Consider the following 225,316-nt stretch of genomic DNA (forward strand, 5'->3'; position numbering starts at 1 on the left):
ACATCCAGCACCTTGCGCGGCCCGGTCGGCGTGCCGACCTCCCGTTCGGCCTGCACGCGGGTGAAACCGCTGGCCGACAGCCACTGCTCGATCTGCTCGGCCGTGGTGTTTCCGGGCAACTCGACCGGGAAGGTCAGTATCAGTCTGGGATCAGTTGCCGAGGTCCGCGCCAGCAGTTCGGCGTAAATCGTCTGCGCCGTGTCGTGCCGCACGCCCTGCGCGGTCTGCTTATCGAACAATTCTGCGGCACGGGCATAGAGCAGCTTCAGATGGTCGTTCAGCTCGGTCATCGTGCCGACCGTCGAGCGCGAGGTGCGCACCGGGTTGGTCTGGTCGATCGCGATGGCCGGCGGCACGCCGTCGACCTTGTCCACCGCCGGCCGGTCCATGCGGTCCAGGAACTGGCGGGCATAGGCGCTGAAGGTCTCGACATAGCGGCGCTGGCCCTCGGCATAGAGGGTGTCGAACACCAGGCTGGACTTGCCCGAGCCGCTGGGGCCGGTGACCACCGTCAGCTCCGCCGTGCGAATGTCCAGATCCAGATTCTTCAGATTGTGTTGACGCGCGCCGCGTATGCGGATCAGACCTTCGGACATTGCTTGGCAGCCTTGGCAGGGAGGAGACCGGACATTCTAGGGAGCGAGCGGCACAATCCTGTCAGCAGGGCCGATGTCAAGGCCCGCAGTGCAGGGCCCCTGGGCGTTGCGCTGGGGCGCTTCACAGGCAACAATTGACCCCACGCCCGGCCCTCCACCCAAAAACAAGGGAAAACCCTTGAATTGAACGAGACGCCGGGAGCCTGGTGGCGATAGGCTTGGGAGCCGCATTGCCAGCGGGATGCACCGCAGGTGCCGGGAGTTCAGCGACGGGATGGATGGGAAGCTTCGAGGCTTATCAATCAATGCAAACAACAACCCTCATCAATATCCACAGGCCGGGTCTGATGGCGCCGCTGCTGGCGCAGTCGGGCCATGAGTCGGGACCGCTGAGCCCGGACGAGCAGAGCGACGCCTCACAGCCGCAGCCGGCCACCGCGCTGCCCACCGTGCTGCTGGTCGAGGACAACCACATCAACCAGGTCGTCGCGCTCGAGTTCCTGGCCTTGATGGGGGTGCAGAGCCGGCTCGCGAAGAACGGCCTGGAAGCCGTGTCGCTATGCCTGGAGTCGCCGCCCGATCTGGTGCTGATGGACATCCAGATGCCCGGCATGGACGGCCTCGAATGCGCCCGCCGCCTGCGCGAGCTGCAGCGCGAAGGCCAGCTGCCCGCCTTCCCCATCCTGGCCCTGACCGCCCACGCGCTGGAAGCCGATGTGCTGGCCAGCATGGACGCCGGCATGGACGAGCACCTGACGAAGCCGCTGGACTTCGTCGCGCTGCGCACCAGGCTGCATCGGTGGTTGAAGTTGCCGGGCTTGAATTGAGCGCGTGACGGGGCCGCGAGGCCGAGGGCGGGCCGGGCGGCTTCAGGCTGGTTGTTGCCGCCGTTCGCGGAGCGCCCTGCAGCCGGCAGCTATCACGTGAAGCGGACGTCGACCGGCGCAGCGACTGGTCGGGCTACATACTAGGTAGCCATCTAATCCCCCCAGAAATCGAATGTGCCCGTTCTACATGTCCTGCCGTGAGCCCACCCGCGAGAAGCACGCGGGCGACTGCGCGACCCGGCTGTGGCAGTCCGCGCTCACGGGGCCAGATAATCGATGCAGCTACGCCGTGGGCGTCCTGCACCTCAAAGCGGGCGAACTGGCGATGAGTCCCTGACCCTGCTGGCGCGCGCCAACGTAGCTTTTCTTGAGGTCTTCACCATGTCGGACGAAGTTCGCCGCTTGCTGGAAGCGCAGGCACGTCAGAAAGCGCTTTTGGATCCGTACGTCGGCTTGACGAAGTACGTTGAGCCCAGCTCTGCGCTGCAACACGCCATGCGCGCAGACAGGGCCGCGATGGAGATCCTTCAGGCCCCAACCCTCCGCAGCCGGATGCTCGCGGATCTCATTCCGCACAGCCTGCGCGACGTGTCTGCCGAGGACCTAGTTGCCAAGACGTACGGTGGCACGAGCAGTGCCCAGGACGCGATGTTGGCGCTCTCGAGTCATCAGGCCGTGTCCCCGCTGGCGGAGGCTAGGCAGCTCGGGCTGCTGGACCCCGCGCACGACCTTCATAAGTCGGTGAGCAGCGCGCTGGCAGCCAGCCGCGCTTTTGAAGAGCAGTTCCGCCTGCCCAGTGAGTCTGAGATTGAGAGGATGGCGAGGGAGGCGCTGGAGCAAACCGACCTCAGGCGCATGTTCGTCACCGGGAGCGACACCCTTCAACAGGCGATGGCACGAATGCATTCGCCCTGGGTTCAGATCGACCATGCCGCGAGCTCGGCAAAAGCCTTCGCAGATCTCGTGGGCATCGGACGGGGCTTGGCGCAGACCGCGCCCTACGACGCTCCGTTTGTCGCTTCGCTGCGGGCATCTCTCGGCGATTGGCGCGATACGCGGGTCCCGCAGCACGACCTGGTCGACCCCATCGTGCGGTTGGGCTTGTACCGCGAGCGCGGACTTGACCCCGAACTGACGGACTTCACATCTGCGGCATTCCGAGAAAGCCTGGGCATTGCCGGGCTCTCGTTCGATTCGCCGTCTGCTGCACCCGTGGACCCAACTGCACCAACTAGCGGGGAAGTCACGCCAGGCGACGAGCACGATGCCGCATTGACGGCTTTCGGGGCGCTACGGTCCTTCGAGGTCATCGTGAGGCAGTTCATAACTCAACGGCTACAAGCTGCCTACGGGTCGAAGTGGCCGAAGCGGGGCCTGCCTGCGGACGTCCTCACCAACTGCAAGGACAAGAAGGAACGAGGTGAGGCTGCGGGTGACGGTGATTTGCCATTGCTGGATTACGCCGACTTTACCGATTACATCAAGATCATCGACCGCGGTGACAACTGGAAGTCGATCTTCGAATCGGTCTTCCCACGCCGTGAAGACGTCAAAGAGTCCTTCCAACGGCTGGGGCCTGTGCGCATCGCCACCATGCACTCTCGCATGGTGCTGAGAGAGGACCAGCTGATGCTGGCTGTGGAAACACAGCGTGTGCTGAAGGCTATCAATGCGGCGCCGGCCCAGACGCCTATTGGCGTATCAAGCTGACGCATGTCGAAGCACGGCAGGATCAAGCACCACGCGAAACAGCACTTCGTCGCCCAGTGCTACACCAGGCCGTGGTGCGATCCAGAATCGGTCGGACCCAAGTCGACCCCGTACGTCTGGCTGTTCGATCTGGAAGGTCACAACGCCCGTCGCAAGGCACCGGTGAACCTCTTCACCGAGAACGACATCTACACGATCGTCGGCGCCGACGGAGAGCGCGACCTCCGCCTTGAGCATGGGCTTTGCGCGCTAGAAGACCAGTTCACGCGCATCCGCAACAAAACCTTCTTCAAGGGCCTCTGGCCCGATGAAGAACAGTTCGCCAGTGTGCTCGCCTTCGTGTGCACTGCTCACTCGCGCACCCGGGCCTTCCGAGACTTCCACAAGAACCAGTGGTCGAGCATACGGGAGCGCATGGAAGACATGCAGAGGGCGCTGAAAACGGCATCGCCGGTCCAGCGAGAAGCTATGGTGGCGATGAGTCGTAGTAGCCTCAGCGACAAGCGCGGCTCCATGGGCATAGAAGACGTGCGAAACATAGAACGCGACGTCATGCAGGTGATGCTCAGCGCAACCATGCAGATCGAGTTGCCGATGATGGCCCGCATGTCCCTGGCCGTACTGCGAACAGACGACTCCGTCGGTTTCGTGACCTCTGACGTGCCCGTGATGTACATGGACCCGACCGCGTACCGCCGCCAGCCAATGTTCCGCTCGCCAACTCTCGGGACGCGAGAAATCGAAGTTTCGATGCCGCTGTCTCCGTCGCTATGCCTGCTCCTGACCCACAGGCATGACTTAACGGGCTTCATCGACGTCAGCGCAAAGGTCGTGAACGAGATGAATCGGCAGCGCATCCTCCGTGCCGACGAGAGCTTTATCGCGAATCGCAACGACGTCTGTCCCCAGTGGTTTGAGCACCCGCCGATGCCGGACGACGCTTGGGAGAAGGTGCGCGAGCGCAAGATTGCCTGCGGCGAGTGGCCAGCCCCTCGCGCGCCACAATCTGCATCCGCTGCGACGCCGACGGAGGAACCCGTTGCGATGAAGTTCGCGGAGCCGCTGGACGGCGACAAGGATCCTACCGCCTGAGCTGCGGTAGGAGCTCACTTGATGTTGACCTTCGGGAGCCTGCCGTATCGGGCGGCATACATCGCGAGAAGAGCGCGCTCGTAGAAGGCGACTTGGGTAGCAGCGATGATTCCACTACGCTGACTACTGTGCCAGTTGCTAGTGCCCTGATGCCAAGTCGTGTGCCACAGGCGCTTGCACTGGGGGTCGTTGCAGGCAGTCCGATAACGCTTCACGGCGGAATGGAACCTCTCAAGCCGCCGGCCAACGTGAGACGACATCCCGATGTAGACGACTTCCTCTGGCAGCGCTGCGATGTCCAGCGCCTGACTTGGAGCTACGTCGGCGGCGGCAAGTACGTACAAGCCAAAGAGTCCGAAGTCCACAGGCACGTCAAGCTCTTGTGACGGTCGATCACGAGCGGTCCAATGCTGCCAAGGGCTGAACAGCAAATGCGGAACTTGGATCAATTCGGACATAGCGAGCCTTCACGCTGGTTCGGGCCGTGTCGTACGCGGCCGCGACCTGCGGCTTGCCGTCATAGATCTCGGCCAAGGGTCGCATCATCCTTGTTGCCCACCAACCTCCGCGGACGGCTGCGAGCGCCTACGAGATCGATTTTCGACTGTTATTGACAGGTTCGACTTAACGAACAGTTTTTCGACTAAGTTTGCTCTAGTAACTGCTAGGGCATGCCGACGTAGCCACCACCTTGATCTGCACGCACGTGCTGCGCTTGGGGCGGCGGGGCCGTGCGAAGCCCACTCGACGCGCTCCCGGTTAACGAGGTTCCCTGAAACGGGCACTCGGGTCGACCGCATGTGACTAGAGCAGACCGCCGTGCCCGTCACGTCGACCGACGGCAATCGCTGAAAAACCGTCCTCACACCCCACCCAAAAACCGCTCCACCAGCGCAAACTGCTCCGGCACATTGAGCGCCGGCGCATGGCCGCAGCCGGCGATCGTCGCGACCACGGCGCGCGGGCCGCGGCTGCGCATCGCTTCGGCGGTCTCGGCCAGCAGCAGGTCGGAGTCTTCGCCGCGCAGGCACAGCACCGGCAGGTCCAGGCTGTCCCAGGCGTCCCAGAGCTGGTAGTCCTGCGGGTGGTGAATGAACTGCTGGACCATGGCCGGGTCGTAGTGCGGGGTGACGCGGCCGTCGGGCAGGCGCCGTACCGAGGTCTCGGTCAGATGGCGCCACTGCGCGTCGCTCAAGGCACCGTAGGGCTTGTAGACCTGGCGGAAATACTGCTCCAGCTCGCTCACCGTGTCGAAGGCCGCCGGGTTGCCGGCATAGCTGCGGATGCGTGCGATCGCCGCCTCGGCCAGCTGCGGGCCGTTGTCGTTGAGTACCAGGCGGCGGATGCGGCCGCGCAAGGGGCCGGCCGCGGCCAGGGTGCCGATCGCACCGCCCATCGACGTGCCGACCCAGTGGAAAGCGCCCAGGCCCAGCTGGTCGACCAGGTCCACGGCCAGCTTCACATAGAAGTCCAGGCAGTACTCGCTGGCCGGGGCCGGGCTCCATTGCGACAGGCCGCGGCCCAGCGTGTCGGGACAGATCACGCGGTAGCGGCCGCTCAGATGGCGGGCCAGCTCGTCCATATCGCGGCCGGTGCGTGCCAGCCCATGCCAGGCGATCACGACCTCGGCGTTGCCGGCGCCCCATTCGGTGTAATGGATCTCGCGGCCGGCGCAGCGCAGGTAGTGGGAGCTGAAGGATGCACTCATGGCGAGTTCTCCTGGGCCCGGGCGCGCAGCCGCCCGACGATGCCGCTGGGGAAGTGATAGACCGCCAGCACGAACAGCAGGCCCAGCCACAGCAGCCAGCGATCCGGTGCGATCAGCTGCGACAGCAGCGGCACGCCCTCGACCGCGCCGGCGCCCAGCTTCATCAGGTCCTGCAGATAGTTCTGCGCCAGCACGAAGAGCACGCTGCCTATCACCGCACCGTAGATCGTGCCCATGCCGCCGATCACGACGATCAGGAGGATGTCCAGCATGATCTCGAAGGACAGCGAGGTGTCGGGCCCGTTGTAGCGCAGCCAGAGCGCCAGCAGCGCGCCGGCCAGGGTCGCGAACAGCGCGGCCAGCACGTTGGACCAGGTGCGATAGACCACGGTACGGTAGCCGATGGCCTCGGCGCGGAAGTCGTTCTCGCGGATCGCCTGCAGCACGCGGCCGAACGGCGAGTTGACGATGCGCAGCATCAGCAGCACCAGAGCCACGGTGGCGAGGAACAGCAGGTAGTAGGAGGCGAAGCGGCCGTCGATGGCCGCGCCGAGAAACGGCTGCTCCAGATACTCGGTGCCGGGCTGCAGGGCCTCGGGCACCTTGAAGCTCAGCCCGTCCTCGCCGCCGGTGAAGTCCGACAGCTGCGAGGCCAGGGTCAGAAAGGCCGAGGCAACGGCCAAGGTGATCATCGCGAAGAAGATCGCCTTGACCCGCAGGCTGAACAGGCCGATCAGCAGGGACAGCAGGAGCGAGACCGCCAGCGCACCGACAAGACCTGCCCCCACCGCGGCCCAGCCGGGGCCCATCCGCGAACTGGCGATCGCGATACCATAGGCGCCGATGCCGAAAAACATCGTGTGGGCGAAGCTGACGATGCCTGTATAGCCCAGCAGCAGGTCGTAGCTGGCCACCAGCACGATGAAGATCAGGATCTTGGCAGCGACGTTCAGCGCCCGGGTCGACGGGAAGATGAAGGGCGTCAGCGCCAGGCCCAGCACCGTGACGATCAGCAGCAGCGACAGCAGCCTGCTGCGCGGCAGGTCGTGGGAAAGAAGGGCTTTGAGCATCATCGATTCGTGACCGGATAAAGGCCCTGGGGCCGCCAAAGCAGGATGGCCACCATCAGCCCGATATTCGAGAACAGCGCCACCTTGGGCGCCAGAAAGCCGGTGTAGTTGGCCATCAACCCCACCAGCAGCGCGCCGACGAAGCAGCCCAGGGTCGAGCCCAGGCCGCCGATGATGATGACGATGAAGATCAGGGTGTTGACCTGGGCGCCGATCTGCGGCGTCACGCTCTGCTGGTACAGGCCCCACATCACGCCGCCCAGGCCGGCCAGCGCCGAGCCGCCGACGAAGACGCCGACGAACAGCCGGCGGATCCGGTAGCCCAGGCTCTCGACCATCTCGCGGTCCTGCACGCCCGCGCGTATCAGCAGGCCGAGCTTGGTGCGGTTCAGCAGCCACAACAGGCCGGCGAACACGGCCAGCCCCAGCAGCACGGCCAGCACGCGGAACTTCTCGACCGCCACATCGCCGAACAGCAGCGCGCCGCGCAGGCCTTCGGGCAGCGGCAGCGCGATCATCTGCGCGCCCCAGATCATCTTGATCAGCTCCTCGCCGATGATCATGCCACCCATCGTGATCAGGATCTGCTTCAGATGCATGCCGTAGACCGGCCGCACCAGCACCCGCTCGAAGGCCAGGCCGACCGCCGCGGCCACCGCCATGCCGACCGCGCAAGCCGCAGCCACCGCGATCAGATTGCTCAGCAGCGAGGGGCTGGCGGTGAATCCACTCATGGCTCCCAGCACCGTGGTCGCCATGAAGGCGCCCAGGGCGATGAAGACGCCATGGCCGAAGTTCAAGACGTCCATCAGCCCGAACACCAGGGTCAGGCCCGAGGCGATGATGAAGATGATCAAGCCCATCGCCAGGCCGGCCAGGGTCAGCGTGGCCCAGGTGCTGGGGCTGCCGATCAGCGGCAGCGCGACCAGGGCCAGGCCCAGCAGCAACAGCAGCGGCATGAGGTTCTTGCGTTCGGCGCTGATGATCATTGGTGCGCTCCCAGCGACAGACCCAGGAGACGCTGCTGCAGTGCCTCGTCGCCGGCCAGCTCGGCCATCGCGCCGCTGTGCACGACACGGCCGTCGTCCATCACCGCGACCCGGTCGCCCAAGGCCTTGGCCACCATGAAGTTCTGCTCGACCAGCAGCACCGTGCTGCTGCCACTGCGTTTCAACTCGCGCAAGGCTTCGATCATGTTCAGGATGATGGCGGGCGCCAGGCCCTTGGAGGGTTCGTCGATCAGCAGCAGGCGGCGCGGTTCTATCATCGCGCGGGCGATGGCCAGCATCTGCTTCTGGCCGCCGCTGAGCTTGCCGGCGGGATGCAGCCAGAAGGTCTTCAGCGCCGGAAAGAGGCCGAACAGCCAGTCCAGGCGCTGCGTGTCCAGCTCGTCGATGGAGCGGGCCCGGCGCGCGGCCAGCAGCAGGTTCTCGCGCACCGTCAGGTCGCCGAAGATGCCCATGTTCTCGGGCACATAGGCGATGTCGCGCTGCGCGATCTCGGGTGTGGTCGCGGCGGTGATGGGCCGGCCGTCGAACAAGACCTGACCCTGGCTGGCCTTCCACAGGCCCATGATGGTTCGCAGCGTCGTGGTCTTGCCGGCGCCGTTGCGACCCAGGAGCATCGTGACCTGGCCCTCGGGCACGGCCAGGTCGACGCCGTGCAGGATGTGATAGGCGCCGATATGGGTATGCACCCCCTCGAGGCTCAGCAAGGGCTTGCTCATGCCGCCACCCCGAGATAGGCGTTCTGCACCACGGGCGAGGCGATCACGGCGGCCGGCTCGCCATCGGCCACCAGCTGGCCGTTGTGCAAGACGATGATGCGGTCGGCCAGCTCGCGCACCACGTCCATCTTGTGCTCGACCAGCAGGATGGTATGGCGCCCTTCCGCCTTCAACGCGCGTATCAGGTCCAGGATCACCGGCACCTCGTCGACGCTCATGCCGGCGGTCGGCTCGTCGAACATATAGACCTTGGGCTGCAGCGCGATCAGCAGCGCCACCTCCAGCTTGCGCTGGTCGCCATGCGGCAGGCTGGCCGCCGGTGCGTCGGCCCGGGCGCCCAGGCGCACCCGCTCGACGATGGCCTGCGCCTCGTCCAGCAGCTCGCGGTGGCTCAGCCAGACGCTCAGAAAGTTCAGCCCCATGCCGCGCCGCGCCTGCACCGCCAGCCGCACGTTCTCCAGCACCGACAGATTCGGAAACAGCTGGGTCAGCTGAAAAGCCCGCCCGAGGCCACGGCGCGTGCGCTGCGGCGCCGACAGCGGGGTCAGGTCATGCCCGTCGAGCGACACCGAGCCTTCGCTGGCCCGCAGCTGGCCCGAGATCAGATTGAAATAGGTGGTCTTGCCGGCCCCGTTGGGCCCGACGATGGCCGTCAGCGTACCCGGCGCGAAGGCGCAGGACACGCGGTCGACGGCCACATGGCCGCCAAACCTTATTGTGAGATCGCGGGTTTCAAGCATGGTATTTCACAACGAAGTGGCACAGCCCGAGGCGTAGCGAGCGGACGCAGGACTAGGCGCGGGGGGACCCGTGGACCGGAACGTACTTCCTGTACGTGAGGATCCACGGGAGGACCCGCAACGACGGCCTGCGTTCGCGCAGTAGCCGGCGCCCTCAACGCTTGTTGCGAACGGGCACCTGCATTTCCTCAGGCTTGATCTCGCGGATCAGCTCCGGCACGCCCCAGGGGAAGGCCGGATCCACCTTGATCTTGAAGTGATACATGGATTGCATCGCCTGATGATCCTCGGCACGGAAGCTCATCTTGCCCTTGGGCGTCTCGAAGCTCATGCCCTCCATGGTCTTGATCAGCTTGTTGGTGCTGGTGTCGCCGGCGGTCTTCTTCAGCGCCTCGACCACCGCGATCGCCGCGCTCATGCCGCCGGCGGTGAAGAAGTCCGGCGGGCTCTTGAACTGCTTGTAGTGGTTGGCGACCAGCCACTCATTGGCCGGGTTCTTGGGGATGCCGAAGTAGTAGTAGGTCGCGCCCTCCATGCCGGGGAAGGCCTTGTAATTGACCATCGCCGGCATGATGTTGCCGCCGGTGGCGATCTCGATGCCATGGCGCTTCAGGTCCAGATCGGCGATCTTGAAGGGGTTGCCGGCGCCAGCCCAGATGATGAAGATCACCTTGCGGCCCGGCTGGTCCTTCAGCTTGTCGATCAGGCGCTGGGCACCGGCGGTGAAGTCGGTGGTCGTCGTTGGCAGGTACTCTTCGTGAACGATCTTGGCCTTCTTGACCGCGTCCTTGAAGGCCTTCACGCCGTCACGGCCAAAGGCATAGTCCTGGGCCAGGGTCGCGATCGTCACGCCCGGCTTGTCCAGCGCGACGGCATTCGAGATCGCGTCCTGGCTGGAGTTGCGGCCGGTGCGGAAGATGTATTTGTTCCACTTGTCGCCGGTGATCGAGTCGGCCACGGCCGGCTCCACCAGCAGGATCTTCTTGTACTCCTCGGCCACCGGCAGCAGGGCCAGGGCCACGCCGGACGAGGTCGGGCCCACGGCCAGATCGGCCTTGTCGTCGCCATAGGCCGCGGCCAGCAGGTTCTTGCCCACATCGGGCTTGCCCTGGTCGTCCTTCTCGATCACCACCAGCTTGCGCCCCGCCACCATCATCGAGCCGCCGGTCGCATAGTCCAGGCCCATCATGAAGCCGGTCTGGGTCTGCTTGCCATAGGCTTCCAGCGGCCCGGTCTTGCTGTAGATATGGGCGATGCGGATGTCCTTGCCCGCCTGGGCCAGCGCGGGCGCCGGCGCATACCAGAGGGAGGCCGCCAGGGCTGCGATCAGGGCGGTGAGGACAAGGCGCTTGCTGGGAAGGGATGGGGTGGTCATCGGGTCGTCTCCTTGTTGTGGCTCGCTGAGCTTGCCCCATCAAGATGCACATCCCATGCCCGAACGCACCAAACTGGTGTAAACCCCGAGAAGCCACCGGCCAAGCGCCCCGATGGGCGGCGCTCGGCCGGGCAGCCGCATCGAACGCGCGTCCGGAAAGCAGACGCTGCCTGAAATTCAGACAGTCAATCGGCGGCCTGTGTCTAGATCTTGAACACCGCCACCGTCGCGCTCAGCTGCTGGGCCTGCTGCTTCAGCGACTCGGCCGCCGCCGCGGTCTGCTCGACCAGGGCGGCATTCTGCTGTGTCATGTCGTCGAGCTGGGCCACCGCCTGGTTGATCTGCGCAATGCCCTCGGACTGGCCGCTGCTGGCCTGGCTGATCTCGCTGACCGTGGTCGTGACGCGCTGCACCGCGCCGAGGATGTCGCCCATGGTGTCGCCGGCGCGGCTGACCTGCTGGCTGCCGGCCGAGACCCGCTCGGTCGAATCGGTGATCAAGGCCTTGATCTCCTTGGCCGCCTGGGCCGAGCGCTGCGCCAGGCTGCGCACCTCGGCCGCAACCACCGCGAAGCCCCGCCCCTGCTCGCCGGCCCGGGCCGCCTCGACGGCGGCGTTCAGCGCCAGGATATTGGTCTGGAAGGCCACGCCGTCGATCACGCTGATGATGTCGGTGATCTTGCGGCTGGCGTCCGAGATGCCGTCCATCGTGCGCACCACCTCCTGCATCGCCGCCGCGCCGGCGCGGGCCTGGCCGGCGGCCGTGTCGGCCAGCGCATTGGTCTGGTCGGCCGCCTGGGCCGAGTGGCGCACCTGCTGGGTCAGCTCCTGCATCGAGGCCGCCGTCTGCTGCAGATTCGAGGCGGCCTGCTCGGTGCGCGAGGACAGATCCTGGCTGCCCAGCGCCACCTCGCTGGAGGCATGGCCAATCGACTCGGTGGCCTCGCGGATGGCCCGCACCAGCTCGGTCAGGCGCGTTTGCATCGCCACCACCTCGCGCAGCACCAGGCCCAGCTCATCGGGCCGGCCGGGCTGGATGTCGGCGCGCAGATCGCCACCGGCCACCGCATGCATCAAGGCCTGCATGCTGGCCAGGCGCTTGCGCAGGCCGCGCACGAACAGCTCCACCCCGCCCAGCGCCAGGCCGCCGGCCAGCAGCACCAGCACCAGCGTGAACACCGCGTCCTGGCGCGCCACCGCCTTGACATCGTCGACATAGACGCCCGAGCCGATCACCCAGCCCCAGGGCGCGAAACCCAGCACATAGCTGCGCTTGGGCTCGGGGTCCTTGGCGCCGGGCTTGGGCCACAGATAGTCGACATAGCCGGCGCCGCTGGCCTTGACCACCTCGACAAACTCGATGAACAGGCGCTTGCCGTTCGGGTCCTTGTTCTGGCTCAGGTCCTGGCCATCGAGCTTGGTGTTGATCGGGTGCATCACCATGCGCGGGCTCATATCGTTGATCCACAGGTACTCGTTGCCCGAGTAGCGGATCTTGCCGATGGCCGCCGCTGCGGCGGCTTTGGCCTCGGCCTCGGGCATCGCGCCGGACCTGGCCTTCTCATAGTGCTCGCGGGCGATCTTCTCGCCCAGCTTGACCTGATCCACCGTGGTCAGCATCTTCACGCCCAGCAGGCTGCTGGAGGCCCGGTAGGTCAGCAGCAGCACCAGGGCCACAAAGCCCAGCACCACCACCAGCACCGCCAGGCGCAAACGGGTGGCCAACATCAGATTGCCCATGACTGTCTCCTTCTTATCGTCGCGATCACCGCGCGGCCACTATGCGGGCAAGCGTCGGCGCAGCGCAAGGGCGAGAAGCGCACAAACAACTGATCTCAGGTCAAGCCGCCCCGGGCTGGCGGCTTTTTGTCACGCCGCGCCGAGATCGGGCCAGCGCGTCAGGCGCTCGTAAAGAGAGGCCCGCGAGATCTGCAGCAGCCGGGCGGCCGCCATGCGATTGCCCTCGGTCAGCGCCAGGGCCTCGGCAATGGCCTCGCGCTCCAGCGCCTCGATGCGCTCGGGCAGCGGTCGGATGTGGTGCGGTGCCTGCGCAGCGGCCGGCGGCGCCTCGGCCGGCGCGGGCAGGCAGGCCAGCGCGGCCGGATCGAAGCTGTGCACGCCCAGCTGGATCTCGTCGCTCATCAGGCTGGCCTGCTCCAGCACATTGCGCAGCTGGCGGATATTGCCGGGCCAGGGCTGCCGGGCCAGCCAGTCCAGCGCCTCGGGGCTGAGCTGGCGCTGCGGCATGCCGCTGCGCCGTGCGATGTCCTCGCCCAGCGTCTCGGCCAGGGCCTCGATGTCCTCCAGGCGCTCGCGCAGCGGCGGCAGCTTCAGCGGCAGCACATTGAGCCGGTAGAAGAGGTCGGCGCGGAACTCGCCGGCCGCCACCATCGCGGCCAGGTCGCGGCTGGTGGCGGCGATCACCCGCACATCGACCCGCCGCACCGTGTTGCTGCCCAGCGGCTCGAACTCCTGCTCCTGCAGCACCCGCAAGAGCTTGCTCTGCAGCGCCAGCGGCATGTCACCGATCTCGTCGAGAAAGAGCGTGCCGCCATCGGCCAGCGCGAACTTGCCGTCACGGCCCTTGCGGTCGGCGCCGGTATAGGCGCCCGGCGCGACACCGAAGAACTCGGCCTCCAGCAAGGTGTCCGGCACGGCCGCGATATTGATGCTGACCAGCGGCCCGCCGGCACGCCGCGAGGCCGCATGGATGCCGTGCGCCAGCAGCTCCTTGCCGGTGCCGGTCTCGCCCAGCAGCAGCACCGGCGCATCGGTCTGCGCTACACGGCGGGCCTGGCGCTTGAGCTCCAGCGCGGCCGGGCCGGCGCCGATGAAGCTGGCGATGGTGTGCTTGGGGCGGCGATTCCTGACCTGCTCGGCCGCCAGCCGGCGGTGCGCCTCGTCGAGCTCCTGCTGCAGCCGTCCGAACTTGGCGATCAGCGGCTGCATCGTGGTCTCCGGGTGATCGAGCAGCACCACGCCCAGCGCACCGATCACCTCGCCAGCGTCACTGCGCAGCGGCAGGCGGCTGACCAGAAAGGTGCCGGCCTTGTTGCTCAGCAGGTCCACCAGAATGGGCTGGCCGCTGTCGATCACCTGGGCCATCAAGGTGTTGGGCACCACCTCCTCGACGCGGCGGCCGACGAAGTCGGACTCGTGCTCGAAACCCAGGCCGGGCAGAAAGCGCTTGTAGCCCTCGCTGATCCAGACGATGCGGTGCTCGCGGTCCAGCACCATCATGCCCTGGGCGCTGGACTCGAGCAGCTCGAACATCGTGCGCGCCGCCAGGCGCAGCACGCCGGGCGCATCGAGCGGGAGTTGGGAGCTGTTGATCACGAATGTCTGCGCAGCGGGAAACGGCGGCCGGCCGGCCACAGCCTGCGCAATGTAGCAGCGCGCCAAGGCCATCGGCGCGGCTGCGGGTCTACCCCGATGCGGGCTCCGCACAGGGCTGTAATTATGTAATCACCAATTCGCCACAGCCCATGAACAGCCCCGACCTCCCCCTGCGCGGCAGCTCGATGCACGATGCGGTGGCGGCGCGCCTGCGGGCGATGATCTTCGAGCGCGAGCTGGCACCCGGCGCGCTGGTCGACGAGAAGGCGCTGGCCGAGCAATGGGCGATCAGCCGCACGCCGCTGCGCGAGGCGCTGAAGGTGCTGGTGGCCGAAGGTCTGCTGGAGCTACTGCCGCGCCAGGGCTGCCGCGTCATCGAGATGCACGACGCCGACGCCAACGATCTGTTCCCGGTGATGGCGATGCTGGAGGGGCGCTGCGCCTTCGAAGCCGCGCGCAAGGCCACGCCGGCCCAGCTGCTGCAGCTGCAGCAGCTGCATGAGCAGCTGGAGCTGGCCGCCGCAGCCGGCGACATCGACAGCTATTACCGCGTCAACCATGTCTTCCACAGCCTGCTGCAGACCTTGGCGGCGAACCGCTGGCTGGAGCGCGCCACCGGCGATCTGCGCAAGTTCCTGCGCCTGCTGCGCGGCCGCCAGCTGAAGTCGCCGGGTCGGCTGCAGGCCTCGCTGGACGAGCACCGCCGCCTGCTGGCCGCGCTGCTGGCCGGCGACGCGGCCGGCGCCGAGGCCGAGATGCAAGCGCATCTGCTGGCCCAGCTGGGCGCCCTGCAAGCGATGAACCACAGTGCCGAGGTGAACCATGCTGGATGAGCTCAGACAAGCATCGGCGCTGCGGGGGCTGCGACGCCAGCAGCGCCAGGTGCTGATCGATGCGCGCCGCCTGCTGTCCGAGCGCGGCGAAGCCAACAGCCTGGGCCAGGCGCGTGAGCTGCTCGACAAGATCGCCAAGCTGCCTCCCGAGGGGCTGGACGAGCTGTTCGAGCGCCTGAGCCTGGACTTCAACCCCGATCCGCAGGCCGTGCTGCTGGCCGCCCAGGCCTATGCCGCCGAACCCAATGCCGCCCATCTGCTGGCGCTGAGCCGGGTCAGCGAGCCGCCGCGCCAGGAGCTGTTCCGCCGCCTGAACCGCGCGCCCGGCGCCACCGGCGTGCTGGTGCGGCTGCGCCGCAATCTGCTCGGCGGCCTGGCCAGGCATCCGGAATGGCGCAGTGTCGAGTCCGATCTGCTGCATCTGTTCGGCTCCTGGTTCAACCCGGGCTTTCTGCAGATGCGCCAGGTCGACTGGAACTCGCCGGCCCAGCTGCTGGAGCAGATCATCCGACACGAGGCGGTGCATGAGATCGACGGCTGGGACGATCTGCGCCGCCGCCTGCAGCCGGACCGCCGCCTGTTCGCCTTCTTCCATCCGCAGCTGCCGGACGAGCCGCTGATCTTTGTCGAGGTGGCGCTGCTGCCGGAGATGCCGGCCGCGATCGCGCCGCTGATCGACAAGAAGGCCGAAACCATGGCGCCGGACAAGTTCAAGGTCGCGGTGTTCTATTCGATCAGCAATTGCGAGCCCGGGCTCAAGGGCGTGTCGCTGGGTAATTTCCTGATCAAGCGGGTGGCCGAGCATCTGCAGCGCGAGCACCCGAAGCTCAAGACCTTCTGCACGCTGTCGCCGATTCCCGGCTTTACCGCCTGGCTGCAGCGCAGCAGCGATTTCAGCGCGCTGAAGCAGCTGAAGAAGCCGCAGCTCGAGCGTGCCCGCGAGGCCCGCGAACTGCTGCTGCAGGCCAGCGGCGGCGAACTCGCCAAGCTAAGCCAGGCCGAGACGCTGGCCAAGCTGGACAGCGCCGCCCAGCAGGCGCTGCAGCGTCTGGCTGCGGTCTATCTGGTCGGCCAGACCACCGGCGCGCAGGGCGATCCGGTGGCACGCTTCCATCTGGACAACGGCGCCCGCCTGGAGCGGCTCAACCCGATGGGCAATCGCGCCGCCAAGGGGCTGAAGCAAAGCTGCGGCATGATGGTCAACTATCTGTACGACCTCGGCAAGATCGAGGGCTATCACGAGGCCTTCACCCAGGGCGAGATCGCCTACTCGCGCGGCGTCGCCGCGCTGCTTTGATCCCTATCCACAAGCCGCCCCACGCGGCAATCACAGGAGACAGACCGATGAAGCCCACCATGACACGCCGCTGCTTGCTGGCCGCCGCCACACTGCTGGCCGCCACCGGCGCCCAGGCCCAGAGCTGGCCCAGCAAGCCCGTCACCTGGGTCGTGCCCTTCCCGGCCGGCGGCGGCACCGATGCCTTCGCGCGGCCGCTGACCGCCGTGCTCAGCAAGCAGACCGGCAAGCAGTTCATCATCGACAACAAGGGCGGCGCCGGCGGCACCGTCGGCGCCGGCATCGCCTCCAAGGCCGCGCCCGATGGCTACACCTTCTTCATGGGTGCGGTGCATCATGCGATCGCGCCGGCCATGTATCCCAAGCTCGAATACAAGTTGGAGGAGGACTTCGTGCCGGTGGCCCTGATCTCCAGCGTGCCCCAGGTCATCGTCGTCAACCCGGCCAAGGTGCCGGCCACCGATCTGAAGGGCCTGCTGGAATTCATCCGCAAGAATCCGGGCAAGCTGAACTACGGCTCGGCCGGCAACGGCACCTCCCACCATCTGGCCGGCGAGCTGTTCAAGCTGCAGACCAAGACCTTCATCACCCACATCCCCTACCGCGGCGCCGGCCCGGCGCTGCAGGACCTGATCGCCGGCCAGGTCGACATGATGTTCGACGGCCTCGGCTCCTCCGCCACCCATATCAAGAGCGGCCGCATCAAGGCCCTGGCCGTCGCGGCCAACAAGCGTGCGCCCGGCTTCCCCGATGTGCCGACCAGTGTCGAGGGCGGCGTGCCGACCTACCAGGTCGCGACCTGGTATGGTCTGTGGGCGCCCAAGGGCACGCCCAAGGACGTGATCAGCGCGATGCAGGGCGAGCTGCGCAAGGCCTTTGCCGACGAGGCCATCAAGTCGGCCTGGAATGGGCTCGGTACCGAGGTGCCCAGCATGTACGGCGATGCCTTCGGCAACTTCGTCAGCAGCGAGGTCAAGCGCTGGGCCGAGGTCGTGAAAAGCTCTGGAGCAAAACTGGATTGACTTGCGGGACAGACCGCCCGAGCGGAGCGAGTAGCTCTGTCCCCAACTGACTAGATTCGATTTCTGATGAATGCCAATGTCTTCGCCGCGCTGCGCGCGGCCTTCCCGGCCGATCTGGACGCCGTGGCGATCGAATGCGCCGACGGCCACGGCCTGAGCTACAGCTGGCGCGATATCGAGCGCGCCAGCGCGATGATGGCCAATCTGCTGGCCTCGCTGGACCTGCCGCCGGGCAGCCGGGTCGCGGTGCAGACGGAGAAGAGCGTCGAAGCGCTGATGCTGTATCTGGCGGTCTTGCGCGCCGGCTATGTCTTCCTGCCGCTCAACACCGCCTACCAGGCCGCCGAGATCGAGTATTTCATCGCCAATGCCGAGCCGGCGGTGGTGGTTTGTGCCGGCAAGAACTTCGGCTGGGTGTCCAAGATCGCCTTCCAGGCCGGCACCCAGAACGTCTTCACGCTCAATGAGGACCGCACGGGCACCCTCTTGGACCGCGCCGCCGCGATGAGCGATCAGCACCAGCCGGCCATCAAACGCGCCGACGAGCTGGCCGCCATCCTCTACACCAGCGGCACGACCGGCCGCTCCAAGGGGGCGATGCTGAGCCACGGCAATCTGCTCAGCAATGCGCAGACGCTGAAGGACTACTGGGGCTGGCGTACTCGGGAAGAAGGGGGCGATGTGCTGATCCACGCGCTGCCGATCTTCCATGTGCACGGCCTCTTCGTCGCCTCGCATGGCGCGCTGCTCAATGGCAGCAAGATGATCTGGTTCAGCAAGTTCGAGCCCAGGGCGGTGATCGCGCGCTTTGCCGAGGCCACGGTCTTCATGGGCGTGCCGACGCTGTATGTGCGCATGCTGGGCGAGGCCGCGTTGACCAAGGCGGCCTGCAAGACCATGCGGCTCTTCATCGCCGGCTCGGCGCCGCTGCTGCTGGAGACCTTCAAGGACTGGCAGAGCCGCACGGGCCACACCATCCTGGAGCGCTACGGCATGAGCGAGACGGTGATGCTGACGTCCAACCCCTACCGCGCCGAGGATGGGGATCGCCTGGGCGGCACGGTCGGCTTCTCGCTGCCCGGCGTCGGCGTGCGCGTGCGTGACGATCAGGGCCGCGACTGCGGGCCCGAGGAGATCGGCAATATCGAGGTCAGCGGCCCCAATGTCTTCTCGGGCTACTGGCGCATGCCCGAAAAAACCAAGGAAGAGTTCACGGCCGATGGCTGGTTCAAGACCGGCGATGTCGGCAAGCGCGACGCACGCGGCTATTTCACCATCGTCGGCCGCAGCAAGGACCTGATCATCTCGGGCGGCTACAACGTCTACCCGGCCGAGATCGAGGGCTATATCAACGAGATGGCCGGCGTCGCCGAATCGGCGGTGATCGGCCTGCCCCACCCGGACTTCGGCGAGGGCGCGGTGGCCGTGGTCGTGGCCAAGCCCGGGGCGGCGCTGGACGGCGAGGCCATCATCGCGGCGCTGAAAGGCAAGATCGCCAACTTCAAGATCCCGAAAAAGGTCTTCGTCGTGGCCGAGTTACCGCGCAACACCATGGGCAAGGTGCTGAAGAACCAGCTGCGCGAGCAGCACAAGACGCTGTTCGCCTGATGGATGCGACGCCATCACCCGCGGCCGCCCTCAACGAGACCTGCCCACGCTGCGGCGGGCCCTTCCACTGCGGCGCCGGCGAGGCGGTGTGCGAGTGCTTCGACCTGCGCCTCTCGCCGGAACTGATGAGCGAGCTGCGCGAGAACTACCAGCGCTGCCTGTGCATTGCCTGCCTGAAGGCCTTGCAGGGCGGCGCGCCGGTGCTGCATCCCTCCTGAGGGTGTGGCGCCAAAGCGCCAGACCGTCTTGCCGGAATTCCTAGGGTTTACGAGAATGCCGCACGCCTCCCGCACGGGGGGCGTTTTTTTGCACAAGCAGTCCAAAACAATCCCTCGGAGGAACCCTCTCATGAAGAACATCATCGCCCTGGCCCTGGCGGCCACCCTGGCAGCCCCGGCATTTGCCGCTTCGGATTTCTACATCGGTACCGATGTCGGCCAGACCCGTGTCGATGAAGGCGGCGTCAAGTTCAGAAGCACCGGCGTCAGTGTCTACGGCGGTTACCAAGTGGCTCCCAACATTGCCATCGAAGCCGGCTACCGCAATCTGGGCAGCGACACCGTCTTCGGCGTCAAGACCAAGGGCTCGGCCTGGCAGGCCTCGGCCCTGTTCCTGGCGCCGCTGAGCACCGACTTCAGCCTGTTCGGTCGCCTGGGAGTCAACCGCGTTGAAGGCAAGGGCTCGGCTACAGGCTTCAACATCAAGACCTCCGACACCAGGGCATTCTTCGGCATCGGTGGTCGTTACGCACTGAGCCAGCAGGTCGGCCTGCGCGCCGAGTTCCAGAAGCCCGATAGCGATACCAAGGTCTTCTCGGCCGGTATCGACTTCCGCTTCTGATTGTTGGCTTCCTGCCCGGCGCTGTCCGGGCAAGACCTGACACCAGGCCCGCAGCTGTAACAGGCTGCGGGCCTTTTGCCATGCTTGGCACAATGGACGCACGATGAGTCCACCTCAGAACACCGCAGCGCAAGACGGTGCAGCGCTCCGGCCAGCGCCGGGCCGCTGGCTCGATTCGCGGGCCGGCCAGCGTCTGCTGGCGGCCGGGCCTTTTGTGGCGCTGGGCCTGGTGCTGCTGATGCTGTGGGGCGTGGTGGCCTGGTTCTCCATCGTCTACCCGCAGCGGCTGATGGACGAGTACAAGCGCGAGCTGGCCAGCCAGACCGCCGCCGCGTCCGCCCAGACCGAGGCGGTGTTGCGCGATGCCGAGGGCAATCTGCGCACCCTCGATCTGTGGCTGCTGACCCGCAGCCGCGGCGACCCGCTCAACGATGCCTCGCTGATCCAGCTGGCCGAGACCCTGCGCGGCACCTCGCGCGAGCTGGTCGATGTGATGCTGGCCAGCGCCGACGGCCGCCTCTTCCGCCTGCCGGCCCAGCCCGGCCAGCCCTTCGCGACCCTGCCCGAGGCCGACTTCATCACTTTGCTGGCCTCGCCCGAGGCCGAGGGCAGCCTGCTCGGCGCACCGCTGCAACTGCGCGCCGGCGGCCCGATCTATCTGCCGCTGGCGATGCGCATGAGCGCGCCGGTCGGCGAGCTGCAAAGCCTGGTGGCCATGATAGACACCCGGCGCCTGGCCGAGCTGCTGCGTCCCTACTCGCGTGGTGACGAGAGCGCCGTGGCCCTGCTGCGCAGCGACGGCCTGGGCCTGCTGCGCGTGCCCGAGCTGGCCGGCTTTGTCGGGCGCGATCTGTTTGCCGAAGAGCCCAGGCGCCGCCAGGCGCTGGCGGGTGCCAGCGGCAGCTTCGTCAGCAGCGGCGCCGCCACCGACGGCCTGGCCCGGTTGGTCAGCTTCGAGACCCTGGACGACTTCGGTGTCAAGGTGCTGCTGGCCCAGGGCCTCAGCGCGACCCTGGGCAACCATGCCGAGCAGCGCAATCTGCTGCTGACGCTGAGTGCGGTCATCTCGGTCGCGGCCCTGCTGATCACGCTGATGCTGGCCCGCATGCAGCGCGCCGCACGCGAGCGCGATGCCGCGCTGCTGGCCACCAGCAATGCCTCGCCGCTGGGCCTGTTCCGCTGCGACGCCCAGGGCCGCATCGTCTACGCCAACGAGACCTATCTGCGCCTGCATGGCTTCGGCGCCGAACGGCAGGAATGGGGCTGGCTGGCGATGGTGCCCGAGGCCGAGCGGGCCCAGGTGCGTGAGCTCTGGCGCGAGCGTATCGGCCAGGGCGAGGCCATCAATGCAATGCGCTCGCTGCTGCGGCCCGACGGCCAGCAGCGCCTGTTCTCGGTGCGCACCGCGCCGCTGCGTGTCAACGGCCGGGTGGTCGGCGCGGCCGGCACGGTCGACGATGTCACCGAGCGGGTCGCGCAGCGCCAGGCCGAGCTGACCCTGGGCGCGATCTTCGACCGCACGCCCGACTATGTCTGCCAGTTCGACACCGAAGGCCGGCTGCTGTATCTGAACCCGGCCGGCCGGCAGCGCCTGGGCCTGGCACCGGATGCCGCGCTGGACCGGCTGGACTATCGGCGCTTCATGCGCAGCAGCGAGCCGCGCGGCTTTCTCGACACGGTGCCGGCCGAGGCCTTGCAGCAAGGCCATTGGCAGGGCCGCAGCGCGGTGCTGGACCTGCAGGGCCGGGAAGTGCCGGTGGCCAGCACGGTGCTGGTGCATCGCAACGAGCGCCAGCAGATAGCGACCGTCTCGCTGCTGCTGCGCGACATCTCGAACCAGGTGCAGGCCCAGCACGAGCGCGAGCGCAGCGAGGCCATGCTGAAGGCGGTGGCCGAGGCAGCGACGACGATGATTGCCGTGCTGGACTGCGATCAGTGCCTGCTGTTCTTCAACCGCGCCTTCGCCCAGCGTTTCCGGATCGAGCGCGAGCACTGGCTGGGCCGGCCGCTGCGCGAGCTGCTGGGCGAGGCCGACTATGCGCTGAGCCGGCCGCTGATCGAGACCGCGCTGGCCGGCCGCGTCGCCTCTGTGGAGAAGCGCTATACCGACCCGCCGCTGGTCATCGAGCTGCACTATGCGCCGCTGCAGCTGGAGAGCGGCGAGATCGAGGGCGTGATCAGCATTGCCCGCGACATCACCGAGGTCCGCACCGAGGAGGCGCGGCTGCGCGACGCCTCGCAGACCGACCCGCTGACCCAGTTGCTCAACCGCAGCGGCTTCGCGCTGCGCGCCGATGAGCAGCTGGCCCACGCGCGCCAGCACAACAGCCTGCTGACCCTGCTCTATCTGGACCTGGACCGTTTCAAGCCGGTCAATGACCAGCATGGCCATCCGGTCGGCGATGCCTTGCTGAAGGCGGTGGCCGGCCGGCTGCGCCATGCGCTGCGACCGCAGGATCTGGTGGCGCGGCTGGGCGGCGACGAGTTCGCGGTGCTGCTGCCGGCCCTGCCCTCGGCGGCGGATGCCGAAGCGGTGGCGGCCAAGCTGCTGCGAGCGATTGCCCAGCCCTTCAGCATCGAGGCGCTGGAGCTCAGCATCGGCGTCAGCATCGGCTACTGTGTGGCCGCCGGCGGTTCGGCCGATCTGGACAGCATGGTGGCCGAGGCCGACGCCCGGCTCTACGAGGCCAAGCGGGCCGGCCGCGGCTGCTATCGCGGCGGCCCCGCTACAGCAGCGCCGCCACCCGCTTGACTCTTTGCAGCGCCAGCTGCAGCACCCGCGCATCGCTGCTGGCGCGATGGCGGCGCAGGTTCTGCTCGGCGCGCACCTGCAGCATGGTCTCGTGCCAGCGCGCCGCCTCGGCCTCGCTGAGCAGCATGCGCAGGTCCTGCAGCTTGAAGCCCGGCACCTGGCCGGTGCTCTCGAACAGCCGCGCCAGCCAGGGATAGTCATGGCCCCAGCCGTCGCAGTAGACGGTCTGGCCGTGCAGGCGCAGATTGATCTGATGCGCCACCCAGTCGGCCGGCTTGCCGCGGCTGTGCAGCAGATCGCGGCTGATGCCGTGCAAGGCCTCGGCCTGCTCGTCCCAGTGCTGCCAGTCGGGCAGGGGCTGGATCAGGCTGCAGAACAGGCCGCCCTCGGGCTCGACGAAACCGACCTCGATCGGATAGCTGCCGCGGCCGAATCCGGAGGCTTCAACATCAAGAACGGTGGGCGGCAGCATGGTGGGGGTGGAGGACCTCGGCCCGAGCATGCTATGCCCGGCCGCAAGAATCAAGCCTTGTTTCCCGGGGGGGCTGGCCTCGGCCTCAAGAGGCCAGCAGCTGGCCCATGCGCAGGCGCTGGCCGCTGGCCACCCGCAGCGCCAGGCCCGGCGGCAGGAAGACGATGATGGTCGAACCATGCTGGAACCAGCCCATCTCCTGGCCCTTGGCATAGCTCGCATCGCAGGGCAGCTCATGCGGGCCGGCATAGCCGGTGTGCAGCAGCAGGTCCAGCGCATGCAGACGCAGGCTGGACACCAGGATGGCCGCCACCGGCACCAGCGCGATCGGCCGGCCATCGGCCAGGCGGGCATGCAGCGCGGCGCGCTCGTTGCGACAGAACAGGCGCTCGATGCGCTTGAGCGCAATCGGATTGACGTTCCAGGTGTCGCCGGCGATATGGGTCACATGCTCGATGCGCAGATCGGCCGGCGCATGGAAGCGGTGGTACATCGCCGATGTCAGCCGCAAGGTGACGAAGCTGCCATCGCGATAGGGCGCGGCACGCGCGGCATCGCCGAACAGATCCTCGATGCGGTACGGAAAGCCTTTGGCCTGGTAGAGCCGGCCGGCCTCGACCCGGCCGCAGGCGCCGACGATGGCGTCACAGGGGCTCACCAGCGCGCCGGGCTCGGGAGCTAGCGGCCGTGCACCGGGCTTGAGCTCGCGGATGAAGCAGTCGTGCAGGCTGCGAAAGCGGCTGTGCTTGGCGTCGCTGAGGTCCAGCTCAGTGAACAGCCGCCAGACGGCAATAGCCAGCCGCGCCAGCAGCGGGCTCTCAATGCGGCTGAAGCGGCCCATCCAGCGGCTCACCGCGATGCGGGGGATCCGGTTGGTCAGCAGGAAGTTCAGGTCCTCCTGCAGCAGCAGGCGGTCGCGCCAGCGGGTGGCGGCGGCTTGGATGGCTTTCATCAAGGAGTCAAGAGCCTGGGTTACAGATGCAGTCTGCCCGTCCTCTGTGACATCTCGATGGTGAGCCGCGATGATTGAAACCCTGCCCGTTTTTCAGCTGACCCTGGTGGCCGCCGCCGCGCTGGCCTTGGTGGCGGCGCTGCCGCGTGCGCGCCAGCGCCTGCAGCTCTCGCGTGCCAAGCACCGCTCGCTGGCCGGCCATTCGCGCATGGCCAAGCGGGTCGCCGCCCTGCTGCCCGGCTATGCCTATGACGAGGCACGCTTCTTCGGCGCCGACGCGGCCCCTGCCGAGGTGCAGGCGAAGCGCCGCGCCGGCTTCGCCGCGCTGGCCGCCGAGCTGAATGCTCGACATGCCAAGAGCATCGCGCTGACGGCCCAGGCCCGCGAGGCGATCTCCGATCTGCAGTTCACCGGCGCTTATCGCGTGCCCTTCCAGTTCAGTCCTTATCTGCGCGAGCACCTGAAGCTGGGCAGCTTCATGCAGGCCAGCGCGGGCAACCGCCTCATTGATCTGGACGGCCAGCGCTATTGGGACCTGAGCGGCAGCTACGGCGTCAATCTGTTCGGCCACGAGTTCTACAAGCGCAGCATCGCCGAGGGCAGCGCGCGGGTGGCCGAGCTCGGGCCGCTGCTGGGCGCCTACCACCCGGTGGTGGCGGAAAACGTCGCACGGCTGCGCGCGATCTCGGGCCTGGACGAGGTGAGCTTTCATATGTCGGGCACCGAGGCGGTGATGCAGGCGGTGCGCCTGGCCCGCTATCACACGCGGCGCAGCCATCTGGTGCGCTTTTGCGGCGCCTATCACGGCTGGTGGGAGGACGTGCAGCCTGGCCCCGGCAACCCGCAGCCGCCGCGCGACACCTACACGCTGAAGGACATGGACGAGAAAAGCCTGCAGGTGCTGCGCACACGGCGCGACATTGCCTGCGTGCTGGTCAACCCGCTGCAGGCCCTGCATCCGAATCGCGGCGCGCCGGGCGACTCGACCCTGGTCGACAGCTCGCGCAGTGCCGGTTTCGACCGCGCCGCCTACACCGCCTGGCTGCAGCAACTGCGCCAGGTCTGCAGCGAGCGCGGCATCGTGCTGATCTTCGACGAGGTCTTCGTCGGCTTCCGGCTCGCACGCGGCGGCGCGCAGGAGTACTTCGGCGTCAAGGCCGATATGGTCACCTATGGCAAGAGTCTGGGTGGCGGCCTGCCGGTGGGCGTGGTCTGCGGCAAGGCCGCGCTGATGAAGCGCTGGCGCGAGGAGCGGCCGGCCGACATCTGCTTCGCGCGAGGCACCTTCAACGCCCATCCCTATGTGATGGGGGCGATGTCAGTCTTTCTCGAGCATCTGCAGCGGCCCGAGGTGCAGGCCCTCTACCGCGATCTGGAGGCGCAGCAGGACGCGCGCGCCGCGCGCTTCAACCGCCTGATGCGCGAGGCCGGACTGCCGCTGCGCGCCGCCCATCTGTCCTCGATCTGGACGCTGACTTTCGAGCTGCCCTCGCGCTACAACTGGATGCTGCAGTTCTATCTGCGCGAGCAGGGGCTGTGGCTGTCCTGGGTCGGCAGCGGCCGGCTGATCTTCAGCCTGGACTACAGCGAGGCCGATTTCGACGAGGTCTGCCGCCGCTGCCTGGCCGCCGCCCGCCGCATGCAGCAGGACGGCTGGTGGTGGCAGGGCGAAGGACTCAGCAACAAAACCATCAAGCGGCAGATCCTGAGGGAGATGCTGGCCGAGCGGTTTTGACGGCAGCTCACGCGGGGATGCCGGGCGCATCGGGTGAGGGACTCCGCTCCTGTCCCCCGGACCGGGCTGCGCCCGGCCCTCCTCCTTGACCTCGCTTCGCCCCTCACCCGATACGCCCGGCAAGCGGCGGTGTGCGTTGTGGCGAGAAGATTCAGCCGCGCTCGGCAGCATGCCCCATCGGATCGATCAGCTCGCCGCGCAGCAGGTGCAGCGGCGCCTTGCGGTACAGCATGATGTCGTGGAAGGGGTCGGTCAGGATCTTGCTCATCCACACCAGGCCGGTCTGCACATCCTTGATGATGAACAGATGCACAGTGCGGAACAGCAGGCCGGCCACACCCAGCCACAACCACATCATCCCGACCTGGCGCACAAACTCCAGCGGCGCCTCGGCCGGCTCGAAGGCCCCCAGCAGCGTCGGGTCGATATAGAGCAGCAGCGGCGAGGCGGCCCACAGCGCCATCAGCACCACCTTGCGCTGCAGGTTGTAGCCGACCTTGATCTCTTCCTTGTGTTCGTGGGTGGCCTGATTCACATGGTCATAGCCCTTGGGCTCGAAGAAGAAGTGACCGGCCTGGCGACTGGTCATCGAGACCAGCCAGCCGATCAGCGCGGCCACGGCCGGGTCCTTGAACAGCATCAGATAGGCCAGCACAAAGCTCAGCGCGCTGAGCAGGTGCAGCGACTGGTTGATGCGGCTGTGGTGGTAGTAGCGGTGGTCATCCCAGCGCTGGATCTCGAGTGCCTTCAGAAAGTCTTTCACCGTCGCTCCTGTTGAACCCGCGCGCCAAGCGCGGGCGTGGCGGGATGGTGACGGTGGTTTGTGAAATGTGGGTGACGGTTGAGGCGGCGCGCAGCGCGCCGGCGGCACTTTCCCAGGCCTGCAGTTCAAGGCATCATCCGGCCAGCATTCACAAGCACCCACCATGCCCCTGCTCTTCTCCTACGGCACGCTGCAGCAAGAGAACGTCCAGCTGTCCACCTTCGGTCGGCGGCTGGGTGGGCGGCCGGATGATCTGGTCGAGTTCGAGATGGCGATGCTGCGCATCGAGGATCCGGAGGTCATCGCGACCAGCGGCAAGACCCACCACCCCATCGTCAAGTTCAACGGCGATGCGGCCAGCCGCGTGCCGGGCACGGTGTTCGAGATCAGCGAGGCCGAGCTGGCCAGCGCCGACCGCTACGAGGTTGCGGCCTACAAGCGAGTGCTGGCCAAGCTCTCCTCGGGCCGGCAGGCCTGGGTCTATGTCGATGCACGCTTCGCGCCGCCGGACTGAATGAACGGCCACATCGCCCTGCGCCCCGCCACGCCGGCCGACGCCGCCGAGATCGCTCGGCTCTATCTGTGCTCGCGCCGGCACTTCTTGCCCTATGCGCCGCTGGCGCACAGCGACGCGGAGGTGCACACCTGGATCCACGAGCATTTGCTGCCCTCGGCCCAGGTCACGGTGGCGCAGGAGGGTGGCGAACTCCTTGGCTTTATCGCAAGCACCGAGGGCGATGCCTGCCGGTGGGTCGACCACCTCTATCTGCGCCCCGCCTCGGTCGGCCTGGGCATAGGCTCCGCCCTGCTGCGGCCACTGATCGCCGGCCAGACCCGGGATCTGCGGCTCTACACCTTCCAGCAAAACCTCGGCGCGCGGCGCTTCTACGAGCGCTTCGGCTTCGTGGCCATCGCATTCACGGATGGCAGCGGCAACGAGGAGCACTGCCCGGATGTGCTGTACGAACGGCCGGCGGCAGCCATGCCGCGCTGAACCGTCATCGCGCCGTCATCGAAGCGCCGCAATCGCAGCCGATGATCCGCAGCATGAGGCTGCCCGCGCACACCGATATCGAGGTCGACGAGGCCCCGCCGCTGCAGCGTTTTCTGCGCGTGGCCATCGTCACCGAAACCTACCCGCCCGAGGTCAACGGCGTCGCGCGCACCATCGCCTGCCTGGTCGAAGGCCTGCGGGCGCGCAACCATGCGGTGCAGCTGGTGCGGCCGCGTCAGTTGAAGGGCGAGCAGTCGGATGGCGACGATGAGCGCTTCCACGAGGTGCTGATGCGCGGCCTGCCGATCCCGCGCTACCCGCATCTGCGCATGGGCGTGGCCTCGAAGAAAAGCCTAGTCAATCTGTGGACGCTGCGCCGCCCCGACATCGTCCACATCGCCACCGAAGGCCCGATGGGCTGGTCGGCGCTGCAGGCCGCCAGCTATCTGAAGCTGCCGATCTGCTCGGACTTCCGCACCAATTTCCACGCCTACAGCAAGCACTACGGCGTCGGCTGGCTGCACAAGCCCATCATGGTCTATCTGCGCAAATTCCATAACAAGACGCAGTGCACCATGGTGCCCGATGCCGGCCTGCGCCAGCAGCTCGACGAGCTGGGCTTCAAGGGCGTCAGCGTGGTGGCGCGCGGCGTCGACACCGCGCTGTTCAACCCGCTGCGGCGCAGCGCGGCGCTGCGCGAGCGCTGGGGCGCGGGCACCGACGATCCGGTGGTCCTCCATGTGGGCCGGCTCGCGGCCGAGAAGAACCTGGCCACGCTGGCCGAGGCCTTCGAGGCCTTCCGCCAGGTGCAGCCGCGCGCGCGCCTGGTGCTGGTCGGCGACGGGCCGGCGCGCAAGCAGCTGCAGGAGCGCCTACCCGAGGCCATCTTCGCCGGCATGCGCCACGGCGAGGACCTGGCCGCCCACTACGCCAGCGCCGACGCCTTCATCTTCCCCAGCATCACCGAGACCTTCGGCAATGTCACGCCCGAGGCCATGGCCAGCGGCCTGGCGGTGCTGGCCTATGACTACGCGGCCGCCTCCCAGCTGATCAAGCCCGGTCACAACGGCCTGCTGGCACCCTTCGGCAACGGCCCCGAATTCCTGAACCAGGCCGCCGAGCTGGCACGCGAGCCCGCAGCCCTGCGGGCGATGGGCCAGGCCGCCCGGCTGACCGCCGAGGCGCAGAGCTGGGCCGGCATCGTCGCCAATGTCGAGAACATCTACGCGGCGGTGATCGACGGCCGGGCCCTGCCCGCCGCTCCGGCGCGCGCCGACATCGCGGCCGCTCAACCCGGTTGCTGAAGCCCGATTGAGGCCCGGCGCCAGCGCATCAGCGCCAGCATCACCAGCGCGATCAGGCTGCCGAACACCGTCATCAGCGGCAGCAGTGGCGCGTCCAGCGCCAGCGCGCCGGCATAGAGGGCCAGCATGCCGAGGATGCTCAGGTTCTCATTGAAACCCTGCACGGCGATCGAGCGCCCGGCCGTCAGCAGCTGGTAGCCGCGATGCTGCAGCAGCGCATTCATCGGCACCACCAGCAGGCCGCCCACCGCGCCGACCAGGGCCAGCAGCGGCAGGGCCAGCGCAAAGGCATCGACCCAGGCCAGCCCCGCCATCAGCAGGCCCAGCAGCACGCCCAGCGGCAGCACCCGCAGCGCCCGCGTCAGCGGCACCCAGCGCCCGGCAGCAGCAGCGCCGATCACCACGCCGACCGCGACCACCGCCTGCAGATAGGCGCTGCGGTCCAGCCCCAGCTGCAAGACCTGCTGGGCCCAGCGCAGCACCGCGAACTGCAGCGTCGCGCCGACACCCCAGAACAGGGTCGTCACCGCCAGCGAAACGCCGCCCTCGGCATCGCGCCAAAGCGCCCGGTTGGCGCGCGCGAAATCGCGCAGCAGCGCGCCGGGCCGCAGGCTGGCGCTGCGGGCATAGCGGGCGCCGCTGTCGGGCACACCCAGCTGCGCCACGGCGGCCAGGCCGTAGAGCAGCAGCAGCAAGGCCAGCGAGGCGCTCAGCGAAGACGCAAGCCCCGGCAGCGACACCAGCGAGGCCAGCAGCGCGCGCAGCCCCTCGCTGACCAGCGCCCCGCCCAGCACCGTGCCCAGCAGCGCCGCGCCGACGATGGACACCTCCAGCCAGCTGTTGGCCGCCACCAGCTGGCGCGGTGCCACCAGCTCGGTCACCAGCCCGTACTTGGCCGGCGCATAGCAGGCCGCGCCCAGGCCTACCACCGCATAGGCCGCCACCGGATGCAGTCCGGCCAGCAGCGCCACCAGCCCCAGCATCTTGACCCCGTTCATCCAGGCCATCAGCCGCGCCTTCGGCAGCGCATCGGCCAGCGGCCCGACCCAGGGCGCCAGCAGCACATAGGAAATCGTGAACGAGAACTTCAGCAGCGGCGCCCACCAGGCGGGCAGGCCCTGCTCGTGCAGCAGCGCGATCGTGACGATCAGCAGCGCGTTGTCGGCCAGCGCCGAGGCGAACTGCGCGGCGATCAGCAGATGAAAACCCGGCGGCATGCGCATGGCCGCCATTGGCGCCGACGCAGATGCCAGGGCGATGACGCCGGCGTGACGCTTTGACGACGGCCGCAGCACCGGGCCTGTCACTATGATGCGCCGACCATTCAGCCCCGCGACTGACGATGAACACGCCCACCGCAAGCTTCGCCACCCCGGCCGACGACCACGGCCTGATCTGCGGCTATCTGTTCCAGGCCGGCCAGCCGGCCCGTCCCGTGGACACGCAGGCGGCCCAGCAATGGCTGCATCGCGGCGCGAGTGCCAGCGACGCCGACTTCATCTGGCTGCATTTCAACCTGACCCATACCAGCGCCCATGGCTGGCTGCGCGCCCACACCAGCCTGCCGCACGATTTCCACCAGTCGCTGCGCGAGGGCTCACGCTCGACCCGCATCACGCGGCTGGGCGAGCGGCTGATGGCGGTGATCAACGATGTGACCTTCGACTTCTCCTTCGACCCCGAGAACGTCGCGACCCTGTGGCTGAGTCTGGAGCCGGGCCTGGTGGTCAGCGCCCGGGTGCAGCCGCTGCGCTCGGTGGACCGGCTGCGCCGCGCGGTCGGCGCCGGCGACGCGATCGTCAGCCCGGTGGCCCTGCTGGAGCATCTGCTCAGCGACCAGGCCGACGAGCTGCAGCACATCGTGCGCAGCGCCAGCGACAAGGTCGACGATATCGAGGACGCGATGCTGGCACGGCGCAACAAGCTGCAGGGCGGCGACGAGCTGGCGCGGCTGCGCCGCCTCTCGGTGCGGCTGCAGCGCCTGCTGGCGCCCGAGCCGGGCGCGCTGCTGCGCCTGCTGGCCAACCCGCCGGCCTGGCTCAATGCCGAGGAGCGCGACCGGCTGCGCCGCGTCAACGACGAGTTCGCGGTGGCGCTGCGCGACATCGTCTCGCTGCACGAGCGGGTCAAGCTGCTGCAGGACGAGTCGGCCTCGCAGGTGGCCGAGCAGAACAACCGCAGCCTGTTCACGCTGACCATGGTCACCGTGCTGGCCCTGCCCATCAATCTGTTCGCCGGCCTGATGGGCATGAATGTCGGCGGCATCCCGCTGGCCGATCATGCGCACGGCTTCTGGCTGATGCTGCTGCTGATCGCCTCCTTCACCGCGCTGGCGGCCTGGCTGGCGCTGCGTCGGCTGACGAATCGCCAGCGCTGATTCACCCATGGACCCAACCCGCGAGATCTTTGAGCTCGGCGACTGGCGTGTCGATGCCGCCGGCAACCGCCTGCAGCGCGGCGCCGAAGTCCGGCCGCTGCGCCACAAGGCCATGGCCCTGCTGGTGCTGCTGGCCAGCCGGCCCGGCGAGACCGTGGGCCGCGAGGAGATCATCGACACGATCTGGCAGGGCAACCGTTTTGTCGCCCCCAAGGCCATCAACACCGCCGTCTGGACCATACGCCAGGCCCTGGGCGACGACCCCGAAGCGCCGCGCTATCTGGAGACCATCGCGAAGAAGGGCTACCGGCTGATCGCGCCGGTACGTGCGCTGGCGCCGCCGCCGCAGGTCATGGCGCCGCCGATCCCAGCGCCCGCGCCGACGACAGCACTGCCCGCGCCGCGCTGGCCGTTGCTGGCCGGCCTGCTGGTGCTGGCCGGCCTCCTCGCCGTCTGGTGGCTGCGGCCGGGCGACATGGCGCCCGCAGCCCTGCCCGAGGCCAGGCCGCTGACGCACCAGCCCGGCTATGAATACCTGGGCCAGCTCTCGCCCGACGGCCGGCTGCTGGCCTTCGCCTGGTGGCAGGGCCAGGGCGGGGGCCGGCTGTATCTGCGCCCGGCCGCCGAGTTGGACGTCGCGCCGCAGGCACTCAGCCCCGAGGGCCTTGATGTGCAAGGCCTGAGTTGGTCACCGGACAGCAGCGCGATCGCCTATATCGCCGCGAGCGCCGACGGGCAGTGCCAGCTCCGGGTCTACCGCCTGAGCACGCGGACGCAGGCGCTGGCGCGCTGCAGCGCGCTGTTCACGCCCAGCGTCGCCTGGTCGCCCGACGGCCGCAGCATCGCCTTCAGCGCCGAGGCCGAGGGGGTCGGCGGCCTGTTCCTGGTGGCCCCCGATGGCAGCGGCCTGCGGCGCCTGAGCAGCGCCCCGCCGGCCGCGATGCCGGACCACCAGCCGAGCTGGTCACCCGATGGCCGGCGTCTGGTGTTTGCCCGCCAGGACCCGGCCGACGGCAGCCGTGACTTCTACGAGGCCGGCCTGGACGGTCAGGTGCAGCGCCTGAGCCAGCTGCGCCTGTACCCGCTGCACGGCCTGACCCATGCCGAGAACGGCCGCGACCTGATCTTCTCGACCACCCGGCAGGACAGCCGGGTGCTGATGCGCTGGCAGCGCGAGACCGGCCAGGCCTTGCCGCTGGGCCTGGAGGGCAGCGCGCCGCTGCGCAGCGCCGGCGGCCTGCTGGTCTATGCGCTGATGCGCTCGCACATCGGCATCGCACGGCTGGACTGGGGCGCCGGCGCGCAGCCGCAGCGCTTGCCCGGCGCGGTGGTCAACGACCGCGCCCCGACCGCCGATCCGGCAGGCGGCGGCCTGTTCTTTGTCTCGGCACGCTCCGGCCTGCCCGAGCTGTGGCGCTCCGAGCCCCGAGGCGATCAGGCCCGGGCGCTGACCCAGCTGGACCTTCAGCCTGCCGCGCCAGCCGCCTCGCCCGATGGCCGGCAGCTGGCCTTTCTCGGCAATTGCGGGCCTGGCAAGCGATATGGCCTGTGCCTGCTCGATCTGGCCAGCGGGCAGCTTAGGCCGCTGGCGGCCGATGCGGCCCAGTATGGCCGGCCCAGCTGGCACCCGAGCGGCCGCGAGGTCTGGGTGGCCAGCGACCGCGGCGGGCGCTGGCAGCTCTGGCGCTTCGGTCTCGACGGCGGCCAGGCCGCCACGCCGCTGGACACCGAGCGGCCGCCCGGCCCGGCGCTGCAGTGGACGGCCGACGGCAGTGCCCTGCTCTACCAGGCCCGCGACAGCCAGGAGCTGCGCCGGCGCCCGCTGGCGGGTGGGCCCGAGCAACTGATGGCTTCGGCGGTGCCGGAGGGCGAAACCCTGCTGGACTGGCGGCTGGGGCCGCAGGGGCTGGTGCTGCTGACCCGCGGCAGCCAGGCCGAGTATTTCCGCCGCCTCGATCTGGCCGGCGAGCGCCCGGCCCAGCTGCTCAGCAGCCATGCGCTGGGCAGCTTTCCGGAGCGGGCCAGCTTCGCGCTGGGCGCCGATGGCAGCGCCTGGGTGGAGCTGGCCCACACCGCCGTGGCCGATCTGATGCAGGCGCGCTGAACCCGGCGACGCACGCAAGTGCTTGTCGGGCCACAAGAAATATTTTTTGGACAGGGTTTGGAGCGGGCCGGGCTTGTGGCTCCGGCCCGGCTCGCGGCCTACTGAAGGTTGGCTGCCGGGACGGGCTCGGCGGCCGCTGGCAGGAGGCCTGGGTGCTGGACGATCACGATGGCGGTTCACGCAGCTGGTGCCTGCGGCTGAGCCTGATGGCCGCGACGCTGGGCGCGCTGGCCTGCGGTGGCGGCGGCGGCCCGGCGCCGGTCGACCCGGAGCAGCAGCCGACGGCACCGGCACCCGCCGATGCCGACATCACGCTGCTGATGATGGGCAACAGCCACACCTCGCTGAACGCCCTGCCCCGGCAGTTGGAGGCCTTGCTGCGCGCCAGCCTGCCCGGCAAAAGCGTGGCCGCCACCGAGGCGCCGGGCTGGATGTTCCTCGACCAGCGGCTGGCCGATGCCGCTTCGATGGCCTTGCTGCGCGGCCGGCGCTGGACGGTGCTGGTGCTGCAGGCGCAGAAATACAGCACCACCGGCCAGAACAGCTACTCGATCAGCGAGGCCCAGAGCCTGATCCGGGTGGCGCGCGAACTCGGCGCGACGCCGGTGATGTTCCCAGAATGGCCGCGCCTGGGTGTGGCCGAGACCGAGCGCATCTACGACTTGCACGCCAGCATCGCGCGCCAGCAGCCGGCCTGCGTGGCCCCGATCGGCCAGGCCTGGGAGCTGGCCCTGCAACGCCACCCAGCCCTGGTTCTGCATGCCGGCGACGGCAACCACTCCGCCCCGGCCGGCGCCTATCTGACCGCGCTGATGCTCTACACCACCCTCACCGGCGCCTCGCCACTGGCCCTGCCCACGCTGGCCAACAACGGCGTGCCCGCCGAGCAGCAGGCCCTGCTGCGCCAGGTGGCGGCCGACGCGGCGGCGGCCACCGCGCCGCGCCAGCACTGCCCGGGCGACGCGCCGCTGGGGCAGCGACCATGAGTCGGCGGCTGCGCGCCCTGGCGCTGCTGGCGGCCGCCCTGCTGCTGGCGCCGCTGCCGGGCCTTGCCGAGGTGCAGGTGATGGTGCTGGGCAGCTACCACTTCGCCAACCCGGGGCTGGACCTGCACAACGCCGAGGTCGACGATGTGCTGTCAGCCCGGCGCCAGGCCGAGCTCGTGGAGCTGATCGAGCGCCTGGCTTCGTTCCGACCCAGCATGGTGGCGGTCGAAGCCCGCGCCGATGCCTTACCGGGCCGGGCCCTGCCGGGCTATCGGCGCTATCTGAGCGGCGAGGGTCCACCCGATCGCAACGAGATCGAGCAGATCGGCTACCGGTTGGCGCGCCGCATGGGCCTGGACCAGGTGCTGGGCGTGGACGCGCCGGGCGAGTTCCCCTTCGCGGCGCTGCAGGCTTTTGCCGCCAGGACCGGCCGCGCCGCCGAGTTGCAGCGCTCGGTGGACGAGATCGGCGCGCGCACCCGGGCCTTCGAGCAGCGCGCGCGCAGCGCCAGCGTGGCCACGCTGCTGCGCGAGATCAACCGCCCCGAGGCGATCCGGGCCGACCATGCCTGGTATGTCGGCGCGCTCGGCTATGGCGCCGGGTCCGAACAGCCCGGCGCCGAGCTGCTCGGCCGCTGGCAGGCCCGCAACACCGCGATCTGCGCGCGCCTGCGCCAGTCGGTGCGACCCGGCGACCGGGTGCTGCTGCTGTTCGGCGCCGGCCACAGCCATCTGCTGCGCCAATGCGTGCTGGAGCAGTCGGGCTGGACCCTGATCGAGGCCGAGCCTTATCTGCGTTGATGGAGGAAACCGCGATGAGCAAGAAGAAAGCCCTGATGCTGGCCCTGAGCCTGTCCAGCCTGCTGGCGGCCGCGCAAGCCCCGGCGGGCGGCGCCAAGCCGGCGCAATGCCGCCAGGCCGTGGACATGGGCCTGGAGATGGCACGGCAGCTGCCGGCACCGAATCCGCGCGAGCTGGAGCGTAAAAACGCGCTGCTCGGCCGGCTGCAGACCCTGGTCAGCGAGAACCGCAAGAAGCAGGTCGATGAGTGTCAGACCTGGGCCGAGTTCAACCGCATCGCGGCTCACCAGTAGGAGCCGCTACCCCAACCCTTCTGGCGTCGTTGGCCCCGGCTTGCCGTACTGCGCGTACTGTCTGCGCCGGGTCCGCCTAGCCAGAACCGCTGCGCTGGCTTTTGCTAGCGGCTCTATCAGGCCGGGTTCTCGATCACCGATTCGCTCTCGAACAGCTCCTGCGCCGCCTGCGCCACTTTCAGCGTGTCGTAGTAGGCATAGGCGCTGACGCCGGCCGCGCCCAGCAGCGGCACCCAGCGCCCGACCGATTTGGCCACCGCGCGCTGGCTCAGCTGCAGGCCCAGTGCCGCTGCGACCCGGCCCAGGCTGGCGGCGGCCAGCGGCCGCACCAGCAGGCGCTCACCGACCCGCACCGCCAGATCGCGCAGCGCCTGCGCCGCCGTGTGGCGGAACAGGCAGTACAGCATCTGCGCCTGCCCCAGCTCGGCGCTGCGCCCGTACAGCGCGGCCACATCGGCCACCAGCTGGGCCTGGATGCGCCACACCGTCATCATCTCCGGCAGCACCGTCAGCCAGCCCAGCGGCCCCGGCGGCAGCGCCAGCGCACCGGCCGCCAGCGCCGCCTTTGACGCCGCCTGCCGCGCCAGACCCCGCGCCGCCTCGGCCGGCCGCGCGCTCAGGCGCTGGGTCGAGCCGGGCGTCTGCGCCACCAGGGCCAGCACAGCGCCGGCCATGCGGTCGGCGGGGGTGGCGAGTGTGCTGTTTTCGCTGTTACTGCTCATGGCGGGCGTCCTTGCTGGAGAGGCTGAGGGCGATTGTCCATGCAGCAGGGCAAAGGCTGCTGCTTCGGCTGTGTCATGCCGGCCGAAACCTAGACCCACTACAGTCGATGAGTTGCCGCTCAGGCCGATGAGCCTGAACGAAAGCCGGGATGATTCAGTGCTATACGGCTTGTTGTTCGGCGAGAATCCCCATTACCAGAAAGTATGCAATTGAAAATTAGCAACGAATTATTCGCCGGCGGAATTGGTGCAGCCATCGCATTACTTCTTCATATTTTGCTTCGAAAAGAAATATTGCCAAGCTGGTTCTATTACATAGACTTTATCCCGCTAGCGATTGGATTAACAATGGGCATCCCTCTGGGGATGGCAAAATTCAAGAACCTGCCACTACCAAGTCCTTATTTTGAAATCTTCTCATTTTGCGTAGGGTGGGGTTTCGTTATGGGAATATTTATTCGCTGAACAATTATCCAAGAAGGACCCATACAAAGCACAGACATCCGCGTTGAGCCCGATTTGAATTGAAATGTGGCTAGAAACCTAGCCCGGCAATCTCCTGACAATGACGAGGAGCCGTGAGGCCCAAGCACCTTCCGCCCGGTGCAATCCCGATTGAGCCGCTTGCAAACTGAAATGGATGAGCTTTGATGAAGTACGCCAATGGTCAGGACATCAAGTTGGGTGACAGAGTCAAACTGGGGCCAGACAGTGGGGGCGTGGTTGTGTGCTCGCTCGACACGAATGAATTCAGTTCAGCGTATTCGCAGGCCGATTGGGGGTATCTACAGCGCGGAGTATTGATCAACTTCCCTCAGCATGGGCTGATCCACTACGAAGAACCCGAGAAAGCGCTGGAGTTGATTGAGCGATCCGCCAGCTGAATCGGACGTGGAGTTCCCTATCGTGGCTATGCGACGGGCAACAGGGAGTATTTTCGCCCGGAGAACTGCACATGCGAGCCCTAAATGCACTTACTGGCCTAATGGCCACCTTCGCACTGAAGCATGCACTGGTATCAGTGGCGGCGCCCACGACGGACTTGAAGTTGATGACGAAGCAGTTCTTCGAAGCCCACGAACTGTTCTGGAACGAATCGCCGCCGCCTTCAATCTACAGCCCCGAACTCAAACGTTTACTGAGCCTGAACAGCAAATGCATCACTGAATCGCCCCGCTTTCGCGGAGGCCTGCTCGTTTAAGCGCCCCTACTTCACCCGCTGCTTCTCCAGCTTCCTCGCCAGCGTCCGCCGGTGCATGCCCAGCCTCCGCGCGGTCTCGGAAATGTGAAGCCGGTGGCGGCCAGGTTTTCGTGGATTTATCCCCGCTCCAGGGTCTTGATCGAAGAATGCGTTCGGCCCCCTTTGACTCGCCCTCGCCTTAAATCGAGAACCCCTGAATGATCAGGCCCTCGATGGCCGCGAAATGCTTGACGTTGCCGGTCAGTAGCGGCAGTCGATGCTCCAGGGCTGTGGCGGCGATCAGCGCATCGCCCATCTGCAGGCCGTGGCTCAAGGTGAGTGTTTCCATCAAGCCGGTGGCCTGGCTTGTGATGGATTCGGTCAGCGGCAGGACGGTAGCGCCGCGCCGCTCCAGCATCTTTTTCAGCGCGGCGAGCTCGGCCTTGTTGCGCATGCCCTGCAGCAGCTCAAGATAGCTGACCGCCGACAGTGTGAGCGCGTCCAATGCATCTAGCTGGCGCGTGGCCTGTGGGTAGCCGCGCAAATGCCAGATCAGCACATCGGTATCGACCAGCATGGTTGCGCGTCAGGTCGAGTCCTTGCGCGCGCCGTCGCGGCCATAGCGCGGGGCACGCAGCTGACGCACATAGCCCTGAACATCGGCGAGGTCCTCGCGGTCGCGCCAGATGCCGAAGGCGGGATCGTCGCTCACGAACTCTGCAGCTGGCGCTGCGGCTTTGGCCTGCTCTTCCTTTTCGATGCGCACAGTGACCAGGGTGTCCGCTGCCTGGGACAGTTGGGCGCGCCAAGCCGGGGGCAAGTCAGCCACGGGCACATGCTCGATCACGATGGCAGTCATGGGGCGTCCTCCTTCACAGCAGCTTGGGTGGGCCGGCATTGCCAGGCCCGCGCCCAGTGTACGCGCCGACGCATCCTGCACAGCATGAGCCGGACCAGCCGCACGCTCGCAGCCTCGCTACGCCATGGTGCCTCGCGCCAGCAAATAGCCCTGCAAATGTCTGAGCACATGGGCCGCGTCGGGGCCGACGCCGCGCAGCGTCGCCGAGGCGAAATTGCGCTGCCGGGGAAAGCCGATGAAATACAGGCCCGGCTCCGCCGTGCCAATGCCCTGCTGCTGCCGCAGGCGGCCCTGCCCATCCGTCGCCTGGAGGGAAGACAGGTAGGGCAGGCGCGGCCGGAAGCCGGTGGCAAAAAGCAACACGTCGACCGCTTCGGGGCTGCCATCCGACCACCGCACGCCGTCCGGCGTGATCTGCTCGAACATCGGCCGGCGCTGCAGCAGGCCGCTTGTCAGCGCGCGCCGGTAGCGGCCATCGTCCAGCACCGGTGTGCTCTGGTCGCTGAGCCAGCGCGTGCGGTCCAGCCCGCTCAGGCGCAGCCAGAAATGGAAGTCGCGGCCCAGCACGCGCTGCGGCAGGAAGCGGATCTTGCGACGGCTGGCCAGGGTGACGTGGCTTGAGGCCGCGAGCTCGAAGGCGATCTGCACGGCCGAGTTGGCGCCGCCGACCACCAGCACGCGCTGGCCCGTGAATGGGGCGGGCGAGCGGTAGTCGCGGCTGTGCAAGACCTGACCCTTGAAGGCCGACAGTCCCGGCAGCTCGGGCATGTAGGGCTCGGCGAACGCACCGCTGGCCACCACCAGCGTGCGCGCCTGCAGGCGCTCGCCACCGGCGGTGTCGACCTGGAACAGTGCAGCTTCCTGCCGCGTCACCCGCAGCACGCGCTGGCCGGTCAGCACCTGCAGGCCGAAATGCTCGGCGTAGTCGTGCAGATAGCGCACGACCTGATCGCGGCTCGGATAGGCGTCCGGATCGCCGGGGAAGTCCAGGCCAGGCAGGGCGCTGTAGCGGGCCGGGGAGAACAGGCTCAGGCTGTCGTAATAGGCCGCCCAGGAGCCGCCCGACTGGGCCTGCGCTTCCAGCAGCCGGTAGCTGAGGCCGGCCTGTTGCAGACCCTGGGCCATGGCCAGGCCCGCCTGGCCCGCGCCGACGATCACGCAATCAACGACCACGGCCGGCCCCCGGGCCGAGTGGGGCGGCGGCCGCAGCAGCCGCCGCAGCATGGCCCTGGCGCAGGGCCACGATGCCGTCCTTGAAGTCCTCCGCCGCCAACCACAGCCGCAGCAGATGCCTCTTGCGCCCGGGCTCCGGCCAGTCTTCGTAGGCGCTGCGCTTGTGCAGGATCACCGAGTTCTTCAACCACTGCACATCGCCGGGCTCGAACTGCATGGCCATGCCCAGCGCGGGCCGGTTGGCGACCTGCTCGTACAGGTCCAGCAGCTCCCGCTGCGCCGGGCTCAGCGGCGGCACGCCGGGCAGCTGCTCCGCATCGCGCAGATACCAGCCTATGAAGAAGGTGGAGAGTTGCGCCTCGATGTCGCGCACGATGGGCAGCTTGAAATAAGGCAGGGCCCCGGGCGCCTGTTCGCCCTTCATATGGAAGTACCAGGTCTGGAACAGAAGCGGGGCCAGATCGGGCCGGGCGGCCAGCACCTCCTGATACACCGAGACCGAGCTGACGATGCGGCTGATGCCGCCCAAGCGCGCCTTCTGCAGGCATAGCAGGCCGATGATGTCGGCCGCGTCGGTATGGAAGTCCTGCTCGGCATTGGTCCGCGACAGCCGCACATTCGGGTCGCGCCGGTCGGCGCCGGTATCGCGCACATCGTGCAGCAACTCGCCCTCCCGGTTCTGCGGCATGGCCTGGCCCAGCAGCGACCCCAGGGCCAGATAGGCCAGGCGCGTGGCTGCGGGCGACATCGCGTCGACAGGGAAGCCGCGCATCAGCACAAAGCCGAGACCGCTTTGCAGCGCCGCGCGCACCCCGTTCAGCAAGGGACGCAACTCGCGCAGGGCCCCGGGATTGCGTCGGGGCAGCGCGGCCACATCGGTTGCCGTGGCGCCCAGCGCCTCCAGCCATTGGCCCAGCTCGATGATGCCGGCCCGCTCCTCGGCCCCGAGCTGGCGTATCCACTGCTGCGAATGGGCTATATCGGCGGCGCGCCAGGCAGCCGGGCCGGCATAGGGGGCGAGCCGGGTAGCGGGGTAGATGTCGAGGGTGTCGTTCATTGGGTTAGGCTGCTGTAGTGCCGCGTTGATGCACAGCACTTTAGAAAATGCCCGCCCCCGCGTCCTTAACATTTGTTGCTGCAGGCCTGACCCGTCCACGCTCGTCATGACGACCCTTTCCCCCGCTGCCCTGCAGACCCTGCGCCAGCTTGTCGGACGCCATATCGAGATGCGCGACCCGGACCTGGCCCTGCTGGCCGAGGCCAGCCACGAAAGGCCGTTCCGCAAGGGCGAGACCTTTCTGGCGGCGGGCGAGCCGGCGCGCTTGTGCGGGCTGGTCATCGAGGGTGTGCAGGGCGAGTTCTATGTGCTGCCCAACGGCAGCCGCAAGGCCAAATGGCTGGCCCGGCCGGGCGATGTGTTCGGTTCACTCGAGGACCTGGTGCGCGAGGGCCCGGCCCGCAGCACCATCGAGGCGCTCAGCGATGGCCGGGTGCTGTGCGTCCCCTATCGCCGACTGCGCGAACTGGCCCTGCAGCAGCCGCTGTGGGCGGCGTTCTTCGTGTCCCTGCTCGAGTCGCTGTACCGCCAGAAGTCCGAGCGTGAATACAGCCTGCTGATGCTCAATGCCGACGACCGCTACCAGTGGTTCCTCGATCACTACGGTGGCCTCGAAGGCCGCGTGTCGCTGGAGATCGTGGCCTCCTACCTGGGCATCAGCACGGTGCATCTGAGCCGGGTGCGCGCGGCCCGCAGCCGGCCGGCGGACTGAAGAACGCGCCTGCCCTGCTTCCTGCCCCTACTTCACCCGCTGCTTCTCCAGCTTCCTCGCCAGCGTGCGCCGGTGCATGCCCAGGCGCCGCGCGGTCTCGGAGATGTTGAAGCCGGTGGCGGCCAGGGTTTCGTGGATGTGTTCCCACTCCAGGGTCTTGATCGAGGTGGTGCGCTCGGTCAGCTCGACCTCGGCGTCGCCCTGGGCGCGGGCGAAGGCGGCTTCGATGTCGTCGGTGTTGGCGGGTTTGGCCAGGTAGTGACGGGCGCCGAGCTTGATGGCTTCGACGGCGGTGGCGATGCTGGCATAGCCGGTCAGCACGACGATCAGCATCTGCTCGTCGTGGGCATGCAGGGTCTGCACACAGGCCAGGCCCGAGTCGCCGCCGGCGAGCTTCAGGTCGACCACCGCATAGCCGGGGTTGTGCGTGCCCAGCAAGGCCTGGACCTCGCCGAGCTGGGTGGCGCGCAGCACGCGGTAGCCGCGCCGCTCAAAGGAGCGCAGCAGGGTGCGGGCGAAGGCGTCGTCGTCCTCGACGATCAGCAGCAGGCGTTCGTCGTCGTGACTCATTCGTCATGCTCTTTCTGATGCGGACTCAGCGCGGCCAGCGGCAGCCGCATGCTGACCTCGGCGCCGCCGTCGGGGCGGTTGCGCGCCTCGATGCGCCCGCCCAGCGTGCGGGCCACGTTGACCGACAGGAACAGCCCCAGCCCGCCACCGGGCTTGCCCTTGCTGGACTGGTAGGGCTTGCCGAAACGCTCCAGCATCGCCGGGGCAAAACCTGGCCCCCGGTCCAGCACGCGCAGCACCAGGGTCTCGTCCTCGCAGAAGGCCAGCAGGCGCAGCGGCGCCTGCGGCGCGGCCTCCAGCGCGTTGTCCAGCACATTGCCGACCATCTGCTTGAGCGCGAAGTCGGAGATGATGGGCAGATCGGGCAGGCCCTCGCGCTCGTAGTGCAGCTGCTGGCCCGGTCGGGTGCTGCGCCACTCGGCCACCAGCTCGTCGAGGAAGTCGTGCAGGCCGCGCTCGATCGGCGCCTCGCCGCGCGCCTCGCCGGCCGACAGCAGGATGCCGCTGACAATGGTCTTGCAGCGCTTGAGCTGCACCTGCATCTCCTCGATCTCCTCGCGCAGCTCGGGGTCGCCGGCAAACGGCGCCATGCGCGACCAGTCGCCCAGGATCACCGACAAGGTGGCCAGCGGCGTGCCCAGCTCATGGGCCGCGCCCGAGGCCAGCAGGCCCATGCGCACGATGTGCTCCTCCTCGGCCGCGCGCTGGCGCAGATCGGCCAGCCGGGCATCGCGCTGGCGCAGATTGCGGCCGATGCGGGTGATGAAGATCACCAGCAGGGCCGCGTTCAGCGCGAAGCACAGCAAGAGGCCACCGACATAGTGCGTCGACAGCGCCGGAATGCTCAGATCGGGCAGGCGCAGCGGCCGGTGCCACTGGGTCAGCGCGATGAAGCACAGGCTGGTCAGCGCCACCATGGCCCAGATATAGCGGGGCCGCAGCAGCACCGCGCCGACCGCCACCTGCAGCAGGAACAGGAAGATGAAGGGATTGGTGATGCCGCCACTGTAGAACAGCTGGCCGCTGAGCACGCCCACGTCGACCAGCAGGCCGGCGAACAGCTCGCCGTTCAGCACCCGGCTGCCGACGCCGGTCGCGACCCGGCTGCGCAGCCAGCTCGCGACATTGAACAGCGCCAGCGCCGCCAGCAGGGTCAGCATCTCCAGCAGCGGCAGCTGCACATCCAGCGCGAAGTGCACGCACAAGATCGTGGCCAGCTGGCCGGCCACGGCCAGCCAGCGCAGCTGCACCAGCTGCAGCAGATTGTTGCGGCCGGCCTGGTGCTCGGGGGCCTGGCCAACCTCTGCGGGGGGTGCGGGCCTGGCTTCAGTCTCGGTGGGGGACAAGCGTCGGTTCTCCAGCGGCATGGTGGCGCCACAGCAAGACGGCCGCGCCGGCCACCATGGCCGCCAGCGCAAACCAGGTCAGCGCGTAGACGAAGTGATTGTTGCTGAACTGCAGCACGGTCAGGCCGGGCCGGGGCCAGGCCATGGTGGCGGCGGGGTCGTCGGCACCGGCGTCGATGAAATAGGGCGCGACCGGGCCGGACAGGCCCTGGGCGGCGGCAATGGCCGCGACATCGCGCGAGTACCAGCGGCCCGCGGCCGCGTCGTTGCGGCGCAGCAGGCTGCCGCCTGGTTCGCTCAGGCGCAGCAGGCCGGTGATCTGCTGCGGGCCGGGCGGCTGCTCGCGGCCGGCCGGATCGCGCTGCTCGGGCGGCACAAAGCCGCGGTTGACCAGCAGCCAGAAGCCCGCTCCGGCGGCCTGCTCTGCATCGACCCACAGCGGCGTCAGCACCCAGTAGCCGCTGCCCAGCGCGGTGCTGGCCCAGACCTGGACCTCGCGGCCATGGTCGAAGCGGCCCTGCACGCGCAGGCGGCGGTATTCATGCTCGGCGCGGTTCAGCGAGGGCCAGGCCTTGCCGTCAGGCGAGGGCGCGGCCACCGGCGCGGCGCTCAGGCGCTGCTCGACGCGCGCGATCAGGTCCTGCTTCCAGGCCAGGCGCTGCAGCTGCCAGACGCCCAGGGCCAGCAGGCCTGCAAACAACAAAGCCGCGAGCAGCAACAGCGCCACGAGGGCGCCGCGCCGGCGCGGCCGAGGAGCGGATGCCGTCACGGATCAGGGCATGTTGCGCATATCGTGCACGGGCATCATGTTCTCGTTCAGGTGGAACATCACCCAGATCGAACCGGCCAGCATGATGACGACCAGCACGATGGTGAAGATCAGCGCCAGCATCGACCAGCCGCCCTCGATCTTGGCATTCATGTGCAGGAAGTAGATCATGTGGACAACGATCTGCACGGCCGCGAAGCCGAGGATCACGAAGGCCGTCAGGCTCGACGAGGGCAGCACCTTGCCCATCACCAGCCAGAAGGGGATGGCCGTCAGCACCACCGACAGCAGGAAGCCGATCACATAGCCTTTGACGGTGGCGTGATAGGCGGCGCCGTCATCGTGATGGTCGCCGTGGTGATCGTCGTGGTGGTGGTCGCCGTGTTGCTGACTCATGGCAGCACTCCCATCAGATAGACAAAGGTGAAGACGCCGATCCAGACCACGTCCAGGAAGTGCCAGAACATCGACAGGCACATCAGGCGACGCTTGTTCTCGACCGTCAGGCCCAGCTTGTTGACCTGCACCATCAGCACGATCAGCCAGATGATGCCGAAGGTGACGTGCAGGCCGTGGGTGCCGACCAGCGTGAAGAAGGCCGACAGGAAGGCGCTGCGCTGCGGCGTCGCACCCTGGGCGATCAGGTGGTGGAACTCATAGAGTTCCAGGCCCAGAAAGGCCAGGCCGAACAGGCCGGTGATCGCCAGCCAGGCCAGCACGCCCTGCTTGCGGCCGTGCTGCATCGCGATCATCGCCAGGCCGTAGGTGATGGACGAGAACAGCAGCATCGCGGTATTGACCGCGACCAGTTGCAGGTCGAACAGATCGGCGCCCGAGGGGCCGGCCGCATAGCTGCGGCCCAGCACCGCATAAACCGCGAACAGCACCGCGAAGATCAGGCAGTCGCTCATCAGATAGAGCCAGAAGCCCAGCAGCGTGCCTTGCTGCGGATGGTGATCGCCGTTGTCGTAGAACACCGGCGCGCCGCCGGCGGTGAGCGTGGGAGAGGTTTGCATGGTCAGGGTCGCTCTCAGGCCAGGGCCGCCAGGGCCTTTGTGCGGGCGTCTTCGCTGCGCGTCACCGCATCGGCGGGGATGTAGAAGTCGCGCTTGTAGTTGAAGGTGTGGACGATGGAGGCGATCACGGTCAGCGCGAAGCTGAGACCGGCCACCAGCCACATATGCCAGACCATCGCGAAGCCGAACACCGTGCACAGCGCCGCGATCACGAAGCCGGCGGCCGTGTTCTTGGGCATGTGGATGGCCTTGAAGCCGGCGGTCGGGCGCTGCGCGCCGCGCTGCTTCATATCGTGCCAGGCGTCGAGCTCATGCACGACCGGCGTGAAGGCGAAGTTGTAGTCCGGCGGCGGCGACGAGGTCGACCACTCCAGCGTGCGGCCACCCCAGGGATCGCCCGTGTGGTCGCGCAGCTGCTCGCGGCGCATATAGCTGACCACCAGCTGGATCAGGAAGGCCGCGATGCCCAGCGCGATCAGCACCGCACCGAAGGCGGCGATCTGGAACCAGATCTGCAGCGAGGTGTCTTCGAAGTGGCTCATGCGGCGGGTCACGCCCATCAGGCCCAGCACATACAGCGGCATGAAGGCCATCCAGAAGCCGACCAGCCAGAGCCAGAACGAGGTCTTGCCCCAGAACGGGTCGAGCTTGTAGCCGAAGGCCTTGGGGAACCAGAAGCTGATGCCGGCGAACAGGCCGAACAGCACGCCGCCGATGATGACGTTGTGGAAGTGGGCGATCAGGAACAAGCTGTTGTGCAGCACGAAGTCGGCCGGCGGCACGGCCAGCAGCACACCCGTCATGCCACCGATCACAAAGGTCACCATAAAGCCTATGGTCCACAGCATAGGCACCTCGAACTCGATGCGGCCGCGGTACATCGTGAACAGCCAGTTGAAGATCTTGGCCCCGGTCGGGATCGAGATGATCATCGTCGTGATGCCGAAGAAGCTGTTGACGCTGGCCCCCGAGCCCATCGTGAAGAAGTGGTGCAGCCACACGAGGTAGGACAGGATGGTGATCACCACCGTCGCGTAGACCATCGAGGCGTAGCCGAACAGCTTCTTGCGGCTGAAGGTGGAGACCACCTCCGAGAAGATGCCGAACACCGGCAGTATCAGGATGTAGACCTCGGGGTGGCCCCAGATCCAGATCAGGTTCACATACATCATGGCGTTGCCGCCAAGATCGTTGGTGAAGAAGTTGGTGCCGACGTAGCGGTCCAGGCTCAAGAGCACCAGCACGGCCGTCAGCACCGGGAAGGCGGCGACGATCAGCACATTGGTGCACAGCGAGGTCCAGGTGAACACCGGCATCTTCATCATCGTCATGCCAGGCGCCCGCATCTTGATGATGGTGGCGATCAGGTTGATGCCCGATAGCGAGGTGCCGACGCCAGCGATCTGCAGGGACCAGATGTAGTAGTCCACCCCGACGCCGGGGCTTTGCAGAATGCCCGACAGCGGCGGATAAGCCAGCCAGCCGGTGCGCGCGAACTCGCCGACGAACAGCGAGATCATCATCAGCACCGCGCCGCTGGTGGTCATCCAGAAGCTGAAGTTGTTCAGGAAGGGGAAGGCCACGTCGCGCGCACCGATCTGCAGCGGGATGAGGTAGTTCATGAAGCCGGTCACCAGCGGCATCGCGACGAAAAAGATCATGATCACGCCGTGCGCCGTGAAGATCTGGTCGTAGTGGTGCGGCGGCAGGAAGCCGGCGTTGTCGCCAAAGGCCATGGCCTGGTGGGCGCGCATCATCAGCGCATCGGCAAAGCCGCGCAGCAGCATCACGATGCCCAGCACCATATACATGATGCCGATCTTCTTGTGGTCGATGCTGGTGATCCAGTCGCGCCACAGCGGGCCCCAGACCCGGTACTTGGTCATCACGGCCAGCAGCGCCGTGCCGCCCAGCAACACCATCGCGAAAGTGGCCCAGATGATGGGGTCATGGGGAATCGCATCCGGGCCGAGGCGGCCGAACAGGAGCGTGTTGAAATCTTGCATGGAGAGGGTCTCGCTCTGTATCCGGTTCGCGTCAGGGCTGGCTGCGCGCGAGGCTGAAGTCGCCGGCGTTCTCGGGTGTGCACAGCGCGGCCACATAGCTGCGCTCGGCAATCCCGTCGCCAGTGCGCCAGGTCTTGCTCGACAGGCCGTCAATGCTGCCCTTGCCCAGGCCGCCGGCGGCGTCGATCGCCATCATCTGGGCCATGCACATCTTGCTGCCGTCGACGCAGCGGTTCAGGATCGCGTCGTACAGGCCCGGGGCCACCGTCGCATAGCGGCGCACCGGCTCGCGCGCGCTGGGCTGCTCCAGCTGCAGATAGTCGGCGCGGGTCAAGGCCTGACCCTCGGCCTTGTTCTTCTGCACCCACTGCTCGAAGCCCGCCTCGGACAGGCCGTGGAACTTGAAGCGCATGTGCGAGAAGCCATCGCCGCTGAAATTGGCCGAGAAGCCCTCGAACGCACCGGGCTTGTTGATCACCGCATGCAGCATGGTCTGCATGCCGGGCATCGCATAGATCTGGCCGGCCAGCGCCGGGATGTAGAAGGAGTTCATCACCGTGGACGCGGTGATCTTGAACTGGATCGGCCGGTCCACCGGCGCGGCCAGCTCATTGACCGTCGCGATGCCCTGCTCGGGGTAGAGGAACAGCCACTTCCAGTCCAGCGCCACGACCTCGACCACCAGCGGCGCCTGGCCCTGCGGCACCGGCCGGCCTTCGGCGATGCGGTCCAGCGGGCGGTAGGGGTCGAGCTTGTGGGTGCTGATCCAGGTGATCGCGCCCAGCGCGATGATGATCAAGAGCGGCGCGCCCCAGATCACCAGCTCCAGCCGGGTCGAGTGGTCCCAGTCGGGGCTGTAGGTGGCGGACTTGTTGTTCTGGCGATAGCGCCAGGCGAACAGCAGGGTCAGCGCGATCACCGGCACGATGATGATCAGCATCAATATCGTCGAGGTGACGATCAGCTGCGCCTGCTGCTGGGCGATATCGCCCGAGGGTTTCATCACCACCATATTGCAGGCGCCCAGCGGCAGGGCCAGGGCCAGCAGGCCCAGTCGTGCTAAGGTGGTGTCGACTAAAGGTTTTGGGGACATCGGGAATACCAGACCGGCGGGAAAACGCTAGTTGCGCATCGGTCGGAAATGTATCTTGATTGACCCAAATCAACGATAGGACATTTTGTCCAAGGCAAGCGAGACATGGCCAGCAGTAACACCCTCACCCATCCCGGCATCCAGGGCACCGAGCCCGAGCACAGCCTGGCGCCCGGCGATATCGCGGTCGGCGTCGTGATCGGCCGGGCCTCCGAGTATTTCGACTTCTTTGTCTACGGCATCGCCTCGGTGCTGGTCTTCCCGGCGGTGTTCTTCCCCTTCGCCGACCGGCTGGAGGGCACGCTGTACGCCTTCGCGCTGTTCGCCTTTGCCTTTGTGGTGCGGCCGATAGGCACGGTGGCCGGCATGGCCATCCAGCGCCGCTGGGGCCGCAGCGCCAAGCTGGCCTCGGCGCTGTTCCTGCTGGGCTGCTCGACCGCCGGCATGGCCCTGCTGCCCGGCTATCACAGCCTGGGCCTGGGCGCGATCGCGCTGCTGGCGCTGTTCCGCATCGGCCAGGGCCTGGCCCTGGGCGGATCCTGGGACGGCCTGCCCTCGCTGCTGGCGCTGAACGCGCCGGAAAACCGCCGCGGCTGGTATGCGATGCTGGGCCAGCTCGGCGCGCCGCTGGGCTTTCTGATCGCCTGCGGACTGTTTGCCTACCTCTGGGGCAGCATGTCCGAGCACGACTTCCTGGACTGGGGTTGGCGCTTCCCCTTCTTCGCCGCCTTCGCGATCAATGTGGTGGCGCTGTTCGCGCGGCTGCGCCTGGTGGTCACCCATGAGTACGAGCGCGAGCTCGATGCCAAGGAGCTGGAGCCCTGCGATGTCGGCGAGTTGCTGCGCAGCCAGGGCAGCAATGTGCTGATCGGCGCCTTTGCCGCGCTGGCCAGCTATGCGCTGTTCCACATTGTCACGGTGTTCCCGCTGTCCTGGATCATGCTGTTCTCGGAACGTCCGGTCGGCGAGGTGCTGGTCGTGCAGGTGATCGGTGCGCTGCTGGCGGCTGGCGCGATGCCGCTGTCGGGCCTGCTGGCCGACCGCATCGGCCGGCGCCGCACCCTGGGCATGCTGGCAACGGCCATCGGCGTGTTCAGCCTGTTCGCGCCGCTGCTGCTGGATGGCGGCCGGGCGGGCCAGGATGCCTTCATCCTGCTCGGCTTCGTGCTGCTGGGGCTGAGCTATGGCCAGGCGGCCGGCGCGGTGACGGCCAACTTCCTGCCGCGCATGCGCTACACCGGCGCCGCGCTGACGGCCGATCTGGCCTGGCTGATCGGCGCCGCCTTCGCGCCGCTGGTGGCGCTGGGCCTGTCGGCCCGCTTCGGCCTTGCTGCCGTCACGCTCTATCTGCTGTCGGGCGTGGCCTGCACGCTGCTGGCGCTGCGCGCCAACCGGTTGCGCAACGCCCGCGACTGACTCATCAGCCCGCTGCCTGGCGCGCCCGGCGCCAGCCCAGCAGGGTGAGGCCCAGGGCCAGCAGGGCCCAGCTCTGCGGCTCGGGCACCGGCGCCGTGTTGCCGAAGCCCTCGCCATAGTCAAAGCCGCTGCCCGAGCGCAGGTAGTAGCTGGCCGGGTCGAGCAGCGCACCGCTGACACCGTCGTAGAGGCTCAGGCCCATGAAGCTGGCGGTATTGCCGTAGTCGGCGCTATAGCTGCAGCCCCCCGACGGCGCCGGCAGATTCGGGGGCAGCGCCGACAGCGTGAACAGGCACTGCGACCGCAGCGCCAGACGCCATTCCACATCGAACTGATAGTTCCCGAACTGCGGCTTCGGGCCCAGCCTCATGCTGAAACCGGTGGCGCTGACATCGAAGATGCCGCTGCTGGCCAGCGTGCTGCGCGTCTGGCCGCCGGCCAGCACATCCTGGGTGGCCCAGGTACGCTCGGTGACCAGCAGGCCGTGAGGGCCGACGACCATCGCCAGCTCGGCCAGGATGTCCAGCCGGTTGCCATACTCTGTATTGGTCTCGATGCGCCCGCCGGCCCGGCCCCCGAAGTGATAGTCGATGCGCATCACCGTGTTCGCATTGAGCCCCGCGCCCTCCAGGCTCAGCGTGTCCTCGAAGGAGGCCTGGCGCAGATTGCCGCCGATGCCGAACAGGCTGCCATCCGTCGCATAGGCCCGGCCCGAGCCAAACTCGGCCACGCGCAAGCGGCCCAGCTCGGCCGAGACCAGACCGGTGGTGTTGGTCGCGTCCTTGGTCCAGCTCATCTGCAGCACCTTGCCGGGCTGAGGGTTGTAGCGGGTGCTGCTGCTGTAGGGCAGCCCCCCGTAGGTATAGGTATAGCCCGGCGTTCCCGGTGCCTGGCCGACCGACAGCACTTGCTGCTGCGCGGCGGCCTGGCCGGCCAGGACGACGAGCCCCAGCGACAGCAGCGGCTTTGACAGTGATGGTTTCATGAATGGCTCCCATGGGTGAAGACAAGCAAGAAGGCTTGTCACGGGGCATACGCAAATCGCGGCCCGAGCCGGACGGACCGCTCACCCACAAGCTAGGGGGTCGGGCGGGTCAGGCTGTGCGCCGGACCCAGCTGGGCCAGCAGGCCGGCCCGGCCCTCGCTCAGCAGTGCGGCGGCCTCCCCGACGCCGGGGCCGCCGCTGCGCTGCAGCGCCTGGCCCAGGCGCAGACGGGCCAGGGCCAGCTCCCAGGACTGCGCCCACAGCAGTTGCTCGCGCAGCGCCAGCGCGGCGCGCAGCGGCGCCACCGCCTCCGGCGCCCGGTCCTGGGCCAGCAAGGCTTCGCCCAGGCCCAGCCGGGCCTCGGCCAGCGCGGTCAGCGCCGGCGCGCCCAGCGCCTCCAGCGGCGCCAGCAAGGCCTCGTACTGCCGCTGGGCGCCGGCGGGGTCGCCGCGCTGCGCCGCCAGCCGGGCGCGCAGCAGGCCCAGGCGCCGGGCCAGCAGATGACCTGCCCCCAGACGCTCGGCCAGCCGAGCCTGGGCCGCGTCAAGGCTGGCGGTGGCCCCGGCGAGATCGCCCGAGCCCAGCTGGGCCTCGGCCAGGAACAGCCGGCCGCGCAGCGCCAGCGGGCTGGCCGGGCCGGCAAAGCGCTCGGCCAGGGCCAGGGCCTCGCGCAGCACCGGCAAGGCCTCGCCCCAGCGCTCGCGCTGGCTCAGCGCCGCGCCATACATGCCCATCGCGGCCGCCACCGCCGCCGAATCGCCGCCGCGCCGGCGCTGAGCCTCGAAGGCGCTCTTCAGCACCGGCTCGGCCTCGGCCAGCCGCCCCAGGCGCAGCGCCAAGGTGCCGGTATTGCCGCGTATCACCAGCGCGTCCAGGTCCTCGGCGCGGCCCAGCTGCTCGAAGATGGCCAGCGTGCGGCGGTAGGCGGCCAGCGCCTCGTCGAGCCGGTTGGCCGCCGTCAGCGTGATGGCCATCGAGTTGTAAAGCAGGGCCGTCTCGCGGTGCCGCTCGCCCGAGAGCGCCTGGCGCTGGGCGATGGCGCTGCGAAAGGTCGCCAGCGAGCCCGCCAGGTCGCCCTGGGCCCGCTGCAGGCTGCCGCGTATCAGCAGGCCCTCCAGCAGCGGCTCGCGATGGGCGGCCGGCGCGGTCGCCCAGAAGGCTTCGGCCTGGGCCAGCAGCGCCGCAGCCGCCGCCACGCGGCCGCGCAGCAGCTCGATATTGGCCAGCTTCTGCCGTACCAGGGCCAGGTCTTGCGCATCGGCCTGCGGCCCGGCCGCCGCCAGAAAGCCTTCGAGCAACGGCAGCTGGCCCTCGACATCGCCCAGCGCGCCGTACAGATCTGCCAGCGTGATGGTCAGCTTGCCGGCGCGTTGCGGGTCGTCGCGATACTCGGCAATCACCCGGGCGGCGCTGCGGTCCAGCATGGCCTTGGCGGTCAGCGGGCCGGCCGCCGACGCCGCAGCGGGATCGGCAATCGCGCTGCGGAACAGGCCGATCAGCTGGTAGCGCAACGCCTCCTCGCGCGCCGCCGCCCGCTCGGCCACCGTGCGCTGCAGCTCGGCCCGCTGCATCTGCCACAGGCTCAGCCCCAAGCCGCCGGCCAGCGAGGCGAACACCAGGCCGCCGCCGGCCACCCACCAGCGGTAGCGGCTCAGAAAGCGCCCCAGCAGATAGGCCGCCGAGCGGCCGCGCACCGCCAGCGGCTCGCGGGCCAGGTGACGCTCGATGTCCTTGGCCAGGGCCTCGACGCTGGCATAGCGAGCGGCCGGATCCTGGCTCAGGCAGCACGTCACCAGCGCGTCCAGATCACCGGCCAGCGCGCGGCGCCAGCTGCTCGGCGGCCTGATGCTCAAGCCCGCCAGCGCCGCCGCCATCGCCTCGGCCGAGCCGGCCGGCAGCCGGTAGGGCCGCCGGCCGCTCAGCAGCTCGTAGAGCACGACGCCCAGCGAGTAGATATCCGAGGCGGTGCCCAGGCTGCGCCCGGCCAGTTGCTCGGGCGCGGCCGCATCGGGCGTGAACGAGTGCCCGTCCAGCGGCAGGGCCGCGCCCAGCAGATGGGCGATGCCGAAGTCCAGCAGCTTGACCTGGCCATCGGGCGTCACCAGGATGTTGGACGGCTTCAGGTCGCGGTGGATGACCAGGGCCGCATGCGCATGGCCGACCGCGCCGAGCACCTGCAGAAACAGCCGCAGCCGCGCCGCCAGATCCAGGCGCTGCTGATCGGCATAGCGCGTGATCGTCTGCCCCGGCACCCACTCCATCGCCAGATAGGGCTGGCCGTCGGCGGCGAAGCCGGCGTCATACAGGCGCGCGATATGCGGGTGCTCCAGCCCCGCCAGCAGATCGCGCTCCTGGATGAAGCGTCGGGCCGCCGTCTCGTCGGTCTCCAGACCCAGGCCGCGATGCGGCAGCTTCAGCGCGACACGGCGCAGCACATGCTCGGTCTGCTCGGCCAGCCAGACGCTGGCCATGCCGCCCTGGCCCAGCGGCTCGATCAGCCGGTAGCAGCCGACCATCGCGCCCGGCAGCAGCGCCGCCCCGGCCCGCTGAACCAGGGCCTGGGCCACCAGGCCCGGGGGCGCGGCCGCCAGCCGGCCGTCATCGGCCTGCTCGTGGGCGGCGAGCAGGCGGCGCAGCGCGGCGCCGATCTCGGGCTCGCTGGCCTCCAGCGCCGCCAGCCAGGCCGCGCGCTGCGCCGGTGCCAGGTCCAGCGCCTCGTCGAAGCCTTGCGAGATCCGGGCCCAGGCGGCGGCGTCGACCGGCGCGCGCATCAGGCATCGCCCTGCAGCCGCAGCCGCATGAAGGCGCGCGCCTTGTCCCAGTAGCGGCGCACACTGCGGTCGCTGATGTCCATGGCCAGCGCGATCTCGGCATCGGTGCAGCCGCCGAAATAACGCATCTCGACCACCTGGGCCAGCTTGGCATCGAGCAGCTCCAGCTCGTTCAGCGCGCGCTCGACATCGAGCACGGCGGCGGCATCGGCACCCTGCCCCGCGCCCAGATCGGCCGCGCGCTGGGTATCGAGGGTCAGGTCTTGCCCACCACCGCCGCGCCGGGCCGCGTTGCGGTGGCGGGCGAAGTCGATGACGATGTGGCGCATGGTCTTGGCGGCGTAGGCGAAGAAATGCTTGCGGTCCGCTATCGCCAGACGGGCGCCCTGGACGAAGTGCAAAAAGCTCTCGTGCACCAGGGCCTGGGTGTCGAGCAGGGTGTCGGGCCGGTGGCTGCTGCGCAGACGCGCGCGGGCGATGCGCAGCAGGTCCGGATAGAGCTCGGCAAAAGCCCGGTCGGCGGCGACCCGGTCGCCGCCATGGGCGGCGCGCAGGAGGGCGGTCAGCGACTCGGGGGGCGGCGGGCGGTCCATGCTGGGCTCAGTATCACATCAAGCCCGGGCCGGACCCTGCGGGCCCAAGCGCCTAACTTGGGGATCGACAGGCGCGCAGAAAACCGTGCGGCCCGGCCGCGAGCCCCTCAGGCTCTGGTCGTCATGCGCTCGACCGCCTTCCTCGCCAGCGGCGCGACCAGCAGCACGGCGGGAAAGGCCACCAGCCAGGCGGTCAGCCAGGCGGCGATCCACAGGCTGGCGAAGTCGGGCGACAGGCCGAGGGAGCGCCAAGTCGCGATGCCCGAGACCAGCAGCGACATCAGGCCGGACAGGATCAGACCGAACAGCAGGGGGGCGTACTTCTTGGGAATCATGGAAATCTCCGGTTTCAGTTGGAAGACGGACCCGCCAGGGGCCCGGAAGGGATGTGGTGAATGCATCTCAGCGTCGGCCGGCAGGATCAGAGGCGGCTCAGCACGGCGGCCGACAGATAAAGCCCCAGGCCGAAGACCAGATGATTGGCCAGGCTGCGCAGGCAATTTTTCAACGGTGTCGGCGTCTTCGACGATGCAATGCCCGCGCCCATGGCCGGCTGCATCACGAACAGCGGTGCAAGCACGGTCGCCGCCCCCCAGGCCAGCGCCGGCGCGAGCGTGGGCTGCCGGGCCCAGCCCAGGCCCTGCAGGCTCACCAGCAGGGCCGCAAACACGATGCCGGTCCCGTAGTGCAGCAGCCAGCCCAGCGCCAGCTCCCCGGGCACAGCCGCGGCGGCGCCGATCGGCGCATGGCGGAGGCGGCCGCGCGGCAGATGCCCGACCCAGCGCCCGATCAGCGCGAAGTTCAGCGTCGGCACACCCAGGCGGCGCAGCAGCCAAAGCCAACCGTCCATCACAAGGGTGGCGCCAACGCCGATGAGGGCGACGCGAGAAATGTCCTGGAGCGATGTCATGCGAGGGATGCCTTTGCGGTTGACTTGATGGCGACTTGTGCTCAGGATAGAAGTTGAAGTCAACTTCAAGTCAAGCGGCGATTGCCTGGACTCAAAACGCATGGACATCTCTGAAGTCGCCAAACGCTCGGGCCTGGCCGCCTCCACGCTGCGCTACTACGAGAAGCGCGGGCTGATCGCTTCGCTGGGGCCGGAAGGCGCGCGGCGGCGCTTCGCGCCCGCGGTGCTGGACCAGCTGGCGCTGATCGCGCTGGGGCAGGCGGGCGGGCTGTCGCTGGACGAGATCGGCGCCATGCTGTCCCCGAGCGGCCAGCCCCGCATCGATCGCGAGCTGCTCGCGGCCAAGGCGGACGATATCGACCAGACCATCCGGCAGCTGCGGGCCATCAGCCGCGGCCTGAGGCACGCCGCCGCCTGCAGCGCGCCCAGCCACGCGCAATGCCCGACCTTCCAGGGCCTGCTGAAAGCGGCCGCATCCGGCGCGCTGGAGCGCCAGCGCCAGGGGCTGCGCGCCGCCGCGCGAAAAGAGACCGGCGCCGTGCCGGGCGCCGGGTCTAGCGCCGCTGCACCAGCGCGCCGTGCCCGTCCGCGAAACTGACGCTCGCCAGCGCGCCATTGATCAGCGTGAACTGCGGCATCTTGTGGCCGATGTCCAGGTCGATCAACACCGGGCAGGCCAGCTCGCCCAGCACCGAGTCCAGCGCATCCCGGTATGAGAGGGCGTCGGCCTGGGCGGCTTCGGGTCCGCTGTTGCGACCGATCAGCAGACCGGCCAGGCCGTCGAACCAGCCGTGGCGGCGCAGGCTCCACAGCGCGCGAGCCAGCGTCGGCGGGTTCAGCTCGCAGTTCTCCAGATACAGCAGCGTGCCCGCTGTGCCGCACGCGCGGATGAAGTCCGGCACCGCGCCATAACGCGTGCCGGCCAGCCAGGCGATGGTGTCGATGCAGCCGCCGATCAGATGGCCCTGCAGGCTCAGCGGCGCCGTACCGCCGTCCAGCCGCTGCCAGGCCACAGGCTCGCTGAGCAGCAGCGGCACATCGGGCCGGGTCGCGAAATCGCCCCAGCTGCCCTGGTAGGTCGGGCCCGGCCGCTGCAGCACCGGCTCGCGCCAGTCGGCCGCCAGCACCGCCATCACCTGGGTGGTCAGCGGGTCGGTCTGGCTGGGCACCAGGTCCATCAGATTGGCGCCATGGGCCGAGGCCCAGCCGCTGCACAGGGCCAGCGGCAGCTGCAGCGTGCTCAGGTCCGAGAAGCCCAGCAGCCACTTCGGCGGCAGCCCGCGCAGCGCCTCGAAGTCCAGCCGGTCCAGCAGCTCGGTGGCCAGCTCGCCGCCCCAGGGCGGCAGCACCGCCGCGACGGTGGGGTCGGTCAGAAAGCGCATCAGCTCGGCCGCACGCTCGGCCGCTGGCGCGCTGGCGTCCTTGTGCTCGGCGCGCAGACACGCCCCCTCGACCACCCGATAGCCCTGCGCCCGCAGATGCTCGATCACCAGATCCAGCCGCGCATGCAGCGGCGCGGGCACGCCCGACGAAGGCGCGGTAACGGCGATCAGGTCACCGGGGCGAAGCGGGGCGGGGAAGTTCAGCATCGTGGCAGGATAGCAAGAGCGGGGTCAGGTTTTGCCATGCACAGTGTGGCATGTAGGCCGCCAGGACCGAGCCCCCCACAGGGATGATTGACGGAAGGCCCATGCTTGCATCCAATCGGCGGCACGCACGCGTCCACCGGGCTCGCGGCCCGCGACGCGGCCCCTCTCAAACCCCAGGCACCACCACCATGCGCCCCAGCCTCCTTGGCATCGTGAACACCGACTGGCCGGCACTCTTTGCCGCGATCGGCCTGCCGATGATTCTTGTGATTGCGGCGCTGTACCCGCATGTCTTTCCGGTCGCCGGCTCCCAATGGACGCTGCTGATGGAGGTCGGCTTGCCTCTTGCCTTGGTGTGTGCCGGCCTCCTCATGTGGCGCTGTCTGCGTGTGCTGGCACTGTTTCGCAGCGGTGTTCCGTCCACCGGGCGCATCACGCAGATCCAGCTCGCGAAAGACCGGGGGCGCATTGACTTCTCGTATGAACTCAACGGCAGCAGCCATCGCTCCTGGCAGCCGGTTCATCAAACCCGGCAGGTGCTCGCGCTTGAAATCGGGCAAGCCGTGCAAGTCCTGGCGCACCCGCGCAAAGCGGGCGTGGCCATCATCAAGGACCTCTTTCACAAGAGCGGGGAGGCTTAACCGCGGCGGGATAGCAAGAGGCATGGTCTGACCCGCAAAGACTTCTCGCTGTTTCGAGCGCCGAGCAGCAAGACCTGACCCTGGAACGTCTTCGCTTTGATGACTTGTGTAACGTACTGTAGGGCCCTGCCACAAGCGCTACACAGGCACACGAGAACGGCGCAAAAGGGCGGCCGCGCCCAAACAATGCAGGCTCCACCTCAGTTCAGGAGCATTCTCATGTCCAAGATCGATCAAGTCATCTACACCGGCCGCACCCACACCACCGGCGGCCGCGAGGGCGCGGCGCGCAGTGCCGACGGCCGCCTGGATGTCCGGCTGTCCCGCCCCGGCAGCAGCGGCCCCGGCACGAATCCCGAGCAATTGCTCGGTGCCGGCTGGTCGGCCTGCTTTATCGGCGCCATGGGCCACGCGGCACGGCAGCTCAACGTGAACCTGCCCGGCGATGTGGCGGTGACGGCCGAGATTGATCTCGGCACCGGTGAGGGCGGCTTCTTCCTGCAGGCGCGCCTGCAGGTCAGCCTGCCCGGCCTGCCGCGCGACGCGGCCCAGGCCTTGATCGATGCCGCCCACCAGACCTGCCCGTACTCCAAGGCCTTGCGTGGCAATATCGACGTCGCGACCGAACTGGTGTGAGCTCGTACCCGGTGGCGCGGCCGCAAAGGACCTGGCATGCAGACCCGCACTGACCCACCCGGCATCCCGAGCGCCAGCGGCTGGCGCCGCTGGGTGCCGGGCACGCTGTTCGCGCGCGTCGCGCTGATCATCGTCATCGGGCTGGCGATCACGCAGCTGCTGGCCTTCGCGTCGATCCGCTACGAGCGCGACCTGGCGATGCGCGCGCTGATGATGACCGGCATCGAACTGGACATCGCCAGTTCGGTGGCGGTCTTGAACCGGCTGCCGGCCGCCGAGCGCGCCGACTGGCTGGACCGGCTCGAACGCCCCAACTACCGCTTTGCTCTCACCGGCACAGTGCAGGGTGCCGCGCCTGCCTCGGCATCGATGCGCAGTTTTGCCACAGCGATCACCGAGGCGGTGCAGCCGTTCCCGGTGATCGAGGTCGTGCAAGCGCCCGAGCTGCATCAGAGCCTGCAGTTGCAAGTCCGGCTGAGCGACGGCAGCGATCTGATCGTGCATGCCCGGCGCGTCGAGCGGCCCATCTCTGCCTGGGTGCTGTGGGCGCTGGCCTTGCAGCTGGTGGTGCTGGCCGGCTGCGCCTGGCTCGCCGTGCGGCTGATCACGCGCCCGCTGCAGCAGCTGGCGGCGGCGGCCGATGCGCTGGGCCCGGACCTCAAAGGCCTGACGCTGGACGAGGCCGGGCCCAGCGAGGTGGCTCGGGCCGCACGCGCATTCAACGCGATGCAGCGCCGCATCACTCTCTACACGAACGAGCGGGTCGAGATCCTCGCGGCCATCTCGCATGATCTGCAGACGCCCATCACGCGGATGCGCTTGCGCGCCGACATGCTGGGCGACGAGACCGACCGGGAGAAGTTCCGCCAGGACCTGGAGTCGATGGACGCGCTCGTCAGGGAGGGCGTCAGCTATGCACGCACCCTGCATGGCGACACCGAGACACCACGGCGCCTGGACATCGACGCGCTGCTGGCCAGCATGAGCGCCGACTACGAGGACAGCGGCCAGGCGGTGCAGCTGGAAGGGCGGGTCGGCGAGCCTGTGCTGACACGGCCGCACGCGCTTCGCCGCATCCTGATGAATCTGATCGACAACGCGCTGAAGTTCGGCCGCGAGGTCCGGGTGCAGGTGCGCACGGAACCGCAGGGCCTGGTCATCGCGGTGCTGGACGATGGCCCGGGGATACCGGCCGAGCAGCTCGACGCGGTGCTGCAGCCCTTCTACCGGCTGGAGGGTTCGCGCAACCGCAGCACCGGCGGTACCGGCCTGGGCCTGGCGATCGCGAATCAGCTGGCCATGGCGATGGGGGCGCGGCTGGCGCTGATCAATCGCCCCGGTGGCGGCCTCGAAGCACGCCTCACGCTGAGCCTCTAGCAAGCGCCCCACGACACCGCAACGCAAGCGCGCGCGCGCCCCCACCCCAAAGAACCGAGAACCTCTGATGCTGATCCTGCTGGCCGCCTATCTGGGCGGCGTCTTCACCCTCCTCAGCCCCTGCATCCTGCCGGTGCTGCCCTTTGTCCTCAGTCGGGCGGACCGCCCCTTCGGCTCGCACGGCCTGCCGCTGCTGACCGGCATGGCGCTGGCTTTCGCTGCGGTCGCGTCGCTGGCTGCCGTGGGCGGCGGCTGGGTCGTGGCGACCCACGAGACCATGCGCTGGCTGGCGCTCGCGGCCTTCGCGCTGTTTGGGATGAGCCTGTTGTGGCCCTCGCTGGCCGCCTGGCTGAGCCGGCCATGGGTAGCGCTGGGCGGCCGCCTCGTCGCCGCCAGCCCCGCCGGCAACGGCAGCCACTCGCGATGGGCCGCGCTGGTGCAAGGCGTCGGTACCGGGCTGCTGTGGACACCCTGCGCCGGTCCGATCCTGGGCCTGATACTGACAGGCGCCGCCTTGCACGGCGCCAGCGTCGGCAGTGCGCTGCTGCTGCTGGCCTATGCGGCCGGCGCCTGCAGCGCCTTGGCCGTCGTGCTGCTGCTGGGCCGCCGCATCGGCGTGGCGGCGCCGCTGTCCTTGCGTGGCGGCGCGCTGCTGCGACGCATCGCTGGCGTTGCGGTGCTGGCCTCCGTCAGCGGCATCGCGCTGGGTGCCGACACCGGGCTGCTCGCACGCTTGTCCGCCGGACCGACGGCGGCGCTGGAGAACCTGCTGCTGCAGCGGCTGGGTGGCGCCACGGAGTCGGGTTCGGCGAGCCCGCCGGCCGACACGCCGCGCACGCGGTCTCCCGCCTTGCCGGTCGAAGGCCTGATGCCGGCGCTGGACGGCGCCGTCGGCTGGATCAACTCGCCGGCGCTGACCACGGCCTCGCTGCGCGGCAAGGTGGTACTGGTCGACTTCTGGACCTACTCCTGCATCAACTGCCTGCGCACCCTGCCCTATGTGCGCGCCTGGGCCGACAAGTACCGCGACGCCGGGCTGGTGGTGCTGGGCGTGCACACGCCCGAGTTCGCCTTCGAGCGCAAGCTCAGCAATGTGCAGCGTGCCAGCCAGGACCTGGGCGTGAGCTTCCCCGTCGCCGTCGACAGCGACTACAAGATCTGGCGGGCCTTCCGCAACCAGTACTGGCCGGCCCTGTATTTCGTCGACGCGCAGGGGCGCATCCGCCATCACCAGTTCGGCGAGGGCGGCTATGCACAGTCGGAGCGCGTGATCCAGCAACTGCTGCGCGAGGCGGGCCAGACCCCGCTCTCCGAGGAACTGGCCGCGCCCCAGGGCAGCGGCACCCAGGCCGCGCCCCCGGACACACGCGCCGCCTCGCACGAGACCTATCTCGGCTTCGCCCAGGCGCAGGGCTTCGCGCCGGCCGGGGGTCTGGTTCGCGGGCGAGCCCATGACTATCGCGGGGCATCGCCGCTGCGCGGGCAGCAATGGGCGCTGGACGGCCGCTGGCAGGTGGAGGATGAGAGCGCGCTGGGGCTTGCCGGCGGCGGCCGGGTCATGCTGCGCTTTCGGGCCCGCGATCTGCATATGGTGCTGGGATCAGCCGACGACGGCCAGTCGGTACGATTTCGCGTCCGCATCGACGGCAAGCCGCCGCTGGACGACCACGGCACCGACATCGACCGCGAAGGCCGGGGCACCATCACCGGGCACCGGCTCTACCAGTTGCTGCGACAGCAGCAGTCCGGCGAGCGATTGTTCGAGATCGAGTTCCTCGATCCCGGCGCACGCGCCTACGCCTTCACATTTGGTTGAGAGAATCGCTCAGCGGGAGAACGTCTGATGCAAGCGAAGCCGAGCGATCATGTGCTGCTGGTCGATGACGACCGGGAGATCCGCAGCCTGCTGACCGAGTACCTGAGCCGCAACGGTCTGCGCGTGGTGGCGGTGCCGACCGGGCGGCATATGCGTGCCGCGTTGGAAGAGTCGGGGCCGTTCGATCTGATCATCCTCGACCTGATGCTGCCCGGCGAAGACGGCCTGACGCTCTGTCGGGATCTGCGCAGCGGCAAGCACAAGGCCATCCCCATCCTGATGCTGACCGCCCGAGGGGAGGAGGCGGACCGCATCCTCGGCCTGGAAATGGGCGCCGACGACTATCTGGTCAAGCCCTTCGCACCCCGCGAGCTGCTCGCCCGGCTGCGTTCGGTGCTGCGGCGCACACGCATGCTGCCACCCAATATGCGGGAGACCGAGAACACCTCGGTGCTGGCCTTCGGCGAATGGCAGCTGGACACCATCGCGCGTCAGCTCGTCGACGCCCAGGATGTGGTGGTGCCGCTCAGCGGCGCAGAGTACCGGCTCTTGCGCGTCTTCCTGGATCACCCGCAAAAGGTGCTCAGCCGCGATCAGCTGCTGGGCCTGACCCAGGGCCGCGAGGCCGAGTTATTCGAGCGCTCGATCGACCTGCTGATCAGTCGCCTCAGGCAGCGCCTGCGCGACGACGCGCGCGAGCCACGCTACATCAAGACGGTACGCAGCGAGGGCTATGTCTTCGCTGCGCTGGTCGAGCCGGGCCGGGCCTGAAGCGCTGTTTTGTAGCGTTTTGTATCAGGCCGACGGCATCGCGACAGCTCGATTCAAAACCACCTTGCGCTGACACACCACGGATACCTCGCTCGCGTCCACTGATGGACATCGAAGGCCGCATCTCGCAGCCCTTCTTGTTCCATCCTTCCACGACGACGAGGCATGACCATGACAGATCCCACCCCAAGCGGCCGCCGCCACTTTGTTGCGCTGGCGGCAGCGCTCGCCGCCACACGCTTTGCCGCGCCGGTCACGGCGCAGCCCTCGCGAACCGGCAGCGCTTCCTTTGAACGCCTCAAGCAGATCGATGCCGGTCTGCTTCAGGTCGGCTATGCCGAGGTCGGCCCCAGTGACGGCCCGCCGGTGCTTCTGCTGCACGGCTGGCCCTACGACATCCACACCTATGTCGACGTCGCGCCGATTCTGGCCGGAGCCGGCCATCGTGTCATCGTTCCCTATCTGCGCGGCTACGGCAGCACCCGCTTCCGTTCGGACCAGACCCTGCGCAATGGCCAGCAAGCAGCCTTCGCCGCCGACGTCATCGCCTTGATGGACGCGCTGGGCATCCAGCAGGCCACCGTCGCCGGCTGCGACTGGGGCGCGCGGACGGCCTGCATTCTTGCGGCGCTGTGGCCGGAGCGCTGCAAGGCGCTGGTCTCCGTCAGCGGCTACCTGCTCGTGAATCGAGAAGCCAATCGGCAGCCCTTGCCGCCAAAGGGCGAGCTATCGTGGTGGTATCAGTTCTATCTCGCCACCGAACGTGGTCAAGCCGGGTACGAGAAATACCGCAGCGACTTCGCCCGGCTGATCTGGCAGCAGGCCTCGCCGCAATGGCGCTTCGACGAGGCGACATTCCAGCGTTCGGCCGCCGCGCTGGACAACCCGGACCATGTGGCGATCGCGGTCCACAACTACCGCTGGCGCATCGGCGCGGCCGAGGGCGAAGCGCGCTACGACGCGATCGAGTCGAGGATTGCCGCAGCGCCGAACATCGCCGTCCCGACCATCACGATGGAAGGCGACGCCAACGGTGCCCCGCACCCGGCACCCGCCAGCTATGCGCGCAAATTCGTGGGGCGCTACGAGCATCGGCAGCTGGGCAGCGTCATCGGCCACAACTTGCCACAGGAAGCGCCCGAGGCCTTCGCCAAGGCGGTCATCGATGTGAGCCGGATCTGATCCATGGGTCGGCCACAGCCCCCCTCCGGCGCCGCCACTGCGCCAGGACTCCCGGCAGCCGGTCCTGGACCGCTGTCATTCGCCCGGCTGTTGATCAAGGCGCAGCGCCGCTTCGCGGCGCTGCAGCCGCAGCCGACCCGTGTCGAACAGCGGCGGCCATCTCCGGAAAGCTGATCTCGCTGGTTCAGTCGATCAGGGGCGCCCGGCCCCCGATCTCCTGCGCCTATGCAGGCAGAGGTGCAGATGCTTACAGTCCCCGACATGGCAGCCCTCAGGCTGCCTGCGGATTCAGCGGTGGGTCGGGTGCGGGCCGGCTTGGGTGTCCGGCACCGTGATGCGCGCCGTTTGGGCAGCCACGATGCCATGGCTGGGATCGGCCAGCTCGACCAGTATTTCATGCAGGCCGGGCTTCAGCCCGACCACGATGATCGGCTCGCTGCTGGTGTGAGCCCAGGTCGGCGGCATGCCGTCTACCGTCACATGCAGATGCCCGATTCGCGGCGAGACGCCGAGCGCGCCCGTGCCGAAGACGGGGAATACGCGAAAGTTCTCCGTCCTGAACTGCAAGATAACAACCCCACGTGCGAGAGCCTCGGCAACGGGCGGATAGAGGTGCAGCTCCGCGGGGGCCTGCGAGTTCAACGGGATCACAGCCGGCGGCGTGCCGAGACCCGGCGCCGCCTGGGCGGTCGCGTGAAAGGCAGCGAATGCCACCGCGCAGGCACCCGCCCAGCGAGTGAAACTGGCACGGTGGCGAGGGAGGGCATTGGCCGTTGACAGGAGGGAGCAGGGTCGGGTCGTGGTCATGGGACATTCCGGTTGATGGGGCAACGCAATGCTAGGCAACAAGGCAAATGTCTCAAATGACGTTTTTGGTTATGATTCGAGCCATACCTCGAATCTCCTCAGCAAGGAATCCCGATATGCATAAAGTGGGCTATGTGTTGAGCGACGGCTTTCAGGTGATGAGCCTGGCGACTCAGGCTGTCTTCGAGTACGCGAACCTCGTGGCGGGCGAACCGCTCTACGAGATCCGAGTCTTCTCAGCCACCGGTGGCGAGGTGCGATCGTCGCTGGGCATGAGGGTCTCGACGCGAGCATTGGGCCGCGCCGACGCGGCCGATACCTGGATTGTTGCCGGCGTGAACGACCCCTTGGCCGTGCCTGCCGCGCCGCCGGTGCTGAAGTTCCTGCGCCGGGCAGCTCGCGTTGCACGCCGCACCGCGGCGATCTGTACCGGCGGCTTCGTGCTGGCGGAGGCAGGGCTGCTCGACGGACGGCAGGCGACCACCCACTGGGCCTTTGCCCGCGCGCTGCGCGAGCGCCATCCCGGTATCCGGGTCGAGGACGACCGCATCTTCATCGTCGACGGACCGGTCTGGACCTCCGCAGGCATGAGCGCAGGCTTGGACCTGGCACTGGCCATGGTGGAGCAGGACCTCGGCGCTCATGTGGCCCGCTCGGTGGCCCGCAAGCTGGTGATGCCTCAGCGCAGGTCAGGCGGCCAGTCACAGCACTCCGAGATGCTGGAGTTGGCGCCGAAGTCGGACCGCATCCAGGCCGCGCTCGACTACGCGCGCAAGCACCTCGGGCAGCCGCTCAGCGTCGAGGACCTGGCCGAGGCAGTACACCTGAGCCCGCGCCAGTTCAGCCGCGTGTTCACGGCCGAGACGGGCCGCTCGCCAGCCAGGGCGGTCGAGGCGCTGCGGCTCGAGGCTGCACGGCTGATGATCGAGCAGAGCCGACACCCGCTGGAGACGATCGCTCGCGAGACCGGTTTCCGCGACCGGCGCCATATGCGCGAGGTCTTCATGCGCGGCTACGGCGCGCCGCCGCTAGCGCTGCGACGCGCAGCGCGGCAGTAAGGGTTGACCGACAAAGGCTGGTGTTCTGGCCAAACAGAGGCGGTGAGCGAATCCCGCCTTGATGCCGCCCAACTGTGCCCGTCGTGCCCGCCAAATGGGAGGTCATAGCCAAGCCCTGCGGCTCATCCCGCCAGGGGAGTGTCTCCTGGCGGTGATAGATCGGACGCGGGGACAGGCTCAGTCAACGGTGACATAGCGTTGCGCCGGCACATTGCTCGAGAGCTGGGATGACAGGGTTTGGCGAGCGGCCTCATATGCTTGCCAGGCTTCGAGCACATGCAGCGAAGGGATGGTGATCAGTTCGTTGCGATCAAAGCCGACCAGTGCGGCATCGACCATCTTGTCGGCGGACATTACGATGGCCGCCGGCAGGTGTTCCAGCGGGAGTCCGCCGTTGGCCCAGAAATCGGTAGCGGTTGCGCCTGGCAGGACGGCCTGAACCTGGATACCCTTGGCAGCCAGTTCGTGGTGCAGCGACTGGCTGAAGGCCTGCACAAAGGCCTTGCTGCCGCCGTAGACACCGTTGAGGATCTCCGGTGCGATGCTGACGATGGATGAGATGTTGATCAATGCGCCTTTGCCGCGGGCGACGAAGCCGGGTACGGCGGCATAGCTCAGGCGGGTCAGCGCCGTCACGTTGAGCTCGATCAGGTCGGTCATCTTGTCGATGTCGCTCTCGAGCAGCGGGGTATGGGTGCCTACACCGGCGTTGTTCACTAGCAGCGTGATGCCGGCATCCTGCTTGAGCTTGGCCTCTACCGTGGCCAGCGAGGCGCGGTCGTTGAGATCGGCGACCAGCACCTCTACCTCCCGACCTGTCTGGCTGGCAATTTGATCGGCCAGCGCGTTGAGCCGCTCGCGATTGCGTGCGACAAGGATCAGGTTATAGCCACGGTGCGCAAGGCGGTCCGCATAGATGGCGCCGATGCCCGAGGAGGCGCCGGTGATGAGGGCAGTGCCCCGATGTGTTTGGTTCATGGCATTGGTCCGGTAGGTGTTTGGCGGGGAATCCGTCGAACCAATGGTAGGGTTGGGTGATCATGTCTTAAATGACGTTTATGGTCATAATTTGAGACATTGAATATTCACGACCAATGAAACCATAAATATGGGCAAAGCATGGAGGCGAGCCGCCATAGAGCCCCTCGGTCATCCTTCAACGTGAAGTCGCAAGCAGCTCCCGATGAGGGAGCACGGCGGCTCATTCAGCGATGCATCTTTCATCGCTGAGATCGATGTGGAAACACTTGCCCTCGTACAGACGGAACTCGTAGAAGGGGCAACCGACAAGAGTCTCGCTTGCAAGCAATCAGAACTCCGGCTCGCTCACCCGCACTGCCCCACATACCCACAAGCCGTGCAGAAATCGCAGCCGTCCTTGTGGATCATGGTCGCGTTGCCGCATTCCGGGCAGGGCTTGCCGGCCTGGGGCTGGACGCTCAGCCCGACCGCCGTCTTGGCGACCGGCGCCTGCAGCAGGCCCATCTCGACCAGGGGCTGGCCCTGCTCGTCGAGCACGCCCAGCATCGCGTAGCGGTGGATGATCAGCCGGGCCACATAGGCCACCGTCGAGGGCCAGATCTGCTGGCGGCGCTCGCCTGACAGCGTGGGCACCGGCGCCATGAAATGGCCCAGCGGCTCGCCGACATTCAGCAGCTTGCGCAGCTTCATGCCTATCCAGGCCGGGTCCATCACCCGCATGTCCAGCGACAGCAGCCGCGCCATGCCGTCCAGCGCCTTCGGGTAGTTGCCCGAGAAGCCCATCGCGCAGGGCCGGGTGATGTGGCCGCCCTCGGGGGTCGGCAGGCTGACCTCCTTGAGCGTCAGCGTGAACTGCTCGCCGGTGGCGGGGTTGTCGACGTCAACCGCCCAGGCCAGGGTGCCCATGGTGCTGGTGCGCGGCTCCTCGCGGCTGAACATCGCGTCGATGACGGGGGTCGGCCCGCCCTCCTGCAGCGCGCCGAGCTGCTCGCAGCGCCAGCGGATCACGGCCGCCGTCGCGGCCACGACGCCGGGGAACAGGCGCTTGTCGCCGCCCGGCGGCATCGGCATCTCGAAGGCGCGCTCCTCGGCCACTGTCGCCAGCGCGTCGAGCTTCAGACGCAGCCAGGCGGCGTCATTGGTGCGCAGGTCCATCGACAGGGTCTTGGCCAGCGCGGCCAGGCCGCGCGGCTGCTCGGCGCCGTTGATCCAGACCTCGAAGGGCAGGGTCTTGCCGAACAGGCCGGCATCCGGCCCCTCGGCCGGCAATTCGCCGACGAAGAGCGCAAAGTCGCCATGCGGGTGGCGGATCATATAGCTCCAGGCCGGGTTGCCACCGGGCAGCTCGGGCCGGCTGGGCCAGCGCAGCGAGGCCAGCACCTGCTTGGGCAGGCGTTCGACGCGCAGGCGCTGGTTGCTGCCGTCCTCGGCCACCACCGGCTTCAGCGGCTCGGGTGCGGTCACCGTCGGCTCGACGCTCAGCACCGAGCCCAGGATGCTGTTGGGCCGGTAAGTCGCCAGGCCCTTGAGCCCGCTCTTCCAGGCCTGGGTGTAGAGGTCCTGGAAGTCGATATAGGGGTAGTCGGCCGGCACATTGACCGTCTTCGAGATCGAGGTGTCGATATAGGGCGCGACCGCCGCCACCATCGCCGCATGGTCGGCCGCGCTGAGCTCCAGCGCGGTGACAAAGGCCGGCGACAGCGCCGCCTCGGTGCCGAACAGATGGCGGTACAGCCGCCAGGCATGGTCCTCGACCTGGTATTCCTTGAAGCCGCCACCCTCGGCCTGGCCCAGACGCTTCTTGCGCGTGTAGGCCCAGCTGAAGGCCGGCTCGATGCCGTTGCTGGCATTGTCGGCAAAAGCCAGGCTGATCGTGCCGGTCGGCGCGATCGACAGCAGGTGCGAGTTGCGCAGGCCCTGGGCGCGGATCTTGTCCTTCAGCGCCTGCGGCAGGCGTGTCGCGAAGCTGCCGCCGGACAGATAGAGATCGGCATTGAAGAGCTTGAACGGGCCCTTCTCGGCCGCCAGATCGGCCGACGCGCCATAGGCCGCGTCACGCATCAGCTCGCTGATGCGACGGGCCTGCTCGCGCGCGGCCTCGCTGTCGTAACGCAGGTTCAGCATCACCAGCGCATCGCCGAGGCCGGTAAAGCCCAGGCCGATGCGGCGCTTGTTGGCGGCCTCCTGGGCCTGCGCGGGCAGCGGCCAGGGCGTCACGTCCAGCACGTTGTCCAGCATCCGGGTCGCCAGCGCGCAGACCTCGGCAAAACCGGCCTCGTCGAAGGCCGCCTTGGCACCGAAGGGCTCGCGCACGAAGCGGGTCAGGTCAATCGAGCCCAGGCAGCAGCAGCCGTAGGGCGGCAGCGGCTGTTCGGCGCAGGGATTGGTCGCCGCGATCGACTCGCAGTAGTGCAGATTGTTGTCGGCATTGATGCGGTCCAGGAACAGCACGCCGGGTTCGGCATGGTCATAGGTCGAGCGCATCACCTGGTCCCACAGCTCGGCGGCGGCCAGCTTGCGATAGACCCACAGGCCGTCGTCGCGCTGGTAGGCGCCCTCCTCCTTTTGCGCCGGGCCGGGCTCGGCCCTGTGCACCAGCTCCACCAGGCCGCGCGCCAGCACCGCCTCCATGAAGGCATCGGTGACGCCGATCGAGATATTGAAGTTCTTCAGGTCGCCCTGGTCCTTGGCGCGGATGAAGTCGACGATGTCCGGATGGTCGCAGCGCAGCACGCCCATCTGCGCGCCGCGCCGGCTGCCGGCGCTCTCGACCGTCTCGCAGCTGCGGTCGAACACCCGCATATAGCTGACCGGGCCGGAGGCGTGGCTTTGCGTCGAGCCGACCCAGGCGCCCTTGGGGCGGATGCGCGAGAAGTCATAGCCGACCCCGCCGCCACGGCGCATGGTCTCGGCGGCCTCGGTCAGCGCGGTGTAGATGCCGGGATGGCCGTCCTCCACCGAGGCGATCGAGTCGCCGACCGGCTGCACAAAACAGTTGATCAGCGTGGCCGAGAGCTCGGTGCCGGCGGCCGACAGGATGCGGCCGGCCGGAATGAAACCGCGCTTCTGGGCCTCGAAAAAGCGCGCCGTCCAGGCCCCCCGCTGGGCCGGCTCCTCGGCCTCGGCCAGCGCACGGGCGACCCGCCGGCGCAGCTCGTCCAGCGTGCGCTCCTCGCCCTTGGCATATTTCTCCTGCAGCACCTCGGCGCTGATGTCCTGGGCCGGCAGCGAGGCCACCGGCGCCAGCGGCGTCGGGGCGAGAAAGATGTCGGACTGGGTGGGACTGTGCTGGGCCATGCTGATCTCCGGAACCTCGGGCCATCTTAGCGAAGTGAGATGGCGATCCTCTTGATCCGGACGAAGCCGAGGCCGGGGACAGGAAACATTTGAAACAAAGCCCCTGGTGCTGGAAATCCGGCTGATACCGGCCCCGCCGACAGTGCAGCCATCCACTCCCGGGAGCACCGCCATGCCGCAAGCCCTCAGCAACCCCATCTGGCCCGCCTGCGAGCGCCTGCTGGCCGGCCAGATCACCGCCCGCATCGAAAAGCATGCCGCGCTGCAGCGCGCCGAGGAGCGCACCCGCGAGCGGCTCAAGAGCCTGAGCTTCGTCGACACCCGCCCGGCCCTGACCCGCAGCGAGGCCTTTGCCGAAGACCTGCTGGAGCTGGCGGCGCCGATCCAGGAATCGGGCGTCGGGCGGGCGCTGATGCGGGGTTTGGCCGGTGTTGCGCTGGGCCGCCGGCTGGCATGATCACCCGGTCGCCACGTCCTCTGCCCCGCCCATGAGCCCTCCGACCTCCTTGCTGCTGGTTGACGACGAAGCCGAGTTGCGCGAGCTGCTGGCCGAATACTTCACGCGCCAGGGTTTTGCGGTGCGCTGCGCCGACGACGCGGCCGAGGCCCGCCGCCTGCTGGCCGAGGGCCGGCCCGAGCTGGCCCTGCTGGACCTGAACATGCCTGGCGAGAACGGCCTGTCGCTGGCGCGCTGGCTGCGCGAGGCCCATCCGCAGGTGGCCATCCTGATGCTGACCACGGCCAGCGACGCGGTGGACCGCGTGGTCGGCCTGGAGCTGGGCGCCGACGACTATGTGGCCAAGCCCTTCGATCTGCGCGAGCTGCTGGCGCGGGTGCGCGCGGTGCTGCGCCGCACCCAGGCCGTGGCGGCTGCCACTCCGGCAACTCCGGCCACGGCGCCCGCCAGCAGCGGCCGCCGCGTCGCCTTCGGCGCCTGCGCGCTGGACCTGGACGAGCGCAAGCTCTGGGATGCGCAGGGCCAGGAGGTCACGATCACCGCCGCCGAATTCGACCTGCTGGCGCTGTTCGCGCGCCACCCGAACCGGCCGCTCAACCGCGACCAGATCATGGAGCAGGCCCACAACCGCGGCTGGGATGTGTTCGACCGCTCCATCGATCTGCGCATCATGCGGCTGCGCCGCAAGGTCGAGCGCAACCCCGACAAGCCCGAAGTCCTGAAAACCGTCCGCAACGTCGGCTACGTCTTCGTCAGCACTTGATGCCCTTGGCGCCAGACCCGGCCCTGCAGCAGCTGGCGGCCACGCGCCGCCTGATGGCCTGGTTCGTCGCGCCGATGGCCCTGCTGCTCGTGGTGCTCAGCGCGCTGCAATACCAGCAGCGAATGGCCGAGGCCGAGGCCGCGCTGGAGCGCGCCGCCCAGCAGCATGCGCAGGACCTGCAGTTGCTGGCGCGCCCGGCGATGGACCATGTGCAGGACCTGCGCCGGCTGATGGAGGCCGTCTGGGAACAACCACCCGACCCCGGGCCGGCACTGGCCCAGGCGCTGCAGCCGCAGCAGCGGGCCGGCCAGCCGGACGGCGTCGCGATCACCGGCCACGGCGCCGGCCTGCAATGGGGTCAGGTCTGGTGGTCCGCGCCCGACGGCCGGCCCATCGAGCCGCTGTGGCTGCGCCGCGCCGCCGCTTTCGTGAGCCAGGCCCGCATCGCCCACGCCCGCGCCCCGGGCTTCGAGGCCACCTGGTTTGCCGGCATCGATGTCAACACCTCCTTCGGCTACCCCTGGATCTCGACCGACAGCATTCTGCAGAGCCTGGGGCTGAGCAGCATGCGCGAGCTGGCCAGCCTGCGTGCGCTGGCGGCACAGCGCACCCGCGCACGGCTGGCGCGCCAGCCGGCCGATTCGCACTGGGGCCCGCCCTATGCCAGCCAGCTGGCCGGCCATCTGGTGGTCTCGCACACCGCGCCGGTGCATGCCGGCGGCGACCTGGTCGGCGAGGTCTCGCTGGACTTCCGGCTCGACGCGCTGCAGGCCGGCGTGCGGCAATGGGCCCAGCCGCAGGAGCGCGCCTGGATCGTCGACAGGGCCGGCCATGTGCTGGCCGATTCGCAGCAGCCCCTGATCGGGCCCAGCGGCCCGGGCCAGGGCGACCAGCATGTCAAGACCGCCTGGGCCGAGCGTGCGCCGGCCGGGCTGGGCGAGGCCCAGCTGCAGGCCGCGCTGGCGGCGGCCGGCGGGCGCGTGCGGGCCGGTGACTGGGCGCTGGTGGCGGCCGGCCGGCCGGACTCGCCCTGGCTCTATGTCTCGGCCACCCCGCTGGCCGAGCTGCGCCAGCGCATCCTGCCCAGCCTGCTGCCCCATGCCGCGCTGGCGCTGGCCCTGCTGGCCAGCCTGCTGATCGGCCAGTGGCTGCTGGCACGCCACTTTGTGCGCCGCCAGCATGAGCTGATGCGCCGCGAGCGCGGCAGCGAGGCCCGCAAGTCCGCCATCCTCGACCATGCGCTGGAGGCCATGGTGTCGACCGACGAGCGGGGCCGCATCCTCGAGTTCAACCCGGCCGCCGAGGCCATGTTCGGCCGCAGCCTGGCCGAGGTGCGCGGCGCCGATGTGGCCGACATCATCATCCCCGAGCGCCATCGCGAGCGCCACCGCACCGGCATGGCGCGGCTGCGCGCCGGCGGCAGCCCGGCCCTGCTGGGCCGGCGCCTGGACATGCAGGCGCTGCGCCGCGACGGCAGCGAGTTCGCGGTCGAGATGGTGCTGTGGCGCAGCGAGCTGGAGGGCCAGGAGCACTACACCGCCTCGCTGGTCGATGTGTCGGAGCGGCTGCAGGCGCGCCAGGAGATCGAGCGCCAGCGCGAGTCGCTGCGCCAGACCGAGAAGCTCGGCGCGATGGGCAGCCTGCTGGCCGGAGTCGCCCACGAGCTGAACAACCCGCTGGCCATCGTGATGGGCCGCGCCAATCTGCTCGAGGACAAGCTGGCCGGCAGCCCGCTGCAGGACGATGCCCAGCGCATCCGCGAGGCCGCCGAGCGCTGTGGCCGCATCGTGCGCACCTTTCTGAACATGGCGCGCGCCAAGCCGGCGCGGCGCGCACCGGTGGCGCTCAACGACATCGTCCACGCCGCCGCCGACATGCTGGGCTACACCTTGCGCAGCCACGGCATCGCGCTGGAGCTGCGGCTCGACCCGCAGCTGCCCCAGTTGATGGGCGACGCCGACCAGCTGGGCCAGGCCTTGCTGAACCTGCTGATCAATGCGCAGCATGCGCTGGCCGACCGGGACGAGGCGCGCCGCATCACGGTCAGCACCGGCGTCGAGGCGCGCCGCGAGGGCCGCGAGCCGCGCATCTGGCTGCGCGTGCAGGACAACGGCCCGGGCGTGCCGCCGCAGGTGCGCGAGCGCCTGTTCCAGCCTTTCTTCACGACCAAGGCCGAGGGCCTGGGCACCGGCCTGGGGCTGTCGGTCTCGCGCTCGCTGCTGCGCGAGCATGGTGGCGACCTGCTGCTGGAGCACAACGGCCAGCCGGGCGCCAGCTTCCGCCTGAGCCTGCCGATCAGCGGCGCACCCGAGCCGGACGGCGAGACGGCCGAGGCGCCGGCCGGCGCGGACGGCCAGGCGCTGCGCCTGCTGGTGGTCGACGACGAGCCCGAGCTGGCCTCATTGATGCGCGAAACCCTGGAGGGCGCCGGCTACGAGGTCGCCACCGCCGAGGACGGCGCGGTCGCGCTGGCCCTGCTGATGGAGGCGCGCTTCGACGCCATCGTCAGCGATCTGCGCATGCCCGAGGTCGACGGCGCCGAGCTGTGGCGCGCGGTCCAGGCCCTGCAGCCTGGGCTGGCGGCACGCATGCTCTTCGTCACCGGCGACATCCTCTCGCCGGCCGCCGCCGAGTTCTTGAAGGAATGCGGCTGCCCCGCCCTGGAGAAGCCCTTCCAGCCCGATGACCTGCTGGCCGCCGTGCGCCGCCTGGAGCCACTGCCATGACACCGCCCTCCGATCTGCATGCCAGCAGCGCCGCCCGGCTGGTGCAGCGCTACCACCGCCTGCTGTGGCTGGTCAGTCTGCCGCTGCTGCTGCTGGTGCTGCTGCTGGGCCTCGGCCAGGGCCTGGCCGCGCACCGCAATGCTGTCGGCGAGCTGGAGCGCGGCGCGGCACGGCAGCGCGCGGCGCTGCAGGCGCTGGCGCGCGCCGCCGAGGACCATGTGCAGGACCTGCGGCGCTTCGCCGAGCGCGAGCTGATCACACCGGCGCGCGCGCCCGACGCGCTGCTGGCCGAGGCGCTGCGCGCGCGCGACGGCGGCTACACCCTGGACGAGCTGCCGCAGCTGCTGCAGCCGGGCCTGGCCCAGCTGCTGTGGCCCGGCGCCGAGCGGCCCGATATGGCGGCGCTGTGGCGGCTGCAGGCCTTTGCGGCGCTGGCCGAGGCCGCCCACAACCGCCATGCCGACCTGGCCCGCTCCTACTGGCTGGCCTGGCCGCAGCGCCATGCCCTGCTCTATCCCTGGCTGCCCAGCGGCAATGTGCTGCTGGGCCTGGGCCGGCCCGAGCTGGGCGGCGCGCTGGAAGCCTGGTATGCACAGGCCGAGTTCGGCGCCGCGACGCCGGATCGCAACAACGCGCAGCGCAGCTTCTGGCTGAGTCGCGCGGCCGAGGGCCGGCTGGTGCATGGCGCGCCGGTCTATGCCGGCGAGGAATTCCGCGGCCTGGTGGCCACCGAGCTGCGCCTTAGCGATCTGAGCCGAGCCGCCAAGCTGATGGACGGCGGCTGGCGCTGGTGGCTGCTGGGCGAGGACGGCCGGCCGATTCTGCAAGACCGGCCCGGCGCGCTGCCCCATGGTCCCGAGGTGCTGGAGCAGGCCCTGGGGCTGGAGGGCCGCGCACTGGCCGACCAGGGCCAGCGCCTGCTGGCGCTGCCGCTGCGCAGCGCGCCCTGGACTCTGGTGGCCACGCAGTCGGAGGCCGCCCTGCTGACCCGCATCGCGCCCGAGCTGCTGCCCTTCGGCCTGATCGCCTGCGGCCTGCTGGCCCTGATACTGCTGGGCCAGTGGCTGCTGCGCCGGCGCGTGATCGAGCCGGCGCTGGCGGTGATGCGCTATCTGTTCGAGCGCTCGCGCGACGCGACCGCGCCCGAGCCGCAGCTGAACGCGCGCTGGCAGCCCTGGGTCGACGTGGTCAGCGCCACCTTCGCCGCGCAGCAGGAAGCGCGCGAGCGCGAGCGCCGCAGCGAGGCCTACAAGTCCGCCATCGTCGACCATGCGCTGGCCGCCATCATCAGCACCGACGAGAGCGGCCGGGTGGTCGAGTGGAACCCGGCGGCGGCCGCGATGTTCGGCCACCCGCGCAGCGCGGTGCTGGGCCGCTCGGTCGGCGAGCTGATCATTCCCGAACGCCTGCGCGCGGCGCACGAGGCCGGCATGGCCCGGGTGCGCAGCAGCGGCTCAATGCTACTGGCCGGCAAGCGCCTGGAGATGAGCGGGCGGCGCGCCGACGGCAGCGAATTCCCGATCGAGATGGTGCTGGCCCGTACCGATGTGGCCGGCAGCCACCACTACACCGCCTTCATCAACGATGTCAGCGAGCGCCAGCAGGCCCAGCAGGAGATCGAGCGCCAGCGCGAGGCGCTGCGCCAGAGCGAGAAGCTCACCGCGATGGGCAGCCTGCTGGCCGGCGTCGCCCATGAGCTGAACAACCCGCTGTCCATCGTGCTGGGCCGGGCCGCGCTGCTCGAAGGCAAGGCCGCCGGTGGTGCGCTGGGCGACGACGCGCGCCGCATCCGCGAGGCCGCCGAGCGCTGTGGCCGCATCGTGCGAACTTTTTTGAACATGGCGCGCGCCAAGCCCGAGACCCGCGCCGCCGTGCCGCTCAACGAGCTGGTGCGCGCCGCCGTCGAGCTGCTCGGCTACAGCCTGCGCTCCGGCGGCATCACGCTGGAGTTGGCGCTGGCCGCCGACCTGCCCGAGCTGCCGGCCGACCCCGACCGGCTGGGCCAGCTGGTGATGAATCTGATCGTCAATGCCCAGCAGGCGCTGAGCAGCCAGGACGGCGAGCGCCGCATCCGCATCGCCAGCGGCCTCGACGCGGACCGCCAGCGGGTCTGGCTGCGCGTGGCCGACAACGGCCCCGGCATCGCGCCAGGCCTGCGCGAGCGCATCTTCACGCCCTTTTTCACGACCAAGGGCGCCGGCGAGCTGCAGGGCACCGGCCTCGGGCTGGCGGTGGCGCGCGGCGTCGCGCGCGAGCATGGCGGCGAGCTGCTGCTGGAGGACACAGCCGGCGGCGCCAGCTTTCTGCTGCGCCTGCCGCTGGCCGGCGGCACCCAGCCGGCCGCCGCCGCGCCGGCGCCGATCGCCGACGCGCCCCAGCAGCTGCGCATCCTGGTGGTGGACGACGAGACCGAGCTGGCCGCGCTGATGCGCGAGGCGCTGGAGGGCGCCGGCTATGAGGTGATGACGGCCGAGTCCGGCCTGGTGGCGCTGGAGCTGCTGGAGGAAGCGCGCTTCGAGGCCATCGTCAGCGATCTGCGCATGCCCGGCATGGACGGCGCGGCGCTGTGGCGCGCGGTGCGCGAGCGCCAGCCGCAGCTGGCCACCCGCATGCTCTTCGTCACCGGCGACACCCTGAGCCCCGGCGCGGCCGAGTTCCTGCGCGAGGCCGGCTGCGCGGTGCTGGAAAAACCGTTCGCGCCGGCCGAGATGGTGGCGCGGGTGGCGGCGCTGACCAGCGCCACGGCGCCCTGATACGCCGACACAAGACGCCGGCTCAATACGCTGGATCAAGGCGGCGCCAGGCCCAGGAACTCGGCCATGCGGTCCAGCTCGGCGCGCAAGGCCTGGGCATGGCCGGCCTCGCGCGGCGGCCTGCCGGCGACATAGGCGATCTGGGCCTGCAGCCGCCCGTCTGCCGCCGCCAGATTGCCCCAGCCCAGCACCTGGCCGCGCCACAGCAGCGGCAGCGCGTAATAGCCGAGCTTGCGCTTGGGCGCCGGCGTGTAGGCCTCGAAACGGTAGGCCCAGCCCCAGAAGCGCTCAAAGCGCAAGCGGTCCCAGACGATGGGGTCGAAGGGGGCCAGCAGGCGCAACTCATCATCAAACTGCCAGCGCCGCGAGCGCGGATCCTCGCCCTCGGGCCAGAGCCAGGCCTGGCCGTCCAGCTCGACGCTGGGCAGCCGCTCGCGCGCGCTCGCCAGCGCCTGCCTGATCTCGGCCTGCAGATGCGGGGCGCCATAGCCCAGATGGCTGCACAGCTGGCCCAGGCTGCGCGAGGGCAGCGGCGCGTACTTGGCCAGCACCAGATCGACCAGCGCCCGGGCCTTCTCGGCAGGCTCGCGCGGATCCGGCGGATGCGCCGCCGCGGCATAGACGCGCAGGCCCTGCTCGCGCCGCACCACCCGCAGCAGGCCGCGGTAATGCATGCCGTCCAGCAGCTGGGTCACCGCGTTCGAGCTGCCGCCCCAGGCGTTGCGGGTGCTGCCATGGTCGAACTCGGCCTGCACCTGGCGCGGGTGGGCCTCGCCGCAGGCGCGCACAAAGTCCAGCACCGCAGCGGCGCGGCGCTCGGTCTCGCCATCCCAGCGGCGGGCGGCCTGGCGCGGATGCATCAGGCGCAGATGCTCGCGCGGCAGAAAACCGTAGTTGACCAGGCAGTCCTCCTCGATCTGGAGCCGCGCATAGCGCCGCTCCAGATCGCCGACCCGGTAGTCGCGCACCCGCAAGCGCAGGGTCAGGTCTTGCGCACGGGCCGGCGCGCGGATCGGGTCGGCCTGCACAAAGCCCAGGCGCCGGATCGCCTGCGGCAGGCTGGTCGGCTTGAACAGGCTGCGCGCCACCGCGTGGCGGCGCAGATCGTCCAGCGTGATCACTTTCCTGGCCATGGCGGGCAACTCCTGAAACTGTTTATTTGTCCAGTAGTCTAATTTGCGTAGCATCCGGGCCATGACACTGGAAACCCTAGAACTGCAAACCCCCGCCGAACCGAGCGCCAGCCTGATCGTGCTGCACGGCCTGGGCGCCGATGGCAGCGACTTCGTGCCGGTCTGCGAGGCCCTGGACCTGGGCCCGCTGCTGGCGCAGGGTGGCGGCCTGCGCTGCGTGCTGCCGAACGCGCCGGTGATGCCGGTCACCATCAACGGCGGCTACCGCATGCCGGCCTGGTACGACATTCGCGGCACGGCGCTGGACCGCCAGGAGGACGAAGCCGGTCTGCGCGCCTCGCAGCAGGCGATCGAGGCCCTGATCGCGCGCGAGATCGCGCGCGGCATCCCGGCCTCGCGCATCGTGCTGATGGGCTTCTCGCAGGGCTGCGCGATGGCCTTGATGACGGGGCTGCGCCACCCCGAGCGCCTGGCCGGCATCATCGGCCTGTCCGGCTATCTGCCGCTGCTGCCCAGCACGGCGGCCGAGCGCCACCCGGCCAATGCCGATCTGCCGATCTTCCTGGCCCACGGCCTGCAGGACCCGGTCGTGCCGCTGGAGCGCGCCCACGCGGCCCGCGCCGAGCTGGAGCGCCTGGGCTATGCGCCCGAGTGGCACGACTATCCGATGGCGCACTCGCTGTGCAACGAGGAGGTCGCGGACCTGAACGCCTGGCTGCTGCGGGTGCTAGCCCCGGCCTGAGCGACGCCCCGGCGGCTCGCCATAGCGCTGCCGGTAATAGGCCGCAAAGCGGCCCAGGTGGGCAAAGCCGCAGCCCAATGCCACCTCGGTGACGCTGAGCTCCGGGTCGGCCAGCAGGCGTGCCCGTGCCGCCTCCAGCCGCAGCTGGCGCAGCACCGCCATCGGCGCCATGCCCAGGGTGCGGTGGCACAGCAGGTTCAGCGAGCGCAGGCCCAGGCCGGCCGCAGCGGCCAGCTCGGCCAGGCTCAGCGGCTCGGCCAGACGGGCGCGCATATGGCGCTGCAGCGCGGCCAGGCGCGCGCCGTCGCTGTCGGCCTCGGCCGGCTCGATCCCGAGCAGGGCGGCCGGGCCGCGATGCGCCTGCACGAACAGGGCCAGCGTGCGCTCGTAGTGGTCCAGCCAACCGGCATCGGCCTGCTCGCCCATGTCCAGCGCGCCCAGCAGGCCCTGCAGCAGCAGGGCCCATTGGGCATTCAGCGGCGCCGACCAGCCCTGCAGCGGGGCCAGGTCTTGCGCGCCGGCGTGGCTGCGCAGCAGCGCGCCGGGCAGTTTCAGGATCAGGCGCTCGGCGCCGGCCGAGCAGCGCAGCCGCACGCGCCGGCGCGGCGCCAGCACGGCGGCCTGGCCGGCGCGCAGCCCCAGCATCCGGCCGTCGACCTCGATCTCGGTATGGCCGCGCAGCACCAGATGCACTAGGGCAAAGTCGTCGAAGGGCGCGGAGTCGATCTCGACGGCGGCGCCATAGCGCAGGCCGTAGAGCTCCAGCTGCGGCGACTGCAGCTTGAACAGGGCCGTGTCGGCCGCGCCGCCACGCCAGCGCAGGTCGTGGGCGCTGAGCTCGCGGGCCATCAGCGCATGGCTGGCCACCCGCGCCGGCGAGCGCAGCAGGCAGCGCCGGTACAGCGGCGCCAGATCGAGGGCTGGGGTCGGGAGCATGCGCGTTTATAGGCCAGAGCGGCCGCTGCAAGAACTGGATTTGCCCTAGGGCAGGCGCTGCAAAAAGCGGCTAGCGGCTGCCCGACCCGCTGCGCAGAATCGGCCGCCATCCCTCCCAACGCCCCCCCACACCATGCACGCACGCCTCGCCCTCATCGCCCTGCTGCTGGCCGCCGGCCCTGCGCAGGCGCAGAACGTCACGATCTACGGCATTGCCGACCTGGCCATCGAGCACCTGACCCGTGTCAACGCCGCCGGCGACTCGATCCAGCGCATGCCCAATCTGAGCGGCTCGGTGCCCTCGCGCCTGGGCCTGCGCGGCAGCGAAGACCTGGGCGGCGGCCTGCGGGCGATCTTCCAGCTCGAAAGCGGCATCGGCATGGACACCGGCGGCCTCGGCAACGGCGGCCGCTTCTGGGGCCGCATGGCCTTTGTCGGCCTCAGCGGATCCTGGGGCACGCTGAGCCTGGGCCGCATGGCCAATATGACTTTCGCCGCCGCCGGGATCGAAACCCTGGGCGGCAATCTGTACTCGAACGCCTCGCTGGACCCCTATATCCCGAACGCGCGCAGCGACAACAGCATCGGCTACCAGGGCCAGTTCGGCGCCTTCAGCCTTGGCGCTACCTACAGTCTGGGCCGCGACACGGTCAACGGCCTAGGCCCGGCGGCCACCAACTGCGCCGGCGAGGCAGCCGACAGCAAGGCCTGCCGGCAATGGACGCTGATGGGCCGCTACGACAGCAAGCCATATGGTCTGGCCCTGGTGCACGACCGCATGCATGGCGGCCCTGGCGCCACGATGGGCCTGGGCAGCAGCGCCTACACCGACACGCGCAACACCCTCAACGGCTATCTGATGCTGGGCCAGACCAAGCTGACGGCCGGTGCGCTGCTGCGCGAACGCCGCACGGCCACGAACTTCGAGTCCACCCTGCTGTTCGCCGGCGTCAGCCACCCGCTGAGCCCGCAGCTGACCCTGGATGCGCAGCTGAGCCGGCTCGATGTCAAGAACAGCGCCGACGATGCCCAGCTGCTGGCCGCCCGACTGGTCTACGCGCTGTCCAAGCGCAGCGCGGTCTACGCGATGGCCGGCCAGATGCGCAACCGCGGCCGCTCGGCGCTGTCACTGAGCGCCGGCGCCACCGTGGGCATGGGCATGACGCAGAGCGGCCTGGCGATGGGCATGCGTCAGGTGTTCTGACGCTTGCTCTCGGCCAGCAGCGCTTCGCAGCGCTCCTCATGCTGGCTGATCTCGGCCAAGGTGACCTCGATATCGTCGAGCTGCTGCTCCAGCTGGCGGCGGTGCTGGCGCAGCACTTCGAGAAAGGCGGTCAGCTGCGGCGCGGCGTCGGACTCGGAGTCATACATGTCCACCAGCTGCTTGACCTCCTGCAGGCTCAGGCCCAGGCGCTTGCCGCGCAGGGTCAGCTTCAGGCGGGTGCGGTCGCGGTGGGTGTAGACGCGGTTGCGGCCATCGCGGCTGGGCTCGAGCAGGCCCATGTCCTCGTAGAAACGGATCGCGCGCGGCGTGATGTCGAACTCGGCGGCCAGCTCGGTGATGGTGAACAGGCGGCCGGAGCTCTCGGCGGAGGGGGTCGAGCGGGGGGCAAGGCTCATGGCTACACTGGCGCTGAAGGATGACGTTAACGTAAACGGAAGTCTAAGGCACGAGCACACCATGGCGAACCCACGCGAATCCGAACTTTCCTACCCCCTGGGCGACGCCCTGCCCGAGCCCGGCGCGGTGCTGGAGATCGCCCCCGGCGTGCGCTGGCTGCGCATGGGCCTGCCGTTCGCGCTGGACCATATCAATCTCTGGCTGCTGCGCGACGAGATCGATGGTCAGGCCGGCTGGAGCATCGTCGACTGCGGCATCAGCAGCGAGGCCACCAAGGCGAACTGGGAACAGGTGTTTGCCAAGCATCTGGACGGCCTGCCGGTGCTGCGTGTCATCGTCACGCACTTCCACCCCGACCATATGGGCCTGGCCTATTGGCTGACCGAGAAGTGGAACTGCCGCCTGTGGATCAGCGCCACCGACTTCCATCTGGCGCGCCTGGCCAGTGGCTCGACGGTGGGCATGGGCGGCGAGACGGCCGCCGCCTTCTTCGCCAGCCACGGCCTGAGCGACCCGGAGGCCCTGGCCAAGATCCGCGGCCGCGCCAGCTACTACCCCAGCATGGTGCCGGCCGTGCCGAGCAGCTTCCGCCGCCTGATGGGCGGTGCCCGGCTGCGCATCGGCGGCCATGACTGGAGCTGCATCGCCGGCTTCGGCCATGCGCCCGAGCACATCAGCCTGCATTGCGAGACGCTGGGCTTGCTGATTTCCGGCGATATGGTGCTGCCGCGCATCTCGACCAATGTCTCGGTGGTCGATGTCGAGCCCGAGGCCGACCCGCTGAGCCTCTATCTGGCCTCGCTGCAGCACATGCTGGACCTGCCCGGCGACACCCTGGTGCTGCCCTCGCATGGCAAGCCCTTTCGTGGCCTGCATGCACGGGTCGACCAGCTGCGTGAACACCATGACGAGCGCCTGGCCGAGGTGGCCGAGGCCTGCGCGGCCAAGCCCTGCCATGCGGCCGAACTGCTCGATGTGCTGTTCAAGCGCAAGCTGGACCTGCACCAGACCACCTTCGCGATGGGCGAGTCGGTCGCGCATCTGAACGCGCTGTGGCTGGCCGGCCTGCTGCTGCGGCGACTCGATGATGATGGGGTGTACCGCTTCTCGGCGGTGTGACGGGATCGGGGGCTGGGACGGAGGAGTCAGTGGCCGCCGCCGACCGCGTGAGCGGGCGGCGGCGGTCTGATCTTTGACGACGCATCCACTTTTCGGTGCAGCTGCCAGGGTCTACCCAGGAAACCTGGGGGCCATGGTGCCACCGGGAGACCGGCAAAGACTGACGCCGGACTCAGATGCTGCGTGATGACAGCTTGTGGATCGCAGTGTGCTTGCCGTCACGCCCGGTAACAAGCCCCCCTAAAGAGGGAGAGGCCGCTAGCTGTCCAGCTGAGGCACGGCCTCGTCGCGCAGCCGCTCTCGCGCCTGCTCGTAGTCGGGCACGACCGAGCGCACCACCTCCCAGAAGCGCGCGCTGTGGTTCATCTCGCGCAGATGGGCCAGCTCGTGGGCGACCACATAGTCGATGATGGCCGGCGCGAAATGGATCAGCCGCCAGTTCAGGCGGATCGCGCCGCTGGCGCTGGCGCTGCCCCAGCGGGTCTGGGCCGAGCTCAGCGAGAGCCGGGTATAGCGCACGCCCAGCGCGGCGGCGAAGTGAGCGCAGCGTCGCTCGAACAGCGCCCGCGCCTGGCGCTGCAGCCAGGCCTGGACCGCGTCGCGCATCTGCTCGGGCGTCGCGCTCAGCGGCAGGCCCAGATGCAAGACCCGACCCTCGGCGTCGTACTGCGCCAGGCCGCCCAGCCGCAGCCGCAGCGGCGCCCCCAGATAGGGCAGGCTGGCGCCATCGGCCCAGACCACGCGCGCCGCCTGCAGCCGCTGGGTGCGTTCGCGCTGCTCGACCAGCTTGCGCAGGATCCAGCCCTGCTTGTCGCGCAGCGCCTGCTCGATGTCGGCCACGCTGACCCAGCGCGGTGCGCTGACCTTCAGTCCTTCGGCGCTGACAGTGAAACCGATGCTGCGCCGGCGTGCGCGCCTGAGTTCGTAGCCGACGCTGTGGCCGTCCAGCAGCAAGGCCCGCTGCGAGCGCGCCTGGGGCAGCGTGGCGGCAGGCGCCGCGATGACGGGCGGCGGTGGCGACTCGGCCTCGAACAGCGAGAGCTGATCCACATGAAGCAGGCTGGCCAGACGCTTCAGCATCGACATCGCGCTCAGTCGCTCAAGCCAGCGCTCCGGGGCTGGTGTCGGGCGCCATCTGCTCGCCACGCGCATCGGCCTTGGCGCGACGATCGCGCTGGATCAGGTATTCGGCGAACGCCCCCAGATTCGCATGCACCGTGGTGCCGGGCACCTGGGCCACCAGGGCCGCCAGTTGCACCTCGTCAAGCGCGCCGAGCCGATCGCTGCGCAGCAGATGCGGGATGCAGCCGGCCGCCTGCGCGGTCTGCAGATCGCGCAGCGAGGCGCCCACCATATGGACCAGGGACAGATCGGCGCCGAAGCGCTCGCCGATCTGCTGGATCAGGCCCGGCAGCGGCTTGCGGCAGCTGCAGCCCTCCTCGGGCGTGTGCGGACAGAAGAAGGCCGCATCCAGCCGCCCGCCCTTCTCGGCCAGCAACTGGTTGAGCCGCATATGGATGGTGTTCAGCGAGGCCATGTCCAGCAGACCACGGCCGATGCCGGGCTGGTTGGTGGCCATCACCGTGTGCCAGCCGGCGTGATTGAGCCGGGCCACGGCCTCCAGCGCGCCGGGCAGAGGCTGCAGCTCGTCGACCGACTTCACATGGTCGTCGCGGTAATGGTTGATGGTCCCGTCTCGCCCCAGGATGACGAGCTTCATGCTGTGGCTGTGGTCGGGTCGCATCGGCATACCTCGTGTGCTCGTATCAGCTGGCCAGTCGGGACAGATCGGCGACGCGGTTCATCGCTTCATGCAAGGTCTTCAGCAGGCCCAGGCGATTGGCACGCAGGGCCGGGTCTTCGGCATTGACCATCACGCCGTCGAAGAAGGCATCGACCGGCGCCTTCAGCGCCGCCAACTCACGCAGCGAGGCGGCGTACTCGCCCTGCTGGAACAGCGCATCGGCCTTGGGCGCAACGCCATCCAGCGCGGCCGCCAGCTGCTGCTCGGCGGCCTCCTGCAGCAGCGCCGCATCAATCCTGGCGTCGACCGCCGTCTCGCTCTTCTTCAGGATATTGCCGATGCGCTTGTTGGCGGCGGCCAGCGAGGCGGCCTCGGGCAGCGCCGCGAAGGCGCGGACGGCTTCCAGGCGCTTCGTCACCTCGGCCAGGCGCAGCGGGCGCATGGCCAGCACGGCGTCGACTTCCTGGGCCGTGTAGACATCGCGCCAGCTCACCGCGACACGGTCGAAGACGAAGTCGATGAGCTTGGCGCTGGGATCCTCGATCAAGCGACCGAAGGCCGGCACGGCGGCAGCGATGACCTCGTCCAGACGGAGTTGTCGCGTCAGCGGCGACTCCGACAGCATGCGCACCACGCCCAGCGCATGACGGCGCAGCGCAAACGGATCCTTGTCGCCGGTGGGCAGCTGGCCGATGCCGAACAGGCCGACCAGGGTCTCCAGCTTGTCGGCCAGCGCGACGACCAGGCCGGCCTCGTTGCGCGGCAGCGTGTCGCCGGCGAAACGCGGCTTGTAATGGTCTTCGACGGCGAAGGCCACGGCCTCACTGAGGCCGTCATGGCGGGCGTAGTAGCCCCCCATGATGCCCTGCAGCTCGGGAAATTCACCGACCATATCGGTCAGCAGATCGGCCTTGGCCAGTAGCGCGGCTTGGTCGGCATCGGCCGCCAGCCCGGCGGTGCCCAGCATGCCGGCAATCGCCTTGGCGATCGCGCGCACGCGCTCGACGCGCTCGCCCTGCGTGCCCAGCTTGCCGTGATAGACCACCTTGGCAAGACCTGGCACCCGCTCGGCCAGGCTCTTCTTGCGGTCCTGGTCGAAGAAGAACTTCGCATCGGCCAGGCGCGGGCGCACGACACGCTCATTGCCCTGGACCACCGCGCTGGCGTCGGCCGGGCTGATGGCGCTGACGACGAGGAAGTGGTTCGTCAGCTTGCCGGCGGCGTCGAGCAGCGGGAAGTATTTCTGATTGGCCTTCATGGTCAGGATCAGGCATTCCTGCGGCACGGCCAGGAACTCGGGCTCGAACTGGCAGGCCAGCACATGGGGCCGCTCGACCAGGGCCGTGACCTCGTCCAGCAGGTCTTCGTCGTCGATCGGCGTCAGGCCACCGGCGGCGGCCTGCAGCTGGCGCGCGATCTCGGCGCGGCGCTCGGCAAAGCCGGCGATCACGGCGCCCTGCTCGCGCATCTGCGCGGCGTAGCTGTCGGCGCTCTCGATCGTCAACTCGGGGGCGCTGGCCTCGAAACGATGGCCGCGGGTCGTGCGGCCCGATTGCAGGCCGAGGGCCGAGACAGCCACCAGATCGGCGCCATGCAGGGCGACGATGCCATGGGCCGGGCGCACGAACTTCACATCGGTCCAGCCATCTTTCAGCTGGTAGGTCATGACCTTGGGGATGGGCAGCTTGGCCAGGCTTTCGTCCAGGGCCTTCTGCAGGCCCTCGGCCAGGGTGGCACCGGGTACGAGCTGGTCCAGGAACAGGGCTTCGGTCTTGCCCTTCCCTGACTCATCAGGCAGGCGCTTGAGCTGGGGCAGCACCGAGGCGTCGGCGCCGACGCTGGCCAGCTTCTTCAGCAGGGCCGGCGTGGCCTGGCCCTCGGCCGTCAGCGCCACCGCCACCGGCATCAGCTTTTGCTGCACGGCGCGGTCGGCAGCCTTGGGCGCCACATCCGTCAGGTGCAGGCCGAGGCGGCGCGGCGTGGCGATGGCGGTCGCTTGCGCGCCCTCGCCCACCAGGCCCTGGGCCTTGAGGCTGTCCACCAGCACAGCGGCGAAGGCCTCGCCCAGCTTCTTCAGCGCCTTGGGCGGCAGCTCTTCGACAAACAGTTCGATCAGCAGATTCTTCACAGCAGTCGTCATGGCTCAGGCCGCCTTCTTCTTTTCAATCTGGGCGATGACTTGATCGGCCCATTCCTTCGGTGCCATCGGGAAGCCCAGGCGTGCGCGGCTCTCCAGATAGCTCTGCGCGACGGCGCGGGCCAGATTGCGGATGCGGCCGATATAGGCGGCGCGCTCGGTGACGCTGATGGCGCCGCGCGCGTCCAGCAGATTGAAGCTGTGGCCGGCCTTGAGCAGCTGCTCGTAGGCGGGCAGCGCCAGCTGCTGCTCCATCAGGTGCTTGGACTGCTTCTCATGCGCGGCGAAGGCGGTCAGCAGGAACTCGACGTCACTGTGCTCGAAGTTGTAGGTCGACTGCTCGACCTCGTTCTGGTGGAAGACATCGCCGTACTTGATGTCCGGCGCACCGTCCTTGCCTTCGACATAAACCAGGTCATAGACCGACTCCACGCCCTGCAGATACATGGCCAGGCGCTCCAGGCCGTAGGTGATCTCGCCGGTGATGGGCTTGCAGTCGATGCCGCCGACCTGCTGGAAATAGGTGAACTGGGTCACCTCCATGCCGTTGAGCCAGACCTCCCAGCCCAGGCCCCAGCAGCCCAGCGTCGGGTTTTCCCAATCGTCCTCGACGAAGCGCACATCGTTCTTCTTCAGATCGAAGCCCAGCGCCTCCAGCGAGCCCAGATAGAGCTCCAGGATATTGGCCGGCGCGGGCTTGAGCACGACCTGGTACTGGTAGTAGTGCTGCAGCCGGTTCGGGTTCTCGCCATAGCGGCCGTCCTTGGGGCGACGGCTGGGCTGCACATAGGCGGCCTTCCAGGGCTCCGGGCCCAGGGCGCGCAAAAAGGTGGCGGTGTGGCTGGTGCCCGCACCCACCTCCATGTCATAGGGTTGCAGCAGGGCGCAGCCCTGCTTGGACCAGTAGTCTTGCAGGGTCAGGATGATTTGCTGGAAGCTCAGCATATTGCGCGCGTAAATTCGAGTAACAGAGGCGCGGATTCTAGGTTACTCAGATTTACCAAGACGCTAACTTGCTCGTACAGCTGTGCCACGCTTGCGACGCACACAAGCCAAAGCGAGACCTGAGAAAACCAGGCCAAACAAGGGCCAGAGCCCGCAAGCAGCCAGCCAGCGCGCATAAGGCGTGCTGCCGCTGCGGCCCTCGACCGAAGCCTCCAGCACCACGCTGCGCGCCGGCGGCGCGGCGGCGATGATGCGGCCGCGATGGTCCAGCACGGCGGTGGCGCCGGTATTGGTCGAGCGGATGAAGGGGCGCTGGAACTCCAGCGCGCGCATCTGCGAGAACTGCAGATGCTGGTCCTGCACCATCAAGGTGCCGAACCAGGCCAGATTGCTGACATTGACCAGCACGGTGGCCGCCTCGGGGCCGACAACGCTGCCGACAAAGTCTTCGCCGAACAGGTCTTCGTAGCAAATCAGCGGCCGCAGGCGCTGGCCGGCCACCGCGAAGGACCGCTGGTGCTGGCCGCGCGCCTGGTCGTCCATCGGAATGCCCATCGCGCGCACGAACCAGTGAAAGCCCGGCGGGATGAACTCGCCGAAGGGCAGCAGATGGCGCTTGCCATAGCTGTAGTTCGCATGCACGCCGATCGCGATCAGCGAGTTGACATAGCCTTCCTGCTCATTGCCCAGAAAGGTGCCCAGCAGCAGCGGCCGGCGCATCGCGCTGCGCTGCAGGCGCTGCAGATAGTCGGGGTCCAGATAGGCCAGCGGCAGCGGCGCGACCGACTCCGGCGTCACGACGATCTGGCCTTGCGAGGCCTCGATCTGCTGCGCCAGGCGGTCCAGATTGGCCTCCATCAGCGCGCGGTCGAACTTCTGATCCTGCGGCACATTGGGCTGCAGCAGCGAGACGCGCAGGCGGCCTGTGCTTTGGGTGAAGTCATGCGGCAAGATCTGACCCAGGGCCAGCAGACCCAGCACCACGGCGGCAGGCTGCCAGCTGTGCCGGCCCAGCGCGGCAAACGCGGCCGCACCGCCGGCCGCCAGCATCGTGATGCCGTAGACGCCGATCCACGGCGCCCAGTCGGCCAGCAGGCCGACGCTGTGCGCATAGCCGCTGGCGATCCAGGGGAAGCCGGTAAACAGCGTCGCCCGGCCCAGTTCGGCCAGCAGCCAGCACAGCGCCCAGGTCAGCGCATGCCAGCCGGGGCTGCCGCCCTTGCGCAGCCAGGCCGCCAGCGCCAGCGCGCCGGCGTAGTAGAGACTCAGAAAGGCCGCCAGCAGCAGCACCGCCAGCGCCGCCAGCAGCCAGGGGATATGGCCGAACTGGTGCATGCTGATGTGCAGCCACCACAGGCCGGAGGCCAGCCAGCTTATGCCGAAGGCCGCCCCCAGCGCCGCCGCGCGGCGCGGGCTGGCGCTCCAGGACAGATGGGCCAGCCAGGCCAGCGCCAGGATCTGCAGCCACCAGGCTTCCAGCGGGGCGAACGAGGCGGTGTGCAGCACACCGGCCGCCGCAGCGGCCAGCATTGCGTAGCGGCCCCGCATCAGCCGTCCAGGCTCTCGACGGGCGCGCGTGTGACCTTGAACCAGCGCACCGAGCCGCCGCGCGTCAGCATCACGGCAAAGCGCAGGCCGCCGATATCGACCGCCTCGCCGCGCCGCGGCACGCGGCCGTGCTCATGGGCGACCAGGCCGCCGATGGTGTCGAACTCGGCCTCGGGCAGGGTCACGGTGAAGGCCTCGTTGACGGCCGCGATCTCGGCGTCGCCGGCGACGCGCTGGCTGCCGTCGGCCAGGGTGTAGATGCTGGACTCGCCGTCCTTGTCGTCGAATTCGTCCTCGATCTCGCCAACGATCTCCTCCAGCACATCCTCGATCGTGATCAGGCCGGCGGTGTTGCCGAACTCGTCGATCACGATGGCCAGATGGTTGCGGTTGGAGCGGAAGTCGCGCAGCAGCTCGTTGAGGCCCTTGCTCTCGGGCACGAACACGGTCGGCCGCAGCAGCGCGCGCAGATTCAGTTCGGGCGAGCGCTGCATCTTCAGCAGGTCCTTGGCCAGCAGGATGCCGATGATGTTGTCGCGCTGGCCCTCGAAAACCGGGAAGCGCGAATGCCCGCCGCGTATCACCAGGCCCAGCAGTTCGTCATAGGGCGCCTCGATGTCCAGCAGGTCCATGCGCGGCGCGGCCACCATCACATCACCGGCGCTGAGCTCGGCCATGCGCAGCACGCCTTCCAGCATCTGGCGCGATTCGGGCTCGATCAGCTCGCGCTGCTCGGCATCGGCCAGCGTCTCTATCAGTTCGCTCTTGGAGTCGGGCCCGGGGTGGAGGAACTCCAGCAGGCGTATCAGCAGGCCGCGCGGCTCGGCTGCGGCAGTGGATTTGTGGCCCCCTCGATGAGAGGGCCGACTAGGCTGAGGCTCGGACACAGGTGCGTCGGGCAGTTGCAAGGCCCACAGAATAACCCATTGACATTGCACCCCTCTTGCACCACAGTCAGCCGCCCCCATATCCGGGGCTGCTTCCTCACTGCCCTCAGCGCGCCATCACCATGTCCCAAGGTCTCATCCCCGCCACCATACTGACCGGTTTTCTGGGCTCTGGAAAAACCACCCTGCTCAAGCGCATCCTGTCCGAGGCGCATGGCCAGAAGATCGCCGTGATCGAGAACGAGTTCGGCGAGGAGAACATCGACACCGACATCCTGGTGGCCGAGACGACCGAGCAGATCATCCAGATGAGCAATGGCTGCGTCTGCTGCACGATCCGCGAGGATCTGCGCACCACGCTGAGCGATCTGGCCGAGAAGCGCCGCAAGGGCGAGCTGGATTTCGAGCGCGTGGTCATCGAGACCACCGGCCTGGCCGACCCGGGCCCGGTGGCCCAGACCTTCTTCATGGATGACGAGATCGCCGAGAGCTATCTGCTCGACTCGATCCTGACCCTGGTCGACGCCAAGCATGCCGAGGAGCAGCTGAACAGCCGCCAGGAGGCACGCCGCCAGATCGGCTTCGCCGACCAGATCTTCATCAGCAAGTCCGACCTGGTCGAGCCGGCCGCGGTCGAGGCGTTGACGCACCGCATCAAGCATATGAACCCGCGCGCGCCGGTGCAGACCGCCCATTTCGGCGAGGTGGCGCTGGCCCAGGTCTTTGATCTGCGTGGCTTCAACCTGAATGCCAAGCTGGAGATCGACCCGGGCTTCCTGACGGTCGACGAGCACGACCACGATCACCACCATCATGACCACGAGCACGACGAGCATTGCGATCACCCGCACCACCATGCGCATGACGACGATGTGAAGTCTTTTGTGTTCCGCTCCGACAAGCCCTTCAACCCCGCCAAGCTGGAAGATTTCCTGGGCGCCATCGTGCAGGTCTACGGCCCCAAGATGCTGCGCTACAAGGGCGTGCTGAATATGAAGGGCACCGACAAGAAGGTGATCTTCCAGGGCGTGCACCAGCTGATGGGCTCGGACCTGGGCCCGAAATGGCTGCCGGGCGAGAAAAAGACGAGCAAAATGGTTTTCATCGGCATCGACCTGCCCAAGGACATCCTGATGCAAGGGCTGGAAGGTTGCCTGGCCTGAGCTCCCGAGGAGGTGTCAGCATGCTGGGGATTCATCGTGGCTACAATGCGCCCCGCCCGACCCCGGCGACATCGCCCCAGGAAAGCTGGTCAGCTTTGCCATCTAGCCCTTCAGAGCAGGTATAAAGCCCAGCAGTGAGGAGATTCAACGTGAGCAAGACCCCGGCCCCGAAACCCACCCCGACCACTGCCCCGGCAGACGAAGGGCGGCCGACCGTCAAGGCTGGCAAAAGCAGCCACAGCGGCAGCAGCGCGAAGGCCAAGGCCGCCGCACTGGATTCCTCCTCCTCCGCCTCGGTAGCCACACTCGAGGCGGCAGCACCACCCCTCGGCAGCAGCCGGTTTGCAGATCGTTTTGCGCCCCCGAAGCCGCCGACGCGACAAATGAGTACGCCCGTGATTGAAAGTCCCAAGAGCGCCGCCAAGGCCGACCCCAAACTCGTCAACGCCTGGAAGACCAAGGCCGGTCATGAACTGACCGACGCCGAGGTCATGGCCATGCCCGAAGCCGAGTACATGAACGACAAGCAGATCGAGTTCTTCCGCGCCAAGCTGACGGCGCTGAAGGACGGCGTGCTGTCGAACGCCGGCGAGACCACCGAGCATCTGCGCGAAGACACCTCCATCGTCCCCGATCCGGCCGACCGCGCCACCATCGAGGAAGAGCACGCGCTGGAGTTGCGCACCCGCGACCGCGAGCGCAAGCTGCTGAAAAAGATCATGCAGTCGCTGGCACGCCTGGATACCGGCGAGTACGGCTATTGCGACGAAACCGGCGAGCCCATCGGCCTGGGCCGGCTGATCGCCCGCCCGACCGCCAATCTGTCCCTGGAAGCCCAGCAGCGGCGTGAGCTGAAGCAGAAGATGTTCGGGGACTGAGCCCGTCCTGTCCTCTCACCACCCAGCCAAGGTCCGGCGCGCATGACAGAACCGAAAGACGGCGAGAGTTTCTTCCGCAAGGTCGCGCGCTTTGTGGCCAACCCGACGACCGACTGGGCGGAGATCAATTCGCGCCAGGACGACCCGGAGGGCGATCTCGCCAAGGCCGAGTTGCGCGCGATGGTGGAGCGCAAGCGCCGCAATGATTTCGTGCGCAAGCGCGAGCTCGACATGCTGCGCCGCGTGCGCCGCGAAGGGCTCAGCCCCGAGCAGCTCGCCGCCCTGGGCAGCAGCAGCTCGCGCATCGACGAGATCGAGCGCAGCAGCGACCTGAACTCCAAGATCGATCTGGGCGTCAAGGCCAAGATCGACGAGATCGAGCAGCAGATGGTCGGCGAGAGCTTCGCGCCGACCCAGATCGCCGGCAACCATCCGCCGGGCTTTTTCGAGACCAGCACCCGGCCGGTGCATTTCTCCGCCACCACGACCACCGCGCCGCCGCCGGCGCGCGTCAGCCAGTTCGCGACGCCCGAGGAGGTCGAGCGACTCGAATCGGTGCCGCCGCCGGCCGCTGCCGTGATGGGCGCGGGCCTGCCGCCGCTGTCCGATGCCAAGCCCAGCGTGCTGCCCTCGCTGCAGCCGCTGAGCTTCAGCAATGACAGCCGCTCCTTCGCACTGCCGCCCACTGCGGCGCCAGCGCCGCTGAGTTTCCGCGCGGTCGAGCCGGTAGCCGTGGCAGTCAACGAGATGGTGCACGACCCCGAGCTTGACGAGATGGTGATCGCCTTTGCGAACGCCGACTACGCAAGCTGCGAGCAGGGCCTGACGGCCCTGATCAGGCCCGGTGGGTCGCGCCATCAGCATGCCGAAACCTGGCTGGTCGCCTTCGATCTCTACCGGGCCACCGCCCAGCAGGCCAAGTTCGAGTCGCTGGCGCTGGACTATGTGCATCTGTTCGGCCTGTCGCCGCCGCAGTGGTTTTCGCTGCCCAAGCTGGTGGCCGAAGGGCTCAGCAAGGAACGTGCGCCCATGGGCTCGGCCGGCGGCGTCTGCTGGGCCGCCCCCGAGTATCTGGATGCCGAGTCGGTGGCCCAGCTGCAAAAGCGCTGCGAAAACCTGCCCATGCCCTGGGTGCTGGACTGGGCCGCGCTGCGCCGCCTCGACACCGAGGGCTGTGCCAGGCTGCGCGAGCTGTTCAGGCGCTGGGCCGGCCAGCAGGTCGATATGCGCTGGCTGGCCGGCGATCAGTTCCTGCAGCAGCTGCGCGAGCTGGCACCGGTCGGCGCCCGCGATGTCGACCCGGCCATCTGGATGCTGCGCCTGGAAACCTTGCGTCTGGTCAACCGGCCCGACCAGTTCGACGAGGCCGCGATCGATTACTGCGTGACCTACGAGGTCTCGCCGCCATCCTGGGAGCGTGCGGTCTGCCGGGTGCGGGTCAGCGGACTGACCCTGTCCACCAGCAGCCCGCCCAGCAGCAATGCCCATCCCGATTCGGCCGCGGTGACTACCAGCTTCCTCGAATCGACCATCACCGAACAGGCCCGCATGCCCTCGGCCGTGCAGCTGGAGCTGTCCGGCCAGCTCAGCGGCGACATCAGCGAGACCCTGCAGCTGATGACGGCCGAGCTGGGCGCGGCCAGCCTGGTGACGATTGCCTGCCCCAAGCTGATACGGCTGGACTTCATGGCGGCCGGCGATCTGCTGAACTGGGTGCTGAGCCGGCGCAGCGAGAACCGCGCCGTGGTGTTCAGCGAGGCCCACCGCCTGGTGGCGCTGTTCTTCGGCGCGATGGGGATCAACGAGCACGCCAAGGTCAAGGTCCGCCAGGCCTGATCTCGCCCTTTGCCCAGGCCTGGTGTTGAACCCGGCCCCGGCGCCCCTATCTGGAGTCCTTATGGACCAACAACAACATCCCGTTTATCACGGCACGACCATCGTCAGCGTGCGCCGCGGCAATCAGGTCGCCATCGGCGGCGACGGCCAAGTGACCCTGGGCCACATCATCGTCAAGGCCAGCGCCCGCAAGGTGCGCAAGTTGCACCACGACAAGGTGCTGGCCGGTTTTGCCGGCGCCACCGCCGACGCTTTCACGCTGTTCGAGCGCTTCGAGGCCAAGCTGGAGAAGCACCAGGGGCATCTGGTGCGTGCCGCCGTCGAGCTGACGCGCGACTGGCGCACCGACCGCGTGCTGCGCCGGCTCGAAGCCATGCTGGCCGTCGCCGATCGCACAGCCTCGCTGATCATCACCGGCAACGGCGATGTATTGGAACCCGAGCAGGGCATCGTCGCGATCGGCTCGGGCGGTGCCTATGCCCAGGCCGCCGCCAAGGCGCTGCTGAACCACAGCGAGCTGAGCGCCGCCGACATCGTCAAGCAGTCGCTGGTGATCGCCGGCGAGATCTGCATCTACACCAATCTGAATCACACGATAGAGATCCTGGAATGAGCAGCATGACCCCCCAGGAGATCGTCTCCGAACTGGACCGCCACATCGTCGGCCAGAACGCCGCCAAGCGCGCTGTCGCGATCGCGATGCGCAACCGCTGGCGCCGCCAGCAGGTCGACGAGAAGCTGCGTGGCGAGATCACGCCCAAGAACATCCTGATGATCGGCCCCACCGGCGTCGGCAAGACCGAGATTGCGCGCCGCCTGGCCAAGCTGGCCGATGCGCCCTTCATCAAGGTCGAGGCCACCAAGTTCACCGAGGTTGGCTATGTCGGCAAGGATGTGGACTCCATCATCCGTGACCTGGTCGATATGGCGATCAAGCAGGAGCGCGAGCTGCAGATGCGGCGCCAGCGCACCCGTGCCGAGGACGCCGCCGAGGACCGCGTGCTGGACATCCTGGTACCCGGCAGCGAGCCGGACAACAGCACCCGCCAGGTGATGCGCAAGCGCCTGCGCGAAGGGCTGATGGACGACAAGGACATCGAGGTCGACCTGCTCGACGCCAAGCCGACGATGGAGATCCTCGGGCCTATGGGCGGCCAGGGCATGGAAGAGATGGCCGAGCAGCTCAAGGGCATGTTCTCGCAGCTGGGCGCCGGCAAGCGCAAGACCCGCAAGCTCAAGATCGCCGAGGCGATCAAGCTGCTGGTCGAGGAAGAGGCCGCCAAGCTGCTCAACGAGGACGAGATCAAGGCCGCCGCCCTCAGCAAGGCGCAGGAGAACGGCATCGTCTTCATCGACGAGATCGACAAGGTGGCCAGCCGCGCCGAGCATGGCGGCGCCGATGTCTCGCGCCAGGGCGTGCAGCGCGACCTGCTGCCCCTGGTCGAGGGCACGACGGTCAACACCAAGTACGGCATGGTCAAGACCGACCACATCCTCTTCATCGCCTCCGGCGCCTTTCATCTGAGCAAGCCCAGCGACCTGATCCCCGAGCTGCAGGGCCGCTTCCCGATCCGCGTTGAGCTTGGGTCGCTGTCGGTGGAGGACTTCGAGGCCATCCTGAAAAGCACCCATGCCAGCCTGGTCAAGCAGTACCAGGCCCTGCTGGCCACCGAAGGGCTGACGCTGGAGCTCAGCGACGACGGCATTCGCCGCCTCGCCCAGATCGCCTACGAGGTCAACGAACGCACCGAAAATATCGGCGCGCGCCGCCTGGCCACCGTGATGGAGCGCCTGCTCGACGAGATCAGCTTCGATGCCCACAAGCTCGCCGGCCAGACCGTCACGCTGGACGGCGCGGCGGTGGACGCCAAGCTGGGCGAGCTGGCGCGTAACGAGGACCTGAGCCGCTTCATTCTCTGACGAGCCGGCGCCCCGGCTCCAGCCGGCCAGCAGCATCACCCGGCCGGGTTCCGGCACCGGCGCTGCCCTGATGAAGCTGGCGCCGCCATCGGCCGTGAAGCCGAAGCGGCGGAACTCTGACCGCGTCATTGCTCAACCCGCAGTCAAGACCTGGGGGGCCGATGGGATCGGCATGCGCGGGACGGCAGTGCCGTTCCGCCCGCGCCGCGCCGCAGCCAACACAGCCAGCCCCAGCAGCATCAGCCCATAGGTCTCTGGCTCCGGCACCACCGGCATGACACTAACCTGAACCGTATACCTGTCCGCGAACTCAGGGGCGACGGTGATGATGGGGTCGATGTAGCCGGCCACGCTCCAAGACACCTCGGCGTACTGATGGTGAAACGTGTTGTTGTTGTAGTACCTCTCGTTCGTGGTGACTTGCAGCGATATTCGGTTCTGCGCATTGGGCTTCGCAAGAATCTCAAACGAATCTTCGAACTTCGCCGTGCCGGATGCCGTGTAGTCCAGCCTCGTCTGATTTATGGCTGGTGGGGCCACATGCTCGACACCCCAGTTATAGCCCCCCATTTGCAGACCAGCCGTCCGCTGATCGACGGCATTGCCTTTCGTGGTGGTGTAGAAGTTCGCCATCATCGCGATTTGCACGAATCCAGGAGTCAGGTTGTAGCGGTCCTTGATGTACGGAAGCATCCAGTACTCGTATGCCCAATTGCCTAGATAGCTCACGGTCACCGGGACCTCAGCGTCGGCAACGGCGCCGTCTTTTGCCACGACGGTCCAGTGATAGCGCAGGCTGGCCTCAGCGAATGGCTCGGCGACTCTTGCGTTAGAGGTACTGGCCGCGAAGGAGATGAAAGGCGTGCCTTGACTGTCCGTCCCGATGAGGGTGCTGACGTTGCCAACTCCCGCGATAGTGTTAAGGCCAAAATCCGACGAGCGGCTGGTCATTCCCCCATTGATCCCGATAAAAGAGTAGGCGGTTGCCCCCTCCAAGCCGTAGGCCGGTACGGTGGCAGCCAGGACAAGCGCTGCCAATAGCAGGTTCTTCATGTGAATTCTCCAAATGTCGAATCAGACAGGCAGTCTGCGCACCCTCGGCCAGCCCTGGTCACGCTGACGTTTCCACGGTGTCTAACCTCGGGGGCCACTCACCACAGACGAGGGCGTGCTAGAAAAGGTCGCGGCGCCGCCTCTGCACGACGCCGGCCACGGCCATCAAGCCTGCCAGCATGAGCGCAAGTGAACCGGGCTCAGGCACCGAGCTGACCGGGTAGCCATACACCCCGGGGGACAGCTCAGTGAGGAACCCAGAGGTCGAAGTCAGCGTCGTGCCAGTCGGCACGGCGATACCCGTGAATGAAGCCGTGTTGAAGAAATCAACAACGCTCTCCCGTATCCTGTCGTTGGTAGCCGCCCCGATCTGGAGCATGCTGCGAAACTCATACTCGCCCGCCGGCAGATACGGCCTCAAGGTAATGTCCCAAACTTCGGGACCGCCAATACGCAACTGTTCAGGTTGATTTGAGTTCCCACCCGTCTGCCGACCGTTCTTGTCTAGCCACATGGAGACATCGATTGTTTTCTCACGGGTCTGAGAGTCGTGCGTGTAGAACTCGGCCATCTTCTTGCCATCCGATACACGGAAAACACCAAAATCATAGAGTGCAGCACCGGAACCATAGCTCAGCGGAACATCGATCGGAATCAAGGGCACGGTACCGTCCAGATGAATCTGGACGGCTACCTCTGCATCTTGGCTGATCACGAAGCTGTCCTTCCACAAGGAAATGACCGTGGAGGATGCGCTTGCGCCCAATGCGCTAGCCCAGGCCCGATTGGTGCCGATCGCGGACTCCGCGAGGCCGCGCGCCGCCGACCCGGGGGTAGTGCTGGACAAGTCCAGCGTCTCATCGCTGGCGAACTGAAATTCATACTGAATGTCCTCGCTGACACCGCCGGCGCGAGTTCGCACCCCGACAGCCCAGGACGTACCGGGCGTGTACTGCCAAGCTTGGAACTCAGGAAATGCTCCGGGGTTGTAGGACAAGCCTGCGGCGGCTGAGGTCGAAAAGGTCGCAAGAAGGCAGATTGCTGCGAGGACTTGGCCTCCTGCGGCTGCAAGCAGGCTAAGCCGCCGCCAAGCAGCCCGAACAACTGAGAAACCGTGAACCTCGTAGGCAAGGTACTGCTGAACCAGGGCCGTGTCTTGCTCGTTCGCGTCTTGAGATGCCATCACCGCTCCCTGATCAATTGACTAGCTGCCAAAGTGGAATCGCCCCGGGAATAGAGAAGGCCCCTTCGATTGAGAATGGAGCCATGAGGAAGTCCCCGAAGTTCCCCCCAGAAGTTGTTGAACGCTCAGTGCGCATGGTCTGGGAGTCCCATGGAAACCATTGTTCGCACGCGCCAGGGCCTGTGAAATAGTGCAAATGCATCACCTTCCCCAAAACAGGCGACGCGATGAACCAGCCGATTCCGTCCGACTTCAGCGAGCTCCTGCTGCGGCTTTACCGGCTGTCCCATGAGGCACCGATCGAGGCCTTCCAGGACCGGTCGCTGGCGTTGCTCAAGCGCTTGCTTCCTTTTGACTCATCCATGTCCGGCAGCGCCACGGCCACCCCGGCCGGGATCGACATCCACACCATCCATCTGCACCAGACCGGGCCGGAGATGCTCCGAGCTTATGAGCAGGTCAAACACATCGACGATGCGGCCGAGTCCGTGCTGGGACAGCCACGCGTGACCCGCCGCTTCCACGCGCGCAGCCGCTGGGGCGCCGGCGACAAGCGCGAGTTCGGCGACTTCCTGCAGCGCTTCGGCCACGAGAACATCTTCATCACCGCGAGCAACGATGCGCGCACGGGTCTGGTGCAGTGGATCAGCCTGTACCGCAAGGACCCGCATCAGCACTGCGGCGAGGACGAACGCCTGCTGCTGGCGCAGCTGGCACCGCACATGATGCAGGCCCTGGCCTTCAATCGCGCCCGCCATCTGCAGCAGATCGGACAGGCAACGGACGGCGGGGTGCGCGCCGGCGGCCTGGCCGATCTGCGCGGCGTCCTGACCCACGGCGACGCACAATTCACCCGCCTCATCGAGGCGGAGTGGCCGGACTGGTCGGGCGTGCGACTGCCCCGGCCTCTGCTCGACAGTTTCTATGCCGGCGAGCGCGAATTCCGCGGCCGATGCATTGCGCTGCGCAGCCATGTGGAGCACGGCATGCTGTTTATGCGCGCACGCGCGCTCTGCCTGGCCGACCAGCTGAGCCCGCGCGAGCGGCTGATCGCCTCGATGGTGGCACGCGGCTACACCCACAAGGAGATCGCGAAGGATCTGCAACGCTCGCCGGCCACCATCCGAAACCAGATCCAGTCGGTCTACGACAAGCTGCAGGCTGGCAACGTCGCGATGCTGATCGCCGAACTACGCCTGGCAGCCTGACCGGGGTGGCGTGCTAAAGCGCCAGCCGGTGCGCCTGCAGCGTCAGAATCCCGTCGAAGATCAGGCTTTCGATCAGCTCATGCTCGATGTCCAGCGCCGGTGAGACCTTCCAGCCGGCACCGCCGGTCATCAGGGTCAGCGGCTCGTGGCCGGCACGTTGCTTCAGGTGGCGGTGCATGCGCTCGATGGCGCCGGTGATCGCGTAGTTGCCGCCACTGGTCAGCGCGTCCGAGGTATTGGTCGGGAACTCGCGCACCTCGCCGGTCGGCACGCGCAGGCCGGCCGTGCCACCCTCCAGCGCGCGCAGCATGATGCCGTGGCCGGGCAGGATCAGGCCGCCGAGGAAGTGGCCCTCGGCGTCGATCGCATCCACCGTGACGGCCGTGCCCACCATCACCACCAGCGCGGCCCGGGCCGGGCCGCGCGCCAGCACATGGTGGCGGCCGCCGATCAGCGCGACGAAACGGTCGGTGCCGAGGCGGCCGGGGTGGTCATAGCCATTCGTGATACCGCCCGCATGGGCCGATGACACGACCCAGCGCGGCTCGATATCCCACAGCTCCAGCTGCTCCTCGACCCGGCGGCGCACCGCGTCGCCGGCCACATTGCAGCCCAGCACGCTGTGCGGCTGCGGCAGCTCGCGCCATTCGGCTTCGGCCAGCCGGTCGATATTCTCCAGGAACACCGCGCCATGGGCCAGCAGCACCGCGCCGGGCTGGGGCGAGGCGTAGAGCGCCCACTTGAGACGGGTGTTGCCGATGTCGATGGCCAGAAAGCTCATGGCGGAATGGGAGGGGTTGGTCCGGTGCAGGCGCCAGCCTAACAGAGCGCATAGTGCTCAAGATCCAAACAGGGGCGCCGATAAGGACCGATAGGGCATGGCCTTGCCGTGGCCCCGGACGACAACAAGGAGACCGTGCCGCATGAAGTCCCTCTCGATCGCTACCAAGCTGTGGCTGCCCGTCATCGCGCTGGCGGCCACGGTGCTGCTGATGACGGTGGCCTCGGCCACCCGCACCGCCAAGCTGCAGGCCCAGGCCCAGCAGACCCAGCAGGCCCAGCAACGCAAGTTCGAGCTGGCGCTGCGCTGGCGCGGCCTGACCGAGGCCAATGCCGCCCGCGCTGCGGCGGGGCTGCTGAGCAGCGACGGCGCCGTGGCCACCACCTTCAAGCCCCAGATCGATGCCACCACGGCCACGATCTCCGAGATGCAGAAGGAGCTGGAGGCCCTGGCCACCTCGGATGAGGAGAAGGCCGCGATGGCCCGAATCGCCGACACCCGCAAGGCCTATATCGCGAGCCGCAACGAGGCCGGCAAGCTCAAGACCGAGGGCCAGGCCGAGGCCTCGGTGGCGGCACTGCAGGGCAAGATGCTGCCGGCCATCGCGACCTATCTGGACGCCCAGGCCGACTTCGTCAAGCTGCAGCAGCAGCGCTCCGACGCGCTGCGCGAGCAGGCCGGCGCCGAGCGCATGCGCACGGTCTGGATCGTCGCGCTGGTAATGGGCCTGATCGTGCTGGGCCTGGCGATCGCGACCTTCTATCTGGTGCGCTCGATCTCGACGCCGCTGCGCGAGCTGGTTGGCCAGGCCGAACGCATCGGCCAGGGGGACCTGAGCCAGCGCATCGCCGCGCAGCCGCGGGCCGACGAGATCGGCGATCTGCAGCGCGCGCTGGGTGCGATGCGCGAGGCGCTGAACCGCGTCGTCGGCGAGGTGCGCCACAGCGCTGACAGCATCCAGACCGCCAGCCGCGAGATCGCCACCGGCAACACCGACCTGAGCCAGCGCACCGAGCAGACCGCGTCGAATCTGCAGCAGGCCGCCAGCTCGATGAGCCAGCTGACCGGCACCGTGCGCCAGAGCGCCGACGCCGCCAGCACCGCCAACCAGCTGGCCCACAGCGCCGCCCAGGTGGCGCAGCGCGGCGGCACCGTGGTGGGCCAGGTGGTGGCCACGATGGACGAGATCAATAGCAGCTCGAAGAAGATTGCCGACATCATCGGCGTGATCGACGGCATCGCCTTCCAGACCAATATCCTCGCCCTGAATGCGGCCGTCGAAGCGGCCCGGGCCGGCGAGCAGGGCCGCGGTTTCGCGGTGGTGGCCAGCGAGGTGCGTTCGCTCGCGCAGCGCAGCGCCGAGGCCGCACGCGAGATCAAAGGCCTGATCGGCAGCAGTGTCGACAAGGTCGAGACCGGCGCCCGGCTGGTGCAGGACGCCGGCAGCACGATGGACGAGATCGTCGCCAGCGTGAAACGTGTCACCGACATCATTGCCGAGATCAGCGCCAGCACCGTCGAGCAGAGCCAGGGCATTGGCACGGTCAATGCTTCGGTCGGTCAGCTCGATCAGATGACGCAGCAGAATGCCGCGCTGGTGGAAGAAAGCGCGGCAGCGGCCGAGTCGCTGAGCGAGCAGGCGCTGAAGCTGGCCGAGCTGGTCAGCAGTTTCAAGCTCTGAGTTTCTCCCCCAGCTTTCAAAGGTCCCCCTCGATGTTGCGCAATTTCAAGATCCGCCCCCGCCTGCTGCTGGGTTTCGGCCTGCTGGTGTTGATGACCGCCCTGCTGGTGGCCATTGGCGGCTTCGGCATGCATGTGGCCCAGCAAGGCCTGGCCGGCATCACCCAGCAGCTGATCCCGGTCAACAATGCCACCGTGGCGGCGCGCAGCAAGCTGCTGGAAAGCCAGGCCGCCACCGCGACCATGGTGGCCTCGATCTTCCAGGACACCGAGACCAAGGCCGCGAAGGCCGCCTGGGACAAGGCCCAGCAGGGGCTGGATCAGGCGATGGCGGACTTTGGCAAGCTCGCCGCCACCCAGGAGTCGCAGGACAATCTGCAGCGCTTTCGTGGCCATATCGACATCTATCGCAAGGCGGTCGCGCCGGTGGCTGCTCAGCTGCTGGCCAGCGGCTATGCCGACGCCCAGGAAGCCCAGGCGGCGATGAAGGCTGCCGATGCCGGCTATCAGCCGGCCGCCGCGATGCTGGCCGATATCGAGGCCACTTTGAACAAGACCGCCGAGGCGGTGTTCAGCAAGGTCGACGGCATGGTGCAGAGCATCTTTGTCGGCTTTCTGCTGGCCTTTGCGGTTTTTGTCGCGGTGGCCCTGCTGCTGGCCTGGCGCATCGCGCTGTCCATCGTCGCGCCGCTGACCGAGGCGCAGCAGGTGGCCAGCCGCATCGCCGCCGGCGACCTCGGGCGCGCACCGGCCGCCCAGGGCCGCGATGAAGCCAGCGCGATGATGGCCGCGCTGGGCCAGATGCAGCAGTCGCTGGCCGATATCGTCGGCCAGGTGCGCCAGGCCTCGGAAAGCATCCAGGTGGCCAGCAGCGAGGTGGCCAGCGGCAATCTGGACCTGTCGACCCGCACCGAGCACACCGCCTCGAATCTGCAGCAAAGCGCCAGCGCGATGAGCGAGCTCAGCGGCACCATCGGCCACAGCGCCAGCGCCGCCGCCACCGCCAAGCAGCTGGCCGGCAGCGCCGCCGAGGTCGCGCAGCGCGGCGGCGCCGTGGTCGGCCAGGTGGTCGCAACGATGGACGAGATCAACAGCAGCTCGAAGAAAATTGCCGACATCATCGGCGTGATCGACGGCATCGCCTTCCAGACCAATATCCTCGCTTTGAATGCGGCGGTCGAAGCGGCCCGCGCCGGCGAACAGGGCCGCGGTTTCGCGGTGGTGGCCGCCGAGGTGCGCAGCCTGGCGCAGCGCAGCGCCCAGGCCGCACGCGAGATCAAGGGCCTGATCGGGGCCAGCGTCGACAAGGTCGAGACCGGCGCCCGGCTGGTGCAGGACGCCGGCAGCACGATGGACGAGATCGTCTCCAGCGTCGGCCGGGTCAGCGACATCATCAGCGAGATCAGCAGCGCCGCCAGCGAGCAAAGCGGCGGTATCGCCCGCATCAGCGGCGCGGTCGGCGAGCTCGACCAGATGACGCAGCAGAACGCGGCCCTGGTCGAGGAAAGCGCCGCCGCCGCCGCCTCACTGCAGGATCAGGCGGTGAAGCTGGCGGGACTGATGAGCAGATTCAGGTTGGGATGAGGCCGGGGCGGGGCTCAACTGCGATCAGCGAGCCTGTTCAGCCGAAGGCCTGAGCCTCGCCAACGATCTGCCGCGGCACGACCGCCGCCAGATCGACCACCTCCCCGATCACCAGAATCGCCGGGCTGCCTAGCCCTTGCGCGCGTATCGTCTCGACCAGTTCGTCCAGGGTCGTCAGCGCCTCGCGCTGCCGCTCGGTATGCGCCGCAGAGATCACCGCCGCCGGCATGTCGCCGCGCATGCCGGCCGCGCGCAGCTGGGCCACGATGTCGGCGCAACGGGCCACGCCCATATAGATCACCAGGGTCAGGCCGCTCCTGGCCAGCGCCGCCCAGTCGGGCGCGCGGCCACCGTCGCCGCTGCCCTCAGCGCTATGGCCAGTCACCAGGGCCACGCCCGGCGTGCAGCGCCGGTCGGTCACCGGGATGCCGATGCTGGCCGGCCCGGCCAGGCCGGCGGTCAGGCCGTTGACGATCTCGACCTCCAGGCCGGCGGCGCGCAAGGCGTCGACCTCCTCGCCGCCACGGCCGAAGACAAAGGGATCGCCGCCCTTCAGCCGCACGACGCGCGCGCCGCTGCGCGCCTCGCGGATCATCAGCTCGTGGATGAAGCGCTGCTCGGTCGACACGCAGCCGCCCCGCTTGCCGACCTTCAGCACCCGGCAGTGGGGCGCCAGCAGCGCCAGCACGCGGGCATCGACCAGATCATCGACCAGCACGACATCGGCCGCCTGCAGGCGTTTGAGCGCCTTGACGGTCAGCAGCTCGGGGTCGCCGGGGCCGGCACCGACAAGGGCGATGGGAAAGCTCGGGGTGGTGTTCATGCTGTCAGCTCGCAGGGAGTGGCATCGACCAGCCGGCGCAAGGCCGGCAGGCAGGAACCGCATTGGGTGCCGCAGCGCAGCGCGCCCTGCAGGGCGCGCAGACGCTCGGCCGGATCGGCGCCGGCGCATTGCGCCAGCTGGCCCCGGATGCGGGCTTCGGAGACATCGAAACAGTTGCAGACCTGCGGGCTGCGTGGGGCCAGGTCTTGCGCCGGGCCGGCCTCGGGGGCCAGCAGGCGGCGGCCATGCGGCGCCACCGCAGCGGCCTCGCGCCACAGCGCCTGCAGCCAGGCGCCCTCGCCCGCCTCGCCGACGCGCAGCAGCCCATGCAGGGTCTGGCCGCCGTCATCGAGCTTGAGCAGCCGGGCACGGCCGCGTCGCGTGTCGGCATAACGCAGCACCGACGCCCCCCGCAAGCCCAGCGCGGCGGCGAAGCGCTCGATCAGCGCCGGCAGCAGCGGCGAGGCGCTGGCGCCCTCGAAACTCCAGCCCTGGCGCCCCTCGGGGCCGGCGACCGGCACGCAGTGCCCGTAGTCCAGCTCGCCCAGCAGCGCGCGCAGCGCCGCGCCGGCCTGTTCGTCCCAGACCGCAGCCGAGAGCCGCCAGGGCAGCTCCAGGCGCTGGATGTCGACGGCGGCGAACTTCAGCTCGGGCTGGCGCGAGTCGGGGCAGAAGGCCGGCTGGGTGATCGCATTGATGCCCAGCAAGACCTGGCCCTCGCTGCCTTCACTGTCGCGGCCGGAGACGAACTCCTGGCCCCAGCTCATCGCCACATAGGCCTGGGCCGGCGCGATCGCGGCATCGCCCAGCAGCGGCAGGGTCAGCGCGCCACGGGCCGAGCGCACACGCACCAGATCGCCGTCCTTCAGGCCGCGTCGCGGCATGTCCTGCGGGTTCATGCGCAGCAGCGGTGTGCCCTCGTGCCCGAACAGCCGGGGCACGACGCCGCTGCGGCTCATGCCGTGCCACTGGTCGCGCAGGCGGCCGGTGCTCAGCACAAAGGGATGTTTCGCATCGGGGCGCTCGCGCGCCGGCTTGAAGGGCTGGCTGATGAAGCGGGCGCGGCCGTCGGGCGTGGCAAAGCGCCGGTCCTGGTAGAGCCGGGCCTGACCGGCGCCGGCGCCCTCGGGGAAGGGCCATTGCTGCGGGCCGGCGCTATCCAGCAGGCCGTAGCTGAGGCCGGTGATGTCGAGGTCGCGGCCGCGCGTGGCCTCGCGGTGCTCCAGCCACAGCTGCTCGGGCCGCTCGTAGCCAAAGCGGCGCGGTGCGCCCAGGCGTTTTTCCAGCAGCTGCGCAACGTCGCGGACGATCTCCCAGTCGGCGCGCGCGCTGCCGGGCGGTGGCACGGCGGCGCGCACCCGGCTGATGCGGCGCTCGCTGTTCGTCACCGTGCCCTCCTTCTCGCCCCAGGTGGCGGCGGGCAACAGCACATCGGCATAGGCGGCGGTGGCGGTATCGGCAAAAGCCTCCTGCAGTATCACCAGCTCGCAGCGCTCCAGCGCCCGGCGCACCAGGGCCTGATCTGGCAGTGACTGGGCCGGATTGGTGCAGGCGATCCACAAGGCCCGGATCTCGCCCCGCGCGGCGGCCTCGAACAGCTCGATGGCGGTCTTGCCGGGCGTCTCGGGCAGCGCGTCGACCTGCCAGAGCCTGGCGATCTCGGCCCGGTGGGCCGCGTTGGCGGGATCGCGGTGGCCGGGCAGCAAGGTGGCCATGCCGCCGGTCTCGCGTCCGCCCATCGCATTGGGCTGGCCGGTCAGCGAGAAGGGGCCGGCGCCGGGCCGGCCGATCTGGCCGGTGGCCAGATGCAGATTGATCAACGCGGTGTTCTTGGCCGTGCCGCTGGTGCTCTGGTTCAGGCCCATGCAGTAGAGCGACAGGCTGGCCGGCGACTGGGCGAACCACTGCGCGGCCTGCAGCAGATCGGCTTCCTGGATGCCGCAGATCCTGGCGGCGGCGGCGGGCGTCATCGCCCGCACCAGAGCCTTGAGCTCGGCAAAGCCTTCGGTATGGGCGGCGATGAAGCCCTGGTCTATCCAGCCCTCCCAGATGCAGGCGTGCAGCAGGCCCTGGAACAGCGCGACATCGCTGCCCGGCTGGATCTGCAGATGCAGGTCGGCGAACTCGGCGCTCTCGGTGCGCCGCGGGTCGACGACGATGATCTTCATCTGCGGCCGCTTCAGCCGTGCATCCTCGATGCGGCGAAACAGGATGGGGTGGGCCCAAGCCGGGTTGGCGCCGGCGATGAAGAGGCAGTCGCTCTGCTCCAGGTCTTCGTAGCAGGCCGGCGGCGCGTCGGCGCCCAGGCTTTGCTTGTAGCCGACCACGGCCGAACTCATGCACAGGCGCGAGTTGCTGTCGATATTGTTGGTGCCGATCAGCGCGCGGGCCAGCTTGTTGAAGGCGTGATAGTCCTCGGTCAGCAGCTGGCCGGAGATGTAGAAGCCGATCGCATCGGGGCCGTGTTCGGCGCGGATCGCGGCAAGCCGCTCGGCGATATGCGTATTGGCCTGGGTCCAGCCGACGGCCTCGGCCGCCGTCCCTCGCACGGCGCGCAGGGCCGGCTGCAAGAGGCGCCGGGTCTGCAGCACCATGGGCGTGGCGGTCAGGTGCAGGGTCGACCCCTTGCTGCACAGGCGGCCGAAGTTGGCCGGGTGATCGGGATCGCCGCGCACGCCGGTGATCTGCGTGCCCTGGCTCTCTATGATCACGCCGCAGCCGACGCCGCAGTAGGGGCAGGTGCTGCGCGTCTCTTGCCTCATGATCTCAGCAGGCCCGTGTGCAGGGGCCGGCCTTGACCGGCGCCAGTTCGATGGCCAGCGTGTCCAGCTCGGTCCGGTTCAGCAAGACCTGGCCCCCTTCGATGCGGACGCTGAAGCGGGGCGTGCTGCCCTCGTCGGGCTCACGCGCGCAACCGGTATCCAGCGCAATGGTCCAGTTGTGCAGCGGGCAGGCCACGGCTTTGCCGAACACGATGCCCTGGCTCAGCGGCCCGGCCTTGTGCGGGCAGCGGTCCAGCAGAGCGTAGACCTGATCGTCGGCGGTGCGAAACAGCGCCACTTGCGGCCCCTGGGCGCGCTGCACGCGGCGCGAGCCCAGCACCGGGATGTCGGTCAGGGCACAGATTTCTTTCCAGATGTCGCTCATCGCTCAAGCTCCTTGCAGCGCGTCGAACTGACGCAGATCGACCTTGGCCTTGTCGAAGTCGAACCAGGGGTCGGGCTCGCCATCGAGCGCGTGCTGCAGCTCGGCCCACAGCGTGCGGCGCAGTTCGTGGTCGTCGAGGATCTTGGCCTTCACATAGTCCAGGCCCACGCGGCTGACGTAGTGCACGGTGCGCTCCAGATACCAACCCTCCTTGCGGTAGAGCTGCATGAAGGCGCCGGTGTACTCCAGCACCTCGGCGGCGGTCTTGAGCTTGGTGAAGAAGTGCGCCACCTCGGTCTTGATGCCGCCGTTGCCGGCCACATACATCTCCCAGCCGGAGTCCACGCCGATGATGCCGACGTCCTTGATGCCCGCCTCCGCACAGTTGCGCGGGCAGCCCGACACCGCGAACTTGACCTTGTGCGGCGCATACATGCGCCACATCGCGCGCTCCAGATCCTTGCCCATCTGCGTCGAGTCCTGCGTGCCCATGCGGCACCACTCGGAGCCCACGCAGGTCTTCACGGTGCGCAGCGCCTTTGCATAGGCGTGGCCCGAGGGCATGCCGATGTCCTTCCAGACATGGACCAGGTCTTCCTTCTTCACGCCCAGCAGGTCGATGCGCTGGCCGCCGGTGACCTTGACGGTGGGGATCTGGTACTTGTCCACCGCGTCGGCGATGCGGCGCAGCTCCGAGCTCGTCGTCTCGCCGCCCCACATGCGCGGGATCACCGAGTACGTGCCATCCTTCTGGATATTGGCGTGGGCGCGCTCGTTGATGAAGCGGCTTTGCGGATCGTCCTGCGCTTGCTTGGGCCAGGACGAGATCAGGTAGTAGTTCAGCGCCGGGCGGCAGGTCGAACAGCCGTTGGGTGTCTTCCAGGCCAGCGCCTTGTAGACGGCGTCGAGACTGGTCAGGTGCTGGTCAAAGATCGCGTCGCGCACGTCCTGGTGGCTCAGCTCGGTGCAGCCGCAGATCGCCTTCTTCTTTGGCGTGGCCGAGTAGTCGCCGCCGGCGGTGAACATCAGCAGCTGTTCGACCAGGCCGGTGCAGGAGCCGCAGGAGGCGCTGGCTTTCGTGTGCTTGCGCACCTCCTCCAGTGTGAACAGGCCCTTGTCCTTGATGGCCTTGCAGATCGTCCCCTTGGTGACGCCGTTGCAGCCGCAAACCTCGTCACTGTCGGCCATCGCGGCCGCCTTGTTGTGGCCCTGGTGGCCCACATCGCCGATATTGCTCTCGCCGAACATCAGCTTGTCGCGAATGTCGTGGATCTTGCGGCCCTCGCGCAGCAGCTTGAAATACCAGCTGCCGTCGACCGTGTCGCCGTAGAGGCAGGCGCCGACCAGCTTGTCGTCCTTGATCACCAGCTTCTTGTAGACGCCGGCGAAGGGGTCACTCATCACGACCTCCTCGAAGCCCTCGCCCCCCATGAAATCGCCGGCAGAAAACAGATCGATGCCGGTGACCTTGAGCTTGGTCGATGTCTGGCTGCCCAGATAGCGGCCGATGCCGAACTGGGCCAGATGCGTGGCGCAAACCTTGCCCTGCTCGAACAGCGGCGCGACCAGGCCGTAGGCGATGCCGCGATGCGCCGCGCATTCGCCAACCGAGTAGATGCGCGGATCGGTCACCGTCTGCATCGTGTCGCTGACGACGATGCCGCGGCTGCAGTGGATGCCGGCGGACTCGGCCAGCGCGGTATTGGGTCGGATGCCGGCGGCCATCACGACCAGGTCGGCCGGGATCTCCTGGCCGTCTTTGAACTGCACGGCCATCACCCGGCCGTCCTTGCCGCCGATCAGCGCTTTCGTCTGCGCGCCCAGCATGAACCTCAGGCCGCGCGCCTGCAGCGACTTGCGCAGCAGCTCGCCGGCCTGGTCGTCGAGCTGGCGCTCCATCAGCCAGTCGCCGATATGCACGACAGTGACCTGCATGCCGCGCAGCATCAGGCCGTTGGCCGCCTCCAGGCCCAGGAGGCCGCCACCGATCACGACGGCGTGCTGGTACTTGGTCGCCGCGTCAATCATCTCGTTGGTGTCGGCGATATCGCGGTAGGCGATCACGCCATCCAGCTCCTTGCCGGGCACCGGCAGGATGAAGGGGCTGGAGCCGGTGGCGATCAGCAGGCGGTCGTACTCGGCTTCGGTGCCATCCTCGGCGATCACCTTGCGGCGGATGCGATCGATCTGCGTGACGGTCTTGCCCAGGTGCAGGGTGATGCCCTGCTCGGCATACCAGGACAGCGGATTCAGGATGATCTCGGCTATCGTCTGTTCGCCGGCCAGCACCGGGCTCAAGAGGATGCGGTTGTAGTTGGGATGCGGCTCGGCACCGAACACCGTGATGTCATAGAGATCGGGGGCGATCTTCAGCAGCTCTTCCAGCGTGCGCACACCGGCCATGCCGTTGCCCACCATCACCAGCTTCAATTTCTTGTCGTTCATCATCACAGCAGCTCCAGGCTGAGCGCCGCCCCGCCCAGCCCCAACGGAGCTAGCGAGCAGCAGGCACCACGAAAAATCAATCAGGCGGCTTTTTTCTCGACCGGCGCGGCGTGGCGCGTGTAGAGGAAGTCGATCACCGCCTTGCGCGCATGCACATAGACCGGGTCCTCGACCAGCTCGACCCGGCTGCGCGGGCGCGGGATGTCGACGGCATAGATCTCGCCGATGGTGGCAGCGGGCCCATTGGTCATCATCACGATGCGGTCGGAGAGCAGCACGGCCTCGTCGACATCGTGGGTCACCATCACCACGGTGCTGTGCGTGCGCGCGACGATCTTCAAGAGCTCGTCCTGCAGATGGGCGCGGGTCAGCGCATCAAGCGCGCCGAAGGGCTCGTCCATCAAGAGCACCTTGGGCTCCATCGCCAGCGCGCGGGCGATGCCGACGCGCTGCTTCATGCCGCCCGAGATCTCGTGCGGACGCTTGAACATCGCATGGCTCATGCCCACCAGGTCCAGCGCCGCATCGGTGCGCTCGGCCAGTTGACGCTTCAGCTCGCGGCCGCCGAACACCGACTCGACGCCCAGATAGACGTTCTCGAAGCAGGTCAGCCAGGGCAGCAGCGAATGGTTCTGGAACACCACCGCGCGCTCCGGGCCGGGCTCGGTGATCTCGCGGTTGTCGCACAGCAGCACGCCGGACGTGGGCCGCAGCAGGCCGGCGATCAGGTTCAGCAAGGTGCTCTTGCCGCAGCCCGAATGGCCGATCAAGGTGATGAACTCGCCCTTCTGGACCTGCAGATGGATGTCGCGCAGCGCGTGGAACTGGCCCTTGCGGGTGTTGAACACCATCTCGGCCGACTGCACTTCGATAAAGGCCTTGTTTGCACTCATGATGTCGGCTCCGTCAGTCGTTGTAGGAGAAGTGCTTGGCCACCGCCATCAGCAGCCATTCGAGGGCCAGGCCGACGATGCCGATCACGAAGATCGCGATGATGATGTGCTGGACATTGAGGTTGTTCCATTCGTCCCAGACCCAGAAGCCGATGCCGACACCGCCGGTCAGCATCTCGGCCGCGACGATCACCAGCCAGGCCGTGCCGACCGAGAGGCGCACGCCGGTGAGCATGTAGGGCAGCACGGCAGGGAACAGGATCTTGCTGATGATCTTCCACTCGCTGAGCTTGAGCACCCGCGCGACGTTCAGATAGTCCTCGGGCACCCGCTGCACACCCACCGCGGTGTTGACCACCATCGGCCAGATCGAGCAGATGAAGATGGTCCAGATCGCGGCCGGGTTGGCGCTCTTGAAGACCAGGAGGCCGATCGGCAGCCAGGCCAGCGGCGAGACCGGCTTGAGCAGGCTGATCAGCGGCGAGCACATGCGGTTGGCGAACTCGAAGCGGCCGATGATGAAGCCCAGCGGGATGCCTACCGCTGCGGCCAGGCCGAAGCCTACCGCCACGCGCTGCAGCGAGAACAGAATGTTCCAACCGATGCCCTGGTCGTTCGGCCCATTGCTGTAGAAGGGGTCGGCGAACAGCTTGACGGCGGCAGCGAAGGTGGCGCCGGGCGTCGGGAAGCTGCCGCCCTTTTGCGTCAGCAGCCCCCAGATGCCTATCAACAGCGCCAGGCCCAGTACCGGTGGCAGCACGCGCATCCACAGGCTGTTCATGTCGAGGTGGCGGCGCGGCCTGGGAGCGGGCACAACAACGCCCGCAGCCAGCACCGTCGGTGCGTCGGGCGTCGGCAGCGACACCGAGATCGGGCCGCTGCTGCTGGCCTCGCTCGGCGAATGAAAAACGGCACTGACCATGGGGAGCTCCTTAGGCTTTGACGCGGAATCCATCGGCATACTTGGCGGGGTCCTTGCCGTCCCAGACCACACCGTCGATCAGCTTGGAGCTGCGCATCAACTCCTTGGGCACGCTGATCTTCAGCTGGCTGGCGGCCTGCTTGTAGAGCTCCACCTGGTTGATCTGCTTGGCCACACCCAGATAGTCCGGGTGCTCCTTGATCAGGCCCCAGCGCTTGTGCTGGGTCAGGAACCACATGCCGTCGGACAGCCAGGGGAAGTTCACCGCGCCGTCGTTGAAGAACTTCATGTGGTTGGGGTCGTCCCAGGTCTTGCCCAGGCCGTTCTGGTAGCGGCCGAGGATGCGCTGGTTGATCGCGTCGACGCCGGTGTTGACGTAGCTCTTCTCGGCGATGGTGTCGGCCATCTTCAGCTTGTTCTGCAGGCCGGCATCGATCCAGCGGCTGGCCTCCAGCACGGCCATGATGACGGCGCGCGCGGTGTTCGGGTATTTCTTGACGAAGTCGCCGGTGGTGCCCAGCACCTTCTCGGGGTGATCCTTCCAGATGTCCTGCGTGGTCACCGCGGTGATGCCGATGCCGTCGACGATGGCGCGGTGGCCCCAGGGCTCGCCGACGCAATAGCCGTCCATATTGCCGACCCGCATATTCGCCACCATCTGCGGCGGCGGCACGGTGATGACCTTTGCATCCTTCATCGGATTGATGCCGACGCTGGCCAGCCAGTAGTACAGCCACATCGCGTGAGTACCGGTCGGAAAGGTCTGCGCGAAGGTGTACTCGCGCTTCTCCTTGCCCATCAGCGAGGCCAGGCTGGCGCCGTCGACCGCGCCCTTATCGGCCAGCTTCTTCGACAAGGTGATCGCCTGGCCGTTGTTGTTCAGCGTCATCAGCACGGCCATGTCTTTCTTCGGCCCGCTGACACCCAGGTGCACGCCGTAGATCAGGCCGTAGAGCACATGGGCCATGTCGAGCTCGCCGTTGACCAGCTTGTCGCGCACACCGGCCCAGGAGGCTTCCTTGGTCGGAATGATCTTGATGCCGTATTTCTTGTCGAAGCCCAGCACCGAGGCCATCACCACCGAGGCGCAGTCGGTCAGCGGGATGAAGCCGATGCGCACCTCCTCCTTCTCCGGCTTGTCGGAGCCGGCCGCCCAAACCTGGGGGCTAAGACTGCCGACGGCCGCTGCCGCCGCACCGCCCACCAGGAGCTTGCGTCGCTCTTCACTCATGAGCCCACCATCCTTCGACGTATTGCTGAAACGCATTGAGAAGACCTCCGAGACAAACCAGAAATGGAAAAAGGCGTCACGATCACCTGCCACCCGTGCAACGAGCGGAGGAGATCGGACGCCTTTGTCCTAGAACCTTGTTGAGAGCGAGGCCCACGCCGTTGCGGGCCTCGTGGTCTGTCTAGCAGGAGCCGTGCCAGCGGCATGCCCAGGCAGCAAGGCAAGCGGCTGCGCGAAAAGCGCACCGATTGCCGGCGCGATGCGCCAGCCTGGTGCGATCGGGCCTCATGTCGGGCCTCATGTTGGGCGCAGCAGGTTCTGGGCATCGATGACACGCTCCGCGACTTCGACCAGCGGCACGCCGCGATCCATCGCCAGGCGGCGCAGGCGCTTGTAGGCGGCGTCCTCGTCCAGGCCCGTCTCGCTCATCAGAATGCCTTTGGCACGCTCGATCAGCTTGCGCGCGCTGAGCTGGGCCTGGGCCTTGTCCAACTGCTGACGCAGCGCCAGGTCCTGCTCGAAGCGGGCGATCGCCACCTGCAGCACCGGCGCCAGGCGGTCCGGGCGCAGCCCCGCCACCACATAGGCGCTGACCCCCGCACGCAGGGCCCGGCGCATCGGGTCGTCGCTGCCATCCTCGGAAAACACCACCACCGGGCGCGGCATCTGCGCATTCAAGGTGGCCAGGTTCTCCATCGTGTCGCGCGTCGGCGACTCGCTGTCGACGATCACCACATCGGGCTTGAGCCGCAGCACGCAGTCATGGATCAAGGTCGCCGAATCGATCACGCCGACGACATCGCAGCCCTGCCGCGCCAGCTCCTGCTGGATCAGATCGACCCGGTGCGCGCCGTCATCGATCAACAGCACGCGCAGGCCAGGGGTGGGGGTGTCGGGCGGGGGACTCATGGCGGATGGGGTGGATATTGCTGCGCTGCAATATCTGTGCCGGAGCCCCCTCCTGCGTCAGTGCCACAGCGCCGGCTTGGCCACCATCAGATAGAAGACCGCCAGCATCGCGACAAAGGCCGGGTAGCCCAGCGCCTCCCAGCGCCGGGCATAGCGCCAGTACAGCGGCGGCAGCGGCGTCGCAGCGCGTGCAGCGGCCGTGGCCATCTCGGCCATGCGCAGCTGCAGCCAGACCACCGGCAGCCAGCAGGCACCGGCCAACAGATACAGGCCCAGGGCCAGCGCCAGCCAGGGCGTGGACCAGGGCCAGCCGGCCAGATGGGCCAGCCACAGGCCGCTGAGCGGCTGAAAGATCGCGGCCGGTGTCGTAAACCACCAGTCGGCCCGCACCACCAGCCGTGTCACGACCGCCTGGGCCGCGATCGAGCCGCTGCGATTGGCAAAGAACATATAGAAGGCCGAGCCAAAGCCTGTGCCCACCAGCACCACGCTGGACAGCACGTGCAGCCATTTCAGCAGCAGGTATTCGTTCACCGCGGAGCCCTCTTGCACAACAGCCACAGCGCCGCCGCGATCGGCAGGTTCTTCAGCAGGGGGGCTAGCGGATGCAGCCACAGTCCGGGCAGCAGGCCGGTGGCCAGCGCCGTCATCGCCAGCATCGCCGCCAGCGCCGACGCATAGGCCCGGCGACCCGGCCATAGCCACAGCGCCAGGCCCAGCAACGCATCCAGTGCCGCGCCGCCGACGATCAGGCCCTGCATCAGGGTCAAGTCGTGCATGCCGGCCTGGGTTAGCAGGTCCAAACTCTGACCGCGCAGCTCCAGCAGGCTGACCACCGCCGTGCCCAGCCAGACGGCGACCAGGCTCAGGCGCAGCAGGCGTTCGTCGGCCGGGGCGCTGGCAGCGCCGCTCATGGCTGCGTCTCCTGCGTCGCCTGCCAAGCCTCAACTTCCGAGCGATGCTCAGCAACGAAGCGCTGCAATCGCCCAAATCTGCGCTGAGTCTGCCGATCAAAGATCCATTGCACCAAAGGCTCCATCACGCCCCTCAGCCAGTCAGGTCCGGCATTGAAGCTGTAGGTATAGATCAGCAGGGACCGATCAGCAGCGAGCGGTCGATGCTGCATCGACGCAGCCCAGCGCCGGAACGGAAAGGACCTCCCCTCCATGCGGGCCGCCGCCAGCGTCGGTCGGTCATAGGAGATGAAGACCGTTTGCATCGACAGCGCGACCAACCAGCCCGCACCAGCATTCCAGGTACGTGCCCCGACCACCGGATGTTCTCCACCGCCCAGGACCTGGGTGTCTCGCACCAGTGAATCCCAGCGATGTCGCCAGCAGTGGTAGTGGAAAGCGTCAAACACAACCTCGACAGACGCCCCCATCTCGAACTCGAAGCGCGCATGGGCCATCGCCGACCTCAGCCTTCCACCAGATCGCAAACCATGCCCCAGCGCGCGAACTCGGGCGCGAATTCGTCCAGGCTCAGCAGCCCCATGCAGGGCCGGGCGCCGGCGGTGAGGGATTGATCACCGCGCGCCAGGCGTCGCGCCAGCAGGATGGCCGCCATGCAGGGGATCTCGGGGCCGTGGTCATCGTCGGCGGCGATATGCCAGCTGCGCGCCACGGATCGGCCCTCGTCGTCGCGGCCGCTCAGCGCCACCACCATGCCGCCCAGGGCCGAGCCCAGCGGGTCAAGCCAGCCGGCGGTCTTCAGCATCAGCGCTGCCAGGCGCTCGGGCCGGGGCAACAGACCGGCACGCCGTAGCCAGGCCAGCAGGGCCATGCCGCGCTGCGTGAAACCCAGTTCCAGCGCGGCGCGGAACATCACGGTCCGCACGCCTGCGTAGCGGGCCGGCAGCAGTTCCAGATCCGGGATGTCGCACAGTGCCGCGAGCCGGGGCCGCAGGCGCCGGAAGTCCACCCGCTGCGGCACGGCCCAGCCGGGCTGCTCGGTCCAGGCCCCGTCCTTCCAGACCCTGATCGGCGCGCCGCAATAGCTGAGCACGGCCGCCATCGTGGCCAGACCGCGCGGGGCGGTCTGGGCCGGCGCGATGCAGATGTCGATGGTGTGCAACGCCTGCCAGCCGACGCTCAGCGCATCAAGCACCGCCGAAGACAGGGCCGGCACGGTGCTGGCGCCGCTGATGCCGACCCGGCCTGCGGACTTGAACAGCCCATCCATCTGGGCGGAGAAGTCGCAGACAAAGCGCCGGCCATCGGCCAGGTCGATGTAATGCGCGCCGGCCTCGGCGGCGGCACGGGCCACGCGATAGTCCTGCTGAGACTGGAAGGGGCCTGCCGTGTGGATCAGCAATTCGACGCGGGCCTGTTGCAGGCGCGGAACCAGGTCGTGCCCGTCCATATCGAGGACCAGCCCCTCGGCGCCACCACCCAGTTCGGCCGCCAAGGCTGCGGCACGGAAGCCGTCGCGCCCGCCAATCAGCAGCTCAATGGCGGCATCGCCGGCCAGCGCCCGCGCAATGCGCGCGCCGAAATTGCCATATCCCCCCAGCACCAGGACTCTCAAGCGCCCTCTCCTACCCTGTCTTTTTGATGCCGCCCATTATCAGCAGTCCGATCCAACGGCTCCGTGGCAAGCGAATGGCAACTTAACGTTTACGTAAACGTCAATCAAGCCCTAGAATCCGCCCACCCATGCTGCTAAAACGCGGGGAAGAAGCCCGGCCCGGCCGAGCCAGCACCGCGCAGGAGACATCCAGATGACCGATCTGTCCGCCGAGTACAAGGCCCTGGCCGAGTACCGCCCCACGCACAAGGTGCGCTTCGTCACCGCCGCCAGCCTGTTCGACGGCCATGACGCCGCGATCAACATCATGCGGCGCATCCTGCAAAGCATGGGCGCCGAGGTGATACACCTGGGCCACAACCGCTCGGTCGACGAGGTCGTCAACGCGGCGCTGCAGGAAGACGCCCAGGGCATCGCGATCAGCTCCTACCAGGGCGGCCATGTCGAGTATTTCAAGTACATGGTCGAGCTCTTGAAGGCGCGCGGCGGCGAGCATATCCAGGTGTTTGGCGGCGGCGGCGGCGTCATCGTGCCGGCCGAGATCCGCGATCTGGCCGCGCACGGCGTGCGCATCTTCAGCCCCGAAGACGGCCAGCGCATGGGCCTGGCCGGCATGATCGGCGAGATGGTGATGAAGAGCGACCAGGACTTCACGGTCCATGCGCCGAAGTCGCTGTCCGCGATCCAGGGCCATGGCGAGGGCGCCTGGCGCGCGCTGGCCCAGCTGATCACCGCGCTGGAAAACGGCAAGGCCGATGCGGCCATCGTGGCCGAGTTGCAGGCCGCAGCCAAAACCATCAAGACCCCGGTGCTGGGCATCACCGGCACCGGCGGCGCCGGCAAGAGCAGCCTGACCGACGAGCTGATACGCCGCCTGCGCCTGGACCAGGGCGATGCGCTGCGCGTGGCCGTGATCTCGATCGACCCCTCGCGCCGCAAGAGCGGCGGCGCACTCTTGGGCGACCGCATCCGGATGAACGCGATCTCGCCCTGGAGCCAAGGCCCGCGCGTGTTCATGCGTTCGCTCGCGACGCGCGACTTCGGTTCCGAGATTTCCAAGGCCCTGCCCGATGTCGTCGCGGCGGCCAAGCTGGCCGGTTTCGATCTGGTCATCGTCGAGACCTCGGGCATCGGCCAGGGCGACGCGGCCATCGTGCCCCATGTCGATGTGCCGATGTATGTGATGACGCCCGAGTTCGGCGCGGCCAGCCAGCTCGAGAAGATCGACATGCTGGATTTCGCCGAGTTCGTCGCGATCAACAAATTCGATCGCAAGGGCTCGCTGGATGCGCTGCGCGATGTCGCCAAGCAGGTGCAGCGCAACAAGGAGGCCTGGGGCAAGAAGCCCGACGAGATGCCGGTCTTCGGCACCATGGCCAGCCGCTTCAACGACGACGGCGTCACCGCGCTGTACCAGGCGCTCAAGGGCCGTCTGGCCGAACTGGGCCTGCAGTTCGGCGAGGCCAGATTGCCCATCGTCGACACCCGCCACAGCACCCACCAGACTCCGATCGTGCCGGCCGCGCGCTCGCGCTATCTGGCCGAGATCGCCGACACGGTGCGCGGCTACAAAAAGCAGGCTCGTGAACAGGCCCGCATCGCCCGTGAGGCCCAGCAGCTGCGCGCCTCGATGGCGATGCTGAAGGCCGCCAACCCGGACAAGCACCGCGCGATGGATGCCTTGAACGAGCTGGCCGAGAAGCGCGAGACCGCGCTGGACAAGGCCGCCGCCCAGCTGATCGCGCAGTGGCCGGACATGCAGAAGGCCTATGCCGGCGACGAGTACGTCGTCAAGATCCGCGACAAGGAGATCCGCACCGCGCTGGTCTCGACCAGCCTGTCCGGCACCAAGATCCGCAAGGTCGTGCTGCCAACTTATGAAGACCATGGCGAACTGCTGAAATGGCTGCTGCTGGAGAACGTGCCCGGCAGCTTCCCCTACACCGCCGGCGTGTTCGCCTTCAAGCGCGAGGGCGAGGACCCGACCCGGATGTTCGCCGGCGAGGGCGATGCCTTCCGCACCAATCGCCGCTTCAAGCTGGTGTCCGAGGGCATGCCCGCCAAGCGCCTGTCGACCGCCTTCGACTCGGTGACCCTGTATGGCGCCGACCCCGATCCGCGCCCCGACATCTACGGCAAGGTCGGCAACTCCGGCGTCAGCATCGCGACCTTGGACGATATGAAGGTGCTGTACGACGGTTTCGACCTCTGCAGCCCGACGACCTCGGTCTCGATGACGATCAATGGGCCTGCGCCGTCTATCCTGGCGATGTTCATGAACACCGCGATCGACCAGAACCTCGCCAAGTTCCGGACCGACAACGGCCGCGAGCCGACCGCCGACGAGGCCGCCAAGATCAAGGACTGGGTGCTGGCCAATGTGCGCGGCACCGTGCAGGCCGACATCCTGAAGGAAGACCAGGGCCAGAACACCTGCATCTTCTCGACCGAGTTTTCGCTGAAGGTGATGGGCGATATCGCCGAGTACTTCGTCCACCACAACGTCCGCAATTTCTACTCGGTCTCGATCAGCGGCTATCACATCGCCGAGGCCGGCGCCAACCCGATCAGCCAGCTGGCGCTGACGCTGTCGAACGGCCTGACCTTTGTCGAGGCCTATCTAGCGCGCGGCATGCACATCGACGACTTCGCGCCGAACCTAAGCTTCTTCTTCAGCAACGGCATGGACCCCGAGTACACGGTGCTGGGCCGGGTCGCGCGCCGCATCTGGGCCGTCGCGATGCGCGACAAATACGGCGCCAACGAGCGCTCGCAAAAGCTCAAGTACCACATCCAGACGAGCGGCCGCTCGCTGCACGCGCAGGAGATCGCCTTCAACGACATCCGCACCACTCTGCAGGCGCTGATCGCGATCTACGACAACTGCAACAGCCTGCACACCAATGCCTACGACGAGGCGATCACGACGCCCACCGAGGAGAGCGTGCGCCGCGCGATGGCCATCCAGCTGGTGATCAACCGCGAGTGGGGCCTGGCCAAGAACGAGAACCCCAGCCAGGGCGCCTTCATCATCGAGGAGCTGACCGAGCTGGTCGAGGAAGCGGTGCTGGCCGAGTTCGAGAAGATCGCCGAGCGCGGCGGCGTCCTGGGCGCGATGGAGACCGGCTACCAGCGCAGCAAGATCCAGGAAGAGAGCATGCACTACGAGATGCTCAAGCACACCGGCGAGTACCCCATCATCGGCGTCAACACCTTCCGCAACCCGCATGGCGAGACTGTGCCCGAGACCATCGAGCTGGCCCGCTCGACCGACGAAGAGAAGCAGTCGCAGCTGGCGCGCCTGGCCGACTTCCACGCCCGCAACGCCGGCACGGCGCCGGCCATGCTGGCCCGCCTGCAGCAGGCCGTGATCGAGAACCGCAATGTCTTCGAGGTGCTGATGGAGGCCGTGCGCGTCTGCTCGCTGGGTCAGATCACCTCAGCGCTGTTCGAGGTCGGCGGGCAGTACCGGCGCAGCATGTGATCGCTTCCTCCGTGCTCCAGAGGCCTCCTTCGCAGTCCGTGTCAAAACGGCTGCGAAGGGCGCCAAGAGCAAAGCGCTCCGAGTTTCTCGGAGCGCTTTTGTTTGGGCGCGCGCGAGGTGTCCATTGGAGCGTATTGCGTGACGGTGGGCTGAACAGCCGAAGCCTTGTGTCGGACCGCAACAAACACTGACACCGGCATCACATAGCTAGCTTTTGCAACATTTGCTGCCCACCCAGCACCGCCAGTGCCCGTTTGACGTTGTAGGCCAGTGTCGCCAACGCGATCTCCGCGCCGGCCCCCGTCAGGCCTCGCATCAGGAAGCGGGGCTTCTCGAAGATGTGGAACTTCAGGGCCGCAAACGGGTGTTCGACGGTGCAGCGGCGCAGCCTCATCGCCTGGGGTGTAGCGCGCTGGTGGATGCGCTGCAATGCCTCTTCGTAGAGATGGCGACTGAGCGTGCGCCGTGGGGCCTGCGTGCAGCGCGCCTTCATCGCGCAAGCGCCGCAATCGCCGGGCTGCGCTGCATAGATCACGACCTTACCCGCCCGATGCAACTGCTTGCGCTGCAGCAGTTTGTCTGCCGGGCAGACGTAGGCGTCAGCCTGTGCGTCGTAGGTGAAGCGGCCTTGGTCGAACAAGTCCCCCTCGCCCTGGTTGTTGACCGCGCGCTTGACGGGGACATGCACCCGCACGCCTTGATCCTCCAGCGCCTGCGCCTGTTCGCCATTGGCATAGCCCGCATCCGCCACCAGCTTGAGCTCCGTGCCGCCCAGGGTCTGCTGCGCCGATTCGCCCATGCGCTGCAGGCAGCCGTTGTCACCCGCCTGCGCGTTGACCTCGTGGGCCACGATCAGGGCATGCTCGGCGTCGACGGCGGTCTGTACGTTGTAGCCCGGGCCCTTGCCCTTGAGCACTACAGCCTCGGGCTCGGTGCTCACGTAGCGCTGCTTGTCGCTGTCCACCTTCGCCAGCTCGGCCTGCTGTAGCTGCAGCCGCGCCAGCGCCTGGCGCAGCGCCTGAGCGTCCAGCTCCGCCTCGCCTTGCTGCTGGTCGGCCGCCTCCAACTCCTGCAGGTACTGCGCAATGCGCTGCTCCAGCTTGGCCTGCAGTTCGGCCCGCTGGACCTCGTCCAGGATGGCCTTGCCGCTGGCCACGGCCTGGAACTTCGTCCCGTCCACGGCCACCCACTCTCCGCGGATCAGACCGGCTTCGGCGCAAAAGCGCACGAACTCGGCCCCGGCTCGGCGTAGCGGCTGCGCGTTGCAGCGACGGAACTCGGCAATGGTCTTGTGGTCGGGCGTGAGCCGGTGCAGCAGCCACATCAGTTCGATGTTGCGCTGGCACTCCCGCTCCAGACGCCTCGATGAGCGCAACCGATTGAGGTAGCCGTACAGGTACAACATCAGCAGGTCCGCCGGGTCGTACGGCGGGCGGCCTGTGGCCTTGCTGTGGGCTCGAGCAAAACCCAGCGCCTTCAGGTCCAGCCGCGCCACGAACGCCGCGATCACCCGGCACACATGCTCCGGTCCGATCAACTCGTCCAGCGACACCGGAAACAGGCTGCCCTGGTCTCGACTCTGTCCTTGCACGTAGCCCATAAGAACAATGCCCTGCAACTTGCGTTGCAGGGCATTGTCTTCAGGCCTTCAGCTTAGCGTCAGAGTATTGACACGGACTGTTCGGGAGGCCTTTTTCTTGATGCCCTCGCCGAAGACTTCCAGATAACGGGTCGACGCACAGCCGGCCCATAGCACGGCGGAAGGCTCGCCGGGCGATGCTGCATTCATCGCCTCTTCATGCCGCATTTTCTACCATCCGCTCCCTGCAGACGAGCCGCTGGGTCGGCCCTGCATTCAAAAGCAATCAAGAAAGAAACTCAGGGAGATTCATGCCCCCCATCGCTGCGCAAAGAACCCCATGGGGGCCCCGCCTGTGCCTGCTTGGCGCGCTTCTGATGCAAGCCTGTGGGGGAGGGGGCGGCGGAGACACCACCGCTCCTACGCCCACGCCGCCTGTCGCCACGGCTCGACTGCAGCTTGATGGCGGCGCGCTGCGCAGCGAGACCGAGCGCGGCGATCCCGGCACGCTGCTCGAGAAAGCGCTGAGCCTGCAGGTTTCCGGACAAGCGGCCCAGGACGCGACCTACTTCAGCGCGCAAGCCGATGGCGAGGCGGTAGAAACCATCGCGCCGATCGACTGGAATCCCCAGACCGGCCGCGCCGATGTCAGGCTCCGACTGCGCAGCGACCTCCCTCCCGCTCGATACGCCGGGCGGCTGACGCTGAACGCCTGCCACGACCGGGCCTGCCAGCGCCACCTGAGCGGCTCACCCAGCACGGTCGAGTACGAACACCGGATTCATCCGGCCTTCCAGCTCAGCACCCACGAGATTGAATTCAACGGCAGCGTCGGCGAGCGCCCGGCCCCCTCTGTGGTGACGATCAGCCTGCCCGCGCAGGCCAGCGGCTGGACCTACCAGATCCTGAACTCCTCGGCCAGCGCCGCCTGGCTGGAGCACCGCATGAACGGTGCACAGCTCGAGCTGCAGCCGGTCGCCGGGCTGAAGGCTGGCGTGCACAAGGCGGAGATCCAGTTCCAGCCGCAAGGCGTGGATCGCCCGCCCCGCACGCTCCAGGTCAAGGCCACGATCGAAGACCTGGTCCGCGTGCTCTACGTCCCCGGTTTCGCGGTGCACACGCTCGGCACACAGGCCGCCACCAGCATCCGCGTCCTCCGCACCTCGCTCACGCCCGCGGACCTGACATGGAGCGCCCACAGCGACACGCCCTGGCTGCGCCTGGTCAACAGCCAGGGCGGCCTCAGCAACCCCGTGGTCTGGGCTCCGGTGCCCGAGGCGTTCGAGAAGCTCGCCAACCAGGCCACGCATGAAGCCGCGATCGAGTTGAAGTTCAGCCATGGACTGCCTGCCCGCCGCATCGCCTTCCGCCTGATCAAACGCCTGGCCCAGCTGGACTCGGTCGATGACAGCGCGCTGCAGGCCGGGCGACCCGGGCGCCTCATCCTGCACGGCGCCGGCCTGGACGCCCTGCGCAACAATCTCGCGCAACTGCTCAGCTTCGAGGGTGGCGTCAGCCCGGTCGCGCTCCAGTGGCTCGACAACGGCCGCATCCAGGTCGAGCTGCCCGCACAAGCCGCGGGGCGCTACGAAATCAGACTGGGCACGATCTCCGGCCTGCCCGGCCAGCGCATCGCCTACTCGGTGCATCAGGCTCCTTGAGCCTTGCCAGCACCTAGGCAAGCGACATCGCAAAGCGCTTCTTGTCCCGCAGCGTCGCACCGGCGCGCAGATAGAAGCGCACGGCCGCCTCGTTCCAGTCCGGCGTCTGCCATTGCAGCTCCGCGCAGCCCAGCGCCACAGCGCACTGTTTCACCTCGTGCAGCAGACAGGCACCCAGTCCTTGCCCACGCGCCGCCGGCCGCAGATAGAGACAGTCGAGATGGGCAAAAGGCCGAGCGCTCAGGGTCGCGAAATCCAGCGTCAAGCTGGCATAGCCCAGCGCCTCCTCGCGCCGCCCGGCCAGCCAAGCCTGCAGCCGTCCAGCGGCGAGTGCCGCGGCCAGACGCGCCTCGAAGCCGTCATCGTTGCAGGGAGCCAGCCGCTCATAGCAGGCATGCTCGCGGCACAGCGCGGCCAGCACGGCCGCATCGCCGGGCATGGCGGCGCGTACCTCAGCCCTCAGCATTCGCAGCCGATCAGGTCCTCCGGCCGCAGGCTGCCCGGCGCCGCGCCGGTCGCGACCGGATGGCCGTCGCGCTTCCAGAAGTCCAGCCCGCCCAGCAACTCCTTGACCGAGAAGCCCAGCGCGGCCAGCTTGTAGGCGCCCTTGGTCGAACCATTGCAGCCGATGCCGTCGCAGTAGCACACATAGGTCTTGCTGCGATCCAGCCGCGCGGTGCTGGCCGCATCCATCGTGCGATGCGGAAAGGAAATGGCGCCGGGCACATGGCCGGCCGAATAGGCTTCGGCCGAGCGGGTGTCGATGACGACCAGGGTTCGAACGCCGGCGCGCAGGTCCTCGGCCACATCCCAGGCGTCGGCGTGGTAGTGCAGCTTGGCCAGCATGAAGTCGCGGCTTTGCTCGGGCGTCGGTGCGGGATAGGACAGGACGATGGACTCGAAGGCTTGCTGTGACATGGTGGATTCCGTCTGAACAGGTGGTGGGGAGCAGCGCCAGTGTCGAGCGGTTTGGACTTAGCATTGATGCCAATTTCATTCGCAAGATAAGACCAATGCCACCACCCCGCCTATGGCTGCAGTTGTTCGAGCGCCAGTCCGACCGGGGCCTGGGTCGGCGCGAGCAGCTCTGCGCCAGCCTGCGGCAGGCCATGCTGGGTGGCGAGCTGGTTCATCAGGAGCGGCTGCCGTCCAGCCGGGTGCTGGCGGCCGATCTGGGTCTGTCGCGGGTCACGGTGGAGGCGGCCTATGCCCAGCTGGAGGCCGAGGGCTATCTGCGGCGCCAGACCGGGCGCGGCAGCTTTGTCGCCATCGAGGCCCAGGCCCGCCCGGCGGCGCGGCGCGCGCTGGCGCCGCAGGCCGCCGGGCCAACGCTGTCACAGCGCGGCCAGGCGATTGCGGCGACGGGGGGCTGCGAGGACCCGCGCCACCCGCGCGCCTTCGAGGCCGGCAGCCCCGATCTGCGCGCCTTCCCGCTGGAAACCTGGCGCCGGCTGATCAACCAGCGACTGCGCCGCGAACCGGGACTGCTGGGCTATGGCGACCCGCAAGGTCATGAGGATCTGCGCGCCGCCATCGCCGGCTATCTGCGCCAGTCGCGCGGCCTGCGCTGCAGCGCCGAACAGGTGCTGGTGCTGACCAGTTCGCAGCAGGGCCTGCAACTCGCAGCGTCGATGCTGCTGGATGCCGGCGACACCGTCTGGATGGAGGAGCCCGGCTATCGCGGCGCCAGCACGGCCTTTGCCGCCGCTGGCGCCCGCCTGCAGCCGGTGCGGCTGGATCCACAGGGTCTGAACCCCGAGGGCGCAGCCCTGCCCGCTCCGCGCCTGATCTATCTGACCCCGTCGCACCAATACCCCTGCGGCATGGCACTGAGCCTGGAGCGCCGCCTGGCCCTGCTGGCGCTGGCGCGGCGGGAGCAGGCCTGGATCGTCGAGGACGACTACGACAGCGAGTTCCACTACGAAGGCCGGCCGATGCCGGCGCTGCAAGGCCTGGAGGAAGCGGACGGGGCCGGCCGGGTGATCTATCTGGGCACCTTCTCCAAGGTGCTGTTTCCGTCGCTGCGGCTGGCCTATATGGTGCTGCCGCCGGCCCTGGTCGCGCCGCTGACGGCGGCACGCAGCGTCCAGGACGGCCATAGCGCCCAGCTGGCCCAGGCGGTCACCGCCGACTTCATCGGCCAAGGTCATTTCGCCGCCCATCTGCGCCTGATGCGCAGCCTCTACCGGCAGCGCCGCGAAGTCCTGCTGGAGGCGCTGCGACCGCTGCAGGCCTGGCTGCTGCCCCAGCCCAGCGCCGGCGGCCTGCAACTGGCGGCGCTGCTGCCCGAGGGCGGCGAGGCGGCGCTCAGCCGCGCCGCCGCGTCGCGGGGCTTGGCCACGCCTTCGCTGAGCCGGCTCTACCTCTCGGCGCCGCGCCAGGATGGCTGGCTGCTGGGCTATGCGGCCTTGACGCCGGCCGAAATCCGCAGCGCCGCCCGGCAACTGGCCCTGCTGGGCGCCCCCTGACGGTGATAGTCTTGGCGCTGAATCAGCCACGCGAGGAGACCCCATGGGCCAAGGCTTCGGAATGGAAACACCCGCCAAACACCATCCCGGCACGCTGCGCCAGGCGGCCCGCTATCTGGTGGTGATCGAGTCCGGCGGCGTGATGCTGGCGCGGTTGTTTCTGGAGACGCGCGAGCAGATCGCCGAGTTCGATGCCAGCACCGAGGAAATGGCCTCGATGATCAGCGGTGCCGCCGCGACCCAGGGTGCCACTGGTCCGGAGTGGGACCGCGCGCTGGCCGGCCACAGCGCCGACGAGCGCGCGGCCGCCAAGGTCTACAGCCTCGCCATCTAGGGACTCCGTTCCTTGCTGACCCTCTACCACTGCCTCAGTGCGCGCTCCTTCCGTCCGCTGTGGGCGCTCGAAGAGCTGGGCCTGAACTACCAGCTGATCGTCCTGCCCTTCCCGCCCCGCGTGCACAACAAGGCTTATCTGGCCCTGAACCCGCTGGGCACCGTGCCGCTGCTGCTGGACGGCGAGACGCGCCTGACCGAGTCGGCCGCGATCTGCCAATACCTGGCCGCAAGACATGACCCCGGCGGCCTCGATGTGGGCATGGCCGAGGCCGACTACGGCGCCTATCTGAACCTGCTGCATTTCGGCGAAGCCACCCTGACCTTCCCGCAGACCCTGCTGCTGCGCTACCGCTTCTTCGAGCCGGCCGAGCGCCGCCAGCCCCAGGTGGCCGAGGACTACGCCAAATGGTTTCTGGCCCGGCTGCGCACGCTGGAGCCGCGCCTGGCCGCGCAGGACTGGCTCTGCGCCGGCCGCTTCACGGCCGCCGACATCTCGGTAGGCTATGCGCTGCTGCTGGCCCGCCATCTGGGGCTGGATGCGCAGTTCACGCCGGCCGTGGCCGCCTACTGGGCCCGACTGCAGCAGCGCGACGGCTGGCGCCGCGCGCTGGCCGTGCAGACCGAGGCCGCCCAGGCCCAGGGCATCTCGCCCATCGCCGCGCCCGATATCCGCCCCTAGGACAGGTCAAGCCAGAAGCGTCCAGAATCCGCCCCCATGGATTCACTCTCGCAAATCGCGCTGGGCGCCGCCGTCGGCGTCGCGGTGATGGGCCGGCGCACGGCCTTGTGGAAGTCGGCGTTATGGGGTGCCGTCTGCGGCACGCTGCCCGATCTCGATGCCTTCATCGACCACGGCGATGCGCTCAGCAATATGGTTCTGCACCGGGGCAACAGCCATGCGCTGTTCTGGCTGAGCCTGGTCGCCGTGCCGATCGCGGCCGGCATCGCCGCGCTGCAGCGCGAGCGCGCGCTGTTCGGGCGCTGGCTGCTGGCGGTCTGGCTGGCCCTGATCACGCATCCGCTGCTGGACTACATGACGATTTACGGCACCCAGCTGCTGCGCCCCTTCAGCAGCGAGCCACTGGGCCTGGGCAGCATCTTCATCATCGACCCGCTCTACACGCTGCCGCTGCTGATCGGCACCGGCGTGGCCCTGGCCGGCGGCGCGCGGGCGCTGCGCTGGAACGCGGCCGGCCTGCTGCTGTCGACCGCCTATCTGGGCTGGAGCGCGCTGGTCCAGCAGCATGTCGAGCAGCTGGCGCGCCAGAGCCTGGCCGGCCAGCCGGTGCAGCGCCTGCTGGTCACGCCCAGCCCCTTCAACACGGTGCTGTGGCGCATCGTCGCGATCACGCCCGATGGCTATCGCGAAGGCTTCTACTCGCTGCTGGATGCCAGCCCGACGATACGTTTCGACAGCTTTGACCGCGGGGAGGCGCTCTACGAGGCCTTGAAGACCCACCCGCCGGTCGCGACCCTGGCCGCCTTCAGCGACGGCTTCTTCAAGCTGGAGCGCAAGGCCGACCAGGTGCTGATCACCGATCTGCGCATGGGCCAGGAACCTCATTACATCTTCAGCTTCGCCGTCGCCGAGCAGCACTCCCCGCTGCGGCCGCTGGACCGTCCGCAGCAGCTGGGCTCGCGCGGTGACCTGCGGGCCGGGCTGGCCTGGCTATGGGGCCGCCTGCGCGGCGAGGACATCGCGCCGCCGCGCTGAAATTTCTCCCTGGCATGCATCCTGCTGATGCAGAATCAGCGCGACAAAGCGCCAGGGAGCATGCAATGGAACTGCTGCGTAATCTGCGTATCGGCCGGCGTCTGGGCCTGGCTTTCGGACTGGTCCTGCTCTTGCTGGCCGTCGTCAGCTGGGTCGGCGTGCAAGGCAGCACGCGCGTCTTTGCCGACCTGAAGACCATTTACGAGGACCGCACGATCCCGCTCAAGCAGATCGGCGAGGTCGACGGGCTGATGCTGCGCAACCGCATCCTGGTGATGGAGATGCTGCGCGACCCGGCCGCGCTGCCGGCGCTGGACAGCCAGCTGCAGGCCAATATCGCGCAGGTCAGCAAGACCTGGAAAGCCTATATGGACAGCTATCTGACGCCGCAGGAAAAACAGCTGGCCGAGGCCTTCACCCAGGTGCGCGGCAGCTATGTGCGCGATGGCCTGCTGGCTGCCCGTGACGCGCTGAAGGCCGGCGAACTCGCGCGCGCCCAGGCCCTGTACGGCGAGCGCATCGTGCCGCTGGGCCAGCAGGCCAAGGACGGCATCGACGCGTTGATCAAGCTGCAGATCGAGGTGGCCGCTACCAGCTACAGCCAGGCCCAGGCCACCCGCGACAGCGTGCGCGCCTGGAGCCTCGGCGTCAGCCTGGTCGCGGCGCTGATCGCGGTCGTGGCCGGCCTGATGAGCACCCGCTCGATCACGGGCCCGATGCGGGAGGCGGTCAGCTTCGCGCAGACCGTGGCCAGCGGTGATCTGCGCGCGGCGGCGGCCGTCCAGGGCCGCGACGAGGCGACCCAGCTGATGACGGCGCTGAACCAGATGAACGGCTCGCTGGTGCAGATCGTCTCCCAGGTGCGCGACAGCAGCGAGAGCATCGCCACCGGCTCGCGCGAGATTGCCAGCGGCAGCATCGACCTGTCCCAGCGCACCGAGGAGCAGGCCAGCAATCTGCAGCAGACCGCCGCCTCGATGGAGGAACTCTCCAGCACGGTGCGCAACAACGCCGACACCGCCGCTCAGGCCAATGCGCTGGCCTCGGCCGCCGCAGCGGCCGCCGGCCAGGGCGGCACGGTGGTGGCCCAGGTCGTCAACACCATGCAAGGCATTGCCGAGGCCTCCAAGCGCATCGCCGACATCATCGGCACCATCGACGGCATCGCCTTCCAGACCAATATCCTGGCCTTGAACGCGGCGGTCGAGGCGGCGCGGGCCGGCGAGCAGGGCCGCGGCTTCGCGGTCGTCGCCGCCGAGGTGCGCGCGCTGGCCCAGCGCTCGGCCCAGGCGGCCCGCGAGATCAAGGTGCTGATCAACGACAGCGTCAGCCAGGTCGAGTCGGGCTCGCGCCTGGCCGACGACGCCGGCAGCGCGATGGGCGGCATCGTCGACCAGGTGCGCCAGGTCAGCCAGCTGATCGCCGAGATCGCCGGCGCCAGCAGCGAGCAGAGCAAGGGCATCGGCCAGATCGGCGATGCCGTCAACCAGCTCGATCAGGTCACGCAGCAGAACGCCGCCCTGGTCGAGGAAAGCACCGCCGCCGCCGAAAGCCTGCAGCACCAGGCCGCCGAGCTGGCGCGGCTGGTCGGGGTGTTCCAGCTGGCGCGCTGATTTCATCGGCCGATCTTCCCGGCACGGTCGACTGTCTGCACAATAACGGCAAACAAAACAGTCTGGACCGAGGGAGGAAAACCATGGACGACGCTCGTTTCGAGCAGATGGTGGCGCGCCTGGAGCGCGAGAGCCTTGCTACACCGCGCAGCTATCAGCTGAAGGTTGCCCTGCTGGCACTGCTGGGCCTGGGGGTGCTGGCCCTGATCGTCGGCATCGCAGGGCTAGGGCTTTTGATACTGGCAGGCCTCGCCGTCGCCGTACTGCTGAGCGGCGGCAAGGCGCTGCTGCTGCTCATCAAGTTCGGCAAATTGCTGATCTTGCTGGCGGTGCCGTTGTGGCTGCTGGTTCGCAGCGCCATCAAAGCCTTGTTTGTGCGCCTGCCGGCGCCCGAGGGCCTGAGCCTGCAGCGCCACGAAGCCCCGGCCCTGTTTGCGGCCATGGACCAGATGCGCCAGCGCATGAAAGGGCCTCGCTTTCACCAGGTGCTGATCACCGACGAGGTCAACGCCGCCGTCGTCCAGCGGCCGCTGCTGGGGTTGATCGGATTCCCGCGCAACTATCTGATCCTGGGTCTGCCGCTGCTGGAGAGTCTGTCCCCCGAGGAGGCGTTGGCGGTCGTGGCCCATGAGTACGGGCATCTGGCGGGCTCGCACAGTCGATTCAGCGCCTTCATCTACCGGCTGCGGCTCAGCTGGGCCAATATCCAGCACCTCGGGCAGCAATGGCAGGGATGGAGCGGGCACCTGCTGCAGCGCATCGTCGGCTGGTATGCACCCTACTTCAATGCCTACACCTTTGTGCTTGCTCGTGCCAACGAGTACCAGGCCGACCGGGCCAGCGCAGAACTGGTGGGGGCCGATGTCGCGGCCCGGGCGCTCAAACGGGTCAACCTCGCCGGACCACAGTACGACACCTTCATTCAAGGCACGCTGGCGCGAATCCGCCAGGAAGCCATGCCTCCCGATGACCTCGCCGGCCGCTGGGCTACCGCAGCGCGGCTGGCACCGCCCGAGCCCACCGCCCGCCAGTGGCTGCAGGAAGCCCTGCAGCGCCAGGCCAGCGTTCACGATACCCATCCCGTGCTGAACCTGCGCCTGCAAGCGCTGCCAGGCGAGGCTCAGCGCATCGACGAGCTCCCCCAGCCGGCAGAACATTCGGCCGCCGAAGTCTGGCTCGGCGTGGCCCTTGCAACGCTGCGTCAGCGGCTCGGCCGACAATGGCGCGACCGCGTGCAGCCGGCCTGGTCAGCTCGCCACGAGGAGCTGGCGCAGCAGGCCCAACGCCTCGCCGAACTGAGTGCGCTGCCCGCGCCGGACCGGGAACAGCAGCTGACGCTGCTGCATCTGCGGCGCGAGTTGGAGCCCGAGTTCGACGCCGTGGCGGGCTATGCCGCGTTCAACGGGCAATACCCGGAAGACAGTGTCGGCTTGTTTTTTGAAGGCATCGCCCGGTTGAGCCGGGATGACGAACAGGGCATTGCCTTGCTGGAGCAAGCCATCAGGGTCGATATCGACGCCACCTTGCCCGCCTGCGAAAGCGCGAGCGCCTATTTCAGGCGACACAACGACGAAGCACGCGCCAAGGCCTGGGCTCAACGTTGGCATGAGCGTCACGAATTCGAGCAGCGCCGCGAGCGCGAGCGCAATGAACTCGACCCTCAACATCAGCTGTGCGCCGCTGACCTTGGCGCCGACGCGGTCGAGCAGGTGCGCGCCCTGCTGCAGCACCATGGCAAGGGCGTGGTGCGCGCCTACCTGGCCCGTCGCGTGCTGCCATCTGACAGCAGCATGCCGACCTATGTCTTGGGGCTGCAGCTAAGTGCATGGGCCCGATTGCGCAAGCAACAGCATGCCGTCGTCAATGCACTGGCTGGCCAGGACTGGCCCGCCCACACCATCATCTGCGTGCTGGAGGGCCGTCTCAAGCCCTTGCGCAAGAAGCTGGGCGCCATTGCCGGCAGCCGCTTGCGCTGAAGCCAGCGGCCGCCCTCAGCCCGGCTTCTGGAACTCCGCCGCGATCCAGGCGCTGGCGCTGGCGCGGCTGAGCTTGAAGCTGGGCCGCACCTTCACTTCGGCCAGCTGCGTGCCCATCTCGTCATGCGCACTGAGCAGCGCATAGGGCTCGTCCTCATCGGGCACGATGTCCAGCCGCACCTCGATCTGGGCGCTGTCGGTCGTGATGCGCAGGCTCTGGTGCAGCTGGGCATGCAGCTGCTGCTCGTGGCGGCGCAGGACCTCGGAGGCGGTCTTCACCAGGGTGTTGAAGGCGTTGATGTCCAGCGGCTTGGGGTTCTTCTTGTCACGCCCCATGGTCCAGGGGCCGACCAGGGCCGGCTCGCTCTGGCCTGCCAATATCATCGCGACGGCCCAGCCCTCGTCGTCCTCGTTCTTGATCACGCGGGCGGTCCAGCGGGCGTCCTGCCACAGGCGCGGCTTCTGGATATCGGGGCGTTCGGTGTTGTCGGCGTCGGACATGGGGGCTTCATTCAGGGCGGGCGCGCAGCATACCTCGCCGCCGGGCCGCCAAGGGTGTAAAACAGAGGTCCCGACGCCGGATCACGGAGGCTGCCCATGAGTTCTCTCTCGCCCACCCTGCCGTCCCTCGCACCGCTGCCCGAGCAGGCGCTGCTGATCGATGTGCGCTCCTACAGCGAGTACATGTCCGGCCACCTGCCGGGCGCGCGCTGCATCCCGCTGCCGCAGTTGGCCGAGCAGATTGCCCATCTGGCGCCGGACCTGGCCGCGCCCATCATCCTGTACTGCGCCTCCGGCGCGCGCTCCGAGCAGGCCCTGGGCCTGCTGCAGCAGCAGGGCTATACCGAGGCCTACAACGGCGGTGCCGCCGTGCAGCTGGCCGAGCGCCTGCGACGCCCGCTGGAGCGGGGCCTGTGAGCACGCTGGCGCAGTACCGCCGACGAGCCCCTTTCTACGATCTGGAGCTGGCGCCCTTCGAGCCCTTGCGCCGCAGCGCGATCGCCAGCCTTGAGCTGCGGCCCGGCCAGCGCGTGCTGGACCTGGGCTGCGGCACCGGCCTGAGCCTGGCGGGCCTGCTGCAGCAGGTCGGGCCGCGCGGCCACGTGATCGCCATCGAACAATGCCCGGAGATGCTGGAGCGGGCGCGCCAGCGCGTCGCCGCTCACGGCTGGCGCAATGTCTCGCTGCTGGCCGCCGGCGTGGCTGAGGCGCCGCTGAGCGGCCGTTGCGACGCCGCACTCTTCCATTTCACCCACGACATCCTGCAGCAGCCGCAGGCGCTGCAGCATGTGGCCGCGCACCTGAAACCCGGCGCGGCGCTCGCCGCCACCGGCCTGGTGTGGGCGCCGCCCTGGGCGGTGCTCAGCAATCTCTTCGTGCTCGGCGCAGCCCTGCATTCGATGGCCTCGCTGGCCGGCCTGGACCGGCCCTGGGCCGGGCTGCTGGAGCTGGCCGGCGAGCTGGACCTGCGCTACCACTGCCTGGGCGCGGTCTACCAGGCCACCGGCCGCATGCCCTGACCCCCTCGCTCAGGGCACGACCGCCAGGAACAGGAATACCGCGAACAGCACCAGGTGCACCGCGCCCTGAAGCACCGTTGCGCGGCCGGCGCCCAGGGTCAGCGTGCCGACGACAAAGGTCAGCAACAGCAGCACCATGCTGACCGGCTCTAGCCCCAGCACCAGCGCATGGGGGAAGAACAGCGAGAGCACGGCCACCGCCGGAATCGTCAGCCCGATGCTGGCAAGACCCGAGCCCAGCGCCAGGTTCAGGCTGGTCTGCAGCCGGTTGTGCATCGCCGCACGCACCGCCGCCAGCGTCTCCGGGGCCAACACCAGCAGGGCCACGATCACACCCACGAGCGCGCTGGGCGCGCCGATGGCGCGCACCGCGTTCTCGATGCTGGGCGCCAGCAGCTTGGCCAGACCGACGACGCCGACCAGGCAGACCATCAGCAGCGCCAGGCTGGCCAGCGCGATCTTGTTGCCGGGCGGCGCGGCATGGGCATGGTGATCGTCCACCCCCTCGGCCGGCAGGAAGTAGTCGCGATGCCGCACCGCCTGCACGAACACAAAGGCCGCGTACAGCACCAGCGAGACCACGCCGGCAAACATCAGCTGACTCTGCGAGAAGGTAGGGCCGCGCGTGCTGGTCGTGAAGGCCGGCAGCACCAGGGTCAGGGTCGACAGCGCGGCCAGCACCGCCAGTGTCGGGCTGGTGCCCTCGATGCGGAAGGCCAGCACCCGGTGGCGCATGCCGCCGACCAGGATGCACAGGCCGACCACGCCGTTGCAGACGATCATGATGGCCGAGAACACCGTGTCGCGCGCCAGCGCATTGGCGCTCTCGCCGCCGGCCAGCATCAGCGAGACGATCAGCGCCACCTCGATGATGGTGACCGCCACCGCCAGCACCAGCGAGCCATAGGGCTCGCCGACACGGTGGGCCACCACCTCGGCATGGTGGACGGCCGCCAGCACCGCCGCGATCAGGCACAACGACACCAGCGCGATCAGCAGCCCCGACAAGGCCGCACCACCCAGCAGCAGCAGCAGGGCCACCGCCACCAGCGGCGACAGCAGACTCCACAGGGGCAGGACGAAGGGGAGTTTCTTCAGTGGATTTGGCATGGGTCAAGCATAAAGGCAAGACCGCGCCCCCTCGGCGCCACTCAGAAGCTGTGACGCATCCCGAGCTCCATGCCGCTGGACTTGCCGCCGCCGGCCAGGCCGCTGGCTCCGCCCGGTATCACATAGCTGGAGGCCCCCTGGTTGTCGATGCGCGCCAGCGTGCCGTAGAGCGCGCTGCGCTTGGACAGCTCGTGCACATAGCCCAGGCCCAGCTGGCGAGCCCCGTTCGCGCCGATGGCGCTGCTGCCGACACGCCCGGCCAGATCGACCTCGTGCCAGCTCAGCTTCAGCTGCCCGGCCGCGCCGACGGGCAGCCAGGCGCCCAGCAGCCAATGGGTCTGGCGTGCCGCGCCCAGCTCGAAGCGGCGCCAGGCGGCGGACAGCTTCAGCGGGCCGAAGTCATAGCTGCCGCCCAGGGCCAGATCGTCGAGCCGGTCCGTGCCGGTCAGATTGTTCTCGCTGCGGGTCAGCGCGGCGGCGATATTGAAGGTTTTGCTCGCGTAGCCGAAGCGCGCGCCGAGCACCTTGTGCTGACCATTGGCCGCCGTACCGCCCTCGCCGGCTGCGGCCATCAGCCCACCTTCCCAGCCGCCCAGTCCACCCGGCAGCAGATACTGGATGGCATTGCTGGAGCGCACCGTGGTGTTGGCGCCCGAGCCGAAGGCCGCGCGCAGCGGTCCCACCGGGGTGGCCGAGATGAAGTTGTTGGCGCCGGCGACGCCGACATAGCTGAAGGGGTCGTAGCGGCTCCAGTTGCTGTAGCTGGGCACGAAGTCGCGGCCGGCACGCAGCTCGCCCCATTGCTTGCTGCTCAGGCTGACGGTGGCGCGGCGGTCCCAGAACATCGTGCTGTTGGCGGGCGTGCCGCTGTCCAGCAGGATGCCGTGCTCCAGATGGAAGCCGGCCGCGAGGCCGCCACCCAGGTCTTCGCTGCCGCGAATGATGATGCGGCTGGTCGAGTTGCTGCCGCTGACCAGGGAGCTGACCCCGCCCCGGCCCTGGTTGCTGACATGGCGCACTGCCGCGTCGGCGATGCCACCCAGGGTCACGTTCTGCGCGCCGGCCGCCAGCGCGGCGCAGGCGCCGAGCCCGGCCACCATAGTTGCCTTGATATTGTGTTGCATGCCTATCTGTCTCCTGTTGTTATCGGGGCTTGATCGGGGCTCAGTCGGCGCTCAGCTTGGCCTGCACAACGACGCGCTTCCACTTGGCCAGCTCGCTCTTGACCAGGGCGCCGAACTGCTCGGGCGTGCTGGTTTCGACATCGGCGCCGTGGTCCTCGATGCGCTTGATCGTGTCCTTGTCGGCCAGCACCTGGTTGAGGGCCTTGTTGAGCTGCTCGACGATGGGCCTGGGCGTCTTGGCCGGCGCGAAGAAGCCATACCACTGCTGCACCTCGACCCCGTCGATGCCGGCCTCCTTCAGCGTCGGCACCTCGGGCAGGGCGGCCAGGCGCTTCGGGCCGGCGACGGCCAGCGCGCGCAGCTTGCCGGACTTGACATGGGGGTAGGCGGTGAAGACGCTGGGGAACATGAACTGGGTCTGGCCGGCCACCGTGTCGGTGACCGCCGGGGCCGAGCCCTTGTAGGGCACGCCGGCCATCGATACGCCGGCATTGAGCTTGAAGAGCTCGGCGGCGAAATGCGGCGCCGTGCCATTGCCGGCCGAGGCGTAGAAGTAGGCCTCGGGCTTGGCCTTCAGCTGGGCCAGCATGTCCTTGACGTCCTTGATCGGCAGCTTGGGATTGGCCACCAGCAGGGTCGGCGAGTAGCCGACCAGGCCTATCGGTTCGAAGTCGGCCACCGGGTCGTAGCGCAGCTTCTGCAGCACCGGGTTCATGCCGTGGGTGGCGATATAGCCAAAGAACAGGGTGTAGCCGTCCGGCGTCGCGCGGGCCACATATTCGCTGGCGATCGAGCCGGTGGCGCCGGCGCGGTTGTCGATGATGATGGTCTGGCCCAGCAGCGTGCCGAGCTTTTGCGCGATGCTGCGCGCCATCGCATCGTTGCCACCGCCGGCCGCGGTCGGCACGACGATGGTGATGGTCTTGTCCGGATAGGCCTGGGCGGCGGGCGCCGCCGTCACCAGGGCGCTGGCCAGGGTCGCCGCCACGATAGGGGCCCTCAGGACCGGGGCGATTGCTTGCTTGAACATCGGGTCGTCTCCTTGTGTAGGTCTTGAAAAAACATAGTCCGGGATGTGCAGCTGGCCCTGCAGGATCTTGCGGGCCGTGCGCAGCAGGGCCGCGCGCCGGATCTGGGCCTGCTCGCCGCTGCCGGCCAGCTCGACCTCGACCTCGATGCGGCCCTGCGGATGCAGCACCGCGATGCCGCGGCTGCCGCTGCGCTGCAGCGCGCCGCTGGCCACCGTGCCGGGCAGCGCGAAGGCGGCGGCCACACCGATGGCACCGGTCACCGCATGCGAGGCATGACAGCGGCGCGGCGTGAAGTAGCGCGAGCGGATGCTGTGCTCGTCATCACCAGGGCTGACGATCACCGGCTTCGGGATCACGCTGGCCGACACATCGCCCAGCCCCATCAGCTCGCCGGCGGCGCGGCGCAGCGCCTCCAGGCGCTCCAGCAGCGGCAGGTCTGCGTCCAGCTCGGCGGGCGACTCGCGCCCGCTCAGGCCCAGGTCGGCGGCGCGCACCAGCATCAGCGGCATCGCTGCGTCGATGCAGGTCATCTCGATGCCGCCGATCCGGTCAATGCGGCGGCCGCTCGGGAACACCGCGCCGGTCACCGCGCCCCAGGCGTCCAGGAACTCCAGCTTGATCGGTGCGGCCGTGCCGGCCACGCCATCGATGCTGGTCAGGCCCTCATAGCGGATGCGCCGCTGCGGCGTCTGCACCGTGACATCGATGCGCGAGCGGGTGTTGACATTGAAGACCCGCACCGTGGTCTCGCCCTCATCGGCCTCGATCAGGCCCTGCTCCAGCGCGAAGGGCACGACGCCGGCCAGCATGTTTCCGCAGTTGGGCCGGGTGTCGACCGAGCGCTGGCCGACGCCAACCTGGGCGAACAGATAGTCGAGCGCGCAGCCCGGCTCGCGGGAGCGCGAGACGATGGCCACCTTGCTGGTCAGCGAGCTGCCGCCACCGACGCCGTCGACCTGCAGCAGGTCGGACGCGCCGATCGCGCCGATCAGGGCCTGGTCGCGCAGGTCCTCGTCCTCGGGCAGCCATTCGCGCAGGAAGAAAGGGCCGCGCGAGGTGCCGGCTCGCATCAGGACGCAGGGAAGGGTCAGGGCTTGCATGGGACGGATCTTGGGTTATCCACTCATGCATGTGAATTGCATAGTTATGATCGATTGATCCACTTAACACATCAGTTCATATGGCGATCAATTTCGACCTGAACGATCTGCTGGCCTTTCGCGCGGTGGCCGAGCTGGGCAACTTCCGGCGCGCGGCCGAGGCCGTGCACATCTCGCAGCCGGCCTTCAGCCGCCGCATCGACAAGCTGGAGCAGGCGCTGGGCGTCAAGCTGCTGGACCGCACGACGCGCCGTGTCAGCCTGACCGCGGTGGGCCGCGATTTCGCCCGCAAGGTCCAGCAGCTGCTCGACGAGCTGGACAACACCTTGCTGGGCATACGCGGGGTCTCGGCCACCCGCATGGGCGAGGTCAGCATCGCCTGCGTGCCGTCCACCGTCTACTACTACCTGTCGCGCGTAATCGGCCGCTACCGCGAGCGCTATCCGAAGATACGGCTCAAGGTCTTCGACGCCGGCGCCGGTGCGGTGCTCGACGCGGTGGCACGCGGCGAGGTCGATTTCGGCCTGAACTTCATCGGCAGCCAGGAGCCCGATATCGAGTTCCATGCGCTGCTGGAGGAGCGCTTCGTCGCCGCCTGCCGGCGCGACCATCCGCTGGCCCGCAAGCGCCAGGTGGCCTGGCACGAGCTGGCCGCCTACGACTACATCGCGGTGGCCAAGAACTCGGGCAACCGGCTGCTGCTGGACCAGGCGCTGGCCGGTGTGGCCGGCCTGCCGGAGGCCGTCTACGAGACCCAGCATGTGACCACCACGCTGGGCCTGGTCGAGGCCGGGCTGGGCGTGGCGGCGGTGCCCTCGCTGGCGATGCCGGACAAAAGCCATCCGCTGCTGGTCAGCGTGCCGCTGATCGAGCCGGCGGTGAGCCGCCATGTCGGGCTGATACGGCGCAAGGGCCGCAGCCTGTCACCGGCGGCCCAGCAGCTCTATGACTTTTTCGTCGAGATGAAGCTCAAGCCGGCGCCGCGCAAGAAGACCGGCTGAGGGCTCAGCCGGGCGCGCGGCGCGAGCCGAGCACCGGCGAGGGCGCGGTCACGCTCGGGTCGAAGGGGTGGCTGCGCTGGCCGCCGATCGCGGCCAGGATGCGCCGCACATACATCCGCGTCTCGGCATAGGGCGGCACGCCGCGGTAACGGTCCACCGCGCCCTCGCCAGCGTTGTAGGCCGCCAGCACCAGGGACAGATCGCCCTCGAAATAGGCCAGCAGCCAGCGCAGATAGGCCATGCCGCCGCGGATGTTCTGCACCGGGTCGGTGATCTTCCTGACCTTGAAGCGGGCCGCCGTGTCGGGGATCAGCTGCATCAGGCCCTGGGCCTTCTTCGGTGATTCGGCCAGCGGGTCGAAGTTCGACTCGGTGGCCATCACCGCCAGCACCAGGTGCGGGGCCAGCTGGTAGTCGGGCGCCACCAGCGTGACGAAGCGCACGATCGGTTCGGGCGCATTGGCCGGCGGCGGCGGCGGGGGTGGCGGCGGCAGGCGGGTGCCGGGCTTCAGCGGCGCCGGGTCGGTGTCGGGCGGGCGCAGGCAGGCCGGCGGCGCGCCGCGCGGCGTGCCCATGGCCTTGAGCATGTTCTCCGCCTGCTGCAGGCCCTGCTCGGCGGCGGCGGCGAACAGATGGGCGGCCTGGGCATCGTCGCGCTCGATGCCGCGCGCATTGGTCAGCATCCAGGCCAGGTTGTACTGCGCGGCGGCGTCGCCATAGCGGGCGGCGCGGCAATAGAGCTGGGCCGCCATCACCGGGTCGCGCGGCACGCCGTCGCCATGCTCGTAGGCCTCGCCCTCGCGGCGCCAGCGCTGCACCTGGGGCGGCACCACCGGCCCGATCTCGGGCGGCGGCGTCGAGGGTCGGGGCAGGCCGTCCAGGGTCGGCAGGGCCGAGGGCGGCAGCTGGGCATGCGCGGCCCCGGCACAGGCCAGCAGCAGCGTGGACAGCAGTGACAGGGATCGCAAGCGCACGGCAAGGGGAAGGAGATCAGCGGAACCCTCAGTTTAGCCAGGGCCAAGAGCTCCGGCCGGCCGCAGGTCGATACGGACCTCCAGCCCCCTGCCCGCCTGCGGCGCCTGCAGCAGCAGCCGGCCGCCGTGGCGTTCGATGATGGTGGCGACGATGGACAGGCCCAGCCCATAGCCTACGCCGACCCGTCGCTGGTGCCGCTGCGGGATGCAGGCCAGCGCCACAGCCGGAGCGCCCGGGCCGTGGTCGCGCACCCGCAAGGTCGCCGGTGCCTCGACGCTGAGCTCGATCAGGCTGCCGGGCGCATGGCGCTGGGCGTTCTCGATCAGATTGCGCAGCACGATGGCCAGCGCATCGAAGTCGCCCAGCGCCAGCACATCGCAGTCCTCGGGCACCTGCAAGCGCAATCGCTCCAGCAGATCGGCATCGGCCCAGAACTCCTGGGCCACGCTGCCGGCCAGCCCGGCCAGATTGACGGGCGCGCTGCTCAGCGCGGCGCCGGACTCGGCACGCGAGAGCTGCAGCAGCTTCTCGGCGCGCCGGCCGAGTCGCAGCAGCGCTTGCTCGGCACTGAGGGCCTGGGCGCGTGCGGCCGGCGCCAGCCCCATGTCAAGCAGCTGGTGCAGGCGCAGGCGCACGGTGGCCAGCGGGGTGCGCAGCTCGTGGGCGGCGTTGGCGGCCAGCGCCTTCTCGGTGTCCAGCGCCTCGGACAGGCGCAGCAGCAGATGGTTGGTACTGGCGCCGATCTGCTGCAGCTCGGCAGGCAGCACGGCCGTGCCGGCTATGGGGCTGAGGTCCTCGCCGCTGCGCCGGCCGATCTCGGCGGCCAGCTCGCGCAGCGGCGTCAGGCCGCGCCGCACCCGCCAGCGGATCAGCAGGGCCAGCGCCGGCAGCATGGCCAGCAGCGGCAGCACAAAGCTCAGTGCGTTCTCCAGCATGGCCTCGCGGCGATGGCCCAGGTCGTCGGCCACATGGATCCACAGCGGCAGCGTGGCATGGCGCTGGCTGTAGACGCGCCAGCCCGGCAAGTCGACGAAGCCCGCAGCCAGCGGCACCGCCAGCGCCTGCGCGGGTGCATCCGGCGAGCGCTGCAGCACCCGGCCGTGCAGGTCCACCAGCTGGTAGAAATGGTGATCGTCCGGCCCCGCCGGCGCCCAGGGGAGCTCCGCCGCCGGCACGGCCATCAGCAGCAGACGCGCGGCACTGTCCATCAGGGTGCTGTCCATGCCCTCGCTGATCTCGGCGCGCGCATGCCAGGCTCCCAGCGCCGCCGTCAACAGCCAGGCACCGCCGACCAGGCACAACAGGCTGCGCGTCAGCTGGCCGGTCAGGCTGGTCGGCACGGCGGGCGCCTCGCTCATCGGGTGCCGCCGCTGAGCCGGTAGCCCAGGCCGCGCACGGTCTGGATGCTGTCCGTGCCGAGCTTGCGGCGCAGGTTGTGGATGAAGACCTCGACGGTGTTGCTGCCCACCTCGTCATCGAAACCGTACAGCGCCTCCACCAGAGCGCTTTTCAGATGGATGCGATCCAGCCGCAAAGCAAGCACGCGCAGCAGGCTCCACTCCTTGGCGGTCAGGGTCACCGGCTCGCCATCGCGGCTGACCGCCATGCGGCCCAGGTCGATCTGCAGCGCGCCGGCTTGCACCAGGGCAGAGTCCGCCCCGCCGCGACCGCGCCGCTCGACCGCGCGCAGCCGCGCCAGCAATTCGTCGGGATCGAAGGGCTTGACCAGGTAGTCATCGGCACCGGCATCGAGGCCGCGGATGCGGTCACTCACCTGATCACGCGCGGTCAGCACGATGATGGGCAGCGCCGGTGCGCGGTGGCGTATCGCCGGGATCAGCCCCAGTCCATCGCCATCGGGCAGATGCAGGTCCAGCAGCACCGCATGCCAGGGCGCCAGCGGCAAGGCCGCGCGTGCCGCCGCCAGACTGGCCACCCGGTCCACGGCAAAGCCCTTGCCTTCGAGGTAGGCGGCCATGGCCTCGGCCAGCGCGGCATCATCTTCGACAAGCAGGACTCTCATGATCGGCTCCGGCGTTTCATGCCCGCATCAGACCCGGCGGCGATGAAGCGCAGCTTAAGCTGGGCTTCAGGAGGCCGACAAAGACTTCGAGGGATTCACATTGCCCTCGGAAAGTCCTCCCGATGTCCGACCTGCCACACGCCATCTTCGCCACGCTGCTGGCGGCGCTGCTGCTGAGCCCGGTCCCGGGCCATGCCGGCCGGCCACTCAATGTCGACGATGCCAATGTCAACGAGGTCGGCGCCGGCCATCTGGAGGTCTGGTACGCGCGTCAGCCCGGCGATGCGCGGCTGTGGACCGTGGCCCCCGCTTATGCCCCCTGGCAGGGCATCGAGCTCGGCGCCGCCTGGGCTCGCGAGCAAGGCAGCGCCATCAACAGCACCAGCCTGCAGAGCAAGATTCAGCTGAGCACACCCCACGAGGGCCGCTGGCACCATGCCGCCGTGCTGGGCCTGACGCACACCCGGTTTCAGCACGGCGCCACGCGCTATGCCACGCTGATTGCCAGCCGCGAGTTCCCAGCGGGTGCGCTACACATCAATCTCGGGGCCAGCCGCACGCCCGGCGGCCCGACACTGCCGGCGCTGGGCCTGGCCTGGGAACAGGCCTTGGGCGCGGCGACCGGGCATCTGGAATGGCTGGGCCAGCGCCAGTCCAAGCCGCTGTTCGGCCTGGGCCTGCGCCGCGAGGTCTTCAAGGACCTGCAGCTCGACGGCAGCCTCGGCCGCAGCGGCGGCAGCACGCTCTACAGCCTGGGCCTGAAACTGCAGTTCTGATCTTCAGCTGGGATTCATCGGCGGCATCTGAAATAGGGCTACCGGCAGATGCCGGGATCACTCAACCCTCAGGAAACCCGCCATGAAGACTGTTCTCATCGCCCCGCTGATGATCGCCCTGTCCGCCACGGCCCTGGCCGGCCCGAGCTGCCAGGTGCCCGAAAGCCAGTGGATGAAGGAAGCCGACTTCCGCAAGACCGTTGAAGCCCAGGGCTACCAGATCAAGACCTTCAAGATCAGCAAGGGCCGCTGCTACGAGATCTACGGCCACGACAAGGACGGCCGCAAGGTCGAGATCTACTTCGACCCGGCCAGCGCCGCCGTGCTGGAACGCAAGTGAGCCGCACCACCGGGCCGCAAGGCCCTGTGCAGGCCGGGGCCGAGGCGCCGGTCTGGGACCGCTTCGTGCGGCTGTTCCACTGGAGCCTGGTGGCCTGCGTGCTGTTCAATCTCTTCGTGCTCGACGACGGCGAGCCGCTGCACCGCTGGTCCGGTTATCTGGCCAGCGCCCTGGTGCTGGCCCGCATCGTCTGGGGCTTCATCGGCAGCCGGCATGCCCGCTTCGCCGACTTCTTCCCGACGCCGGCGCGGCTGGCTGCCCATCTGCGCGCGCTTCGCTCCGGCGAGCTGCCGCCCCAGCGCGGCCACAACCCGCTGGGCGCACTGATGATGCTGGCCCTGCTGGCCCTGGTGCTGCTGCTCGGACTGAGCGGCTGGATGCAGGGCCTCGATGCCTTCTGGGGCGAGGAGTGGCTGGAAGAGCTGCACGAAGGACTGGCCAACACCTTGCTGGGCCTGGTCGGCCTGCATGTGGCGGCCGCACTGCTGATGGGGCGGCTGGAACGCACGCGGCTGATCCGCGCCATGGTCACCGGCGTTAAGCAACGCTGGTGACTCAGGGACGCTCCGGCAGCCAGCGCAGCAGGCTTTGGTACAAGTCCTCCGGCGCGACCGGCTTGGCGATATGGTCGTTCATGCCGGCCGCCAGGCAGGCCGCGCGGTCCTCGGCAAAGACATTGCCCGTCATCGCCAGGATGGGCGTGTCGGCATGGCCGGGCAGGCGCCGGATGGCCCGGCAGGCGGCCATGCCGTCAAGCTCGGGCATGTGCAGATCGAGCAGTATCAAGGCGTAGGGCCGCTGGCCGGCCGCCCGCAGCGCAGCCGCACCGTCGTCGACGAGGTCCACCTCCAGGCCGGCGGCCTGCAGCAGCGACCAGGCCACCATCTGGTTGACCGCGTCGTCCTCGGCCAGCAAGACACGCTGGCCGGCATGCTCGGTGCGCAGCCGCAGCTCGGCCGGGTGCAGCGGCTCCAGCGCCAGCACCGGCGCGCGCGTCGCGGCGCGCTCCATCCAGGCGCTGAACCAGAACCGGCTGCCCCGCCCGGGCACGCTGTCGGCGCCGGCATCGCCCCCCATGCGGCGCGCCAGCTGTCGGGTGATGGCCAGGCCCAGGCCGGTGCCGCCATAGCGCCGCGCGGTCGAGGCATCGGCCTGCTCGAAGGCCTCGAACAGCCGCGCCAGCGCGGCCGGCTCGATGCCGATGCCGCTGTCCAGCACATCGACACCCAGCTTCACCCGCGGCCCGTCCTCGCTGAGCAGCTGCAGCCGAAGCATGACCTGACCCCGCTCGGTGTACTTGACCGCGTTGCTGAGCAGGTTCAGCAGCATCTGGGTCAGGCGCGTCGCATCGCCGCGCAGCAGCGGCGGCAGCCCCTCGGTCCGCATCTGCAGGTCCAGGCCCTTGGCATAGGCGGCCTCGGCCAGCTGGGCGACGGCACGCTGCGCCAGCTCGGCGGGGTCGAAGTCCTCGACCTCCAGCACCAGCTTGCCGGCCTCGATCTTGGACATGTCCAGCACGTCATTGATGATGTGCAGCAGATGCTGAGCGGCCGCATCGATCTCGCCCAGATAGCGTTGGTTCTGATCGTGCAGCTGGTTCTGCGGCATGCGCTGCAGCAGATGGCTCAGGCCCATGATGGCATTCATCGGCGTGCGGATTTCATGGCTCATATGAGCCAGGAAGGCACTCTTGGCGCGGCTGGCGGCCTCGGCGCGGTCGCGCGCCTGCGCGAGCTCGGCATGGCTGGCCTGCAAGGCCTGCTCGGCCTGCTTGCGCGCCGTGATGTCCAGCGCCAGCACAACGAAGCCAGCAACCCGGTCCTGCTGCAGATCGGGCACATACTGCACCCAGTGCCAGATCGCCGTGCCGTCGCCGGTGAGGGTCTCGCGCTCGAAGCTCTGTGCCTGGCCGCTCAGCGCCGCTCGCACATAGTGCTCGTTGGCCCGCCAGTAGCGGTGATCCAGCACCTCGGGCATGCGCCGGCCGATGACCTGCTCGGGCGCGAGGCCGAACCACTCGAAATAGGCCTGGTTGGCAAACAGGCAGCGCAGCTCGCGGTCCCAGTAGACGACGCGGCCGGGCATATTGTCGGCAATCAGGCGGGTCACCAGCTCGGCCTGGGCGCGCGAGCGCGCGGCGGCGGCCAGCTCCTGGCTGAAATGCTCGCGCTGGCTCAGCAGCGCGGCGGCATGGCGCTCGGTCCGGCGGCTGCCGAGCCGGCGCGTGCCCGCGCTGCGGGCGGGGCCTCGTTGCATCATGGTCGGCTCTCCCTGTCGGCGGTCGGCCTCGGGGCCGCCGCCATTTGTCTGCCGCATGCTGCACGGGAACGCCCGCGTCCGCAAGCCCGGCGGCTCAGGGGCCCGAGCGCCAGACCGCCGCGAAGGCGCGCAGCTTGGCCATGCCGGGCAGGCGCTCGTCGGACAGCACATCGAGGAAGTCCGACAGGCGCTTGGACTTGACCATGGTGTAGACCGTCAGCGCCACCGTCGCGCCCAGGGTCAGGCCGAACATCAGCAGCCGCTGCCACAGCGGCGCCTCCGATTCGGCCAGCAGATTCATGCCCAGGAAACCGGTGGTGATGGTGCCGATCAGGCCGAAGATGGTCACGACGGTCAGGCGCACCACGGTATTGGCCTGGCGACGCAGATTGTCGGTCTCCAGATAGTCGCTCATATCGCCGATGCGGGACTTGACCTCGGCATAGAGCGGATCGAGCTCCAGATGCTGGGCGCTCATGCGGTAGAGCGCGCGGGTCTGCGCCTGCTCGGCCACGGCGTGGAACCAGTAGCGATGCGAGAAGCGCAAAAAGCCCTCGAAGCTGGCACGGATCGCGCGCTTGAAGCGCCGCACATTGTCGGCATCGTTGATATTGAGCCGGCGCAGCGCCTCGACCAGGCGGTCCGAGAACATCAGCAGCGCGGCCTTCTGGAAATGCGCGATCAGAAAGACCAGGAAATGCTGGTGGCGGAACTGTGCCAGCACGCCGCGGTCGCGACAGCAGAAGAACTCGGCGTCGGCGCGGCCCACGACGATCAGCGCATGGCCGCTGCACAGATAACGGGTCTGCGGCGCCGCGCCGGCCGCGCTCCAGAAGCGGTCGTAGCAGTAGCGCTGCTCGAAGTCCTGCAGATAGGGCTCGCTGAAGGGCAGGCCGCCCTCATCGGCCGCCGCGCCGGTCACCAGGCCCAGGCGCACAAAGTCGCTGCGCGACAGCGCGCCGGGATCGTCCAGCGCCAGATAGGCCATCATCGGCATCCGGTAGTACTCGATCTGGCGAAAGCGCAGCACGCCGGCGGCCTCCGACTGGTCGCTGACCAGGGGCCGCAGCAGCCAGTCCCAATGCGCCGACAGGCGCGGCGCGCGGTGCTCGGCCACATGGGCGATGAAGCGCTCGCGCTGGCCCGCGTCCGAGGCCGAAAAGACCTGACCCTCGTGCCCCAGCCACTCGGCCTCGGCCAGCGTGTGCAGCGGCAGGCCCTGGGCGTCCCAGCCCGAGGGGTAGGCGCGGCCCAGCCGGTACAGCAGGTCCTGGGCCTGGCGCAGGGCCAGATCGCTGGCCGCCAGTTCCACATTCAGCAGCACCACATCGACATCGAAGAAAAAGTACAGATCGATATGGACCACGTCCAGGCACAGCTGCGGCTCGCCCGGCCGGCTGCGCAGCCGCAGGCTCGCCACATCGTCGCGGCGCAGCACCTTCATGCCCGACTCGCCCAGCGCATCGCCCGGCCGCGAACGCCCCTCGCCGTAGAGAAAGCGCTGCACATAGGGCAGGAAGGTGACGAACTCCTGGTAGTGGCGCTCGTGAAAGCGCGCCGCGTCGCCGGTGTACTCGTCCACCACCTCGCGCCAGGGCTGCTCGCCCTGGGCCAGCAGCAGTTCCCAGGGACGGCGCGGCGCGCCGGGCGCGGCGCCGATGGGCATCAGGCGCAGCGGCCACAGCAGTATCTGGTGCAGGCGCCGGACCTGCTTGGCGGTCGTCGCGACAGGCTCACTCATGCAGGGCTCCTGATTCGCTGTGCGGGCCCGGCGTCAGCCCAGGCGCCCGATCAGGGCCTGGGCCGCCGCCGGCGCGCGTTCCTTGGCGCCGCTGATGAAGAACATGAACACATCGCGCGGCGCGGCCGGTGGCGCGGGAACCGGCTCCACCAGCGGCAGCCCGCTCGGCTGCCCGCCATCGCGCCAGAGCCGCGCGCAGGCCGCCAGCTGGTCCAGCGTGGCCGGCGGGCAGCCCTCGGGCAGGGCCGACTCGGTGCGCATGATGCGGCTGTAGACGAAGCCGCCGGTCAGGTCGGCGATGGCCGGGTAGTCGTCGGACTCGGTCAGCACGGTGGCCGCACCGTAGCGGCGCGCCAGCGCCAGGTACTCCGGCGTGCGGAAGCTCTCGTGCCGCACATCGAGCGCATGGCGCAGGCCCAGACCGCCGACCTGGGCCGGCAGCAGTTGCAGAAAGGCCTCGAAGTCGACCGGATCGAAGCGCTTGCTCGGTGCGAACTGCCAGACGATAGGGCCCAGCTTGGGGCCCAGTTCGGCGATGCCGCTGTCGACGAAGCGCCGCACCGACTCGCCGGCCTCGGCCAGCACACGGCGGTTGGTCGCGAAGCGCGAGGCCTTCAGCGAAAACAGGAAATCATCGGGCACCGTGTCGCGCCATCTGGCGAAGGTGGTCGGAGCCTGGGAGCTGTAATAGGTGCTGTTGATCTCGATGGCCGTCAGCCGGCGGCTGGCGTACTCGAGCTCGCGGCTGTGCGGCCAGCCGGCCGGATAGAAGTTGTTGCGCCAGGGCTCGAAATTCCAGCCACCGATACCCACGCGAATGCGCGCCGTCATACAGGCTCCCCCAAGAGTTCGGCCAGCCGCTGCGCGCCGCGCCGGGTTGGCCGCAGGGCCCGGCTGTCCAGCTCGGGGCGCAGCCAGCCCTGGGCCAGCAAGGCCTGCAGCCAGACGGCACCCAGCGCGCCGCCCAGATGCGGGCGGCGCTCGCTCCAATCCATGCAGGCGCAGGCCAGGCGCCGCCGCCGCGCGCTGCGCGCCGCCGCGACATCGACCCCCAGGCCCGCCAGCGCGGCAGCGCCGGCCTCGGTCAGCGCATAGCCGCGTGCCTCGCTGGGCACGGCGCTGATCCAGTCGCGGCGCAGCGCATGGTCATGCAGGCGCACGCCCCACTCGCCGGCCAGATGGTCATAGCAGCGCCGCGCCTCGCGCAGATCGGTGGGCGTGCTGGGCTCGAAGCGGGCTCGCGGCCCACCGGCCAGCACCAGCAAGGCCTCCAGCGCCTGGCCCACCTCGGCGCTGGCCAGGCGGAAATAGCGGTGCTTGCCCTGGGCCAGGCATTCGATCAGGCCCTGGCCGCTCAACCGCGCCAGATGGGCGCTGGCGGTCGAGGCCGAGACCTCGCCAACGGCAGCCAGCTCGGTGGCCGTGCGGGCATGGCCGTCCATCAGGCAGCACAGCATGCGGGCCCGCACCGGCTCGGCCATGCTGGCGGCAATCGGCGCGAGCGCCTGGTCGGCGGTGATGACATCCATGCTTCGATGCTAAGCGAAGCGTGCTGCACGGACAAAAGGCACAGTCAAGGCTCGTGAACCACCCGAGAAAGATCAAGCGATGCCCTGCCCCCATACCGCCTTGCAACAGCGCCCCGAGCCGGGTCTGTGGCAGGCCGAACATCCGGCGCTGAGCGCCGCGCTGCTGCAGCGCTCCGAGCTGGGGGTGCGCCCGCCCGGCCAGCCGCTGCCGGCCCATCTGGAGGGCAGCCGGCTGGGCCGGCTGTTCGGGCTGTGGCTGCGCCAGCGTGACGACGCCGCACGGAGCGCGCCCAAGCAAGCCCTGGCCCGGGCGCTGCAGGCACTGCCCGCCGCCGAGCTGCGGGCCCAGGCGCGGCGCCAGGCCGCACTGGCCTTGGCCGGGGGCTGGAACCACTGGGTCTGGGCCACACCATCGGCCAGCATCGCCGCTTTGCTGGGGCTGCGGCTCGACAGCCTGGCCGACCAGCGCGGGCTGCACGAGCAGCTGCGGGCGATGGCCGGGGCCCTGCAGGGCGGGCCGGCGGCCGCCGCCGAGCCGGCCTGCGCGGCCCTGCTGCAGGCCCTGGCCGCCCCCGCTGCTGCGGCGGCGCCGCTGCAGGCCTGCCTGAACCGGCTGGCGCCGGCGCAGCAATGGCCGGGCGGCGGCGATGAATTCGAGGCCAATCGCCTGGCCCTGCTGTGGCAGAGCCATGAGGCCGGCGCCGCCCTGCTGGGCAACGCACTGGCGCGGCTGGCCGCCGAGCCGGCGCTGCGCCGGCCCGGCCGGATGCGGGCCTGGCTGCCGAGTCTGCTGCGCGAGGGCGGCGGCGTGCGCAACACCCGGCGCTTCGCCCTGCAGGCGCTGGAGGTCGGCGGGGTACAGCTGCAGCCGGGCGACGCCCTGCTGCTGAATCTGGCCGGCAATAACGCCGAAGCCGACGATCTGGGCTTTGGCACCGGCGCTCACCGCTGCCCTGGGCAAGACCTGGCCCTGGAGACGGCCGCCGCCGCGCTGGAGCTGCTGCTCGAACACCAGGACGGCAGGCGCTGGCCGACACCCGCGCAAGGCCTGACCCTGGCCAATGCCCACATCCCCGCCTTCACCGACCCACAGGAAACCGCCACGCCATGATCGCCATCATTTTCGAAGTCCAACCCCGGCCCGAGGGCCGTCAGCGCTATCTGGACCTGGCCGCCGAGCTGAAGCCCGTGCTCGAGCAGATGGACGGCTTCATCAGCATCGAGCGTTTCCAGAGCCTCAGCGACCCGGGCAAGCTGCTGTCGCTGTCGTTCTGGCGCGACGAGGAAGCCGTGCAGGGCTGGCGCCGGCTGGAGGCGCACCGGGCGGCCCAGAGCGAGGGCCGTGCCGGGGTGTTTGCCGACTACAGACTGCGGGTGGCGGCGGTGCTGCGCGACTACGGCCTGCACCAGCGCGAGCAGGCGCCGGCCGACAGCCGCAGCCGCCATGGCTGAGGAGCGCCCAGGCGCGACTTGAACTTCGGCCCATCACCCCATAGATGAGGGCAGTCAGAAGCCCTGACGGTAGCTGAACTTGGGGCTCGGCCTTATGCTGACCCACCCAAGCTCCGCTTCATCCCCTCACTGGAGTGACATCATGTCCCGCAAGACCCCCATCGAGCGCTATCGCAATATCGGCATCTCCGCCCATATCGACGCTGGCAAGACCACCACCACCGAGCGCATCCTGTTCTATACCGGTGTGAATCACAAGATCGGTGAGGTGCACGATGGCGCGGCCACGATGGACTGGATGGAGCAGGAGCAGGAGCGCGGCATCACCATCACCTCGGCGGCCACCACCTGCTTCTGGAAGGGCATGGACCTCTCGCTGCCCGAGCACCGCATCAACATCATCGACACCCCCGGCCACGTCGACTTCACGATCGAAGTGGAGCGCTCGATGCGGGTGCTGGACGGCGCGGTGATGGTGTACGACTCGGTCGGCGGCGTGCAGCCGCAGAGCGAGACCGTCTGGCGCCAGGCCAATAAGTACAAGGTGCCACGTCTTGCCTTTGTCAACAAGATGGACCGCGTCGGGGCGGACTTCTTCCGCGTGCGCCAGATGATGGTGGACCGGCTGAAGGCCAATCCGGTGCCCATCGTCGTGCCCATCGGCGCCGAGGATCATTTCCGTGGCGTCGTCGACCTGCTGAAGATGAAGGCCATCCTCTGGGACGAGGCCTCGCAGGGCATGAAGTTCACGTACGAGGAAATCCCTGCCGAGCTGCTGGAGACCTGCAAGACCTGGCGCGAGAAGATGGTCGAGTCTGCGGCCGAGGCCGACGAGGCGCTGATGAACAAATACCTGGAGGCCGGCGAGCTCAGCGAGGACGACATCAAGCTGGGCCTGCGCAAACGCACGATCGCCGGCGAGATCCAGCCCATGCTGTGCGGCTCGGCCTTCAAGAACAAGGGCGTGCAGCGCATGCTGGATGCCGTCATCGAGCTGATGCCCTCGCCCATCGATGTGCCGCCGGTCCCGGGCACCGATGAGGACGACAAGCCGACGACGCGCGATGCCTCCGACGATGCCAAGTTCTCGGCCCTGGCCTTCAAGCTGATGACCGACCCCTATGTCGGTCAGCTGACCTTTGTGCGCGTCTATTCGGGCGTGCTGAAGTCGGGCGACTCGGTCTACAACCCCGTGCGCGGCAAGAAGGAACGCATCGGCCGCATCCTGCAGATGCACGCCAACCAGCGCGAGGAAATCTCGGAGATCCTGGCCGGCGACATCGCCGCCTGCGTGGGCCTGAAGGATGTGACCACCGGCGAGACGCTGTGCGACCCCGAGGCCATCATCACGCTGGAGAAGATGGTGTTCCCGGAGCCGGTGATCTCGCAGGCCGTCGAGCCCAAGACCAAGGCCGACCAGGAAAAGATGGGCATCGCCCTGGGCCGTCTGGCCAAGGAAGACCCCTCCTTCCGCCTGCGCACCGATGAAGAATCGGGCCAAACCATCATCTCGGGCATGGGCGAGCTGCACCTGGAAATCATCGTCGACCGCATGAAGCGTGAGTTCGGCGTGGAAGCCAATGTCGGCAAACCGCAAGTGGCCTACCGCGAGACGATCCGCAAATCGGTCAGCGATGTCGAGGGCAAGTTCGTGCGCCAGTCGGGCGGCAAGGGCCAGTACGGCCACGTCGTGCTGAGCGTCGAGCCGCAGGAGCCGGGCAAGGGCTTCGAGTTCGTCGATGCGATCAAGGGCGGCGTCGTGCCGCGCGAGTTCATCCCGGCGGTCGAGAAGGGGGTGCGCGACACCTTGCCCAACGGCGTGCTGGCCGGCTATCCGGTGGTGGATGTCAAGGTCACCTTGACCTTCGGCTCCTACCATGAGGTCGACTCGAACGAGAACGCCTTCAAGACGGCCGCCAGCATGGGCTTCAAGGAGGCCTGCCGCAAGGCCAGCCCGGTGATACTGGAGCCGATGATGGCGGTCGAGGTCGAGACGCCCGAGGACTATGCCGGCACGGTGATGGGCGATCTGTCCAGCCGTCGCGGCATGGTGCAGGGCATGGACGATATGGTCGGCGGCGGCAAGCTCATCAAGGCCGAGGTGCCGCTGTCCGAGATGTTCGGCTACTCGACCACCCTGCGTTCCGCCACCCAGGGCCGTGCCACCTACACGATGGAGTTCAAGCACTACAGCGAGGCGCCGAAGAACGTCGCCGACGCCATCATCACGTCGCGGGGCAAGTAAGTTGGGTGAGGCGCCTCACGGCGTCGTGCTTCGTCCGATGACGGAGCACGACGTCCCGCTGATCCACCGCTGGCTGCAAGCCCCGCATCTGGCCGAGTGGTGGGGTGACGCGGGGTTCACGCTGGCAGAGACCCAGGCCGGCTATTCGCCTGCGGTGATGGCCGCCGATCAGGTCACGCCCTATATCGCGATGCGGGGTGGGCGCGCCATCGGTTTCGCCCAGTCCTATCTCGCGATGGGCAGCGGCGACGGCTGGTGGGACTTCGTGACCGACCCCGGCGTGCGCGGCATCGACCAGTTCCTCGCGCACGGCGAGGATCTCGGCCAGGGGCTGGGCACGCAGATGGTCGAGGCCCTGGTCGAGCTGCTGTTCCGCGACCCGGCGGTGACCCTGATCCAGACCGATCCCGACCCGGGCAATCATCGCGCGATCCGCTGCTACGAGAAGGCCGGGTTTCGCGCGGTCGAGATTGTCACAACGCCGGCTGGGCCGGCGCTGTATATGGTCAGGGAGCGTAAGGCCCATCCACTGTGAAGACTGCCCAGTCCGCCTGATCTGCCACGCCGGGCGTCGAAGCGGGCTTCGAAGCAGACGCCGCGGCTTGTGCCGAGTGTGGTGGGTGAGGGGCGAAGCGAAGTAAAGGGGGAGGCCGCAGGCCGGAGGACATGAGCGTAGCCCCTCACCCGCCGCGCTCGGCGCTCCGCCCTGCTTGCCCGGTAAACCGGATTGCAAAACACATAAAGAGTTTTTCTCAAGAAACGGAGGTCTCCATGCCCGAACCCCAAGCCCACTTCGGCGCCGTGATTTTCGCCAAAGACCTGCAGCGTCTGGCGCAGTTCTACGAGCAGGTGATCGGGCTGAGCCGGCAGCAGGGGGCGGCCGACCATGTGCTGCTCGCAGGGCCAGGCTTCGAACTGGTGATACATGCCATTCCGGCCCGCATCGCGGCCGGCATCGTGATCACGACGCCGCCCGAGCGGCGCAGCGAGACGCCGATCAAGCTGTTCTTCAATGTCGCGAGCCTGCAAGCCGCCCGGGAAACCGCCCAGCGCCTGGGTGGCGACATCGTCGCGGATGAGCAGGGCTGGCTGATTCGCGGCGCCCGCGTCTGTGATGGCCTCGACCCCGAGGGCAATGTGCTGCAGCTGCGCCAGCACCCGGCCTGAGTCCGGTTTCGCTGGCCTGCGCTGTCACCTGGGCGCCAGGCGCTCGCAGCAGCGGCTGCTAGCCTCGGCGCCGGCCGGTCTCGACAAGCCGGTCAAGACATAACAGCGAGGACTGCACCGATGGTCAAGATCAGCGGCAACTACCGATGGTTCGAGGGCGCGCGTTTCGATCACGCCTACTACCGGGCCGAACATATGCGACTCACCCGCGAACTGCTGCGGCCGCTGGGCCTGCAGCGGCTGGAGAGCGATAGCACCCTGTCCTCCCACCCGCCGGCACCGGGCCAGATCATCGCCACCTCCAACGCCTGCTTCGCCACACTGGCCGCCGCCCAGGCCGCACTGCAACAGGCCGGCGCCGCCCTGCTGGCCGATCTGCCGAACTACACCGACATCCGGCCCGAATTGCATCTCAGCGAGGTCGACAGCCATCCGCTGGATTGAGCCCGAGGCGCGTCTTAAACTCCGCGTCCACCGCCGACCGGAGCCCTTGCGCCATGAGCACTCTGACCGCCCATCGCAGCTTCTACGCCCGCTTCATCGTCGCGAGCGCCGGCGCCAGCGATGAGCGCCTGGTCGCGGCCTTCGAGGTGGTGCCCAGGGAGGACTATCTCGGGCCGGGGCCGTGGCCGGTGTTCATCGGCTCCGGCTATCTGCCGACGATCTCCGATGATCCGGGCCTGCTCTACCAGGATGTGCTGATCGGCCTGGCCCCGGAGCGCGGCATCAACAACGGCCAGCCGACGCTGCATGCCCGCTGCCTGGCGGCGGTGGCACCGGCGGCCGGCGAGACCGTGGTTCATATCGGTGCCGGCAGCGGGTACTACACGGCCGTGCTGGCGCATCTGGTCGGCCCGGACGGTCGGGTGCTGGCCTATGAGATCGAAGCCGATCTGGCCGCGCGGGCGCGGCAGAACCTCGCCTGGGCGGGCGAGCGGGTCGAGGTCATGGCCGCCTCGGCCAGCGCCGGGCCGCTGCCGGCCTGTGATGTGATCTATGTGAATGCCGGCGCCACCCATCCGCCCGCCGCCTGGCTGGACGCGATCAAGATCGGTGGGCGCTTGATCTTCCCGCTGACGCCCGATACGGGCATGGGTTGCATGCTGCGCATCACCCGGCTGGGCGAGCGCAGCTATGCGGCCACGGCCCTGATGCGCGTCGCCTTCATTCCCTGCATCGGCGCGCGCGACCCGGCCGCCTCGCAGTCGCTGGCAGCGGCGCTGGAGCGGCAGTCGCTGGGCGCGGTGCGCTCGCTGCATCGCGACAGCAGCCCCGACGCCAGCGTCTGGTGCGCCGGGCCGGGCTGGTGGCTCTCGACAGCCGAGCCCCAGCACTGAGGCCCGTCGCCCCTCAGCTCGCCGGCTCGGCCAGGAAGATCTCGACGCGACGGTTCTGCGCGCGACCGGCGTCGTTGGCATTGCTGGCGACCGGCTCGCGCGCGCCCCGGCCTTCGACCGCCATGCGGCTGCGGCTGACGCCACGGTTGGCGAGGTAGTCGCGCACCGATTCGGCACGGTCCATGGCCAGGGGCTCGTTGATCGCGTCGCTGCCGGTGCTGTCGGTATGGCCGACCACGGTCACCCGCACCTTGGGGTCGAGGTTGCGGCCGATCTCGTCGAGCACCGGGCGCATCTGCGGCTTGATGTCGGCGCGACCGACATCGAAGGAGAAGTCGCTGGGCACGTTCAGCTTGAGCTGGTTGTCGGCCGTGCGGTCGACCTCGATGCCGGTGCCGGCACTGGCCGTGGCCAGGGCCTTGCGCTTGTCTTCCAGATGCTTGGACCAGAGGTTGCCGGCCACCGCACCGATGGCGCCGCCGATCACCGCGCTCTGCCCGGCCTTGCCGCCGGTGGCCGAGCCCAGGATGGCGCCGGCCACGGCGCCGACCGCAGCGCCCTTGGCCGTGCCCTGCTCACGCTCGCTCATCGAGGCGCAGCCGGCGGCCAGCAAGGCGATAGACAGCGTGGCCGCCATCAAAGCGGGGCGGCGGAACGAGGGACGAAGGATGGGCTTCATGGGCAATGGCTCCAGGCGTTGAATTTATGGGTATCGGGGGGCGGCAAGGGGGCGCAGACCTGCTGCGCCAGGGCCTGCTCGGTGGCCTGCAGTTCGTCGGCGATGCGGTCGATCTGGCTGCTCTGCCATGGCAGCTCGCGGTAGGCGCGTGCCAGGTCTTGCTGCAGCCGTCGATATCGCTCCATCAAGCTCTCGTCAAACTCCATCACAAAACTCCATTCGATGGCGGCCAGTATCGCGCTCGCCCCTGGGCGCGGCTGTAGGACAGGAACCCATTTGCAAATTCATACAGGCCCGCCGCGCCGGCGCAGCCAGACCAGGCCGGCCAGGCCCAGCAGCAGCATCGCATAGGACGCCGGTTCGGGCACCAGACGCACCACCACGCCGTTGATGCCCACCGCATAGAGCCCGCCATTGCCGTCCTCGCCGAAGGAGGCCAGCCCGCTCAGGCCGCTGCCGCCGATGAAGGCCTCGGTGTCGTCGCGCAGATCGCTGGGCGCCCCGCCCGCACCGATCGCAAAGGAGAAGATGCGGTTGCTGATGAAGTCGCCGAAGAAGTAGCGGCCGTCGGCATCGGCAATGCTGGGGCCGCGGTAGACATAGCCGCCGGTGATCGAGTTGCCCAGGCCGCCGGGGCTGCCCAGATGCCCGTAGTCGAACACCGGCTCGGTCAGCCCGGGCGCGTTGCCGCCGACACCGGGGGTCGCGATCGTGCCCTCGCGCAGACGCCAGCCATAGTTGTGGCCACCGGCATCGCCGCTGGCCTCGAAGTTGATCTCCTCGCGCTGGCCCTGGCCCACATCGGCGATCCAGAAGTCGCCGGTCTGGCGATCAAAGCTGTTGCGAAACGGGTTGCGCAGGCCCAGGGCCCAGATCTCGGGGGCCACATCGCTGCGGCCGGCGAAGGGGTTGTCGCCCGAGATCGCATAACCGGCCGTATTGCCGCTGACATCGATGCGCAGCATCTTGCCGAGCAGGCTTTGCGGATTCTGCGCGTTGTTGCCGGGGTCGTTGCCGCTGCCGCCGTCACCGGTGGCGATGTAGAGGTTCCTCGCATCGCCGGGGCGAAAACCCATCCAGCCGCCCTTGTGGTTGTCAAAGCCGGGCTGGGCGATGCTCAGAATGGGCTGAGCCAAGCCCGCGTCGACGACGCCTCCGGCCACCTGGTAGCGCGCCACCACGGTGTTGAGCGTGGTCTTGTCCACATAGTTCACATAGAAGCGACCGTTGTCGGCAAAACCGGGATCGAAGGCCAGCCCCAGCAAGCCGCGCTCACCGCCGGTCGCCACCTGGCTCGACAGGTCGAGAAAGGGCGTGGCCTGCAGCACGCCGCCCGAGATCGTGCGGATCAGCCCGCCCTTCTCGACGACGAACAGACGCGCATCGCCGCCGGGCGCGCTCAGCAGCAGGGGCTGATTCAGCCCGTTGGCGACCACGACCTGGCCGCCCAGCGCCTGCGCGGCACCGGTCGCCAGCCACAACAGACCGGGCAGCAAGGCCCGCACCATCATCCACTTGCCAGAAAAGCTGACGGCCATGACCAAGCTCCTTGCGGGACGCTGCCAGGGCGCGTCGACCCGGTGCGGCAGATGGCCGCCTGCCGAATTTAGCGCGGCAGCCCGGGTTCTTTGTAGGCGCAGACCGTGACGGTTTGTAAGCGAGTGCCGTGCAATCGGTCCCCTAGCCGGGGAGCGGGCCTCGTCCACAATGGCGCCATCGCCCACCATCAAGGGAGCCCCCGTGCCGCCGTTTTCAGTGCAACGCATCGACCATATCGTGCTGCGTGTCCAGGACCTGGAACGCTCGATCCGCTTCTATGCCGAGCTGCTGGCCTGCGAGGTGCTCAGGCGGCGGGACGATCTGGGCCTGGTGCATCTGCGTGCCGGCAGCTCGCTGATCGACCTGATCTCGGTCGACGGCCCGCTCGGTCGCAAGGGCGGCGCCGCCGCGGCCGAGCAAGGCCGCAATATGGACCATGTCTGCCTGCGCATCGAGCCCTTCGACGAGGCGGCCATCATCGAGCACCTGCTCGCCCACGGTTTGCCGCGCAGCGCCGCGGCCCAGATCAACTTCGGCGCCGAGGGCGACGGCCCCTCGCTCTATCTGGCCGACCCGGACGGCAACCAGATCGAACTCAAGGGACCGGGTCTTGCCCACTGAAGAACGTCTTGACAACAAGGAGCTTCCGAGATGAAAAAAGTATGGCTGTCCCTGCTGGGACTGGCGGCGCTGGCCGCCTGCGTGCAGGCCGAGCCGGTGGGCGAGGTGGACACGGTGTTCAAGTTCCTCGGGCCGGATCACAAGATCGTCGTCGATGCCTATGACGACCCCAAGGTGTCAGGTGTTGCCTGCTATGTCTCGCGCGCCAAGACCGGCGGCATCAAGGGCGCACTGGGCTTGGCCGAGGACAAGGCCGAGGCCTCGATCGCCTGCCGCCAGGTCGGGCCTATCAGCATTGCCAAGCCGCTGGCGCAGCAGGAGGAGGTGTTCAACGAGCGCATCTCGCTGGTGTTCAAGAAGCTGCGCATCGTCCGCATGGTCGACGCCAAGCGCAACACCCTGGTCTACCTGACCTACTCGGACCGGGTCATCGAGGGCTCGCCGCAGAACAGCGTCACCGCCGTGCCGGTGGACCGGGCCACGCCGATACCGATGCGCTGACACCCCCAAGAGTGGGGGCTGCAATCGGAGCGAGGCCGGACAGAATGCCGGGGGTCAAATCTTGCCCCCATCCAATGAAAACCTCGTTCCTGAAAACGGCCGTGCTCGGCCTGAGCGTCTGCGGCGGCGCCGCGCTGGCCAACCCGGCCGAACTCTTCCCCACCCCCGGCCCCTACACCCAGGACTACGCCACCGCCTGGTTCACCGAAGACCTGAACGCCAGCACCAAGCTGTTCCAGTACGCGGTGATCAATCTGGGCACCGAAGCCTTCCAGGAGCAATGGAGCCAGACCGGCCCCAACAGCTGGAAGCGCGACTGGCGAAGCGACATGCCGATGCTGCGCACCTATGAGGCGCCCATCCTGACCCCGTTCGCGCTGAGCGCGATCAAGCAGGACACGATCTTCCAGCCGGACGGCTGGTCCTATCGCTTCATCGATCCCAGCCAGCAGCCCGGCGCCTGGGTCAACACCACCGGCGACGCCAGCTTCGACTCGCCCTACCGCATCCTGCAGTGGTATGTGAACACCGACGGCGTGGCCGACCCGGCCGAGCACATGGCCAATAGCGCGATCGCACCGACCACCTGGCTGAACCGCGACTCGCTGATCGAGAACATGGCCAACCCGGAGGCCAGTGCCAAGTTCGGCGGCACCAGCTGCGGGCTGCTGCTGTGGAACGAGGGCTGCGCCGGCCTGGGCTTCGGCTTCGAGGCCGAGGCCGGCAAGATGCTGGGCCCGGACCAGGCGGCCTGGACCCTGGTGACCCGCATGGGCACCGACAACATCATCATCAACCCGCTGCCGCCGCAGATCGGCGACCCCGACCTGCCGGTAGGCCGCAACGGCCTGAGCTTCGGCGGCGGCATCGCGATGGTTGCGCCGACCGCCGCCGTGCCCGAGCCCGGGACTTACGCGCTGATGCTGGGCGGCCTGGCGCTGCTGGCCGGGCTGGCGCGGCGTCGCCACCGCGCCTGAGCCCTGCTTAGAACTGCGCCCGCACGCCGAAGTAGAACTGCCGGCCGCTGTTGTACAGCGAACGCAGCTGGTTCTTGTTGTTGCCGTAGTACTTCAGCGTCGGGTTGTTCAGATTGAGGGCGTCGAACGTGAAGCTCAGCTGATCGCTGAACTTGTAGCTCAGCGAGGCGGAAAGGGTGCCGCTGGCGTCCATATGCTGGGCGAAGCTGCGGTCGATGCCGGCCAGGAATGAGCTGCGGTAGGTGTAGTTCAGCCGCGCATTCCATTTCGCATCTTCGTAGTAGGCGCCCAGGTTGTAGCTGTGCTTGGAGGCGCCGACCAGGTCCTGGCCGGCGCTGTCCTCGCCGTCGGCATAGGTGTAGTTGGCATTGCCGCCGAAGTTGCCGAACAGCGGCGCCTGCACGGCCAGCTCCAGGCCCTTGTTCTTGGCCGACACATTGATGGGCGCGGTCACCGTGTAGCTGCGCACCACACCCTGCTTGTCGTTGAAGAAGTCGGCCTTGTAGCTGCCGTAGCTGACGTAGGAGCCCATGTCCATATAGAAGACGCCGGCCGACAGCAGCGAGCGCGGCGCGAAGTACCACTCGGCCGACAGATCGAAGTTGTTAGAGCGCACCGGGTTGAGCTGCGGATTGCCGCCGGAGGCCGTCAGCGTGTCGTCGTTCAGGCCGACCGAGCCGCCCAGGGCACTGAAGTCGGGCCGCGTCATCGTGCGCGAGGCCGAGGCGCGCAGCAGCAGATTGCGGTCCAGCTCGTAGCGCAGGCTGGCGCTGGGCAGGTAGTCGGTGTAGCTGCGCTCGCTGCGGACCTGGCTGTACTTGCCCCAGGCCGAGCCCACGATGGGCTTGGCGCCGCCGGCCACATTGATCAAGGTCTCCTGCGTGGTCTTGACGACGCGCAGGCCCACATTGCCGCGCCAGCCCGTGCCCGAGAGCTGGGCCATCAGATAGCCGGCCCGGGTGTCTTCCTTGAGCTCGAACTCGGCCGGCCATTCATGGCGCACCACCGGGTCGGCATAGCGGTTGGCCAGCGACCAGTCGCGGATGGCCGCAGGGTCCAGCAGCCACAAGTCCTTCAGCACCGGCCCGCCCAGGCCGCCGCCGAAGTCGCCAGGGTATTTGCCGCCCGACCAGTTCGGCGCCCCCTTGACGCCATTGAGCGAAGGGCGCGCCTGGATCGGCACTTTGACATCGCGCTCATGCGAGGCAAAGCGGGCGCCGAACTTGACCGACTCCAGCACGCCGCGGTCCAGCGTCCAGTCGGCATCGATCTGGCCATAGCTCTCGCTGTCCAGCGACTTGCTCTGGCGGCCCCACAGCCAGTTGAAACCGGTCTGCTTGAAGTCGGCCGGATTGGCGCCCGGGAACTCGACATGGGCCGGCTTCATGCCGTTCAGGCCATAGCCCAGGCCGGAGTTGGCCAGGTCGGCGGCATAGGCATGCTCCTCGGTGGTCTCGCCGACGCCGCGGGTGCGGCCCAGTTGTGCCGTCAGGACCAGCGCATCGCTGAACTGATACTTGCCGTCCAGGTTCAGATAGGAGCTCTCGGCCTTGGAGCCGGGGCGGTAGATGCTGTCGACCTCGGCCACCGCCAGCGCCGTCTTGTCCCAGCTGGCGCTGCTGAGCAGGCCGTTGCTGACCACGTACCTGGACGGCGCCAGGCCGTTGACGCCCGTGTCGCCGGGGGTATTCGGGTCGGGCGCGCGGCCGTCGAACAGGCGGTCCGGGCGGGCCAGGTAGTTGACGTTGTAATTGGCCGCGTCGAGCTTGGAGTAGAAGCCGTTCAGGCCCAGGACCAGGTCGCGGCCCAGCTTGCCCTGCAGCTCGAAGGCGCCGCCCTGGCGCTTGCGCTCCTGCTGGAACAGGCTGGAGCCGATCATGGTCGGGTAGCTGACGCCCTTCAGATCGGGCTTGCTGGCCAGCACATGCTGGTGGCCCCAGGCGCTGCCGTCCAGGGTGGCATAGCCCAGGATCTCCTGGCCGTCGCGGCGCACATGGCGGGTCTGCGAGAAGACCTGGAACAGCGCGCCCAGATCGCCGGCCGCGTTCTTGATGTTCACCAGCGCGGCCAGCTGCGGATCGGTCTTGCCGGCCTTGTCCGAGTGCACGGCCTGGGCCGAGGCGAACACGGTCAGCGCCTTCTTGAACTCCAGCGGCTTGCGGGTCTCGACATTGACGGTGCCGGCGGTGCCGCCCTCGATCAGGTCGGCGCGCGAACTCTTGTGCACCGTGACCTTGCCGACCAGCTCGGAGGGCAGCAGCGAGAAGCTGGCGCTGCGACCCACCGAGCCGAACTGGTTCAGGATGAACCAGTCGCCGGTGCCGATGGCGTGGCCGTTGATCAGGGTCTGGGTCAGCGTCGGCGTGGTGCCGCGGATGCTGACGCGGTCGTTCTCGTCGAAGCCGCCCTCGCCGCCGGCGGCCGAGCTGATATTGATGCCGGGCAGGCGCTGGATCGAATCGGCGACGTTCTTGTCGGGCATCTTGCCCACGTCTTCGGCCGTCACCACCTCGACCAGACCATCGGCCTGGCGCTTCTGGTTCAGGGCCTGCTCGAGCGCGGCGCGGATGCCGGTCACGACCACCGCATCCAGCGCGGTTGGCTTGGCAGCCGGCGGCGCTGGCTGCGCCGCAGCAGCGCCCGTGCCCAGGGCCAGGCAGGCGGCCAGGGCCAGCGGCGTCAGCGCGGGTGTGTAGGCGGGGAGTTTGTGGGGGGCCGTAGCGTGTCTCATCGGTGTTGTGTTCTCTTGTTGGATGGCGGGACGAAGGCGGCAAGGCCTTGCGAGGCTGACTGCAAAACCGGCAGCGGCCGGCATGCGTACCGGACGGCAATTGGTTTTGAAGTGGTAGCAATATCGCCAGCCAGTTTTCAGGCTTCTTGAGCATCGCCTTAATGGCGCCTTAAGAGGCTTCGGCTACATTGGTGACATGAGGGTATGTCTGGTCGAGGATGATCTGGCGCTGGGGCGCGCCCTGCAGGCCGCGCTGCAGGAATCCGGTCACGAAGTGGTATGGGTTCGGCGCAGCGTCGATGCCCGGCACTGGGTGCAGGACGAGCCCTTCGACGCACTGCTGCTGGACCTCGGCCTGCCCGACGGTGACGGGCTCGAGCTGCTGCGGCGGCTGCGCGCCCAGGGCAAGCAGGTGCCCATCCTGGTGATCACCGCGCGCGACGGCGTCGAGGACCGGCTCAACGGCCTGGACATGGGCGCCGACGACTATGTGATCAAGCCCTTTGTGATCCCCGAGCTGCTGGCCCGGCTGCGCGCGGTGGCGCGCCGCGCCGGGCGCTGGAGCGATGGCGACGCCGGCAGCCGCTGGGCCTGCAAGGACCTGGTGCTCGACGAAGGCCGCATGATGCTGACCCGCGCCGGCGAGACCGTGCATCTGTCGCGCACCGAGTTCATGCTGCTGCAGACCCTGATGCGCTACCCCGACCGGGTGCTGACCCGGCGCGAGCTGGAGGCCCGCGCGCTGCCGCACAGCGAGGGTCAGGCGCTGGACGTGCACATCTTCAATCTGCGCAAAAAGTTGGGCGAAGGCTATGTGCGCACCGTGCGCGGCATCGGCTTCGTGGTCGAGAGCGGCCCATGAAGCGCCGCACCCTGCTGGGGCGCATGCTGACCGGATTTGCGCTGGTGCTGCTGCTGGCCTGGTGCCTGCTGATTGCCTTCGAGGTCTACGAGGTCAAGGTGCTGCAGCAGCGCTACTCCAAGGCCGAGAACGACAGCCGCGCCCGCGGCCTGCTGCTGCTGGCCGAGTCGCTGCGCGACCGGCCCCAGCAACTGGCCCAGGCCATAGAAACCCAGGAGCAGCTGCGCCACCAATACTGGTGGACGCTGGGCTATAGCGCGCCATGGATCCATCTGCAGATGTGGGTCGATGGCCGCCAGGTCTATGCCTGCAGCCCGCCGCTGCGCAGCGCACAGGCGGCCGAGCTGACCCCACCGCCCACACTGCCGCCCGACCGCGGCTGGAGCTATGTCCAGGTGCGCAGCGATGATGATCGCGTGGTGATCCGGCGCTGGCAGGAGCGGCCGGGCACCTGGCATTTCAGCAATGCCGGCATGGTGCACTACACCCGCCCGCTGCTGATGAGCCTGCCGCTGCTGCTGCTGCCGGCCTGGCTGATCTTGCGCCAGGGCCTGCGGCCCCTGCGCGCCATCGGCCGCCAGATCGAGCGCCGCGACGCCAAGGATCTGGCGCCGCTGCCTGACACGCCCTATGCCGAGCTGGCCCCGGTGGTCGATGCGGTGAACCGGCTGATGGCGCGGCTCTCGCGCCGCCTGTCGCGCGAACGCGAGTTTCTTGTGGACGCGGCCCATGAGCTGAAGACCCCGCTGGCCGTCATCGAGGTCAATGCCGACCGCCTGCTGCGCGCCGCGCCGGCCGCCGCCCAGGCCCGCGAGGGCTTGCATGAGGGCGTGCAGCGCATCACGCACACGGTGCATCAGCTGCTGTCGCTGATGCGCTCCGGCGCCGAGTCCGAGACCGAGGGCAATGCGCTGAGCCGCCAGGATCTCGCCGCGCTGCTGCGCGACCGGCTGGCACTGCTGGCGCCGCTGGCGCATCGCCAAGGCGTCGAGCTGGAGCTGCAGGGGCCGGACGAGGCCTGGCTGCAGCTGGCCCGCGAGGGCATGGCCTCGCTGCTCGACAACCTGATCGACAACGCGATCAAGTACGGCGCCGCCCAGGTGCTGCTGCGCCTGGACGGCAGCGAGGCCGAGGGCTGGCGGCTCAGCGTCAGCGACGACGGGCCGGGCATACCGCCGGCCCTGCACGCCAAGGTGTTCGAGCGCTTCTACCGCCTGCCCGGCCAGGACCAGCCCGGCAGCGGCCTGGGCCTGGCCATCGTCGAGCAGGTGGCGGCGCGCCACCGCGCGGCCATCAGCCTGGGCCCCGGCCTGGGCGGCCGCGGTCTGGGCGTCACGCTGGAGTTCGCACCGAGCCCGGCATCAGCGCAGCTCCATCACCAGGCCGGCCTGGTCCGCAAGCCGGTAACTGTGGCTTAGCACCAGGGCCTGGCCGCGCGGCCCATAGCTCTGGCGGGTGATGTGAAGCAGCGCGACGCCCGGCGCCAGTCCCAGCAGCCGCGCCTGCTCGGGCGTCGCATTGCAGGCGCGCAGGCGCTGCAGCTCGCGCGTCGGGCTCAAGCCTTGCTCGGCCAGCCAGTCTTCCAGCCGGCCGTCAAACTGCTGCGGCCGGGGCAGCAGATGCAGGGCCAGGCAACGGCTCTCCAGTCCCGCCCAGCCCGGGTCCGCTGCGGCACCGGTTGCGGCGGCCGCCTCGCGCCACTGCAGCCGCGCCACCGGCGTCTGCGGCGACAGGCCCAGCGCGAACAACTCCTCCGGCGTGGCCGCGTCGGCCTCGCGCACCAGCCAGTGGCGCGGCAGGCCGGTGCCGGCCGGGCTCAGCACCGGCTGCAGAGCCGGAGCCTGGGCCGCCGCGTCCACCAGCGGCTGGGTCAGATAGGTGCCCGAGCCCCGCCGGCGCTCCAGCATGCCGCGCTGGCACAGCAGATCCAGGGCCCGCCGCGCCGTGTGCCGCGACACCGCCAGCCGGTCCGAGAGCTTGCGCTCGGAGGGCAGGCCGGTCTGCCAGCGGCCCTGCCGCACCTCGTCCAGCAACTGCTGCATCAGGCGCATATAGAGCGGCGCCGAGTCGGCGGGGGATTCGATTTCAAGCGTCTGCGACATGGTGGCGCCACTGTCGCAGCCGGGCTTTCAGCCCGGCTCAAGATTGCTTTAAGAGTGGATTAAGGTCCTGCGGCGCACCGATCTGCGGCAACAATCCGAGGACGCCTGCCGATGCCTTCTGAGGCGCGTGGCAGCCTCCGCCTGAAATTCTTGCTCATGGTCCGACGATGAAAACCCTGCTGCGCGCGTTTCCCATCATCCACGGCCTGATGGCGATCCTCTTTGCCTGCGCCGCGCTGATGCTCACCCTGATTGCCGCCAAGGTCGGCTGGCTGGCCTTCGAGGGCGGGCTGGACCGTGGGGCCGCGCTGCAGATCATTGAAGCGGTCGGCCTGCTGGCCGCCGCCGTGGTGGCCCTGCAGATTGCGCAGACCATTGCCGAGGAAGAGGTCGTGCGCGACGCCCACATCAGCGGGCCGACCCGCGTGCGGCGTTTCCTGTCGAGGTTCCTCGTCGTCGTGGTCGTGGCCCTGGCGATCGAGGGTCTGGTGGCCACCTTCAAGGCCGCGCACGAAGACCCCGCGCACATGCTGTACGCCGCCGCCATCGTGCTCTCGGCCGGCGTGCTGCTGGCGGGCTGGGGCTTCTTCATCCGCATGAACCGCTACGCCGAGGAACTTGAACCGGAGGCGATGGCGGAAGCAAAGCGCGAGGACACCAAGCTCAAATGACCGCTCGTTGTTGGACCCGCTCGAGGCTCAAGGCTTGAATTCGGACACGCGAATGAAGAACAGCGAATGCATCATTGAACAGTATCGGGGCGGCAAGCTCGTCCGGGCCTTCATCCCCACCGGCGATCAGACCTTCGATCTGTGCCTTGAGCGGTCGAGACCGGACCCGATTTCCCGACAACCTCTTCGTGCCGCAGTGAATCACGCGGCACCGTAAAGCTAGCCGCCATGCATACCGATCTCGACTCACTGCACGAACTGGAACTTGATCGGTGCGTGTACGACGGCCGCACCTTAGTGGCCGAAGTCAACGAACTCATCGTCGGCTACGGGGGCCGCGTTGTGCGAGGGCCTCGTCGATATGGCATTCGATTTGCAAGACCTGTCGCGCACGCGGTCACGGAGGAACTGCCCGCAGCAGTCGCGGCGCTTCTCCAGGCAGGCGATGGTGGCTTCCTGCGCAATGTCGAAGCGTCGGCACTCCGAGTTGCATTGGGCCTTGATCTCGAACAATTCGAAGGCCTTCTTGCGTTCGCCCTGGTCACAGCGCACGAAGTGCTCGTCGCCTACTGCACCGATGAACCGATCATTGAGGAGCGTGGCGGTTGATAGGCATGGTGTTGGATTGACTTTCACTCCTCATGCCCGCCCGGCGTCACGGATAAAACCATCTTATCTAGACTGAAAAGCACCGCCGTGTGTCCAGCCACCCTATTCATTGATCTCGACGGCGTCCTTCGACTCTGGCCCAGCGGCTACTCGGATCTGGAGGAAGCGCACCAGTTGCCCGTTGGTTCGATCACAAGAGCCGCGTTTGCCTCGGATCTCCTCACTCAGGTCATCACAGGCCGAATCACCGATGAAGCGTGGCGAGCTGAGGTGGCACGACGGCTTGCTGCCTCCCATCCCAACAGTCGGGCTGACGCCGCCGTGACCGCATGGTCAAAGCCGGTCGGAACCGTCAGCCTTGATGTACTGAACATGGTCATGGTCTCGCGGGAGCACTGCTCGGTCGGCTTGATCACCAACGCCACCGATCGTCTGCCGCGCGACCTCGCAGCCCTAGGCCTGACCGAGCATCTGGACTTCGTCATCAACTCCAGCGACATCGGTGTCGCCAAACCAAGTCCGGAGATCTTCATGCATGCGCTTGCGGCGACAAACACACCACCTCAACATGCCGTGTTCATCGACGACACAGCGTCGAACGTCGCAGCTGCCAATGCCATGGGCATTCGATCCCACCACTTCGTCTCGGCAGCAAGTCTGAGGACGTTCATGCAGTCTGTCGGACTGCCCACGATTGCTTCATAGCCACCGACAAGGAAAGCTCGGTCAAGCCTCGCCAGCAAGCCCTGACCCCCTCGGGTTTTCATCCCCCGCATCCAGGCAGCCGCAACGCACCGACAGCGCCGCTATCATGATCGCGCCGCGCGATACCGTCCGGCCTCAACCCTCGAAGGAAAGAAGAGCAGCCATGGGCATCGTCTGGACCATCTTGATCGGGTTTCTTGCGGGGCTGGTGGCGCGTGCCGTCAAGCCGGGTGACGACTCGGCCGGCTTCATCGTGACCACGCTGATCGGCATTGGCGGCGCCTTGGCCGCCACCTATCTGGGTCAGGCGCTGGGCTGGTATACCGCCGGCCAGGGCGCGGGCTTCATCGCCTCGGTGCTCGGTGCCGTCGTGCTGCTGCTCGTCTGGGGCGCGATCAAGAAGAAGGGCTGAGCGGCTGCGAACTCAGCCAAACACCACTGCCGCCGGACTGCCCACCGCCCCGTACTGCTCGGCAAAGCGCAGCCCGCCGTCAACGCTGCTGCGCTCGAACACCGCCACATGGTCGCTGTTCTGGTTGCAGACCAGCAGCCAGCGGCCGCTCGCATCCAGCGCGGCGCTGCGCGGATAGCTGCCGCGCGTCCATTCCAGGCCGCGCAGGCGCGGTGCGCCATCGGCCAGCAGATCGAAGATCGCGATGCTGTCGTGCAGGCGGTTCAGGCTGTAGAGCTGGCGCCCATCGGGGGAGACGAGCAGGCCGGACGCGAAGCTGGTGCCCTTGAAAGCGGCCGGCAGCGCGCTGATCTCGCCCAGCGGCACAAGCCGGCCCGCGGCTGCATCCAGGCGCAGCCAGCTCAAGCTCGAGGCTTCCTCGTTGAGCACATAGACCAGCTCGGGGCGCTGCGGATGAAAGACAAAGTGACGCGGCCCGGCACCCGGCGAGACCGCTGTGGCCTGGGGCGCGCTCAGGCGGCCGGTGGCGGCGTCGAAGCGCCAGACAATCAGCAGGTCCAGGCCCAGATCGCAGGCGATCACGAAGCGTCCGCTGGGATCGCTGGCCGCCATATGGGCATGGGCGGCGTCGTGGCCGCTGACCGCAAAACTGCCCTCAGGGGCGCGCGCGGCGCGCTGCGGCCCGGGCCGCAACTCCGGCGCGAAGGCGGTAGGCCGCACCTCGACGGCCTGGCCCGGCCGGCCATGGTCCAGCAGCGGCAGCACGGCCACCGAGGCCCCGCCATAGTTGGCGACGAAGAGATGGCGGCCCGCCGGATGCAGGCTCAGATGCACCGGGCCGGCCCCGCCCGAGGCTGCCGTGCCCAGCGGGCGCAGCGCGCCGTCCGCCGCCAGCGCATAGGCGCTGACCGAGGCAGCGGCCTCGTTGGCGCTGTAGAGCACCCGGCGGCCGACGTCCAGCGCCAGCCAGCTGGGGCTCAGTTCATTGGGGGTCAGGTCTTGCGGCGCCAAGGCTCCGCTGACCGGGTCGAGGCGAAAGCGATGGATGCCTCGGGATTTGGGGGCATAGCCGCCGATATAGACGGTCAGCGCCGGGTTCGGGAAGGCAGTGGCGGCAGCGGTCATCGGCAGGGCGGCTAGAGTCAGCAACAGGGTGTGGCGACGATTGATCATGGTCAGCAAGCCTAGCCGACCCGCAGGCCGCTGTCCGGATCGAACAGCAGGCACTCGTGGGGAAGGATGTCCAGCGCCAGCGGGGCGCCGGTCATGGCCCCGCAGCTGGGCTGGATGCGGCAGCACAGGCGCTGGCCATCCAGCGCGAGCATCACATACGTGTCGGCACCGGTGGGCTCGACCAACTCGACCACCGCCTCGAAGCGATGGCCGCCCGGCGGCGTCTCGCCCTGGGCATTGACGATCAGCTCGGGCCGCAGGCCCAGCAGCAGCTCGCGACCGGCCCAGGCGGCCAGACGAGGGTTGGCGAGCGCCAGGCCCATGCGACTGCCGGCGCCGGCCAGGCGCAGCAAGGGCGTGCCGTCCTCGACATCGACGCGCACGCGCAACCAGTTGATGGCCGGCGCGCCCATGAAGCCGGCGACGAAGACATTGGCCGGCCGGGCATAGATCTCGGCCGGCGTGCCGAACTGCTGGATCTGGCCGTCCTTCATCACCGCGATCTTCTGGCCCAGGGTCATGGCCTCGACCTGGTCGTGGGTGACATAGACGGAGGTCGTGCCCAGGCGCTGCTGCAGCAGCTTGATCTCGGCGCGCATTTCCACCCGCAGCTTGGCATCGAGATTGGACAGCGGCTCGTCAAACAGAAAGACCTTGGGCGAGCGGGCCAGCGCCCGCCCCATCGCGACGCGCTGGCGCTGGCCGCCCGAGAGCTGGCCGGGCCGGCGCGCCAGCAGGGTCTGCAGCTGCAGCATCTCGGCCACGCGCGCCACCGTGGCCTCGCGCTCGGCCCTGGGCACCTTACGCATCTCCAGGCCGAAGCCGAGGTTCTGCGCCACCGTCATATTCGGGTAGAGCGCATAGCTCTGGAACACCATCGCGATATCGCGGTCCTGCGGGCTTAAGCGTTCAACACGCCGGCCGCCGATATGGATCTCGCCGGCGTCCGGCGTCTCCAGCCCGGCGATCAGGTTCAACAGCGTGGACTTGCCGCAGCCCGAAGGCCCGACCAGTATCAGGAACTCGCCGTCGGCAATCTCCAGTTCTATATTCCTCAGCACCGCCTGGGCACCGAAGCCCTTGCTCAAATTCTTGATCGCAAGCCCGGTCATCTGTACTCAACCTTTTACTGCACCGGCCACCAGGCCGCGGGTGAAATGCCGGCCGGCCAGCAGGTAGACGGCCAGCGTCGGCAGGGCCGCCAGCAGGGCGCCGGCCATCTCGACGTTGTATTGCTTGACCCCGCCCTCGCCGGCCGCGCCGAGCTGGGCCAGCGCGGCGGTGATGGGCCGGTCGCCGTCGCCGGTGAAGACCAGGCCGAACAGGTATTCGTTCCAGATCGTCGTGAACTGCAGGATCACGACGACGACGAACACCGGCTTGGACAGCGGCAGCACGATGCGGGTGAACAGGGCCCAGAAGCCGGCGCCGTCGATGCGCGCGGCGCGCAGCAGCTCGTCCGGAAAGCCCAGGTAATGGTTGCGGAAGAACAGCGCCAGCGGAAGGCTGTAGATCACATGGATGGCGATCAAGACGCCCAGTGACTTGTCCAGGCCCAGCCTGGCCAGGCTGATGGCCAGCGGCAGCAGATAGACCTTGATCGGCAGGAACAGCGCCACCAGCAGCAGCAGGAAGATGGCCTCGCTACCGCGAAAGCGGAACTTGCACAGGATGAAGCCGTTCAGCGCCGCCAGCAGGCTGGACGCCGCCACCACCGGCAGCGCCAGCAGCAGGCTGTTGCCAAAGCTGCCGCCCAGGGCGGCCCAGGCCTGGCGCCAGCCCTCAAGACCCGGCACCTGGGGCCAGCCCAGGAAACCACCCTGCTGCAGCTCGGCCGCGCTCTTGAAGGAGTTCAGGAGCATGAAGGCCAGCGGCAGGATGAAGTAAATCGCAAACAGCGCCGCCAGCGCATAGGCGAGGCTGCGCTTAAGCATGACCTGCCCCCTGGCGCGTGCTGGCACGGCCACGCGCATAGGCATAGGGCAGTGCAATTGACAACACCATCATCATCATCACCATCGCGCTGGCCGCGCCCAGGCCGAGGCGGCTGCGCTCGAAAGCCATCTGGAACATATACAGGGCCGGCAGCTCGCTGGCGTGGCCGGGCCCGCCATCGGTCAGCGCCACCACCAGATCGAAACTCTTGATCGAGGCCGGCAGCAGCACCAGCAGGGCCGAGAACAGGCTGGGGCCCAGGGTCGGCAGCAGGATGCGGCGGTACAGCGTGAAGCCGCGCGCGCCGTCAAGCCGGGCGGCGTTGACCACCGCGTCGTCCACGCCGCGCAGGCCGGCCAGGAATACCGCCATCACAAAGCCGGTGATCTGCCAGACCGCCGCGATCACCAGCGTGTACAGCGCCATCTGCTCGTCGGCCAGCCAGTCGAAGCGAAAGTCAGGGAAGCCGAGCTGGCGCACACCCTGCGGCAGGCCCAGCTCGGGGTCCAGCAGCCAGCGCCAGACCGTGCCGGTGACGATCAGCGACAGTGCCATCGGGTGCAGATAGATCAGGCGCAGCGCGCCCTCGGCGCGCAGCTTCTGGTCCAGCAGCACCGCCAGCAGCAGTCCCAGGGCCAGCGGGATCGCGATGAAGAGGCCGGCGAAGCGGGCCAGATTGGCCAGCGCACCCAACCAGCGATCATCGGCAAACAGACGCTGGTACTGCATCCAGCCGACGAAGTCATTGCTGGGCAGCAGGCCCGAGCGGGTCAGCGAGATCCAGCCGGTCCAGGCCATGAAGCCGTAGAAGAACAGCAGGCAGACGATCAGCGAGGGCGCGATCAGCAGCGGCGGCAGGTGGCGTTGAAAGAGCTGCTTCATCATCAATCGACCACTCGGGCCGCCTTCACGAGGCGCGCCTGCGCCTGCTCGGCCGTCATCCGATCGCCGGCCCAGAAGGCTGCGATCACATCGCGGTAGGCGCCGTGGGTGGCCTCGGGCAGCTGGGCGCCCAGGGCCAGGGTCAGGCGGCCGTCGGCGCCGCTCTTCTTGAAGTCGGCATAGGAGCGCTGGGCGCAGGCGTTGAAGCCCGCCAGGTCGGCATCGACCCGCACCGGGATGCCGCCCTTGCTGCGCGCGAAGCGGGTCGAGGCCTCGGGCTGCAGCAGGGCCTCGGCCAGCCGCGCCTGCTGGAGGGCCTGGGCCGGGCTGGCCGGCTTGAAGAACAGGATGCGATCGAACTCGAAGTAGTGCAGATCGCCATGGCCCGGCGCGGCCGTGCATTCGTAGTCGCGCCCGGCCACCCAGCCGGCCTTCAGGAACTCGCCATTGGCCCAGTCGCCGGTGAACTGCATTGCCGCCTTGCCCTGGATCAGCAGGCTGGTGGCCACGGCCCAGTCACGCCCGACCTGGCCGGCATCGGTATAGCGCTTGACCCGCTTGAAGTCGCGCAGCATCGCGAGCATCTGCGGCCCGCCCAGCAACGTCGCGTCACCCTTGACCAGGGCCTGGCGGAAGAAGGCCGGCCCGCCCTGCCCCAGCACGACGTTTGCGAACACGCTGAACTGCTGGCCCACCGTCCCGCCTATGGCCAGCGGAATCACGCCGGCCGACTGCAGCACCTCGGCGGCCGCGAAGAACTCGGGCCATGTGCGCGGCACGGCCAGGCCATGGCGCTTGAGCAGGGTCGTGTTGCTCCACAGACTGTTGAGGCGGTGCACGTTGATGGGCACGGCCACCGCCTTGTCCTGGTAGAGCAGCTCGGTGTAGATCGCCGCCGGCAAGACCTGGCCCCAGCGCTGGGACCGGGCCACCGCCGTCAGGTCGGCCAGCGGCACGGCCTCGCCCCAGACCCAGACCGCCTTGTCGAGCTGGGCCAGCGCCGGCGGATGGCCGGATAGGAAGCGGGTCTTCAGCAGGGTGTTGGCATTGCCGGCCCCGGCCACCGGCGACTCGCGCCAGTCCACCCCGGCCGCCCGCGCGGTCTGGCGCACTTCGGCCAGGGTCTGGGCCTCGCTGCCCGAGGTCCACCAGTGCAGCAGGTCCAGGGGCTGGGCGGCCACCGGCAGCGCCAGGCCCAGCCACAGCAGCATCAGGCTCGCTCTCATGAACAGGCCTCCAACAGACTCTCCAGTGCCGGCACCAGGGCCAGCACCACTTCGTCGACCATGGGCGCTGCGGCGTCCAGCGTTTGCTGGGCGGCGCAGCGCCGCGGCTCGGGCAAGACCTGGCCCTGCTCGACAGCATACAGAAGCTCCAGGCCCAGCACGCGCAGCCCGGGCAGACGCTCGGCCAGCGGCAGCAGCGCCGCCAGACCGGCGTAGCCACGCAGCAGGGCCGGCAGCCCGCCCCAGTCTTCGGCCAGCAGCGCGCGCCAGCGCGCACTATCGATGGGTGCACGCGCCAGCTCCTGCATCAGCCGGTTCTCGGCCGGCAGCACATCGGCCAGGCGGTTCAACGGCTCATCCAGGTGGTAGCGTCCGCTGAGCTTTTTGCGGTGCTGGCGGGCGTAGTAGCCGGCCGGCTCGAGCAGGCGCACCAGGCGCTGCAGCTCGGCCAGCGCGCGCTCGTCGCCGTCCACCAAGGCCAGCAGACCCTGGCGATGCTGGGCCTCGTGCTGCAGGCCAAGCTCGCGCACGGCCCACTGCGAGACCGCGTCCAGGCGCTGCAGCATGGCCGCCTCGCCGGGCGGCGGCGCGGCCGACCAGAAGCGCTCGGCCACCGCGAACAGGCGCGGCCACAGGCGCAGATCGATGTTGTGGGCGTCGACCAGCTCGCTCCACAGCGCCGCCTCGGCCCCACGCACCCGCGCGAGCGCCGCCTCATCCAGCGGCGCCGGCGCCGCGCTCGGTTGGTCCGGCGCATACAGGGCCTCGCCCTCGGCCGGGTAAAGCACATTGGCAATACGAATCACACCCTGCAGCCGCGCCGACTGCGCTTCCTCGTGCAGCCTCGCGCTGAGCTCACCCATCCAGGTGTCGAGGCCAAAGCACAGCTCGGCACCACGCCAGGCCAGGGTCTGCAGGGCCAACGGCGTCTGGCCCTCGAAAGCGATCCAGCCGCGCCATTGGCCGGCCTTGTCCTCGATCAGCGCCAGCTCGGCGCGCAGCTGCTGCACACCCAGGTCCAGGTGCAGGCGCCAATGGCGTGCCAGCTCGCCGGCCCGGCAGCGCAGCTGCGGCGCGGCCGGCGGCAGGATGGATCGGCGCCAGTGATAGGCGCTGGCATGGGGCTGGTCCAGATAGAAGCCGGCCGACAACAGCACCGCATGGCCGCGCCGCGCCAGCCGGGCCAGGCTGTCGGGCCCGCGCCAGGACTGCACCATCACCTCGGCCGGCAGCGCCTCGTCCTCGCCGAGTTCGTCCCAGCCCAGCATGGTCTTGCCGTGGCGGGCCAGGATCTCCAGCAGCCGGCGATTAAACAAGGCCTGCGTGGCGCGCGGCGCCAAGCCCAGCGCCTGCCAATGGCAGCCCTCGACCTCGTCGCCACCGATATGCACAAAGGGATCGGGGAACACCGTGGCCCACTCGGCCAGGATGTGGTCGAGGAACTCGTAGACCTCGGGCTTGCGCGGATCGAGGCAGGGCTTGAAGACACCGAAGCCCCGCTCGATCTCGTAAGGCCCCGGCGCGCTGAACAGCTCGGGATAGGCGGCGGCCAGCGCCGTCGTGTGGCCTGGCACATCGAGCTCGGGCACGACGCGGATGCCGCGCTCGCTGGCATAGGCCACCAGCTCGCGCGCCTCCTCCAGGCTGTAGCACTGCCCGCCGCCGGCATGGCTCTGCAGGCGCGGATAGCGTTCGGACGCCAGGCGCCAGCCCTGGTCGTCGGTCAGATGCCAGTGCAGCACATTGAGCTTGGCGGCGGCCATGCCGTCGAGCTGGCGCTTGAGCACCGGCAGCGGCAGCCAGCGCCGCGCCACATCGATCAAGAGGCCGCGCCAGGGGTAGGCCGGTGCGTCGATGATCTCGACGCAGGGACAGGTCTTGCCATCCTCGGCACGCAGCTGACGCAATTGGCTGAGCGTCTGCAGGCCGCGCAGCGCGCCGAACACCGTGGCGGCGTGCAGCACGATGCCATCCGTGCGCACCGCCAGGCGGTAGCGCTCGTCCATGTCCGGCGGCGGCGGCGCGCCGTCGTCGGGGGTGTCGAGCAGCAGGGTCAGGCCACCGGAATCAGCGATGCGGCGCAGCGTCGCACGGGTGGCCGGCAGTTCCGGGCCGCTGTCGCTGACCAGTAGACGGTCGAGCCAACGCAGCTCCCTGGGCCAGGGCATCAGGGTCAGGGGTGTGGGACGGTTCAAAAGCAGGCCGGGGGCAGGCAGGGCCCCGAGAAGAAATTCATCACTCGCTACTATCGTCTGCCTTGCCTTCAAGGTGGCTCAGCATTGAATTAAGAAACGCTGGGATGCGGGGCGGTACCGCCCCGCAGGGCTTTGGCTTCAGTAGTGCACGGTCGCCCGCACCCCATACTGGCGCGGCGGCGCGAAGCTGGCGCGGATGCCGTGGTTGGTGGTGATCGGGTCCATCCAGGTCTTGACCGCGTTGTCGGTCAGATTGGTGCCCCACAGCTCCACGTCCCACTTGCCGTTGTTGCCCGCCACCTTGACCGACGCATTCACATTGCCATAGGCCTTCTGGAAAGCGCCGTACTGCGGGTCGTCCAGATTGCGTGGCGTGAAGTACATGCGGCTCTGCCAGCGATAGCCCAGCGTCGGCGTGATGCTGATGTCGTCACCCCAAGCGAACTGATGCGAGTAATTGAGCGAGTAGGAGTACTTGGGCGAGTTCGGCAGGGACTTGCCGGCCAGATTGATCTGGCGCCGACCGACCGTATTCTTGTTGACACCCGGGGTGTTGGCGACGATCTCCGGGCAGGCGTACTGTCCGGTCCGGTTGCTGCACAACCAGTTGTCGTCATAGACATCCCACTCCTTGATCTTGGTATCAAGCAGCGACACATAGCCCCACAGCTGGCCGTCCTGCCATGGCAGGGCCTTGAACTCCAGCTCCATGCCGCGAATCGCCGACTTGCCGATATTGCGCGTCACCCAGCCCTGCACCACGCAGTCCGAGGTACCCACCGGGATGCCGCAATAGGCGGGGGTCATCTTGCGCACGCCGATGGCCGAGGTGTTGGTGTAATGCATGCCGTCGAAATCGGTGTTGAACAGCACCACGCTCAGATCCAGCTTGCGGTCCATCAGGCGGCCCTTGTAGCCGACCTCGAAGTTGCGGGTCTTCTCCGATTCGTACTCGCGGTAGTAGACGCGGGTGGCTTCGTCCTCGGGGAAGGCGCAGCGGTGGTTGCTGCCACCGCAGCGGTCGGTGCGGTCGGAGAAGCCGCCGGGGCGGTAGGCCGTGGCCAGCGAGGAGAACAGCATGTGGTTCTTGTCCACATCGAACTGCAGACCCAGGCGATAGCTGGTGTTCTTGTAGGTCTCGCTCTTGGTGTTCTCGTTGTGGACTGCAGGAAAGCTCTTGAAGCCGGCAAACGGCCCCATCTCGAGGGTCAGGTCGCCGCCGTCATGCGGCATGCCTTGGCCGATCGGGCCCGGCTTGTGCTTGCCGTTGTAGTACCAGGGTGTCTCCTGACCGGCATAGTTCTCGCTGGAGCGGCCGCCGGCGTCGCTGCGGCCGTCGCGGCTGATGCGCAGGCCGGCCGTGGCAGTCCACTGCGGCAGGAAGCGGAAGTCACCCTGACCGAACAAGGCCTTGGACTTCACCTGGCGGTTCGGCTGGTCCCAGAGGTGGCCCGTCGGATAGAGCTTGCCAGGCCAGCCGCCCACCACCAGATTGTCCTGCCCCATCAGGATGGAGTTCTTCTCGTGCATCTGGAAGGCACCAAGCACATAGCGCCAGTTCTTGGTCTCCTGCTTGAGCTGCAGTTCGTTGACCACGGTCTTGTACTTGGAGTCCAGCGTGAAGGTGGCCTGATCGGTGACGTTGGGGTTGTCGCCGCCGACCGCGGTGCCATCGGCATTGAGCGTGAACACATCGCTGTCGATGGCGTGAAGGCCGCCGTCATTGTCCTGATGCTGCTTGCGTTTTTGCACCGAGAAGCTGTTGCGCAGCTGCAGTTCGACCGTGTCGCTGACCTTCCAGCTGAGGAAGTTGCGCACGCTGTCGATGCTCATGTCGAGCTTGCCCGGCACATTGATCTTGGCGTACCACTGGCCCTCGGAACCGCAGGCGCGCGGCGTGCCGGCCGCCATCTCGCAATCGCGCAACTGCACTTCACCGGCGCCCTTGTTGTGGAAGCGCTCTACCGTGCCCTGCCATTCCAGGCTCGGCGAAATCGCCCAGCGCGCGCTCAGGCGGCCGGCCCATTGGTTGGAGTTGTAGTAATACTCGCTGGGCTTGAGCACGCGATTGAAGCGCTGATCGGTATCGGGCTTGCCATTGGGCGTGAAGACGAAGCCGCCCTTGCCGTCGGGCTTGCGGTAGCCGCGGTCCGTCATGTCGCGCTCCTGCGTGATGAAGCCGTCGCGCAGATCGCGCATATAGGCCATCCGGATCGCGAACTTCTCACCCAGGGACTTGTTGTAGACGGTGCGCAGCTCGCGGTTGTTGAAGCTGCCCATCTGGGCCGAGGTCCAGCCGTAATCGCGTTTGAAGTCGGGCTTGGCCGGCAGGATGTTGATCACGCCGGCGGTGGAGCCCTTGCCGAACAGGGTGCCCTGCGCGCCGCGCAGCACCTCGACGCCTTCCAGGTCAAACATCAGCGCCAGCGCACCTTGCGGCCGTGCCGAGTAGATGCCGTCCACATGCACACCCACCGCCGGATCGCCGATCTCGGTGAAGTTGGTGGAACTGACGCCGCGGATCGACATCAGCACGCCGCCGTCGGCCGGCGACATGCCGAACTGCACATTGGGCACATAGCCGCTGAGGTTACGGATCTCCTTGATGTTGTCGCGCAGGAGGTCGTCGCTGCTGATGGCGCTGACGGCCACCGGTGTCTTCATCAGGGCAGTCTTGCTACGGGTCGCGGTTACCGTCACCTGCGGCAGCTCGTTGACGGCGGCCTTGGGCTTTTCTTCGTCCTTGTCCTCGGCCATGGCCGTCGGCAACCAAAGGCTCAGCACCAGTCCACTGACCGCCAGACTGCTGGCGCTGCGGCGCGGTGTCGGGGCCAACGCCCCCATCTTCTTCTTTCTCATCTCGTCTCCTTCAGGGTTGGTATTGATTGGTGGCTTGATTGATGGCGCTTGGGAGCCTCAGCAGCCGAGCCCCTGGCCCGGCTCTACCTTGAACATCGCGCTGTAGCTACGGAACAGCTCGACACGCCGGGCCAGATTGCGCGCGGTCGGCGCGTCGGGGCCCTTGTCGCACTCGATGGCGCCATTGATGGCGCGCACCGCTTCGCCGAAGCCGGCGCCGTCGACGATGGCGCGGTGGGCCGGTATGGAGCCCGGGCCGTTGTTGGTCATCCAGTACCAGATGGCCGTCTGCCAGGCGATCGTGGCGTCACGCGCCACACGATCGGGGTCGGCCCAGAGTTCCTGGCCCAGACCCAGGGCCTGGCCGGCCGCCAGGTACTGGTAGTTCCAGCTCAGCTGGATAGGGCCGCGCCCGTAGTACTGCTGGCCGGGCGCGCAGCTCTCGCCGGGGCCCTGGCGGCAGTAGTTGTTGTGGTTGGCCTGGTTGTACTCGCGCAGCGCACGCAGGAAGTCGGACTCATGGGCGATATTGGCCAGGAAGGCGGCCATCTCGCGCCGGCGTACCGCGTCGCTGCCACGTCCGGCGAAGTCCGGATAGCTGGCGGCGGCCTGCACAAAGCCCTCGTAGCTGTAGAAGCTCAGCCGGTCGGGGAACAGCGCATCGAACTGTGTCCGGCTGGGCAGGAACTGCACGGCCATGCCCGGCTCGGGCTCGGGCTCGGCGCCGCTGCCCACACAGGCGGCACAGGCCGCCAGCAGCAGGGCGGCCAGCGCCCCGTTCAGCATCTTCACAAGCATCTCCTCCATGAACATCCGTCTCGTGACTTCGAGGCCGGACTATCGCGAGTGCTCGTTTTAGGAAGCCTCAAGGCTGCGTTAAGCCTCTGTTAAAGCCGCTGTTGCTACAGTGCGCCGTCATGAAGATATGCCTGGTGGAAGACGATCTCGAGCTCGGGCGTTCGCTGCAAGCCCTGCTGCAGGAAAGCGGCCACGAGGCGGTCTGGGTGCGCCGCGCCTCGGATGCGCGTTACTGGACCAGCGAGCAGGCCTTCGACGCCGTGCTGCTGGACCTGGGCCTGCCCGACGGCGACGGCATGGGCCTGTTGCGCCAGCTGCGCCAGATCGACAAGAAGCTGCCCATCCTCTTGATCACCGCCCGTGACGGCATCGAGGACCGGCTGGACGGGCTCGACGGCGGCGCCGACGATTATCTGGTCAAGCCCTTTGCCAGCGCCGAGCTGCTGGCGCGGCTGCGCGCGGTGACCCGTCGTGCGGCCGGCGCGGCGGCCGATCTACCGCATGAGTGGCGTCTCAAGGACCTGACCCTGGACGAGCATCGCATGGTGTTGATGCGCGCCGAGGAGCGCATCAATCTCTCGCGCACCGAGTTCGCCATCCTGCTGGCCCTGCTGAAGCTGCCGGATCGCGTGATCACCCGAAGACAACTGGAGGCCAAGGCCTTGACCCATACCGACGGACGCAGCCTGGACGTGCACATCTTCAACCTGCGCAGAAAGCTCGGCGAGGGCTATATCCGCACCGTGCGCGGCGTCGGCTTTCTGGTGGAGAGCCAGGCATGAGCGCCGAGACCGCCCCGCCGCCGGCGCACCGATCCCTGTTCAACCGCACCATGGGCGCGGTGTTCGCGGTGATCTTCCTGACCTGGGCCGGGTTGATCGTGCGCGAATTGGCCGACATCAGCCTGCTGCAAAGCCGCAACGGCCAGGCCGAAAACAAGCTCTGGGCCCAGCTGGTGCGGGCCCAGCTGCAGGACAAGCTCGACGACCCCGCCGCCATCAATGCCGCGCTGAGCGATCTGGAGGAGCTGCGCAATGCCGAATGGCGCCAGAAGGGCCATCGGACGCCGCACAGCGTGGTGCAGGTCTGGCAGCACGGCCAGCTGCGCCAGCAGCTCGCGCCCCCCGATCCCAAGGACCGCGCACCGCCACAGCTGGACCGGCTGGAGAGCGACAAGCTCTGGCTCTACACCGAGGCCAGCGCGCCCGAGCAGGGCCTGACCGTGCGGCGCTGGCAGGAGATGCCGGGCGACTGGCATTTCAGCGTCAAGGGCTTCAGCTACTACGCCCGCCCGCTGCTCTACGGCCTGCCGCTGCTGGTACTGCCGGTCTGGTTGCTGTTCCGGCGCGGCTTCGCGCCGCTGCGGCGCATCGGCGCGCAGATCTCGCAGCGCTCGGCCAAGGACCTGTCGCCGCTGCCCAGCTCGCCCTATGTGGAGCTGGCGCCGGTCGTCAATTCGGTCAACGCGCTGATGAACCGGCTGCAACAGCGCCTGGAGCGCGAGCGCGAGTTCCTGCTCGACGCCGCTCACGAGCTGAAGACGCCCTTGGCGGTGATACAGCTGAACGCCGAGCAACTGGAGGGCAGCGCCGCGACAGCGCGCCAGGCCGAGGCCGCACAGCGCCTGACCGAGGGCGTCAAACGCGCCACCCACACGGTGCACCAGCTGCTGGCGCTGGCGCGCTCGGGCGCCGATCTGGACGCGATGGACATGCGCGAGCATGACCTGGTGACGCTGACGCGCGACCGCATCGTGCTGGCCAGCCAGCTGGCACTGCGGCGCGGCATCGAGGTGGAGCTGAGCGCGCCCGAGGAATGCCGGATCCGCATGAACCGCGAGAACATGGGCTCGCTGATCGACAACCTGGTGGACAACGCCGTCAAGTACTCGCCGCCCGGCAGCCAGGTGCTGGTGCGGCTGGCGCCACAGCCCGAGGGCGGCCTGGGCCTGTCGGTCTGCGACCAGGGCCCGGGCATCCCGGTGGCACTGCGCCAGAAGGTGTTCGAGCGCTTCTTCCGCCTGCACGACGGCGAGCAGCCCGGCAGCGGCCTGGGCCTGGCCATCGTCGAGCGCGCAGCGGCCCAGCATGGCGCACAGCTGCGCATGGACGACGGCCCCGATGGCCGCGGCCTGTGCGTCAGCCTGAGCTTCCCGGCGGCCTAGCTCGCGACAAAAAAAGGGCCTGGAAATCCCAGGCCCTTTGACATCAGAGAAGGCGGCAGAGAACGGCAACAGCTGCGTGTTGCCGGCACTGCATCAGTAGGTGAAGCGCAGCGTGGCCATATAGCGGCGGCCGGTCTTGTAGATGCCGCGCGTCAGCTTCTCGGTGGCCGCCACCCCGGCCACTTCGGCGTAGGAGCGGTACTCGCTGTCCAGCAGATTCATCGCGTCCAGCCCCAGGGTCAGCTTGTCGGTGATCTTGAAGTTGACATTGGCTTCCAGCGAACCGTAGTCGTCGGTGACCAGGAAGTTGCCACGGTCGGCCTGGGTGTAGTACTTGGAACGCCAGGAGTAGGTGGTGCGAGCGCTCCAGCGGTCGGTCTCATAGAAGGGACTGAAGGTCACCTGGTGCTTGGAGTTGAAGGGTAGGCGGGCGCCCGTCGCTGCCTTGGCCTCGGCATGGGTGTAGTTGGTCAGCAGGCCCAGGCCGTTGCCGAAGGTCGCCTGGTAGGCCAGCGAGAAGCCCTTGATCGTCGCGCTGCCGGCATTGCTGGGACGCGAGATGTCGTACTCGGTGTTCCTCTGCTGGTTCTGGTTGTAGTGGGTCTCCTTGCGGGTGGTGGTCAGGACGTAGTCGTCCACCTTTTTGTGGAACACGGTGCCGGCCAGGATGGCGTTGCTGGCGAAGTACCACTCGGCCGAGAAGTCCAGATTGGTGGAGCGGTAGGGTTTCAGGTCGGGGTTGCCGCCGCCGCCGGTCAGGGTCGCATCACCGATCCACAGATAGCTGGACATATCGCCGTAGTTCGGGCGCGCCATGACCTTGGCCGCCGAGCCGCGCAGCACCACGCTGTCGTTCAGGTCATAGACCACGTTCAGGCTAGGCAGGGTGTTGGTGTAGCTCTTCTTGACGCTGGTCGGGGCGTACTTGTCGGCCGGGCAGGGGCTGGTGTTGACGGTGCAGGCCCAGCCCATGCTGTTGGATTCGGTCTTGACCAGGCGCACGCCGACATTGCCGCGCAGCCGGTCCTGGCTGAAGTCGGCCTGCACATAACCGGCGTTGACGGTCTCCTTCACCGCCCAGGTGTTGGCGGCATAGGAGGGGTCGCTGAAAGTGCTCGGCGTGGGCATGGTCTGCCAGGGCGCCAGCCACTTGCCGCTGTTGATGTAGTCGGCCAGTGCCCAGCCATCGATCATGAAGCGCTTGTTGAGATCACCCACATCGCCGAAGCCGGCGAGATAGCCGCTGGGCACAGGTTTCGGGCTGAACTGGGTGGCGCTCAGATCGCCATAGCCCTCGATCGCGGCGAGCGAAATGCCGGCCATGGTTTGCGCGGTTTCATGCTCGCGGCGCTTGACGCCGAAACGGACCTGGTGGATCGGCGAGTCGACGAACTTGATGCCGAAGTCGGCCTGGAAGTACTTTTCCTCGTCCCTGGTCGGCTTGGCGACGATATTGCCGCCCCAGCCCGCCGCCCAGTTGGTCGCGTTCGGCGGGTTGGTGTGCCAGGGGTCGGGATTGCCGCCGCTGATGCGGAAGCCCTGCGGGTCATTCATCGGGTTGCCCACCTTGGCCGGGGGCATGTGCACGGCGATATCTCTGAGCTGCGCGGTCTGGTAGCCGGTGAAGTTCAGCTTGGGCACCGAGCCGCTCAGGTCATAGTTGTAATGGGCCTTGCCGAGAAACTCACCGAACACCTGGCGGTCGGTGCCGCCGGTAGCCTTGGAACTGCCGGCATGGGCCGAGGCGAACCAGCGGTCTTCCTTCCAGGTCAGCTTCAGGTCCTTGGAATCGGTATCCACCGTGGCGCGGCGGTTGATCAGGTCATAGACCGTCAGCCCGTTGCGGAACGAGGCCTTGGTGATGACGCCGCCGTCCACGGTCAGGTCGGTCAGCGCGTTCAGCGAGTTCCAGGGGTTGCCATTGAAGGCAAACATCGAGTGCGTGATGTTGTCGTACTTGGCCTTGACGTCCAGCAGATTGAACTCGACGTCGAGCTTCTTGTGCGGCTTGGCCTGCAGCGACAGCGAGAGCGTGTCGCGATCCCGGGTCTGGTCGAAGTAGTGCGCGCTGATCGAGTTCGGCGCGATCGCGTTCGGGTTGGCCAGCAGCGTGGTGCGGCAGTCGCCGACGCAGCTCGGCGGCATGGTCGCCGGCGGGTTCTGCGACCAGTCGGTGCTGGTGGTGGTGACCGAGTTGGGCGAGCCACCCGAGCCGTTGATGTAGGCGCTGCCGCGCACGGTGCCGTAGGACTCGACACCGTCGCGACGGATGCGCTCCTCCGAGCGCTGCGCCGATACCAGCATGCCGAAGGTGTTGGCCTCGTTCTTCCAGCCGAACAGGCCCGACAGCGTGGGCTTGCCGCTGCCGACGCGGTCGTTGTAGAGATAGCTCGCCGAGCCGGCCAGGGTCAGGGCCTTCATGTCCAGCGGCTTGCGGGTGCTGATATTGACCGTGCCGCCCACCGAGCCTTCATCCAGCCAGGCCTCCGGCGATTTGTGCACCTCGACCTTGTTGACCAGCTGCGGTGCCAGCAGCGTGTAGTTGAAGCTGCGGCCCTGCTGTTCGGCCATGAACCAGTCACCCGAGGCGATCGCCTGGCCGTTGAGCAGGGTGCGGTTGAGCGCCGGGTCGGTGCCCAGGATGGAGATCTTCTCGCCCTGGCCGAAGGCCTTGTCGATGGTCACGCCGGGAATCACCGTGATGGCCTCGGCCACATTGGTGGCCGGGAACTTGCCCACATCCTCGGCGGTAACGACATCGATGATGGATTCGGCATCGCGCTTGGTGTCGAGCGCCTTCTTCAGGCTGGCGCGGATGCCGGTGACCACGACGGTCTCCAGCTTCTTGGCGCCGTCCTGCTTGGGGGTTTCCTGTGCCTGGGCGGGCAGGCTCAGGCTCAGCAGCACGGCGGCTGCGATGGCGGACTGTCTGTGCATCGTCTTCTTCTCTCGCATGGTCTTGGACTCCGGTAATCAGCACCCCAACGGGTGCAAGAGGGGAACGCCAAACAGCTGACTGGCGTGTTTGTAAAAATCGATACGGCGCTGGTTCTTGCGCAGCGCGTCGGGGTCGGCCGGCTTGTCGCACTCCAGCGTGCCGTTGATGGCGCGCGTGGTGGCGCCGAAGCCGAGCTGGTCGCGCAGCGCCTGGTGCGGCGAACGAGTCGACTCGCCGGGCTGGGTCATCCAGTACCAGAGGGCGGTGCGCCAGGCGACGGTGGCGTCGCGCGCGACCAGGTCGGGATCGGACCACAGGTCCAGGCCGAGGAAGTCGCCGGCGCGCTTGTACTGGTAGTTCCAGCTCAGCTGGATCGGGCCGCGCCCGTAATACTGCTGGCCCGGCGCGCAGGACTCGCCCGGCCCCTGGCGGCAGTAGTGTCCCCAGTTCTCCTTGCGGTACTCGCGCTGGGCGCGCAGCTCGTCCGACTCATGGGCGATCTGCCCCAGAAAGGCGGCCATCTCCTGGCTGCGCTGCTCGACGCTGCCCCAGGCAGCGAAGCCCGGGGTCTGGCGCACGGCAGCGACAAAACCCTCGTAGCTGTAGAAGGCAATGCGCTGCGGAAACAGGGTGTCGAACTGCGCCTTGCTGGGCAGCATCTGCGCGGCCGGCACCATCGTCGTCGTCGGGGCCGCAAGCGCAGCAACAGCCGACATGACCCAGATGGCCGAACCGACAGAAACGGCCAGAAGGCCCTTGAACACTCGCATCTCGCCACACTCCTCTGGTTTTTCCCGCTGTCCGGTGCAAGGGGGCACTGGTACGCTATTGGTTGTATGAATCATCCGATGGATAGCGTTCGCGGTGGCTCAAGAGATGATTAAGAGTGCACCGATGCGACGCCACAGAAGGACGCGGCGATGAAGATCTGCCTGGTAGAGGACGACCTGGAGCTGGGACGCTCACTGCATGCGCTACTGAGCGAGGGCGGTCATGAATTGGTCTGGGTGCGACGCCTGGTCGACGCCCAGCAGCAGCTGCTGGAGCGGCGCTTCAACGCCCTGGTGCTGGACCTGGGTTTACCCGATGGCTGCGGGCTGGCGCTGCTGCTGAAGCTGCGCCAGCAGGACCCGCAGCTGCCCGTCATCGTGATCACCGCGCGCGACGGCATCGAGGACCGGCTCGAAGGCCTGGACAGCGGCGCGGACGACTATCTGGTCAAGCCTTTTGCCAGTGCCGAGCTGCTGGCGCGGCTGCGCGCGCTGGCGCGGCGCTCGGGCCTGCAAGGCTCATCCGATGAGCCACTGGCCTGGCAGGCCCGCGACTTGTCGCTGGACGAGGGCCGCATGGCGCTGACGCGCGGCAGCCAGGCGATCAATCTCTCGCGCACCGAGTTCAGCATCCTGCTGACCCTGATCAAGCGCAGCGGCCATGTCGTGACGCGCCGCGAGCTGGAGGCGCAGGCCCTGCCCCACTCGGACAGCCATGCGCTGGACGTGCACATCTTCAATCTGCGCAAGAAGATCGGCGACGGCTATGTGCGCACGGTGCGCGGTGTCGGCTTCGTTCTGGAGGCGGCCTGAGCGGTGTGGGGCTTGGGCTGGGCGGCGCCCAGCAGCGCGTCCAGCACCGGCCAGACCGAGGGCGCCAGCAGCTCGCGCGGCCGGTGTACCAGGCCCAGCTCGCGCCATAGCGGCGGCGACAGGGGCCGCAGCTGCATGGCATGCCGGTCCTCGGCTTCGGCCTCGATAGGCAGGATGGCCGCGCCATAGCCGGCCGCCACCAGGCTCTTCATCGCCTCCGTGTAGTTGAGCTCGATGCCGGGCCGCGGCACCTGGCCAGCTGCGCCGAACCAGGCCAGCGTCATCCGCTGCATCTGGGTGCTGGCGTCATTGACGATCATCGGGCGGTCGGCCAGCCAGGCCGGCGTGATGCGGGCCGGCACCTGCCAGAGCGGCGGCAGGCAGGCCAGCATAGGATCGCGCCGCCAGGGCCGGCACTGCAGGCCCGGCTGCGGCTCGATCGGCAGGGTCACGATGCCGATGTCCAGCGTGCCGGCCAGCAGGCCCGCCAGCGTGTGATGGGTGCCCAGCACGCTCAGTGCCAGCTCGATCTCGGGCCGCTGCGCCGCCAGCGGCAGCAGCAGCGGCGGCAGCACATGGGCGGCCACCCCGGTCTGGGCGGCCAGCCGCACCCGACCCGCCAGGCCCTTGGCATGGCGGCCCAGCTCGGCCAGCGTTTCCTCGGCCTCGCGCAGCAGGCCGCGTGCGCGCTGCACCAACAGAGCCCCGGCCGAGGTCGGCAACGCGCCGCGCCGGCCGCGCTGCAGCAGCTGGGCGCCGACCCGCGACTCCAGCTCGCTGATCTGCAGGCTGATGGTCGGCGCTGCCAGGTGCAGGGCCTGGGCGGCGGCCGCGAAACTGCCCAGGTCGGCAATCGCCACCAGGCTGCGCAACTGGTCGAGATTCAGGCTACGCATAGGAATTCCTGTTGGCTGTGATCAGACGATTCAACTTTTCAAATCTTAGTCGAGGGCCGAGCATGGCGAGCATCACCACCGGAAGCCCCCATGCCAGACGATCACGCCTCGACGCTTTTGCAATGCCTCAGCCAGCGCTGGCATGCGGCGCTGCGCCGCCACGCCGCCCGCCGCCAGCTGCTCGCAATGAGCGAGCGCGAGCTGCTGGACCTGGGATTGGGGCGCGGCGAGCTGGAGGCCTGCGCCGCCGCGCCACAATGGCGCCATGATGAACAAGCCGCCCTTCTTCGCCCCCACCGCGTTTGACCAGGCCGAGGCCGCGCTGGCGCGCGCCCAGGAGATCTATGCCGCCAGCGTCGCCAGCCTGCGCGAGGCGCTGCAGCGCTTCGTTGCCGGCGAGGAGATCGGCCGGGTGCGCGCCTGCTACCCCTTTGTGCGCATCCACACCCGCACGGTGGCGCGCGCGGTCTCGACCCTGGCCTATGGCTTTGTCGCCGGGCCCGGTGTCTACGAGACCACGCTGACCCGGCCCGATCTGTTCGGCGACTACTATCTGGAGCAGTTCCGCCTGCTGCTGATCAACCACGGCGTGAGCCTGGAGGTGGGCACCAGCCACCAACCGATCCCGCTGCATTTCGCGCTCGGCGAGCACGACCATGTCGAGGGGGCGCTGAGCGCCGAGCGCCGCCTCCTGATGCGCGATCTGTTCGACCTGCCCGATCTGGCCGCGATGGACGATGGCATCGCCAATGGCACCCACCAGGGCCCACCCGGCGCGCCGGCGCCGCTGGCCCTGTTCACCGCACCGCGGGTCGACTACTCGCTGCACCGGTTGCGCCACTACACCGGCACCTCGACCGACCACTTCCAGAACTTCGTGTTGTTCACCAACTACCAGTTCTATATCGACGAGTTCGTGCGCCTGGGCCATGAGTTGATGGCGCGCACGCCCGACCCGGCGAAGCCGCATGAGCACGACGACTGCATCGCCTTCGTCGAACCCGGCAATCTCATCACGCGCCGCGTCGGCCTGTCGGCCGAAGCGGCCGATGCCTTGGGCCAGGCCCTGCCCCGGCTGCCGCAGATGCCGGCCTACCACCTGATCCGCCAGGACCGCAGCGGCATCACGATGGTGAACATCGGCGTCGGCCCGGCCAATGCCAAGACCATGAGCGACCATATCGCGGTGCTGCGCCCTCATGCCTGGCTGATGCTGGGCCACTGCGCCGGGCTGCGCAACAGCCAGGCGCTGGGCGACTATGTGCTGGCCCACGGCTATGTGCGTGAGGACCATGTGCTCGACGAGGAGCTGCCGCTGTGGGTGCCGATCCCGCCGCTGGCCGAGATCCAGCAGGCGCTTGAAGAGGCGGTGGCCGAGGTGACAGGTCTTGCCGGCCCGGCGCTCAAGCAGATCTTCCGCACCGGCACCGTGGCCTCGACCGACAACCGCAACTGGGAGCTGCTGCCCAACCATCTGGACGGCGGCCCCGAGCGCCGCTTCAGCCAGAGCCGCGCGGTGGCGCTGGACATGGAGAGCGCCACGCTGGCGGCCAACGGCTTCCGCTTCCGCGTGCCCTACGGCACCCTGCTGTGCGTCTCCGACAAGCCGCTGCATGGCGAGATCAAGCTACCCGGCATGGCCAACCAGTTCTATCGCGAGCGGGTCGACCAGCATCTGCGCATCGGGCTGCGCGCGGTCGAGCTGCTGCGCAAGCGCCACCTGACCCAGCTGCACAGCCGCAAGTTGCGCAGCTTTGCCGAGGTGGCGTTTCAGTAGCCCAGTCCGCGCAGCAGCTGCAGCGCGGTTTCGAAATCGAAGGCGCGGATGCGCTCGCCGAGCTCATGGGCACGCGCCCCGTGCCGGGCGCGCAGCGCCGAGGCCAGCTCGCGGTAGCGTTCGACGGCGCGGAAATCGCCGGCCGCCAGCAGCGCCGCCAGCCCGGCCAGCCTGGCGGGGTCGGGGGCCGGTTCGTCGAGCTCGGCCGGGCGCGTCTCCTCCATCAGCGGCGCGGCCCGCAGGTCCTGCACCAGCGCCTCCAGGGCCACCGAGGCGCGCTCGACCAGCGGCCGCATCTGCGCCGCCGGCAGCTCGTCGCCGGCCTCGATACGGCCCGCCAGCTCGCTGAGTTGCTGAGCCCCGACCGCCGCCGCCGCGCCCTTGAGTGAATGGGCAAAGCGCCGCAGCGTGTCGCCGGCGCCGACCTCGATGCCGGCGGCCAGCGCCGGCATGCCGTCCCGGAAGTGGTGGGCGAACTGCTGCAGCACGCGCCAGTAGGTGGCCGGCCGCCCGCCGGTGTAGCGCAGGCCCTGCACCACATCCAGGCCCGGGATCCGCGTCAGCCAGTCCGGCAGCAGCTCGGCCTCGCTGGCCACCACATCGGCCAGCGGCTCGGGCGGCGGCGGCAGCGCCTCGACCGAGTGAGCGCGCGCGGGCAGCCACTGCAGCAGGCGCGCATAGAGCTGGGCCGGCGCCACCGGCTTGCCGACATGGTCGTTCATGCCGGCGGCCAGGCAGGCGGCGCGGTCCTCGCCAAAGGCATTGGCCGTCATCGCGACAATCGGCAGCGCCGCCATGCCGGGCAGGCGGCGGATCTCGCGGGTCGCCTGCAGCCCGTCCATCACCGGCATCTGCATGTCCATCAGCACCAGCTGGTAGTCGTTGCGCTGCACCAGCTGCAGAGCCTGCCGACCATTCGAGGCCAGGTCCACCGTCAGCCCGGCCGCATGCAGCAGCTCCTGGGCCACGTCCTGGTTGATCGGGTTGTCCTCGACCAGCAGGATGTGCGCGCCGCCATGCCGGCTGGCCAGCTGGTCCAGCGCCTCGCGCTCGCTGCCCGTCGCCGAGGCCATCGCGGCGGCCGCATCGGCCTCCTCGACCGCCGGCAAGCGCGCGGTGAACCAGAAGCGGCTGCCCCGCCCGGGCTGGCTGTCGACACCGACCTCGCCGCCCATCAGCTCGGCCAGATGGCGGGTGATGGCCAGGCCCAGGCCGGTGCCACCGTAGCGCCGCGTGGTCGAGCTGTCGCCCTGCTCGAAGACGCGGAACAGGCGCTGCTGCTGCTCGGCCGTGATACCCACGCCGGTGTCGCTGACCTCGAAGCGCAGCAGCTCAGGGCTGAGCGCTTCGCCGCGCAGACGCACCGAGCCCTGCTCGGTGAACTTGATCGCATTGCTGAGCAGGTTCAGCAGCGCCTGCGACAGGCGGGTCGCGTCGCCGCGCACCCAGGGCGGCAGCGTGTCGGCCATCAGGCTCAGCTGCAGGCCCTTGTCGCGCGCGCGCTCGTCGACCAGATCGCAGCAGCGCGTCAGCAGCTCGCGCAGCGCGAAGGGCTGGTCCTCCAGCTCCAGCTTGCCGGACTCGATCTTGGAGAGATCGAGGATGTCGTTGATGACCTGCAGCAGGTGCTGGGCCGCGCCGTCGAGCTTGGCCAGCCGGTCCTGGGCCAGCGCATCGCGGCTGTCGCGCCGCAGCAGATGGGTCAGGCCGAGGATGGCATTCATCGGCGTGCGGATCTCGTGGCTCATATTGGCCAGGAAGGCGCTCTTGGCCAGGCTGGCGGCCTGGGCCGCCTGGGTGGCCTCGGCCAGCTCGGCGGTGCGTGCCTGCACCAGCTCCTGCAGATGGTGGCGGTGCTGGTCGAGTTCGGCGCTCTGGCGCTTGTGCGCGCTGATGTCCTCGCCGATCGCCAGCACATGGGTGACGCGCCCGTCGGCCTGGCGGATCGGCGCCATATGGACAAACTCGTGAAAAATCTCGCCGTTCTTGCGATGGTTCAGCAGCTCGCCCGACCAGTTCTGCCCCTGCTGCACGGACCGCCGCATCTGCTGCACGCGCTCGCGCGGGCCGCGCTGCGGCTGCAGCTCCAGCCGCGTGCGGCCCAGCACCTCCTGGCGGCTGAAGCCGTTGATGCGGGTGAAGGCCGCGTTGACGTATTCGATCGCGCCGGCCAGGTCCGAGATCAGGATGCTGGTGGGGCTTTGCTCGACCGCCAGCGAGAGCTTGCGCAGCAGTTGTTCGCTGGAACGCCGGTCGCTGATGTCGGTGAAGGAGCTGACGACGCTGACGATGCTCTGGCCGTCGGTCGAGCGCACCGGCTCGGCATTGAGCTTGAGCCAGCGCCGCTGGCCGGCCTGGCTGCGCACGCCCAGCTGCATGCCCTGCTGGCCCTGGCCGGTGCTCAGCACACGGGTCAGCGGCAGCTCGCTGGCCGCCAGCGGCTGGCCCTCGTTGTCGCACATCTCGAGCGCGCGCCACTTCCAGTCGGCCGCCTGCATCTGCGCCTGGCTGTAGCCCAGGATGCGTTCGGCGGCCGGGTTGCTGGCCAGCACGCGCCCGTCAATGTCGAAGATGATCACGCCCTCGCTGAGGGCCGAGACCATCGAGCGGTACAGGCGCTCGCTCTCCTGCAGCGCCTGCTCGATGCGCTGGCGCTCGTCGATGTCCGCGCGCAGCAGCTCCGACGACTCCTGCAGCGCCTGCTCGATGCGGCGGCGCTCGCCGATGTCGCTGACGATGCCCAGCACCGCCGGCCGGCCCTGATAGCTCATGCGGCTGGCGCGCAGCTCGATCCAGACCCGCTGGCCCTGCTTGTCGAGCCAGCACAGCTCGTAGTGGCGCTGGGGCTCGGGACCGGTGCCGGTGCGCGCCAGAAAGCGCGCGGTCCACAGCTCCAGGAACTCGGGCGCCACCACCGCCGCGAACGGCAGGCCGACGAACTCGTCCTCGGTATAGCCCAGCAGCTTGGGCAGGGCCGGATTGGCGAACACGAAACGCAGGTCCTGGGCCACGAAGACACCGTCGGCCAGCGCCTCCAGCAGCGTGCGGCTGCGCAGCTCGCTCTCGGCCAGCAGCGCCTGGGCCACGCGCTGCCGCCGCAGCCGCCAGACCACGGCGGCGATCAGCAGGGCCAGCAAGGTGCTCGCGACTATCCAGCGTGCCTCGCCCCAGACCTTGGCATCGACCTCGGCACGCGCCACCTTGCTGACCAGCAGCCAGTCGGTGCCGGGTACGGCGCGCAGCGCGCCCAGCGAGGGCACGCCGGCATAGTCGAGGCCGTCTATGGTGCGGCCCGGCAGCGCGCCCTCCCGCAGCGCCTGACCCACCAGCAGCTCGGGCCGGTCCAGCGGCCGGCGCAACCGGCCGGCCGAGCCGGGCCGCTGGCGCAGCTCGCTGAGCGCCAGCGCCTCGTCGCCGACGCGCTGCCACAGCACCGACTCGCCGCTCTGGCTGGGCAGCGGCCAGGCCGCGAGCAGCGGGTAGAGCTGGTCCCAGGGGCTGATGCGCAGCACCACGGCGGCAGGCAGCGCCGCGCCGGCGCGCGCACGCAGCGGCACGACGATGTCCAGCCGTTCCGGCAGCGCGGCCGACTCGACCACATAGATGTCGGTGCGCGCGATCTTGCCGCTGGCCAGCGCCTGCCGCACGGCGGCGTGCAGCTCGGGCGGCGGCCGGTCGGGCCCGGGCTTTTCTCCCGCGACGATGCGGGCCTGCGCGTCGAGCAGCAGCACCCGGCGCATCTGCATGGCGCCGGCAAAGCGCGTCAGCTCCTGCATCAGGCGCTGCTGCGCGCCAGTGTCGGCACGCTCGGTCCAGGCCTGGTACCACTCGCCCAGCTGGCCATGCTCGGCGACAAAGCTGGCGGCGCGCAGCTGCGTCTCGAGCCAGGCCCGCACCTGGCTGGCGCGCAGCTCGGCAATGGTGTCCAGCCGCGCCGCCTCCTGCGCGCGCTGCTGGCGCCGCGAGTAGTCGAGCGCCAGCAGGCCCAGCAGCAGCAGGCCCAGCACGGTCGCCAGCAGGGTCAGGTTTTGCGCACGACGCGCCGGCACGGGCAGGGTCGGAACGCCTGGCATCTAACGCTCGGCGACCGCTGCGGCCGAGGGTTCGTGCCCGGGATCGGCCAGGCGCCGGGCGATCGCGCAGAACTCGTCGAAGCTGGCGACAAAGGCATCGACCACATCCGGATCGAAGTGGCTGCCGCTCTGCTCGACGATATGGGCGCGCGCCGCCTCGTAGCTCCAGGCTTTTTTGTAGACGCGGGGGCTGATCAGTGCGTCGAACACATCGGCCACCGCCATCAGCCGCGCCGCCAGAGGGATCGCCTCGCCCACCAGACCCTGCGGGTAGCCGCCGCCGTCCCAGCGCTCGTGATGGCTGCGTGCGATGTCCTTGGCATAGTGCAGGAAGTCGACAGCACCGCCGCCCGGCCCGGCGTCGCGCTCGGCCAGCTCGATCGCCTCGGCACCGAGGGCGGCATGCGTCTTCATGATCAGCCATTCGTCGGCATCGAGCTTGCCGGGCTTGCAGAGAATGCGGTCCGGGATGCCGACCTTGCCGATATCGTGCAAGGGTGCCGAACGCGCCATCAGGTCCACCGTCTTGGCATCCAGGCGCCTCGCGAACCGCGCTTTGCCGATCAGCTGCGTGCCCAGCTGGCGCACATATTCGCGGGTGCGGCGCAGATGGTTGCCGGTCTCGTTGTCGCGGGTCTCGGCCAGGCGGGCCAGCGCATGGATGCCGATATCGCGCAGGCGCTGGTTCTCGGCCATGCGGCGCTCGATCTCGAGTTCCAGGTCATGGTTCTGGTCGGCCAGGCGTTCGCGCGCGCGGCTCAGCTCCACATGGGCGGCCACCCGGGCCAGCAGCACCGGCGGCCGTATCGGCTTGGTGATGTAGTCCACCGCGCCGTGCAGCAGGCCGCGCTCCTCGTCCTCGGTGGCCCCCATCGCGGTGACGAAGATCACCGGCACGCTGCGGCTGCGCGGCTCGGCGCGCAGCCGCTCCAGCACCGCATAGCCGTCCAGGCCCGGCATCATCACATCCAGCAGGATCAGGCTGGGCAGCGGCTCCAGCCGCATCAGCTGCAGCGCCCGCTCGCCCGAGTTGGCCGCCCTCACCTGGTAAAGCGGCTGCAACAGTTCACCCAGCACGGTCAAGTTCTCGGCGTTGTCGTCCACGATCAGGACGAGCGGCCGCTGGCTCATAGGCATTTCTTTAGCTCCCTGCACTGCCCGACGACCGATGGTCGCATTTGCCGCGCATCAAGCCAAGCCCGGGCGCGCCAGATTGCGCACGGCACGCGACAGATTGGTGCGCGGCCCGAAATGCCACCACAATGCACGGGCCACAGGCCTGCTCATTCAGACCGCCATGCACTTCGATATCGCCACGCTTTTCAGTCTGCTCGTGATCCAGGCCCTGGCCCTGGCCCTGGTGCTGCCGGTGCTGATGGGCTGGCGCAACGCCAGCCCCGGCGCCCGCCATGCCCAGGTCGGCATGGGCTTGCAGGGCGCCGGCTGGCTGGCCCTGCTGCTGGCCTCGGTGCTGTGGGACCGGGCGCTGGGCACGCTGGCGATGGGCCTGATCAGCGCCTCGCTGAGCGCCTTGTGGCTGGCGATGAATGACTGGCTGGGCCGGCGCCGCGGCCGGCGCCTGATGCTGGCGCTGCCGCCGGCGGTGGCCCTGCTCTATCTGCTGAGCTTCGACAGCTATGTCTGGCGGGTCGGCCTGTCCAATCTGGTCTTCGTGCTGCAGCTCCTGATGATCTGCGTCACGCTGGCCCAGCCGCCCAAGGCGCTGGAGCCCGAACTGGCGCGGCCGAGCCGGCGCTGGCGCGGCCTGCTGCTGGGCTGCCTGCTGCTGCTGGCGCTGCTGACCCTGTGGCGTGCCTGGCTGGCGGTGTTCGCTACCGCCAGCTACCCCGACTTCTACACCCCGCACCCGGTCAATGTGCTGGCCGCCGTGCTCAGCAATGTCGCGGTGACGCTGAGCCTGGCGGCCGTGCTGGTGGCCTGGCGCGGCGAGACCGAGGGCGCCTTTCTGCGCCTGGCCCAGACCGATGTGCTGACCGGTCTGAACAACCGCCGCGCCTTCAGCGCCCGCGCGGTCGACATGATCTCGATGGCGCGGCGCTACCAGGAGCCGTTGGCGCTGATGATGCTGGACATCGACTTCTTCAAGGCCGTCAACGACAGCCATGGCCACGAGGTCGGCGACAAGGCGTTGCAGCTGTTCGCCCGCTGCCTGCGCGAGCAGCAGCGGCTCGGCGATCTGGTCGGCCGGGTCGGCGGCGAGGAATTCGCGGTGCTGATGGCGCGCTGCGACGCCCAGGGCCCGCAGGCGCTGGACAAGCGCATGCGCGACGCGCTGGCCCTGATGGCGCCCAAGGAGCTGGGCTTCGCGCTCGACTTCAGCGCCGGCTGGGCCCGGCTGCGCCATGGCGACCGCAATATCGCCGACCTGATGCGCCGCGCCGACGCCGCGCTCTACGAGGCCAAGCGCGCCGGGCGCGGGCGGCTGCTGGCCGAGCCGGGGCTGGAGGGCTGACAGGCGCGGCGGCGCAGCAGCAGACCCGCGAGCCCGCCGCTCATCAGCAGCCAGGCCGCCGGCTCAGGCACTGCCGTCATGAACTGTCCCGAGGCCGAGCTGTAGCTGACGCCCTCGGGCAGGGTCCAGTTGAAGTGCAGGGTGTTGCCGAAGTCGGCCACCGCGTCCCAGCCACCGCCCTCCCAGTTGCCGACCGCCAAGGCCGACACCGTCAGCTCGGCGTAGACAAAGAAGGTCGAGTTGCCCAGCGGCAGCACGAGGCCGTCATCGATCACCGTGGTGCCGTTGCTCAGGCTGTGGGTCTCGACGTAGCGGCCCACATCGCTCCAGAAACCACCGGGTTTGTTGCCGATGTACCAGCGTACGCTGGCCTGGCTGCCCTGCGGACTCATGATGCCGTCGATGCTCAGCTCGATATCGGCTAGGCCGATGTTCTGCCCGTTGACGAAGCTGATGGTGTCCCAGTAGATCGCGGTCGCGGTGCCGCCGGTCTTTGTGTGGCAGCCGCGCGGCCCGCAGGACATGCGCGTGGCGGTGGCCGATGCATGCAGCTTGCCGTCGGCCAGCGAGGCCGCCGCCCAGTTCTGCGAGTAGCGGTTCGGCAGGCTGGCGACGCTGGCACTGAAATGCCCGCTGCCACCGCGCCAGCCGCCGGAGGAGGCGCCGACATAGGCGCCGAAGTTGCCGTTGAAGGGCGGGGCCGCCAGCTCCACAACGTCCACGGCCAGCGCCGGGAGTGCAGCGGTGAGGGCCAGCAGGCCGGCAATCAAGGTCTTGGTCTTCATATCAAGGTCTCATCAAAAAGTGGGGAAAATGGAAAGCTCAATCCAGTCCGGTGATCTGCCAGCAAGCGCGCCGGCTTTCAGTTGAGGAGCGCGGCCAGACTTGCGAAGTCGAGCGCGGCGACAGCGTCGCGCATCGGTGGGTGGTAGCCGGGGCTGCGTTCCAGCTGGGGGGCGCATACGGTGATCAGCTGGATGCGGCTGCGGTTCTTGCCGTCCCAGGGGAAGCTGGGGTCGAGCTTGACGATGCGCTTGGGCGGTCGCGCGGCTTCCGCCGCTGTCGGCAGGCGGTGCCGGCCAGTGCCGAGGTAATAGGGCTGCGCCAACTCGGCGGCGCTCATCGCCCCACGCGTCGCACGCAACTGCTCGAGCTCATCGACCTGCCGCTGCCGCAGCGCGCGTAGCTGTCCGTGGTGGCTGGCCTCAGCTTGCTTGCGCTGCCGCGCCACCTTGAGCATCAGCTCGGCGGCCTGAGCGTTCTGCCCGCTGATGCGGCCGCCTCGCGTTCGGCGGCGGCCAGGTCGAAGGGCTGCAATGTGCGCTCGTGGCTACGATCCCAATCAGCCAGCTTGCGCTGCTGGTCGCGCTCGAAGTAGGCCAGCATCTCGCCTACCGTCACTGGAATCCAGGGCAAGCGGCGCTCCTTGCTGATCACTGCGCACTCGCGATAGGTCGGCCAGCCATGGAACGAGGGCGTGAGCTCGCCTTCCAGGTAGGTGACGAGCTGCTCATCATGCTCCCAGCGGTTCATCGTCGCGGTGGGCGCATTGATGAAGACCGAGATGCCGGCGCGCGGCCCCAGGCGCTCGGCCTGCGGGATCACCTCACAAGGGCCGCGCCCCCAGGCCTTGGGTCCGAAGCCCTGGGCATGGATGACCGCCTCGTGCGGCATGCGTTGGGCGTCGATCGCGCCCAGCACCGCGCGCTTCAGGCGCAGCCGCACCTCAGGCAAGGCGAGCAGGCCAGGGTTGGGCCGCACCATCGCCTCCACCCCATCCATCGCCGCATGCAAGGGCCGGTAGGCGGGATGGTGGATCGGCCGGTCCTCGGCGCTGATCGGCTCGACGACGTTGGCCGCCCAGCAGTTCGGTTCGGCCCGCACGACACCGGCGAGCAGCAAGGTGGCGGCGAGCAGGCCGTTCATCAGGGTGGGACAGGGTCTCATTCGATCTCCAGCAGGCAAGACTTCGCCCCGGCGGAGCCTGGGCGGCTCCGGTCGATGGCGAGTCCGGGGGTGAGGCCGGCGAATTGCCGGCATGGGCTCTACTGTGGGCGCCGCGCACGCCCGGCGCTGCTAGTTATCGCTTAAGCGCTTGTTAAGTGTTTGCTAAGCTGCCAACGGCCCTTGATCTAAGATCCGCTGCCTCACCGCCAAGCCACCATGCACCGCCTTCCCGCCCACTGGATCGATCACTTCAGTCTGGGGCCGACGCTGCGCGTCGGCAGCGTCACGCCGCAAGGTCAGCCCGAGCTGGCGTTCGCCCACGCCGCCCGGGTCCTGGCCGATGGCCGCATCGAGCTGCTGGCGCTCAGCCAGCAAACTGCGGAACTGCTGGCCGCCATCAGCGCCAGCCGCCGCGTCGCTGTGTCCGCCGGCCTGCCGAGCAATTACCGCGTGCTGCATGTCAAAGGCGCCGATGCCGAGGTGCTGCCGCCGCGCGATGAGCACGGCCCGGTGTTCGCCGCCTACTTCGAAACCTGGCTGCAGCAGATCGAGGCCTTCGGCGCCGACCGCCGCCTGATCCACGCCACGCTCGGTGATCTGTCGCTGGACAAGCTCAGCTGCGTGCGCTTCACGCCGATGGGCGCCTGGGACCAGACCCCCGGCCCCGGTGCGGGCCAGGCCATCGACCTGCTGCCATGAGCACAAGCCCACAGACCGAGCGCCGAGCCCTCAAGCTGCGCGATGTGCGCCGCCTGCTCGAAGGCGTGATCCCGCCGGCGATGTGCTCGGTGGGCGCCGACGGCATGCCGCATGTCAACTATCTGTCGCATGCCGAGTACATCGACGACGAGCATGTCGCGCTGACCTACCAGTTTCTCAACCGTGCCCGCGCCAACATCCTGGCCACCGGCCGTGTCGCGCTGAGCGTCGAGGATCCGATCTCCGGTGTCTCGGTGCTGCTGCAGCTGCGCTATCTGCGTACCGATACCGAGGGCCCGGTGTACGAGCGCCTGCGCGCCAAGCTTGCCGGCATCGCCGCGCAGACCGGCATGGAGAAGGTTTTCCATCTGCGCGGCGCCGACCTCTACCGCGTCGAGTCGCTGCGCAAGCTTGATCCGGTGCGCCCGCTGCCCGGGATGGCGCCGCGCTGCGATCTCGCGGCGGGCGTGCGCCGCCTGAGCGAGCAGCTCGCGGAGGCTGCCGATCTGCGCAGCCTGCTGAACGCCTTCACCCAGGGTCTGCAGCAGGACCTCTGCATCAGCCACGCCATCCTCTGGCTGCTCGACGAACACGGCCAGGGCCTGTTCACGCTGGCCAGCATCGGCTACGAGCTGGCCGGCAGCGGCGCCGAACTGCCGCTGGCCGAGGCCGGCCTGGCGGGGGTCGCGCTGCGCGAGAACGTGCCCATCCGCATCGGCCATATGAGCCAGATGTACAGCTACGGCATGAGCTGGCGCGCCAAGGCCGAGCAGCTCGGCCTGCAGGCCGCCATGGCCGACACCATCCCGCTTCCGGGCCTGGCCGCACCGCGCAGCCAGCTCGCCGTGCCCTTGCGCGCGCGCGGCCGCAGTGTCGGCGCCTTGCTGGTGGAGAGCGAGAACGACCAGTTCTTCAGCTACGACGACGAGGACGCGCTGACCGCCATCGGCGCGCAGCTGGCGCAGGGCCTGGCCGCGCTGCACAAGGCCGAGCTGATCGACGCGCCGGCGCCGCCCACCGAGCGCACGCCGACCAGTGGTGCGGCGCTGCGCATCCGCCACTACCCGCGCGACCACAGCGTCTTCGTCAACGACCAGTACCTGATCAAGGGCGTGGCGGGCGCCATCATCGCCAAGCTGGTGCGCGACCAGATCGCCAGCGGCCGCGCCGGCTTCAGCACCCGCGAACTGCGCCTGGCCGGCGACGATCTGCGTCTGCCCGAGGTGCAGGACAACCTCGGCGTGCGACTGCTGCTGCTGGAGCGCCGGCTGGCCGAGCGCGACTTCGGCCTGCGCATCGAGCGCAGCGGACGCGGCCAGTACCGGCTGAGCGCCAGCGGGCCGCTGGAAATCGTGGCCGCCGACTAGGGCCGGAGCATGCCCGGTCGCTGCCGGCTGGCACGCCGCTTGCATAAGGGAATACCAGGCCCCGCCGCCTCCAGAAGAAGCGGTGGGTTCCCGGCCCGATCAGCAGTCCACCATCCGCCATGTTCCTCCGCCAAGCCAAGTCCGTCTCACCCGTCGCCCGCGACCTGGGTTTCCAGGCCGAGCTGTATGAGCTCAGCACGCAGCGCCAGACCCGCTACGAACCCAGCCTGCCGGCGGTGCGGCGCCTGACATCGCGTGATCTGCAATGGCTGCCGGCGCTGTGCGATCTGCTGACCGACAGCGTGCATCACGGCGCCTCGCTGGGCTTTCTGGCGCCGATGTCGCGCTATGCGGCGCTGGACTACTGGCACGGCGTGTTCGCCAAGCTGGGCCAGCACCACAGCCTGTGGATCGCCTGCGAGGGCCAGGCCGACCGGCCCGCCCAGCTGCAGGGCGCTGCCCAGCTGTCGCTGTGCCCGCAGGCCAATGCCCACCACCGCGGCGAGGTGCAGGGCCTGATGGTGCACAGCCAGTCGCGCGGCCGCGGCATCGCCAGCCAGCTGATGACCAGCGTCGAATGTGCCGCCTTGCAGCAAGGCCGCACGCTTTTGGTGCTCGACACCCCGGCCGCCAGCCAGGCCGAGGCCGTCTATGTCCACCTCGGCTGGCAGCGGGTCGGCGAGATCCCCGACTACGACAGCTGCGCCGAAGGCCGGCTGCACAGCACCGCGCGCTACTACAAGCGCCTGCAGATGCCGCGCTGAACCTAGGGGGACGACAGGACCGCCGCGACGGGTCTATCGTCGGGGCGGCCTCGTAGCCGCCTACCGGCTTCATGGCCGACGCAAAACCAACAAGGCCCGTCACGGGCCCAAGGAGACGCCAGCCATGAAACTCGGAACCCTCAGGGTCGCCGCTGCGATCCCTTTTGTCATGCTGCCCCTGTGCAGCCTCGCCCATGGTGATCATCACGGTGATCGCGGGGCGCGCACCGCGCTGGAGCTGCTGTCAGGCCCGGCCGAATGGGTCAGCGGCGGCGACGCCCGCATCGCGCTGCACGCCGCGCCGGGCCTGCGCGACAAGCTCGTGCTGTGGCTCAATGACAGCCGCATCCAGCCGGTCTGGCAGCAGCGCGGCGATCGGCTCGAAGCGGTCATCAGCGGCCTGGTCGAGGGCCGCAACCGCCTGCTCTTGCGCCACCGCAGCGGCGCGGTGCTGGACAGCCTGAGCCTGAACAACCACCCGATCACCGGCCCGCTGTTCTCAGGCCCGCAGCAGCAGCCCTTTGTCTGCACCAGCCAGCAGGGCGCGGTCGGCAAGCCGGCCCTGGTGGACGCGGCCGTGCCGCCGGGCAACCCGGTCAAGGACGGCCTGGGCAATCTGCAGGGCTATAGCCGCGACTGCAGCATCGCGACCTTCGTCACCTATTGGTACCGCAGCACCGGCAATCAATGGAAGCCGCTGCCGACCGACGGCAGTCGGCCGGCCGACATCGCCAGCACCACGCTGGCCGACGGCCGCGTCGTGGACTTCGTCGTGCGCCAGGAGCGCGGCACGATCAACCGCTTTCTCTACAGCTTCGCGATGCTGGCGCCGCGCGGCGAGGACCCGGCGGCGCCGGACCTGGGCCTGTGGAACGGCCGGCTGCAGTACTGGTTCCAGGGCGGCGTCGCGATCGGCCACAGCCAGGGCACGCTGCATGGCGGTGCGATGAATGCCGACATCCTGCGCAGCGGCACAGCCATCGTGCACTCCAGCGGCAACAACACCGGCACCCACTACAACCTGCAGCTCGCCGCCGAGACCGCGCTGATGACCAAGGAGCGCTTCATCGAGCGCTACGGCCGGCCGCTCTACACCTACGGGCTGGGCGGCTCGGGCGGTGCGATCCAGCAATACATCCTGCAGCAGAACCAGCCCGGCATCCTCGACGCGGCGCTGCCGGTGCAGAGCTATCCGGACATGGTGACCCAGACCATCCACGTCGGCGACTGCGAGCTGCTGGAGCACTATATGGACGCGACCGACCGCGCCAACCCGAAATGGCGGGTCGCGAAAAACCGCACATGGCTGGTCGGCTTCAACGCCGAGGAGTCGGTGGCCGACCCGCTGGCCGGCCTCAAGGCGGGCCTGGGCTACAGCACCGCGCTGGGCTCGACCGAGTGCGTGAAGTCCTGGCGCGGGCTGTCGCCGCTGACGATGAACCCGCATTACGGCCAGGTGCCGAACCAGCAGTTCTACGAGCCGCAGAGCGATATCGCGGCGATACGCTGGACCCATTACGACGATCTGCGCACGATCTACGGCGTCGATGCCAGCGGCGCGGCGCGGCCTACCTGGGACAATGTCGGCGTGCAGTACGGCTTGCGCGCACTGAAGGAAGGCCAGATCACGCCGGCCGAGTTCCTCGATCTGAACCGCAAGATCGGCGGCTGGAAGCATCCCAGCGAGATGGTGCAGGAGGGCTTCCCCTTTCTGGGCGCTTTCGATCCGGCCAATTTCGACCCCTGGAGCCGGCGCAATATGAACCTCGCCTCGGCCCCGGACCAGCCGGCGCCGCGCACCCGAGGCGACAGCCGGGCCCAGCGCGCGGCCTACAGCTCGGGCATGGTGTTTGGCGGCCGGCTGGAGATCCCGACCATCGACCACCGCCAGTACCTGGAGCGCGAGCTGGACATGCACAACGCCCACCAGTCCTTCGCGGTGCGCCAGCGCATGCGCGAGGAGATGGGTCACAGCCGCCATCTGGTGATCTGGTTCACCGACACGATGCCCGGTCAGCCCAAGGCCAGCCAGACGCTGGAGGCGGTCGCGGTGATGGATGAGTGGATGGCCAATATCCGCGCCAATCCAAGAAAGAGCCTGGCCCAGAACCGGCCGGCGCGTGCGGTGGACAGCTGCTTCGATCTGCAGGGCCGGCTGATCTATGCCGGCGACGATGCCTGGAACGGCATTCTCGACAACAAGCCTGCCGGCCCCTGCACCCAGCGCTTCCCGCTCTACGGCACCTCGCGCACCATGGCCGGCGCGCCGCTGGAGGGCGGCATCTACCAATGCGCGCTGAAGTCCGTCGAACGGGCGCTGCGCGACGGCACTTACTGGCCCTGGGTGCCGGATGCGGCGGCGGCGGCGGCGCTGAGGAGCACCTTCCCAGAAGGCGTCTGCGACTACAGCCGGCCCGACCGGGCACGGCCGCGCTGGTAAAGCTGGCTCAGGCCGCCGCCACCAGCTCGGCGACGGCCGTGATGCGGGCTTGCAGATCGCGCCAGGGCCAGGTCTTGCCCGAGCCGGGCACCAGCGCGATCTCCAGCAGGGCCGCGCCGTGCAGTGCGGCCCAGACCGTCTGGGCGCGCAGGTCCGTATCGCCGCCCGGCAGCCGGGCCAGCAGATCGCGCAGCAGTGCATAGGCGTCGGGCTCGTCGTCGGCCTCGGCCGGCAGCGGGTCCAGGGTCAGCAGCCGGTAGTGGTGCGGATGGGCCACGGCCCAGCGCAGATAGGCAGCGGCCACGCGGCGCAGCGCGGCGCGCGCATCGCCGGGGCCGCTGAGCTGGCCCTCCAGCGCCGCCCGCAGGCCTTCGCGGCCCTCGGCCCCCAGCCGCGCCAGCAGCGCCGCCTTGTCGGCGAAGAAACTGTAGAGCGTGGCATGGGAATAGCCGACCGCGGCCGCGACCTCGCGCAGGGTCACGGCCTCCTGGCCCTGCGCGACAAACAGCGCCCGCGCCGCGTCGACGATGCCCTGCTCCAGCGCCTCCTTGTGCGCGGCCCGGCGCAGGGCCGAGGCCGTCGCCTTCTTCAGCGGCCCCTCGGGCTTGGGCGTCTTGACGCGCTGGCGCGGCTGCGGCTTGGCCAGCGGTTTCTGCAGCGCGTCGGGCGCCGGCGACACCACCCCCGAGGCACGGTGCATGCCCTTGGCACCGCTGGCGCGCGGCGGCGGGTTCAGATGCGGGTTTGCAATTTTGCTAACCATTGGTTAGTATTTTGTCATTGGATATTCAAACCGCAAGACTACACCAGCACAAGGCAAGCAATGACCGAAGGACTGCATCTGCAAACCGTGGCGCGTGGCGACACCGGCGCCCTGCCTCAGCTGACGGCGCTGCTGCTGGACGCCGTCGAGCGGGGCGCCTCGCTGGGCTTTCTGGCCACGCTGGACGAGACCGAGGCCGGCGCCTACTGGCAGGCGGTGCTGGCCAGGCTGGGCCCGAGCCACAGGCTGTGGCTCTTGTCCCAGGGCGGGCAAGTGCTGGGCACGGCCCAGCTCGCGCTGTGCGAGAAGCCCAATGGCCGCCACCGCGCCGAGGTGCAGAAACTGATGGTGCACAGCAGCGCGCGCGGCCGTGGCCTGGCCACGGTGCTGATGCAGGCGCTGGAGCGGGCCGCCCGGCTGGACGGCTGCAGCCTGCTGGTGCTGGACACCGAGGCCGGCTCCCATGCCGAGACCGTCTACCGCCATCTGGGCTGGCTCAAGGCCGGCGAGATCCCGCGCTATGCGGCCAGCCCCGATGGTCAGCTGGCCGCCACCGCGCTCTACTACAAGCTGCTGGACGATCAGCAGCAGGAGAGCCGCGATGTGGAGCACGCACGAGATCAGCAACCAGGTTGACGAACTCAGCGACTACAACCCGCTGAGCAGCGACGCCGCGCTGCGCGAGGGCCTGGCGCGACATGGCGCCGCCTGGGCCCTGCCCCAGTTGCAGGGCTATGCCGACATCCTGGGCAGCGCCGACACCTTGGCCCTGGCCGAGCAGGCCAATCAGCAGGGGCCGACGCTGCGAACCCACGACCGGCGCGGCCGCCGCATCGACCAGGTGGACTTCCACCCCAGCTGGCATGCGCTGCTGGCCCTGTACCGCGGCCAGGGCCTGGTGTCCCTGCCCTATGACAGCGAGCGCACCGGCCGCTGGGCGGCTTTTGCGGCCGGCTTCTATCTGCACGGCCAGATCGAGGCCGGCACGCTATGCCCGGCGACGATGACGCAGGCAGCGATTCCGGTGCTGGCCAAGGAGCCCGCACTCTATGCCCGGCTGGGCCCGGGCCTGCTGTCGCGCGCCCATGATCCGCGCGACCTGCCGCTGGACCAGAAGAGCAGCTTGTGGATAGGCATGGGCATGACGGAGAAACAGGGCGGCTCCGATGTGCGCGCCAACACCACCCGGGCCACACCGGTCGGCGCCGGCGGGCGCGGCGCCGAGCATGCCTTGCGCGGCCACAAATGGTTCTACTCGGCGCCGATGAGCGATGCCCATCTGGTCGTGGCCCAGACCGAGGGCGGGCCGTCCTGCTTCTTCGTGCCGCGCTGGCGGCCGGACGGGACGCGCAATGCGGTGCAGATCCAGCGCCTGAAGCACAAGCTCGGCAACCGCAGCAATAGCAGCGCCGAGGTCGAATTCCAGGACGCCCACGGCCTGCTGCTGGGCGAGCCCGGCCGCGGCATCCCGACCATCATCGAGATGGCCACGACGACGCGGCTCAGCTGCGTGATCGGCAGCGCCGCGATCCAGCGCCAGGCCCTGGTCCAGGCCCTGCACTACACACGCCGGCGCCGCGCTTTCGGCCGCGCGCTGGCCGAGCAGCCGCTGATGCAGAGCGTGCTGGTCGATCTGGCGCTGGAGAGCGAGGCCGCCTGTGCGCTGATGCTGCGCCTGGCGCAGGCCTTCGAGCAGCAGGAGCGCGGCTGGCAGCGGCTGATGACGCCGGCCGCCAAGTTCTGGGTCTGCAAGCGCACGGTCGAGCTCGCCGGCGAGGCCATCGAGGTTTTCGGTGGCAACGGCTATGTGGACGAAGGCCCGATGGCAAGGTTGTACCGCGAGGCGCCGGTCAATTCGATCTGGGAGGGCTCGGGCAATGTGATGTGCCTGGACCTGCTGCGCGCGATCGCGCGCGAGCCGCAGTCGGCGTTCGAGCTGCTCGAGGAGCTGCAACAGATGGCCGGCGATGAGCCGCTCTTGCGCACCGAGCTCCAGACCCTGCGCGAGCTGCTGCACACCGAGCCGGCCGAAGCCCTGGGCCGCCAGCTGACCCAGCGCCTGGTGATCACGGCCCAGGCCTGCCTGCTGCGCCGCGATGCGCCGGCCGCGATCGCCGAGGTCTTCATCGCCAGCCGCTTCGATGCGCGGCATGGCCGGGTTTACGGTGCGCTGGACACGCGCGGGCTGGACGTGCAGGCGGTGCTGGCGCGCGCCTACCCGGACTAGGGGCCGCGCAGCGCCTCGCGCATGGCCTGCAGATAGGGCTCGAAATTCTGCAGATCATTGTGGCCGGCACCGGCAATGCGCTGCAGCCGGGCCTGCGGCGCATGGGCCAGCAATTGCTCGGCCTGCTGCGGCGGGATCAATTCATCCTGCTCGCCATGCAGCAGCAGCAGGGGGCCGTCGAGGCGCGCGACAGCGGCGGCGGTATCGAGCGGATAGCGCAGCAGCCACCCAGGCACCCAGGGATAGTGCAGGCGCATCAGCGCCGCCATGCTGGCATAGGGCGAGACCAGCACGGTCAGCTCGGGCCTGACCTCGGCCGCCAGACCGGCGGCCAGCGCCGTGCCCAGCGAACGGCCATAGATCACGCGGCGCAGGCCCTGGTAGCGCGGCGCCACGCTGTCCCAGGCGGCCCGCACATCGGCACGCAGCTGGGCCTCGCTGTCGATCTGGCCCGTGCTCTTGCCGTAGCCGCGATAGTCCAGCATGAAGAGGTCGTAGCCGGCGCGGCGGTAGAAGTCGGCATTGACGAACCAGCTGTCCAGATTGCCGGCATTGCCGTGCAGAAAGAACACCAGCCCCCGGGGCGCCGGCAGGCGCAGATGCAGGGCCGACAGCCGGGCACCGGGCACGGCGATCTGCAGCTCGTGGACATCGTCGCCCAGCGCGAAGCGGTGCGCGGCCGGCAGCGGCTGGGGCATGAAGAGCAGGCGCTCCTGGCGCCAGTACAGCCAGGCCAGCAGCAGGCCATAGACCAGCAGCGCCAGCGCGACGACGAGCAGCAGCCGGCGCATCGGCATCAATCAAGCCCTCAGCGCGCCAGCCGCATCAGCTTGCCGCTGTCGGTCAGCAGCAGCAGCGCGCCGTCCGGCGCCTGGCGCACATCGCGGAAACGCTCGCCCAGGCTGGCGAACATCGCCTCGCGCGCGGCCACCGTGTTGCCGCTGAGCTGCAGGCGCCACAGGGCCTGGCCGGCCAGCGCGCCGGAGAACAGCTGGCCGCGCCACTCGGGGAACATCGCGCCGGTGTAGAAAACCAGGCCGGCCGGCGCCACCGAGGTCGGCACCCAGTAAGTCAGCGGCTCGACAAAGGCCGGCGCATGGACGCCGCCGCCGAGCCTGCAGCCCTCGCTGACCGGCGAGCCATAGTTGCAGCCATAGCTCTTGATGGGCCAGCCGTAGTTGGCGCCGGCACGGGCGATATTGATCTCGTCGCCGCCCTGCGGGCCATGCTCGCTGAGCCAGAGCTCGCCGCTGCTCGGGTGCAGGGCCGCGCCCTGCGGGTTGCGGTGGCCATAGCTCCAGATGCCGGGCCGCGCACCGGCGCCCAGCGCCGGATTGCCGGCCGGGATGCTGCCGTCGCGGTTGATGCGCACCACCTTGCCCAGGGTCTGTGCCAGGTCTTGCGCGGGGCTGCCGAGCTGGCGATCACCCAGCGTGACGAACAGGGTCTTGTCGTTGGAGAACACCAGACGCGAGCCGAAATGGCCACCCCCCGTGACCTTGGGAGCCTGGCGAAAGATCACCGCGACATCCTGCAAGGCATTGCCCACCAGACGACCACGCGCCACCGCCGTGCCGCTGCGGCCCGCTTCGGCGCCGCTGCCGGGCTCGGAATAGGACAGATAGACCCAGGGCGTGCTCGCGAAGTCCGGGTCGAGCGCGACATCGAGCAGACCGCCCTGGCCGGCGGAGACGACCGCCGGCACGCCGCTGATCGTGGCCAGCGTGCTGCGGCCATCGGCGCTGAGCAGCAGCAGGCTGCCGGCCTTTTGCGTCACCAGCATGCGGCCATCGGGCAGCAGAGCCAGGCCCCAGGGCGCCGACAGGCCGCTGTGCAGGGTCGTCAGCTGCGGCGCCGCAGCGGGCGGCGGGCTCGGGGTGGGCGCGGCGACCACCTCGCCGCCCCCGCCACCACCGCAGGCCACAGCAAGAAACACACTGGCAACAGCAAGACTCAGTTTGGACATGGATTCGAGAGGCATCGTGAACTCCCGCACGGGGATGGCCCGCCAGCTTACTGCAGGCGACGGCCGCGGCGCCCGCGCAGGGTTGACGCCCCCTCGGAGCCCCGCCTACACTCGGCCCCGGATTCAGGAGAGAGCATGCCCTCGCGCATGCCGCCGAAGGCGCAAGCTCCCATACTCGCTCAGGCCCCGTACTGGATCCGTCACAAGCCGAATGCTGGAGAGCGCGGTCCGCAAGGGACCGCCACCGAAGGAGCAAGGCGCGCATCGGGTGATGGGCGCTGAATCTCTCAGGTATCAGGGACAGCGGGAGCGGCGCGCGTCAGGCGCACGCATGCCCGGGTTTCTTCCCTCCATAACCCACGTCCGTCTGGCGCTCAGCTCCTCCTGGAGTTCAGCATGCAAGTCATCGTTCTCGGCGCCGGCGTCACCGGCATCACCACCGCCTGGTATCTGCGCCAGGCCGGCCACGAGGTCACCGTCATCGAGCGCCAGCCGGCCGCCGGCCTGGAGACCAGCTTCGCCAACGGCGGCCAGATCTCGGTCTCGCACGCCGAGCCCTGGGCCAATCCGGGCGCGCCGCTGAAGGTGCTGAAATGGCTGATGCGCGAGGATGCGCCGCTGCTGTTCCGCCTGCGTGCCGATGCCGCGCAATGGCGCTGGGGCCTGCAGTTCCTGCGTGAATGCACACCGGGCCGTACCGCCCACAATATCCGCAACATCGTCAGCCTGGGCCTGTACAGCCGCGCCAAGCTGCAGGCGCTGCGCGCCGCCACCGGCATCGAGTACGCGCAGCGCACCCAGGGCATCCTGCATTTCTACACCAGCGAGGCCGAGTACGAGGCGGCCCAGGAGCCGGCCCGCCTGATGCGCGAGCAGGGCTGCGAGCTGGACATGAAGAGCCCGGACGAGTGCGTGGCCATCGAGCCGGCGCTGGCGCAGTGCCGCTCGAAGATCGTCGGCGGCAGCATGACCCCCAGCGACGAGTCGGGCGACGCGCACCTGTTCACGCAGGAACTGGCGCGGCTGTGCGCGGCGGCCGGCGTGCAGTTCCGCTACGAGACCCGCATCCTGGGCTTCGAGCGCAGCGGCGACCGCATCGAGCAGCTCATCGTGGCCGATGCGCGCGGCGAGGTGCAGCGCCTGCAGGCCGACGCCCATGTGCTGTGCCTGGGCTCGTTCAGCCGCGGCCTGGCACGCGAGCTGGGTGTCGATCTGAACATCTATCCGGCCAAGGGCTATTCGGTCACCTTGCCGGTCACCGCGCCCGAGCACAGCTACCAGGTCTCGCTGACAGATGACGAGTACAAGCTGGTGTTCTCGCGCCTGGGCGACCGGCTGCGCATCGCCGGCACGGCCGAGCTCAACGGCTACGACACGAGTCTGAACCTGGCCCGCTGCGAGGCCATCGTGCGACGCACCCGCGAGCTGTTCCCGCAGATGAGCGACGGCTCGGGCGCACAGTACTGGACCGGCCTGCGCCCCGCCACCCCGTCCAATCTGCCCTATATCGGCCGCAGCAAGATCGGCAACCTCTTCCTCAACACCGGCCATGGCACGCTGGGCTGGACCCACAGCTGCGGCTCGGGCGCGGCCATCGCCGACATCGTCGGCGGCCGCGTGCCGGAGTTGGATTACGCCTTCACAGAAGCCAGCCGCGCGGCGGCGCGCCCAGGGAACAGGCCTCTTGTGCCGCAGCCGCGCTTGCCCTAGGCTGTGCCCAAGCCGGGGCTCAAGACCCGGCACCGCTTCAGCCGTCATCCCTGTGCAATGACCGAAGGAGTGCGCCCATGCCCGCCAGCCACAGCAAGGCCCCAGAGACTGCAGCCCCGGGCAGTCCGGGCCTCTCCGCGCAGATCGCCCAGATCCGCGCCCTGGCCCTGGTGGGGCCGGCCGGCGCCGGCAAGACCAGCCTGATCGAGGCCTTGCTGCATCAGGCCGGCGCCATCACTGCGGTCGGCTCGGTGGAGCGCGGCAACACGGTCAGCGACTTCGACCCGCTGGAGAAGCGCGCCCAGCATTCGCTGCATGCCTCGGTCGTGCACATGAACCATGGCGGCCTGCGCATCCATGCGATCGACACGCCCGGCGCGCCGGACTTCATCGGCCAGTCGCTGCCGGCGCTGGAGGCGGCCGACACGGCCATCGTCGTGATCAATGCGCTCAACGGCATCGAGCTGATGGCCTCGCGCATGATGGAGACCGCCGCGCAGCGCGGGCTGTGCCGCCTGATCGTGATCAACCGCATCGACGCGCCCGGCGTGCAGCTGCCGGCGCTGCTGGAGCAGCTGCGCGCGAGCTTCGGCCGTGAATGCCTGCCGCTGAACCTGCCGGCCGATGGCGGCACGCGGGTGCAGGATTGCTTCTACAGCAGCAGTGGGGCCAGCGATTTCTCGTCGGTGGCCGAGGCCCATCGCGCCTTGGTGGAGCAGGTCGTCGAGGTGGACGCCGCTTTCGTCGATCGCTATCTGAACGAGGGCGATGTCGACGCCAGCGAGCTGCATGCACCGCTGGAGCAGGCGCTGCGCGAAGGCCATCTGATCCCGGTCTGCTTTACCTCGGCGCGAACCGGTGCCGGCGTGGCAGAGCTGCTCGATGTGATCGAGCGCCTGCTGCCCAATCCGACCGAAGGCAATCCGCCGCTGTTCCTGCGCGGTGAGGGGCCGGACGCGCTGCCGCTGCAGGCCCTGGCCGAGCCCGGCGCCCATGTGCTGGCCCATGTGTTCAAGATCAATGCCGACCCCTATCTGGGCAAGATGGGGGTGTTGCGGGTGCACCAGGGCAGCTTGACGAAGAACAGCCAGCTCTTTGTGGGCCATGCGCGCAAGCCCTTTCGTGTCGGCCACCTGTTCCTGCTGCAGGGCAAGGAGCATGTCGAGATCGAGCAGGCCCTGCCGGGCGATATCTGCGCGATCGCCAAGGTCGAGGAGCTGCATTACGACGCGGTGCTGCATGACGCGCCCGAGGACGAACACATCCACCTGGCGCCGCTGGAGTTCCCGGTGCCGGTGCATGGCCTGGCGATCAGCCCGGCGCGCCATGGCGACGAGCAGCGGCTGTGGGAGATCCTGAACCGCCTGATCGACGAAGACCCCTGCCTGAAGGTCGAGCATGCCAGCGTGACCAACGAGACCCTGGTCTACGGCCTGGGCGAGCTGCATCTGCGCATGCTGCTGGAGCGGCTGCGCGAGACCTACAAGTTCGAGGTGCTGACCCAGCCGCCGCGCATCGCCTACCGCGAGACCATCTCGAGCCCGGCCGAGGGCCATTACCGGCACAAGAAGCAGAGCGGCGGGGCCGGCCAGTTCGGCGAGGTCTATCTGCGCATCGAGCCGCTGGCGCGCGGCGCCGGCTTCGAGTTCGTCGACGCGGTCAAGGGCGGCACGATACCGGGCCAGTTCATGCCGGCGGTCGAGAAGGGTGTGCGCTCGGCGCTGGACAGCGGCGTCGTCGCCGGCTATCCGCTGGTCGATCTGCGCGTCACGGTGTTCGACGGCAAGCACCATTCGGTCGACAGCAAGGAGATCGCCTTCGTCACCGCCGGCCGCAAGGCCATGATCGCCGCCGTGCGCGAGGCGCGACCGCTGGTGCTGGAGCCCATCGTCCATGTCGAGATCAGCACGCCCGAGGCGGCCATGGGCGACATCACCGGCGACCTGGCGGCGCGGCGCGGCCAGGTCAACGGCACGCGCTCGGCCGTGCCCGGCGTGATCACGGTGCAGGGTCTGGCGCCGCTGGCCGAGCTGGCCAGCTACCAGACCCGGCTCAATGCGATGACCAGCGGCCAGGGCCGCTACACGCTGGCGCTGTCGCACTACGAGGCGGTGCCGCCGAACACCCAGACGGCGCTGATCTCGTCCTACAAGGTCAAGGACGAGGAGTAGCTATTTGGTCGGCGCGGATGCCGCCTGCTGAGCGCGCCACTGCGCCAGCTGGGCCAGCCACTCGGTCCAATCCTGCGGGCCGCTGTCATAGCGCTTCTTCAGATTGGCCAGCACATTGTCCCAGGCCCGGTCGAAGTAGGCATAGGCCTTGTCCCACTCGCCGCCCTCGCCCCAGCCGGTGTGGTGCAGGCGCACCCGGGTCTCGGTCTCGCTGACCGGCTCGAAGCGCAGGATCACGAAGGTGCGCTGGGCCCGCGCCTCGGGCAGATGCGGCGGTGCATTCCAGTCGAAGCTGAGCATCTTCTTGGGCTGCAGCGCCAGAAAACGCATCTCATCGGCACCCTTCATGCCTGGCGCAGCGCCTGGATCGATATAGATCTGGAAGGCACCGCCGACCCGTGGCTCTATCCTGGCATCGGGCGCAAAGAAGGCGACGATGCCTTCGCGGGTGGTCCAGCTCTGCCAGGCCTGGTCCAGGCTGGCCTTGATGATCACTTCTTTATCAAGACTGCGCTCGGCGGCCACCACCGGCAAGGCCGCGACGCACAGCACCCACAAAGCGCCCGCGCGCAGCAGAGAAGCCATGAAAAAAGTCATCTCGCTCTCCTCGGTCGGCCCCGGACCGGCGGCCCAGGATGAAGGGAGCTTTATCATACGCAGATGTCATCCGCTCCCCGGGACACCGCACAAGTCCGTTTGGACAATGCGATGCGCCTGTTTGAAGAATTCGTCGCCGCCACCGTCAAACACCCCGATGCCGCCACCTTGCGTGGGCTGGAGCGGCGTTTCGCGGAGCGCTTGCAGATCCAACCGAGCTACTGGAGCCAGATCAAGGGCCGCTCCCGCCAGATCGGCGAGCGGCTGGCGCGCCAGTTCGAGCAGCTGTTCCACAAGCCGCCGGGCTGGATGGATCACGACCACCCGGCCACGCCGGCCGCCAGCCCGGTGCAGGAGGCCACGCCCAGCGTGCCGCAGGACGATGACGAACGCTTCATCGTCGGCCTGGTGCTGACCTATTACCGCCGCCACCCGCAGCGCGCCCGTACCCGTTTGCTGGACCTGCTGGGCGAGGTGCTGACGCCGCCGCCCGCCGAGGCGGCGACGGTCAAGCCGGCCGCCGCAGGCGGCACAGCCACCACGCGCAGCGCGGCCGGCAGCGCCCGGCCGGCGGCACTGGCACAGATGGCCGACGATGTCGATGCCTGGCGCAAGCTGCAGCAAGGCATCGCGCCCTTGAAGCCGAAGAAGCGCTGATCCCTAACTTCTTTATCAATCACGATAAAAAGCACTTGCGCAAGATAATCAATCGTTTATCATTTGCGCAAGTTGTGGCCTGGTTCACCACAGCGACACCGTAACGCCAACACTTCAACCCGCAGGCCTCGCCGGCTTGCGATGCTGCCGCGCACCGCTCCTGGGGTCCGAACCTGGCCCCGGATCGGCGCCAGCCGTTCCCGCTCCAAGAGCCCGCCCTGCCGGCTCTGCATGTCTGGTCCCGGTTTTTCTGGTCCCGCTACGTTTCACGCTGCCCGCGCCGCAGTGGCGCCGCCGCATTGTTCATCCCGCCGCGAACCCGGTTCGCAAGGAGTGTTTTGATGACTCAGTTCACCTCCCCTCGGCCGCAGATCCTGAATCTGCGCAAGCCGCGCAACCCTCTGGTCGCGCCCAGCCTGATGCGTCAGGCCGGTCGCCACGGCAGCGCGCCGAAGGCGCAGCGCCAACAAGCCAATCTCGAGCTGCGCCAGCAAATCTGGCGCAGCGACAGCGATCGCAGCCCCTGAGACGGGCGGCGACAACGATGGAGAAGAATCATGATGAGACAGCAACAAGTTCACGCGCTGCGCCGCTGGCCCGAGGCCGCGGTGAGCCAGCAAGGCTGGCGGCATAGCCTGGCCGGCGGCCTGCGCAGTGCCAGCGCCCGCCTGGCCCGTCTGGCCGAGCGCCTGAGCGGCGTCCATGGCCGCAGGCGCCGTGCGCCGGAGCTGGAGTTCTACGCCGAGGCCGGCGCGCCCGAGGGGGCGCTCTATGTGGATGGCCGCCTGGTTGGCACGCTGCACGGAGTGACGCGGCTGTGATGCCTGCACTGCTGGGTCTGGTGGCGCTGGCGGTATGGGTCAAGATGGACGCAGGGATGCCGATATACGATTACCGCCACCCCTGCACCAGCAACCCGACCCGCACCCATGCCCGCGTCCACCAGCCCCATTCCGCTGCGCAAGGCCCTGCCCGATCTGTCCTGGTGGACAGCGGTGTTCCGCGACGCGGAGATTCCCGTGCTCGCAGCGACTGCCGAGTCGCTGGAGCTGATGCGGGCCAATGAGGACGCCTTCGATGCCAACAGCATCGGCGAGATGGTCGCGACCGACCCGCTGATGACCTTGAAGGTGCTGGCCTATGCGGCCTCGCATCGCTCCAGCCGGCTGCTGACCGACGCCGAGACCGTCACCGCGGCCCTAGTGCTGATGGGCATCACGCCCTTTTTCACGGCCTTCGGCCCGCAGGCGACGGTGGAGGACCGCTTGGCCGGCCAGCCCGAGGCGCTGCAAGGCCTGCAGCGGGTGCTGAAGCGGGCCGAACGCGCGGCCCGCTTTGCGCTGGGCTTTGCCGCCCATCGCATGGACCCGGATGCGGCGGTGATCCACAGCGCCGCGATGCTGCATGACTTTGCCGAGATGCTGCTGTGGTGCCACGCGCCCGAGCTGGCGCTGCAGATCCGCGCACGCCAGCAGGCCGACCGCCATCTGCGCAGCGCGGCGGTGCAGCGCGAGATCCTGAACATCGAGCTGGCCGATCTGGAGCAATCGCTGATGAAGGCCTGGCGCCTGCCCGAGCTGCTGACCCATATCACCGACGACAAGCGCCTGCATGACCCGCAGGTGCAGTGCGTGCGCCTGGCCGTTCGGCTGGCCCGCCACACGGCCGATGGCTGGGACGACGCAGCCATCCCCGACGACATCAGCGATATCGCGACCCTGCTGAATATGCGGCAGGAGCCGACCCTGAAGCTGCTGCACGAGCTCTATTGAGATGGCCGGCCCGACGCAGGACTTCTGGCAGCAGCGTTTCGAATCCGGGCAGACGCCCTGGGACCGGGGTGCACCGCATCCGCAGCTGCAGCTGTGGCTGGACCAGGGCTTGCTGACCCCCGAGCATGCGGTGCTGGTGCCCGGCTGCGGACGCGGCCATGAGCTGCTGCAACTGGGCCAGGCCGGCATCGCGGTCACCGGGCTGGACTATGCGCCGGCGGCCGTGGCGCTGGCGCGCGAGCGCCTGGGCACGCTGCCGGGTCGGGTCGAGCAGGCCGATGTCTTGCAGTGGCAGCCCGCCGCACCGGTGGACCGGGTCTATGAGCAGACTTGTTTGTGTGCGCTGCATCCCGATCAGTGGCGCGCCTATGCCGATCAGCTGCAGCGCTGGCTCAAGCCCGGCGGCCTGCTGCTGGCGCTGTTCATGCAGGCGCGGCGCGAATCGGCGGGCCAGGGCTTCGTCGAAGGCCCGCCCTATCACGGCGATATCAACGCGATGCGCGCGCTGTTCCCGGCCGAGCGCTGGCAGTGGCCGGCACCGCCCTATACGGCGGTCGCCCATGGCCAGGGCTGGGCCGAGCTGCCGGTGGTGCTCACCAGGATTTAGACCGGCACCGCCGTCGTGTTCTTGACACGGTCCAGCACAAAGCTGGTCTTGCAGTCCTGCACGCTGGGATGCTTCAGCAGGGTCTCGGTGATGAAGCGGGCGTAATGCGCCATGTCCTGCACCAGCACGCGCAGCAGATAGTCCATCTCGCCGGTCAGGGCCGCACACTCGACGACCTCGGGCCAGGTCTGCACCGCCGCACGGAACAGATCCATCGGATTGCGCTTGTGGCTCTCGGTATGCTTTTCCAGCCGGACGTTGATATAGGCGGTCAGCGCCAGGCCCACCGCCTCGGGCCGCACCAGGGCCACATAGGCCGAGATCGCGCCCGACTCCTCCAGCCGCCGCACCCGGCGCAGCACGGCCGAGGCCGACAGATTGACCTGGGCGGCCAGCGCGTCATAGGTGACGCGGCCGTCGAGCTGCAGCGCCCGCAATATGCGCCGGTCTATCGCATCGAGCTGGGATCCGTTTTCCATAGCCCGGATTTTTGCAGGATTTCGGCGCGCCGTAAGAGTTCAGCGCCGAAACTAGCAGGAATCCTGCGCCCGCTCGAGCCTACAGTCTTGATCCATCGCAAGGCATACGCAGGAGACCCCGCCATGGCAGCATTCACCCCCTGGGACAACCCGATGGGCACCGACGGCTTCGAGTTCATCGAGTTCGCCGCCCCCGATCCGACCGCTTTGGGCCAGCTCTTCGAGACCATGGGCTTCACCGCCGTGGCCAAGCACCGCCACAAGAACGTGACGCTGTACCGCCAGGGTGGCGTGAACTTCATCATCAACGCCGAGAGCGACAGCTTCGCCCAGCGCTTCGCGCGCCTGCACGGCCCGTCGATCTGCGCGATCGCCTTCCGCGTCAAGGACGCCGCCCAGGCCTACAAGCGCGCGCTGGAACTGGGCGCCTGGGGCTTTGACAACAAGGCCGGCCCGATGGAGCTGAACATCCCGGCGATCAAGGGCATCGGCGACTCGCTGATCTACTTCGTCGACCGCTGGCAGGGCAAGAACGGTGCGCCCACCGGTGCGATCGGCAATATCAGCATCTACGACGTCGACTTCGTGCCGCTGCTGGACGCGGCCGGGCAGCCGGTCGATGCCAACCCGGTCGGCCACGGCCTGACCTATATCGACCACCTGACCCACAATGTGTTCCGCGGCCGCATGAAGGAATGGGCCGAGTTCTACGAGCGCTTCTTCAATTTCCGCGAGGTGCGCTACTTCGACATCGAGGGCAAGCTGACCGGGCTGAAGAGCAAGGCCATGACCAGCCCCTGCGGCAAGATCCGCATCCCGATCAACGAGAGCAGCGACGACAAGAGCCAGATCGCCGAGTATCTAGACCTCTATCACGGCGAAGGCATCCAGCACGTCGCGATGGGCAGCGACGACATCTACAAGACCGTCGAAGGCATGCGCGGTACCGGCGTGCAGTTCCAGGACACCATTGGCACCTACTTCGACCTGATCGACAAGCGCCTGCCGGGCCATGGCGAAAACGTCGAGGAACTGCGCCGCCTGAAGATCCTGATCGACGGCGCCGCCCATCTGGACGCGCCCAACGAGTTGCTGCTGCAGATCTTCACCAAGGAGGTGATCGGCCCGATCTTCTTCGAGCTGATTCAGCGCAAGGGCAATGAGGGCTTCGGCGAGGGCAACTTCAAGGCTTTGTTCGAGAGCATCGAACTGGACCAGATCCGCCGCGGCGTGCTCAAGGCCGAGGCCTGAAGTCAGCGGCGCTCAGCTCGCCCAGCACCTCATCGAGTACCGCGCCGTCAAAGGCCAGCCGGAGATGGCCGACACCGGGCTTGTAACGAGCCTCGGCGTCGGCCAGCACGGCGGTGCCGGCCGGGCAGACGATCTGGTCGCAGTTGCTGTAGTAGCAGATGAAGCGCTGACGGAATTGGGGCGCCTCCTGAGCGGCCAGTTCCTGCAGCCAGGCGCTGCCGCGCCGCATCTGGCGGGCGTTGGTGGCCGATGAGAAATTGGCCATCAAGGTGCCGGCATGCGGGCTGCCCAGCGTGACGATGCGGTGCAGGCGGGCGGTATCGCCGCCATGGCGGCGCCACCAGGCCCGCACCGCCAGCCCGCCCATGCTGTGGGCAACGATCAGCGGCGGCCGACCGGTCGCCTGCGCCAGGCGGCGTACCGCCACCTCGATGGCGTCCGCATAGGCGTCGATCGAACCGAAGGCCGGCTCCATGCTCAGCGCCAGATAGGCATGGCCGCGCTGCCGCAGCCGCGGCAGCCAGTGATTCCACAAGCCCCGGTTGCAGGTATAGCCATGCAGCAGCAGCACGCCGCGCGGGGCTTGCGCCGACGCGCTCGGCGGCGGCAGATGATCGGGCAGGCACCGCTCCGCGAAGGGCTGCTGGACACCGAACACCCACTCGCAGGTCCAGAACTCGGCCCACCAGGCGCGCAGCAGCTGCAGCGCGCCTGGCGCCGTGGTCGCGCTCGCGTTGATGCGCAGCAAGAGGCCGAAATTCAGCGCCATCACCAGGCCATAGAACCAGAACAGCAGCAGGCCGGTCGAGATCGCCAGCACCGGCCCGCGTGGCCACAGCCACAGCAGCGCGCCCAGGGCCAGTAGCAGGCGCAGCATCATTTGAAAACGTTGGATACGAGCATTCATCTCGGCATCATCGCCGATGGGCCGGCACGCATCGCCCGGCACAATCGCCGCTTACCGCCCCAGATCACGCCACCAGCCGCCCATGCCCACCGAGACCGCCAGCCAAGCCCAGCGGATCCTGAACCATCTGCAGATCGTCAGCGCACAGCTGGCCTTGCGGGCGGCCTCGCCGCCGCTGCAGACCAAGGTTCAGGCGCTCAAGCGCTATCAGCAGGCACGCTTCGAGCGCAGCTATGCCGATCTGCTGCAAAGCCCGCGCTATGCCGGCGCCGCCCGCTTTTTCCTCGAAGAGCTGTACGGCCCGGGTGACTTCAGCCGGCGCGATGCCCAGTTCGCGCGTGTCGTGCCGGCCCTGGTCAGGCTGTTCCCGGCCGAAGTGGTGACCACGGTGGAGCAGCTGGCCCAGTTGCACGGCCTGTCCGAGCAGCTCGACACGCGGATGGCCCAGCAATTGGACAGTCCGGCGCTGGACCGGGCCGCCTATATCGGCGCCTGGCAGGCCTCGGCCCGCCCGGCCGAGCGAGAGCAGCAGATCGCGCTGACGCTGGCCATCGGACGGGCCATGGAGGGCTTTACGCGCAAGCCGCTGCTGCGCCAGGCCTTGCGCATGATGCGCGGGCCGGCGGCGGCGGCCGGCCTGTCGGAGCTGCAGCACTTTCTCGAGAACGGCTTCGATACCTTCAAGGCCATGCAGGGCGCGCAGGAGTTTCTGGACATCGTGCGGCGCCGGGAACAAGCCCTCGCCGACGCGCTGTATGCACCCGATGCGCTGGCGCGGCTGGCGGCTTGTCCCCCAGGTGACGAGTCACTAGGGCAATTACCCTAGCCCTCGCCCCCCTGCGCAGCCGAGTATCAGTCACCGCAAACAAGGTCGTCCCCACGCAGGGACGCGAAGGAGACAACGGTGCAAGATTTGGCGACCAAGCCCTGGCTGAAGAGCTACCCGGAGGGCGTGCCGGCGGAGATCCGTGTGGACGCGTACAAGTCGCTGGTTGAGCTGCTGGAAGAGGCTTTCCGCAAACACGCCGATCGCGATGCGGCGGTCTGCATGGATCAGCGCCTGCGCTTTGGCGAGGTCAACGAGCTGTCTCAGGCGCTGGGGGCCTGGCTGCAGTCCAAAGGCCTGGAGCGCGGCGCGCGCGTCGCCATCATGATGCCCAATGTGCTGCAGTACATGGTGGCGATCGCCGCCATTCTGCGCGCCGGCTATACGGTGGTGAACGTCAATCCGCTGTACACGCCGCGTGAGCTCGAACATCAGCTGAAGGACTCGGGCGCGCAAGCCATCATCGTGCTGGAGAACTTCGCGACGACCTTGGAAGAAGTCATCGAGCGCACCCCGGTGCGCCATGTGCTGCTGACCGGGCTCGGCGATATGCTGAACTGGTGGCGCGGGCCGCTGATCAACTTTGCGGTGCGCCATGTGAAGAAGATGGTGCCCGAGTTCCGCTTGCCCACTGAGCCAGGGCGCAGCGTGACCCGCTTCAATCGCGCGCTGGAAGAAGGCTCGCGCATGAATCTGTCGCGGGTCGATGTGGGGCCGGACGACGTCGCCTTTCTGCAATACACCGGCGGCACGACCGGCCTGTCCAAAGGCGCGACCTTGCTGCACCGCAATGTGGTGGCCAATATCCTGCAGGCCGAGGCTTGGTTCGCGCCGATGATGGCCAAGCTCGGCAACAAGCCGATGACCTCGGTCTGCGCGCTGCCGCTGTATCACATCTTCGCGCTGACGGCCTGCTATATGCTCGGCGCCCGCCTGGGGATGACGAATCTGCTGATTCCCAATCCGCGCGACATCCCCGGCTTCATCCGCACCCTGCAAAGCTACAAGGTGAATATGTTCCCGGCGGTCAACACCCTGTTCAACGCGCTGGCCAATGAACCGGCTTTTGCCCGGCTGGACTTCAGTGAGCTGGTGATCTCCAACGGCGGCGGCATGGCGGTGCAGCAGGCCACGGCCGAGAAGTGGCTGAAGATCACAGGCTGTCCGGTGGTCGAGGGCTACGGCCTGTCGGAGACGGCCCCGGTGGCGACCATCAACCGCATGGATCTGCACGATTTCAATGGCTCGATCGGCTTGCCCGTGCCCTCGACCGAGATCGCGATCCGCGATGACGACGGGCAGGACATGCCGCTGGGCGAGCGTGGCGAGATCTGCATCCGCGGGCCGCAGGTGATGGCCGGCTACTGGAACCGCCCGGACGAGACCGCCAACGTGATGTACGCGGACGGCTTCTTCAAGAGCGGGGATATCGGCGTGATGGATGCCGACGGCTATATCCGCATCGTCGACCGCAAGAAGGACATGATTCTGGTGTCCGGTTTCAATGTCTATCCGACCGAGATCGAGCAGGTCGTCAATATGCATCCGGGTGTGCTGGAATGCGCGGCGGTCGGCATCCCCGATTCGCGCTCCGGGGAGACGGTCAAGCTCTATGTCGTCAAGCAAGACCCGGCCCTGGCCGAAGAGGATCTGAGTGCTTTCTGCCATCAGCAACTGACGGCCTACAAGCGGCCCAAGTACATCGAGTTCCGCGACGAGTTGCCTAAGAGCAATGTCGGCAAGATCCTGCGGCGTGAGTTGCGTACAGCGGCCTGATGACTGCAGAGTTGGGCAATCCTCGCTCGCTCCCTCCCGGCTTGCAACTCATCGAGCGGGGCTGGCTGTCGTCCAACTCGGTGCTGTTGGGCGGGGACGAGCGCGGCGCGGTCCTGATCGACAGTGGCTACTGCACGCATGCGCAACAGACGGCGGCCTTGCTGGCTGCAGCCCTGGCGGCCGATGCGCCCGGCAGACCGCTACGCCTGATCGTCAATACCCACCTGCATTCCGACCACTGCGGCGGCAACGCACATCTGCAGGCACTGCACCACTGCCCGATCTGGATCCCCCCCGGTGACTTTGAGGCGGCCAAGCATTGGGACGAAGCCAAACTCAGCTACGAGGCGACCGGCCAGCAATGCCCTCGGTTCGCACCCACCCGAGCCCTCGCGCCCGGTGAGCGGCTACGGCAGGCCGGAAGGGACTGGGAAGTTCACGCCGCGCCCGGTCATGATCCTCACTCCATCATCCTGTTCGAGCCGGAATCGCAATTACTGATCTCGGCCGATGCGCTGTGGGAGCGAGGCTTCGGAATTGTCTTCCCCGAGATCGATGGCATAGACGCTTTTGACGAGGTCCAGGCCACGCTCGAGTTGATCGAATCCTTGAATCCCGCACTGGTCATCCCAGGTCACGGTGCGCTGTTCGACGACGTCGCCGCCGCGCTGAGCGAGGCACGTTCGCGCCTGGCATTCTTCCGGCAACGCCCCGACCGTCATGCGCGCCATGCGGCGAAGGCCTTGATCATGTTCCATCTGCTGGAGGCCACCAACCAAGCTCAGCAACTTCTGCTGGACTGGCTGATGGTGACGCCGATTCATAGCAAGCTATGGCAGGGGTATTTCCAGTCACAGAGCCTGCAGGCCTGGAGTATCGAGTTGATCGATGAGTTGCTGAAGAGCGGCGCGATACGGCGGCGTGACGGACAACTGCAGCCCACATAAGCTGACCAAACCCCCAAAGCAAAAACCCCCGCCTCTTGAGAGGCGGGGGTTTCTGGGGATATTAGCCTGACGATGACCTACTTTCACACGGGAATCCGCACTATCATCGGCGCTGAGTCATTTCACTGTCCTGTTCGGGATGGGAAGGAGTGGGACCAACTCGCTATGGTCATCAGGCTTAACTGGTTGGCTTGCTGTTCTTTGGTGAACAACAGGCCCAATTTGTAGAGCTGCGCAGTATACCAAGATTTGGTGTACTGCGCGTCGAATCAGCTTTGATTTTGATTGCGTTCAATTCAGACTTCTGAAGAACAGCATAACTTGTGTTTACTCAACCTGTTCTCTTTGACAGCCAAGCTTTTAAAAGCTCAAGCACAATCAAAGTTATAGGGTCAAGCCTCACGGGCAATTAGTACTGGTTAGCTTAACGCATTACTGCGCTTCCACACCCAGCCTATCAACGTCCTGGTCTCGAACGACCCTTCAGGGGGCTCAAGGCCCCGGCAAGACTCATCTTGAGACGAGTTTCCCGCTTAGATGCTTTCAGCGGTTATCTCTTCCGCACTTAGCTACTCGGCGATGCCACTGGCGTGACAACCGATACACCAGAGGTGCGTCCACTCCGGTCCTCTCGTACTAGGAGCAGGCTCTCTCAATCTTGCAGCGCCCACGGAAGATAGGGACCAAACTGTCTCACGACGTTTTAAACCCAGCTCACGTACCTCTTTAAATGGCGAACAGCCATACCCTTGGGACCGGCTACAGCCCCAGGATGAGATGAGCCGACATCGAGGTGCCAAACACCGCCGTCGATATGAACTCTTGGGCGGTATCAGCCTGTTATCCCCAGAGTACCTTTTATCCGTTGAGCGATGGCCCTTCCATACAGAACCACCGGATCACTTTGTCCTACTTTCGTACCTGCTCGACTTGTCAGTCTCGCAGTCAAGCACGCTTATGCCAATGCACTATCAACACGATTTCCGACCGTATTTAGCGTACCTTCGAACTCCTCCGTTACACTTTGGGAGGAGACCGCCCCAGTCAAACTGCCCACCATACACTGTCCCCATCCCGGATAACGGGACAAGGTTAGAACCTCAAACACACCAGGGTGGTATTTCAACGTTGGCTCCATAGAAACTAGCGTCCCTACTTCAAAGCCTCCCACCTATCCTACACAGATCTGTTCAAAGTCCAATGTAAAGCTACAGTAAAGGTTCATGGGGTCTTTCCGTCTTTCCGCGGGGAGATTGCATCATCACAAACATTTCAACTTCGCTGAGTCTCTGGAGGAGACAGTGTGGCCATCGTTACGCCATTCGTGCAGGTCGGAACTTACCCGACAAGGAATTTCGCTACCTTAGGACCGTTATAGTTACGGCCGCCGTTTACTGGGACTTCAGTCAAGAGCTTGCACCCCATCATTTAATCTTCCAGCACCGGGCAGGCGTCACACCCTATACGTCGACTTTCGTCTTTGCAGAGTGCTGTGTTTTTAATAAACAGTCGCAGCCACCGATTCTCTGCGGCCTCATTTAGCTCCCCAAGTAAATGGTTCACTGACTAGAGGCACACCTTCTTCCGAAGTTACGGTGTCAATTTGCCGAGTTCCTTCTCCAGAGTTCTCTCAAGCGCCTTAGAATACTCATCTCGCGCACCAGTGTCGGTTTGCGGTACGGTCAATCTGTAACTGAAGCTTAGTGGCTTTTCCTGGAAGCAGGGTATCACTCACTTCGTCTGCAAGCAGACTCGTTATCACGCCTCATCTAAGCTCTCCGGATTTGCCTAAAGAGCACGACTACACGCTTGAACCGGGACATCCAACACCCGGCTGAGCTAACCTTCTCCGTCCCCACATCGCATTACAGATCGGTACAGGAATATTTACCTGTTTCCCATCAGCTACGCATCTCTGCCTCGCCTTAGGGGCCGACTCACCCTACGCCGATGAACGTTGCGTAGGAAACCTTGCGCTTTCGGCGAGGGGGCTTTTCACCCCCTTTAACGCTACTCATGTCAGCATTCGCACTTCTGATACCTCCAGCAGGCTTCACAACCCACCTTCACAGGCTTACAGAACGCTCTCCTACCACGTGCAATAAATTGCACATCCGCAGCTTCGGTAACTGGCTTAGCCCCGTTACATCTTCCGCGCAGGACGACTCGATCAGTGAGCTATTACGCTTTCTTTAAATGATGGCTGCTTCTAAGCCAACATCCTGACTGTTTTAGCCTTCCCACTTCGTTTCCCACTTAGCCAATTTTGGGGACCTTAGCTGGCGGTCTGGGTTGTTTCCCTCTTGAGTCCGGACGTTAGCACCCGGTGCTCTGTCTCCCAAGCTGTACTCATCGGTATTCGGAGTTTGCAATGGTTTGGTAAGTCGCCATGACCCCCTAGCCATAACAGTGCTCTACCCCCGATGGTAATACTTGAGGCACTACCTAAATAGTTTTCGGAGAGAACCAGCTATTTCCAAGTTTGTTTAGCCTTTCACCCCTATCCACAGCTCATCCGCTAATTTTGCAACATTAGTCGGTTCGGACCTCCAGCACCTGTTACGGTACCTTCATCCTGGCCATGGATAGATCACTTGGTTTCGGGTCTACACCCAGCGACTAATTCGCCCTATTCGGACTCGATTTCTCTACGGCTTCCCTATTCGGTTAACCTCGCCACTGAATGTAAGTCGCTGACCCATTATACAAAAGGTACGCAGTCACCCTTGCGGGCTCCTACTTTTTGTATGCATGCGGTTTCAGGATCTATTTCACTCCCCTCCCGGGGTTCTTTTCGCCTTTCCCTCACGGTACTAGTTCACTATCGGTCGATTACGAGTATTTAGCCTTGGAGGATGGTCCCCCCATATTCAGACAGGATTTCACGTGTCCCGCCCTACTCTATTTGCGCTTAGTTCCACAATCAACATTTTTCATACGGGGCTATCACCCGCTATGGCCGGACTTTCCATTCCGTTCTGATATGCCAACTGCTAAAACGCAAGGGCTACTCCGATTTCGCTCGCCACTACTTTCGGAATCTCGGTTGATGTCTTTTCCTCGAGCTACTGAGATGTTTCAGTTCACCCGGTTCGCCACGCATACCTATGTATTCAGTATGCGTTACCCCTCGCGGGGTGGGTTTCCCCATTCGGAAATCTCCGGATCAAAGCTAATTTGCCAGCTCCCCGAAGCTTATCGCAGGCTATCACGTCCTTCGTCGCCTGTAATCGCCTAGGCATCCACCACATGCACTTAGTCACTTGACCCTATAACTTTGACAGCGCTGACTGCACTGTCGGTCAAGAACTCGTACAGACCCGTTTCATCGGTCCATACGTTATTGAGTATTCACGCGTTACGCCGTTCTTCATACCTAAACAATTTCTTGCTCAGTTGAAGTCTATGTTGACGCAATCAAAATGCTACTAGCGGCACGGTGCTCAATCCCCTTTACGAGATCTCGCTTTCCGCTAGCAGCGCTGATTCGACTCTACAAATTGTTAAAGAACAACAGCCAATATTGACTGACAAACCACAACAACCCCCTCGCCTTGCGGCAACTTGGATGCTTTGGTTTGTCAACCAGATCGTTCAGAGTGAATGGTGGAGGATGACGGGATCGAACCGACGACCCCCTGCTTGCAAAGCAGGTGCTCTCCCAGCTGAGCTAATCCCCCGGGATCTTTTCAAATCCGTGGTGGGTCTGGCTGGATTCGAACCAGCGACCCCCGCCTTATCAAGACGGTGCTCTAACCGACTGAGCTACAGACCCACGCGTTATTTCGCATGGCCCGTCTCAGTCTCGCTTGCCCCGTCTCTCACTGACCAGGCCAGCTCGGCAGGCTCACGCTTTATTCACTCTTGCAGTTGAATTACAGCCGATAAGTGTGGGCGCTTAAAAATGAGTCATGTGGATCTCGCTCATGCTCAGTCACAAGTGACTCAACCGTGGCTCGATCTCTTCTAGAAAGGAGGTGATCCAGCCGCACCTTCCGATACGGCTACCTTGTTACGACTTCACCCCAGTCACGAACCCTGCCGTGGTAATCGCCCTCCTTGCGGTTAGGCTAACTACTTCTGGCAGAACCCGCTCCCATGGTGTGACGGGCGGTGTGTACAAGACCCGGGAACGTATTCACCGCGGCAAGCTGATCCGCGATTACTAGCGATTCCGACTTCACGCAGTCGAGTTGCAGACTACGATCCGGACTACGACCGGTTTTCTGGGATTAGCTCCCCCTCGCGGGTTGGCAGCCCTCTGTACCGGCCATTGTATGACGTGTGTAGCCCTACCCATAAGGGCCATGATGACCTGACGTCATCCCCACCTTCCTCCGGTTTGTCACCGGCAGTCTCATTAGAGTGCCCTTTCGTAGCAACTAATGACAAGGGTTGCGCTCGTTGCGGGACTTAACCCAACATCTCACGACACGAGCTGACGACGGCCATGCAGCACCTGTGTTCTGATTCTCTTTCGAGCACTCCCAAATCTCTTCAGGATCTCAGACATGTCAAGGGTAGGTAAGGTTTTTCGCGTTGCATCGAATTAAACCACATCATCCACCGCTTGTGCGGGTCCCCGTCAATTCCTTTGAGTTTCAACCTTGCGGCCGTACTCCCCAGGCGGTCAACTTCACGCGTTAGCTACGTTACTGAGAAGAAACCCTCCCAACAACCAGTTGACATCGTTTAGGGCGTGGACTACCAGGGTATCTAATCCTGTTTGCTCCCCACGCTTTCGTGCATGAGCGTCAGTACAGGTCCAGGGGATTGCCTTCGCCATCGGTGTTCCTCCGCATATCTACGCATTTCACTGCTACACGCGGAATTCCATCCCCCTCTACCGTACTCTAGCCATGCAGTCACAAATGCAGTTCCCAGGTTGAGCCCGGGGATTTCACATCTGTCTTGCATAACCGCCTGCGCACGCTTTACGCCCAGTAATTCCGATTAACGCTTGCACCCTACGTATTACCGCGGCTGCTGGCACGTAGTTAGCCGGTGCTTATTCTTCAGGTACCGTCATTACCCCAGGGTATTAGCCCAGAGCGTTTCTTCCCTGACAAAAGCGGTTTACAACCCGAAGGCCTTCTTCCCGCACGCGGCATGGCTGGATCAGACTTGCGTCCATTGTCCAAAATTCCCCACTGCTGCCTCCCGTAGGAGTCTGGGCCGTGTCTCAGTCCCAGTGTGGCTGGTCGTCCTCTCAGACCAGCTACAGATCGTCGCCTTGGTGGGCTTTTACCCCGCCAACTAGCTAATCTGATATCGGCCGCTCCAATTGCGCGAGGTCTTGCGATCCCCCGCTTTCACCCTCAGGTCGTATGCGGTATTAGCTGCTCTTTCGAGCAGTTATCCCCCACAACTGGGCACGTTCCGATATATTACTCACCCGTTCGCCACTCGTCAGCTTAACCTGTTACCGTTCGACTTGCATGTGTAAGGCATGCCGCCAGCGTTCAATCTGAGCCAGGATCAAACTCTACAGTTCGATCTTGATTTACTCAACGGAATCGACTTAAACCATTTGCATAGTTCAAATCTATTTTCCGTGAGCGTTTAAAGTCTAAGAGACTTGATACTCGTCACCGAGCATCAAAACTCACCTTCAAACGCCCACGCTTATCGGCTGTGAATTATTAAAGAACTTCAAACAATCTACTCAAAACCCACCGGGCTTCTTTCCCTTGTCTGGCACCGATCAGTGATCAGCACAGAAGCGAGATTATTGACGCTTTTCTTACTAGTGTCAACACCTATTTGCTTCGCTTCGCAGCGCGCCGACTTTGCTGGCGGCATCCGCAAATACAAGCACTGCACTCAATGCTTGTATCTGCCGACGCAGATAGAAACGCCCAGTCGGGTGACTGGGCGCCTCGAATATTAGCCTGACGATGACCTACTTTCACACGGGAATCCGCACTATCATCGGCGCTGAGTCATTTCACTGTCCTGTTCGGGATGGGAAGGAGTGGGACCAACTCGCTATGGTCATCAGGCTTAACTGGTTGGCTTGCTGTTCTTTGGTGAACAACAGGCCCAATTTGTAGAGCTGCGCAGTATACCAAGATTTGGTGTACTGCGCGTCGAATCAGCTTTGATTTTGATTGCGTTCAATTCAGACTTCTGAAGAACAGCATAACTTGTGTTTACTCAACCTGTTCTCTTTGACAGCCAAGCTTTTAAAAGCTCAAGCACAATCAAAGTTATAGGGTCAAGCCTCACGGGCAATTAGTACTGGTTAGCTTAACGCATTACTGCGCTTCCACACCCAGCCTATCAACGTCCTGGTCTCGAACGACCCTTCAGGGGGCTCAAGGCCCCGGCAAGACTCATCTTGAGACGAGTTTCCCGCTTAGATGCTTTCAGCGGTTATCTCTTCCGCACTTAGCTACTCGGCGATGCCACTGGCGTGACAACCGATACACCAGAGGTGCGTCCACTCCGGTCCTCTCGTACTAGGAGCAGGCTCTCTCAATCTTGCAGCGCCCACGGAAGATAGGGACCAAACTGTCTCACGACGTTTTAAACCCAGCTCACGTACCTCTTTAAATGGCGAACAGCCATACCCTTGGGACCGGCTACAGCCCCAGGATGAGATGAGCCGACATCGAGGTGCCAAACACCGCCGTCGATATGAACTCTTGGGCGGTATCAGCCTGTTATCCCCAGAGTACCTTTTATCCGTTGAGCGATGGCCCTTCCATACAGAACCACCGGATCACTTTGTCCTACTTTCGTACCTGCTCGACTTGTCAGTCTCGCAGTCAAGCACGCTTATGCCAATGCACTATCAACACGATTTCCGACCGTATTTAGCGTACCTTCGAACTCCTCCGTTACACTTTGGGAGGAGACCGCCCCAGTCAAACTGCCCACCATACACTGTCCCCATCCCGGATAACGGGACAAGGTTAGAACCTCAAACACACCAGGGTGGTATTTCAACGTTGGCTCCATAGAAACTAGCGTCCCTACTTCAAAGCCTCCCACCTATCCTACACAGATCTGTTCAAAGTCCAATGTAAAGCTACAGTAAAGGTTCATGGGGTCTTTCCGTCTTTCCGCGGGGAGATTGCATCATCACAAACATTTCAACTTCGCTGAGTCTCTGGAGGAGACAGTGTGGCCATCGTTACGCCATTCGTGCAGGTCGGAACTTACCCGACAAGGAATTTCGCTACCTTAGGACCGTTATAGTTACGGCCGCCGTTTACTGGGACTTCAGTCAAGAGCTTGCACCCCATCATTTAATCTTCCAGCACCGGGCAGGCGTCACACCCTATACGTCGACTTTCGTCTTTGCAGAGTGCTGTGTTTTTAATAAACAGTCGCAGCCACCGATTCTCTGCGGCCTCATTTAGCTCCCCAAGTAAATGGTTCACTGACTAGAGGCACACCTTCTTCCGAAGTTACGGTGTCAATTTGCCGAGTTCCTTCTCCAGAGTTCTCTCAAGCGCCTTAGAATACTCATCTCGCGCACCAGTGTCGGTTTGCGGTACGGTCAATCTGTAACTGAAGCTTAGTGGCTTTTCCTGGAAGCAGGGTATCACTCACTTCGTCTGCAAGCAGACTCGTTATCACGCCTCATCTAAGCTCTCCGGATTTGCCTAAAGAGCACGACTACACGCTTGAACCGGGACATCCAACACCCGGCTGAGCTAACCTTCTCCGTCCCCACATCGCATTACAGATCGGTACAGGAATATTTACCTGTTTCCCATCAGCTACGCATCTCTGCCTCGCCTTAGGGGCCGACTCACCCTACGCCGATGAACGTTGCGTAGGAAACCTTGCGCTTTCGGCGAGGGGGCTTTTCACCCCCTTTAACGCTACTCATGTCAGCATTCGCACTTCTGATACCTCCAGCAGGCTTCACAACCCACCTTCACAGGCTTACAGAACGCTCTCCTACCACGTGCAATAAATTGCACATCCGCAGCTTCGGTAACTGGCTTAGCCCCGTTACATCTTCCGCGCAGGACGACTCGATCAGTGAGCTATTACGCTTTCTTTAAATGATGGCTGCTTCTAAGCCAACATCCTGACTGTTTTAGCCTTCCCACTTCGTTTCCCACTTAGCCAATTTTGGGGACCTTAGCTGGCGGTCTGGGTTGTTTCCCTCTTGAGTCCGGACGTTAGCACCCGGTGCTCTGTCT

At 67.8% G+C, this 225,316-nt stretch carries 199 protein-coding genes, 2 tRNA genes, 5 rRNA genes, 2 pseudogenes and 2 riboswitches (2 of these 210 only partly in view); of the genes and pseudogenes, 100 read left to right on the forward strand and 108 right to left on the reverse strand.

What is annotated here, in order from left to right; translation table 11 throughout:
- A protein-coding gene (gene uvrA / locus O5M90_RS11850) for an excinuclease ABC subunit UvrA (RefSeq protein WP_269841207.1) crosses the window boundary here: on the reverse strand, window positions 1-596 show its 5' portion. Its footprint begins 5,074 nt before the window's first position; only the first 596 of its 5,670 coding nucleotides appear in the window; it begins with the start codon at window positions 594-596; the stop codon falls past the left edge of the window.
- Window positions 597-901: 305 nt separating this feature from the next.
- Between uvrA and O5M90_RS11855 the strand changes: the two genes are divergently transcribed.
- From O5M90_RS11855 to O5M90_RS11865, 3 genes are all read left to right on the forward strand, one after another.
- Window positions 902-1,423, forward strand: coding sequence for a response regulator (locus O5M90_RS11855; protein WP_269841208.1), 522 nt, complete (start codon window positions 902-904; stop codon window positions 1,421-1,423).
- 381 nt (window positions 1,424-1,804) lie between these two features.
- Window positions 1,805-3,133, forward strand: coding sequence for a Swt1 family HEPN domain-containing protein (locus O5M90_RS11860; RefSeq protein WP_269841209.1), 1,329 nt, complete (start codon window positions 1,805-1,807; stop codon window positions 3,131-3,133).
- Between the two features lie 3 nt (window positions 3,134-3,136).
- Window positions 3,137-4,225, forward strand: a complete 1,089-nt coding sequence (locus O5M90_RS11865) for a DUF4238 domain-containing protein (protein ID WP_269841210.1) — start codon at window positions 3,137-3,139, stop codon at window positions 4,223-4,225.
- Between the two features lie 14 nt (window positions 4,226-4,239).
- Here the strand turns inward: O5M90_RS11865 and O5M90_RS11870 are convergent, their stop codons facing one another.
- The 9 genes from O5M90_RS11870 to O5M90_RS11910 all read right to left on the reverse strand — a co-directional run bounded on the left by O5M90_RS11870 (window position 4,240) and on the right by O5M90_RS11910 (window position 14,179).
- Window positions 4,240-4,683, reverse strand: a complete 444-nt coding sequence (locus O5M90_RS11870; protein ID WP_269841211.1) for a hypothetical protein — start codon at window positions 4,681-4,683, stop codon at window positions 4,240-4,242.
- Between the two features lie 404 nt (window positions 4,684-5,087).
- Window positions 5,088-5,933: an alpha/beta fold hydrolase gene (locus tag O5M90_RS11875; RefSeq protein WP_269841212.1), complete on the reverse strand. Its 846-nt coding sequence runs from the start codon at window positions 5,931-5,933 to the stop codon at window positions 5,088-5,090.
- Complete coding sequence (locus tag O5M90_RS11880; RefSeq protein ID WP_269841213.1) at window positions 5,930-7,003, reverse strand: branched-chain amino acid ABC transporter permease; 1,074 nt, start codon at window positions 7,001-7,003, stop codon at window positions 5,930-5,932. The genes O5M90_RS11875 and O5M90_RS11880 overlap by 4 nt, the downstream gene beginning before the upstream one ends.
- A complete protein-coding gene (locus O5M90_RS11885) occupies window positions 7,003-7,992 on the reverse strand; it encodes a branched-chain amino acid ABC transporter permease (RefSeq protein WP_269841214.1) in 990 nt (329 codons plus the stop codon). The genes O5M90_RS11880 and O5M90_RS11885 overlap by 1 nt, the downstream gene beginning before the upstream one ends.
- Window positions 7,989-8,729 (reverse strand): ABC transporter ATP-binding protein, encoded by a 741-nt coding sequence (locus O5M90_RS11890; RefSeq protein ID WP_269841215.1) that lies wholly within the window; start codon window positions 8,727-8,729, stop codon window positions 7,989-7,991. Before O5M90_RS11890 ends, O5M90_RS11885 begins: the two co-directional genes overlap by 4 nt.
- A complete protein-coding gene (locus O5M90_RS11895) occupies window positions 8,726-9,469 on the reverse strand; it encodes an ABC transporter ATP-binding protein (protein WP_269841216.1) in 744 nt (247 codons plus the stop codon). Before O5M90_RS11895 ends, O5M90_RS11890 begins: the two co-directional genes overlap by 4 nt.
- Before the next feature lie 154 nt (window positions 9,470-9,623).
- The gene (locus O5M90_RS11900) at window positions 9,624-10,844 is read right to left on the reverse strand and encodes a substrate-binding domain-containing protein (RefSeq protein ID WP_269841217.1); all 1,221 of its coding nucleotides are present in this window, start codon (window positions 10,842-10,844) and stop codon (window positions 9,624-9,626) included.
- A 203-nt stretch (window positions 10,845-11,047) separates the two neighbouring features.
- Window positions 11,048-12,583, reverse strand: a complete 1,536-nt coding sequence (locus tag O5M90_RS11905; protein WP_262970207.1) for a methyl-accepting chemotaxis protein — start codon at window positions 12,581-12,583, stop codon at window positions 11,048-11,050.
- Between the two features lie 129 nt (window positions 12,584-12,712).
- The gene (locus O5M90_RS11910; RefSeq protein WP_269841218.1) at window positions 12,713-14,179 is read right to left on the reverse strand and encodes a sigma-54 interaction domain-containing protein; all 1,467 of its coding nucleotides are present in this window, start codon (window positions 14,177-14,179) and stop codon (window positions 12,713-12,715) included.
- A gap of 149 nt (window positions 14,180-14,328) precedes the next feature.
- On the opposite strand from O5M90_RS11910, the gene O5M90_RS11915 reads away from it, so the two are divergent.
- The 7 genes from O5M90_RS11915 (at window position 14,329) to O5M90_RS11945 (ending at window position 22,531) form a co-directional block, all read left to right on the forward strand.
- Entirely contained in the window at window positions 14,329-15,012 is a 684-nt protein-coding gene (locus O5M90_RS11915) for a GntR family transcriptional regulator (RefSeq protein ID WP_137943643.1), read from the forward strand.
- Window positions 15,002-16,309: a malonyl-CoA decarboxylase gene (locus O5M90_RS11920; RefSeq protein WP_269841219.1), complete on the forward strand. Its 1,308-nt coding sequence runs from the start codon at window positions 15,002-15,004 to the stop codon at window positions 16,307-16,309. Before O5M90_RS11915 ends, O5M90_RS11920 begins: the two co-directional genes overlap by 11 nt.
- Before the next feature lie 47 nt (window positions 16,310-16,356).
- Entirely contained in the window at window positions 16,357-17,331 is a 975-nt protein-coding gene (locus O5M90_RS11925; RefSeq protein ID WP_269841220.1) for a Bug family tripartite tricarboxylate transporter substrate binding protein, read from the forward strand.
- A 66-nt stretch (window positions 17,332-17,397) separates the two neighbouring features.
- On the forward strand, window positions 17,398-18,939 hold the full coding sequence (locus O5M90_RS11930) for a malonate--CoA ligase (protein ID WP_269841221.1): 1,542 nt from the start codon (window positions 17,398-17,400) through the stop codon (window positions 18,937-18,939).
- Window positions 18,939-19,157, forward strand: coding sequence for a cysteine-rich CWC family protein (locus O5M90_RS11935; protein ID WP_269841222.1), 219 nt, complete (start codon window positions 18,939-18,941; stop codon window positions 19,155-19,157). Before O5M90_RS11930 ends, O5M90_RS11935 begins: the two co-directional genes overlap by 1 nt.
- A 130-nt stretch (window positions 19,158-19,287) precedes the next feature.
- Complete coding sequence (locus tag O5M90_RS11940; protein WP_269841223.1) at window positions 19,288-19,779, forward strand: outer membrane beta-barrel protein; 492 nt, start codon at window positions 19,288-19,290, stop codon at window positions 19,777-19,779.
- Window positions 19,780-19,882: 103 nt separating this feature from the next.
- Window positions 19,883-22,531, forward strand: coding sequence for a diguanylate cyclase domain-containing protein (locus O5M90_RS11945; RefSeq protein WP_269841224.1), 2,649 nt, complete (start codon window positions 19,883-19,885; stop codon window positions 22,529-22,531).
- On the opposite strand, the gene O5M90_RS11950 is transcribed toward O5M90_RS11945, so the two are convergent.
- Complete coding sequence (locus O5M90_RS11950; RefSeq protein WP_137943636.1) at window positions 22,506-23,003, reverse strand: 3'-5' exonuclease; 498 nt, start codon at window positions 23,001-23,003, stop codon at window positions 22,506-22,508. The genes O5M90_RS11945 and O5M90_RS11950 overlap by 26 nt on opposite strands.
- An 85-nt stretch (window positions 23,004-23,088) precedes the next feature.
- Window positions 23,089-23,955 (reverse strand): archaetidylserine decarboxylase, encoded by an 867-nt coding sequence (gene asd / locus O5M90_RS11955; RefSeq protein ID WP_269841225.1) that lies wholly within the window; start codon window positions 23,953-23,955, stop codon window positions 23,089-23,091.
- A gap of 70 nt (window positions 23,956-24,025) precedes the next feature.
- Here asd and O5M90_RS11960 point away from each other — a divergent pair, with 70 nt between their 5' ends.
- A complete protein-coding gene (locus tag O5M90_RS11960; protein ID WP_269841226.1) occupies window positions 24,026-25,690 on the forward strand; it encodes an aminotransferase class III-fold pyridoxal phosphate-dependent enzyme in 1,665 nt (554 codons plus the stop codon).
- A gap of 151 nt (window positions 25,691-25,841) precedes the next feature.
- On the opposite strand, the gene O5M90_RS11965 is transcribed toward O5M90_RS11960, so the two are convergent.
- Window positions 25,842-26,453 carry a hypothetical protein gene (locus O5M90_RS11965; protein ID WP_262970216.1) on the reverse strand — a complete coding sequence of 204 codons (612 nt, stop codon included), beginning with the start codon at window positions 26,451-26,453 and terminating at the stop codon, window positions 25,842-25,844.
- Window positions 26,454-26,616: 163 nt separating this feature from the next.
- Here O5M90_RS11965 and O5M90_RS11970 point away from each other — a divergent pair, with 163 nt between their 5' ends.
- Genes O5M90_RS11970 through O5M90_RS11980 form a run of 3 tightly spaced genes read left to right on the forward strand, consistent with a single transcriptional unit; the run spans window position 26,617 to window position 28,751 of the window.
- Window positions 26,617-26,967: a gamma-glutamylcyclotransferase family protein gene (locus tag O5M90_RS11970; RefSeq protein ID WP_269841227.1), complete on the forward strand. Its 351-nt coding sequence runs from the start codon at window positions 26,617-26,619 to the stop codon at window positions 26,965-26,967.
- On the forward strand, window positions 26,968-27,447 hold the full coding sequence (locus tag O5M90_RS11975) for a GNAT family N-acetyltransferase (RefSeq protein WP_269841228.1): 480 nt from the start codon (window positions 26,968-26,970) through the stop codon (window positions 27,445-27,447).
- A 53-nt stretch (window positions 27,448-27,500) separates the two neighbouring features.
- A complete protein-coding gene (locus tag O5M90_RS11980; protein WP_269841229.1) occupies window positions 27,501-28,751 on the forward strand; it encodes a glycosyltransferase family 4 protein in 1,251 nt (416 codons plus the stop codon).
- On the opposite strand, the gene lplT is transcribed toward O5M90_RS11980, so the two are convergent.
- Complete coding sequence (gene lplT, locus O5M90_RS11985) at window positions 28,736-29,974, reverse strand: lysophospholipid transporter LplT (protein WP_440402041.1); 1,239 nt, start codon at window positions 29,972-29,974, stop codon at window positions 28,736-28,738. The genes O5M90_RS11980 and lplT overlap by 16 nt on opposite strands.
- A gap of 119 nt (window positions 29,975-30,093) precedes the next feature.
- Here lplT and O5M90_RS11990 point away from each other — a divergent pair, with 119 nt between their 5' ends.
- The 5 genes from O5M90_RS11990 (at window position 30,094) to O5M90_RS12010 (ending at window position 35,311) form a co-directional block, all read left to right on the forward strand.
- Window positions 30,094-31,128 (forward strand): transporter, encoded by a 1,035-nt coding sequence (locus O5M90_RS11990; protein ID WP_269841231.1) that lies wholly within the window; start codon window positions 30,094-30,096, stop codon window positions 31,126-31,128.
- A gap of 7 nt (window positions 31,129-31,135) precedes the next feature.
- Entirely contained in the window at window positions 31,136-33,232 is a 2,097-nt protein-coding gene (locus O5M90_RS11995; protein ID WP_269841232.1) for a winged helix-turn-helix domain-containing protein, read from the forward strand.
- A 152-nt stretch (window positions 33,233-33,384) separates the two neighbouring features.
- A complete protein-coding gene (locus O5M90_RS12000) occupies window positions 33,385-34,218 on the forward strand; it encodes a hypothetical protein (protein ID WP_269841233.1) in 834 nt (277 codons plus the stop codon).
- Window positions 34,215-35,018, forward strand: coding sequence for a DUF5694 domain-containing protein (locus tag O5M90_RS12005; protein WP_269841234.1), 804 nt, complete (start codon window positions 34,215-34,217; stop codon window positions 35,016-35,018). Before O5M90_RS12000 ends, O5M90_RS12005 begins: the two co-directional genes overlap by 4 nt.
- Before the next feature lie 14 nt (window positions 35,019-35,032).
- Window positions 35,033-35,311, forward strand: a complete 279-nt coding sequence (locus O5M90_RS12010; protein WP_262970225.1) for a hypothetical protein — start codon at window positions 35,033-35,035, stop codon at window positions 35,309-35,311.
- A gap of 116 nt (window positions 35,312-35,427) precedes the next feature.
- Here O5M90_RS12010 and O5M90_RS12015 read toward each other — a convergent pair whose 3' ends face one another.
- Entirely contained in the window at window positions 35,428-36,033 is a 606-nt protein-coding gene (locus tag O5M90_RS12015) for a hypothetical protein (RefSeq protein WP_269841235.1), read from the reverse strand.
- 204 nt (window positions 36,034-36,237) lie between these two features.
- Here O5M90_RS12015 and O5M90_RS12020 point away from each other — a divergent pair, with 204 nt between their 5' ends.
- The 3 genes from O5M90_RS12020 (at window position 36,238) to O5M90_RS12030 (ending at window position 37,234) form a co-directional block, all read left to right on the forward strand.
- Entirely contained in the window at window positions 36,238-36,498 is a 261-nt protein-coding gene (locus O5M90_RS12020) for a hypothetical protein (protein WP_269841236.1), read from the forward strand.
- Window positions 36,499-36,683: 185 nt separating this feature from the next.
- Window positions 36,684-36,917, forward strand: coding sequence for a hypothetical protein (locus tag O5M90_RS12025; protein ID WP_269841237.1), 234 nt, complete (start codon window positions 36,684-36,686; stop codon window positions 36,915-36,917).
- A 101-nt stretch (window positions 36,918-37,018) separates the two neighbouring features.
- Window positions 37,019-37,234, forward strand: coding sequence for a hypothetical protein (locus tag O5M90_RS12030; RefSeq protein ID WP_269841238.1), 216 nt, complete (start codon window positions 37,019-37,021; stop codon window positions 37,232-37,234).
- 6 nt (window positions 37,235-37,240) lie between these two features.
- Here the strand turns inward: O5M90_RS12030 and O5M90_RS12035 are convergent.
- The 5 genes and pseudogenes from O5M90_RS12035 to O5M90_RS12055 form a co-directional block, all read right to left on the reverse strand.
- Window positions 37,241-37,350, reverse strand: a pseudogene (locus O5M90_RS12035) (helix-turn-helix domain-containing protein); the annotation flags it as partial.
- Between the two features lie 62 nt (window positions 37,351-37,412).
- Window positions 37,413-37,790, reverse strand: coding sequence for a type II toxin-antitoxin system VapC family toxin (locus tag O5M90_RS12040; protein WP_269841239.1), 378 nt, complete (start codon window positions 37,788-37,790; stop codon window positions 37,413-37,415).
- A gap of 9 nt (window positions 37,791-37,799) precedes the next feature.
- Window positions 37,800-38,072, reverse strand: a complete 273-nt coding sequence (locus tag O5M90_RS12045; protein WP_269841240.1) for a hypothetical protein — start codon at window positions 38,070-38,072, stop codon at window positions 37,800-37,802.
- A 117-nt stretch (window positions 38,073-38,189) separates the two neighbouring features.
- Window positions 38,190-39,296, reverse strand: a complete 1,107-nt coding sequence (locus tag O5M90_RS12050) for a flavin-containing monooxygenase (protein WP_269841241.1) — start codon at window positions 39,294-39,296, stop codon at window positions 38,190-38,192.
- Window positions 39,235-40,302: a TauD/TfdA family dioxygenase gene (locus tag O5M90_RS12055; RefSeq protein ID WP_269841242.1), complete on the reverse strand. Its 1,068-nt coding sequence runs from the start codon at window positions 40,300-40,302 to the stop codon at window positions 39,235-39,237. The genes O5M90_RS12050 and O5M90_RS12055 overlap by 62 nt, the downstream gene beginning before the upstream one ends.
- A 106-nt stretch (window positions 40,303-40,408) precedes the next feature.
- Here O5M90_RS12055 and O5M90_RS12060 point away from each other — a divergent pair, with 106 nt between their 5' ends.
- Window positions 40,409-41,014: a Crp/Fnr family transcriptional regulator gene (locus tag O5M90_RS12060; RefSeq protein WP_269841243.1), complete on the forward strand. Its 606-nt coding sequence runs from the start codon at window positions 40,409-40,411 to the stop codon at window positions 41,012-41,014.
- Between the two features lie 27 nt (window positions 41,015-41,041).
- Here O5M90_RS12060 and O5M90_RS12065 read toward each other — a convergent pair whose 3' ends face one another.
- From O5M90_RS12065 to cyoA, 7 genes are read right to left on the reverse strand one after another with little or no spacing between them, the layout of a single operon-like run.
- A complete protein-coding gene (locus O5M90_RS12065) occupies window positions 41,042-41,584 on the reverse strand; it encodes a response regulator transcription factor (RefSeq protein ID WP_137943620.1) in 543 nt (180 codons plus the stop codon).
- Entirely contained in the window at window positions 41,581-42,951 is a 1,371-nt protein-coding gene (locus O5M90_RS12070) for an ATP-binding protein (protein ID WP_440402043.1), read from the reverse strand. The genes O5M90_RS12065 and O5M90_RS12070 overlap by 4 nt, the downstream gene beginning before the upstream one ends.
- The gene (locus O5M90_RS12075; RefSeq protein ID WP_269841244.1) at window positions 42,911-43,657 is read right to left on the reverse strand and encodes an SURF1 family protein; all 747 of its coding nucleotides are present in this window, start codon (window positions 43,655-43,657) and stop codon (window positions 42,911-42,913) included. Before O5M90_RS12075 ends, O5M90_RS12070 begins: the two co-directional genes overlap by 41 nt.
- Window positions 43,658-43,702: 45 nt before the next feature.
- The gene (gene cyoD / locus O5M90_RS12080) at window positions 43,703-44,095 is read right to left on the reverse strand and encodes a cytochrome o ubiquinol oxidase subunit IV (RefSeq protein WP_137943617.1); all 393 of its coding nucleotides are present in this window, start codon (window positions 44,093-44,095) and stop codon (window positions 43,703-43,705) included.
- Window positions 44,092-44,715, reverse strand: a complete 624-nt coding sequence (cyoC, locus tag O5M90_RS12085; protein ID WP_137943616.1) for a cytochrome o ubiquinol oxidase subunit III — start codon at window positions 44,713-44,715, stop codon at window positions 44,092-44,094. Before cyoC ends, cyoD begins: the two co-directional genes overlap by 4 nt.
- 14 nt (window positions 44,716-44,729) lie before the next feature.
- The gene (cyoB, locus tag O5M90_RS12090; RefSeq protein WP_137943615.1) at window positions 44,730-46,721 is read right to left on the reverse strand and encodes a cytochrome o ubiquinol oxidase subunit I; all 1,992 of its coding nucleotides are present in this window, start codon (window positions 46,719-46,721) and stop codon (window positions 44,730-44,732) included.
- A gap of 31 nt (window positions 46,722-46,752) precedes the next feature.
- Window positions 46,753-47,814, reverse strand: a complete 1,062-nt coding sequence (gene cyoA, locus O5M90_RS12095) for a ubiquinol oxidase subunit II (protein WP_262970231.1) — start codon at window positions 47,812-47,814, stop codon at window positions 46,753-46,755.
- A gap of 105 nt (window positions 47,815-47,919) precedes the next feature.
- Here cyoA and O5M90_RS12100 point away from each other — a divergent pair, with 105 nt between their 5' ends.
- A complete protein-coding gene (locus O5M90_RS12100; RefSeq protein WP_269841246.1) occupies window positions 47,920-49,230 on the forward strand; it encodes an MFS transporter in 1,311 nt (436 codons plus the stop codon).
- 4 nt (window positions 49,231-49,234) lie between these two features.
- Here the strand turns inward: O5M90_RS12100 and O5M90_RS12105 are convergent, their stop codons facing one another.
- From O5M90_RS12105 to O5M90_RS12125, 5 genes are all read right to left on the reverse strand, one after another.
- Entirely contained in the window at window positions 49,235-50,215 is a 981-nt protein-coding gene (locus tag O5M90_RS12105; RefSeq protein ID WP_269841247.1) for a PEP-CTERM sorting domain-containing protein, read from the reverse strand.
- 92 nt (window positions 50,216-50,307) lie between these two features.
- Window positions 50,308-52,986: a protein kinase domain-containing protein gene (locus O5M90_RS12110; protein ID WP_440402047.1), complete on the reverse strand. Its 2,679-nt coding sequence runs from the start codon at window positions 52,984-52,986 to the stop codon at window positions 50,308-50,310.
- Window positions 52,986-53,579: an ECF-type sigma factor gene (locus O5M90_RS12115; protein WP_137943610.1), complete on the reverse strand. Its 594-nt coding sequence runs from the start codon at window positions 53,577-53,579 to the stop codon at window positions 52,986-52,988. Before O5M90_RS12115 ends, O5M90_RS12110 begins: the two co-directional genes overlap by 1 nt.
- Before the next feature lie 107 nt (window positions 53,580-53,686).
- The gene (locus O5M90_RS12120) at window positions 53,687-53,914 is read right to left on the reverse strand and encodes a DUF2798 domain-containing protein (protein ID WP_262970236.1); all 228 of its coding nucleotides are present in this window, start codon (window positions 53,912-53,914) and stop codon (window positions 53,687-53,689) included.
- 86 nt (window positions 53,915-54,000) lie between these two features.
- Complete coding sequence (locus O5M90_RS12125) at window positions 54,001-54,489, reverse strand: DUF2938 domain-containing protein (RefSeq protein ID WP_269841250.1); 489 nt, start codon at window positions 54,487-54,489, stop codon at window positions 54,001-54,003.
- Between the two features lie 100 nt (window positions 54,490-54,589).
- Between O5M90_RS12125 and O5M90_RS12130 the strand changes: the two genes are divergently transcribed.
- Window positions 54,590-55,087 carry a helix-turn-helix domain-containing protein gene (locus O5M90_RS12130; RefSeq protein WP_269841251.1) on the forward strand — a complete coding sequence of 166 codons (498 nt, stop codon included), beginning with the start codon at window positions 54,590-54,592 and terminating at the stop codon, window positions 55,085-55,087.
- Here O5M90_RS12130 and O5M90_RS12135 read toward each other — a convergent pair.
- Complete coding sequence (locus O5M90_RS12135; protein ID WP_269841252.1) at window positions 55,044-56,078, reverse strand: S66 family peptidase; 1,035 nt, start codon at window positions 56,076-56,078, stop codon at window positions 55,044-55,046. The two genes, O5M90_RS12130 and O5M90_RS12135, sit on opposite strands and share 44 nt — an antisense overlap.
- A 188-nt stretch (window positions 56,079-56,266) precedes the next feature.
- Here O5M90_RS12135 and O5M90_RS12140 point away from each other — a divergent pair, with 188 nt between their 5' ends.
- The 6 genes from O5M90_RS12140 to O5M90_RS12165 all read left to right on the forward strand — a co-directional run bounded on the left by O5M90_RS12140 (window position 56,267) and on the right by O5M90_RS12165 (window position 62,501).
- Window positions 56,267-56,719, forward strand: coding sequence for a hypothetical protein (locus tag O5M90_RS12140; protein WP_269841253.1), 453 nt, complete (start codon window positions 56,267-56,269; stop codon window positions 56,717-56,719).
- A 219-nt stretch (window positions 56,720-56,938) separates the two neighbouring features.
- Complete coding sequence (locus tag O5M90_RS12145; protein ID WP_269841254.1) at window positions 56,939-57,355, forward strand: organic hydroperoxide resistance protein; 417 nt, start codon at window positions 56,939-56,941, stop codon at window positions 57,353-57,355.
- Window positions 57,356-57,391: 36 nt separating this feature from the next.
- Window positions 57,392-58,732, forward strand: coding sequence for an ATP-binding protein (locus tag O5M90_RS12150; protein ID WP_269841255.1), 1,341 nt, complete (start codon window positions 57,392-57,394; stop codon window positions 58,730-58,732).
- A 67-nt stretch (window positions 58,733-58,799) separates the two neighbouring features.
- Complete coding sequence (locus O5M90_RS12155) at window positions 58,800-60,548, forward strand: cytochrome c biogenesis protein DipZ (protein WP_269841256.1); 1,749 nt, start codon at window positions 58,800-58,802, stop codon at window positions 60,546-60,548.
- 27 nt (window positions 60,549-60,575) lie between these two features.
- On the forward strand, window positions 60,576-61,319 hold the full coding sequence (locus tag O5M90_RS12160; RefSeq protein WP_171018304.1) for a response regulator: 744 nt from the start codon (window positions 60,576-60,578) through the stop codon (window positions 61,317-61,319).
- Window positions 61,320-61,490: 171 nt separating this feature from the next.
- On the forward strand, window positions 61,491-62,501 hold the full coding sequence (locus tag O5M90_RS12165) for an alpha/beta fold hydrolase (RefSeq protein WP_269841257.1): 1,011 nt from the start codon (window positions 61,491-61,493) through the stop codon (window positions 62,499-62,501).
- Between the two features lie 288 nt (window positions 62,502-62,789).
- Here O5M90_RS12165 and O5M90_RS12170 read toward each other — a convergent pair whose 3' ends face one another.
- Window positions 62,790-63,308, reverse strand: a complete 519-nt coding sequence (locus tag O5M90_RS12170) for a DUF6130 family protein (RefSeq protein ID WP_440402049.1) — start codon at window positions 63,306-63,308, stop codon at window positions 62,790-62,792.
- A 116-nt stretch (window positions 63,309-63,424) separates the two neighbouring features.
- Between O5M90_RS12170 and O5M90_RS12175 the strand changes: the two genes are divergently transcribed.
- The gene (locus O5M90_RS12175) at window positions 63,425-64,366 is read left to right on the forward strand and encodes a GlxA family transcriptional regulator (protein WP_440402051.1); all 942 of its coding nucleotides are present in this window, start codon (window positions 63,425-63,427) and stop codon (window positions 64,364-64,366) included.
- 177 nt (window positions 64,367-64,543) lie between these two features.
- Here O5M90_RS12175 and O5M90_RS12180 read toward each other — a convergent pair whose 3' ends face one another.
- Both O5M90_RS12180 and O5M90_RS12185 read right to left on the reverse strand, forming a co-directional pair.
- Window positions 64,544-65,344 carry an SDR family NAD(P)-dependent oxidoreductase gene (locus tag O5M90_RS12180; RefSeq protein WP_269841260.1) on the reverse strand — a complete coding sequence of 267 codons (801 nt, stop codon included), beginning with the start codon at window positions 65,342-65,344 and terminating at the stop codon, window positions 64,544-64,546.
- A 348-nt stretch (window positions 65,345-65,692) separates the two neighbouring features.
- Window positions 65,693-68,644, reverse strand: coding sequence for an adenosylcobalamin-dependent ribonucleoside-diphosphate reductase (locus O5M90_RS12185; protein ID WP_440402052.1), 2,952 nt, complete (start codon window positions 68,642-68,644; stop codon window positions 65,693-65,695).
- Between the two features lie 172 nt (window positions 68,645-68,816).
- Here O5M90_RS12185 and O5M90_RS12190 point away from each other — a divergent pair, with 172 nt between their 5' ends.
- The 4 genes from O5M90_RS12190 to O5M90_RS12205 are packed head-to-tail and all read left to right on the forward strand — an operon-like array spanning window position 68,817 to window position 75,343.
- Window positions 68,817-69,101: a hypothetical protein gene (locus tag O5M90_RS12190; protein ID WP_137943595.1), complete on the forward strand. Its 285-nt coding sequence runs from the start codon at window positions 68,817-68,819 to the stop codon at window positions 69,099-69,101.
- 31 nt (window positions 69,102-69,132) lie between these two features.
- Window positions 69,133-69,864: a response regulator gene (locus O5M90_RS12195; protein ID WP_269841261.1), complete on the forward strand. Its 732-nt coding sequence runs from the start codon at window positions 69,133-69,135 to the stop codon at window positions 69,862-69,864.
- Window positions 69,864-72,590, forward strand: a complete 2,727-nt coding sequence (locus tag O5M90_RS12200) for a hybrid sensor histidine kinase/response regulator (RefSeq protein WP_269841262.1) — start codon at window positions 69,864-69,866, stop codon at window positions 72,588-72,590. The genes O5M90_RS12195 and O5M90_RS12200 overlap by 1 nt, the downstream gene beginning before the upstream one ends.
- Window positions 72,587-75,343 (forward strand): ATP-binding protein, encoded by a 2,757-nt coding sequence (locus O5M90_RS12205; protein WP_440402053.1) that lies wholly within the window; start codon window positions 72,587-72,589, stop codon window positions 75,341-75,343. Before O5M90_RS12200 ends, O5M90_RS12205 begins: the two co-directional genes overlap by 4 nt.
- A 35-nt stretch (window positions 75,344-75,378) precedes the next feature.
- Here the strand turns inward: O5M90_RS12205 and O5M90_RS12210 are convergent, their stop codons facing one another.
- On the reverse strand, window positions 75,379-76,476 hold the full coding sequence (locus O5M90_RS12210; RefSeq protein ID WP_269841265.1) for a DNA glycosylase AlkZ-like family protein: 1,098 nt from the start codon (window positions 76,474-76,476) through the stop codon (window positions 75,379-75,381).
- Between the two features lie 61 nt (window positions 76,477-76,537).
- Between O5M90_RS12210 and O5M90_RS12215 the strand changes: the two genes are divergently transcribed.
- A complete protein-coding gene (locus O5M90_RS12215) occupies window positions 76,538-77,218 on the forward strand; it encodes an alpha/beta hydrolase (RefSeq protein WP_269841266.1) in 681 nt (226 codons plus the stop codon).
- Here O5M90_RS12215 and O5M90_RS12220 read toward each other — a convergent pair.
- Window positions 77,204-78,154, reverse strand: coding sequence for an AraC family transcriptional regulator (locus O5M90_RS12220; RefSeq protein ID WP_269841267.1), 951 nt, complete (start codon window positions 78,152-78,154; stop codon window positions 77,204-77,206). The two genes, O5M90_RS12215 and O5M90_RS12220, sit on opposite strands and share 15 nt — an antisense overlap.
- Window positions 78,155-78,287: 133 nt before the next feature.
- Between O5M90_RS12220 and O5M90_RS12225 the strand changes: the two genes are divergently transcribed.
- On the forward strand, window positions 78,288-79,358 hold the full coding sequence (locus O5M90_RS12225; RefSeq protein ID WP_269841268.1) for a porin: 1,071 nt from the start codon (window positions 78,288-78,290) through the stop codon (window positions 79,356-79,358).
- Here O5M90_RS12225 and O5M90_RS12230 read toward each other — a convergent pair.
- Complete coding sequence (locus O5M90_RS12230; RefSeq protein WP_137943587.1) at window positions 79,346-79,774, reverse strand: MerR family transcriptional regulator; 429 nt, start codon at window positions 79,772-79,774, stop codon at window positions 79,346-79,348. The genes O5M90_RS12225 and O5M90_RS12230 overlap by 13 nt on opposite strands.
- Window positions 79,775-79,835: 61 nt before the next feature.
- On the opposite strand from O5M90_RS12230, the gene O5M90_RS12235 reads away from it, so the two are divergent.
- A complete protein-coding gene (locus O5M90_RS12235) occupies window positions 79,836-80,894 on the forward strand; it encodes an MBL fold metallo-hydrolase (RefSeq protein ID WP_269841269.1) in 1,059 nt (352 codons plus the stop codon).
- Between the two features lie 258 nt (window positions 80,895-81,152).
- Here the strand turns inward: O5M90_RS12235 and O5M90_RS12240 are convergent, their stop codons facing one another.
- From O5M90_RS12240 to O5M90_RS12265, 6 genes are all read right to left on the reverse strand, one after another.
- Window positions 81,153-81,980, reverse strand: a complete 828-nt coding sequence (locus O5M90_RS12240) for a YgjP family zinc-dependent metalloprotease (RefSeq protein WP_137943585.1) — start codon at window positions 81,978-81,980, stop codon at window positions 81,153-81,155.
- Window positions 81,981-81,993: 13 nt separating this feature from the next.
- Complete coding sequence (gene gmhB / locus O5M90_RS12245) at window positions 81,994-82,614, reverse strand: D-glycero-beta-D-manno-heptose 1,7-bisphosphate 7-phosphatase (protein ID WP_137943584.1); 621 nt, start codon at window positions 82,612-82,614, stop codon at window positions 81,994-81,996.
- A gap of 46 nt (window positions 82,615-82,660) precedes the next feature.
- Window positions 82,661-84,778, reverse strand: a complete 2,118-nt coding sequence (gene glyS / locus O5M90_RS12250) for a glycine--tRNA ligase subunit beta (RefSeq protein ID WP_269841271.1) — start codon at window positions 84,776-84,778, stop codon at window positions 82,661-82,663.
- Between the two features lie 3 nt (window positions 84,779-84,781).
- Entirely contained in the window at window positions 84,782-85,720 is a 939-nt protein-coding gene (gene glyQ, locus O5M90_RS12255; protein WP_269841272.1) for a glycine--tRNA ligase subunit alpha, read from the reverse strand.
- A gap of 63 nt (window positions 85,721-85,783) precedes the next feature.
- Window positions 85,784-87,268, reverse strand: a complete 1,485-nt coding sequence (lnt, locus tag O5M90_RS12260) for an apolipoprotein N-acyltransferase (protein WP_269841273.1) — start codon at window positions 87,266-87,268, stop codon at window positions 85,784-85,786.
- Window positions 87,268-88,155, reverse strand: a complete 888-nt coding sequence (locus tag O5M90_RS12265) for an HlyC/CorC family transporter (RefSeq protein WP_262970257.1) — start codon at window positions 88,153-88,155, stop codon at window positions 87,268-87,270. The genes lnt and O5M90_RS12265 overlap by 1 nt, the downstream gene beginning before the upstream one ends.
- 122 nt (window positions 88,156-88,277) lie before the next feature.
- Between O5M90_RS12265 and O5M90_RS12270 the strand changes: the two genes are divergently transcribed.
- The 5 genes from O5M90_RS12270 to hslU all read left to right on the forward strand — a co-directional run bounded on the left by O5M90_RS12270 (window position 88,278) and on the right by hslU (window position 93,952).
- Window positions 88,278-89,318, forward strand: a complete 1,041-nt coding sequence (locus tag O5M90_RS12270; RefSeq protein ID WP_137943579.1) for a CobW family GTP-binding protein — start codon at window positions 88,278-88,280, stop codon at window positions 89,316-89,318.
- Window positions 89,319-89,467: 149 nt separating this feature from the next.
- Window positions 89,468-90,196, forward strand: coding sequence for an RNA polymerase-binding protein DksA (gene dksA / locus O5M90_RS12275; RefSeq protein WP_269841274.1), 729 nt, complete (start codon window positions 89,468-89,470; stop codon window positions 90,194-90,196).
- Between the two features lie 42 nt (window positions 90,197-90,238).
- Window positions 90,239-92,032: a hypothetical protein gene (locus O5M90_RS12280; protein WP_137944842.1), complete on the forward strand. Its 1,794-nt coding sequence runs from the start codon at window positions 90,239-90,241 to the stop codon at window positions 92,030-92,032.
- Window positions 92,033-92,093: 61 nt separating this feature from the next.
- Window positions 92,094-92,645 carry an ATP-dependent protease subunit HslV gene (hslV, locus tag O5M90_RS12285; protein ID WP_262970260.1) on the forward strand — a complete coding sequence of 184 codons (552 nt, stop codon included), beginning with the start codon at window positions 92,094-92,096 and terminating at the stop codon, window positions 92,643-92,645.
- Window positions 92,642-93,952 carry an ATP-dependent protease ATPase subunit HslU gene (hslU, locus tag O5M90_RS12290; protein WP_269841275.1) on the forward strand — a complete coding sequence of 437 codons (1,311 nt, stop codon included), beginning with the start codon at window positions 92,642-92,644 and terminating at the stop codon, window positions 93,950-93,952. The genes hslV and hslU overlap by 4 nt, the downstream gene beginning before the upstream one ends.
- Window positions 93,953-94,084: 132 nt before the next feature.
- Here hslU and O5M90_RS12295 read toward each other — a convergent pair whose 3' ends face one another.
- Together O5M90_RS12295 and O5M90_RS12300 are read right to left on the reverse strand one after the other, a co-directional pair.
- Window positions 94,085-95,005: a PEP-CTERM sorting domain-containing protein gene (locus O5M90_RS12295; protein ID WP_269841276.1), complete on the reverse strand. Its 921-nt coding sequence runs from the start codon at window positions 95,003-95,005 to the stop codon at window positions 94,085-94,087.
- A gap of 118 nt (window positions 95,006-95,123) precedes the next feature.
- The gene (locus tag O5M90_RS12300; protein ID WP_269841277.1) at window positions 95,124-96,188 is read right to left on the reverse strand and encodes a PEP-CTERM sorting domain-containing protein; all 1,065 of its coding nucleotides are present in this window, start codon (window positions 96,186-96,188) and stop codon (window positions 95,124-95,126) included.
- Between the two features lie 227 nt (window positions 96,189-96,415).
- Here O5M90_RS12300 and O5M90_RS12305 point away from each other — a divergent pair, with 227 nt between their 5' ends.
- On the forward strand, window positions 96,416-97,396 hold the full coding sequence (locus O5M90_RS12305; protein WP_269841278.1) for a helix-turn-helix transcriptional regulator: 981 nt from the start codon (window positions 96,416-96,418) through the stop codon (window positions 97,394-97,396).
- A 13-nt stretch (window positions 97,397-97,409) separates the two neighbouring features.
- On the opposite strand, the gene O5M90_RS12310 is transcribed toward O5M90_RS12305, so the two are convergent.
- Window positions 97,410-98,177 (reverse strand): type III pantothenate kinase, encoded by a 768-nt coding sequence (locus tag O5M90_RS12310; protein ID WP_262970262.1) that lies wholly within the window; start codon window positions 98,175-98,177, stop codon window positions 97,410-97,412.
- 142 nt (window positions 98,178-98,319) lie between these two features.
- Between O5M90_RS12310 and O5M90_RS12315 the strand changes: the two genes are divergently transcribed.
- Together O5M90_RS12315 and O5M90_RS12320 are read left to right on the forward strand one after the other, a co-directional pair.
- Window positions 98,320-99,858 carry a methyl-accepting chemotaxis protein gene (locus O5M90_RS12315; RefSeq protein ID WP_171018408.1) on the forward strand — a complete coding sequence of 513 codons (1,539 nt, stop codon included), beginning with the start codon at window positions 98,320-98,322 and terminating at the stop codon, window positions 99,856-99,858.
- A gap of 32 nt (window positions 99,859-99,890) precedes the next feature.
- Window positions 99,891-101,441 (forward strand): methyl-accepting chemotaxis protein, encoded by a 1,551-nt coding sequence (locus O5M90_RS12320; RefSeq protein WP_269841279.1) that lies wholly within the window; start codon window positions 99,891-99,893, stop codon window positions 101,439-101,441.
- 37 nt (window positions 101,442-101,478) lie between these two features.
- Here the strand turns inward: O5M90_RS12320 and cobA are convergent, their stop codons facing one another.
- From cobA to O5M90_RS12380, 12 genes are all read right to left on the reverse strand, one after another.
- Window positions 101,479-102,264: a uroporphyrinogen-III C-methyltransferase gene (gene cobA / locus O5M90_RS12325; RefSeq protein WP_262970263.1), complete on the reverse strand. Its 786-nt coding sequence runs from the start codon at window positions 102,262-102,264 to the stop codon at window positions 101,479-101,481.
- The gene (locus tag O5M90_RS12330; RefSeq protein ID WP_269841280.1) at window positions 102,261-105,026 is read right to left on the reverse strand and encodes a nitrate reductase; all 2,766 of its coding nucleotides are present in this window, start codon (window positions 105,024-105,026) and stop codon (window positions 102,261-102,263) included. Before O5M90_RS12330 ends, cobA begins: the two co-directional genes overlap by 4 nt.
- A gap of 4 nt (window positions 105,027-105,030) precedes the next feature.
- Window positions 105,031-105,411 (reverse strand): nitrite reductase small subunit NirD, encoded by a 381-nt coding sequence (nirD, locus tag O5M90_RS12335; protein ID WP_262970265.1) that lies wholly within the window; start codon window positions 105,409-105,411, stop codon window positions 105,031-105,033.
- A 3-nt stretch (window positions 105,412-105,414) separates the two neighbouring features.
- Window positions 105,415-107,856: a nitrite reductase large subunit NirB gene (nirB, locus tag O5M90_RS12340; protein WP_440402055.1), complete on the reverse strand. Its 2,442-nt coding sequence runs from the start codon at window positions 107,854-107,856 to the stop codon at window positions 105,415-105,417.
- A gap of 80 nt (window positions 107,857-107,936) precedes the next feature.
- A complete protein-coding gene (locus tag O5M90_RS12345; RefSeq protein WP_137944832.1) occupies window positions 107,937-108,749 on the reverse strand; it encodes an ABC transporter ATP-binding protein in 813 nt (270 codons plus the stop codon).
- A 13-nt stretch (window positions 108,750-108,762) separates the two neighbouring features.
- Window positions 108,763-109,671, reverse strand: coding sequence for a nitrate ABC transporter permease (gene ntrB, locus O5M90_RS12350; RefSeq protein ID WP_262970268.1), 909 nt, complete (start codon window positions 109,669-109,671; stop codon window positions 108,763-108,765).
- A 10-nt stretch (window positions 109,672-109,681) separates the two neighbouring features.
- Window positions 109,682-110,902 (reverse strand): CmpA/NrtA family ABC transporter substrate-binding protein, encoded by a 1,221-nt coding sequence (locus O5M90_RS12355; protein WP_262970269.1) that lies wholly within the window; start codon window positions 110,900-110,902, stop codon window positions 109,682-109,684.
- Window positions 110,903-111,199: 297 nt separating this feature from the next.
- Complete coding sequence (locus tag O5M90_RS12360; protein WP_262970270.1) at window positions 111,200-111,811, reverse strand: ANTAR domain-containing response regulator; 612 nt, start codon at window positions 111,809-111,811, stop codon at window positions 111,200-111,202.
- 57 nt (window positions 111,812-111,868) lie between these two features.
- Window positions 111,869-112,345, reverse strand: a complete 477-nt coding sequence (locus O5M90_RS12365; RefSeq protein ID WP_269841282.1) for a DUF2269 family protein — start codon at window positions 112,343-112,345, stop codon at window positions 111,869-111,871.
- The gene (locus tag O5M90_RS12370) at window positions 112,342-112,725 is read right to left on the reverse strand and encodes a DoxX-like family protein (protein WP_269841283.1); all 384 of its coding nucleotides are present in this window, start codon (window positions 112,723-112,725) and stop codon (window positions 112,342-112,344) included. Before O5M90_RS12370 ends, O5M90_RS12365 begins: the two co-directional genes overlap by 4 nt.
- Entirely contained in the window at window positions 112,722-113,222 is a 501-nt protein-coding gene (locus tag O5M90_RS12375; protein WP_269841284.1) for an SRPBCC family protein, read from the reverse strand. The genes O5M90_RS12370 and O5M90_RS12375 overlap by 4 nt, the downstream gene beginning before the upstream one ends.
- Before the next feature lie 8 nt (window positions 113,223-113,230).
- The gene (locus tag O5M90_RS12380) at window positions 113,231-114,340 is read right to left on the reverse strand and encodes a saccharopine dehydrogenase family protein (protein WP_269841285.1); all 1,110 of its coding nucleotides are present in this window, start codon (window positions 114,338-114,340) and stop codon (window positions 113,231-113,233) included.
- A 193-nt stretch (window positions 114,341-114,533) separates the two neighbouring features.
- On the opposite strand from O5M90_RS12380, the gene icmF reads away from it, so the two are divergent.
- Complete coding sequence (gene icmF / locus O5M90_RS12385; RefSeq protein WP_269841286.1) at window positions 114,534-117,824, forward strand: fused isobutyryl-CoA mutase/GTPase IcmF; 3,291 nt, start codon at window positions 114,534-114,536, stop codon at window positions 117,822-117,824.
- Between the two features lie 199 nt (window positions 117,825-118,023).
- On the opposite strand, the gene O5M90_RS12390 is transcribed toward icmF, so the two are convergent.
- Complete coding sequence (locus O5M90_RS12390; RefSeq protein ID WP_262968893.1) at window positions 118,024-119,424, reverse strand: IS1182 family transposase; 1,401 nt, start codon at window positions 119,422-119,424, stop codon at window positions 118,024-118,026.
- A 356-nt stretch (window positions 119,425-119,780) separates the two neighbouring features.
- On the opposite strand from O5M90_RS12390, the gene O5M90_RS12395 reads away from it, so the two are divergent.
- Complete coding sequence (locus O5M90_RS12395; RefSeq protein WP_269841287.1) at window positions 119,781-121,064, forward strand: hypothetical protein; 1,284 nt, start codon at window positions 119,781-119,783, stop codon at window positions 121,062-121,064.
- 13 nt (window positions 121,065-121,077) lie between these two features.
- On the opposite strand, the gene O5M90_RS12400 is transcribed toward O5M90_RS12395, so the two are convergent.
- Complete coding sequence (locus tag O5M90_RS12400; protein ID WP_262970277.1) at window positions 121,078-121,503, reverse strand: GNAT family N-acetyltransferase; 426 nt, start codon at window positions 121,501-121,503, stop codon at window positions 121,078-121,080.
- Between the two features lie 20 nt (window positions 121,504-121,523).
- Window positions 121,524-121,982 carry a rhodanese-like domain-containing protein gene (locus O5M90_RS12405; RefSeq protein ID WP_137944825.1) on the reverse strand — a complete coding sequence of 153 codons (459 nt, stop codon included), beginning with the start codon at window positions 121,980-121,982 and terminating at the stop codon, window positions 121,524-121,526.
- 95 nt (window positions 121,983-122,077) lie between these two features.
- Here O5M90_RS12405 and pdxR point away from each other — a divergent pair, with 95 nt between their 5' ends.
- The 6 genes from pdxR to O5M90_RS12435 all read left to right on the forward strand — a co-directional run bounded on the left by pdxR (window position 122,078) and on the right by O5M90_RS12435 (window position 129,171).
- Window positions 122,078-123,532, forward strand: coding sequence for a MocR-like pyridoxine biosynthesis transcription factor PdxR (gene pdxR, locus O5M90_RS12410; protein ID WP_269841288.1), 1,455 nt, complete (start codon window positions 122,078-122,080; stop codon window positions 123,530-123,532).
- Between the two features lie 61 nt (window positions 123,533-123,593).
- Window positions 123,594-123,866 carry a hypothetical protein gene (locus O5M90_RS12415; protein ID WP_269841289.1) on the forward strand — a complete coding sequence of 91 codons (273 nt, stop codon included), beginning with the start codon at window positions 123,594-123,596 and terminating at the stop codon, window positions 123,864-123,866.
- A gap of 12 nt (window positions 123,867-123,878) precedes the next feature.
- Window positions 123,879-124,547 carry a glutathione S-transferase family protein gene (locus O5M90_RS12420; RefSeq protein ID WP_269841290.1) on the forward strand — a complete coding sequence of 223 codons (669 nt, stop codon included), beginning with the start codon at window positions 123,879-123,881 and terminating at the stop codon, window positions 124,545-124,547.
- A gap of 36 nt (window positions 124,548-124,583) precedes the next feature.
- The gene (locus O5M90_RS12425) at window positions 124,584-125,582 is read left to right on the forward strand and encodes a metal-dependent hydrolase (protein WP_269841291.1); all 999 of its coding nucleotides are present in this window, start codon (window positions 124,584-124,586) and stop codon (window positions 125,580-125,582) included.
- 65 nt (window positions 125,583-125,647) lie between these two features.
- The gene (locus tag O5M90_RS12430; RefSeq protein WP_269841292.1) at window positions 125,648-127,195 is read left to right on the forward strand and encodes a methyl-accepting chemotaxis protein; all 1,548 of its coding nucleotides are present in this window, start codon (window positions 125,648-125,650) and stop codon (window positions 127,193-127,195) included.
- Window positions 127,196-127,278: 83 nt separating this feature from the next.
- On the forward strand, window positions 127,279-129,171 hold the full coding sequence (locus O5M90_RS12435; RefSeq protein WP_269841293.1) for a M48 family metallopeptidase: 1,893 nt from the start codon (window positions 127,279-127,281) through the stop codon (window positions 129,169-129,171).
- A 15-nt stretch (window positions 129,172-129,186) separates the two neighbouring features.
- Here the strand turns inward: O5M90_RS12435 and O5M90_RS12440 are convergent, their stop codons facing one another.
- Window positions 129,187-129,672, reverse strand: coding sequence for a hypothetical protein (locus O5M90_RS12440; RefSeq protein WP_269841294.1), 486 nt, complete (start codon window positions 129,670-129,672; stop codon window positions 129,187-129,189).
- Window positions 129,673-129,768: 96 nt separating this feature from the next.
- Here O5M90_RS12440 and O5M90_RS12445 point away from each other — a divergent pair, with 96 nt between their 5' ends.
- Window positions 129,769-130,089, forward strand: coding sequence for a rhodanese-like domain-containing protein (locus O5M90_RS12445; protein ID WP_137944819.1), 321 nt, complete (start codon window positions 129,769-129,771; stop codon window positions 130,087-130,089).
- A complete protein-coding gene (locus tag O5M90_RS12450; RefSeq protein WP_269841295.1) occupies window positions 130,086-130,691 on the forward strand; it encodes a class I SAM-dependent methyltransferase in 606 nt (201 codons plus the stop codon). The genes O5M90_RS12445 and O5M90_RS12450 overlap by 4 nt, the downstream gene beginning before the upstream one ends.
- A 9-nt stretch (window positions 130,692-130,700) precedes the next feature.
- On the opposite strand, the gene O5M90_RS12455 is transcribed toward O5M90_RS12450, so the two are convergent.
- Genes O5M90_RS12455 through O5M90_RS12465 form a run of 3 tightly spaced genes read right to left on the reverse strand, consistent with a single transcriptional unit; the run spans window position 130,701 to window position 135,056 of the window.
- Entirely contained in the window at window positions 130,701-131,801 is a 1,101-nt protein-coding gene (locus O5M90_RS12455) for a calcium:proton antiporter (RefSeq protein ID WP_262970284.1), read from the reverse strand.
- Window positions 131,802-131,842: 41 nt separating this feature from the next.
- Window positions 131,843-132,925, reverse strand: a complete 1,083-nt coding sequence (locus O5M90_RS12460; RefSeq protein WP_269841296.1) for a porin — start codon at window positions 132,923-132,925, stop codon at window positions 131,843-131,845.
- Window positions 132,926-132,965: 40 nt separating this feature from the next.
- Complete coding sequence (locus O5M90_RS12465) at window positions 132,966-135,056, reverse strand: 4-oxalomesaconate tautomerase (RefSeq protein ID WP_332909509.1); 2,091 nt, start codon at window positions 135,054-135,056, stop codon at window positions 132,966-132,968.
- Window positions 135,057-135,136: 80 nt separating this feature from the next.
- Here O5M90_RS12465 and O5M90_RS12470 point away from each other — a divergent pair, with 80 nt between their 5' ends.
- The gene (locus O5M90_RS12470) at window positions 135,137-136,057 is read left to right on the forward strand and encodes a LysR family transcriptional regulator (RefSeq protein ID WP_269841297.1); all 921 of its coding nucleotides are present in this window, start codon (window positions 135,137-135,139) and stop codon (window positions 136,055-136,057) included.
- A gap of 4 nt (window positions 136,058-136,061) precedes the next feature.
- Here the strand turns inward: O5M90_RS12470 and O5M90_RS12475 are convergent, their stop codons facing one another.
- Genes O5M90_RS12475 through O5M90_RS12485 form a run of 3 tightly spaced genes read right to left on the reverse strand, consistent with a single transcriptional unit; the run spans window position 136,062 to window position 139,054 of the window.
- The gene (locus tag O5M90_RS12475; protein WP_440402058.1) at window positions 136,062-137,030 is read right to left on the reverse strand and encodes a transglycosylase SLT domain-containing protein; all 969 of its coding nucleotides are present in this window, start codon (window positions 137,028-137,030) and stop codon (window positions 136,062-136,064) included.
- A gap of 33 nt (window positions 137,031-137,063) precedes the next feature.
- Complete coding sequence (locus tag O5M90_RS12480; protein ID WP_440402059.1) at window positions 137,064-138,389, reverse strand: ATP-binding protein; 1,326 nt, start codon at window positions 138,387-138,389, stop codon at window positions 137,064-137,066.
- Entirely contained in the window at window positions 138,386-139,054 is a 669-nt protein-coding gene (locus tag O5M90_RS12485; protein WP_262970291.1) for a response regulator, read from the reverse strand. The genes O5M90_RS12480 and O5M90_RS12485 overlap by 4 nt, the downstream gene beginning before the upstream one ends.
- Before the next feature lie 122 nt (window positions 139,055-139,176).
- Here O5M90_RS12485 and O5M90_RS12490 point away from each other — a divergent pair, with 122 nt between their 5' ends.
- The 3 genes from O5M90_RS12490 (at window position 139,177) to O5M90_RS12500 (ending at window position 140,724) form a co-directional block, all read left to right on the forward strand.
- Window positions 139,177-139,830, forward strand: a complete 654-nt coding sequence (locus tag O5M90_RS12490; protein ID WP_269841300.1) for a hypothetical protein — start codon at window positions 139,177-139,179, stop codon at window positions 139,828-139,830.
- Between the two features lie 82 nt (window positions 139,831-139,912).
- The gene (locus tag O5M90_RS12495; RefSeq protein ID WP_269841301.1) at window positions 139,913-140,170 is read left to right on the forward strand and encodes a PepSY domain-containing protein; all 258 of its coding nucleotides are present in this window, start codon (window positions 139,913-139,915) and stop codon (window positions 140,168-140,170) included.
- Window positions 140,167-140,724: a cytochrome b/b6 domain-containing protein gene (locus tag O5M90_RS12500; protein WP_269841302.1), complete on the forward strand. Its 558-nt coding sequence runs from the start codon at window positions 140,167-140,169 to the stop codon at window positions 140,722-140,724. The genes O5M90_RS12495 and O5M90_RS12500 overlap by 4 nt, the downstream gene beginning before the upstream one ends.
- Before the next feature lies 1 nt (window position 140,725).
- Here O5M90_RS12500 and O5M90_RS12505 read toward each other — a convergent pair whose 3' ends face one another.
- From O5M90_RS12505 to O5M90_RS12520, 4 genes are all read right to left on the reverse strand, one after another.
- A complete protein-coding gene (locus O5M90_RS12505) occupies window positions 140,726-142,429 on the reverse strand; it encodes a PAS domain-containing hybrid sensor histidine kinase/response regulator (protein WP_269841303.1) in 1,704 nt (567 codons plus the stop codon).
- A gap of 94 nt (window positions 142,430-142,523) precedes the next feature.
- On the reverse strand, window positions 142,524-144,170 hold the full coding sequence (locus O5M90_RS12510; RefSeq protein WP_269841304.1) for a hypothetical protein: 1,647 nt from the start codon (window positions 144,168-144,170) through the stop codon (window positions 142,524-142,526).
- 33 nt (window positions 144,171-144,203) lie between these two features.
- Window positions 144,204-145,001, reverse strand: a complete 798-nt coding sequence (locus O5M90_RS12515; RefSeq protein WP_269841305.1) for a DUF72 domain-containing protein — start codon at window positions 144,999-145,001, stop codon at window positions 144,204-144,206.
- Window positions 144,998-145,699: an ArsR/SmtB family transcription factor gene (locus O5M90_RS12520; protein WP_262970298.1), complete on the reverse strand. Its 702-nt coding sequence runs from the start codon at window positions 145,697-145,699 to the stop codon at window positions 144,998-145,000. The genes O5M90_RS12515 and O5M90_RS12520 overlap by 4 nt, the downstream gene beginning before the upstream one ends.
- Window positions 145,700-145,778: 79 nt before the next feature.
- On the opposite strand from O5M90_RS12520, the gene O5M90_RS12525 reads away from it, so the two are divergent.
- The 7 genes from O5M90_RS12525 (at window position 145,779) to O5M90_RS12555 (ending at window position 151,900) form a co-directional block, all read left to right on the forward strand.
- Window positions 145,779-146,810 (forward strand): hypothetical protein, encoded by a 1,032-nt coding sequence (locus O5M90_RS12525; protein WP_269841306.1) that lies wholly within the window; start codon window positions 145,779-145,781, stop codon window positions 146,808-146,810.
- Complete coding sequence (locus tag O5M90_RS12530) at window positions 146,807-147,151, forward strand: antibiotic biosynthesis monooxygenase family protein (RefSeq protein WP_262970300.1); 345 nt, start codon at window positions 146,807-146,809, stop codon at window positions 147,149-147,151. Before O5M90_RS12525 ends, O5M90_RS12530 begins: the two co-directional genes overlap by 4 nt.
- A gap of 142 nt (window positions 147,152-147,293) precedes the next feature.
- Window positions 147,294-149,396, forward strand: coding sequence for an elongation factor G (gene fusA / locus O5M90_RS12535; RefSeq protein WP_269841307.1), 2,103 nt, complete (start codon window positions 147,294-147,296; stop codon window positions 149,394-149,396).
- A gap of 1 nt (window position 149,397) precedes the next feature.
- Entirely contained in the window at window positions 149,398-149,931 is a 534-nt protein-coding gene (locus O5M90_RS12540; protein WP_269841308.1) for a GNAT family N-acetyltransferase, read from the forward strand.
- 236 nt (window positions 149,932-150,167) lie between these two features.
- Complete coding sequence (locus tag O5M90_RS12545) at window positions 150,168-150,563, forward strand: VOC family protein (protein WP_269841309.1); 396 nt, start codon at window positions 150,168-150,170, stop codon at window positions 150,561-150,563.
- A 120-nt stretch (window positions 150,564-150,683) separates the two neighbouring features.
- The gene (locus O5M90_RS12550; protein ID WP_269841310.1) at window positions 150,684-151,007 is read left to right on the forward strand and encodes an EthD family reductase; all 324 of its coding nucleotides are present in this window, start codon (window positions 150,684-150,686) and stop codon (window positions 151,005-151,007) included.
- 53 nt (window positions 151,008-151,060) lie between these two features.
- Window positions 151,061-151,900 (forward strand): protein-L-isoaspartate O-methyltransferase family protein, encoded by an 840-nt coding sequence (locus tag O5M90_RS12555; protein ID WP_269841311.1) that lies wholly within the window; start codon window positions 151,061-151,063, stop codon window positions 151,898-151,900.
- Window positions 151,901-151,913: 13 nt separating this feature from the next.
- Here the strand turns inward: O5M90_RS12555 and O5M90_RS12560 are convergent, their stop codons facing one another.
- The 3 genes from O5M90_RS12560 to O5M90_RS12570 form a co-directional block, all read right to left on the reverse strand.
- Entirely contained in the window at window positions 151,914-152,579 is a 666-nt protein-coding gene (locus O5M90_RS12560; RefSeq protein ID WP_137944799.1) for an OmpA family protein, read from the reverse strand.
- A complete protein-coding gene (locus O5M90_RS12565) occupies window positions 152,576-152,764 on the reverse strand; it encodes a hypothetical protein (RefSeq protein WP_137944798.1) in 189 nt (62 codons plus the stop codon). Before O5M90_RS12565 ends, O5M90_RS12560 begins: the two co-directional genes overlap by 4 nt.
- Window positions 152,765-152,863: 99 nt before the next feature.
- Window positions 152,864-154,117: a PQQ-dependent sugar dehydrogenase gene (locus O5M90_RS12570; RefSeq protein ID WP_269841312.1), complete on the reverse strand. Its 1,254-nt coding sequence runs from the start codon at window positions 154,115-154,117 to the stop codon at window positions 152,864-152,866.
- A gap of 202 nt (window positions 154,118-154,319) precedes the next feature.
- On the opposite strand from O5M90_RS12570, the gene O5M90_RS12575 reads away from it, so the two are divergent.
- From O5M90_RS12575 to O5M90_RS12585, 3 genes and pseudogenes are all read left to right on the forward strand, one after another.
- Window positions 154,320-154,739, forward strand: a complete 420-nt coding sequence (locus tag O5M90_RS12575) for a VOC family protein (protein ID WP_269841313.1) — start codon at window positions 154,320-154,322, stop codon at window positions 154,737-154,739.
- Between the two features lie 30 nt (window positions 154,740-154,769).
- On the forward strand, window positions 154,770-155,240 hold the full coding sequence (locus O5M90_RS12580) for a CreA family protein (RefSeq protein ID WP_137944795.1): 471 nt from the start codon (window positions 154,770-154,772) through the stop codon (window positions 155,238-155,240).
- 881 nt (window positions 155,241-156,121) lie between these two features.
- Window positions 156,122-156,217: pseudogene (locus O5M90_RS12585) on the forward strand (PEP-CTERM sorting domain-containing protein); the annotation flags it as partial.
- Window positions 156,218-156,224: 7 nt separating this feature from the next.
- Here the strand turns inward: O5M90_RS12585 and O5M90_RS12590 are convergent.
- The gene (locus O5M90_RS12590) at window positions 156,225-158,948 is read right to left on the reverse strand and encodes a TonB-dependent receptor (protein ID WP_269841315.1); all 2,724 of its coding nucleotides are present in this window, start codon (window positions 158,946-158,948) and stop codon (window positions 156,225-156,227) included.
- 196 nt (window positions 158,949-159,144) lie between these two features.
- Here O5M90_RS12590 and O5M90_RS12595 point away from each other — a divergent pair, with 196 nt between their 5' ends.
- Window positions 159,145-159,810, forward strand: a complete 666-nt coding sequence (locus tag O5M90_RS12595) for a response regulator transcription factor (RefSeq protein ID WP_137944793.1) — start codon at window positions 159,145-159,147, stop codon at window positions 159,808-159,810.
- On the forward strand, window positions 159,807-161,228 hold the full coding sequence (locus tag O5M90_RS12600; protein ID WP_440402063.1) for an ATP-binding protein: 1,422 nt from the start codon (window positions 159,807-159,809) through the stop codon (window positions 161,226-161,228). Before O5M90_RS12595 ends, O5M90_RS12600 begins: the two co-directional genes overlap by 4 nt.
- Here the strand turns inward: O5M90_RS12600 and O5M90_RS12605 are convergent.
- Window positions 161,172-161,912, reverse strand: coding sequence for a GntR family transcriptional regulator (locus O5M90_RS12605; RefSeq protein WP_137944791.1), 741 nt, complete (start codon window positions 161,910-161,912; stop codon window positions 161,172-161,174). The genes O5M90_RS12600 and O5M90_RS12605 overlap by 57 nt on opposite strands.
- A gap of 167 nt (window positions 161,913-162,079) precedes the next feature.
- On the opposite strand from O5M90_RS12605, the gene O5M90_RS12610 reads away from it, so the two are divergent.
- From O5M90_RS12610 to O5M90_RS12625, 4 genes are all read left to right on the forward strand, one after another.
- On the forward strand, window positions 162,080-162,583 hold the full coding sequence (locus tag O5M90_RS12610; protein WP_262970312.1) for a hypothetical protein: 504 nt from the start codon (window positions 162,080-162,082) through the stop codon (window positions 162,581-162,583).
- A gap of 228 nt (window positions 162,584-162,811) precedes the next feature.
- Window positions 162,812-163,192: a hypothetical protein gene (locus O5M90_RS12615; RefSeq protein ID WP_269841318.1), complete on the forward strand. Its 381-nt coding sequence runs from the start codon at window positions 162,812-162,814 to the stop codon at window positions 163,190-163,192.
- Between the two features lie 87 nt (window positions 163,193-163,279).
- Entirely contained in the window at window positions 163,280-163,897 is a 618-nt protein-coding gene (locus tag O5M90_RS12620; protein ID WP_269841319.1) for an HAD family hydrolase, read from the forward strand.
- A gap of 163 nt (window positions 163,898-164,060) precedes the next feature.
- Window positions 164,061-164,309, forward strand: a complete 249-nt coding sequence (locus O5M90_RS12625) for a GlsB/YeaQ/YmgE family stress response membrane protein (RefSeq protein ID WP_137944788.1) — start codon at window positions 164,061-164,063, stop codon at window positions 164,307-164,309.
- A 12-nt stretch (window positions 164,310-164,321) separates the two neighbouring features.
- Here the strand turns inward: O5M90_RS12625 and O5M90_RS12630 are convergent, their stop codons facing one another.
- From O5M90_RS12630 to O5M90_RS12665, 8 genes are all read right to left on the reverse strand, one after another.
- On the reverse strand, window positions 164,322-165,482 hold the full coding sequence (locus O5M90_RS12630; RefSeq protein ID WP_269841320.1) for a lactonase family protein: 1,161 nt from the start codon (window positions 165,480-165,482) through the stop codon (window positions 164,322-164,324).
- 11 nt (window positions 165,483-165,493) lie between these two features.
- Entirely contained in the window at window positions 165,494-166,594 is a 1,101-nt protein-coding gene (locus O5M90_RS12635; RefSeq protein ID WP_269841321.1) for an ABC transporter ATP-binding protein, read from the reverse strand.
- 6 nt (window positions 166,595-166,600) lie between these two features.
- A complete protein-coding gene (locus O5M90_RS12640; RefSeq protein WP_440402064.1) occupies window positions 166,601-167,416 on the reverse strand; it encodes a carbohydrate ABC transporter permease in 816 nt (271 codons plus the stop codon).
- Window positions 167,409-168,302: a carbohydrate ABC transporter permease gene (locus tag O5M90_RS12645; RefSeq protein WP_440402065.1), complete on the reverse strand. Its 894-nt coding sequence runs from the start codon at window positions 168,300-168,302 to the stop codon at window positions 167,409-167,411. The genes O5M90_RS12640 and O5M90_RS12645 overlap by 8 nt, the downstream gene beginning before the upstream one ends.
- Window positions 168,302-169,525 (reverse strand): ABC transporter substrate-binding protein, encoded by a 1,224-nt coding sequence (locus O5M90_RS12650; RefSeq protein WP_269841323.1) that lies wholly within the window; start codon window positions 169,523-169,525, stop codon window positions 168,302-168,304. Before O5M90_RS12650 ends, O5M90_RS12645 begins: the two co-directional genes overlap by 1 nt.
- Complete coding sequence (locus O5M90_RS12655; protein WP_269841324.1) at window positions 169,522-171,693, reverse strand: family 20 glycosylhydrolase; 2,172 nt, start codon at window positions 171,691-171,693, stop codon at window positions 169,522-169,524. The genes O5M90_RS12650 and O5M90_RS12655 overlap by 4 nt, the downstream gene beginning before the upstream one ends.
- Before the next feature lie 165 nt (window positions 171,694-171,858).
- On the reverse strand, window positions 171,859-174,579 hold the full coding sequence (locus tag O5M90_RS12660) for a TonB-dependent receptor (protein ID WP_269841325.1): 2,721 nt from the start codon (window positions 174,577-174,579) through the stop codon (window positions 171,859-171,861).
- A gap of 57 nt (window positions 174,580-174,636) precedes the next feature.
- Window positions 174,637-175,365, reverse strand: a complete 729-nt coding sequence (locus O5M90_RS12665; protein ID WP_269841360.1) for a chitinase — start codon at window positions 175,363-175,365, stop codon at window positions 174,637-174,639.
- 131 nt (window positions 175,366-175,496) lie between these two features.
- On the opposite strand from O5M90_RS12665, the gene O5M90_RS12670 reads away from it, so the two are divergent.
- Window positions 175,497-176,159, forward strand: coding sequence for a response regulator transcription factor (locus O5M90_RS12670; protein WP_269841326.1), 663 nt, complete (start codon window positions 175,497-175,499; stop codon window positions 176,157-176,159).
- A complete protein-coding gene (locus O5M90_RS12675) occupies window positions 176,156-177,541 on the forward strand; it encodes a sensor histidine kinase (protein ID WP_269841327.1) in 1,386 nt (461 codons plus the stop codon). The genes O5M90_RS12670 and O5M90_RS12675 overlap by 4 nt, the downstream gene beginning before the upstream one ends.
- Before the next feature lie 93 nt (window positions 177,542-177,634).
- Here the strand turns inward: O5M90_RS12675 and O5M90_RS12680 are convergent, their stop codons facing one another.
- Together O5M90_RS12680 and O5M90_RS12685 are read right to left on the reverse strand one after the other, a co-directional pair.
- The gene (locus O5M90_RS12680) at window positions 177,635-180,496 is read right to left on the reverse strand and encodes a TonB-dependent receptor (protein ID WP_440402066.1); all 2,862 of its coding nucleotides are present in this window, start codon (window positions 180,494-180,496) and stop codon (window positions 177,635-177,637) included.
- An 18-nt stretch (window positions 180,497-180,514) separates the two neighbouring features.
- Window positions 180,515-181,249, reverse strand: a complete 735-nt coding sequence (locus O5M90_RS12685) for a chitinase (protein WP_269841329.1) — start codon at window positions 181,247-181,249, stop codon at window positions 180,515-180,517.
- Between the two features lie 150 nt (window positions 181,250-181,399).
- Between O5M90_RS12685 and O5M90_RS12690 the strand changes: the two genes are divergently transcribed.
- The gene (locus O5M90_RS12690; protein WP_269841330.1) at window positions 181,400-182,062 is read left to right on the forward strand and encodes a response regulator; all 663 of its coding nucleotides are present in this window, start codon (window positions 181,400-181,402) and stop codon (window positions 182,060-182,062) included.
- Here the strand turns inward: O5M90_RS12690 and O5M90_RS12695 are convergent.
- Window positions 182,014-182,958 (reverse strand): LysR family transcriptional regulator, encoded by a 945-nt coding sequence (locus tag O5M90_RS12695; RefSeq protein ID WP_269841331.1) that lies wholly within the window; start codon window positions 182,956-182,958, stop codon window positions 182,014-182,016. The two genes, O5M90_RS12690 and O5M90_RS12695, sit on opposite strands and share 49 nt — an antisense overlap.
- 90 nt (window positions 182,959-183,048) lie before the next feature.
- On the opposite strand from O5M90_RS12695, the gene O5M90_RS12700 reads away from it, so the two are divergent.
- Complete coding sequence (locus O5M90_RS12700) at window positions 183,049-183,264, forward strand: DUF1127 domain-containing protein (protein ID WP_269841332.1); 216 nt, start codon at window positions 183,049-183,051, stop codon at window positions 183,262-183,264.
- Complete coding sequence (locus O5M90_RS12705; RefSeq protein ID WP_269841361.1) at window positions 183,227-184,735, forward strand: AMP nucleosidase; 1,509 nt, start codon at window positions 183,227-183,229, stop codon at window positions 184,733-184,735. The genes O5M90_RS12700 and O5M90_RS12705 overlap by 38 nt, the downstream gene beginning before the upstream one ends.
- On the opposite strand, the gene O5M90_RS12710 is transcribed toward O5M90_RS12705, so the two are convergent.
- The gene (locus O5M90_RS12710) at window positions 184,729-188,808 is read right to left on the reverse strand and encodes a PAS domain S-box protein (protein ID WP_269841333.1); all 4,080 of its coding nucleotides are present in this window, start codon (window positions 188,806-188,808) and stop codon (window positions 184,729-184,731) included. The genes O5M90_RS12705 and O5M90_RS12710 overlap by 7 nt on opposite strands.
- Window positions 188,809-189,939: an HD-GYP domain-containing protein gene (locus O5M90_RS12715; protein WP_332909510.1), complete on the reverse strand. Its 1,131-nt coding sequence runs from the start codon at window positions 189,937-189,939 to the stop codon at window positions 188,809-188,811.
- Window positions 189,940-190,105: 166 nt separating this feature from the next.
- On the opposite strand from O5M90_RS12715, the gene O5M90_RS12720 reads away from it, so the two are divergent.
- Window positions 190,106-191,281, forward strand: coding sequence for a GGDEF domain-containing protein (locus O5M90_RS12720; RefSeq protein WP_137944771.1), 1,176 nt, complete (start codon window positions 190,106-190,108; stop codon window positions 191,279-191,281).
- Here the strand turns inward: O5M90_RS12720 and O5M90_RS12725 are convergent.
- The 3 genes from O5M90_RS12725 to O5M90_RS12735 form a co-directional block, all read right to left on the reverse strand.
- Window positions 191,221-192,066 carry a PEP-CTERM sorting domain-containing protein gene (locus tag O5M90_RS12725; protein WP_269841334.1) on the reverse strand — a complete coding sequence of 282 codons (846 nt, stop codon included), beginning with the start codon at window positions 192,064-192,066 and terminating at the stop codon, window positions 191,221-191,223. The two genes, O5M90_RS12720 and O5M90_RS12725, sit on opposite strands and share 61 nt — an antisense overlap.
- A 77-nt stretch (window positions 192,067-192,143) precedes the next feature.
- Window positions 192,144-192,521 carry a hypothetical protein gene (locus tag O5M90_RS12730; RefSeq protein ID WP_269841335.1) on the reverse strand — a complete coding sequence of 126 codons (378 nt, stop codon included), beginning with the start codon at window positions 192,519-192,521 and terminating at the stop codon, window positions 192,144-192,146.
- The gene (locus tag O5M90_RS12735) at window positions 192,521-193,228 is read right to left on the reverse strand and encodes a hypothetical protein (protein WP_269841336.1); all 708 of its coding nucleotides are present in this window, start codon (window positions 193,226-193,228) and stop codon (window positions 192,521-192,523) included. The genes O5M90_RS12730 and O5M90_RS12735 overlap by 1 nt, the downstream gene beginning before the upstream one ends.
- Window positions 193,229-193,444: 216 nt before the next feature.
- On the opposite strand from O5M90_RS12735, the gene O5M90_RS12740 reads away from it, so the two are divergent.
- From O5M90_RS12740 to O5M90_RS12755, 4 genes are all read left to right on the forward strand, one after another.
- Window positions 193,445-193,927, forward strand: a complete 483-nt coding sequence (locus tag O5M90_RS12740; protein ID WP_262970329.1) for a hypothetical protein — start codon at window positions 193,445-193,447, stop codon at window positions 193,925-193,927.
- The gene (locus O5M90_RS12745) at window positions 193,924-195,294 is read left to right on the forward strand and encodes a GAF domain-containing protein (RefSeq protein WP_269841337.1); all 1,371 of its coding nucleotides are present in this window, start codon (window positions 193,924-193,926) and stop codon (window positions 195,292-195,294) included. The genes O5M90_RS12740 and O5M90_RS12745 overlap by 4 nt, the downstream gene beginning before the upstream one ends.
- A gap of 119 nt (window positions 195,295-195,413) precedes the next feature.
- Complete coding sequence (locus O5M90_RS12750) at window positions 195,414-196,058, forward strand: GNAT family N-acetyltransferase (protein ID WP_137944766.1); 645 nt, start codon at window positions 195,414-195,416, stop codon at window positions 196,056-196,058.
- 124 nt (window positions 196,059-196,182) lie between these two features.
- Window positions 196,183-198,498, forward strand: a complete 2,316-nt coding sequence (locus O5M90_RS12755) for a DUF6351 family protein (RefSeq protein WP_269841338.1) — start codon at window positions 196,183-196,185, stop codon at window positions 198,496-198,498.
- Between the two features lie 7 nt (window positions 198,499-198,505).
- Here the strand turns inward: O5M90_RS12755 and O5M90_RS12760 are convergent, their stop codons facing one another.
- On the reverse strand, window positions 198,506-199,261 hold the full coding sequence (locus O5M90_RS12760; RefSeq protein ID WP_269841339.1) for a TetR/AcrR family transcriptional regulator: 756 nt from the start codon (window positions 199,259-199,261) through the stop codon (window positions 198,506-198,508).
- A gap of 60 nt (window positions 199,262-199,321) precedes the next feature.
- On the opposite strand from O5M90_RS12760, the gene O5M90_RS12765 reads away from it, so the two are divergent.
- Both O5M90_RS12765 and O5M90_RS12770 read left to right on the forward strand, forming a co-directional pair.
- Complete coding sequence (locus O5M90_RS12765; RefSeq protein ID WP_269841340.1) at window positions 199,322-199,897, forward strand: GNAT family N-acetyltransferase; 576 nt, start codon at window positions 199,322-199,324, stop codon at window positions 199,895-199,897.
- Entirely contained in the window at window positions 199,863-201,488 is a 1,626-nt protein-coding gene (locus O5M90_RS12770) for an acyl-CoA dehydrogenase family protein (protein ID WP_269841341.1), read from the forward strand. Before O5M90_RS12765 ends, O5M90_RS12770 begins: the two co-directional genes overlap by 35 nt.
- On the opposite strand, the gene O5M90_RS12775 is transcribed toward O5M90_RS12770, so the two are convergent.
- Both O5M90_RS12775 and O5M90_RS12780 read right to left on the reverse strand, forming a co-directional pair.
- Window positions 201,485-202,285: an alpha/beta hydrolase gene (locus O5M90_RS12775; RefSeq protein ID WP_440402068.1), complete on the reverse strand. Its 801-nt coding sequence runs from the start codon at window positions 202,283-202,285 to the stop codon at window positions 201,485-201,487. The genes O5M90_RS12770 and O5M90_RS12775 overlap by 4 nt on opposite strands.
- An 11-nt stretch (window positions 202,286-202,296) precedes the next feature.
- Window positions 202,297-203,469, reverse strand: a complete 1,173-nt coding sequence (locus O5M90_RS12780; protein ID WP_440402069.1) for a PQQ-dependent sugar dehydrogenase — start codon at window positions 203,467-203,469, stop codon at window positions 202,297-202,299.
- A 99-nt stretch (window positions 203,470-203,568) separates the two neighbouring features.
- Window positions 203,569-203,658, forward strand: a riboswitch (glycine riboswitch).
- Window positions 203,659-203,768, forward strand: a riboswitch (glycine riboswitch).
- Between the two features lie 82 nt (window positions 203,769-203,850).
- Here O5M90_RS12780 and O5M90_RS12785 point away from each other — a divergent pair.
- Together O5M90_RS12785 and fusA (O5M90_RS12790) are read left to right on the forward strand one after the other, a co-directional pair.
- On the forward strand, window positions 203,851-205,164 hold the full coding sequence (locus O5M90_RS12785) for a D-amino acid dehydrogenase (RefSeq protein WP_269841344.1): 1,314 nt from the start codon (window positions 203,851-203,853) through the stop codon (window positions 205,162-205,164).
- 77 nt (window positions 205,165-205,241) lie between these two features.
- On the forward strand, window positions 205,242-207,335 hold the full coding sequence (fusA, locus tag O5M90_RS12790; RefSeq protein WP_269841345.1) for an elongation factor G: 2,094 nt from the start codon (window positions 205,242-205,244) through the stop codon (window positions 207,333-207,335).
- On the opposite strand, the gene O5M90_RS12795 is transcribed toward fusA (O5M90_RS12790), so the two are convergent.
- Window positions 207,336-207,932: an SRPBCC family protein gene (locus tag O5M90_RS12795; RefSeq protein WP_269841346.1), complete on the reverse strand. Its 597-nt coding sequence runs from the start codon at window positions 207,930-207,932 to the stop codon at window positions 207,336-207,338.
- A 111-nt stretch (window positions 207,933-208,043) separates the two neighbouring features.
- On the opposite strand from O5M90_RS12795, the gene O5M90_RS12800 reads away from it, so the two are divergent.
- The 5 genes from O5M90_RS12800 to O5M90_RS12820 all read left to right on the forward strand — a co-directional run bounded on the left by O5M90_RS12800 (window position 208,044) and on the right by O5M90_RS12820 (window position 210,968).
- Window positions 208,044-208,589, forward strand: coding sequence for a hypothetical protein (locus O5M90_RS12800; RefSeq protein ID WP_269841347.1), 546 nt, complete (start codon window positions 208,044-208,046; stop codon window positions 208,587-208,589).
- Between the two features lie 341 nt (window positions 208,590-208,930).
- A complete protein-coding gene (locus O5M90_RS12805) occupies window positions 208,931-209,116 on the forward strand; it encodes a hypothetical protein (protein WP_137944755.1) in 186 nt (61 codons plus the stop codon).
- Window positions 209,117-209,146: 30 nt separating this feature from the next.
- Complete coding sequence (locus tag O5M90_RS12810) at window positions 209,147-209,410, forward strand: hypothetical protein (RefSeq protein ID WP_269841348.1); 264 nt, start codon at window positions 209,147-209,149, stop codon at window positions 209,408-209,410.
- 108 nt (window positions 209,411-209,518) lie between these two features.
- The gene (locus tag O5M90_RS12815; RefSeq protein WP_137944753.1) at window positions 209,519-210,361 is read left to right on the forward strand and encodes an HDOD domain-containing protein; all 843 of its coding nucleotides are present in this window, start codon (window positions 209,519-209,521) and stop codon (window positions 210,359-210,361) included.
- Between the two features lies 1 nt (window position 210,362).
- Window positions 210,363-210,968 carry a methyltransferase domain-containing protein gene (locus O5M90_RS12820; RefSeq protein WP_269841349.1) on the forward strand — a complete coding sequence of 202 codons (606 nt, stop codon included), beginning with the start codon at window positions 210,363-210,365 and terminating at the stop codon, window positions 210,966-210,968.
- Here the strand turns inward: O5M90_RS12820 and O5M90_RS12825 are convergent.
- Window positions 210,965-211,447 (reverse strand): Lrp/AsnC family transcriptional regulator, encoded by a 483-nt coding sequence (locus O5M90_RS12825; protein WP_137944751.1) that lies wholly within the window; start codon window positions 211,445-211,447, stop codon window positions 210,965-210,967. The genes O5M90_RS12820 and O5M90_RS12825 overlap by 4 nt on opposite strands.
- Window positions 211,448-211,570: 123 nt before the next feature.
- Between O5M90_RS12825 and hppD the strand changes: the two genes are divergently transcribed.
- Window positions 211,571-212,698, forward strand: a complete 1,128-nt coding sequence (hppD, locus tag O5M90_RS12830) for a 4-hydroxyphenylpyruvate dioxygenase (protein WP_269841350.1) — start codon at window positions 211,571-211,573, stop codon at window positions 212,696-212,698.
- Here the strand turns inward: hppD and O5M90_RS12835 are convergent.
- On the reverse strand, window positions 212,682-213,605 hold the full coding sequence (locus O5M90_RS12835) for an esterase/lipase family protein (RefSeq protein WP_269841351.1): 924 nt from the start codon (window positions 213,603-213,605) through the stop codon (window positions 212,682-212,684). The two genes, hppD and O5M90_RS12835, sit on opposite strands and share 17 nt — an antisense overlap.
- Window positions 213,606-213,687: 82 nt before the next feature.
- Between O5M90_RS12835 and O5M90_RS12840 the strand changes: the two genes are divergently transcribed.
- The 3 genes from O5M90_RS12840 (at window position 213,688) to O5M90_RS12850 (ending at window position 217,154) form a co-directional block, all read left to right on the forward strand.
- Window positions 213,688-214,431: an FFLEELY motif protein gene (locus O5M90_RS12840; protein ID WP_269841352.1), complete on the forward strand. Its 744-nt coding sequence runs from the start codon at window positions 213,688-213,690 to the stop codon at window positions 214,429-214,431.
- Window positions 214,432-214,518: 87 nt separating this feature from the next.
- Entirely contained in the window at window positions 214,519-216,207 is a 1,689-nt protein-coding gene (locus O5M90_RS12845) for a long-chain-fatty-acid--CoA ligase (protein ID WP_269841362.1), read from the forward strand.
- Window positions 216,207-217,154 carry an MBL fold metallo-hydrolase gene (locus O5M90_RS12850; protein WP_440402070.1) on the forward strand — a complete coding sequence of 316 codons (948 nt, stop codon included), beginning with the start codon at window positions 216,207-216,209 and terminating at the stop codon, window positions 217,152-217,154. The genes O5M90_RS12845 and O5M90_RS12850 overlap by 1 nt, the downstream gene beginning before the upstream one ends.
- Before the next feature lie 64 nt (window positions 217,155-217,218).
- On the opposite strand, the gene rrf (O5M90_RS12855) is transcribed toward O5M90_RS12850, so the two are convergent.
- The 7 genes from rrf (O5M90_RS12855) to O5M90_RS12885 form a co-directional block, all read right to left on the reverse strand.
- Window positions 217,219-217,331, reverse strand: a 5S ribosomal RNA gene (rrf, locus tag O5M90_RS12855).
- Window positions 217,332-217,542: 211 nt separating this feature from the next.
- Window positions 217,543-220,423: ribosomal RNA gene (locus tag O5M90_RS12860) — 23S ribosomal RNA — on the reverse strand.
- Between the two features lie 335 nt (window positions 220,424-220,758).
- A tRNA-Ala gene (locus O5M90_RS12865) sits at window positions 220,759-220,834 on the reverse strand.
- A gap of 18 nt (window positions 220,835-220,852) precedes the next feature.
- Window positions 220,853-220,929 (reverse strand) — tRNA-Ile (locus tag O5M90_RS12870).
- Window positions 220,930-221,124: 195 nt separating this feature from the next.
- Window positions 221,125-222,648, reverse strand: a 16S ribosomal RNA gene (locus O5M90_RS12875).
- 395 nt (window positions 222,649-223,043) lie between these two features.
- Window positions 223,044-223,156, reverse strand: a 5S ribosomal RNA gene (gene rrf, locus O5M90_RS12880).
- A 211-nt stretch (window positions 223,157-223,367) separates the two neighbouring features.
- Window positions 223,368-225,316, reverse strand: a 23S ribosomal RNA gene (locus tag O5M90_RS12885); it runs 932 nt beyond the window's last position.
- Together the 16S, 23S and 5S rRNA genes with 2 tRNA genes alongside form the textbook arrangement of a ribosomal RNA operon.

This window comes from Paucibacter sp. M5-1, from assembly GCF_027498415.2.
In the GTDB taxonomy this organism is placed as follows: Bacteria; Pseudomonadota; Gammaproteobacteria; order Burkholderiales; family Burkholderiaceae_C; genus Roseateles_E.

Coding starts and splice junctions, on each gene's coding strand:
- O5M90_RS11855 (WP_269841208.1), top strand. CDS start 902: ATGCAAACAACAACCCTCATCAATATCCACAGGCCGGGTCTGATGGCG.
- O5M90_RS11860 (WP_269841209.1), top strand. CDS start 1,805: ATGTCGGACGAAGTTCGCCGCTTGCTGGAAGCGCAGGCACGTCAGAAA.
- O5M90_RS11865 (WP_269841210.1), top strand. CDS start 3,137: ATGTCGAAGCACGGCAGGATCAAGCACCACGCGAAACAGCACTTCGTC.
- O5M90_RS11870 (WP_269841211.1), bottom strand. CDS start 4,683: ATGTCCGAATTGATCCAAGTTCCGCATTTGCTGTTCAGCCCTTGGCAG.
- O5M90_RS11875 (WP_269841212.1), bottom strand. CDS start 5,933: ATGAGTGCATCCTTCAGCTCCCACTACCTGCGCTGCGCCGGCCGCGAG.
- O5M90_RS11880 (WP_269841213.1), bottom strand. CDS start 7,003: ATGCTCAAAGCCCTTCTTTCCCACGACCTGCCGCGCAGCAGGCTGCTG.
- O5M90_RS11885 (WP_269841214.1), bottom strand. CDS start 7,992: ATGATCATCAGCGCCGAACGCAAGAACCTCATGCCGCTGCTGTTGCTG.
- O5M90_RS11890 (WP_269841215.1), bottom strand. CDS start 8,729: ATGAGCAAGCCCTTGCTGAGCCTCGAGGGGGTGCATACCCATATCGGC.
- O5M90_RS11895 (WP_269841216.1), bottom strand. CDS start 9,469: ATGCTTGAAACCCGCGATCTCACAATAAGGTTTGGCGGCCATGTGGCC.
- O5M90_RS11900 (WP_269841217.1), bottom strand. CDS start 10,844: ATGACCACCCCATCCCTTCCCAGCAAGCGCCTTGTCCTCACCGCCCTG.
- O5M90_RS11905 (WP_262970207.1), bottom strand. CDS start 12,583: ATGGGCAATCTGATGTTGGCCACCCGTTTGCGCCTGGCGGTGCTGGTG.
- O5M90_RS11915 (WP_137943643.1), top strand. CDS start 14,329: ATGAACAGCCCCGACCTCCCCCTGCGCGGCAGCTCGATGCACGATGCG.
- O5M90_RS11920 (WP_269841219.1), top strand. CDS start 15,002: ATGCTGGATGAGCTCAGACAAGCATCGGCGCTGCGGGGGCTGCGACGC.
- O5M90_RS11925 (WP_269841220.1), top strand. CDS start 16,357: ATGAAGCCCACCATGACACGCCGCTGCTTGCTGGCCGCCGCCACACTG.
- O5M90_RS11930 (WP_269841221.1), top strand. CDS start 17,398: ATGAATGCCAATGTCTTCGCCGCGCTGCGCGCGGCCTTCCCGGCCGAT.
- O5M90_RS11935 (WP_269841222.1), top strand. CDS start 18,939: ATGGATGCGACGCCATCACCCGCGGCCGCCCTCAACGAGACCTGCCCA.
- O5M90_RS11940 (WP_269841223.1), top strand. CDS start 19,288: ATGAAGAACATCATCGCCCTGGCCCTGGCGGCCACCCTGGCAGCCCCG.
- O5M90_RS11945 (WP_269841224.1), top strand. CDS start 19,883: ATGAGTCCACCTCAGAACACCGCAGCGCAAGACGGTGCAGCGCTCCGG.
- O5M90_RS11950 (WP_137943636.1), bottom strand. CDS start 23,003: ATGCTGCCGCCCACCGTTCTTGATGTTGAAGCCTCCGGATTCGGCCGC.
- asd (WP_269841225.1), bottom strand. CDS start 23,955: ATGAAAGCCATCCAAGCCGCCGCCACCCGCTGGCGCGACCGCCTGCTG.
- O5M90_RS11960 (WP_269841226.1), top strand. CDS start 24,026: ATGATTGAAACCCTGCCCGTTTTTCAGCTGACCCTGGTGGCCGCCGCC.
- O5M90_RS11970 (WP_269841227.1), top strand. CDS start 26,617: ATGCCCCTGCTCTTCTCCTACGGCACGCTGCAGCAAGAGAACGTCCAG.
- O5M90_RS11975 (WP_269841228.1), top strand. CDS start 26,968: ATGAACGGCCACATCGCCCTGCGCCCCGCCACGCCGGCCGACGCCGCC.
- O5M90_RS11980 (WP_269841229.1), top strand. CDS start 27,501: ATGAGGCTGCCCGCGCACACCGATATCGAGGTCGACGAGGCCCCGCCG.
- lplT (WP_440402041.1), bottom strand. CDS start 29,974: ATGCGCATGCCGCCGGGTTTTCATCTGCTGATCGCCGCGCAGTTCGCC.
- O5M90_RS11990 (WP_269841231.1), top strand. CDS start 30,094: ATGAACACGCCCACCGCAAGCTTCGCCACCCCGGCCGACGACCACGGC.
- O5M90_RS11995 (WP_269841232.1), top strand. CDS start 31,136: ATGGACCCAACCCGCGAGATCTTTGAGCTCGGCGACTGGCGTGTCGAT.
- O5M90_RS12005 (WP_269841234.1), top strand. CDS start 34,215: ATGAGTCGGCGGCTGCGCGCCCTGGCGCTGCTGGCGGCCGCCCTGCTG.
- O5M90_RS12010 (WP_262970225.1), top strand. CDS start 35,033: ATGAGCAAGAAGAAAGCCCTGATGCTGGCCCTGAGCCTGTCCAGCCTG.
- O5M90_RS12015 (WP_269841235.1), bottom strand. CDS start 36,033: ATGAGCAGTAACAGCGAAAACAGCACACTCGCCACCCCCGCCGACCGC.
- O5M90_RS12020 (WP_269841236.1), top strand. CDS start 36,238: ATGCAATTGAAAATTAGCAACGAATTATTCGCCGGCGGAATTGGTGCA.
- O5M90_RS12025 (WP_269841237.1), top strand. CDS start 36,684: ATGAAGTACGCCAATGGTCAGGACATCAAGTTGGGTGACAGAGTCAAA.
- O5M90_RS12030 (WP_269841238.1), top strand. CDS start 37,019: ATGGCCACCTTCGCACTGAAGCATGCACTGGTATCAGTGGCGGCGCCC.
- O5M90_RS12040 (WP_269841239.1), bottom strand. CDS start 37,790: ATGCTGGTCGATACCGATGTGCTGATCTGGCATTTGCGCGGCTACCCA.
- O5M90_RS12045 (WP_269841240.1), bottom strand. CDS start 38,072: ATGACTGCCATCGTGATCGAGCATGTGCCCGTGGCTGACTTGCCCCCG.
- O5M90_RS12050 (WP_269841241.1), bottom strand. CDS start 39,296: ATGCTGCGGCGGCTGCTGCGGCCGCCGCCCCACTCGGCCCGGGGGCCG.
- O5M90_RS12055 (WP_269841242.1), bottom strand. CDS start 40,302: ATGAACGACACCCTCGACATCTACCCCGCTACCCGGCTCGCCCCCTAT.
- O5M90_RS12060 (WP_269841243.1), top strand. CDS start 40,409: ATGACGACCCTTTCCCCCGCTGCCCTGCAGACCCTGCGCCAGCTTGTC.
- O5M90_RS12065 (WP_137943620.1), bottom strand. CDS start 41,584: ATGAGTCACGACGACGAACGCCTGCTGCTGATCGTCGAGGACGACGAC.
- O5M90_RS12070 (WP_440402043.1), bottom strand. CDS start 42,951: ATGCCGCTGGAGAACCGACGCTTGTCCCCCACCGAGACTGAAGCCAGG.
- cyoD (WP_137943617.1), bottom strand. CDS start 44,095: ATGAGTCAGCAACACGGCGACCACCACCACGACGATCACCACGGCGAC.
- cyoC (WP_137943616.1), bottom strand. CDS start 44,715: ATGCAAACCTCTCCCACGCTCACCGCCGGCGGCGCGCCGGTGTTCTAC.
- cyoB (WP_137943615.1), bottom strand. CDS start 46,721: ATGCAAGATTTCAACACGCTCCTGTTCGGCCGCCTCGGCCCGGATGCG.
- cyoA (WP_262970231.1), bottom strand. CDS start 47,814: ATGTCCCCAAAACCTTTAGTCGACACCACCTTAGCACGACTGGGCCTG.
- O5M90_RS12100 (WP_269841246.1), top strand. CDS start 47,920: ATGGCCAGCAGTAACACCCTCACCCATCCCGGCATCCAGGGCACCGAG.
- O5M90_RS12105 (WP_269841247.1), bottom strand. CDS start 50,215: ATGAAACCATCACTGTCAAAGCCGCTGCTGTCGCTGGGGCTCGTCGTC.
- O5M90_RS12110 (WP_440402047.1), bottom strand. CDS start 52,986: ATGCGCGCGCCGGTCGACGCCGCCGCCTGGGCCCGGATCTCGCAAGGC.
- O5M90_RS12115 (WP_137943610.1), bottom strand. CDS start 53,579: ATGGACCGCCCGCCGCCCCCCGAGTCGCTGACCGCCCTCCTGCGCGCC.
- O5M90_RS12120 (WP_262970236.1), bottom strand. CDS start 53,914: ATGATTCCCAAGAAGTACGCCCCCCTGCTGTTCGGTCTGATCCTGTCC.
- O5M90_RS12125 (WP_269841250.1), bottom strand. CDS start 54,489: ATGACATCGCTCCAGGACATTTCTCGCGTCGCCCTCATCGGCGTTGGC.
- O5M90_RS12130 (WP_269841251.1), top strand. CDS start 54,590: ATGGACATCTCTGAAGTCGCCAAACGCTCGGGCCTGGCCGCCTCCACG.
- O5M90_RS12135 (WP_269841252.1), bottom strand. CDS start 56,078: ATGCTGAACTTCCCCGCCCCGCTTCGCCCCGGTGACCTGATCGCCGTT.
- O5M90_RS12140 (WP_269841253.1), top strand. CDS start 56,267: ATGCGCCCCAGCCTCCTTGGCATCGTGAACACCGACTGGCCGGCACTC.
- O5M90_RS12145 (WP_269841254.1), top strand. CDS start 56,939: ATGTCCAAGATCGATCAAGTCATCTACACCGGCCGCACCCACACCACC.
- O5M90_RS12150 (WP_269841255.1), top strand. CDS start 57,392: ATGCAGACCCGCACTGACCCACCCGGCATCCCGAGCGCCAGCGGCTGG.
- O5M90_RS12155 (WP_269841256.1), top strand. CDS start 58,800: ATGCTGATCCTGCTGGCCGCCTATCTGGGCGGCGTCTTCACCCTCCTC.
- O5M90_RS12160 (WP_171018304.1), top strand. CDS start 60,576: ATGCAAGCGAAGCCGAGCGATCATGTGCTGCTGGTCGATGACGACCGG.
- O5M90_RS12165 (WP_269841257.1), top strand. CDS start 61,491: ATGACAGATCCCACCCCAAGCGGCCGCCGCCACTTTGTTGCGCTGGCG.
- O5M90_RS12170 (WP_440402049.1), bottom strand. CDS start 63,308: ATGACCACGACCCGACCCTGCTCCCTCCTGTCAACGGCCAATGCCCTC.
- O5M90_RS12175 (WP_440402051.1), top strand. CDS start 63,425: ATGCATAAAGTGGGCTATGTGTTGAGCGACGGCTTTCAGGTGATGAGC.
- O5M90_RS12180 (WP_269841260.1), bottom strand. CDS start 65,344: ATGAACCAAACACATCGGGGCACTGCCCTCATCACCGGCGCCTCCTCG.
- O5M90_RS12185 (WP_440402052.1), bottom strand. CDS start 68,644: ATGGCCCAGCACAGTCCCACCCAGTCCGACATCTTTCTCGCCCCGACG.
- O5M90_RS12190 (WP_137943595.1), top strand. CDS start 68,817: ATGCCGCAAGCCCTCAGCAACCCCATCTGGCCCGCCTGCGAGCGCCTG.
- O5M90_RS12195 (WP_269841261.1), top strand. CDS start 69,133: ATGAGCCCTCCGACCTCCTTGCTGCTGGTTGACGACGAAGCCGAGTTG.
- O5M90_RS12200 (WP_269841262.1), top strand. CDS start 69,864: ATGCCCTTGGCGCCAGACCCGGCCCTGCAGCAGCTGGCGGCCACGCGC.
- O5M90_RS12205 (WP_440402053.1), top strand. CDS start 72,587: ATGACACCGCCCTCCGATCTGCATGCCAGCAGCGCCGCCCGGCTGGTG.
- O5M90_RS12210 (WP_269841265.1), bottom strand. CDS start 76,476: ATGGCCAGGAAAGTGATCACGCTGGACGATCTGCGCCGCCACGCGGTG.
- O5M90_RS12215 (WP_269841266.1), top strand. CDS start 76,538: ATGACACTGGAAACCCTAGAACTGCAAACCCCCGCCGAACCGAGCGCC.
- O5M90_RS12220 (WP_269841267.1), bottom strand. CDS start 78,154: ATGCTCCCGACCCCAGCCCTCGATCTGGCGCCGCTGTACCGGCGCTGC.
- O5M90_RS12225 (WP_269841268.1), top strand. CDS start 78,288: ATGCACGCACGCCTCGCCCTCATCGCCCTGCTGCTGGCCGCCGGCCCT.
- O5M90_RS12230 (WP_137943587.1), bottom strand. CDS start 79,774: ATGAGCCTTGCCCCCCGCTCGACCCCCTCCGCCGAGAGCTCCGGCCGC.
- O5M90_RS12235 (WP_269841269.1), top strand. CDS start 79,836: ATGGCGAACCCACGCGAATCCGAACTTTCCTACCCCCTGGGCGACGCC.
- O5M90_RS12240 (WP_137943585.1), bottom strand. CDS start 81,980: ATGTCGATGCTGAAGCGTCTGGCCAGCCTGCTTCATGTGGATCAGCTC.
- gmhB (WP_137943584.1), bottom strand. CDS start 82,614: ATGAAGCTCGTCATCCTGGGGCGAGACGGGACCATCAACCATTACCGC.
- glyS (WP_269841271.1), bottom strand. CDS start 84,778: ATGACGACTGCTGTGAAGAATCTGCTGATCGAACTGTTTGTCGAAGAG.
- glyQ (WP_269841272.1), bottom strand. CDS start 85,720: ATGCTGAGCTTCCAGCAAATCATCCTGACCCTGCAAGACTACTGGTCC.
- lnt (WP_269841273.1), bottom strand. CDS start 87,268: ATGCGGGGCCGCTACGCAATGCTGGCCGCTGCGGCGGCCGGTGTGCTG.
- O5M90_RS12270 (WP_137943579.1), top strand. CDS start 88,278: ATGTCCCAAGGTCTCATCCCCGCCACCATACTGACCGGTTTTCTGGGC.
- O5M90_RS12280 (WP_137944842.1), top strand. CDS start 90,239: ATGACAGAACCGAAAGACGGCGAGAGTTTCTTCCGCAAGGTCGCGCGC.
- hslV (WP_262970260.1), top strand. CDS start 92,094: ATGGACCAACAACAACATCCCGTTTATCACGGCACGACCATCGTCAGC.
- hslU (WP_269841275.1), top strand. CDS start 92,642: ATGAGCAGCATGACCCCCCAGGAGATCGTCTCCGAACTGGACCGCCAC.
- O5M90_RS12295 (WP_269841276.1), bottom strand. CDS start 95,005: ATGAAGAACCTGCTATTGGCAGCGCTTGTCCTGGCTGCCACCGTACCG.
- O5M90_RS12300 (WP_269841277.1), bottom strand. CDS start 96,188: ATGGCATCTCAAGACGCGAACGAGCAAGACACGGCCCTGGTTCAGCAG.
- O5M90_RS12305 (WP_269841278.1), top strand. CDS start 96,416: ATGAACCAGCCGATTCCGTCCGACTTCAGCGAGCTCCTGCTGCGGCTT.
- O5M90_RS12310 (WP_262970262.1), bottom strand. CDS start 98,177: ATGAGCTTTCTGGCCATCGACATCGGCAACACCCGTCTCAAGTGGGCG.
- O5M90_RS12315 (WP_171018408.1), top strand. CDS start 98,320: ATGAAGTCCCTCTCGATCGCTACCAAGCTGTGGCTGCCCGTCATCGCG.
- O5M90_RS12320 (WP_269841279.1), top strand. CDS start 99,891: ATGTTGCGCAATTTCAAGATCCGCCCCCGCCTGCTGCTGGGTTTCGGC.
- cobA (WP_262970263.1), bottom strand. CDS start 102,264: ATGAACACCACCCCGAGCTTTCCCATCGCCCTTGTCGGTGCCGGCCCC.
- O5M90_RS12330 (WP_269841280.1), bottom strand. CDS start 105,026: ATGAGGCAAGAGACGCGCAGCACCTGCCCCTACTGCGGCGTCGGCTGC.
- nirD (WP_262970265.1), bottom strand. CDS start 105,411: ATGAGCGACATCTGGAAAGAAATCTGTGCCCTGACCGACATCCCGGTG.
- nirB (WP_440402055.1), bottom strand. CDS start 107,856: ATGAACGACAAGAAATTGAAGCTGGTGATGGTGGGCAACGGCATGGCC.
- O5M90_RS12345 (WP_137944832.1), bottom strand. CDS start 108,749: ATGAGTGCAAACAAGGCCTTTATCGAAGTGCAGTCGGCCGAGATGGTG.
- ntrB (WP_262970268.1), bottom strand. CDS start 109,671: ATGGTCAGTGCCGTTTTTCATTCGCCGAGCGAGGCCAGCAGCAGCGGC.
- O5M90_RS12355 (WP_262970269.1), bottom strand. CDS start 110,902: ATGAGTGAAGAGCGACGCAAGCTCCTGGTGGGCGGTGCGGCGGCAGCG.
- O5M90_RS12360 (WP_262970270.1), bottom strand. CDS start 111,811: ATGAGTCCCCCGCCCGACACCCCCACCCCTGGCCTGCGCGTGCTGTTG.
- O5M90_RS12370 (WP_269841283.1), bottom strand. CDS start 112,725: ATGAGCGGCGCTGCCAGCGCCCCGGCCGACGAACGCCTGCTGCGCCTG.
- O5M90_RS12375 (WP_269841284.1), bottom strand. CDS start 113,222: ATGGCCCATGCGCGCTTCGAGTTCGAGATGGGGGCGTCTGTCGAGGTT.
- icmF (WP_269841286.1), top strand. CDS start 114,534: ATGACCGATCTGTCCGCCGAGTACAAGGCCCTGGCCGAGTACCGCCCC.
- O5M90_RS12390 (WP_262968893.1), bottom strand. CDS start 119,424: ATGGGCTACGTGCAAGGACAGAGTCGAGACCAGGGCAGCCTGTTTCCG.
- O5M90_RS12395 (WP_269841287.1), top strand. CDS start 119,781: ATGCAAGCCTGTGGGGGAGGGGGCGGCGGAGACACCACCGCTCCTACG.
- O5M90_RS12400 (WP_262970277.1), bottom strand. CDS start 121,503: ATGCCCGGCGATGCGGCCGTGCTGGCCGCGCTGTGCCGCGAGCATGCC.
- O5M90_RS12405 (WP_137944825.1), bottom strand. CDS start 121,982: ATGTCACAGCAAGCCTTCGAGTCCATCGTCCTGTCCTATCCCGCACCG.
- pdxR (WP_269841288.1), top strand. CDS start 122,078: ATGCCACCACCCCGCCTATGGCTGCAGTTGTTCGAGCGCCAGTCCGAC.
- O5M90_RS12415 (WP_269841289.1), top strand. CDS start 123,594: ATGGAAACACCCGCCAAACACCATCCCGGCACGCTGCGCCAGGCGGCC.
- O5M90_RS12425 (WP_269841291.1), top strand. CDS start 124,584: ATGGATTCACTCTCGCAAATCGCGCTGGGCGCCGCCGTCGGCGTCGCG.
- O5M90_RS12430 (WP_269841292.1), top strand. CDS start 125,648: ATGGAACTGCTGCGTAATCTGCGTATCGGCCGGCGTCTGGGCCTGGCT.
- O5M90_RS12435 (WP_269841293.1), top strand. CDS start 127,279: ATGGACGACGCTCGTTTCGAGCAGATGGTGGCGCGCCTGGAGCGCGAG.
- O5M90_RS12440 (WP_269841294.1), bottom strand. CDS start 129,672: ATGTCCGACGCCGACAACACCGAACGCCCCGATATCCAGAAGCCGCGC.
- O5M90_RS12445 (WP_137944819.1), top strand. CDS start 129,769: ATGAGTTCTCTCTCGCCCACCCTGCCGTCCCTCGCACCGCTGCCCGAG.
- O5M90_RS12455 (WP_262970284.1), bottom strand. CDS start 131,801: ATGCCAAATCCACTGAAGAAACTCCCCTTCGTCCTGCCCCTGTGGAGT.
- O5M90_RS12460 (WP_269841296.1), bottom strand. CDS start 132,925: ATGCAACACAATATCAAGGCAACTATGGTGGCCGGGCTCGGCGCCTGC.
- O5M90_RS12465 (WP_332909509.1), bottom strand. CDS start 135,056: ATGCAAGCCCTGACCCTTCCCTGCGTCCTGATGCGAGCCGGCACCTCG.
- O5M90_RS12470 (WP_269841297.1), top strand. CDS start 135,137: ATGGCGATCAATTTCGACCTGAACGATCTGCTGGCCTTTCGCGCGGTG.
- O5M90_RS12480 (WP_440402059.1), bottom strand. CDS start 138,389: ATGAGCGAGGCGCCCGCCGTGCCGACCAGCCTGACCGGCCAGCTGACG.
- O5M90_RS12485 (WP_262970291.1), bottom strand. CDS start 139,054: ATGAGAGTCCTGCTTGTCGAAGATGATGCCGCGCTGGCCGAGGCCATG.
- O5M90_RS12490 (WP_269841300.1), top strand. CDS start 139,177: ATGTCCGACCTGCCACACGCCATCTTCGCCACGCTGCTGGCGGCGCTG.
- O5M90_RS12495 (WP_269841301.1), top strand. CDS start 139,913: ATGAAGACTGTTCTCATCGCCCCGCTGATGATCGCCCTGTCCGCCACG.
- O5M90_RS12505 (WP_269841303.1), bottom strand. CDS start 142,429: ATGATGCAACGAGGCCCCGCCCGCAGCGCGGGCACGCGCCGGCTCGGC.
- O5M90_RS12510 (WP_269841304.1), bottom strand. CDS start 144,170: ATGAGTGAGCCTGTCGCGACGACCGCCAAGCAGGTCCGGCGCCTGCAC.
- O5M90_RS12515 (WP_269841305.1), bottom strand. CDS start 145,001: ATGACGGCGCGCATTCGCGTGGGTATCGGTGGCTGGAATTTCGAGCCC.
- O5M90_RS12520 (WP_262970298.1), bottom strand. CDS start 145,699: ATGGATGTCATCACCGCCGACCAGGCGCTCGCGCCGATTGCCGCCAGC.
- O5M90_RS12525 (WP_269841306.1), top strand. CDS start 145,779: ATGCCCTGCCCCCATACCGCCTTGCAACAGCGCCCCGAGCCGGGTCTG.
- O5M90_RS12530 (WP_262970300.1), top strand. CDS start 146,807: ATGATCGCCATCATTTTCGAAGTCCAACCCCGGCCCGAGGGCCGTCAG.
- fusA (WP_269841307.1), top strand. CDS start 147,294: ATGTCCCGCAAGACCCCCATCGAGCGCTATCGCAATATCGGCATCTCC.
- O5M90_RS12545 (WP_269841309.1), top strand. CDS start 150,168: ATGCCCGAACCCCAAGCCCACTTCGGCGCCGTGATTTTCGCCAAAGAC.
- O5M90_RS12550 (WP_269841310.1), top strand. CDS start 150,684: ATGGTCAAGATCAGCGGCAACTACCGATGGTTCGAGGGCGCGCGTTTC.
- O5M90_RS12555 (WP_269841311.1), top strand. CDS start 151,061: ATGAGCACTCTGACCGCCCATCGCAGCTTCTACGCCCGCTTCATCGTC.
- O5M90_RS12560 (WP_137944799.1), bottom strand. CDS start 152,579: ATGAAGCCCATCCTTCGTCCCTCGTTCCGCCGCCCCGCTTTGATGGCG.
- O5M90_RS12565 (WP_137944798.1), bottom strand. CDS start 152,764: ATGGAGCGATATCGACGGCTGCAGCAAGACCTGGCACGCGCCTACCGC.
- O5M90_RS12570 (WP_269841312.1), bottom strand. CDS start 154,117: ATGGCCGTCAGCTTTTCTGGCAAGTGGATGATGGTGCGGGCCTTGCTG.
- O5M90_RS12580 (WP_137944795.1), top strand. CDS start 154,770: ATGAAAAAAGTATGGCTGTCCCTGCTGGGACTGGCGGCGCTGGCCGCC.
- O5M90_RS12590 (WP_269841315.1), bottom strand. CDS start 158,948: ATGAGACACGCTACGGCCCCCCACAAACTCCCCGCCTACACACCCGCG.
- O5M90_RS12595 (WP_137944793.1), top strand. CDS start 159,145: ATGAGGGTATGTCTGGTCGAGGATGATCTGGCGCTGGGGCGCGCCCTG.
- O5M90_RS12600 (WP_440402063.1), top strand. CDS start 159,807: ATGAAGCGCCGCACCCTGCTGGGGCGCATGCTGACCGGATTTGCGCTG.
- O5M90_RS12605 (WP_137944791.1), bottom strand. CDS start 161,912: ATGTCGCAGACGCTTGAAATCGAATCCCCCGCCGACTCGGCGCCGCTC.
- O5M90_RS12610 (WP_262970312.1), top strand. CDS start 162,080: ATGAAAACCCTGCTGCGCGCGTTTCCCATCATCCACGGCCTGATGGCG.
- O5M90_RS12615 (WP_269841318.1), top strand. CDS start 162,812: ATGCATACCGATCTCGACTCACTGCACGAACTGGAACTTGATCGGTGC.
- O5M90_RS12625 (WP_137944788.1), top strand. CDS start 164,061: ATGGGCATCGTCTGGACCATCTTGATCGGGTTTCTTGCGGGGCTGGTG.
- O5M90_RS12630 (WP_269841320.1), bottom strand. CDS start 165,482: ATGATCAATCGTCGCCACACCCTGTTGCTGACTCTAGCCGCCCTGCCG.
- O5M90_RS12635 (WP_269841321.1), bottom strand. CDS start 166,594: ATGACCGGGCTTGCGATCAAGAATTTGAGCAAGGGCTTCGGTGCCCAG.
- O5M90_RS12640 (WP_440402064.1), bottom strand. CDS start 167,416: ATGCTTAAGCGCAGCCTCGCCTATGCGCTGGCGGCGCTGTTTGCGATT.
- O5M90_RS12645 (WP_440402065.1), bottom strand. CDS start 168,302: ATGATGAAGCAGCTCTTTCAACGCCACCTGCCGCCGCTGCTGATCGCG.
- O5M90_RS12650 (WP_269841323.1), bottom strand. CDS start 169,525: ATGAGAGCGAGCCTGATGCTGCTGTGGCTGGGCCTGGCGCTGCCGGTG.
- O5M90_RS12655 (WP_269841324.1), bottom strand. CDS start 171,693: ATGCCCTGGCCCAGGGAGCTGCGTTGGCTCGACCGTCTACTGGTCAGC.
- O5M90_RS12660 (WP_269841325.1), bottom strand. CDS start 174,579: ATGAGAAAGAAGAAGATGGGGGCGTTGGCCCCGACACCGCGCCGCAGC.
- O5M90_RS12665 (WP_269841360.1), bottom strand. CDS start 175,365: ATGCTGAACGGGGCGCTGGCCGCCCTGCTGCTGGCGGCCTGTGCCGCC.
- O5M90_RS12670 (WP_269841326.1), top strand. CDS start 175,497: ATGAAGATATGCCTGGTGGAAGACGATCTCGAGCTCGGGCGTTCGCTG.
- O5M90_RS12675 (WP_269841327.1), top strand. CDS start 176,156: ATGAGCGCCGAGACCGCCCCGCCGCCGGCGCACCGATCCCTGTTCAAC.
- O5M90_RS12680 (WP_440402066.1), bottom strand. CDS start 180,496: ATGCGAGAGAAGAAGACGATGCACAGACAGTCCGCCATCGCAGCCGCC.
- O5M90_RS12685 (WP_269841329.1), bottom strand. CDS start 181,249: ATGCGAGTGTTCAAGGGCCTTCTGGCCGTTTCTGTCGGTTCGGCCATC.
- O5M90_RS12690 (WP_269841330.1), top strand. CDS start 181,400: ATGAAGATCTGCCTGGTAGAGGACGACCTGGAGCTGGGACGCTCACTG.
- O5M90_RS12695 (WP_269841331.1), bottom strand. CDS start 182,958: ATGCGTAGCCTGAATCTCGACCAGTTGCGCAGCCTGGTGGCGATTGCC.
- O5M90_RS12700 (WP_269841332.1), top strand. CDS start 183,049: ATGCCAGACGATCACGCCTCGACGCTTTTGCAATGCCTCAGCCAGCGC.
- O5M90_RS12705 (WP_269841361.1), top strand. CDS start 183,227: ATGAACAAGCCGCCCTTCTTCGCCCCCACCGCGTTTGACCAGGCCGAG.
- O5M90_RS12710 (WP_269841333.1), bottom strand. CDS start 188,808: ATGCCAGGCGTTCCGACCCTGCCCGTGCCGGCGCGTCGTGCGCAAAAC.
- O5M90_RS12715 (WP_332909510.1), bottom strand. CDS start 189,939: ATGAGCCAGCGGCCGCTCGTCCTGATCGTGGACGACAACGCCGAGAAC.
- O5M90_RS12720 (WP_137944771.1), top strand. CDS start 190,106: ATGCACTTCGATATCGCCACGCTTTTCAGTCTGCTCGTGATCCAGGCC.
- O5M90_RS12725 (WP_269841334.1), bottom strand. CDS start 192,066: ATGAAGACCAAGACCTTGATTGCCGGCCTGCTGGCCCTCACCGCTGCA.
- O5M90_RS12730 (WP_269841335.1), bottom strand. CDS start 192,521: ATGCTCAAGGTGGCGCGGCAGCGCAAGCAAGCTGAGGCCAGCCACCAC.
- O5M90_RS12735 (WP_269841336.1), bottom strand. CDS start 193,228: ATGAGACCCTGTCCCACCCTGATGAACGGCCTGCTCGCCGCCACCTTG.
- O5M90_RS12740 (WP_262970329.1), top strand. CDS start 193,445: ATGCACCGCCTTCCCGCCCACTGGATCGATCACTTCAGTCTGGGGCCG.
- O5M90_RS12745 (WP_269841337.1), top strand. CDS start 193,924: ATGAGCACAAGCCCACAGACCGAGCGCCGAGCCCTCAAGCTGCGCGAT.
- O5M90_RS12750 (WP_137944766.1), top strand. CDS start 195,414: ATGTTCCTCCGCCAAGCCAAGTCCGTCTCACCCGTCGCCCGCGACCTG.
- O5M90_RS12755 (WP_269841338.1), top strand. CDS start 196,183: ATGAAACTCGGAACCCTCAGGGTCGCCGCTGCGATCCCTTTTGTCATG.
- O5M90_RS12760 (WP_269841339.1), bottom strand. CDS start 199,261: ATGGTTAGCAAAATTGCAAACCCGCATCTGAACCCGCCGCCGCGCGCC.
- O5M90_RS12765 (WP_269841340.1), top strand. CDS start 199,322: ATGACCGAAGGACTGCATCTGCAAACCGTGGCGCGTGGCGACACCGGC.
- O5M90_RS12770 (WP_269841341.1), top strand. CDS start 199,863: ATGTGGAGCACGCACGAGATCAGCAACCAGGTTGACGAACTCAGCGAC.
- O5M90_RS12775 (WP_440402068.1), bottom strand. CDS start 202,285: ATGCCGATGCGCCGGCTGCTGCTCGTCGTCGCGCTGGCGCTGCTGGTC.
- O5M90_RS12780 (WP_440402069.1), bottom strand. CDS start 203,469: ATGCCTCTCGAATCCATGTCCAAACTGAGTCTTGCTGTTGCCAGTGTG.
- O5M90_RS12785 (WP_269841344.1), top strand. CDS start 203,851: ATGCAAGTCATCGTTCTCGGCGCCGGCGTCACCGGCATCACCACCGCC.
- fusA (WP_269841345.1), top strand. CDS start 205,242: ATGCCCGCCAGCCACAGCAAGGCCCCAGAGACTGCAGCCCCGGGCAGT.
- O5M90_RS12795 (WP_269841346.1), bottom strand. CDS start 207,932: ATGACTTTTTTCATGGCTTCTCTGCTGCGCGCGGGCGCTTTGTGGGTG.
- O5M90_RS12800 (WP_269841347.1), top strand. CDS start 208,044: ATGCGCCTGTTTGAAGAATTCGTCGCCGCCACCGTCAAACACCCCGAT.
- O5M90_RS12805 (WP_137944755.1), top strand. CDS start 208,931: ATGACTCAGTTCACCTCCCCTCGGCCGCAGATCCTGAATCTGCGCAAG.
- O5M90_RS12810 (WP_269841348.1), top strand. CDS start 209,147: ATGATGAGACAGCAACAAGTTCACGCGCTGCGCCGCTGGCCCGAGGCC.
- O5M90_RS12815 (WP_137944753.1), top strand. CDS start 209,519: ATGCCCGCGTCCACCAGCCCCATTCCGCTGCGCAAGGCCCTGCCCGAT.
- O5M90_RS12820 (WP_269841349.1), top strand. CDS start 210,363: ATGGCCGGCCCGACGCAGGACTTCTGGCAGCAGCGTTTCGAATCCGGG.
- O5M90_RS12825 (WP_137944751.1), bottom strand. CDS start 211,447: ATGGAAAACGGATCCCAGCTCGATGCGATAGACCGGCGCATATTGCGG.
- hppD (WP_269841350.1), top strand. CDS start 211,571: ATGGCAGCATTCACCCCCTGGGACAACCCGATGGGCACCGACGGCTTC.
- O5M90_RS12835 (WP_269841351.1), bottom strand. CDS start 213,605: ATGAATGCTCGTATCCAACGTTTTCAAATGATGCTGCGCCTGCTACTG.
- O5M90_RS12840 (WP_269841352.1), top strand. CDS start 213,688: ATGCCCACCGAGACCGCCAGCCAAGCCCAGCGGATCCTGAACCATCTG.
- O5M90_RS12850 (WP_440402070.1), top strand. CDS start 216,207: ATGACTGCAGAGTTGGGCAATCCTCGCTCGCTCCCTCCCGGCTTGCAA.